Genomic DNA, 228,167 nt, shown 5'->3' on the forward strand with positions numbered 1-228,167 from the left:
AGCACCGCCGCCTCGCGCAGCTTGAGCGACGCATCGATCAGGCGGGATTCATCCGTCTGCTCCGGGTGCCAGTCGGGCTGCTTCTGCAACCGCTCGCGCACGAACTCCGCCGTCAGCCGCGAGCCCTCAAGCGCCGGCAACGATGCCTCGGTCGGCACCACCGGCAACTGCTCGGGATCGAACACGGGACGGCGCATCGGATGGGAATGAAGGTTGTGGGCGGAAGACATATATGTGGTCAATCTTCTGCCGCAAAAGAGAAAAAAGGCACCCGAAGGTGCCTTTTCGCAACGCGCGCAGATTACTCTGCAGCGGCTTCCTTGCGCTTGAAGGTCAGCTTCTCCTTGATGCGTGCCGACTTGCCCGAGCGTTCGCGCAGGTAGTACAGCTTCGCACGGCGCACATCACCGCGACGCTTCACTTCGATGCTGGCCAGCAGCGGCGAGTACAGCTGGAACGTACGCTCCACGCCTTCGCCCGAAGAGATCTTGCGAACGATGAAGGACGAGTTCAGGCCACGATTGCGCTTGGCAATCACGACGCCTTCATACGCCTGCACACGCTTGCGGGTGCCTTCAACGACGTTCACGTTGACGATCACGGTGTCGCCAGGGGCGAACGGAGGGATCGTCTTGTTGGCCGTCAGGCGCTTGATTTCTTCCTGCTCGATTTGCTCGATGAGATTCATCTTTTTCTCCTTGACCATCATGCCGGCGTTTTGCCCAGTCGGTAGACCGCGGCCCCGGTAGAGGATGGGAACTTCACTTGGCCGAGCCTTCCGGACTGGAAGCCTCTGACCCCTTTGCCGTTATCGCCGCGGCAGCGAGGAAAACCTCATCGCTGCGGGACAACAAACCCTGCTTGCGCGCCGCCTCGATCAGATCGGGCCGCTTGCGCATCGTGTTCAACAGCGCCTGCTGGCGGCGCCACTTCTCGATCTCGGCGTGATGGCCACCCAGCAAGACATCGGGCACACGCACACCTTCGTACTCTTCGGGCCGCGTGTAATGCGGGCAGTCGAGCAAACCGTTGACGAAACTGTCCTGCACCGCCGACTGCGCATCGCCCAGCACACCTGGCAACTGCCGCACCACGGCGTCGATGATCGCCATCGCCGCAATCTCGCCGCCGGACAGGACGAAATCGCCAAGGCTGATTTCCTCATCTACGCGACGGTCGACCAGACGTTGATCAATCGCTTCGTAGCGCCCGCACAGCAACGTGAGCGCCGGCAACTGCGCCAGCTCCATCACCCGCTTGTGCGTCAGCGGCTTGCCCTGCGGCGACAGCAGCACCACATGCGATGCCGCCGGGGCTTGCGCCTCATGAATCGCGTCCAGTGCAGCTTCCAGCGGCTTGGCCAACATCACCATGCCTGGGCCACCGCCGTAAGGGCGATCGTCCACGGTGCGGTAGTTGTCCGTCGTGAAATCGCGCGGGTTCCAGGTGCGTAACGTGTACACCTGCTGTTTGGCTGCGCGGCTGGTGATACCCCAGTCCGTCAGCGCCCGGAACATGTCCGGAAACAGCGAGACGACGTCGAACTGCATCGCCGAACTCTCCGGCCGCATGTTCAGTAATCCAGACCCCAGTCGACGACGATGCGCTTGCCTGCCACATCCACCGACTTCACGTAAACCTCGACAAACGGCACCAGCCGCTCGACCTCGCCTTCACCAACGATACGCAGAATTTGATGCGCACCGTTGTCGATCAGGCCGCTCACCGTGCCAAGCGTTTCCTGCTGCTCGTTGACGACCGTGGCGCCGATCAGATCGACCCAGTAAAACTCGTCATCTTCAGGCTCAGGAAAGTCGGCCCGGCTGACCCACACGGTATAGCCGCGCAATGCTTCCGCGACATTCCGATCCGGCGCGGCAGGCGAACCCGCCACCACCGTGCCGCTGTGCTCACGCGACGTACCGACGGGAAACACCCGCCAGTCCGCCGACGTCGCCGCCCCGGAAACAGGCTTGAGCCACCAGGTGCGGGCATTCAGCAGCGCATCGGCGTCGCCGTGCAGCTGGACCTTGATCCAGCCACGAATACCGTAGGCCCCACCCACATAGCCCACCTCGATGAGATCGTCGGGGAGCGTCGGATTGGAGCCCGTACCCGGGCGCATGGCTTGCAACCGCTCGGCAACCTTTTGCGAGATTGCCTGCGTTGCAACAGCCACGGGACCGGGCCGTGTCGATCCAGCGCGCGTCACAGCAGGATGTGCTCGGACGGCACCGTCGATCGACCCATGCTAAAACTTAGGCAGCAGCCTTCTTGGCGCTTTGCTTCACCAGACGGGCAACCGTCGGCGACAGTTGTGCGCCCACGCCTTCCCAGTAGGTCAGGCGGTCTTGCACGATGCGCAGACCTTCTTCGCCTTCACCGGCGAGCGGGTTGTAGAAACCGACGCGCTCGATGAAACGGCCATCACGGCGGTTACGCGAGTCGGTCGCAACGATATTGAAGAACGGGCGCTTCTTGGAGCCACCGCGGGCCAGACGGATCACGACCATGGATCTTTTCCTTGAAAAACTGGGTATGCGTACAGAGAAACACGCAAGTATAGCGCAATTTCTCAGACCAAACAAACACTTAGGCGTGACGAAACGATGCAGCGGGTGGCGCTCGTGGCACGGGCGATACTTAAGGCCGGCGGTTATGCTCGCCGCTTCGCTTGTGGCTGGGGCCCCAGCGCTTGCCAGGCTGCCCGTCGAGTCGGTGCAAGTACCGCCGGGCTTCCATGTCGAAGTGCTGACCGACGCGATGCCAGCGGCACGTGAAATGGCCCTCTCCCCGGCCGGCATTCTTTATGTCGGCAGCCGCGCTGGCAAAGTTTACGCGATGTCGTTGCAGACGTCGGGTGCACCTGTCCACGTGGTGGCGTCAGGCCTGCAACTGCCCGGCGGCGTTGCCTGGCGTGACGGCAGTCTTTATGTGTCGGCGGTTTCGCGTGTGCTGAGGCTCGACGGGATCGACCACCGGCTCGACAATCCGCCGCAGCCCGTTGTTATCACCGACAAGCTGCCGGCGGACACCCATCACGGGTGGAAATTCATCGCGTTCGGCCCGGACGGCAGGTTGTATGTGCCGGTAGGCGCACCCTGCAACATCTGCCGCCCCGATGAAAACCGGTACGCCAACCTCATGCGCATGAATGCAGACGGCAGCAGACTGGAACTGGTGGCGCGCGGCATCCGCAACACCGTCGGCTTCGACTGGCATCCGAGCACGCACGAATTGTGGTTCACGGACAACGGCCGCGATCTCATGGGTGACGACGTGCCAGACGACGAACTGAACCGCATCACCAAGCCCAATCCGCACTTCGGCTACCCGTTCTGCCACGCTGGCGACGTTTCGGACCCGGAATTTGGCGCCGGGCATCCGTGCGGCGACTACGTGCCGCCCGCCGCAAAACTCGGGGCCCACGTAGCCGCACTGGGCATGCGCTTCTATACGGGCGGCAGCTTTCCGTCGGCGTACCGGAACAACATCTTCATCGCCGAGCACGGGTCGTGGAACCGATCAGCGAAGGTCGGCTACCGCGTCATGCGCGTCGTATTGGACGCTGCGGGCAATGTGACGAGGCAGGAACCATTCCCCAAGGCTGGTTGCAAGGCGAACAAGCCTGGGGTCGCCCCGCGGATGTGCTCGTGGCGCCCGACGGCAGCCTGCTGGTCTCCGACGACTTGGCGGGGGCGGTGTATCGCATCCACTACACCGGGAAATGACCTCTACGTCGCCCAACGCCCAGGCAAAGCGTGCACGAAACATCTCGTTACATGGGTAACGTTCGGACAGTGGATGGCCGCTGAGTGAAGCCTTACATTGACAGGCATGAACACGCGCTGTCGATCTCTCTTGCAACTGCCAAAAGCTCGCAGCGCGTGGCGCTTTCGAATCCTTGCCCGACAGGAGATAGCCATGCCGATCCGCGCATTGCTTCGCCCCCTGGCGGCAGGCGTTCTGATCGTCGCCTCTGCGGGCGCTGTGGCTGCCAACGCATCGGCGCGTCAAACCGCCGTCGCCTTCGCAGAATCCACCATGCCCACATGGACGCAAGCGGCACAGACCATGCCGCAGGAGCGTCCGCTGGTGGCGCAATTCTTCGCTGACAGCCGGGGCGAGCAGGCCGCCCGCATCCGCGCGCAGATGGAACGCATGGAAGCCCGCGCCCGGGCCGACGACCGCCTCAACGGCCGGATTCAGCCCCGCGACGGCGGCGGCCGCGGCGACTGGCAGCAGCAGGAACGCATGCGTCAGGAACGAGGAAACGGCGACCAAGGCAACTGGCGCGGCTCCCGCCGCGGTTGAGGCGCGTCGCTCCCACATTTCACATCCCGGAACTTGGCGGGAGCGCCCGAGTCGGATTGGATGGCACGTACGCGCGGTTGAGGCGACCGTGCCGTCACACCAATCACAACGACAACAGGTGCTCCAATGTCATTCCCTCTCCACCGCCATGTGCGGCTTATCCTCGGTCTGGTCTGGACCACGGCATTCATGCTGATGCTGGCTCACCTGCTCTACGGCGTGCGCGACCAAGCGCCTCGACTGCAGCAGGATTCGACGGTTTCGATGAGCGTGCCGTCGCTGCGTCCGGTTCCGATTTAGTGACCCTGCCTCCCCCGCCGCAAACGCTACGCAGCGTTGCGCGCCTCCGGCCAAACTGACGGCCGATTCCCCAAGTTGCTGATGCGTCTTTAAGACGCGCAGACGCGCTCCCGGCGCCGCCGTTTGGCTGCGCCCCGGTCGACGTTGGGCGTAGAATGCGCGGCGCTGTGCTGTCTTGCCGTGTGTTCATCGCCCGCTATGCCTACGACCGCCCCTCAAAAAAAATCCAAACTGCTGACCGTGCTGCTCGCCTTCCTGTTCGGAAGCGTGGGCGCGCATCGTTTCTATCTCAAGGGCGGACGCGATTTCTGGGCATGGTCCCAGGTCTTTGCCACGGTGCTCGGTGTAGTGGGCGTGGCGCTGCTGTGGTCGACGCAGCGCGCGAGCGTCCCGGGCTGGGTCTGCGCGGTGATCGGCGGATCTTCGATGCTGGCAGGCTATCTGTCGGCGCTCGTCTACGGCCTGCGCCCTGACGAGAAATGGGACGCGCAATTCAATGCCGACGGCACGCCCACCCATTCGGGCTGGCCGGTCGTACTGCTCAGCATCCTCACGCTGATGATCGGCACGGGCCTGCTCATGGCGGGCCTCGCCATCACCTTCCAGACCTATTTCGAAACGCAGGTGCAGGCAGCGAAAGAGCTGTCGCAGTAATCAGAACAAGCTGCCCTGGCGCTCGTCAGCCGGTTTTCGCGGTTTGATGGCACGCGCGGGCGGCTTGAACTGCGAGGTGTCGAGCACCCGTTCGTTGTAGCGGTGGTAGCTGAAGCCGAGCCTGTCGGCGGCCTTGTAGAAACGCTGCCGCAACAAGTCGGCCCAGATGCCGGTGCCCCGCATGCGCGTGGCGAAATCCGCTTTGTAATCGTGCCCGCCGTGCAGATCGCGGACGCGATTCATCACGCGTTGCGCGCGGTCGGGGAAATGCGCCATCAGCCAGTCCTGAAACACCGCGTTCAGCTCATTTGGCAAGCGCAGCACGATGTAGCTCGCGTACGTGGCGCCCGCCTCGCGCGCGGCTTCCAGAATCTGCTCCATGTGGTCGTCGGTCACGAAGGGAATCATGGGAGCGACGCTTACACCCACCGGAATGCCAGCCTCGGCCAGTGTGCGGATCGTGCGCAGGCGGCGCGATGGCGTGGCGGCCCGGGGTTCCAGCTTGCGCGCGAGATCGGCGTCGAGCGTGGTGATCGTGACAGCGGCCACGACGAGATTCTTCGCTGCCATGGGCGCCAGCAGATCGATGTCGCGCTCAATCAGTGTCGACTTGGTGATGAGTCCGACCGGGTGATCACAATCGTGCAGCACCTGGAGCACATCGCGTGTGATGCGCAGTTCGCGCTCGATCGGCTGATACGCATCGGTGTTTACGCCCAGCGCAATCGCTTCGCAGCGGTAGCTGGGCTTGGCCAGCGTTTCGCGCAGCACCTCGGCAGCATTGGTCTTGGCGAACAGCTTGGTCTCGAAATCCAGCCCGGGCGACAACTCCAGATACGCATGCGTCGGTCGCGCGAAGCAATACACGCAACCATGCTCGCAGCCGCGATACGGATTGAGCGACACCCCAAACGGAATATCCGGCGACTGGTTGTGGCTCAGGATCGAGCGCGCACGCTCGATGGAGACGCTGGTCTCGATGCGCGGCGGCGCCTCGTCCGGATCGAGATGCCCGACAAGCGGTTGCCAGCCGTCATCGACACGCGTGCGTTCGTCGCGCTCGAAGCGGCCTTGCAGATTGGAAGTGGCGCCGCGTCCCTTGCGGGGGACGTGGCGATCGGACATATCGGACACAGGGGAACAGAGTGGATGCGGGGGCTTGCTGATCCTATCGCATCCGCTCCTACCGCGCTGTGGGTGACGCCGGCTACGCCTCGGGATCGAGCTTCACTTCCCAGAGCGATTTGCCGTCGAGATCGTGCAGCGATACGTGCATCGTGCGCGTGGCCGGATCGATCTTGGCGCGGCCGTAGTACTGCTGCAGCGCCGCGGGCGACTGGTTCTGCGGATTGTCCTTGGGAATGCTGACGTAGCGCACGTCCGGCCCAAAGGTCTGATCCACTTCGTTCGGCCCGAAGGTGCCCGCGTTGATCGGGCCGCCGACGAACTCCCAGAACGGTTTGAACTCCGTGAATTTGGCGCGCGACGGATGGTAGTACGTTGCTTGCGCGTAGTGCACGTCTGCCGTCACCCACACCACGTTCTGGATGTTCTCCTGCTTGATGAAGCGCAGGATTTCGGCCAGTTCCAGTTCGCGTCCCGAGGGCGCACCGTCATCCGCATTCGCCCACGCTTCGTAGGTGCCCTTGGGCACATCGGGGTTCAGATCCGGCACCACCAGCGAAATCGGCATGTCGCTGGCAATCACCTTCCATGTCGCCTTCGACTGTTTGAGCGATTGCTTCAGCCAAGCCGCCTGTGCCGGACCGAGGAAGGCCGAATCGGCATCCAGCCGGGTCTGGCGGTTCGGCGAATTGCGCCCGCGATAGCTGCGCTCGTCCAGCATGAACACGTCGAGCAGCGGGCCGTACTGGAACGCGCGGTAGATCTGCTCTGGGTCGATCGGATTGAAGCGGAACGGGTTGTACTCGAACATCGCCTGTTTCGCGCGGGCCGCCAGCAGCGATGCGCTGCGCTCCTGATAGCGCTTCTCTTCCGGGCCGATCTGCTGGCCGGGGTACCAGTTGTTGCGCACCTCGTGGTCGTCCCACTGCACGAGGAACGGCACCTCGGCGGAAAACGCGCGCTTGTTCTTGTCGAGCTGGTTGTAGGCAAAGGCGCCGCGATAGTCGTCGAGCGTCTGTGCAACGTGCGACTTCGCCTCGGTAACGAGGTTGGTCCACAGCGAGCCGTCAGGCAGTTTCACCTCGGCCTGGATCGGGCCGTCGGCATAGATCTGATCGCCGGAGTGGATGAAGAAGTCGGGCGATTCACGGCGCATCGCTTCGTACAAACGATAGCCGCCGAAACGCTCGTTGATGCCCCAGCCCTGGCCCGCCTCGTCACCGGAGAAAACGAAGCAGATCGGGCGATTGGCCTGGACGGGCGCCGTGCGGAAGCGACCGGCAACCGGCTCGCTGAAGACCTTGTCGTGCACGAGGTCCTGGAAGCGCACGCGGTAGAACAGGTCTGCGCCGGCAGGCAGGCCGGTCAGATCGACGCGGGCTGTCAGGCCGTTGCTTTCAAGTGCCGCTGGGCCAACGCGACGCGCGACGGTCTTGAAGGCGGCGTCCGTCGAGTATTCGACGATCATGCGTGCCGGACGATCGGTGCGGCTCCAGACGATGGCGCTGTCAGCCGTGATATCACCGCTCATCACGCCGCCCGGCACTTGCGGACGCAGGCGCTCGGACGTCACCACGGCCGGTGCAGCGCCTTGGGCCAGCACCTCGCCCATACGCGAGCCCAGCAGCGCGGTGCCGCTGGCGGAAACAAGACCCTTGATCAACGTACGGCGGGTCAGCTTGGAGATCGGCTGGTCGGACATGCGGGCTCCGGTGTCGGTGATGAAGATGCCGGCCAGCGTAAGGCGTTTGCGTGACAACGCTACGTCACGCGCGCTCTTCGGTGACGTCGATGGCGAGCGTCTCCTTGATCTCTTCCATCACGATGTAACTCTTGGACTGCACTGCGCCGGGCAGCTGGAGCAGGATGTCGCCCAGCAAGCGCCGGTATTCGCTCATCTCCCGAATGCGTGCCTTGATGAGGTAGTCGAAATCGCCGGAGACGAGGTGGCACTCCAACACTTCAGGAATGCGCAGCACTTCGCGGCGAAACTGCTCGAACATGTTGCCGGATTTGCTGCCCAGGCTGATCTCCACAAACACCAGCAGCGACGCGCCCAGCATGGCCGGATTGAGCCGCGCGTAGTAGCCGAGGATGAAGCCCTCGCGCTCCAGGCGCTTGACGCGCTCGATGCACGGCGTGATGGTCAGGCCGACCGCCTCGGACAGCTCCTTCATCGACAGGCGCCCGTCCTTCTGCAGCAGGTCGAGAATGCGCCGGTCGAGCTTGTCGAGTGCCCGGACGGGCTTACGCTGGGTTCGCATGGCCTAAAACACCCCAAAAATCGAAATTGTTTCTGTTTCCGATAAATATACAGAAACAATTACTGGAGTTGTACGAATACGATAGCGACATCTATCGTAAATGCATCTCCGGGGAGTATCACCATGCGCGTGCTCGTTCTTGGCAGCGGCGTGATCGGCGTGACGAGCGCCTATTACCTGGCCCGTGCGGGCCATGAAGTCACTGTCGTCGACCGCGAAGCGGGCCCGGCGCTGGAGACGAGCTTCGCCAACGCTGGCCAGATCTCACCGGGCTACGCATCGCCGTGGGCCGCGCCTGGCGTCCCGCTCAAAGCCATCAAGTGGATGTTCCAGCAGCACGCACCGCTGACGATCCGCCCCGACGGCACCCTCTTCCAGCTCAAATGGATGTGGCAGATGCTGCGCAACTGCGACGCTGCCAGCTATGCGCAGAACAAGGAGCGCATGGTCCGTCTGGCTGAATACAGCCGCGACTGCATCCGCGAACTGCGCGCCGATACCGGCATCGCCTACGAAGGCCGCCAGCAAGGCACGCTGCAAATCTTCCGCACCCAGCAACAGCTCGACGGCGCCGCGAACGACATCGCCGTGCTCGAGCGCGCCGGCGTGCCGTACGAACTGCTTTCGCGCGAAGACCTCGTGCGCAGTGAACCGGGCCTGGCCTCGACCCGCCACAAGCTGGCCGGTGGCTTGCGCCTTCCCAATGACGAAACGGGCGACTGCCAGCTCTTCACCACGCGCCTGGCCGCGATGGCGGAAAAGCTCGGCGTGCGCTTCCGTTTCAACAGCACGATCAACAGCCTCATCTTCAAGAACGACGCCGTCCGCGGCGCGCTGGTCGACGGCCAGCCGATCGACGCCGACCTTGTGGTCGTGGCGCTGGGCAGCTACAGCACGCCGTTCCTGAAGAACCTGGTGAACGTGCCGGTCTACCCGCTCAAGGGTTTCTCGATCACCGTACCGATGACGGATGCGGACAAGAGCCCCGTGTCCACCATCCTGGACGAGACCTACAAAGTGGCCGTGACGCGCTTTGACGACCGCATCCGCGTGGGCGGCATGGCGCAGATCGTCGGCTACGACAAGCGCCTCGATCCGGGCAAGCGCAAGACGCTGGAGTTCGTGGTCAACGATCTGTTCCCCGGTGCGGGGGATGTGTCACGCGCATCGTTCTGGACCGGCCTGCGCCCGATGACGCCGGACGGCACGCCCATCGTTGGTCAGACGCCCGTGCGCGGCCTGTGGCTCAACACAGGTCACGGCACGCTGGGTTGGACCATGGCATGCGGCTCGGGCAAGCTGCTGTCGGACCTAGTGTCGGGGCGCTCGCCTGCCATCCGCTCCGATGACCTGTCGGTGTATCGCTACCTGGGCGGCGCGCCGATGCCCGCAACCAAGCCCGCGCTGGCCTGATCGCCTGCGCTGCACGCAATGAAAAGGGAGGCCGAAGCCTCCCTTTTTTGTCCTGCTGGTGCCGCTCAGAACTGGACTTCCGGCACCGCGCCGATCGTCTCGCCGCCCGTCAGGATCGACTGTGCGATACCCGGCGCCTGCGTGAGCAACACATCTGCAAACACGCGTGCCGTGGCGATCTTCGCGCCGTAGAAGTTCGGGTCTTGGCTTTCGCGGTCCGTGGCCACCAGCAGCGCACGGGCCATCTGCCAGCCCGACAGCACGATGCCGCACAGTCGCAGATACGGCACGCTGCCCGCAAAGACGGCGTTCGGCTGCGCCTTGGTCTGCTCGACCACAAAGCGCACTACCGATTCCAGCGCCTCGCGGCCCGCCGCCAGACGTGCACGCATCGCGTCGCAATGCGCACCGCCCTTCGCCGCCAGGGCCGCTTCCACCTTGGCGATTTCCGCGCAGATGCCCAACGCCACCGCGCCACCGTCGCGCACGGTCTTGCGGCCGATCAGGTCGTTGGCCTGGATGGCCGTGGTGCCTTCGTAGATCGGCAGGATGCGCGCATCGCGATAGAACTGCGCGGCGCCCGTCTCTTCGATAAAGCCCATGCCGCCATGCACCTGTAGGCCCAGGCTCGTCACGTCGATCGACATCTCGGTGCTCCAGCCCTTCACGATCGGCACCAGGAATTCGTACAGCGCTGCGTTCTGCTTGCGTGCAGCGTCGTCGGCAGCGTGATGGCCGGCATCGCACGCCGCAGCAGCCACATAGGCCAGCGCACGCGCGCCTTCCGTCATGGCGCGCATCGTCAGCAGCATGCGCTTGACGTCCGGGTGGTGAATGATGGGCACGGCCTTGGCAGCAGAGCCATCCACGGGGCGGCTCTGCACACGCTCGCGCGCATAGGCCACGGCCTTTTGGTACGCGCGCTCCGACACGCCAATACCCTGCATGCCCACCGCATAGCGCGCCGCGTTCATCATGATGAACATGTATTCCAGGCCGCGATTTTCTTCGCCGACCAGCGTGCCGATCGCGCCGCCGTTATCGCCAAATTGCAGCACGGCCGTCGGGCTCGCCTTGATGCCGAGCTTGTGTTCGATCGACACGCAGTGCGCATCGTTGCGCGCGCCCAGCGAGCCGTCCGGATTGACCATGAACTTCGGCACCACGAACAGCGAGATCCCTTTCACGCCTTCCGGTGCGCCAGGCGTGCGCGCCAGCACGAGGTGGACGATGTTCTCGGCCATGTCGTGCTCGCCCCAGGTGATGAAGATCTTCGTGCCGAAGATCTTGAAGGTGCCGTCGCCCACGGGCTCGGCGCGCGTGCGCACGAGTGCCAGGTCGGAGCCGGCCTGGGGCTCGGTCAGGTTCATCGTGCCCGTCCATTCGCCCGAGATGAGCTTGGGGACGAAAAGCTGTTTCTGCTCTTCGGTGCCGGCCGTCAACAACGCCTCGATGGCGCCGTCCGTGAGCAACGGGCACAGCGCGAACGACAGGTTCGCCGCGTTCAGCATTTCGATGCACGCCGTGGCGATCAGCTTCGGCAGGCCCTGGCCGCCGTATTCCACCGGATGCTGCACGCCCTGCCAGCCGCCTTGGCCGAACTGCGCGAACGCTTCCTTGAAACCCGCGGTGGCCGTGACGACGCCGTCCTTCCAGCTGCTCGGGTTACGGTCGCCTTCCACATTCAGCGGCGCAACGACTTCACCGGTAAAGCGCGCGCTTTCTTCCAGCACGGCCTGCGCCGTGTCGGCGGTGGCGTCTTCAAAGCCGGGCAGCTTGGCGACGTTGTCCAGGCCGGCCAGCTCGTTCATCACGAACAGCATGTCCTTGACGGGGGCTTGATAGGTCATGTCTCTCTCCAACTCTCGTTAAGCGCGATCAGGACAGTGCCGCATCGAATGCGTGACGCGCTCTCCTGATGGCGCTCGCGTATAAAAAAGCCGTTTCCAAACGGGTCGGAAACGGCTTTGCGTGGGGCGTTGCAGCGCGCCTAACCAAGGCACGCCGCACAGTGCAATCAGCCCAGTGCGGTCACCAGCTCCGGCACGACGGCGTTCAGGTCGCCCACGAGGCCGTAGTCCGCCACCTGGAAGATCGGCGCTTCCGGATCCTTGTTGATCGCCACGATCACCTTCGAATCCTTCATGCCAGCCAAGTGCTGGATCGCGCCCGAGATACCCACGGCGATGTACAGCTGCGGCGCGACGATCTTGCCGGTCTGGCCGACCTGGTAGTCGTTCGGCACAAAGCCGGCGTCCACTGCGGCACGCGAAGCGCCCAGCGCTGCGCCCAGCTTGTCGGCCAGCGGCGTCAGCACCTTGGTGTAGTTCTCGCCCGAGCCCACGCCGCGGCCACCCGATACGATGATCTTCGCGGCGGTCAGTTCCGGGCGGTCGCTCTTCGTCACTTCACGCGAGACGAATTGCGAGATGCCGGCATCAGCCACGGCAGTCAGGTTTTCGGTAGCAGCGGAGCCACCGGTGGCGGCAGCGGGGTCGAATGCCGTGCCGCGCACGGTGATCACCTTCACCTTGTCGGCCGATTGCACGGTGGCAATCGCGTTGCCGGCGTAGATCGGGCGCTCGAAGGTGTCCGGGCCGTCGACCTTGGTGATGTCGGACAGCTGGGCTACGTCCAGCTTGGCGGCCACGCGCGGGAGGATGTTCTTACCGTAGGCGGTAGCGGGCGCCAGGATGTGGCTGTAGTTACCGGCAACGGCCAGAGCCTGCTCGGCGACGTTCTCGGCCAGGCCATCGGCAAACTGGGGCGCGTCGGCCACCAGCACCTTGGTCACGCCGGCGATCTGCGCGGCAGCCTGTGCGGCGGCGCCGCAGCCAGCGCCGGCCACCAGCACGTGGACGTCACCGCCGCATTGGGCGGCAGCCGTCACGGTGTTCAGCGTCGCGGCCTTGATGGATTGGTTGTCGTGTTCAGCAATAACGAGTGCGGTCATCTTGATCTGCCTGTTCGGTGTGCTTGAAGTTGCGTGCAGTAGCGGTTGACCGCCTTACAGCACCTTGGCTTCCGTCTTGAGCTTGGACACCAGCGTGGCCACGTCGGGCACCATCACGCCGGCGCTGCGCTTGGCGGGCTCAACGACCTTCAGCGTCTTCAGGCGCGGTGCAACGTCCACGCCCAGGTCTTCCGGCTTGACCGTGTCGAGCTGCTTCTTCTTCGCCTTCATGATGTTCGGCAGCGTCACGTAGCGCGGCTCGTTCAGGCGCAGGTCGGTGGTGACCACGGCCGGCAGCTTGACCGACAGGGTTTCCAGGCCACCGTCCACTTCACGCGTGACCGAAGCCTTGCCGTCGGCAATCTGCACCTTCGAGGCAAACGTGGCTTGCGGCAGGCCAGCCAGCGCAGCCAGCATCTGGCCGGTCTGGTTGGCATCGTCGTCAATCGCCTGCTTGCCGAGGATGATCAGCTGCGGCTGTTCCTTGTCGACCAGCGCCTTGAGCAGCTTGGCGACCGCCAGGGGCTGCAGCTCTTCAGTGGTTTCGACCAGAATGCCGCGATCGGCACCGATGGCCATGGCGGTGCGCAGGGTTTCCTGGCACTGCGTCACGCCGCACGAAACGGCGATCACTTCGGTAGCGACGCCCGCTTCCTTCAGGCGAACCGCCTCTTCCACGGCGATCTCGTCGAACGGGTTCATGCTCATCTTGACGTTGGCCAGATCGACACCGCTGCCGTCCGTCTTCACGCGAACCTTCACGTTGTAATCGATCACGCGCTTGACTGCGACCAGGACTTTCATGCGCTCACTCCACTAATTGATAAGACGATTTTGCAAAACGCCGGCCATTATAAGGGGGGCTGGTCGCTCGCGTAATTTTTCCGAACGGTCGTGCTATTTTAACCGCGAAAATTTGCCGGACGCCAGTTAAACGTCCGGCAATCTGTTTGGTAGAACCCTCTACCGGATCACCGAAGGATCACGAAGTGGTTACCAAGCCACAATCACCGCATCTTTGTACTTCGTCTTGACGAAGGACTTCACGGCGTCGGAATGATACGCCTTCACGAGCTTGGCGACCCAGGGTTGATCCTTGTCGGCCACGCGGACGGCGATCACGTTGGCATACGGGCCCTTCGGGTTTTCGATGGCGATGCCGTCCTTGGTCGGGTCCAGGCCCGCCTTTTCAGCGTAATTGCCGTTGATGGCGGCGGCATCCAGATCATCCAGCGAGCGCGGCAGCTGCGCGGCGTCCAGCTCGACGAACTTCAGTTTCTTCGGGTTATCGGCCACGTCGCGCGGCGAAGCCTTGAAACCGGCGTTCGGCTTGAGCTTGATCACGCCTTGCGATTGCAGCAGCAGGAGCGCGCGGCCGCCGTTGGTCGGATCGTTCGGCAGACCGAAACGCGCACCGTCCTTCAACTCCTTCAGCGACTTGATCTTCTTGGAGTAGATGCCCATCGGGAAGGTGATGGTCTGACCGACGCTCACGAACTTGTAGCCGCGCGTGGCGATCTGGTCATCCAGATACGGCTGGTGCTGATAGCTGTTGGCGTCCAGGTCACCGGCAGCCAGGGCCGCGTTCGGCTGGATGTAATCGTTGAATTCGACGATCTGGAGCTTTAGGCCGTCCTTCTCGGCAACCTTCTTCACCTCTTCCATGATCTCGGCGTGCGGACCAGCGGTCACGCCGATCTTGATCGGCTTGCCCTGCGCGAGCGCGCTGCCTGCGACCAGTGCCAATGCGGCGCCAAGGCTCGCGGACCATTGAAGCAGTTGACGGCGATTCATTGTGTTTCCTCGTTCTGTCTGTCGATTGAATGATTAACGGTGGCTCAGGCGGCGCACGAGCCAATCGCCCGTGGATTGCACCGCCTGCACAAAGACGATCAGGATGACGACAACCGCCAGCATGATGTCCGATTCGTAGCGCTGATAGCCGTAGCGGATACCCAGGTCGCCCAGGCCGCCGCCGCCAATGGTGCCCGCCATCGCCGAGTAGCCGACAAGGCTGACGAAGGTGATCGTCAGGCCGGCGAGGATGCCCGGCATCGCCTCGGGCAACAGCACCTTGTAGACGAGCTGACCGGTCGTCGCGCCCATCGACTGCGCGGCTTCGATCAGGCCACGGTCGACCTCGCGCAGCGCAGTCTCGACCAGGCGGGCAACAAACGGAATCGCAGCAATCGTCAACGGCACGATGGCCGCGGCGGTGCCGATGGACGAGCCGGCCAGCAAGCGCGTGAACGGAATCACCGCGACCAGCAGGATGATGAACGGCACCGAACGCACGGCATTGACGACGAGGCCGGCCACGCGATTGAACGCCGGTGCGGACAACACGCCGCCGGCAGTCGTCAGATACAGCAGCACGCCAAGCGGGACGCCGAACAGCGCGCCAATACCGCCCGACACGCCGACCATGGCGAGCGTTTCCCAGAAGGCGGGCAAAAACAGATCGGTCAGGTCAGACCACATGATTGATCTCCTCGACCACCACGCCCTGCTCGCGCAGGAAGTTCATCGCGTTGTTGATGTCAGCGGTATCGCCCGATGCCAGGATCGCCAGCGAGCCGAACGCCTGGCCTTGAATCTCGTCGATATGGCCGTGCAGGATGTTGAAGTCGAGTCCGTAGTTGCGGATCGCCTGCGCCAGCACGGGCTGGTCAACGCCTGCGCCGGTAAAGGCGAGGCGGAACAGGTGGTCGCGGCCGCCCTGCTCACGCGCCGTGAGGCGGCTTTCGACACGCGCCAGAACGGTGGGCGGCAGTTCTTGCGAGATGACCTCGCCGATGAGCGCGCGCGTCACGTCATGCTTGGGTTGCAGGAACACATCGATGACGCGGCCGAGTTCGACCACACGGCCGGCGTCCAGCACCGCCACACGATCGCACACCTGCTTGATGACTTCCATCTGGTGCGTGATCAGCACGATGGTCAGACCGAGTTCGCGGTTGATCTTGCGCAGCAGGTCGAGAATCGAGCGCGTCGTCTCCGGATCCAGCGCGGAGGTTGCCTCATCGGAGAGCAGCACATCGGGCTGGCTCGCCAGCGCGCGGGCAATGCCAACGCGCTGCTTCTGGCCACCGGAAATCTGCGCGGGGTAGCGATCCTTGTGTGCGGACAGGCCCACCAGTTCCAGCAGCGGCAACACGATCTCGCGGATGCGTTCGCGCGATGTGCCGGCCAACTCCAGCGGCAGCGCCACGTTGTCGTACACGGTGCGCGACGACAGCAGATTGAAGTGCTGGAAGATCATGCCGATCTTGCGGCGCGCCTGGCGCAGGCCGTCGGCATTCAGCGCGGTAAGTTCCTGGCCCGCCACGGTGACGGTGCCGGAAGTGGGCCGATTCAGCAGATTGATCACGCGAACCAGCGTGCTCTTGCCCGCCCCGCTTCGGCCGATGATGCCGAAAATCTCTCCCCGGTCGATGGTCAGGTCGACGTCGCGCAGCGCGTGGACGTCGTGACCGCCCGCTCCCCGAAAGTGCTGCGATATCCCCTTGAGTTCAATCATGCGTACAGACAAAAACGGCAACCGCCCTGTGTCCAGGCCGTTGCCGTCTCTTTTTTGTTTGAATGAGGCGCTAGTGTAAGGCAGGCCCTACATGCGGGGAACGATTCTTTAACGATGTCTTTATTACTTTTTCAAATGACATCGACGATTCGTCATCGTCCAGCGCTTAAAGCTCGGCGAGCGCCTTGACGTGCGCCACCACGCTTCGGCCCAGCGCGCTGAGGTTGTATCCGCCTTCCAGGCAGCTGACGATGCGGCCCTTGGCGTGCGTGCGGGCCACGTGCATGAGCTGTTGCGTGATCCAGGCGTAATCCGCCTCGACCAGGCCCATCTGGCCCAGATCGTCTTCGCGGTGCGCGTCGAAGCCGGCAGAAATGAACAGCATCTCCGGCTGGAACGCTTCCAGGCGCGGCAGCCAGATCGTTTCCACCACCTCGCGTACGGTCAGGCCATTGGTGTACGCCGGCAGCGGGATGTTGACCATGTTGGCCGCCACCGCCTCGGTGCCGGAGTACGGATAGAACGGATGCTGGAAGATGCTGCACATCAGCACGCGCGGCTCGTCGATGAACGCGGCTTCGGTGCCGTTGCCGTGATGCACGTCGAAGTCGACGATCGCCACGCGCTGCAAGCCGTGATGGTCCAGTGCGTGCCGCGCGGCCACGGCCACGTTGTTGAAGAAGCAGAAGCCCATCGCGCGGCCGGGCTCGGCATGGTGGCCAGGCGGGCGGACGCTGCAGAAGGCATTTTCAAGTTCGCCGGCGATGACCTTGTCGGTGGCGTCCACCGCGGCACCCGCGGCCAACACTGCGGCCATGTATGTGTGCGGGTTCATCGAGGTGTCGGGATCGATCGGCATGTAGCCGGCAATCGGCACACTGGCCACCAGCTCGCGCACGTATTCGGCACGATGCACGCGACACAGCTGCGCCTCGGTGGCAGGCGGCGCCTCGCACGGGACGAGCAGGTCTTCGATGCGGCTGGCGATGAGCTGGTCTTCGATCGCGCGCAGGCGGTCCGGGCATTCGGGATGATGCGGTCCCATCTCGTGCCGGAGGAATTCGGGATGCGTGTAGAGGCCGGTCGCCATGTTGTTGTGATCCGGTGTGCTTCAGTGTCTCCAGCCGCTACGTTAGCACGGCTGTGCGACAACGCCGCGCGCCGCGGGGGATCCAACAGACGCATCCGCTACAATGCCCCGATCCCGTTTGAAGCCTGCCCATGAGCCAATCGCCTTCTTCCCGCCGTCCCGTATTGCGCGCCCTGGTGGCTGGCGCAGCGCTCTCCGCGCTTTCTTTCCCGGCACTTTCGCTGGCTGCCAAGAAGGCCGCCAAATCGCCCAAGCGGCGCGTCGCGGTGCATGAAGAAGAGATCGACCCGGATCGTTATCGCAACAATCCGCAAACGCAGGCCTTCATCGGCATGCTGGTCGCGCAGTACAACTTTGACCGCACCTCGCTCGATACGCTGTTTGCGGGCACGGCCTACTCCGCCACGGTGGCGCGCCTTATCTTGCCGCCGGCCACACCGTCGCGTCGGAGCTGGACGGCGTATCGCGGCCGCTTCATCGAACCCATCCGGATTGGCGCAGGCGTGCGCTTCTGGCAGCAATACGGCGATACGCTGCGCCGCGCCGAAAACGAATTCGGCGTACCGGCCGACGTGATCGTGGGCATCCTCGGCGTCGAGACCATCTACGGCCGCGACATGGGCAACTTCCGCGTGATCGACGCGCTGTCCACGCTGGCTTTCGACTACCCCGACACGCCCAACCGGGAAGACCGCAGCACGATGTTCCGCAACCAGTTGAAGGACTTCCTGCTCTGGTGCCGTGACACGGGCACGGACACATTCTCGGTACTGGGTTCGTACGCAGGCGCCGTGGGCATTCCGCAATTCATGCCGACCAGCATCCGCGAATACGCCATCGATTACGACCGCGACGGCCACATCGATCTGCGCAACAGCGCGGTGGATGCGATCGGCAGCGTCGCCCGCTTCCTGCAAATGCACGGCTGGGAGCCGAATCGCCCCGTGATGTGGAACATTGCCGGCGATACCGACAGCCAGGGCATTGCGGCCGCCGCCGCAGACGGCCAACCCTATCCGGGCATGACGCTGTCCAAGCTCACGCGTGCGGGGCTGAAGCTGACACCGGGCGTCGATGCGGCGCGCGAGCAGGAAACCGAAGTGCTGATGATCGATCTGCCGACGCCCGGCCAACCGACGGAATACCGTGTCGGCCTGCGTAACTTCTACGTGCTCACGCGCTACAACCGCAGCTTCTTCTATGCGGCGGCGGTGTACGAGTTGGGCCAGGCCGTGCGGCAGGCGATGCAGAGTTGACCCACTGTCCACGCAACAAAAAAGCGCAGCTTCGGCTGCGCTTTTTTTCATGGCGATGCGGCGTGCCGTCAGGCGGGGAAGACACCCGTCGACAGGTAGCGATCGCCCCGGTCGCACACCACGAACACGATCGTCGCGTTTTCGACTTCCTCGGCCACTCGCAGCGCCACGCACAACGCCCCAGCCGCAGAGATTCCGCAGAAGATGCCTTCTTCACGGGCCATGCGTCGCGCCATGTGCTCAGCGTCGGACTGGGTCACGGGCTCCGTGCGATCGATGTACTTCGGATCGTAAATCTTTGGCATGTACGCCTCGGGCCACTTGCGAATGCCAGGAATGCGCGAACCTTCTTCCGGCTGGGCGCCCACGATCTGGATATCGGCGTTCTGTTCTTTCAGGAAACGCGAGACGCCCGTGATGGTGCCCGTCGTGCCCATCGCCGAGACGAAATGCGTGATGCGGCCTTCGGTGTCGCGCCACAGTTCGGGACCGGTCGTCTCGTAGTGCGCAAGCGGGTTGTCGGGGTTGGCGAACTGATCCAGGATGACGCCCTTGCCCTCCTTCTCCATCGCGTCGGCCAAGTCGCGGGCGTATTCCATCCCGCCCTTGACGGGGGTGAGGATGATCTCGGCGCCGTAAGCGGCCATGCTCTGGCGGCGCTCCACCGACAAGTCTTCCGGCATGATGAGCACCATCTTGTAGCCCCGCACCGCGGCGGCCATGGCCAGGGCAATGCCGGTGTTGCCCGAGGTGGCCTCGATCAGCGTATCGCCCGGCTTGACGCGGCCCCGCGCTTCGGCGCGCTTGATCATGGACAGCGCTGGGCGGTCCTTGACCGAACCGGCCGGGTTATTGCCTTCGAGTTTGCCGAGGATGACATTGCCGCGACGCGCGTTGCCTTCGCCGGGAATGCGCTGGAGCTGAACCAGCGGCGTGTTGCCGATGGTGTCTTCGATGGTGAGGTAGGCCATGATGCGTGAGGGACGGGAATCGAAGCATTGTAATGCAGCCCAAATCCCTCCCCCACACATGGCGAAACGCCCCGCTCGGACGGGGCGTTATCGACACTCAGGCCGGAAGCGCTTACTTCTTCTTCGGGTCCTTGGCGTCCTTCTTGGCCGGAGCCGGTGCAGGCGCCGGCGTACCGAACGTCAAGCCCTCGTTTTCCAGCTTGGTGAGCGTCTTGTCACCAATGCCGGACACGCGTGCCTTGAAGTCGGCGGCGTCCTTGTACGGCCCGTTCTTGGTGCGCTCTTCAATGATCAACTTGGAGCGCTTCGGGCCGATGCCGGACAACGTCTCCAGCGCCGAATGATCTGCGGTATTCACGTCTACCGCCGCCCATGACACCGACAGCATCGACAGCGACATCAGGGCGGTAGCCAAAAGCTTCTTCAACATGTGCTTCTCCTTGGTATAGGGAATGAAAAAACCGCCACTTGAGCGGCGGTTTCGACACATCTTAAAGAGCATCGTGACGATGCTGCAGCGCGCGGACAAAAAGTCACACGCTGTCTGATTTTGGGATGGGTGCGATCAGGCTGGCTGCTTCAGCAACCACTGGCAGTAGCGCTCCACGCCTTCCTGCACCGTCAGGAACGGTGCCGTGTAGCCCGCCGCGCGCAGGCGCGACTGATCAGCCTGCGTGAAGCACTGATACTTGCCACGCAATGCATCGGGAAATTTGACGTACTCGATCAGGCCTTCTTGCGCCAACTCCTCGGTGGAAAGCGCGGGCTTGCCTTCTGCACCGCGCAACGTGTTCACGACCGTCGTCGCGATGTCGTTGAACGGCTGCGCGCGGCCCGTTCCGAGGTTGAAGATACCCGACTTGTCCGGATTGTCGAAGAAGAACAGGTTGACCTTCACCACATCTTCCACCGACACAAAATCGCGCATCTGGCCGCCTTGCGGGTAGCCGTTGTACTCGCCGAACAGCTTGACCGTACCTTCAGCGCGGAACTGGTTGAAGTTGTGGAACGCCACCGAGGCCATGCGACCCTTGTGCTGCTCGCGCGGGCCGTAGACGTTGAAGTAACGGAAGCCGACGATCTGCGACAGCGCGGTCGGCATGACACGACGCACGACCTGGTCGAACAGCAGCTTGGAATAGCCGTACACGTTCAGCGGCCGCTCGAACTCGGGCGCTTCGCGAAACGTTTCCGACGCGCCGTACGTGGCGGCCGATGACGCGTAGAGGAACTGCACGCCTTGGTCCAGACACGCGCGCATCACCGCCAGCGAGTAGCGGTAGTTGTTGTCCATCATGTAGCGGCCATCGGTCTCCATGGTGTCGGAGCAGGCGCCTTCATGGAAGATCGCGCGGACCTTGCCGAACTCGCCGCGCGCAAAGCGTTCGACAAAATCGGTCTTGTCCAGGTAATCGCTGATCTGGCAGTCGACGATGTTCTTGAACTTGTCGGCCCGCGTGAGATTGTCGACGGCGATGATGTCGGTCTCGCCGCGCTCGTTCAGGCCCTTGACGATGTTGGCGCCGATGAAGCCGGCCGCGCCGGTGACGATGATGGTCATGATCCGTTGATCAGAAGATCAGTTAAAGAGTTCTGCGTGCGTGACGACAGCCGTACCGAGCTTGCCGACCACGATGCCGCCTGCGCGATTGGCGTACTGCACGGCTTCCTTGATGTTGGCACCGGCGCCCAGCAGCGTGGCCAGCGTGGCGATGACGGTATCGCCCGCGCCCGAAACATCGAACACCTCGCGCGCCTGCGCCGACACGTGCAGCACCTCGTGTTCGGTGTAGAGCGTCATCCCCTCTTCCGAACGCGTAAGGAGGAGCGCCTCGAGCTGCAGCTCCCGGCGCAAGTTCTGGGCACGAATGGTGAGGTCCTGCTCTGATTTCCACGAGCCGACCACCTGGCGCATTTCAGCGCGGTTCGGCGTGATCATGGTCGCGCCCCTGTAGCGCGAATAGTCGTCGCCCTTCGGGTCGACCAGCACGCGACGGCCCGCCTGGCGCGACGTCTCGATCATCTTGCCGACATGCGTGAGACCGCCCTTGCCGTAGTCGGACAACACCACCACGTCGTGCTGCGGCACCAGCGTGGAAAAACGGTCGAGCACCGACATCAGCACTTCGTGCGTGGGCGCGTTCTCAAAATCGACGCGAATCAATTGTTGCTGGCGGGCCAGCACGCGCAGCTTGATGGTCGTGTTGACCGCCGGATCACGATGCAGGTGACCGGTGACGTGGCTCTCGCCGAGCAGCGTTTCGATGCTGCGGCCCGGCTCGTCGTCGCCAATCACACCGAGCATGGCAGCCTGCGCACCGAGCGCCGCCACGTTGCGCGCCACGTTGGCGGCACCGCCAAGGCGTTCGTCCTGGCGCTTGATCTGCACGACGGGCACCGGCGCTTCCGGCGAAATCCGATCGACGTCTCCAAACCAGTAGCGGTCGAGCATCATGTCGCCGACCACCAGGATGCGGGCGGCGTGAATCTGTTCGGAAGCGAGCGTGGTCATGTGTCTGGGCGTCGGCAGCGGCCGGTGAGTCTCGGTGATTACGATTGGGTGGAACGCCCGATGGCCTGGTATTCAAAGCCCGCATCGCGCATGGCTTGCGGCTCGAACAGGTTGCGGCCGTCGAACACCATCGGCGTCTTCAACAGGGCCTTCACGGCGTTGAAGTCGGGGCTGCGGAACGCCTTCCACTCGGTCACGATGACCAGCGCGTCGGCATTCTTGAGCGCGTCCATCTGACCGGCGCAGAACGTCACGCGTTCCAGTTGTTCGGCAGAAAGATCGAGCCCCAGCGCATGACGAGCTTCTTCCATCGCAACCGGGTCATACACTTGAACCCGTGCGCCACGGGCCAGCAGCGCGGCAATCAGGATACGGCTCGGAGCCTCGCGCATGTCATCGGTGTTCGGCTTGAACGCCAGGCCCCAAATGGCGAACGTGCGGCCGGTCAGATCGGAACCCAGGCGATCTTCGATCTTGCCGACCAGCACTTCCTTCTGCTTGTCGTTCACCGCCTCAACGGCTTCGAGCACATGCAGCGTCTGACCGTATTCCTGCGCCGTACGCACCAGCGCCTGCACATCCTTCGGGAAACACGAACCGCCGTAGCCGGTGCCGGCGTAAAGGAAGCTGTAGCCGATACGCGGGTCGGAGCCGATGCCAAGGCGAACGAGTTCGATGTCGGCGCCCACCTTGTCGGCCAGATTGGCCATCTCGTTCATGAACGAGATGCGCGTGGCCAGCATCGAATTGGCGGCGTACTTGGTGAACTCGGCAGAGCGCACGTCCATATAGAACGTGCGCTCGTGGTTGCGGTTGAACGGCGCGTAAAGCGTGCGCATGATGGCCTTGGCGCGCAGGCCATCGGCATCGCCATAGGTGCCGAGCACGATGCGATCCGGACGCATGAAGTCGTCCACCGCAGCACCTTCTTTCAGGAACTCCGGGTTCGACACGACCGAGAAGCCGATGTCCGACTTGCCACGCGTTGCCAGCACCTCGCCAACCGCGGCGCGCACCTTGTCGCCCGTTCCCACCGGCACCGTCGATTTGTCGACGATCACCTTGAAGCCCGTCATATGCTGGGCGATGTTGCGGGCGGCAGCCAGCACGTACTTCAGGTCGGCCGAGCCATCTTCATCGGGCGGCGTGCCCACAGCGATGAATTGCACGTCGCCATGCGCCACGCTGGCAGCCACGTCGGTCGAGAACTGGATGCGGCCGGCCGCGCGATTGCGCTCGATCAGCTCCTTCAAGCCGGGTTCGTAGATGGGCACGCCGCCGGCGTTGAGCAGGTCGATCTTTTTCTGGTCGACGTCGAGGCAGAACACATCGTTGCCCAGCTCCGCCAGACACGCGCCGGTGACCAGACCGACATAACCGCTACCGATGATGGTGATTTTCATACGAACACTTAAAGATTAAAAAAGCGCCAGCACGGTTGCCACAGGTGCACCGCGCCGGACTGAATTACATGCTGGCGCCGCCGCTGCCGCCGAGTGTCTCGGTGCGGCGCGGGGCATACGTCTCCCAGCGGTTGCAGCCGGGGCATTGCCAATAGAACAGACGTGCGCGGAAACCGCACTCCTGACAGGTATAGCGGGCCAGATTGCGCGTACGACTTTGCAGAAGATCGCGAATGGCGCCGAGATCCTGCGCACGCTGAATATCAGCATTGCTGCCGGCTTCGACCGGATCTGCCAGCGCACTCTCAGCAACATCGACCGTCGCAGGGGCTTCGTGGCCAACGGCCTCAGACGCGCGGGTCGCTTCGGCTTCCACCAGCCGCGTCAACGCCATCAACGAGGGCTGACGGCGGATCTGGTCGCGCATCAGCGCCACGGCATCGTCGATACCGTGCACATCCAATTCGTATTTGTAGACCGTATCGAGCAGTTCGGGGCCCAGTCGAGCGTCCATCTTGGAACGCAGCCAGGCAAGCCCTTCGGCCGCGCGACCCAGCTGCGTGTACGCCTTCATCAGCCGCTCGGCCACCAGCGGCAAGAACGCGGTGTTCTGCTGTTCGATGCTGCGCCAACGCTTGATGGCGCCCTCGATATCGCCCTGCCCTTGTGCAACGTCGCCCAATTGAATGGTGGCGCGCACGTTTTTCGGGTTCTCTTCCAGGGCGCGCTCAAGCCATTCGACGGCGGTCGGCACATCCTTGCGCTGCAGCGCTTCCTGCGCGACCTCGCAGCAGAACTGCGCAATCTGCACGGCGTAATCCTTGCCTTGCAGCTTCTGCAACTCACGCGCCGCATCGATGGCCTTACGCCACTCCTTCTCAACTTCGTATAGCTCGAGCAGCACGCGCTTGGCCGGCTCGGCAAACGCGCCTTCCATCAGCATGCGCAGGGATTCCTCGGCCCGATCCAGCAGCCCCGCGCGAAGGAAATCCTGCCCCAGTTCAAACAGGGCATGATCGCGCTCATGAGGCGGCAGATCAGGGCGGTTGACGAGGTTCTGGTGAACGCGGATGGCGCGTTCGGTTTCACCGCGCCGACGGAACAGGCTGCCGAGCGCAAAGTGAAGTTCGGTGGTTTCCGGGTCCAGCCGCGCCACTTCAATGAAGGCGTCGATGGCCTTGTCAGGCTGCTCGTTGAGCAGAAAATTCAGGCCCTTGAAATACGAGCGCGGCAGCGAAGATTGTTCAGTACGCAACTGGCGGGCATCAAGACGGGCAGCCACCCAGCCCAAGCCGAACACCAGGGGGATGGCCAACAGCCACCAGAGATCAAAATCCATGCGTCAGACCTTGGGGCCGGGAACGTGATACGGAGAATCGGCGACAACCGGCGGAGGCGCCTCGGCCCGCTCTTCGTCCTTCTTCATGCGGCCGATCTGGCGACGCAGACGGCTTGCTGTAAAGCGATGCCGCATCACGCGCGGCGCCATCGCCAGCATGGCCAACAAAATGCCGGCGACAAAGAACGCCAAGGCGATCAGGATCAATGGTGCATGCCAGGCCACACCAAACGGCAGCACGAGCGAGACTTCCGCCGTGTTGTGCAGTGCCAGCACAAAGAGCAGCACAAACAACAGGATGCGGATGACCCAGACGAGAAATTTCATGCGAATTCGAGAACGGGCGGCGGTGCGGCTGCAGGATGCGGCGCAATTGGCGGCACGATTGCCGGTTGTGCCGCATTGTAGCGGATTCATATGGCGGCCAGCCACGCTCGGCTTGGCCGCACACAAGCATTGCCGGAATAAAAAACGCCCCGGCAAGCGGGGCGTTCCTGAAACTACCAAGTGCAACCTGGGCTTAGCGCGACATGGCCAGCGGCACCGACGCATCTACCGGAAACCCGGCAGTCTGACGGGTGCTGTCAGTCTGTCGCCCAGCCTTTACAGCCGCGAGCGACACGGCAGACTCGCCCTCCGAAGAAGGCTCGCCTTGACGCTCCAGGCTGCGGTCAACCCTTTCTCGCAATTCCTTGCCCGCCTTGAAGTGCGGCACCCGTTTCTCGGGTACCAGCACCTTCTCGCCAGACTTGGGGTTGCGACCGACGCGCGGCGGACGACGATTCAGACCGAAACTCCCGAAACCGCGGATCTCGATGCGGTGCCCGTCTGCCAAGGCGTCGGACATCGCATCCAGGATCGTCTTGACCGCGATATCCGCGTCCCGCAGCAGCAACTGCGGGAAGCGGGCGGCCAGCTTTTCCACGAGTTCGGACTTGGTCATGGGCATCGTGCGCGCGTCCTCGTCGTTCTTTAGGGTCGACCCGGTGGATGCTTACTGGTTGGTTTCGTTCAGCTTGGCCTTCAGCAGCGCGCCGAGGTTCGTGGTACCAGCTGCGCCGGTATCCGCCGAGAACTTCTGCATCGCTTCCTGTTGGTCGGCGCTGTCCTTCGCCTTGATGGAAACGTTGATGTTGCGCGACTTGCGATCGATGTTGACGATCATCGCGGTCATCGTTTCGCCTTCCTTCAGCACGTTGCGGGCATCTTCCACGCGGTCGCTCGAGATTTCCGAGGCGCGCAGGTAGCCTTCCACGTCGTCAGCCAGCTGCACCACGGCGCCCTTCGGATCAACGGCCTTGATCGTGACCTGCACGATCGAACCCTTGTCGTTGGTCGAGATGAAGTTGTTGAACGGGTCGCCCGACAGTTGCTTGATACCCAGCGAGATGCGTTCCTTGTCGACGTCGATGGCCAGAACCACAGCTTCGACTTCGTCGCCCTTCTTGTACTTGCGAACGGCTTCTTCGCCAGTCTCTTGCCACGACAGGTCCGACAGATGCACCAGGCCGTCGATGCCGCCCGGCAGGCCGATGAACACGCCGAAGTCGGTGATCGACTTGATCTGGCCGGCCAGCTTGTCGCCCTTCTTGTGGTTGCGAGCGAAATCGTCCCACGGGTTGGCCTTGCACTGCTTCATGCCCAGGCTGATACGACGCTTGTCTTCGTCGATGTCCAGGACCATGACTTCCACTTCGTCGCCCAGTTGGACAACCTTGGACGGAGCAACGTTCTTGTTGGTCCAGTCCATTTCCGACACGTGCACCAGGCCTTCGATGCCGGCTTCGATCTCGACGAACGCGCCGTAGTCGGTCAGGTTGGTCACCTTGCCGAACAGGCGGGTGCCTTGCGGGTAGCGGCGCGAGATGCCGACCCACGGATCTTCGCCCAGTTGCTTGACGCCCAGCGAGACGCGGTTCTTCTCTTGGTCGAACTTGAGGATCTTGGCGGTGATTTCCTGGCCAACCGACAGCACTTCGCTCGGGTGACGCACACGACGCCATGCCAGGTCGGTGATGTGCAGCAGACCGTCGATGCCACCCAGATCCACGAACGCGCCGTAGTCGGTGATGTTCTTGACGATACCGTTGACGATCGCGCCTTCCTTGAGCGTTTCCATCAGCTTCTGACGCTCTTCACCCAGCGTGGCTTCGACCACGGCACGGCGCGACAGCACAACGTTGTTGCGCTTGCGGTCCAGCTTGATGACCTTGAATTCGAGGGTCTTGCCTTCGTACGGCGTGGTGTCCTTGATCGGACGCACGTCGACGAGCGAACCCGGCAGGAATGCACGAATACCGTTGACCATGACGGTCAGGCCGCCCTTGACCTTGCCAGTCACCGTACCGGAGATGATCTCGCCGGATTCCAGTGCCTTCTCAAGGTTCAGCCACGAAGCCAGACGCTTGGCCTTGTCGCGCGACAGGATGGTGTCGCCGTAGCCGTTTTCCAGTGCGTCGATCGCGACCGAAACGTAGTCGCCGACTTGCACTTCCAGCTCGCCCTGATCGTTCAGGAATTCTTCGACCGGAACAAAAGCTTCAGACTTCAGGCCCGCGTTCACCACGACGAAGTTGTGGTCGATACGCACAACTTCCGCAGAGATCACTTCGCCAGCCTTCATATTGGACTTGGCGATCGACTCTTCGAACAGGGCGGCAAAAGATTCGTTAGTTTGGGACATAAAAAATAGACATCCGCAGAACATGCCTCGCATTGCTTTCGCACAGAATGAGCGAAGACACGCATGCGGGGTTATGAGTTGAACAACCGCCGACAGCAACATGCCGCCGGCACCGATCGAACCAGCCCAGCCGAGTCAGTTTGCCTTGTTGGCGCCCTGCACCTGCCGGTACCAGTCCAGTACCTGCGCGACAACTTCATCGACCGTCATGTCGGACGAATCCAGTTGCCGCGCATCTTGCGCCGGGCGCAGCGGCGCGACACTGCGGGTGCGATCCCGCAAATCACGCGCCTCCAAGTCCTGCGAAAGACTTTCGACTGTAGCAGAAAAACCCTTTGCAATCAATTGTTTATAGCGACGCTCGGCGCGCGCCTGCACACTTGCCGTCAGGAACACCTTGAGCACCGCTTCCGGGAAAACCACCGTGCCCATGTCGCGGCCATCGGCCACAAGACCGGGGGCTTCCAAGAAGGCCCGCTGACGTGCGTGAAGCGCCTCACGTACCGCGCCATGCACAGCGATGGCGGAGGCTTGGTTGCCCACCGATTCGTGGCGAAGCGCCAAGCTCACATCTTCACCCTTGAGCCAGATGTGACCCGCCTTGAAGCGCACATCCAGGTTCCGAGCAATGCGGACGAGACTATCGACGTCGTGGTCGTCGATGTTCTCCCGCATGCTGGCGAGGGCCACCAAGCGGTACAGCGACCCGCTGTCCAGCAGATGGAAACCAAGCAGATCAGCAACTTGGTGAGCGACCGTGCCCTTGCCGGATGCGGTCGGGCCGTCGATGGTGATGACCGGGTACGGCATGGAAGCAGCGGTGTCGGACATGATGGAAATGCAGGCGGTTAATTGCGCTTCAAGCGGTGATGCCGCCGAAGGCCGTGAAATATTCCGGGAACGTCTTGCCGACGCAGCGCGGGTCGTTGATCCGCACCGGCACCGGGCCGAACGCCGCCAAGGAGAAAGCCATCGCCATACGATGGTCATCGTAGGTGTCGATGCCCCCGGCCGGCGGCGTCCATTGCGACGGAGGCGTCACGCGAATGTAGTCTGCGCCCTCTTCCACCTCGGCGCCGAGCTTGCGCAGTTCGGTCGCCATGGCGCTCAGGCGGTCGGTTTCCTTGACGCGCCAGCTCGCGATGTTCGTCAGCGTGGTCGTGCCGTCGGCAAACAGCGCAGCGACCGCCAGCGTCATTGCCGCATCCGGAATGTGGTTGCAATCCAACTCGACGGCGTGCAACTTGCCGTCGTCGCGTTCGACGCCGCGCACTTCGATCCAGTTGCCGCCGGCCATCACGTTGGCGCCCATGCGGTTCAGCGCGTCGGCAAAGCGGACATCGCCCTGGATGCTCGACATGCCAACGCCCTCCACACGTACCGGCCCGCCGCCCAGCGCGCCGGCCGCGAGGAAGTAAGACGCCGACGAGGCATCGCCTTCCACAAAGATCTCGCCCGGCGCCTTGTAGGCCACGCCGGTCGGCACCGTGAACGACGCCCAGCCGTCACGCGCGACCTGCACGCCGAAGCGCGCCATCAGATTCAGCGTGATCTCGATGTACGGCTTGGAAATCAACTCGCCCACCACTTCGATGGTGACGTTGCCGGCGGACTCCACCAGCGGCAACGCCATGAGCAATGCCGTCAGAAACTGGCTCGACACATCGCCGCGCACGCGGATCGGCGCGTCGATCTTGACCGGTGCGGCGTGGATTGCCAGCGGCGGATAGCCCTCGTTGCCCGTGTAGTCGATGCGCGCACCGACTTGGCGCAGGCCGTCGACCAAGTCGCCGATCGGCCGTTCGTGCATGCGCGGCACACCGTGCAACGTGTACTCGCCACCTTGCAGCGCCAGCGCGGCCGTCAGCGGACGGATGGCTGTGCCAGCGTTGCCCATGAACAGGTCGGCCGACTTGCTCGGGAAGCGGCCGGCGGTGCCGGTGACACGGTACGCGTTGTCGCCCAGGCCTTCGACCGCGACGCCAAGCTTGCCCAGCGCATCGAGCATGACACGCGTGTCGTCAGAGTCGAGCAGGTCGCGCACCACGGTTTCGCCCTGCGCGAGTGCGGCGAGCAACAGCACACGATTGGAGATGCTCTTCGAGCCCGGCAGCTTGATGGTGCCGCGCGCCGTCTTCAGCGGACCGACGTCGAGATGTTCCATGAATCCACTCAGTTCAAAACAAAACGTTATTCGGATTGCGAGCCGGGGGCATCTGCCGCTGCCACGCGCTGCGGCCACGCCAAACGTGCCTCGCTGGCACGGCGGAATACGCGTTCCAGCGAGGCGCCGTCGTGCTCCGCAATCATCGTCTTCAAGCGCCCGATCACGGCTTCATACGTCGTGAGTTCGCGCAGCAGTGCATCGCGATTCGACAGGCAGATGTCGCGCCACATCTCCGGCGACGATGCGGCAATGCGCGTGAAATCGCGGAAACCGCCGCCGGCAAAATCCAGCTTGAGCGAGGCGTCTTCGGCATTGATGATCTGGGCGACCAGCGCGTACGACAGCACGTGCGGCAGGTGGCTGACGGCGGCGAACACGGCGTCGTGCTGCACGGCCGACATGATGTGGCAATAGGCGCCCGCCGCTTCCCACATCGCCTGCACACGCGCGATGTCGCTACGGCGGTTCTCCTGCAGGGGGCACAGCACAGTCTTTTTGCCGACATAGAGATCGGCCAACGCCGCCTCCACGCCGTTCAGTTCTCGACCGGCAATCGGATGGGCCGGCACGAACTGGCTGACTTGGTCGCCCAGCGCCGTCTTGGCCGCCATGATGACGTCGGACTTGGTGCTGCCGGCGTCCGTGACGATGGTGTCCGGGCCCAGATGCGGTTGCATGGCCAGCAGCAACGGCAGCGTCTGGGCGACAGGCGCGCACAGAACCACCATGTCGGCGCCGCGCACGGCCTCTTCCATCGGCAGGGCTTCGTCGATCACGCCGAGTCGGATCGCCGCCTCAAGCGACGCAGCCGATCGCCCGACGCCCACGACATGCTGGACCACGCCCGCGCGACGCAAGGCCAGCGCCAGCGAACCGCCAATCAGGCCCACGCCGACAATCACCAACCGGGAACTCGAAAAAGAAGAGGCCACAACACCGCCCTGCCAGAAAAAAGCAAAGCGGCATTGTAGCCCGATGTGCTCGGCGCCCGATGCCTGAAACGGGGCGCCACGGCGGTTGCGACGGAAGTTACGCGGCCGCTTTTTCGTGCGCCAGCGCTGCCTCCAGGGCGGCGATGAATGTGGCGTTCTCTTCCGGCAAACCGATGCTGATGCGCAGCCATTGTGGCAAGCCATAGTTGCCGACCGGACGCACGATCACCCCTTGCTTGAGCAATGCAACGTTCACGCGCGCACCGGCGCTCGTGTCATCACCCACGCGAACCAGCACAAAATTGCCCGCCGACGGTACGTACTGCAGACCCAGCCGATCGAAGGCCTCCGTCAGTTGCACGTAGCCGGCAGCGTTCAGTTCGGCCGATTGGCGCAGAAACTCCGCGTCGTTGAGCGCTGCCACTGCCGCTGCTTGCGCCAGGCTGTTGACGTTGAACGGCTGGCGAATGCGGTTGAGCAGATCGGTCAACTGCGGTTGCGCAATGCCGTAGCCCACACGCAAGCCGGCCAGCCCGTATGCCTTCGAGAACGTGCGCGACACCAGCAGATTCGGGTATTGGCGCACCCACGCGGTGGAGTCGTACTGCTGCTCCGGCTTCAGGAATTCGTTGTACGCCTCGTCCAGCACGACGACCACCGTCGGCGGCACTTTTGCCAGAAACGCCGCAATCGCATCGGCCGGCAGGAACGTGCCGGTCGGATTGTTGGGGTTGGCGATGTAGATGAGGCGGGTGTCCGGCGTGATGGCAGCGGCCATCGCGTCGAGGTCATGGCCGTAGTCGCGGGCTGGCACCTCGATGGCGCGCGCGCCCACTTCCTGGGCCGCCAGCGCATACACGGCAAACGAATGCTGCGCGTAAATCACAGCCTGCCCCGGCGACACCAGCGCGCGAGCGGCCAGCTCGAGAATGTCATTGCTGCCGTTGCCGAGCGTGATCCATGTTCCCGGCACGCCAAACTTGGCATGCAGCGCGGCTTTCAGGCTGAAACCGTTGGCATCCGGATAGCGCGCCAGTTCGTCAATGGCGGCAGCCATCGCGTTCTTGGCTGACTGCGGCATGCCCAGCGGGTTTTCGTTGGACGCCAGCTTGACGATGCGCGCGGCATCCAGGCCGAACTCGCGTGCCACTTCGGAAATCGGCTTGCCGGCCACATAAGGGGCGATGGCGCGGACATACTCGGGGCCGAACTGCAAAGACATGGGGTGCTCCTCCGTTATCGACGCTCTGCCCGTGCAGAGCGCCTTGAATCCCTCAATGTGCCGAGGGATAGGACCCCAACACTTTGAAATACGCCGCGTCATGACGCAGCTTTTCCAGCGCGCGCGCTACTTGCGGGTCACGCTGATGGCCTTCCACGTCGACGTAGAAGTAGTACTCCCAGGCGCCGCTGCGCGCCGGACGCGACTCGAAACGGCACATCGACACGCCGTTCTCTGCCAGCGGGGCCAGCAACTTGTAGACGGCACCGGCCTCGTTGGGCACCGACAAAATCAACGACGTCTGATCGCGCCCGCTCGGCTCCGTCTCGTAATTGCCGATCACGACAAAGCGCGTGCGGTTGTGCGGATCGTCTTCCACATTGGCACGCACCACGTGCAGGCCGTAGCGGTTGGCCGCCTGCACGCTTGCCAGCGCGGCGACCGTTTCGTCCTCGCCAGCCATGCGCGCGGCCTCGGCGTTGCTCGACACGGCCTCGCGCGGCAGGTTCGGATAGTTCGTGTTCAACCACCGTTGACACTGCGCCAGCGCCTGCGCATGCGCACGCACCACTTTCACCTGCGACATGTCGCCCGTCTTGTGCAGCAGGTTGTGATGCACCCGCAGCGCAATCTCGCCGCTGATCTTCAGCGACGTCTGCAAGAACAGGTCGAGCGTGCGCGACACCACGCCTTCCGTCGAATTTTCGACCGGCACTACGCCGCAATCGACCGTGCCGGACTCCGCCGCACGAAACACTTCATCGATGCTCGGGCACGGCATCGGCTGGATTTCGTGGCCGAAATGCGCGATCACCGCCTGCTCCGAGAACGTCCCCGCCGGGCCGAGGTAGCCGATGCGCAGCGCCTGTTCCAGGCCACGGCACGCCGACATCACCTCACGCCAGATGGCGGCGATGCTTTCGTCGTGCAGCGGCCCCGGATTGCCCGACTGCATCTTGCGAATGACCTGCAGTTCGCGATCCGGCCGGAATGCCGGCGACGAATAGCGCTTCTTCACCTCGCCCACTTCCTGCGCCACCTTGGCGCGGTCGGAAAGCAGTGCAAGCAGCTGGTTGTCGATGGCGTCGATCTGCGTGCGCAACGGCGCAAGCTCGGCCGCCAATACGGCGTCCTTGTTTTGCTTCGTATCGTCTGACTGACTGGTCATTGTAGGAATCGGGTTCGGCAACGGATTGCAAATTGCCGCGCGAAGCGGGCGCTTCGCGCAATGTTCTGCCGTGATCGAGGATCAGCGTTACGCGGACGCTCTTTCAAAGTCACGCATGAAGTCGACCAGCGCCTCAACGCCTTCCAGCGGCATCGCGTTGTAGATGCTCGCCCGCATGCCACCCACGGACTTGTGGCCCTTGAGCTGCACCAACCCGCGCTCGCGCGCCTGCGCGAGGAAGGCCTCGTTGCGGGACTCATCGTTGAGGAAGAAAGGCACGTTCATGCGCGACCGGCACGTCGGATGGATTTCGTTGCGGTAGAAGCTGCTGGCGTCGATAAAGTCGTACAGCATCTTCGACTTGATGATGTTGCGCGTCTCCAGCGCCTCGACCCCGCCCTGACGCTTGATCCACTGGAACACGAGCCCCGCGATGTAGATGGCGTACGTGGGTGGCGTGTTGTACATCGAGCCGTTCTCTGCCACGAGACGCCAGTTGAATGCGGAAGGGCACAACGGATGCGCGTGGCCCAGAAGGTCCTTGCGGACGATGGCGATGGTCAATCCGGCCGGACCGATGTTTTTCTGCGCGCCGCCATACAGAACCTGATAGCCGTTCCAGTCGATCGGCCGCGAGAGGATGTGGCTCGACACGTCGGACACCACCACACGCCCGTGCGCCTGACCAACGTCGGGCGTCTCCTGAAATTCAACGCCAACAATGGTTTCGTTCGTGCAGAGGTGCACGTAGGCCGCATCCGACGACAGCTTCCAGCTCGATACATCCGGAATCTTATGGAAGCGCTCGGCCTCGCTCGTGGCGGCGATGTTCACCTCGCCGTACTTGCGCGCCTCCTGTTGCGACTTGATCGACCACGTGCCGGTGACGACGTAATCCGCCTTCGGCGCATCGGCCGAAAGCCGGCGCATCAGGTTCAGTGGCACGATCGCGTTTTCAGCGATGGCCCCCCCTTGAAGGAAGAGGATTTCGTAGTTGTCCGGCACCGCCAGCAGCTGCCGCAAATCGCTGAACGCTGCCGCCAGAATGCTTTCGAATTCCCGGCCGCGATGGCTCATTTCCATCACGCTCATGCCGCTGCCGTGCCAGGAGACCATCTCCTCCTTCGCCTGTTCCAGCACCTCGAGCGGCAGCACTGCCGGCCCTGCCGAAAAGTTGTACACACGCGCCTGGCTGGCTTGAAGGGCTCGATCCGCTTGGTTCATAGGACGAAGGGCAAAAGAAAAATGGCTGTCTGGGCGCAAACCCAAACAGCCATTATCTACCAACTGACAGCCCGACGGGGATTGTGTCCCGATCGTCTGTCTATGCCGGTCAATTACTTCGCAGCAGCGGCAACTTCCTTGTCAGCCATGTCGCGCATCTTCTTGCCGACTTGCGGACCGTACTTCTGCATCACGTTGCCCCACACTTCCTGCATGGCCTTGCCTTGGTTGGCCATGAACTTCTGGCCGCTCGGCGTCTTCAGGAACGTGGTCAGGTCCTTGATTTCCTGGGTCGAGTAGTACTTGCCCAGCGAGTCATAGTGGGCTTGCAGGGCGTCCTTGCGGAAGGCTTCCGTGTCGAAGTCCTTGCCAGCGCCGTCGGTCATGCGCTGCACAGCGCCATTCTTCTTCAGCTTGTCGACAGCCGCTTGCTTCTGCTTGTCGTTCAGAGTCTTGTTCTCGACCAGTGCCTGCTCCAGCACCAGCGGGGCTTCCTGCTTTGCGCCGTTGGCCAGCACTTCACCCTGACCCTTGATGGCTGCGTCGACGTTCATCGTCGTCAGCAGGTCCTTGATGGCTGCCGTCTTGTCAGCGTCGCCAGCCTGCGCGAATGCAAACAGCGGAGCGAAACCGGCCACCACGATCAGATGTTTGAGTTTGAGACTCTTGTGCATTGTTGCTCCCTTGAGATAAGCGTTGCGTTTAGGCCGGGCGTGTGATGCAAAAGTTCCAGGCCCTTGCCGCGCACAGGTCCGGCATCATGACAGAACTGCGCCTAACGGCAAGCAAAAGATGTTTCTAATTATGTCTCGCTGCTGTCATCCGACTGTGCATCGGCACCCGGGGCGGCATCCGCCGCATCGGGGCCCTCAACAGCATCCGCGCCTTCAGCATCGGACTCCATCACACGTTGCAGCCCGGACAGCTTGTTGCCCTCACCCACCGAGATGAGCGTGACGCCCTGCGTAGCGCGACCCATTTCGCGGATCTCGTCCACACGCGTACGGATCAGCACGCCACCTGTCGTGATCAGCATGATCTCGTCTTCAGGCGCGACAAGCGCCGCAGCCACGACCTTGCCGTTACGCTCCGAGGTCTGGATAGCGATCATGCCCTTCGTGCCGCGGCCATGACGCGTGTATTCCGAGATCGGGGTGCGCTTGCCGTAGCCGTTTTCGGTGGCCGTCAGCACACTGCCCGCACCGGATTGAGCCCCTTCGCCCGCGGTTTCTGCCGGCGCCACCAACATGGCGATCACCTGCTGGTTCTCTTCGAGGTTCATGCCGCGAACACCGCGGGCCTGGCGGCCCATCGGGCGCACGTCGTTCTCATCGAAGCGCACCGCCTTGCCTGCGTCCGAGAACAGCATCACGTCGTGCTGACCATCGGTAATGTCTGCGCCGATGAGGAAATCGCCCTCGTCCAAATCCACCGCAATGATCCCGGCCTTGCGCGGGTTCGAGAATTCCGTCAGCGCCGTCTTCTTGACCGTCCCCTTCGAGGTGGCCATGAACACGAAGTGCTGTTCGTCGAACTGCTTCACCGGAAGGATCACGTTGATCTTTTCGCCCGGCGACAGCGGGAACATATTCACGATCGGACGACCGCGCGAGTTGCGGCTGCCCTGCGGCACTTCCCACACCTTCAGCCAGTACAGACGGCCGCGGTTCGAGAAGCACAGGATGTAATCGTGCGTGTTGGCGACGAACAGCGTGTCGATCCAGTCGTCTTCCTTCGTTGCAGCAGCCTGCTTGCCGCGACCGCCACGCTTTTGCGCGCGGTACTCGGAAATCGGCTGGCTCTTCATGTAGCCGCTGTGGGACAGCGTCACGACGAGATCCTGCGGCGCAATGAGGTCTTCTGTATCCAACTCCGTCGCATTGTGCTCAATCTGCGAGCGGCGCTCGTCGCCGAATTCCGCGCGGATCGCGGTGAGTTCCTCGACGATGATGGCGGTAATGCGCTCGGGCCGCGCGAGGATGTCCAACAGATCCGCGATCTGCGCCATCACCTCGCGGTATTCCTGGACGATCTTGTCCTGCTCGAGCCCGGTGAGGCGTTGCAGTCGCATCTGCAGAATTTCCTGCGCCTGCGTGTCCGACAGCTTGTAGAGGCCGTCGGCTTGCATACCAAACGCGGGCAGCAGACCTTCAGGGCGATACGCTGCGCCGCCGCCCGAGGTTTCGCTTTCGGCACGAACGAGCATGTCGCGCACGAGACCCGAATCCCAGCTGCGGCTCATCAGCTCGGCTTTCGCGACCGGCGGAGTCGGCGCAGCCTTGATGATGGCGATGAACTCGTCGATGTTCGCAAGCGCCACAGCCAGACCTTCGAGGATGTGGCCACGCTCGCGCGCCTTGCGCAGATCAAATACGGTGCGACGCGTGACCACCTCGCGGCGGTGCAGCAGGAAGCACTCCAGCATCTGGCGCAGGTTCAGCAGACGCGGCTGGCCGTCGACCAGCGCGACCATGTTCATGCCGAACGTATCCTGCAGCTGCGTATTCTTATAGAGGTTGTTGAGCACAACCTCCGGCACCTCGCCGCGCTTGAGCTCGATCACCACGCGCATGCCGGACTTGTCCGACTCGTCGCGAATGTCCGAAATGCCTTCGATCCGCTTTTCGGTGACCAGCTCGGCGATACGCTCGAGCAGCGTGCGCTTGTTAACTTGATACGGCAGCTCATCGACGATGATCGCCTGGCGCTGGCCCCGGTCGATGTCTTCGAAGTGCGTCTTGGCGCGCATCACCACGCGGCCGCGGCCGGTGCGATAGCCCTCGCGGACACCCGAAATGCCGTAGATGATGCCCGCTGTCGGGAAGTCCGGCGCCGGAATCAGTTCGATCAGCTCGTCGACCGTCGCTTCCGGGTTGCGCAGCAAATGCAAGCAGCCATCGACGACTTCGTTCAGGTTGTGCGGCGGAATGTTCGTCGCCATACCCACCGCAATCCCGGACGAACCGTTGATCAACAAGTTGGGAATGCGCGCCGGCAAAACCGACGGTTCAGTTTCAGAGCCGTCGTAGTTCGGCTCAAAATTGACCGTTTCCTTGTCTAGGTCGGCCAGCAGTTCGTGGGCAATCTTCGACAGGCGGATTTCGGTGTAACGCATCGCCGCGGCGTTGTCGCCGTCGACCGAGCCGAAGTTGCCCTGGCCGTCGACCAGCATGTAGCGCAGCGAGAAATTCTGCGCCATCCGCACGATGGTGTCGTATACAGCAGTGTCGCCGTGAGGGTGATACTTACCGATCACATCCCCGACAATACGGGCGGACTTCTTATAGGGGCGATTCCAGTCGTTGTTCAGCTCGTGCATCGAGTAAAGCGCACGGCGATGCACCGGCTTGAGACCATCCCGCACATCTGGAAGCGCGCGGCCCACGATCACGCTCATGGCGTAAGCGAGGTACGAACTGCGCATTTCTTCTTCGAGCGATACCGGGAGTGTCTCTTTGGCGAATTGATCCATTGGGCGGACGGTGGGAGGTCCCTAGTGAGCGTAGTGATGCGCACTACAGGACGCTGCGGTTGCGCGAATAACAGAACATTTTACCATGCCGCAAGCCCCCTTCCCTCATACGCGCGAGCGACGCATCGTCAACCCCGGGCACGTTCCCTGCGAGGGAGGGCAAAACCGGCGACCCAATCCCCATAAGGGTTTGCGAGCCATTTCCTGCCTTGTTGCGTACACACCACAAGGCCATGGCGCCCCGTTCGAATCGCTTATATTTGCTTTTTAGGAGTGCGTGCTTGTGGCACAATCCCCCAGCGAAGAGGCAGACATTGTTCGAAGTGGAGCCTTCACCACACCGAGAATGTTATACTCCGAAGAATGTATGACTTGTTTTCGTCCCATCTGCTCGCAGTCTTCTGCGGTGATCTCATCCTGAGAGGAGAAATATGAAAAAATTTGCCAAGCTCGCGTTCGCTGCAGCTGCGGTAGCCATGGCTGCGTCCGCTTACGCTCAGTCGGTGCCCTACGAAAAGAAGGCCGTCAACGACAACTGGGGTAACGGCACGAGCGAGTGGGTCTGGAAGAACGGCACGAACGAACTGTGCTGGCGCAATGGCTTCTGGACGCCGGCAACCGCCAACGCTCAGTGCGACGGCGCTCTGGCTCCGGCTGCTGCTCCGACGGCTACCCCGGCTGCTCCGGCTGCCCCGGTTGTGTCGAGCGAAAAGGTTACGTTCGCTGCTGACACCCTGTTCGATTTCGACAAGGCTGTGCTGAAGCCGGAAGGCAAGGCCAAGCTGGACGACCTGGTCTCGAAGCTGAATGGCATCAACCTGGAAGTCGTGATCGCCGTTGGCCACACCGACTCGTTCGGCTCGGACAAGTACAACGACCGCCTGTCGGTCCGTCGTGCTGAAGCCGTCAAGGGCTACCTGGTCAGCAAGGGCATCGAAGCCAACCGTGTCTACACGGAAGGCAAGGGCAAGCGCCAGCTGAAGGTTGATCCGAAGTCGTGCAAGGGCGCTCGCAAGGCACAAATCGCCTGCCAGCAACCGAACCGCCGCGTGGACGTCGAAGTGGTCGGCACCCGCAAGGCTCAGTAATTCGGTTCACACCGGGGAAAAGCCCAGCGAAAGCTGGGCTTTTTTTTCGCCTATACGTCGGTAGACGCGCTGCATGGGTCTACTGAACAAATAGGCATTAAATAAGCGATGACGCCAAACGCGCCATCGCTTTTTTGTTTTGGGGCACCGGAGGCCCCTACCTCATAACCGCCCTTCTTACTGATAAGAAGGTGTGGCCTGATCGTTGGCGACCATGGCGCGATCGCCAACACGCAGATTGTTCGGATTCCGCTGCGTCACGGTGGCGACGCGGCCATCGTCCAGGCGCACGCTGATGCGGTACACCGTTTGCCCGCCCGCACCGGCGCGCTGCTCAACCTGGTTGCCCGCATAGGCGCCGAGTGCTGCGCCGCCAATGGTCGCGACCGTGTTACCCGTACCGCCGCCAACTTGGTGACCCAGGATACCGCCGGCCACACCGCCGATGATCGTGCCCAAGATGCCTGGGCTATTTGCCGGGGCTTGCATCGGCTGAATCGATTCGACTCGACCATAAAGTGCACCCGTTTGCTGCGGCTGCCCGCCATAAGCCGGTTGCTGGCCGTACGCCGGAGGCTGTTGAGCATACCCGCCGTTATAGCCACCGCCGTAACCCGGCGCGGCGCATCCAGCCAGGACCGTCAGGCCCACAACACCCGCTGCTATCAGAATTTGTTTGGATTTCATTGATCTCTCCTTGAGCGAAGGTGACAGTTGGAGGAATTGCATGCGCGTTTGTTCACGTCTGTTTCAATGTGAAACCTTTTCGCAGACCCCTGATTTGGTCGGGGCCTCGCTTTTTGGTACATTTCCTCACCTAGCCGATATGCCCTGGCGCAGCGCAACATGACGACCACTCACGCGAACGCCGATCCCGGCGAACTCGAAAAATTCAGCGAACTCGCCCACCGCTGGTGGGACCCGAACAGCGAGTTCAAACCCCTGCACGAAATCAACCCGCTGCGCCTCGACTGGATCCAATCCATCGCGCCGCTGGCCGGCAAACGCGTCGTCGACGTCGGCTGCGGCGGCGGCATTCTCTCTGAGAGCATGGCGCGTGCCGGGGCCAGCGTCAAAGGCATCGATCTGTCTCGCAAAGCATTGCGTGTCGCCGACCTGCATAGCCTCGAGGCGGGCGTTACCGTGGATTACGAGGAGATCGCCGCAGAAGCGTTGGCCGCTCGTGAGCCCGGCAGCTTCGACGTCGTCACTTGCATGGAGATGCTCGAACATGTGCCCGATCCGGCCTCCGTTGTGCGCGCTTGTGCGACGCTCGTAAAACCGGGCGGATACGTGTTTTTCTCGACCATCCATCGAAACGCCAAGGCGTATCTGCTGGCCGTCATTGGCGCGGAATACGTTCTCAACATGCTGCCGCGCGGCACGCATGATTACGCCAAGTTCATCCGCCCCTCCGAGCTGAGTGCGTTCGTGCGTGGCGCCGGGCTCCAGGCGCAAGAGATGCGCGGGCTGGAATACAACCCGATCAGCGGCCGCTACGCCCTCACGCGTGACACCAGCGTCAACTACCTGATGGCGACACGCCGTCCGGCTGAAGCATGACGATGAGCCGCTTTCCCGATCCGCTGGGTGCGGTGCTGTTCGATCTGGATGGCACGCTTGCGGACACGGCGCCGGATCTGGCCGCCGCAGCCAACAAGGTGCGCACCGATCGGGGCCTGGAGCCGGTGGACTATGAAGCGCTGCGCCCCGTTGCCTCGCATGGCGCCCGGGGGCTGATCGGCGTGGCCTTCGGCGTTGGGCCGGGGGATGCCGAATTCGAGTCGCTACGGCTGGCGTTTCTCGCCAACTACGAGGCGGAAATCTGCGTGCGAACGCAACTGTTTCCGGGCATGGCTGAGGTGCTGGTCGAACTCGGCCGCGCAGGCATTCCTTGGGGCATCGTCACGAACAAGGCGGGCCGCCTGACGGTGCCGCTGGTTGCACAGTTGCCGTTTCCGGTACCGCCGGCCTGCGTCGTTGCGGGCGACACCACCCCGCACGCAAAACCCCACCCCGCGCCGCTGCTGCATGCAGCCGAATCCATCGGCGTCGACGCTCGGCAGATCGTCTACGTGGGCGACGACCTGCGTGACATTGAAGCCGGCCGCGCTGCTGGCATGCCTACCATTGCGGCCAGTTACGGCTATTGTGGTAATGGGCCGTCGCCAGTGGAATGGCGCGCCGATGCGCTGATCGCCAGCGCAGCTGAACTGATTCCGCTGCTGCTGGAATCGCAACGCGCTTGATCCCGATGCCCAGGTGAATGCCTGGGCGCCGCACCTTTCAGGACCGCTGCCTCCCACCGGGACGTGGCGGTTGACCGACTGACGAAGTAGGCCACACCGTGGCCGGACCGACACCAGCATGAGCACCTCCCCCGATTCGCGTCCTGACCTGCAATCGAATACCAACAGCTGGCGCGCGCGGCTCGATCGCGTGCGCAGTACGGCCGGCTGGCAACGCGCGGCGCAGGTTGGTACGTCGCGTCGCACGAAGCGCATCGGGATCGGCGTGCTGATCTTTCTGGTGGTGTTCGGGTTGCTGGGCGCATTCGGTGGGCCGCCGCTGCTGCGCTACCTGGCGCAGACACAGCTCAGCAAGCTGCTGGACCGGCCGGTTTCGGTCGGCAAGATCGGCATCAATCCATACACGCTTCGGCTCGATGTCGACCAGCTGCACATTGCCGAGCGCGACGGCAAAACGCCTTTCGTCGACGTGGGCCATCTGCATGTGAACGCGTCGTGGAGTTCGATCTTCCGCCGGGCGCCCGTCATCGAAGAACTCAGCATCGATGCGCCGCACGTGCGTATCGTGCGCACCGCCGAGCAGCGCTTCAACTTCTCCGACATCGTCGACAAGCTGACGCAGTCGGATAACCCGCCCAAACCCAAGTCGGACGAACCGGCGCGCTTCGCCTTCGCCAACCTGCAGTTGACGAACGGCACGATCGATTTTGCCGACCAGCCGCTTGGTGCGCAGCACAAGGTGGACGGATTGCAGATCGGCGTGCCTTTCCTGGCGAGCCTGCCCGCTGACGTGGACATCTTCGTGCAGCCGCTGCTGGCCGCCCGCATCGACGGTGCGCCACTGCATTTCGCGGGCAAGACAAAGCCGTTTGCCGAGTCGCTCGAGTCGAACCTCAACATCAAGATCGACGGTCTGGATCTGCCCCGCTACCTCGGCTACGTGCCGGGCCCGCTGCCCGTGGCGGTGCCGCAGGGCAAGCTGACGACCGACCTGACGATCGACTTCCAGAAACCGAAAAGCGGCGCGCCGGTGCTGCGCGTGCATGGCACTGCCGGCCTCGACAACCTGCAAGTGGTCGACGCCAGGAAAGCGCCGCTTGTGGCCGCCAAACAGGTGCGCGCAACACTTGCCGACGTGCGGCCGCTCGACAACGTATTCCACCTCGATGCGCTGACGCTTGATGGCGTGCGCGTCGATGCCACGCGGGGCGCCGATGGCGCCATCAATTTCGCGCAGCTCGGCGGCAAGCCCTCGCATGCCGAAGCGAAGCCCGCCAAACCCGAGCCTGCACCAACCGCCAAGCCGAAACCGCTGGATGTGGTGGTCAGCAAGCTGCAACTGGCCAACAGCACCGTCCATTGGCATGACGCAACCACGCAGCCGGCTGCCGACCTGACGCTGGAAGACCTTCGCGGCGACATTGGTGTGCGCACCCTGGGCGGCCCGACTACGCTCGATGTGGGCGCCAAGCTGGCGCAGGGCGGCACGCTGAACGTCAAAGGCAACACATCGCTGGAGAAGAACACCGGCGAGCTGGAGCTGAAGCTGGAAGGCGTGAAGCTGGCTGGCATCGGCCCGTATCTGCGCCAAGCCGGTGCGCCGCAATTGCAGAACGGCGCGCTGTCGGCCGACGGCAAGGTGGCGCTCGACTTCGGGCCGGACAAATTCAACGTACGTGCCGAGCCGCTGACCGCGAGCCTGGCCGATCTGTCGCTGGCGCCCGCCTCGGGCAAGGACACCGCGCTGCGCGCCAAGCTACTGCGCGCCGATGTAAAGAGCTTCGACCTGAGCGCTCGCACCCTCGCACTGAACGAGGTGCGCGCCGACGGCCTGCAGATTGACGCATTGCGCAAGAAGGACGGTACGACCACGTTGACGCTGCTCGATGGGCCGCAGCCAGCGGCCGGCAAGTCGGCAGCGCCCGCCAAGTCCAGCGCAAAGTCGAATGCCCCCGCCGAAAAGCCGTGGGCAGTGACCGTACAGACCTTGAAGCTCGACAACAGCGCTGTCGGCTTTGAAGACCAATCGAACTCGCGTCCGGTCAAGGTGCGTGTCGAGCCGCTGAACGTGGTCGTGCAGAACGCCTCCACCGATCTCGGTAAACCGGTCAACGTGCAGATCGGCGCGGGGCTCGGCACGAAGGGCAAGCTCGATGTGCGCGGCGAGGTGGTGCCGCAACCGCTGAAGGCCGACCTGCGCGTGAACTCGCAAAACCTGTCGTTGGCGGGTTTCGACCCGTATCTCGACAAATCGCTGAATGCTGCGATTACGAGCGCCCTGCTCTCGATGGACGGACGCCTCGTACTCAACCAAGGGAAGGCGCTGACGGTCAACTACCAGGGCAACGCGACGCTGGGCAACGTGCGCTTGCAAGACCGCGTGAGTACGGACGACTTCCTGCGCTGGCGTTCGCTCGCGCTCAACCGCATCCAGGCCAACTACGACGGCACCACGCCGCGTGTGCGGGTGGGCGCGGTCGCACTGTCGACGTTCTACGCGCGGATCATCATCAATCCGAATGGACGCCTGAACCTGCAGGACATCCGCGTGCAGCCGACCGAGGAGCGACGCTCGCTGACCCAAAGCGAACCTGCATCGGCATCGGGCGCTGCAGCTTCCGTCCCGGCAGCGGCGCCCGTGGTGGCTTCGGCCCCGGCTGCGGCCCCTGCATCGGCAGTCACCGTGACAGCCACCGGCCCCACGCCCAAAGCCGGCGGCGCCGATCTGCGCGTTGACGCCATCACGCTCCAGGACGGCAACATTCGCTTTACCGACAACTTCGTCAAACCAAACTACACCGCCAACCTGACCGCCATCGGAGGCTCGATCGGCACCATCAGCACGGCCGCCAACCAGACACCCGCCGACGTGACGCTGCGCGGCAGTGTCGACAGCACGGCGCCTGTGGACATCCACGGCAAGGTCAATCCGCTCGCGCCTACGGCCTTCGTCGACCTGACGGCCAAGGCCGACGGCGTGGAACTGACCAACCTCACGCCCTACTCCGCCAAATATGCCGGCTACCCGATCACCAAGGGCAAGCTGACGATGGATCTGCACTACCTGTTAGACCAGGGCAAATTGACCGCCGACAACCACATCTTCATTGATCAGCTCACCTTCGGCGACCGCGTAGAAAGCAAGGACGCGACCAATCTGCCGGTGCGGCTGGCAGTGGCGCTGCTGAAGAATTCGCGCGGCGAGATCGATGTGCGCGTGCCGGTATCCGGCTCGTTGGATGACCCGCAATTCAGCATCGGCGGCGTCATCCTGCGTGCATTCGTCAACCTCATCGCACGCGCCGTGACGGCGCCCTTCTCATTGCTGGCCAGCGCGTTTGGTGGCAGCGGCGGCGAAGAACTCGGCTACATCGAGTTCGATCCGGGCACTTCGAACATCAGCCAGGCATCGGTGGCGAAGCTGGACAAGCTCGCCACGGCGCTCAAAGACCGCCCGGCGCTGAAGGTCGACATCGTCGGCCGCGTCGATCCGGAATTCGACCGCGACGGCCTGCGCCGCGAAGCCGTGAACCGCCAGATTCGCGAACAAAAGCTCAAGGACGCGGGCGACGCTGCAGAGGCAGACACCAGCGTCAAGCCGGAAGAGGAGGCCAAGTACCTTGAACGCGCCTACAAAGCCGCCAAATTCCCGAAACCGCGCAACGTGATCGGGCTTGCCAAATCGTTGCCGCCCGACGAGATGCGCAAGCTGATGGAAACCAACGTGCAAGTGACGGATGCGGACTTGCGCGAACTCGCCCAGCGACGTGCCAACGCCGTGCATGTGGCGCTGGCCGAACGTGTGGATCCGGGACGTCTCTTTGTGGTGGCGCCCAAGCTGAACGCGGACGGCATCAAGGACAAAGGCAAGACGACGCGGGTTGATTTCTCGCTGAAATAGCCCATCTATGGGATAATTCACCTTTCCTTACTGGGGCCGACCTGGTTTCGACGTGGGTTGCAAAGCAGTGGAGGGCATACCGAGGACCCGTCACCTCGTTAATCAATGGGAATGCAATAACTGCTAACGACGAACGTTACGCACTGGCAGCCTAAGGGCCGCCGTCCTCGCACTGGCTCGCTGACGGGCTAGGGTCGCAAGACCAGCGAGGTCATTTACGTCAGATAAGCTCTAGGTGAGTCACGGGCCTAGAGACGAAAACTTAGTGAATCGCCGTCGTAGAGCGTGTTCGTCCGCGATGCGGCGGTTAAATCAAATGACAGAACTAAGTATGTAGAACTCTCTGTGGAGGGCTTGCGGACGCGGGTTCGATTCCCGCCGGCTCCACCAGCTTTTCAATGCAAAAACCCGCGACAGCGCAAGCTGTCGCGGGTTTTTTCTTGGCAATGCCCAAAGCACGCGACCTTGTTACTGGCAGTCGCTGAAGGCAGCATCCGCTTTGCGGGTCAAACGTGTTTTACTCATCCCCGTCTTCCTGGCATTGCTTTGAGCGTTTCAGGTAATCAGTTCTCGACATACCTTTGGAAAGGCTCGGCTTAGCGGCAGCGCAACGTCTGGCGCTGGTAATTCCGCCCTGCCTCGGCCTTCGGTACCGCATAAGGCGCTTGGCACTGCCCTTCCTTCCACTTCACCGCCAGCGTCCCTTGCTCCTGATTGAGCAGAACAAACGCCTTGCCGCTGGGGTCCGCAATCCCCAGTTGTTTGCCCGTTTGCGCGTCTTCAACGCTGGCTCCGAACGGCACCGGTTTGCCCCCCGCCTGCTCCAGCGTGAACTGCACACGCTGGCCGCTGTAGCCCTTGAAGGTCGCTTGCACGATGGCCCCACGGCGGGGCACGACCTGCTTGATGGTGTCTTCCAACTCCACGTCCGCACCCAGGTTATGGGTGTCCGGGCGCAAGGCGTTCAAGCGGTACGGCTGGGCGTAGGTCACGACCGCATAGCCGTTGCGGCCGACAGGCGTGCCACCGTCGGTTCGCACGTCGGCCCCTTTGACGCCTTCCATCTTCATCAGGGCAAAGGTGTCGCCCACCGTGCGGCTGACGTTCACGCCGCCGCGATGCACCACCACGGCGCCCGTAGCGCCCACGCTGGTCGATTGGTAATCGCGTCCGACGTTGACGTTGACCGAAAGCTGGCCTGCGTCGGCATCATGCGTAAGGCTCGCACCACCCGTAGCACCGCGGCCCCGGCTGGTGTAGCCGGCTTGCATGGCGTACGACGTGTTGTCGCTGACATAACCGCTCACGCCGCTCTGGATATTGGTGCCGCCGTTGCTGTCGTTGCTTACGTTGGTATAGGCACGCGGCGACCGCAGCTTGCCACCCAGCGGGATCGACATCGTCAGCATGACCTGGGTGTTGTTGCCACTGCCGCCAAAGCGAGTGTCCTTGGTCTGGCTCAAGCTGAGGTTGTAGCTGAGTTGCTTCCAATTGTTGCCATAGCCAACGCTGACACTTCGGCTGGAACCCGGCTGGTTCCAGTAGGTCTGCTGGCTGACGTTGAGATAGACGCTGCCGTACTTGCGTTCCACGCCGCCCAAGTCCTGGCTGGTCGTCAAGTCAATCCGCGAGCGGCTGCGTCCGGACAGCACACCCGTGCTACCTAGATCGTTGACATGGTCATTAAACGTCCGATAGCCCGAGGTCGAATATCGATACGCCGCCAACGTGAAGTTGGTATTGGTGCGCGTAAACGTCTTGGCATACAAGATACGCACACTCTGCCCCGTGTCGCGCTTACCCTGCGCGCGGCTGCTCGACTGCGTGATATCCACCGACAGGGCGCCGACAGGCGTGTTTGTACCGACCCCCACGTTAGCGGCCTGAAAGTCCCGCGAGGCTTGGAAGCCCCCCGCTACCGTGCTGTTGTCTGTCAGGCCGTAGACGAGCGAACCACTCACCAGATTGGGCGAGGCATTCTGATCGCCGTCGTACTTGCCGGCCACGAAGCTGTACTTCAGCCGGCCCTTGCGCAGCATGAGCGGGAGGCTGGAGAACGCCTGATGCGTGACGTGCTTCCTGCCATCCGCTTCGATGACCGTAATTTCCAAGTCACCGTTGGAGCCGGAGGGAAAAATGTCGGTCAGCTGGAACGGCCCGGGCGGCACGTTTGCGCGATACAGAACGTAGCCGCTCTGACGCACCTCCACCACGGCATTGGTTGCAGCCTGCCCGCGGATGACAGGCGCATACCCGCGTTCGCTGTCAGGCAGCATTGCGTCGTCCGAGGTAACTTGCACCCCACGGAAACGCACGCTATCGAACAGTGTCGCGTCGGAATACTGTTCGCCGAGCGTCAGTTGCCCCTTGATCGCATCAACGTCCCGCTGCACCAGCGTGCGGTTGCTCTTGAAGCGCGTCTGGCCGCTATTGCTTCCGGTCAGCGCGGATTCATTGCGCAGACGCCAGCGCCCAATGTTCACCCCATTCTGCAGGCCAACGTAGTAGCTGCTGCTGTCCGACCCAAAACGGCTGTGGCCGTAGTTGCCGCTGAACTGGTAGTTCACATAGCCTGCAGTGACGCCTTCATCCCATAGGGCGGGGTCCACATAGCCACGGGCGGCACGCGAAAGGAAAGCCTGCGGAATGCTCAGGTTCAGTTGGAGGCGGCCGGAATCGAAATCGACGGCCGCTTGGTCCATCAACTGCGGCAAGTCCAGGCACGCCTGGCTGTTGATATCCAGTGGAGGCGTAATGGCGGTCAGGTTCACGCCAAAATCCTGCAGCATTTGTGCAGTCAGGCATGGACGGACCTTACCGTTGCCGCCCTCCTGGTGAAAATCGACGTCGCGCCGCCCGACGAGATTGCCATTGACCTGCACCTCGACGCGATAGGTGCCGGGCGGCACGCTGTTGCCCGAAGAGAGCACGGCGCTGAGGTCAGCTGGGCGCCCCTCGCCTTGCAGGAAGCCCGTATTGAATGCGAGCAGTGTGGGATCAGCCCGCGCAACAAGCGTTTCGCCCTCCGCAGCGCGCGCGCTGTTGAACATCGCCAGACACAACGCCAGGTACAGCGGGGTTGCCCTGGGGCGAGCAGCGGCCGCATTTCCATCAATCTTTTTTGAGAATGGTTTGGTGGTCGGGCGTTTAGACATCGCAATGCTCGCTGTTGGCTCTGAGAATCGGGGGTGTCACATAGGCAAGCTCCGCTACGAAGGGGCGCGGGCTGATCCAGCCCAAGCAGGCCGGATCGACTCGATCGACGTGGTCGATCAGTTGCCGGTAGAGACCGGCGTGCTCGGCTGACTGCCGTGCAAGGTGACGCGGTAGCTTTCGCGACCGCCGTAGTCATTGATGACTTCGTAGCGCAGTTCAGGCGCGCTGCTGTTGCCGGCGGTGAGCTTCACGGGCAATGTCACCGTGGTGCCGGGCGCGACCATCTTGGCGTCAACAACCGGTTCATCGGCGTTACCGGCGTGCAGCTTTGCGTCCACCACGGTCACGTGATATGGGCTCGGATTGGTCAAGCGCAGCAGCCCTTTGCCGGCGTCCTGGTTCAACTGCCATTGCAAGCGGGTAGGCGCCTTGACCGGATCGCCAGCCAGCCCGGTGGGCCGATAGAACACCTTGATACGTTGACGAACAGCCAATTGCAGGACGTTGTCCTCCTTGACGGTCTGAGGAATCTCCTGCACGTTCAGCCAAAAAGCGGACTCGCGATCCGTTGGCATGCCGACGCCTTCGTACAGCACACGCAGCAGCTGCTGCTGCTTAGCCCCTACCTTGGCCAGCGGCGGCGTAATTGCGAACGGCAGTTGAGCATCGGCCACGTCTTCCAATGGATCCAGCCACGCCTGAAGCAGCGTATCTTGACCATCGTTGCTGACGACCACCGAGCTTTCTTTGTTCTTTCCATCAAAGATGACGCGCGTGGTGCTGAGTGAAATGCTGGCGTGACTCGCGGACGCAACCAACGCGCACGCCAACGCCGCGCCAACGGCGTATCGTTTTGCTTTCATATCCGGAATTGCCTTGAAGAAGAGGCGGCAGCGGAAACATTCCGCTGCCGATTGAAGCCAGCCGGAGCGGCTGGCACTTGGCTTACTCGTAGCTCAGCGTGAACGGCAGGCTTGCGTTGGCGATACCAGGCTTGATCTTGGTGGCGTCCGGAGCGACATAGGCCGCGGCAAAGCGCACGTTGATGGAGCCGCCTTCTGCCGGCACTTCGGTTTGTGCCAACAGGTCGCCATTGCTCAGGTCGAAGGCGCTGGCGGTTGCGCCCGTGCCTTCGTACACAGCAATGCCCACGCCTTGGGCAAAACCTGCAGACGTGTTGCCGCTGTTCACGCGCAGCGTCTTCTTGTCGGTGCTCAGTTCAGCGGCCTTGCCAGCAAACTTCATGCTGACCTTGGCGCCCTTCTTGCAGACCACTTCGAAGTTGGCCGAGCCAGTACCGCCCACCAGGTTCTTCGGCGCCGAGACGGTGCCGATATCATCAGCCGCGACGTTGCCCATCTTTACGTTGATGGTGCCGGCATCACCCGAGACCGACGACACCTTGCAGGTGTCGTTCGTGATCTTGCCTTCGAAGTTGATGGTGCCGTCCACCTTGGTGGCCTGAGCCATTGCGACGGAAGACAGAGCAGACATGGCTACGCCCGCCAGGAACAGTTTTGCTTTCATTGACTTACCCTTTGATTGAGACCACAGGACGGAGGTGCCTGAACTTGGTCGAGAACAAATGCCTATCGAAGAAGGCAGGCGCAAGTATTCCAAGCAAGGCGCTCGCGCCATATCAGACTGCTCTGAAAAGCGGGCAAGATTGGGGCATTTGATCGCACGTCTCACGCCATTGACGTGCAGAGCTTTCTCGCCGTGAAGGCGGCGGCTCAATTGTCGGTGCCGTGGAGAACTTGGACCTTGCAGAAGTACAAGGCGCTAGACGGCCGCCCGCAGGGGGAACAGCGTGTCGGGAGCGCTAAATCAAAGCAAGGCGCCCCCGAGAGAAAAGATCAGGCCTCGGCTGTACCGGCCCCGTGCAGCGATTGGAGCTCTGCGACCAGCGCTTGAATCTCCGCGGTGATCGTGCCGGAGGGCGCCGAAAGATGTCGCTCAAGCGCGCTCGCCACATTGCGCGTCGGCAGATCTTCCACAACAGCAGCTGCACCGACAATCCGATGCGCCGCTCGACGTGCCTGCTCGATATTCCCATCTGCGACGCCCTGGGAGAGCATCTCGAGATCGGTCTTCATCGTCTGCCGATAAATCGCATGCACGTCCGTCGCCGGCTGCAGCGGGTCTTCTTCCGGCGCCGCGTTGGAGCCGGAATCGCCATGGCCGCACCAGAGTTCGATCAGTTCCCGTAAGGCGGCAAGGCGCAGCGGCTTGCCCAGGACGCCGTCCATGCCGCTGTCGAAGCACCGTGCGCGATGCGCATCGTCAGCCGCGGCGGAGATCGCCACAATCGGCGTGCGTTCGCCCCCGCGCTGGCTTTCGATCTCGCGCATGCGCTGCGCAACGGTATAGCCGTCGATGCCCGGCAGGTTGCAGTCGAGCAGCACCATGTCAAACACTGTCGACGTGAAGTGTTCGAGCGCCGCCTCGCCGGTGCCGGCGATGGTCGACCTGCAAGCCAGTGCGGCGAGCTGATGCTGGATCGCGTGCTGCACCGCCTCGTGATCATCGATGACCAAGATAAGGGGTCCATCTTTCGGTTCACGCACCAGCGGCTTGTGAGCCCGAACCGGCGATATCGCGTGCGCCACGGAAGCAGACGATTCGACCGCACCTCGCTGCGATACCCCGTCGGCATGCGGCTCGCGCGTGGGCAGCATGACGGTGAATACCGTGCCGATCTCCGGGCTGCTGCTGACCGTGATCACGCCTTTCATCAGGTCGACCAATTCGCGGCAGATCGACAGGCCCAGCCCAGTGCCGCTGGCACCGCGGTTGCCCGGGCTTTCCACACGCGCGTAGGGCTCGAAGATATGCCGTTGACGTTCCGGGGGGATGCCCATGCCCGTGTCGCGGATTTCGAGCACAAGCGTGCCAGTACCGCGGCGCTTGCCGCGCAGGTAGTCGACGCGCAGAACCACCTTGCCGGCCTCGGTGAACTTGATCGCATTCACCAACAGGTTCAGGACGATCTGCCGCACGCGCATGGCATCGATGTCTACGCTGAAAGCTGGCGCGCACGCTAGATCAAGGAAGAGCGCCAGCTTCTTCTCCTCCGAGCGCCAACGCACCATGTCGAGGGTCTGCTGGGCCCACGGCCCGATCTCCGTTGGCTGCGGCGCGAGCGTCACGCTCCGCGATTCGAGGCGCGAGTATTCGAGAACATCGTCGAGCAGCGCCAGGAGTGTTTCCGATGCCGAGACCGCTGCATTCGCACGGTTCGCCTGCTCGCCGGTCAGCTGCGAGCGCTGCAGCAGCTCCAGCGACGCAAGGATGGTGTGCATCGGCGTGCGGATCTCGTGGCTGATGAAAGCGAGGAACATCGCCTTGTCGCGCTCACTACGGACGGCCGCAACGCGCGCGCGCCACAGCACGTATGCCAGAACCGCGAAGGCCAGCACAACACCGCCAACCAGGGCAACCTGCCGCCATCGGTAATGGAGGATCGACGAGAGCGACGGTGCACCGTAGTCGGTGGTTTCCTGCCATCGGTGCCGGATTGCATCGGCCTCTGATGCCGGAATGGCGGTGAGCGCCTTATCGAGAATCGACGCGAGCACGGCGTTGTCCTGGCGCGTGACCATCGTCAGCGCATAGGGACGATCCCAGATGCTGCCCGAGAGAAAAAGCCGCCCCTTGAACTGGCGATTCAGTTGCGGAAGGATTGACGCGTCGGTCCCGAGGGCGGCGTCCGCATCATCGTTTGCGACTGCGTCCAGCGCATCCGACTCGTCCTGGAACGTCAGCAATGTCACCGGCACACGGCTGTGGCGAATTGCAAGTTCGAGGCCGCCACCGCCTTTGATGGCAACCCGCTTGCCGGCAAGTTGCGGGAAGCCGGCGAACATATTTTCACGCTCGGCCGTGACGATTGCGATGGTGCCGACGTAGTACGGCGTGCTTGCAATGAAACCGTCCCGGTGCGGTGCCGTATCGAAATCCTTGCCCCAGTCGGGCAGCATGTCGATGCTGCCTGATTTCAACGCTGCGATGGAGCCCTTCCAGCACGCGCCGTCGACATATTCGAAGCGCAGCCCGCTCAGATCCGAAACCGCATCGAGGAACGACGGAACGATGCCGACGACCTTGCCGCCTTCGGCAAACTCGAACGGGCGCCACTGTGCATCGACACAGGTATGCACCACCGGATGCGTGGCAATCCACGCATGTTCTTCCGGCGTGAATAGCGAGGTCGCTGCCGCGTGGCTGCCCGCGGACGTCAAGCCAAGCCAACCGCCCAGAATCAGCGCGCGCACCATCGCCGCTACATTGTTCACAGCATCCCCAGTCGCCATATCGAAATCGATTGCACCGGCATGTCGCACCTGCAATGCTGCCGGCCTTGTCATTTGACAAGCTTAATTCAGTCCAGAGGCGGAGGGGCTGAAAAGCGCATTCGGGCGGCATCGGACGGCCAGCGAGGGGCACGGATTCGCGGTCGATCAAGGCCGACACGCACGACGCCGCGCCAGGGCTACCGCAGCTGCGGCCAGTGCGAGCCCGAGGATCGGGTCCACCGCACCGGCACCCCCCTCCCCATTGCTGCCTGGGGCACCACCCGCCGCCCCATCGCCTTCCGGACTCGTGCCGCCACCTGCGGCTTGCGTATTGAGCGCGAGATCGACCAGCACCGGATCGTGGTCCGACGAGCGGTAGGCGTCCGGCGCGTAGAACGTCTGCTGCTGTTCGGCGCTCTTGTAGGCGAACGAGTATTCCAGCGCAATCGGCTCATCGGCGTTGATGTGCCACTCGTGCACGGCGCGCACACGCTCGGCCAGGCCCGGGGTGGCCAGCGCATGGTCGATGTAGCCGGCTTCGCCGCCATAGACGTAGCTGTACGCATCCTTGCCGACGAACTTCGCCACCATGTCGGCATAGCCCTTGTCGGCGAACAGCAGGATGGGGTCTTCCTTGGCATAGCTGTTGAGGTCGCCGATGAGGAGCTTGCCGATGTCCGCCACACCGGTCGGCGAGGTCGCCAGCCAGTCGGCGATCAGGCCGGCGGCACGGACGCGGGTGGGGTTCCAGCAGCTTTGGCCATCGCGCTGGTCGGCGTCCTTGCCGGTCGCGCCGGAGCAGCCCTTCGACTTCAGATGATTGACGACGACGGTGAAGTTTTGCGTGCCGCCGATGCGCCGGAAGCTGCGCGCCAGCGGCTGGCGGTTCTTGTCGTCGATGGCCAGAGTGGCCGGCACGCCGACCGGCTCGACGGTGCGGCCGTTGTAGATGATCGCCACCGTGATCGCATCGCCGCCGAGCTTCGGCACGCCCGGATCGACGTAGCGCCAGTCGGTGCCAAGCTGGCTCGTCAGGCGGCGGATGGCGCTGAGGCTGCCGTAGCCGTCGTTCTCGATTTCCATCAGGCCGACCACGTCGGCGTCGATGGCGCGGATGGCGGCGACGATCTTGGCTTCCTGGCGTTCGAACTCGACCTGTGTCTTGGCCCCTCGATTGGCCGGATCGTCGAAGCCGGCACCTTTGCCGTCACCGTTGAAGTAGTTCAGCACGTTGAACGACGCCACGCGCACATCGGCCTGGGCGTGGCGCGCACGAGCGCCGGCACGCGGGTTCCCGGCGGCATTGAAAGCCGGTGCGGCGGCGCCCGGCACGGGCTGCAGGCGCCAGGCGTTGTAGCGCATTTCCAGCACGCCCTGCACGCCGCTCACCGTGTAGCCGGCGCGCACGGGGTTGGCGGCCGACAAGCCCGGCGCCGGATAGCGCACGGTGCCCGGATTCTGCTGATTGGAGCCATCGTCGAGCACGATGCGGTTCAGCGCATTGGCCGCGGCCTGCGCTGCCGCGCCATTCGCGGCAGGCGCCACGTTTGTGGGCAGCGGCAGGCGGCCGTTGCTGAGCAGCACGCTGCCATAGCGCCCCAACTCGTACGTTTCGCTCACCGTCAGCGTTTGCGGCAGGCGCACGAGCATTCCTTCATATGCCGACAGCGCCTTGGCGTCGGCCACGGGCAATGTCACATCGACGGGCGTCACGCTGTGGCCGCTGGCGCAGCTTGCGATGCCGTTCGTGGCCAGCGTCAGTTGCGTTTGGCCGTACTTTTCCTCGACCTTGCCGACGAGGTGGACGAGGTCTCCAGCGCGCGCGCTGACGCCCGGCGCATAGACGAACAGCCCTTCCGACACGCCGGGCAATCTGCGGCGCTGTGCGTCGGGTTGTTGCACGAAGAAGCCGTTGAAGCCGTTCGTGCCGCTGTAGTCGGCGGTCACGACCGCTTCGATCTCGACGTTCTGGCCGGTCAGCGGCGAAGTCGCGCCGGCGCCCTGCACGTCTGCAAGGTGTGTTGCCGGCGCCCCGCACACGGCAGCGGCAGGCGGTGGTGTGACGGTACCTTGCCCGTTGTACAGGCCAAGATCGGAAAAGTCGTCGACGTTGAACACATCCCATTGCAGAGATGGGTCAAAGGCCGCCGTGATGTTCGTGTCGCCCGTCTTCACCGTGCCTTTGCGGCGCAGCGTGTGGTCCTTGGTGCCAGCGCTGGCTGTGCCCCAAAAGCCGGACGGCGGCTGATAGCCGACCTGGCCGATGCGATCGACAACGATGCCGGAGCGTGTGAGCGTGAGCGCGTCGTCGCCGTTGAACGAGAACGCCGCGGCCTGGTTGACGCGCGTGCCGAGCGCGCTTGCCAGCGTGCTGTGGGCCATCACGTGAACGGCCCCGGGCGCCAGCTTGCCGGAGAGCGAAAACGAAGCGGTGGGCGTGCTGGCGCCATTGTTGTACTGCTCGATCTTGTAGACCGACAGATCGGCCTCGGTGCCGTCGGGGTTGTAGATTTCGATGGCTTTGTTGTTCGAGCTGCCTTCTACGTACTCGCTGATAAGAAGCTCGGCATGAGCAGGCAACGCCGTGAACAGCACGACGGGAAGGAGAAAATGCAGGCGCATGGGGATCAGGGGATGGGGGGAGGAATGGTTTCGGCATACCTTCAACAACGCCGATGACGCACGCATGGCGCGCCGTCGCCGATCGTTCAGCATTCTGTAAGCCGGGCCTTCCGGGCAGCTCGCCCTCACCAAAAAATGAAAAACCCGCGACGCTTTCGCAGTCGCGGGTTTTTCATGAGCGGAACGCTGTGTCAGCCGCCGATCGTCACATTGAAGACAAGGCCATCTGGTCTCACCAGGTAGTAGCCGCCGTCCACACCGACCCAGTGGTAACCGCGCGGCGGAGGCGAAAGACGATGCTCGCGCCAGTCGTCGATGACGTATTGCCGATCACGGTATTCGGGGGGAATGCGCTCACCGCGGTTCCACCGGTGAGCCATCTCGCGATCGGCTCGACGGTCCATATCGACACGTTCTTCGTGGCGATCGCGGTCCCAGCGGTGGTCGCGCTCTTGCGCATGGCTGGTCAGCGGTGCGAGCGCAGAGACGGCCAGCATCAACGACATCAGTAACTTGGTCTTTTGCATGGATTGGCTCCTTGAAGCGTCCGGACATGCCGGACCTTGTTTCCACTCTATGCCGCCCCTCCGCTCCAGGCTGTGACGAAGCACGTTAAGGATGTAACAGTGGATTTTCGAGTGCGGCCTGCGCCGCCTGAGCCGTTAGTGGACCAATACAAAATTGCCGATTTTTGTGATTTTCTGTACCTGTCCGGCCATCGATAGCGGGTGCTAGCCTACAAGCTCCTCCCCTTTGCCGCCGATTGCGCCTCCGCCATGCCCACCCTCACCAATCTGCTTACGTTTGCCCTGGTTGCGCTTGGCATGGTGCTGACGCCGGGCCCGAACATGATCTACCTGATCTCGCGCTCGATCTGCCAAGGGCGCAACGCCGGGCTCGTGTCGCTGGCGGGCATCGCCACGGGCTTCGTGTTCTACATGCTGTGCGCCGCATTCGGCATCACTGCCTTGCTGATGGCCGTGCCGTTTGCCTACGATGCGCTGCGCTTTGGCGGGGCGATCTATCTGCTGTACCTCGCCTGGCAGGCGGTGCGGCCGGGCGGCCGGGCGCCGTTCCAGGTGCGCGAACTGCCGATGGACAGCCCGCGCAAGCTCTACACGATGGGCTTGCTGACCAGCCTGCTCAACCCGAAAGTGGCGGTGCTGTATCTGTCGCTGCTGCCGCAGTTCATCGAGCCGGCGCACGGCAGCGTGCTGGTGCAGTCGGTGTGCCTGGGCGTGACGCAAATCTGCGTCAGCGTGACCGTTAATTCGATGATCGCCGCGACGGCGGGCAGCATCGCCGCGTTTCTCTCGCGCAAGCCGAGCTGGCTGTCGGTGCAGCGCTACCTGATGGGCACCGTGCTGACGAGCCTGGCGCTGCGCATGGCGATGGAAGCGCGCAAGTAGTCGCACGCAGCCGATAAAAAAATCTGCCGCCAAACGAAAACGGGGCGATCCAGCCAAACCGGATCGCCCCGTTTTCTTTGAACGCGCTGCCAGATCAGCGACGGCGCATATAGAACGTGAACACCTTGTCGTGCTCGCTGTGCTCCAGCAGCTCGTTGCCGGTCTGCTTGGCGAAGGCCTGGAAGTCCCGCGTGGCGCCGGGGTCGGTGGCAAGAATCTTGAGCACGTCGCCGCTTTGCATGTCGGCAAGCGCCTTCTTCGTGCGCAGAATGGGCAGCGGGCAATTCAGGCCGCGCGCGTCGATTTCCTTTTGAAACTCCATGTCTTCCTCAGTGGTACGGGCAAGCGGCGCAGTGCCGCTCGCATCAGTCATTCCGGGATTGTAACGAGCCGCGTGGGTTGCCACTGGCGCGGCGGCGGCTCGGCCGGTTCGCCGGTACGGATGTCGATGTAGCTGACCGGCAGGCCGCGCGCGGTCAGGAAATCGGCGACGGCATAGCCGGTGCCGGCCGTCCACGGACGGACTTTCTCAAACGGCTTCAGGCGATATTCGACCAACTCTTCCGACAACGCGATCTCGCCATCGGCCACCACGTGGTACGCAATGATGAGTTCGTTCTTGCGGATGAACTCATACACGCCGATCAGCGAGATCGATTGTGCGTCGAGGTTCGTCTCTTCCTTCAGCTCCCGCGCGATGCCCTCTTCGGGCGTCTCGTCGCGTTCGAGAAAGCCCGTGACGAGCGCGAACATGCCCTCCGGCCACAGTGCGTTGCGCGCCAGGAACATCTGCCCGCGATATTCGACAACCGCCGCCAGGACAGGCAACGGATTGTTCCAGTGCACGAAGCCGCAGTCCTGCGCCGGGCACGCGATGCGCAAGCGGCCGGCGTTGTGCTGCTCGACGAGCGGCGTGGCGCATTGCGGACAGAAACGGTAGTCGAAGCTCATGGCAGTCAGATCGATTAAACGGCCTGCGCGCAGGCTGCGCGAATATCGGCGGCGAAGGCTTCCACCGTCTCGGGTTGCACGTCCCACGAGCACATCAGGCGGCAACCGCCCGCACCAATGAACGTGTAGAAGCGCCAGCCGCGCGCGCGCAGCGTCTCGATGGCGGGTAGCGGCAGCTCGGCAAACACGGCGTTCGATTCGGTCGGGAACATGATGCGCACGCCCGGCACGTCGGCAATGCGCGCGTGCAGCAGCTGCGCCATCGCGTTGCCGTGACGCGCGTTGCGCAGCCACACGTCGTTCTCGAGCAAACCCAGCCACGGCGCCGAGATGAAGCGCATCTTCGACGCAAGCTGCCCGGCCTGCTTGACGCGATAGGCAAAATCTTCCGCCAGGCGGCGGTCGAAAAAGACCACGGCCTCGCCGACGGGCAGACCGTTCTTCGTGCCGCCAAAGCACAGCACATCCACGCCGGCGCGCCAAGTGATCTCGGACGGATGCACGCCCAGCGTTGCCACCGCATTCGCAAAACGCGCGCCGTCCATGTGCACGCGCAGCTGCCGGCGCTTGGCAATCGCGGCAATCGCGCGCACCTCGTCGACGGTGTAGACGGTGCCGACTTCCGTTGACTGCGTCAGCGAAACGACTTTGGGTTTGGGATAGTGGATATCGGAGCGCCGCGTGACGAGCGCTTCGACCGCATCCGGCGTGAGCTTGCCGTTTTCGCCTTTGGCGGTCAGCAGCTTGGAGCCGTTGGAGAAGAACTCCGGACCGCCGCATTCGTCGGTTTCGATGTGCGCCAGCTCGTGGCAGATCACGGAGTGATACGACTGGCACAGCGACGACAGCGCCAGCGAATTGGCGGCCGTGCCGTTGAAGACGAAGAAAACTTCGCAGTCGGTCTCGAACAGGTCGCGGATGCGGTCGCACACGCGCTGCGTCCAGGAATCATCGCCATAGGCCGGCTCGTGGCCGCTGCCATTGGCCTCCAGGAAATACTTCAGCGACTCCGGGCAGAAGCCCGCGTAGTTGTCTGAGGCGAAATGCTGCATGGGCTGCATGGCGGACCGGCAAATGGGAGTGGAAGAGGACGGGTTACTTCTGTTCGGACCACAGCACGCCGCCGGTGGCCCAGTTTTCGCGCTTGATGTCGGTGATGATGATGTCGACGGCGCCCGGCGCGCAGCCCAGCGATTCACACGTGACGCGCGTCACTTCTTCGACGAGCTTCCTTTTCTGCTCAACGCTGCGGCCCTCGAACATCTCGATATGGAAAGTCGGCATGGTGTCTCCTGTTTGGTGAATCGCTTTGACAGTCGCGGCGGTTGTGCCAGTCGCGTCAGTCGCGATATGAAGCGTCGATTTTATCCAGTTTGCGCAACAGCGCCGGCCACTCGATCACGCCTTCGATGGCGCCGCCATCTTCGAGCTGCTCTGCCGCACGCTCTGCCACTTCCGGCGCGGGCGCGACGACCTCGCCGCCGGCAAGCGCGTGAATCTGGATCTCGCATGCCTTGATGAGCGTGGCCATCAGCACGTGCGCCTCGGCCACGGTCCGGCCGATGGTGAGGGTGCCGTGATTGCGCAGCAGCATGGCGAAATGATGGCCGAGCGACGCGGTGAGGCGCGCGCCCTCCTCCGGCGTAAAGGCAAGACCTTCGTAATCGTGATAGGCGATGCACCGGTGAAACCGCAGCGCATGCTGAGACAGCGGCAGCAGCCCGTGCTTCTGCGCGGACACGGCAATGCCCGCCGTGTTATGCAGATGGACCACACACTGCGCGTCGGGCCGCGCGGCATGCACTGCAGCGTGCAACGCAAAACCCGTCACGTTGACGGACGGGCGTGCTGCCGCATCGGGCCAGTCGCCGACGAGCTGGCCGCGGCCATTGATCTTGACCAGGTTGGATGCGGTGATCTCGTCGAACGCGAGGCCGAACGCGTTGATCAGGAAGTGATCAGGCTCGCCGGGCACGGTGGCCGACAGATGGGTGTAGACAAGGTCGTCCCAACCGTTGAGCGCGGCCAGTCGGTACGCGGCGGCAAGGTCGACCCGCACGGCGCGTTCGGCCTGGCTGATCTCGCCGCCGGGCACAACGGCATCGGGGCGCAAGGCAAAAGACATGAGGCTCCTCCAATGGAGGAGGCATTCTAGAACGGGCGCGTCGACCGCGTGGTGGGCGCCTTCACATGCCGCGCATCACGCACGCGCGGGCGACGCGCGCCTGACCGCAACGAAGATCACCACGCCCGCCACGAGCGACACCGCCGCCACCGCCAGCGATGCATTGAAGCCGCCCGTGGCGGCAAACAGGCGGTTTGCCAGCGGCGGCCCTGCGATCTGGCCGATGCCATACGCGGCCGTCATCAAGCCCATCAGACGGGGCGCCGCATGCGGCCACAGCCGGCGCGCCTCGCGCATGGCGAACAGCGTGATCGCGGTGAACGGCAGGCCGAGCAGCGTGCTGGACAGCGCCAACCCGGCCACCGTGGGCCACACGATGCTGATCGCCACGGCCACCGCTTGCATTGCGTATGCCGTGGCCAGCAGCGAGCGGTTGTCGCGCGCCAAACTGATCCGGGTCGAAAGGAACGCGCCGAGGGCGACGCCCGCACCGAACATCGGCCAAAACAGGTCTGGCCAGACGGAACCCGCGGGCAGCACCTTGCGGGCGATCACCGGTAGGAACGTGGCGGTGATGATGTAACCGAAGCCGGCCAGGCCGTAGGCAATCGTGAGCGCGCTGGTGGGCGCATCCAGGCCCGGTGCCGCGCCGGAAGCCGCCGGCGCCGGAGCAGCATGCGCATGGGTTTCCGGCCGGATGGTCGACCACACCGCCGCCGAGAGCAGCGCTGACAGCACGCCAAACGCCAGCCATGCCGACGTGGCGTGCCAACCCAGCGCCACCATGCCGCTGGCCGCCAGCCCCGGAATGGCGATGCCCAAGCCGGGCCCGCAGAAGATGATGCCGCCAAGCGCCGCATGCCCAAGCTCGGTCAGCCGATGCAGGCACCAGCCGGCCGTGAAGACGAACACGAGCGCGCTGGCCATGCCTGCCGCAAAGCGCAGCAGAAGCCACGCCGACTGCCCTTGCAGCACGCCCATTCCGGCCGTCAGCAGCACCGTCGCAACCAGGCCGGTGCGGATGAGCCGCGCCGCGTCGCCACGCACCGCCATGCAGGCCAGCGCGCCCACGAAATAACCAAGGTAGTTGCCAGTGGCCAGCCAGCTGCCCTGCGCCAGCGTCAGGCTGCCGTCGTGCAGCATCATCGGCAGGATCGGCGTGAAGGCGAAGCGGCCGATGCCCATCGCCACCGACAGCGCGACCATGCCCGCAATCGCCACGCGCCAGGCGGTGGCCCGCTGGGAATGCGCGGCGGACACGGCGGAGGTGGACGACAGGATGTGCTCCATGGAAAGGCCTGGATGAGGAAATCGGCACTTCATCGTACGCAAGGCCGATCATCCTGAAAAATGAATTATATTGAACAAACCCATTAGCATTTGAGATACATCATGGATCTGTCCTCGCTCGAGATCTTCCGGACGGTCGTGCGCGAAGGCGGTGTCACGCGGGCGGCGCAGCAGCTCAATCGCGTGCAGTCGAATGTGACGACCCGCATCCGCCAGCTGGAAACTTCGCTCGGCGTGCAACTGTTTGTGCGCGAAAGCAAGCGCATGGTGCTGACGCCGGCCGGGCAGACCCTGCTGACCTACGCCGACGACATCCTCCGCCTGGCCGCCGAAGCACGCCAGGCCGTGCAGCCGCGCGAGCCGCATGGGCGCCTGCGCATTGCCTCGATGGAAAGCACGGCGGCCAGCCGCCTGCCGGCCCTGCTCGCCACGCTGCATCAGCGCTGGCCGCGCGTGCAGCTCGAACTGGTGACGATGACCACGCGCCACTCCCTTCAGGCGCTGTCGAACTTTGAAGTCGATTGCGCGTTCGTTGCCGAAACCGCGTGCCTGAACAACACGCGCGCCGCCATGACGACGCTGCCGGCCTTTGCGGAAGAGCTGGTGGTGATTGCACACCGCGCCCATCCGCCGATCCGTCGCGCTTCGGATGTGCAGACCACGGGCCTGCTCGCATTCGAACCCGGCTGCGCCTATCGGCAGCTGATCGAAGACTGGTTTGCAGCAGACGGCGTGGCGCCGTCGCGGGTGCTGGAGCTGGGCTCATACCACGCCATCATCGCGTGCGCGGCGGCTGGGATTGGCGTGGCGCTGGTGCCGCGCTCGGTGCTTGAGCTGTATACGAACGCGCCGGAAATCAGCCTCCATGCGCTGGGCAAACCGGGCCGCGTCGACACGCTGCTTGCCTGGCACCGCGACATGGCTGGCCCCGCCCTGCAGGCGCTGGTGCAACTGCTGAGCGAGCCGCAGCCGACGGCAAAGGCCTCTGCGCGCGAGGCCGTTGCAGCCTGACGGGAAAGCAGAGATCGAGACTGCCCCCCTCAGCTGACCGATCTCACAGATCGATCTTCATGCCGAGCTTGAAGAGGCGCGGTGCCCCCATCGACAGACGATTGTTGCCGGCGCCCGCCCAGTAGCGCTTGTCGGTCAGGTTGTCGACATTGAATTGCAGCGTCGCGCGCTTGCCCGAAATGCGGGTCACGTAGCGCACGCCGGCGCTGAAGAGCGTCGTGCCGCCCAGCTCTGCCTGGTTGGCGTCGTTCACGGGGCGCGGGCCGAGGTAGTAGGCGCCCGCGTTGAACGAGACAGAACGCAGCATCGGCAATGTGTATTCGGCAAAAACGCTGGCGGTGCTGCGCGGCGTGTTCTCCGGTGTTTTTCCGTCGAGACCGTTGCCGACACCGCGGAACTTCGCGTCCGTCCAGCCGGCCGAGGCCAGCAGCGACAAGTCCTTGGTGACGCGGCCCTGCGCAGTCAGCTCGACACCCCGAATCCGCTCGCGGCCGTCCTGCACGAAGATGTTCGCGTCGTTGGTGTAGCTCGCCGCGCGGTCGATGTCGTACACGGCGGCGGCGAGTTGCGTGCCGGCCGGCGTTTCGTAGCGCACGCCCACTTCCTTCTGCTCGGACAGCGCAGGCGGCATGGCCACGTTGGCGTTGGCGGCCGTGTTCGGAGCCCGCGCGCCGGCTTCCAACCCTTGCGCGTACGACGCATACGCCGACAGTGCAGGCGTGAACTTGTAGATGACAGCCCCCAGCGGCGTGGTCTTGCTGGCCTCGTAGCGGTTGGGCGCCTGCTCGCTGGTGTAGCGCGTGTAGCGCAGGCCGGCGATGACTTGCCAGTGCTCCGATAGCGTCATGCGATCCAGCGCGTAGACGCCCGTGTCCACGGCGCGCTGCTCGGCCGTAAAGCCGGTGCCGGTGGTCGGCAGCCAGCCGAGGTCGACAGGGTTGTACAGATTCTGCGTGCCGGAAAAGCGGTCGGAGTACACCGCCGCCTGGCGCATGTCGGAACGCGCAACGCCGAAGGTCAGGTCATGCGTGATCCAACCCGTCTTCTCCGTACCGGAAACGTCGGCCCGCACGTGGCTTGTATTCCAGCGACCGCTCTGGCGCTGGCCGGACAGCGTGCCGGCGCCCGTCAGCGCGTTGGTCAGCTTGAATTCTGAGAACGCCCGCGTGCGCGCCGTCTCCGACAAGCCGCCTTCCACCGTCAGCAGCCACACATCGGCGAGCGCGTAATCGGCACGCAGCAACGCGTTGGTGTTGTTGCCATCAAAGTCGGCCCAGCCTGGCGAAATCCGTTTGCTCGGGTCGGGCATGGCCGGCAAGGTGATCACCCCGTTTTTCGCGGCGGGCAGCGTCACCACCGACTGCTCGGTGATGACCTTGCGCGAATATTCCACGTCGGCTTTCAGGCTCAGGCGGCTGTTGACCTTCCAGTCGAAGGCCACGGCGGCAAGCTGGCGCGTGCCGTCAATGCCGCTGGTAGGCGACTGCAACGAGCCACCCGCGGCGTTGAAGCGAATGCCGTACTGATTGTCTTCACCGAAGCGGCGCCCGACGTCGAGCGTGCCCACAGCGGTGCCGTTGCTGTCGAACTGCATGCCGAGCGTCGTCACCGGCGTATTGCCCGCCCGCTTGGTCACGAGATTGACTACACCGCCCGGCGTCGTGTAGCCGTAATACAGCGCCGACACGCCCTTCAGCACCTCCACGCGTTCCTTGTCTTCCAGCGGGATCGCCGTGAGTGCTGCCATCGGCATCGAGCCGTTGAAGCGGAAATTGGTCCGGTTCTCCAGCGTCACGCCGCGGATGGCGAGGTTGTCGAACGTTTCGCCCGACAACTGCTGGCGCGTCACGCCCGCCGTATTGCGCACCGCGTCGTACAGCGACGTGTCCTGCTGCGCGTCGAGCGCCTCGCGCGTGACCACGTTCACTGTGGCAGGAATGTCGCGCAACGCCATGCCGCGGAACGCCCCAACCTGCGCCGTACTGGCCGCAAAGCCCCGCTGGCTGCCTGCCGTGATGGTCGTCTCGTTGAGGTCCACCGTGGCGCTGCCTGCGGCCGGCTGGCCTGCTTCGGCATGCGCCAATGTGGAAACGGCAAGAGGAATGGCGGCGAGCGCGCAGGAAAAAGCGCGGGCCGTGAGATGACGGTTCATCGCAGGCAACAGAGTCGATCAGGATTGGCGAAACCGGACGCGCGGCAATGCGCTGAGAGAAGAGAAAACGCGCCGCAAAACATCACGCGGCGCGTCGATCTGTTGGCTGGCAGGTGGAAACCCGCTGGCTCGCCCGGTTGGAGCGATGGTCAGCGGGTGGGCATTCGCCCGTGGCCTTCCATCAAATGAGGATGATTCGCATTATATAGATTGAAATGTGATGTCAGCAACTGTTAATTCGCCGGCACCCCCTGTTTCCACTGGGGCCAGTGCTGCACGATGTCGTCCAACAACGGCTTGGCCGCATTGACGAGATTGTGCGTGGCCGGCACGAAACCACCCTGCTGCGCATAGTTGATGAGCCCGTCGGAGGCGCTCTGGCCGTCGTATGGACGATCGAAGTCGGACCCGGCGCGCAGCAGGGCCACGCGGCTGAAGTCGACCTTGCCGGCACGGGCGCCGCGCGTCAGGACTTCCAGCGTGGCGTTGTCTTCTTGCGCCGTCGTGCAGTAGGTGCCCTTGTTGTCGGTCATCGTCTTCACCCAGTCACGCGCTCGCTGTCCGAGGTTGCGGCCGGCCCACCATGTGTCGGCGGAAGCCACGTCGCACTGGATGACGGCAGGCGGCTGGTTGGCCGGCGCATATGCGTAGTTCTTGCGGAAGGCGATGGCCTCGGGGCTGTCTTCCAGCGTCGCCGATTTCGACAGCGTGTACGCCTTCTGCAGCAGCGTCTCGTTGAGCTGGAACACCTCGGTGCGGTAGTCCATCGGCGGCTTCTGGCCGGGGCCCTTGGTGCCGATGCCGAAGTAGCCGTACGGCCAGCCGGCCGGCATCTCGCGCGCATCGATCTCGTGCGACAGGCCGTAATCAACCGCATACCGCGCCCACGCCGCCGAGCCCACCGTCCCCTGCCCCGGATCGATGCCCGCAATGCCGGCAATCACAAAGTACGTGTGCGAGAGATCCAGCTTGCTGCGATAGAGCAGCGCGGAAATCGTCGACGCGGCATTCGCGTAGCCCATGCCTGTGGTGACCTGGCAGATGCCGTCGTAGTTGCACAGCATGTTCGGTGCATCGGGCGACAGGCCGGAGATATAGACCTTCTCCTTCAGGTCGTAGCGGTCGATAAAGGGTTGGGCTTCGCCCTGGAACATGTTGATGACGATGACCTTCACTCCGTCATACGCGCAGCTGTTCAAGGTCAGCGCTGCGGCACCGACGGCGCAAAGCTTCGCGATCGTACGCAAACTCGTACGCACACGCGGCATGGGCATCTTGAATCGGGAATCGATCATGGCGAGGGCACTCCGTGTTTCCACACGCTCCAGCGCGTGACGATCTCGTTGACCAGCGGACCGCCCGCCAGGTACAGGTTGTTGAGCGACGGCACGAACCCGCCCGAGTTGCTGTTGACCAGCGAGTCGTACGGCGTCTGCCCCGGATACGGCCGATCGAAGTTGGACGCGGTGCGCAGCACGGCCACGCGCTGCAGGTCGAGCAGGCCCGCCTTCGCACCGCGCGTGAGCGCCTCGAACGTGGCGTTGTCTTCCTGCTGCGTGGTGCAGTAGGCGCCCTGCCCGTCCGTCAGCAGCTTGACCCACGCGGCTTCACGCTCGCCCAGCTTGGCACCGTGCCAGTACGTATTGCCGGCAGCGGTGTCGCATTGCACGACAGAGGGCGGCTGGTTGGCGGGTGCGCTCGGGTAGTTGGCGCGATAAGCCCGCGCGGTGGCGTTGTCATCCAGCACCGCGCCCTTGGAGAGCGCCAGCGCCTTCTGCAGCAGCACCTCGTTCACGCGGAAGACTTCGGTCTTGTAATCCAGCGGCGGCTTCTGCCCGGGGCCTTGCGTGTTGATGCCGATGAAACCGTTCGGCCAGCTGGCGGGCACCTCGCGCGCATCGATCTCCCACGCGATGTCGCTGTCGACCAGGAAGCGCGCCCACGCGGCGCTGCCCAGCGTGCCCTGCGACGGGTCGATCCCCGCAATGCCCGCCACGAGGAAGTACGTGCGCTGCAGATCGAACTTGCCGCTGTAGATCAGCGCCGACACCGACGACGCAGCATTCGCCTTGCCCATGCCGGTGGTGAGCTGGCAGACGTCGCTGGCGTTGCAATGCACGTTCGGATAGTCGATGGACAGGCCCGGCACCGGCACGTCCTGCGTGAGACCGAGTTTGTCGATCCACGGCTGCGCCTCCGGCGCGAACATGCTGATGATCAGCACCTTGACCTTGCGCGCGTGCGATTCCGGTGCGAGTTGCGCACCCGGCTGCGTCGACGCGCCAACGCCCGCCGCCAGCAATGCGCCAACCGCGACGGCACGCGCCAATCGTTTGCCTTTGCGCCCGAGCAGCCGGTGCGGCGGCTGCGGTGGCGGGGCGTCAACCTTGTCAGATAGGACGCTCATGGTTCTCCTCGGATTTTGGGGGATGGGGATGGGATCAACCCGCGCTGTGGGGAACAGCGCGCGCCACCGATGCAAATTGCCTGCCAGGCGGCAAACACGCTCTACGCAATCGGCAACGTGTTCCGGTATAGGCCATGGCGGCGCCTGTCTCCAGCCGGGCACCGTTCCCGAGCTTGTCCTTGCGATGCAGACAAGCCCCACCGCGGGGCGCCCCGTGCCCTGAAAGCCGCTCGGCCCGCCCGCTGAAACCCGTTGCTCAGGTTTCTGACGCGCCGCTCAGGGTCTCCGTAAGTTGCGCGTGATGTACTCCACAGCGCCCCGCCAGACCGGGTCGGGGCGTTTTGTCTGACATCCAAGCCGATCGGCCATCTTCTTCCGCGCCGCATCCGGCTAACCGGAAACCCTCGCACCATGCAGGAACCCACACGCCCTGGACGGCGGAGCGCACACGCGCCCGCCGCGACCACGCACGCGCGTGACTTCACCGCCCGTCCTGCCCTGCTTGCCACAGGCGGGGCGATCACGCCGGCAGCGCCATCCGTGCGCGCATGGCCCTGGCGCGCGTTGCGCAAATGGCTCCTCGTCGCGCTGGTCGCCTGCGCCTACCTGTTGCCCGGCACGCTCGGCCACGACCCGTGGAAGCAGGACGAGACCTACACGTTCGGCATCGTCCAGCACATGGTGGCAACCGGCGACCCGATCGTGCCGGTCAGCGCAGGCCAACCCTTTGTCGAAAAGCCGCCGCTCTATGCGTGGGTGGCCAGCACGCTGGTCTGGCTGCTGGCAGACGTGCTGCCCGCGCACGACGCCGCGCGGCTCGCGAGCGCACTGTTTGCCGGACTCGCGCTTGCGTTCACGGCGCGGCTCGCACGGGCCGCCACAGGCGCAGCTTCATGGACGGATGCGCGCGTGCTCGGCACGGTGGCGCTGTGCGCAGGCTCGCTGATCGTCGTCAAACATGCGCACGAGATGATTACCGACGTGGCATTGCTGGCAGGCACCGCTATCGGGTTCTGCGGCTTGTTCGAATGCGTGCAGCCGGCAACGCGTGCCCGCGGCTCGGCATGGCTGCTCGGCATTGGCATGGGGATGGCGCTGCTGGCCAAGGGCGTATTCATTCCGCTGGTGTTCTGCATCACGATCGCCGGCGCTGGCGTAGTGCTGCCGGCCTGCCGTAGTCGCGTATTCGCACGACAACTCGGCACGGCGGCGCTCGTCTTCCTTCCGTTCGCCACGATCTGGCCAACGCTTTTCTATTTGCGTGCGCCGGACCTCTTTCAGGTCTGGTTCTGGGACAACAACATCGGACGCTTCCTGGGCTTCTCCGTGCCGGTGCTGGGCGCGGAGAATGACGATCCGTTCTACGTCTGGCATTCGCTGCTGACCATCGGGTTTCCGGCCGGCCCGCTGGCGCTCGTCGCGCTGGCCTGCGGCGCATGGCGAGACTGGCGCACACCGCACGTGGCGCTGCCGCTCGTGTTCGCGGCGGTGGGGCTGCTGGCGCTCCAAGTCTCGGCGACGGCCCGTCCGTTGTACCTGCTGCCGTTCATCGTGCCGTTGGCAACGCTGGGGCAGCGCGCGATCACACGGCTGCCGATGCGCGTGCACGTTGCGTGGGATTACCTCGGCCGCGCGCTGTTCGGCACCATCGCACTGCTCACGTGGCTGCTGTGGGCCGTCATGACGGAAAGCACATCGCATGCAGGCCTGCGCTGGCTCGACCGCTGGTTGCCGGTCGACTGGATCTTGCCGATCCAGCCGACGCTCGTGGCCGCGGCGCTGGCCCTCACAGTCGGATGGCTCTGGCTGCTGCCACGCCTGAAAGCGGCCGGCGCATGGCGCGGGGCAATGTCATGGGCGGCCGGCGCCTTGGTCGGCTGGGGCTTGATCGGCACCCTGCTCCTGCCGTGGCTGGACGAAGCCAAAAGCTATCGCTCCGTGTTCGACAGCCTCGGCGTCAAGCTGGCCCCCGCCTGGCGCATGGATGACTGCATGGCGAGCCTGCATCTGGGCGAATCGGAGGCGCCCATGCTGCGCTACTTCACCGGCATCCTGCACCAGCCCGTCGGGCAATCCACCGCACAGCATTGCCGATGGCTGATCGTCCAGGACAGCCATGCGCACGCGCGAACGCCCGGAATGGAGTGGACCCTGTTCTGGTCGGGCGCCCGCCATGGCGACCGAAATGAACGCCTGCGCGTCTTCCAGCGGGAAATCGCACCGCCGCCCTGATCGCCCCAAAACAAAACGGCGCGCGCCCCGTTGCCAGGAGCGCGCGCCGTTCAGCGCATGCGGTGCGAAGGCGTTACATCAGACCTTTTGCTGCACCCACGCTGCCACACCGGCCAGCGCCTGCGGCAGGTTGCCCGGCTCCGTGCCGCCAGCCTGGGCCATGTCCGGGCGGCCGCCACCCTTGCCGCCGACCTGCTGGGCAACAAAGTTGACCAGCTCGCCCGCCTTGACCTTGGCCGTGGCGTCAGCCGTCACGCCGGCAATCAGCGCGACCTTGCCGTCGCTCACGCTGCCCAGCACGATGGCTGCGGTCTGCAGCTTGTCCTTGAGCTTGTCCATGGTCTCGCGCAGCGTCTTGGCATCGGCGCCGTCCAGCTTGGCAGCCAGCACCTTGATGCCGGCAACGTCCACGGCCTGGCTCACGAGTTCGTCGCCCTGGCTTGCGGCCAGCTTCGACTTCAGGCGCTCCAGTTCCTTCTCGAGCGTCTTGACCTGGTCCTGCACCTGCACGATGCGCTGCGTCAATTCCGACGGCTGCGCACGCAGCGCGGCGGCCGCTTCGTTGATGCGCGTATCGAGCGTCTGCAGGTAGTGCAGCACGTTGTCGCCGGTGATGGCTTCCACACGGCGGATGCCCGCTGCCACGCCCGACTCGCTCACGATCTTGAACAGGCCGATATCGCCCGTGCGCGCCACGTGCGTGCCACCACACAGTTCCTTCGACGAACCGATCGAGAGCACGCGCACTTCGTCGCCGTACTTCTCGCCGAAGAGCGCCATCGCGCCATTCTTGACCGCGTCGTCAAAGCCCATGAGCTGCGCGCTCGTGGCCGCGTTGGCGAAAATTTCTGCGTTGACGCGCGCTTCCACTTCGCGGATCTGCAGCGGCGTCATCGGTGCGTTGTGCGAGAAGTCGAAGCGCGTCTTTTCCGCATCGACCAGCGAGCCCTTCTGCTGCACGTGGCTGCCCAGCACTTCGCGCAGCGCCTTGTGCATCAGGTGCGTTGCCGAGTGGTTGCGCATGGTGCGCGCGCGGCGCACAGCGTCCACTTCGGCCGACACGGCATCGCCCACCTTCAGCACGCCGGTGCGCAGCTCGCCGTGGTGGCCGAACACTTCCGGCTGCACCTTCAGCGTGTCGGCCACGTCAAACCAGACGGTCGCGGCCTTGAGCGTGCCCTGGTCGCCAACCTGGCCGCCCGATTCCGCATAGAACGGGGTGTGGTCCAGCACCACCACGCCGGTCTGGCCCGGATGCATTTCCTGCACCGATGCGCCATCCACAAACAGCGCCGTCACGCGAGCGGTTTCGCGCACCAGCTGGTCGTACCCGTGGAACGTGGTCTTGTCGCCGGTGTAGTCGAGCGTGCCGGCGGCCATCTTGAACTTGCCGGCCGCGCGTGCCTGCTCGCGCTGGCGGTTCATGGCGGCGTCAAAGGCCGCTTCGTCGACGATCACGTCGTTCTCGCGGCAGACGTCTTGCGTCAGGTCCAGCGGGAAGCCGTAGGTGTCGTGCAGCTTGAAGGCGAGTTCGCCGTCGAGCATCTTTGCGCCGGAGGTCTTCAGTTCGCCCAGCGCGGCGTCCAGAATCGACATGCCGTGCTCGATGGTCTCGAAGAAGCGGGCTTCTTCCGTCCGGAGCACTTCGACCACGCGGTCGCGCGCCTCGCGCAGTTCTGGATACGCTTCGCCCATCTGCGCGACGAGGTCGTCCACCAGCTTGTGGAAGAACGCTGCGCGGCAGCCGAGCTTGTAACCGTGGCGGATGGCGCGGCGGATGATCCGGCGCAGCACATAGCCGCGGCCTTCATTGCCCGGGATCACACCGTCGACGATCAGGAACGAGCATGCGCGGATGTGGTCGGCAATCACGCGCAGCGAGTTGTTGGCCAGATCCTTGGTGTTGGTCTCGCGCGCCGCGGCGGCGATGAGCGCCTGGAACAGGTCGATCTCGTAGTTGCTGTGCACGTGCTGCAGGATCGCAGCCAGACGCTCCATGCCCATGCCGGTGTCGACGCACGGCGCGGGCAGCGGGGTCAGCGTGTATTCGCCGGTCGCCGGATCGAGCTGGCGATCGAACTGCATGAACACGTTGTTCCAGATTTCGATGTAGCGGTCACCGTCGGCTTCCGGGCTTCCCGGGGGGCCGCCCCACACGTCCGGGCCGTGGTCGTAGAAGATTTCCGAGCACGGGCCGCACGGGCCGGTTTCGGCCATCTGCCAGAAGTTGTCGGAGGCATACGGCGCGCCCTTGTTGTCGCCGATGCGCACGACGCGCTCGGGCGGCAGGCCGATGACCTTGGTCCAGATGTCGTAGGCCTCGTCGTCGGTCTGGTAGACGGTGGCCCACAGCTTCTCGGCCGGCAGCTTGTATTCCTGCGTCAGCAGCTCCCACGCCCACACGAGTGCGTCGCGCTTGAAGTAGTCGCCGAACGACCAGTTGCCGAGCATTTCGAAGAACGTGTGGTGACGCGCGGTGTAGCCGACGTTTTCCAGGTCGTTGTGCTTGCCGCCGGCGCGCAGGCAGCGCTGCACGGACGCCGCGCGCACGTACGGGCGCTTGTCGGTACCGAGAAAGACGTCCTTGAACTGCACCATGCCGGAGTTGGTGAACAGCAGCGTCGGGTCGTTGCCCGGCACCAGCGGCGAGGAGCGCACCACGGTGTGGCCCTTCGTCTCGAAGAACGTCAGGAATTTTTGGCGGATATCGGAGGCTTTCATGTCGCGGGGTGCCGAGTCAGCATTGCGCCTTGGAGCATCCCGCTCCTGAGCGCCTTGGATTAGTGCAAACCGTTGATTATACGGGGTTCGCGCCCGGGTCGCGTCCATTCTGCGCCGCATTTTCCGCGCTTGGTCGCAAGGGGCTGCGACGCCGCCGGGGCGTGGTGTAGAGTGCACCCGATCCAATCGTGTCGATTTGTCAATCCATGGGCGCTCTGAGCCATCTTCGTGTTCTCGACCTGACCCGCGTGCTTGCCGGCCCCTGGTGCGCGCAGAACCTTGCCGATTTTGGGGCCGACGTCATCAAAGTGGAGCGCCCCGGCGCCGGCGACGACACGCGCACATGGGGCCCGCCGTGGCTCAAGGACGAGGCGGGCAACAACACCGCCGAAGCCGCCTATTACCTCGCCGCCAACCGAAACAAGCGCTCCATCACCGTCGACATCAGCACGCCCGAGGGCCAGGACATCGTGCGCAAGCTTGCCGCGCACGCCGATGTGGTGCTCGAGAACTACAAGGTCGGCCAGCTGAAGAAATACGGGCTCGACTACGCATCGCTCAAGGCGGTGAAGCCTGACCTCGTCTACTGCTCCATCACGGGCTTCGGCCAGACCGGCCCTTACGCCGCCCGCGCCGGCTACGACTTCATCGTGCAGGGCATGGGCGGCTTCATGAGCCTGACCGGCGAGCGCGACGACCTGCCCGGCGGCGGCCCCCAAAAGGCCGGCGTGGCCATCTCCGATTTGATGACCGGCATGTACGCCACCGTCGCCGTGCTGGCAGCGCTTGCGCACCGCGACCGCACCGGCGAGGGCCAGTACATCGACATGGCGCTGCTCGACGTGCAGGTCGCCATGCTGGCCAACATGAATACCAACTACCTCGCCAGCGGCCAGGCGCCCAAGCGCTGGGGCAATGCGCATCCGAATATCGTGCCGTATCAGACGTTCCAGGCCGCCAATGGCTGGATCATCGTGGCGGTCGGCAATGACGGCCAGTTCCGGCGCTTTGTGGATGCGGGCGGCATGCCCGAGCTGGCCGACGACCCGCGCTTTGCCACCAACCCGCAGCGCGTGGCCAACCGCGACGTCCTGGTGCCGATCCTGGCCGAGATGGTCAAGCGCCTGAGCAAAGGCGAATGGATCGACAAGCTCGAAGCCGCCGGCGTGCCGTGCGGTCCGATCAACTCGCTCGACGAGGTGTTCGACAACGAACAGGTGCAGGCGCGCGGCCTGCGCGTCGACCTGCCTCACCCGAGCGCCGGCGCTGTCAAGCTGGTCGGCAGCCCAGTCAAGATGAGCGCCACGCCGCCCAAGGCTACAAGCCATCCGCCGCTGCTGGGCGAACACACCGAGGCCGTGCTGCGCGACGTGCTGAACTTGAACGCGGAGCAGATCGAAACGCTGCGCGAGCGCGGCGTGATCTGAGCCCGGGCGTTTCGCGCCAACCCTTTCCCCACCCTGACGAGGTCAACATGTGGCTTGATGCGTTGCTGGCTTACCTGCATTACATCTCGATCTTCACGCTGATCGTCTTTCTCACCGCCGAGGCCGTGGTGCTGCGCCCGGGCATGACGCCCGAAATCCGCAAACGCCTGGGACGTTATGACGCTGTGTACGGGGTGGCGGCCGTCGCGGTGCTGATCACCGGCGCGCTGCGTGTGCTGTACGGAGCCAAGGGCTACGCGTTTTACGTACACAACCCGGTCTTTCACATCAAGGTGGGCCTGTTCATTCTCGTGGGGCTGCTGTCGATCGTGCCGACCATCAACATCCTGCGCTGGAACAAGCAAGGCAAGACGTTGCCCGACTTCGTGCCCACACCGTCGGAGATCGCCAAGACGCGCCGCTGGGTCATGATCGAGTCGCACCTGATCATCTTCATTCCGCTGGCCGCCGTGCTGATGGCGCGCGGGATCGGCATGTAGTGCAACGCTAGGGACAAACCCTGAATCGTTTGCCTGGGCGCCGCGCCGGCTCACGACGCGGCCCGACATCCCCTCCGCAAGGTGCTTGAAAGCCGGTCTGCTTAGCGTGCAAACTTGGTCGCCTTATCAGGTACGAGGCGGCCCGCCATACCCGGCGCGGTACGCCACCCCGAGGAGACCAGTCTTGCAGAACGATCCACAAGGTCGTCCGGTGATCCGCAGTCACCAGGACTTTGCATCCGGCATCATGTTCATCGTCGCCGGCGCGGCGTTTGCCATTCTGGCGCGCAGCTACCGCATGGGCACGGCCGGCAGCATGGGCCCGGGCTATTTCCCGTTCTGGCTGGGCGTGCTGCTCGTGCTGCTGGGCGTGGTGGTACTCGTGCAATCGCTGTCTCGCAAGGGCGTGGTCGACCGCATTCCGCGTTGGGACGTCAAGACGCTACTGTGGATTCTCGGCTCGGTTGTTCTGTTCGGACTGCTGCTGCAACCGCTTGGCCTGGTGCTGTCGCTGGTGGTGCTCGTCTTCGTCTCGAGCATGGCCAGCCACGAGTTCACGCTCAAGGGCGCGGCCGGCACCGCCATCGTGATGGTCGTCATGAGCCTCGCGGCGTTCGTCTACGGGCTCAAGTTGCAGTTCCCGGTGTGGCCTGCCTTCATCGGCAATTGAGCGAGAGGCACACGACACCATGGACCTCTTTGCCAATCTCGCGCTGGGCTTCTCCACCGCGCTTTCCATCCAGAACCTGATCTACGCGTTCATCGGCTGCGTGCTCGGTACGTTGATCGGCGTGTTGCCGGGCCTGGGCCCCATCGCCACGATTGCGATGCTGCTGCCGGCCACGTACGCGCTGCCGCCGGTGGCCGCGCTCATCATGCTGGCCGGCATTTACTACGGCGCGCAGTACGGCGGCTCTACCACGGCCATCCTCGTTAATCTGCCGGGCGAATCCTCCTCGGTGGTGACCACCATCGACGGCTACCAGATGGCACGGCGCGGACGCGCGGGCGTGGCGCTGGCCACCGCCGGCCTCGGCTCGTTCTTCGCGGGCTGCGTGGCCACGCTGGTGCTGGCCGCATTTGCCACGCCGTTGTCGGAATTCGCGTTCAACTTCGGGCCGGCGGAATATTTCTCGTTGATGGTGCTGGGCCTGATCGGCGCGGTCGTGCTGGCGTCTGGCTCGCTCGTCAAGGCGATTGCGATGATCGTGCTGGGCCTGCTGCTCGGCCTCGTCGGCACCGATGTGAACTCGGGCACCGCGCGGTATTCGTTTGACGTGCCGGAGCTGGCCGACGGGCTGAACTTCGTGTCGGTGGCGATGGGCGTGTTCGGCTTTGCCGAAATCATCGCCAACCTCGAACAGAAGGAACACCGCGAAACCTTCGTCGAGCACGTCCGCAACCTGTGGCCCAGCCGCGAAGACTTCAAGCGAATGATCCCGGCGGTGCTGCGCGGCACGGCGCTCGGCTCGGTGCTGGGCATCCTGCCGGGCGGCGGCGCGACGCTCGCGTCGTTCGCGTCGTACTCGCTGGAGAAGAAGACCTCGAAGTATTCGAGCGAATTCGGCAAGGGCGCCATCGAGGGCGTGGCCGGCCCCGAATCGGCCAACAACGCCGCGGCGCAGACGTCGTTCATTCCGCTGCTCACGCTCGGCATTCCGCCCAACGCCGTGATGGCGCTGATGGTCGGCGCCATGACCATCCACAATATCCAGCCCGGGCCGCAGGTGATGACCAGCAACCCCGCGCTGTTCTGGGGCCTCATCGCCTCGATGTGGATCGGCAACCTGATGCTGATCGTGCTGAACCTGCCGATGATCGGCGTGTGGGTGCGCCTGCTGAAAGTGCCGTATCGCTTCCTGTATCCGGCCATTCTGGTGTTCTGCTGCATCGGCGTGTATTCGGTGTCGAACACGACGTTCGATATCTTCCAGACGGCGCTCTTCGGCTTGATCGGCTACATGTTCGTCAAGCTTCGCTGCGAACCGGCGCCGATGCTGCTCGGCTTCGTGCTCGGGCCGATGATGGAAGAGAACTTCCGCCGCGCGCTGCTGCTCTCGCGCGGCGATTTCTCTACGTTTGTGACGCGGCCGCTGTCGCTGGGGCTGCTGATCGCGGCAGGCATCCTCGTGTTGCTGGTGGCACTGCCCGCCATCAACAGAAAACGCGAGGAAGCGTTTCAAGAGGAATAGGAATAAGAACGGCGACGTTGCTGCATCGCACCCTACTCAACCGGAGGCTCGCCCTCCGGTTTTTGTTTGCGCACGCGGCAGCGCAGCATTAGAGCCAAACCTCCACTTCAGTTGACGTCGGACACGGCGCTTCGGATAACGGAGGGCGATCGGCCCATAGAGGTCGACCACCTATCCAATGTCCAGGAGACAACCGAATGTCACAGACTTCCCTGCTCCATGCTGTGTATGGATCAGTGCGCGGCTTCCTGCGCACGCACGCTGCAGCCGCCGTTTTGGCCACATCCGCCCTCACCCTGGGGACCGCCGCACCGGCGCAGGCCGCCGGCACCTATGCCGCGACCAAGTACCCGATCGTGCTGGTGCATGGCCTGTCCGGCACCAGCAAGTTCCTCGGCGTGGTCGACTACTGGTATCAGATTCCCGAAGACCTGCGCGCCAATGGCGCCAATGTCTACGTGGCGGATGTCTCCGCCTTCAACGATGAAACCGTGCGCGGCGAACAGCTCGTCAGCCAGATCCGCAGCGTGCTTGCCACCACGGGCGCAGCCAAGGTCAACCTGATCGGGCACAGCCAGGGCGGGCTGACCTCGCGCTACGCCGCGGCCGTCGTGCCAAATCTCGTGGCTTCGGTCACCACCATCGGCACGCCCCACAAGGGTTCGGAGTTTGCGGACTTCGTGGAGTCGACACCGGCGCCGTTCAAGGCACTCGTGAACCTCGGTGCCGATGTATTCGGCTCGGTGCTCGGCTGGTTCAACGGCAACAGCAATCCGCAGAATGGCTTTGCGGCACTGCATATCCTGTCGACATCGGGCGCGGCCGATTTCAACAGGGCGTTCCCCAGCGCGGGCCTCGCCAGCGGATGCAACACCGGCAGCGCCACCGACGTGCGCAACGGCAACGTGCAGAAGCTGTATTCGTGGACGGGCCGCTCCACCGCAACCAACGTGCTCGACCTGTTCGATCCGGTACTGGTTTTCAGCGGCGGCGTCATGCAGGCGCGTGGCTCGGGAACCAACGACGGGCTCGTCTCCGTGTGCAGCGCAAAGTTTGGGCAGGTCTTGTCGACGGATTACGCCTGGAATCACCTGGATGAGGTCAACCAGCTGCTCGGCCTGATCGGCTGGGGCGCGGCCGACCCGGTTGCGGTGATCCGCACGCAAGCGAATCGACTGAAGACGGCCGGTCTCTGACCATCCGACCATTCGACCACCCAAGGCATTCCCCACCATGAAGCTCCAATCGCCATCGATACAGCCCATGACGTTTGTTGCCGCCGTGCTGGTGGCGGTGTCGATGGCGGGCGGGGTCTACTGGTGGCATGCGTCGGACGCGCCTGACGCGCCCATGGCGCAGCCGCAGGCGGCCAAGGGCGCCTTCATCGGCAGTGTCGGCGCCGAACCTTCGGCACAGGCCGCGCCTGCACCGGAGCTGGCCGATACACAGGCGCCGGACGGCCTGCATGTGGATGCGCACGGCCACCTCATCGTCGAAGCCGCCGATCGCGCGGTGTTCGACTACTTCCTCGACGTGCCTGCCTCGCTGCCCGAGGCGCAGCGTGTGTCGATGGCCGAGGCGCATCTGCGCGCCAAGCTGGTCACGCCGGCGCTGGCGGAGGCGCAATCGCTGCTGCAGCACTACCTGGCCTATCGCAAGGCGGCGGCTCCAAGCGGCGCCACCAGCCGCAACAAGCCGAGCCTCGAACAGGTCCAGCAGCGCCCGGAGTTGATCGCCACGCTGCGCCAGCAGTTGAGCGACCGCTCCGCGCTGCGCCGCCAATACCTTGGCGCAGACGTCGCCCACGCCTGGTATGGCGATGACGACGCCATGGACGCCGCCGCGCTCGACCGCCTCGCTGTGATGGCCGACCCGTCGCTCACGCCGGAACAGCGCGCGGCCAGGATCGCCGCCATCGACTCCAATCTCCCGCCATCGGTACAGCAGGCGCGCCGGGACGCCTCCGCCCCGCTCAAGCTCGCCAGCGACATGGAAGCATGGACCAAGCAGGGCATGAGCGAAGCCGAGATGCGCCAGCGCCTGTCCGCCCGCGGCGTGGACAGCCTCGTGGCTGACCGCCTGATCCAGGGCAACCGCGAAGAAGCCGACTGGCGCAACCGCTACGACGCCTACGCCCGTGAACGCGATCGCATCAACGCCTTTGCCGGCCTGTCGGACGCCGATCGGGCCGCGCAAATCGCGCAACTGCGTCAACAGACCTTCACTGCCTCGAATGAGCTGTTGCGCGCACAGGCCCTCGACGGCCTGGCCCAGCGCAAATAGCGTCCGGGGGCGTAAACCGCCGGGCACGGTAAAATCGCGGGATTGCCGAATCACGCACTCCCATGAGCCAAGACAACGCCAACGCCAACGGGTCGACCGCTGCCGCCCCCACGTCCAATTTCCTGCGCCAGATCATTGACGGCGATCTCGCACAAGGCACCTACGCCAATCGCAAGGACGCCACCGGCCAGCCGATCCCGCCGGTGGTCACCCGCTTCCCGCCGGAGCCCAACGGCTACCTGCACATCGGCCACGCCAAGAGCATCTGGGTGAACTTCGGCATGGCCCGCGATTACAACGGCCGCTGCCACCTGCGCTTTGACGACACGAACCCCGTCAAGGAAGACACCGAATACGTCGATTCCATCATCGACGCCGTGCACTGGCTCGGCTATTCGTGGAGCGACGCCGGTGGCGAACACCTGTATTACGCCAGCGACTACTTCGAGCAGCTCTACGGCTTTGCCGAGGTGCTGATCCAGCGCGGCGTGGCCTACGTCGACAGCCAGAGCGCGGAGCAGATCGCCGCCAACCGTGGCGATTTCACCAAGCCGGGCACGCCGTCGCCGTTCCGTGACCGCTCGGTCGACGAGAACCTCGCGCTGTTCCGCGACATGCGCGCCGGCAAGTACAAGGACGGCGAGCACGTGCTGCGCGCCAAGATCGACATGGCCGCGCCGAACATCGTGATGCGCGACCCGGTGCTGTACCGCATCCGCCATGCGCATCACCATCGCACCGGCGACGCATGGTGCATCTACCCGATGTACGACTTCACGCATTGCATTTCCGATGCGTTGGAGAACATCACGCATTCGCTCTGCACGCTGGAGTTCGAGAACAACCGCCCGCTGTACGACTGGGTGCTCGACCACCTGCGCGACGCCGGCGTGCTGTCTGCACCCCTGCCGCATCAATACGAATTCGCACGTCTGCACCTGACCTACGCCATCACCAGCAAGCGCAAGCTGCTGCAACTGGTGACGGAAAAGCGCGTCGACGGCTGGGACGACCCGCGCATGCCGACGCTCGTTGGCATCCGCCGCCGCGGCTACACGCCGGAATCGATCCAGCTCTTCTGCGAACGCGTGGGCGTGTCGAAGGCCGACAGCTGGATCGACATGAGCATCCTGGAAGGCGCCGTGCGCGACGACCTCGATGCGCGTGCGCCGCGCTCGGTGGCCGTGCTGGACCCGGTCAAGCTCATCCTCGACAACGTGCCGGCCGATTTCAACGAGCCGTGCTCGGCGCCCGTGCACCCCAAGCAGCCTGAACTCGGCCGCCGCGAATTCCCCCTCACGCGCGAGCTGTGGATCGAGCGCGAAGACTTTACCGAGACGCCGCCCAAGGGCTACTTCCGCCTCTTCCCGGGCAACAAGGTGCGCCTGCGCTACGGCTATGTGATCGAATGCACCGGCTGCGACAAGGATGCCGCCGGCAACATCACCGCCGTGCACGCCAACATCATTCCGGACACGAAGAGTGGCACGCCGGGTGCTGACAGCGTCAAGGTGAAGGGCAACATCCACTGGGTGAGTGCCGCACATGCGCTGGAAGCCGAGGTGCGCCTGTACGACCGCCTGTTCAGCGACCCGCAACCGGATTCCGGCGACAAGAACTTCCTGGATGCACTCAACCCGGATTCCAAGAAGATCGTCACGGCCTACCTGGAGCCGACGCTCGCAACGGCCAAGGCGGAAGACCGCTTCCAGTTCGAGCGCCATGGCTACTTCGTGGCAGACCGCATCGACTCGCAACCGGGCAAGCCCGTGTTCAACCGCGTGGTCGGCCTGAAGGACAGTTGGGGCAAGTAAGCACGGGCCCATGCACGCCATGGGCCTCTGACAACGGAGGCATCATGCGTGCATGGATCGTATTGCTGGCGGGGCTGCTTTGCGCTCCCGCCCTCGCCGCCTCATTCGCGCCGGACCTGGCGCACACGTCGGTCTACTTTGGCGCATCGCATTTCGATCGCAGTACGATGCGCGGCCGTTTCGACAAGATCGACGGCGCCGTCAACTTCGATGAAGCCACCCACCAGGGCGGCTTCGATTTCACCGTCGACGCCGACTCCATCAACACGCGCCTGCGCGTGCTGGACGGCGTGCTGAAATCGGAGCAGTTTCTCGACGCTGTGAAGTTTCCGGTCATCCGCCTGCGCAGCGACCGCTTCGTCGTGGAGGGCGGCAAGCTCATCGCCATTGAGGCCAATCTGACGCTGCACGGTGTGACGCAGCCTGTGCGGCTAGAGGTGCGCCGCTTCAGTTGCGGCGACGAAAAGATGCCCGGCAGCGCGCGCCACGTTTGCGGCGGTGATTTCCACCTCGCCATTGCCCGCAGCGCCTTCGGCATGACGCGCTTCCTGCCCAATGTGGGCGACCGCGTCGACATCGACATCAGCGTGGAAGCCACGCCTCAATAAACTCGTAACAACCCTCGCAATCACCCGCAATCCATTCATGCCCAATATCGATTTCGCCCTGACCACCGAATACATCGAGCTGCACAAGCTGCTCAAGCTCACGGGTGTGGTCGACAGCGGCGGCGCCGGCAAGGCCGTTGTCGCCGACGGAGCGGTCACGGTCGACGGCCAGCCGGAACTGCGCAAGACCGCCAAGATTCGCGCGGGCCAGGTGGTCATGCTCGGTGATGTGCGCATTGCCGTGCAGGGAATCGACTAACCCATCGACTCACGCCTCAGGTGTTTGAAAACGCACCTTGTGCTACGGTGCGGCACCTTCACACCCATCCCAATCCAGGAGACTGACCATGCCGATCGCCCTCTGGTGCGTTCTGGTGGCTGCAGTGTTGCCGATCGTGTGCGTCGGCATCGCCAAGGCCAAAGGCCCGCGGTACGACAATCGCAATCCGCGTGCGTGGCTCGCGGAGCAAACCGGCGTCGCGGGCCGTGCCGGAGCCGCACAGCAGAACCACTTTGAAGCGTTCCCGTTCTTTGCGGTGGCCGTGCTGGTGGCCATCCTGGGCGGCGGCGTGATCGACCGCATCAACCTGCTCGCCATCGCATTTATCGTGGTGCGCGTGCTGTACACGGTGTGCTATCTCGCCAACTGGGCGCCGCTGCGTTCGCTGATGTGGTTTGCAGGCTTTGCCCTGTGCGTTGCCCTGTTTGTCCAACCGGCCTTCGTGCACTGAGCGGCCGCTCTGCCCCCCAAAAAAAACGGCGCCCAGGTGGCGCCGTTTTCTTTGAGCGATGGGGATTACGTGGACGCATCCGGCGGCACGGCCGGCGCGCGGAACAACCGCCACGCCATGCCGCCCAGCACCGCCACCGCGGCCAGCAGCGCGCCCCACAGCACCCACTGACGCTGGCGGCCGCCCGGCGGCTCGGCCTTGAGTGCATCGGCGGGGGAATCGCTCATCGCGCCAAGCTGTGCCTGCGCAATCGCGGGCGACGCACCTGCCAGCAAGTCCGCGCGTGCGAACGGGTTGCCGCGCGCCACTTCCGCCACCGCCAGCGTGAACGGCACATTGCCGCGTGCCGCATACGTGACCGTGGCCGGACGCCAGCCGATTGCCAATTGCGGCGCGCCGGCACCCAGGCCACCGCTGCGTGTGTCGACCTGCAGGCGCCAGTAGCGCTCGCCCGTGGCAGGCACGGTGATGGCTGCGTTCTCCTGCTCGCCCTTCCCGTCCGCTCCAGCCAGCCGGAACAGGCGCGCAGACGTCACGGGCCGCCAGGGCGCCTGGGCATCGGCACGCGCGTACAGCGTGGCCTGCGCGACGGTGTTGGCCTGCGGCAGATGGATCTTCACGCGTTCGACCGGGAACACGCCGCCGGTATCGAACTGGTAATCGCCGGCAGCGGGCGTCTGCACCGGCGCCAGACCCGAGCGCCACTGAATGGCGCTGTCCGCCAACGCGACCGGCGCGCCGGCAGCCACCTCCGCGCGGACGGCATCCGGCGCAGGCGGTTTGCCCTGCCACGTCAGGCGCAGGTATTTCGCCCGCAGGCCAGTGAACTCGATGCGATCCTGCACCAGCGTGCTGCCCTGGTTGGAGAGGCGGAACAGCGTGGCCTGGGCGACCGGACTCCAGTGCTGCAAGTCATCGCTCGCCTGCACGCTCACACCGCTCTGGAATTCCGCAGCGGGCAGCGCCACGACCAGCGCGGTCACCGTGTCCCGAAGCTGGCTGAGGTCGACGACCCATGCGCGCACAGACGCCTGTGATGGCTGCACGCCCGTCGCACGCAGCACGCCGTCGGTGCCGAGCACGACACCGGCGGCGCCGGGCGTCTGCGCATCATCGACGGGGGTGGCAAACCAATGCACATCGTGCAGCGTGCGTGCCTGCGGCGCCGGATCACGCGGGATGTCGACGGTGAACGGCACGGGCTCGCCGTCGCCATTGAGGATGCGCAGGTCCGCCAGGTTGGCCTCGCGCGCATGGGCATAGACGTCTTCGCTCAGCGTGACGGCGTAGTACGGGGCGCCGGGCGTGCCGGTCAACGCAAAGCGCTCGGCCCAGGCCGGCGCAGACAACAGCGACGCCACGGCCATCGCAAAAGCAACCTTCTTCACAGAACCTCCCCGGTTTCAGCTTGGGCGCTCGTTTTGGGCTTTGGCGGCAACGGCGACAGATAGCCGATCAACAACAGCAGCACGCCAATCCCGATAAACGACACGATGCGCTCGACACCTGTCACGCGCGACAGATCGAACAGGAACAGCTTGACCACCGTCACGCCCAGCAGCGCCCCGCCGGTGAACCACAGCGCGCGGCTGGCGCGCCGCGTGGCAAACACCATCACGGCCAACGCCAGCACCGTCCAGAACATCGACAGCGACGCCTGCACCAGCATCGAGGCGCCCAGATCGTCCAGCGTGTACGGCACATGTGCCCAATGGTGCAGCGTGCGCAGCAGCACAGCGTTGGCCCAGATAAAGAGCGTCGCGCCGATGGCGTAGCCGATCACCATCGGCTCGGGCACAAGCTTCTGCAGCGCTACGCGGCGCATCCACAGCGCGATGGCAAGGAACACCAGCAGTTGCGCCACGTCCAGCGGGTTGAGAATCGGCAGGTAGAACAGCGGCGCGGCATTGCCGTCGCTGGCGGCGCTCGCCAAGCTCCACAGCCACAGCAGGGCAGCCAGCGGTGCGGCGCCCCACAGCAGATAGGCGCGCTCGAAACGGGCGATCGGCCAGCGGATGCGCCAGCCTGCGCCTGCCAGCAGGGCGAGCAACGCGCCGTAGGCATAGGCCCAGGCGGCGAAGCTCCACGTGCCCTCGGGCACGTAGGCGTCGAGGCGCCAGTAGCCTTCCGTGGCGAGTACGCCGCAGATCAACCAGAACAGCACGGTATGCAGCGGCGCGAGGAGGTTGTCTTTCACGTCGCGCTCCTGGCGGCGCAGCAGCGCGAAGGCGAGCACCACGGCGGCAATCCACACCAGTCCGCCCCAGCCGGCCAGCGGCGACGGCGCCCAGTGTTCGATCGCAGCCAGCGAAATCAACGCGAGCACCGGCGACAACGCCAGCGCGGGCCACTCGGCCAGTGCCCAATCGAGCTTGCGGCGCAGGCCGTGTGCAGCCCACGCCGTCAGCACGGCAAAGGCGGCGTACAGCGGAATGTCCGGCCGGTCGACGGTCTTGGTGGCGATGCGCCAGGCCCAGCGGTCGATCTCGTTGCTGCCGCTGCCGAGCCACCACAGCAAGCCCCACGCCGACGCAGCAATGCCGAGCACCGGCGCCGCCTTCAGCCACGCACGCGCCTCCGCCTTGCCGTGCAGGCGCCAGCCGCTGAAGACGCCCGCCAGCGCAATCAACACCCCGCCGATATAACGGCTGTTGAGCACGGCCCAGCTGTGCTGCGGCGCCCAGTCGAACACGGCATCCACGGCGAAGGCGGCGCCGGCCGCGAGTTGCAGAAGCAGGCCTGCTGCCAGCGCCAGCCGCCGCTGCTGGCGCACGCCCAGCCACACCGCGGCGGCACCTTCCAGGGCCCACACCGCACTGGTCGTGCGTCCATCGAAAGCCAGCGGGATTGCCAGCGTGATGAAGATCACGCCCAACGCAAACATCGCTTCGTACAGCAGGCCGAGATTCGCGCGTTTGGGCGCCAGCCAGCCCGTAATCGCCAGATAGAACGCGGCCAGGGCGGTGGCGCTCCACGCCATCGCAAACGGAATGTGGTGCACCAGCCCCGCCTGCAACCCCATCGCCACTAGCGGCGTGCCGAACACCAGCGTGCCGTCAACGTAGTGTTTGAGGCTGACATGGCGGCGCAGCGCGGTCAGCAGCGCAATGCCCACATACATCAGGAAGAAGAGGATCAGGAACGGCTCGGTGCTCGCCAGCAACGACGGCTGATAGCGCAGCACGCCCCACGCCGTGGCAATGCCGAACGTAAAGACGAAGCCGAGCAGATTCAGCGCTCGCCACGCCCGGAACCACGCAATGGCGAAAATGCCCGCGTTCAGCAGCGCGTAATAGCTGAACAGCGCCACGTGGCTGCCTTGGCCCGTCGAGATGAGAATCGGCGCCAGGAAGCCGCCTGCACTGCCCGTAAAAGCCAGCGCCGGCGCGTTCTGCTTGACCGCCAGCCCGGCGGCCAGCGCGCAGATCAGCACCAGCAGCGGAAACGCCATCCCCGGGCTGAGCAGCGGCACCACGCGCGTCGCTGCAAACACGGTCAGATACAACACGCCGACCCCGCCCCCCTGCAGCACCAGCGCATAGCCCGGGCGCTTCTCGCGCAGGCGCCAGCCGATGCCCAGCAACGCGATCGCCCCGACCGCCACACCGGCCAGCCGGAATTCAACCGGCAGCAGGCTGTTGTCCGCCGCGTACTTGAGCAGGAACGCCACGCCGAAGAACAGGATCAGGATCCCCACCCGCACCACGCTGTTGCCGCCCAGCAGCCAGTCGCGCGCGGCGCCGACGGCGCGCTCCACCCAATCGGGCTCGTGCGGTGCCAAGACGGGCGCGGGTTGCGCAGCAGGTTGAGGCATCGGCTGCGGAACCGCAACCTGCGGCGCAGGCACGGACACGGGCACGGACACCGCAGGCGCCTCCACGGGCGGCAATGCCTCGGCCACCGCCGGTGGCACCTCTGCGGCTGCCTGCTCCACATCGGCAGGCGCGATGAAGGTTCCACCTTTGATTTCGGCCAGTTGCCGGCGCAGGAGCGAAACCTCGTGCTCGAGCCGGGCCACACGCTCCTGCAGCGTCGCGGGCGGCGGCGACAGGGCTGTCTGGGCGGCCGCATGGCTCGGCGCCGCGCCCGTTGCGCCGGCGCCTTCGGGCGGATTGGCCCACTGCGCGCTGGCCCGCTTGTCCATGTACAAGATCAGCGATGCCAGTCCCAGACCGATCAACGCCCCAAAGAACGCCCCGACGACGCCCCCCGACAGGCCTCCGAACAACAGACCCACGATTCCGAATATCCAACGCATCGTTCTGATTGTCCTGGTTTGGATAGGAAAAACATGCGCCGACTAGCGCACGCACCGCTCGTATACCGCAAACAGCCGCCGTTGGGAATGCGCCCGGCCGATGCCGTCAGCTTCATCGGCCCGTGCGACAATGCGCGCTTTGCCAAAAACGGCCCATCCGCCGACCACCCGCATGGCCCTGAAATCCACGATCTACAAGGTCGATCTGCAGATCGCCGACATGGATCGCCACTACTACGCCAACCACGCGCTGACCGTCGCCCGCCACCCGAGCGAGAACGACGAACGCATGATGGTGCGCGTGCTCGCCTTCGCCCGCCACGCCAGCGAAACGCTCGCTTTCACACGCGGTCTGTCGGAGCCCGACGAGCCCGAACTCTGGCAACGCGATCTGACCGACGCCATCGAGCTGTGGATCGACCTCGGCAACCCCGACGACACGCGCATCCGCAAGGCCAGCAACCGCGCCGAGCAGGTCGCCGTCTATACATATAGCGGCAATGCCAGCCGCGTGTGGTGGCAGCAGACCGAAAGCAAGATCACGCGCTTTGCCAACGTGTCGGTGTACGAAGTCGCCGCCGACACCGTGGCTGCGCTGGCCGCCATGGTGGAACGCACCATGCGTCTGCAGGTCACCATCCAGGACGGCGACATCTGGGTTGCCAACGACTCGGACAACGTCCACGTCCAGCTCGAAACCCTCAAGGCCGCAACCGCTGCCTGAGCCTGTTCCCTTATCACCCCCGCCACTCCACGAGGCTCATCATGACCATCGAAACCACCGCAAGCGGCCTGCAATACGAAGATGTCGTCGTCGGCGACGGCGCTGAAGCCACGGCCGGCAAATACGTCACCGTGCACTACACCGGCTGGCTCTACGAAAACGGCCAGGCCGGCAAGAAGTTCGATTCCAGCAAAGACCGTAACGACCCCTTCGCCTTCCACCTGGGCGGCGGCATGGTCATCAAGGGCTGGGACGAAGGCGTGCAAGGCATGAAGGTTGGCGGCACGCGCAAGCTGATCATCCCGGCGGCCCTGGGCTACGGCGCGCGCGGCGCGGGCGGTGTGATCCCCCCGAACGCAACGTTGCTTTTTGAAGTCGACCTGCTGGAAGTCTGATCCTGCGCTAGAATCCGCCCCGGCTTGCGATGCGTCACATGGCGCATCACAAGCCGCCTCCCCCGGCGGGGTGGCAGAGTGGTCAATGCTGCGGCTTGCAAAGCCGTATAAGACGGTTCAATTCCGATCCCCCGCCTCCAGTTTTCCGGCTGCACGCTTCACCGTTGCGGCCGCGCCATAGTCAAGCCTCCGCCTACACGCGCAACGCCCTGTTTCCAGGCCATCGGCCGTCCGTCCGCGTGACCACTCTTGACGATTGCTCTATGCTTGCGACATGGCCGTCACCCGAGAGGATCTCGAACAGAACCGGTTGCGCGCCGCCCTGGGTGATTCGCCCGTCGCGTCGTCGCTGCTGACCGAGGCTGCGCTGGAAGCGTCGCTTGCATCGACGCTCGCGCGGTTGTCGGCTGCGCCCGGCGAATGCCAGGACGCCTGGGTGTTCGGTTACGGCTCGCTGATCTGGAACCCGATGATCTTCCACACCGAGGCCGCCCGCGCCACGGTGCACGGCTATCACCGCGGCTTCTATCTCTACTCCCGCATCAACCGCGGCACCTGGGACAACCCGGGGCTCGTACTCGGCCTCGACCGGGGCGGCAGCTGCCGGGGTGTGGCATTCCGCGTACCGCGCGACCATGTCGAGCACGAATTCCGCGTGCTGTGGCGCCGCGAAATGCTGACCGGCGCATACCTCCCTCGCTGGCTCCCGACCGAGATCAACGGCAAACGTGTCCTCGCGCTGGCCTTTGTCATGAACCGCGCGCACGAAGCGTATGCCGGCCGCCTGCCCGACGAGCGCGTGGTCGGCTGCCTGCGGAACGCGGTCGGGCTGTACGGCCCGGCACGCGAATACCTGCAGCGCACGCTGATCGGCCTGGCCAGCAACGGGCTGCACGATCCGTATCTGGACCGCCTGTGGTCGCGCCTGCAGGCGACCGACGCGGCAAACGGCCCCTGCGCCACGACCGATGCAACGGACGCAACCGACACCGCGCCGCTGCCCGATCCCTATCTCAGCGCCTGAACCCGCCCGCCATGCTCATCGCCCCGCATCCCGCGCTCAACCAGCTTATCGGCATCATGCTGGGGATGGCACTGGCTGTGGGCGACATGGCCAACGCGTGGCAGGAGCAGCATCTGCCCATCCTGCATGTGGCGGCCAGCGCTGGTGCGAAGGTTGCGCCCAGCACGACACGCCCGCCCGACGCGCGCCCCGCCCGACGCAGCGACCCGGCCACGCGTGATCGCGACCTGATCCTCGCCGCACAGGCCGGCAACACGATGGCCATCCAGGCGTTGCTGGCCGAAGGCGCCAGCCTCAAGGCGCGCGACGCCGATGGCCGCACGGCGCTCATCGCCGCCGTCATGGCGCATATGGGCGCGGCAGCACGCCTGCTCATCCAGGCCGGCGCCGACGTCAACGTGCAGGACAACACGCAGAACAGCGCCTTCCTGCTCGCTGCCAGCCAGGGCGATGCGGAAACGGTGCGCCTGGCGCTCGCGCACGGCGCCAACCTGCGCGCCACCAACGGGGACGGCGACACCGCGCTCATCCCGGCTGCACGCCGCGGCTATGTCGAAGTCGTCAATGAACTCGTGAAGGCCGGCGTTCCGCCCGATGCCACCAACAACCTGGGCCTGACCGCGCTGATCGAAGCCGTGGCCCTGGGCGACGGCAGCGACAAATACGAGAAGACCGTGCAACTGCTGCTCGACGGCGGAGCGGACCCGAACCTGGCCGACCGCGGCGGCGTCACGCCGATGCGGCATGCGCGTCAGCGTGGTTTCCACGGCATCGGCGCACTGCTCTTCAAGGCGCGCGGACATTGAAAAAGGGGCCACTCAGGCCCCTTTCTCTTGCTGCGCTCTTTAAGCAGCGGCCGGTTTCTCGGCTGCTTCATTCCTTGCGTTTTCCTGCTCCTGCAGCGTGCGCCACATCACCTTGCCCGTGCCGGACTTGGGCAGCGCATCCACAAACTCGACCACGCGCGGGTACTTGTAGGCCGCCATGTTGTCGCGCGCCCAGTTGATGATGTCGTCTTCGGTGGTCTTGCCCTTGGCGTGGGCCTTGAGCACCACCACGGCCTTGACCGACTCGCCGCGATACGCGTCGCGCGTGCCGATGATGCAGGCCTCCTGCACGTCGGGATGCTTGTACAGCAGGCTCTCCACCTCGGCCGGCCACACCTTGAAGCCCGACGCGTTGATCATCCGTTTCAGCCGGTCGGTCAGGAAGAAATAGCCCTCTTCGTCCATCTTGCCGAGGTCGCCCGTGCGGAAGAACTTCTTGCCTTCGAATTCGATGAAGACCTCGGCGGTGGCCTGAGGCTTGCCCCAGTAGCCGAGGAACACCTGCGGGCCGCAGACAATGATTTCGCCCACCTCGCCCGGGGGCAACTCCTTGAGCGTCTGCGGATCTACGATGCGCGCATCGGTGTTGAACACGGGAATGCCGAGGCACTGCTGCTTGGCGCGATCGGCCGGATTGCTGTGCGTCGGCGCGATGGTCTCCGACAGGCCGTAGCCTTCCTGGTACGCGAGGTTGAAATCCTTCAGCAGGCGCTCGGCCACGGCCTGCGGCATCGCCGCGCCGCCGCCGCCGATGTAGGCGAGGCTCGACAGGTCGAACTCGGCCAGTTGGGGGCTCGCCAGGAAGTCGATCACCATGGTCGGGATGTTCGTCCAATGCGTGATCTTGTAGCGCGAGATCAGCCGCCCCGCCACCTCGCGATCCCAGCGCGGCAGCATCACGACCGTCGAGCCCATGTAGATCGGCGCATTCATGCCGTACTGCATGCCGGTCACATGGAACAACGGGATGATCGACAGGCTCACGCCTTCCTTCGTCCCGTTCGACCACATCGAACCGCCGACGATGTTGTGCATCACCGTGCGGTGCGGGTGCATGCAGCCCTTCGGAAAACCCGTCGTGCCTGACGTGTATGGCATCACGGCCAGGTCGTCGGGTCCAGCGGTGTGCGGGCCGGGCACAAGGCGCTGCGCGAGCACGTCGTTCCATGCAACGGCGCCAGGCTGCGCCGGATGCTGGGCGGTGATCCATGCGGGGGGCGCGTCTTCGGGATATTCGTAGGTGGCCGGCAGCGCATCGGCGTACGACGTGACCAGCAGGTGCCGGGTGCGCTGCGCTTCCGGCAGCTCGGCGTTGGCCGTGGTCACGTTGGCGGCCAGATCTGCGCTGCAGATGACCGTTGCAGCGCCGGCATCGGTCACGTAGTGCTTGAACTCTTCGGGCCGGTTCATCGGGTTGACCGGCACGACCACCGCATCGGCGCGCAAGATGCCGTAGTACGCGGCCATGAACTGCGGGCAGTTCTGCATGTACAGCAGCACGCGATCGCCCTTCTGCACGCCCGCCACCTGCTGCAGCCAGCCGGCTACGGCCACGGCATCGTCGTGCAGTTCCTGGAATGTCGTGTGCCGACCGTAGAAGATGACGGCATCCTTGTCCGGATAGCGTCGGGCAGACACTTCCAGGTTGTACCAAAGGCTCGTTTGCGGCGAGCTGATGTTGTGCGGCAAACGGCGGGGCCAGAACTGGAAGTGCGGTCGTGTCATGCCATGTCTCCGTGAATCTGTGTGTTGTTTTTACCGGATGGTATCCGAACGATCGTTCTATTTTCAACCGTTGCTCTGACATACGTTATTGCGGCGGGCAGACGGACGGCAGACGGCCTCGAAACGGCCCGGTCCACCCCCAAGTAAAATGCCTGATACCTCTCGCCGGTGCATGTGCCGGCGCCATTGCCCCTCAGGAGAACCCCGACGATGAGCGACATCACCTCGCAGAATTTCGCGCAAGAAGTGATCGATACCTCTCGCCAGATCCCGGTGCTGGTCGATTTTTGGGCGCCATGGTGCGGCCCCAGACGCACATTGGGTCCGATGCTGGAAAAGCTGGAAGCCGAATACGCCGGCAAATGGAAGCTCGCCAAGATCAACTCGGACGAAAACCCCGAGCTTTCCGCCCAGTTCCACGTCCGCAGCATCCCGTACGTGGTGGCGTTCGTGGATGGCAAGCCGGTCGACCAGTTCGTCGGCGTTTTGCCGGAAGCGCAATTGCGCGCGTTCCTTGACCGCGTGATCCCGCAACCCGCTGAAGTCGCCTATCGCGAAGGGCTGGCCGCGAGCCAGGCCGGCGAAACCGCCCACGCGCGCGAAGCATTCCAGAACGCCCTGGCCTTCGACCCCGGCTTCGACGCCGCGCGCTTTGCGCTGGTGAACCTGCTCCTCGACACCGGCGATGCGCACGCCGCGCAGGACGAATTCGCATTGCTCTCGCCCAAGGCGCCGCAGGACGAGCGCTATGCCCCGCTCGAAACGCGCCTGAGGGCCACCGAACGGGCCGATACGCTGCCCGATGCCGGCGCCCTGCGCACCGTCGTGGAAGCGCAACCGGACAACCTGCAGGCGCGGCTCGACCTGGCGCAGCAGTACATCGCCGGGCAGGATTACGAAGCGGCCCTGGAGCAATTGCTCGCCATCGTCGAGCGGGATCGCGCCTTCCGCGACGACATTGCGCGCAAGACGATGGTCTCGGTATTCGACATGATGCGCGACGCGCCCCAGGCGGTATCACACTGGCGCCGGCAGCTCGCGTCCAAATTGAATTGAGGCAGCCATCATGCGATTGATCTACGTGGCCGATCCGATGTGTTCGTGGTGCTACGGCTTCGGCCCGCAATTGGCTGACCTGCGCAAGCGGCTGGCGGACACGCTGGGTGCGCCGGTGCCTCTTACGGTCATCACGGGGGGCCTGCGCCCGGGCCAGCGGGAGCCGATGGCCGCCGACAAGCGCGACGAAATCCTCCACCACTGGCATGCCGTGGCCGAACGCAGCGGCATGCCGTTCGACCAGTCGCCTCAGGTGGCCATGCGACGCGACGGCTTTGTCTACGACACCGAACCCGCCTGCCGCGCCGTCGTCATGGCGCGCGAACACTGGGCCGAGGACGACGAACGCGTCCTCACCGTCTTTCACGCGATCCAGCACGCCTTCTACGCTGAAGGGCGCGACACCACACAAGCCGATGTGCTGCGCGACGTTGCGCTCGCCAATGGCGTCCAGGCGGAACACTTCGATGCCGTGTTCGACACGGATGCCCTGCGCAGCGAGACACGCGAAGACTTCCGACTCTCGCGCCGCTGGGGCATCAATGGCTTCCCGAGCCTGCTGGCCGAACAAGGCGGCACGTTGTACCAGATCGGGCGTGGCTATGCGCCATCGGTGGCGCTCTATGCGCGGGCGGTGGAAGTGCTGCAGCAGCATCCCGCCCCGGACGTCGGCTAACAGGTTTGCCCGTCGTCAAACTGCGGCGCGGTGTGCCTCGCTTAAGCTGATCGCCTCGCCCATCCCATTTCCCAGCCTGCCATGCCCGTGATCGAATGGTCGGAAGCGCTCCAACTCGGAGACGCCGCCACCGACGCCAACCACGTCGAGTTCTGCACGCTGCTCAATGCCGTTGCAGATGCATCGGACGCCGAGTTCATCCACGCGCTCGACGCCTTCATCGACCACACCGAGCATCACTTCGCTGAAGAAAACGCCTGGATGGACGCGGCCGACTTTCCCCCGCGTCACTGCCATCGCGGCGAACACGACAACGTGCTGGCGCTGTGCCGGGAAGTGCGCAAGCGCGCCGCGGCCGGCGAGATGGAATTGGGCCGTCGGCTGGTGGCGGAATTGCCGGCCTGGTTTGCCCAACATGTCGACGTGATGGACCGCATGATGACGACGTATCTGGCGCAAATGGGCAGCCCGCTGCGCAATATCGAGCCCGTCGCCTGAACACAGGTTGTCGACCGGCGGTCTGCTGCCTAGAGTCAGAGTGGCCCTGCCCGCAGGCCTTCGTTGCGCGGGCGTCCACTCCACCCTGGGAGCGCCCATGAAGACCGTCAACGATGCCTCGTTTCAATCCGATGTGATCGACGCCTCGCAACGCAACCCGGTGGTGGTGTGCTTTGCCGCAGAGTGGAGTCACCCCAGCCAGTCCGCCGTGGCCAGCCTTGAACAGATGGAGTCGAGCTACGCCGGACGCGCCACCTTCGTCACCATGGACTTCGACGAAAACCAGCACACCGCCGATCGATACGGTGTGTCGGTCATGCCGGGCTTTGTTGTCTTTGCCAACAGCCAGCCGCGAGACGGATGGTCGGGCGTGTACGCCGACGCCATCCGCGAGAAGCTGGATCAGGTCATCCCGCGATAAGGCCGCACGCCGTCACACAGCGGCGATCGCGCGCAGCGCCGTTGACGCGGCCACCATCCCGAACACCGCCGTCACACATACGGACGAACCAAAGCCCGCGCACGCCAGGCCTTGCGGCCCCTGCGCAGGCTGTGGCGCGGGCGGCGCGTTGACCACGGCAATGTCACCCGCCGCTGCAAGGTCGTCGATGCCGGCGTGGCTCGACTCGACCGGCAACTCGACGGCGCATGCCTGCTGCTCAGGTTCGGGGTAGCGCAACGGCTCGTCGGAGAACACCGCGTCGATCCCGAAACGCGACTTCGGGTTCTTCGAAAAGCCGTGCTGGCGACGCAGGTTGCCGCGCACCTTGGCCAGCAGCGGGTCTTGAATCGTGCGCGAGAGATCGGTCACGCGAATGCGTGTGGGGTCCAGTTGCCCGCCCGCGGCGCCGCACGTCACGACGCGCTTGCCGGTGCGCTTGCAGAACGCGATGATGGCCGTTTTCACCTTCACCGCGTCGATGGCGTCGATCACGTAGTCGAACGGGTGGCCGAGCAATGCCTCGACGTTTTCGACGGTCACGAAATCATCGATGCGGCTGATTTCTGCGCGTGGATTGATCTGGAGAATGCGCTCGGCCATGGCGTCGACCTTGGCCATGCCATACGCGTCGCCCAGCGCGTGAATCTGGCGGTTGGTGTTGGACACGGCAATGTGATCGAGGTCGATCAGCGTGAACTTGCCGACACCGCAACGCGCCACCGCCTCAGCCACCCACGACCCCACGCCGCCGATGCCGATCACGCACACGTGCGCCGCCGCAAACCGCTCGAGGGCCTGCGGGCCGTACAACCGGGCGACGCCGCCAAACCGGCGTGCGTATTCATCATCGAGGATGGGCGGGTGCGCGGGCGCGCTGATTGCTACTTGGCTCATGACACAATTGAATCGTGGTTGCGCCGAACTATATATCAACGCGCGCGGTCGCATTTTTGTGCCAATTCCAACAAAAACACGATGCGTACATCCGGCAAACTCGCCCTCGGACTGGTCATCACACCCGTCGTCATCGTGGCAGCGGCGGTCATCTTTGTGCTGACGTTCGACTGGAACCGAGCCAGGCCCTATCTGAATGACCGCGTTTCGCAAGCCATCGGGCGGCCCTTTGCCATCAACGGCGACCTGATCCTCTCGTGGAAGAAGCCTCAGGGCGAATCCGGCTGGCGCGCCTATGTGCCGTGGCCGCGACTGATCGCCAATGACATCACGGTCGGCAACCCGGACTGGGCCAAGCAACCGCACGTCGCCACCATCCATCAACTCACGTTTGTGCTGGAGGCGCTGCCGCTGCTGGCGCATCGCATCGTTATCCCCAGCGTGACGCTCGACACGCCCGCCATTGCGCTGGAGCGCGACAAGCAGAACCGCAACAACTGGACGTTCAACCTGGCCGGCAGCGAGGGCGACAACAAGAAGCCATCGGATTGGAAACTGGACCTGCGGGAGATCGCATTCAGCAAGGGCTCGCTCGCGCTGGACGACGACATCAAGCGCATCCACCTGACCGCAACCATCGACACCGTCGACAACCAGGCGCTCTACACCGCGGCCAACGGCACCGTCGTCAAGAGCGCGGACCAGCCCGCCAAGGTGCCGGCTGCTTCGGGCGCAGCCGCTTCCGACACTGCAGCGCAGACACCGGTGGCGCCCGATCCGCAGCAGCCTTACGGCATCGCGTGGACCGTCAAGGGCACCTACAACAACGCCACCATCAACGGCACCGGCAAGGCCGGCGGCGTGCTCCGTCTGCAGGACGCCCGACGTCCTTACCCGCTGCAGGCCGATGTGACAGTGGGCAAGACGCGCATCGACCTGGCTGGCACGCTCACCAACCCTGCCAGCCTGACGGCGCTCGATTTGCGTCTGCACTTATCGGGCGCAAGCATGGCGCAGTTGTATCCGCTGACCGGCGTGGTGCTGCCTGACACGCCGCCGTTTGACACGCGCGGCCGCCTGATCGGCGAACTGCGCAAGCAAGGCTCGACGTGGCGCTACGAGAAATTCACGGGGCGCGTGGGCGGCTCCGATCTGGGCGGCACGCTCACTTATGCGATGCGCGAGCCGCGTGCGCAATTGACGGGCGAACTGGTCTCGCATCAATTGCTGTTTGCCGACCTCGCGCCGATCATCGGTGCCGACTCCAACGCCAGCAAGGCCAAGCGGGCCGACCCGAGCGCCGACCCCGACGACAGCAAAACCGTGCGCCAGCCCGCCGACAAGGTCTTGCCGGTCGAGCCCTTCCGCACCGATCGCTGGAACGCCATCGACGCCGACGTGAAGTTCACCGGTGAGCGCATCGTCCAGACCGCCGACCTGCCGATCAACCACCTCGTTACGCACATCAAGCTGCAGGACGCGGTGCTCACGCTCGATCCGCTCAACTTCGGCATTGCGGGCGGCACGCTCACGTCCAACATCCAGCTCGACGGACACGCCACGCCGATGCAGGCGCGCGCGGCGCTGGCGGCACGGCATTTCAAGATCAAGCAACTGTTTCCGAAAATCGAATCGGTGCGCGCCAGCGTGGGCGAGATCAACGGCGACGCCCGGCTCTCGGCGACGGGCAATTCCGTGGCAGCGCTGCTCGGATCGTCCAACGGCGAGGTCAAGATCCTGGTGGAGCAAGGCACCATCAGCAAGTTCATCCTGGAAGCCATGGGGCTGAACGTCGGCAACGTGATCCTGACCAAGCTCTTCGGCGACAAGCAGGTCACCATCAACTGCGCGGCCGGGGACTTTGCCGTGAGCAACGGCCTGGCGCAGGCGCGCACGTTCGTGGTGGATACGCAGGATGCCGTCATCGATGTGACCGGCGCGACGAGCTTCAAGCAGGAAGCGCTGGACTTCACCATCCACCCGGATTCAAAGGGGCTGCGCGTGTTTTCGCTGCGCACGCCGCTATATGTGAAAGGCACGTACAAGCATCCGGATGTGTCCGTCAATCCGGCCGTCGTGGCGCTGCGAGCAGGCGGTGCAGTGGCGCTGGCGCTGACGGCGCCGGTGGCGGCGGTATTGCCGGTGCTGGAACTGAAGCCGGCGCCGGAGAGCGCCTGCGGCGAGCTGCTCGCCGACGTTCGCCAGCGCCCCACGGCGCCGCCACCCGGCCAGACGTATCACAGCAAGAAGCCGGGGCGCACGCCGGAAGGCGAGTTGAAATCGGCACAACCCGACGCGGGCAAGAGTGCGGCGCCCCAGCGTCCTGCACCCCGCCCCGCCGCACCCGCGTCGCGCGATCCGCTGACCACCGGCGGCTGACCTGCCGCCGGCGCGGTGGCGCTACTTGGCTGAGCGCAGCTTGGAGATGGCTTCCGCGGTCACTGCCGGCGTGGCGGGGTCGCCAAACTGGCGCGTAACGTAGTTCGTCAGCGCTGCCAACTGTTCGTTCGATAGCTCGCGTCCAAATGCGGGCATGCCGATGTGCCGGTCGCCCGCCTTGCGGTCAATGCCGAACAGAATGACCTGCACGAGGTTGGTCGTATCCCGCGTGCCGACCGTGGAGTTGTGCAGCAGCGGCGGGTAGTAACCATCGGGCGTGCCGCGTCCATCGGCCTGGTGACATGTAGCGCAATTGCCGAGATACAGGCGCGCGGCGTCGATGGTGGTCTCGATGGGCTTGCCGCGCAGCGTCGTCACATCGGTGGCGGGCTTGCCCCAATCCTGCCGTGCGCGTTCGAGGTTGTTGCTCACCGCAGGCACCGTCCGTAGATATTCGGCGATGGCCTGGACGTCCTGCATCGTCATCTTCGAAAAGCTGTGCTGCACCGCTTCGCCCATCGGCCCCGCGGCCTGTGCCACGCCGGGCACGCTGCCGGTGCGCAGGTATTGCACAAGCTGTTCGGGCTTCCATGCGCCAATGCCGCTCGTGGGGTCCGACGTGATGTTGAACGCTGTCCAGCCGGCCAGCGTCGAGCCCGCCAGATAGCCGCTGCCGCGCTCGTCCAGCGCCTTCTCCTGCATGGCAAAACCGCGCGGTGTATGGCACGTGCCGCAATGCGCCAGGCCCTGCGTGAGGTAGGCACCGCGATTCCACGTCGGCGACTTGTCGGCCTTCCGAACGTACGGCTCGCTCTTGAGGAAGATGAGATTCCACAGCTTGAGCGGCCACCGCATGTTCAACGGCCAGCGGATGGTGCTGCGCGGCCGTCGGTTTTCCACGGCCGTCACACCGTTGCGGAAGTACGCATAAAGATCGCGCAAGTCCGCATCGCTGATCTTTGCGTACGACGGATACGGCATGGCCGGATACAGGTTGTTGCCGTCATCGTCCACGCCTTTGCGCACGGCGCGCTCGAATTCTTCGTAGGTCCATTTGCCGATGCCGGTCTTCTCATCGGGCGTGATGTTGCTGCTGTAAATGGTGCCCAGCATCGGAATCTGCATCGGCAAGCCGCCGGCAAACGGCTTGCCGCCGGGCGCCGTATGGCAGGCCGCGCAGTCGGCCGCAATGGCGAGGTATTCGCCGCGTTTGATCTGCGCGGTGTCGGCCGGGGTGTCCTTCGCCCACGCATTGGCCACCAGGCCGGTCAACAACAGCAGTGAGAAAGAAGCGATCGTTTTCATCTCACGCCTCCTTCTTCAGTTGATCGGCGATCCGCAATGCCAGCGCCGCGATGGTCAGCGTCACGTTGACAGTGCCCACCGTCGGCATGGTCGAACTGCTGCTGATGAACAGGTTCGGGTGGTCAAACGTCCGGCAATCCTTGTCGACCACGGAGTCTTTCGGATCGGCACCCATGATCGTGGCGCCGGTGATGTGATTGTTGGGCGCGAAGTCGTCGTGAAACTCGACATTGGTGCCGCCCATCACCTGCGCTGCCGTTGCGTAGACCTCGCGTGTATGCACGGCACTGCGTTTGACGTAGTCGTCGATGTGGTACGTGATCTCCGGGCGCGGAATGCCAATGGCGTCGACCTCCGTCGTGCTCGGCACGATGCGGTTTTCCGGCAGCGGCAGGATCTCGTGGAAACTGTCGAACTGCACGTAGCGCGCGGCCTGGTCGCGGATGCGCGCATCCAGTTCGGCGGGCTTGATGAGCTTGCCTTCCTTGAAGATGCGCTGCGTCTCCTGCTCGATGCGCGAGATGTTCGACAGGTGCAGCTTCTTGCCGGCCTGCGTGGCGCGGAATGGCCCGTCACGAAAGCCGATCAGCGAGGTCATTTCCTGCGGCCCGCGGCCCGGCCACAACTTGCGGTCGGCATAAAAACTCACGCCGGTGCCGGGGTGGTCCATCAGGTTGCGCCCCACCATGTCGGAGCTGTTGCCAACGCCCTTCGGAAAATCCTGGCTGGTCGACATCAGCATCAGCTTGGGCGTTTCGATGCCGTTGGCGGCCAGCACGAACCATTTGCCTTCCACGCGGTGCTCGGCGCCTTTCGCGTCTTTGTAACGCGCAGCGACGATGCGCTTGTTGGGGCCGACCTCGAGCTTGAAGACCACGGCGTTCTCGATCAGCCGCGCGCCGGCCTGCTCGGCTTTCTCCACGTGGACGATGCCGTTGTACATCGCACCGATCGGGCAGATCGGCATGCAGTTGTTGTTGCCGCAGCAGGTCGGGCGGCCGTCGTACGGGCGGCTGTTGCGCGCCACCGGCTCGGTCACCACGTGGAAGCTCGCGTCGTGCGCGTTGAGTGCATCCTTGATCGTGCGTTCACTGAATGACAGCGGAAGCGGCGCCATGGGATACGGCTGGCTGCGCGGCGAGCCGAGGTCTTCGTCGTTCGGGCCCCATACGCCCAGGGCCTCCTCAGCCAGGCCGTAATAGCGCTCAAGATCCTGATACTGGATCGGCCAGTCGCGCGCGATGCCGTACACGCTGCGCAGCTTGAAGTCGTTCGGCAAAAAGCGCCACGTCGATGCGGCCCAGTGCCACGTCGTGCCGCCTACCGCGCGAATGTATTGCGAGTTGAACTGATGTTCGCCCTTGAGCACGAGGTAATTGTTGGGCGGGCCATATTCCGGGTGCGGCGCCCATGGCGTCGACGGATATGGCGCCATGAAGTCCATCTTGTCGGCCTGGTTGCGGAAGCGCTCGACGATCTCCCAGCGCGGCAGGCGCGGGCCGGCTTCGAGCATCAGCACCGACTTGCCCGCGCGGGCCAGTTCGTACGCCACCAGCGCCCCGGCCACGCCGGAGCCCACGACCACGATATCGGCTTGTTGGGTATCGGCCATCAGGCTTGCCTCTCGACAGGGGGCTCGGCCCAGAAGCCGGGCTGGTTCGGGCAATACGTGCGGATGACGAGCGTGTCGGAGACCACGCTGTACATCAGCGCCTGCTCGTACGTAACGACATTGCCGTCGACCACACCCAGGTACCACGCTTCCAGAATCTGCAGCGCCGTCTTCTGCTGTGCGTCGGACAGCGAGCCCGCTGCCAGCGCCTGCGCCAGCGGTCGCAATTGCGCGGCAAAGTCGGCGCTGGATTTGCCCAGCGCGGCCAGCAACCGCGTGCCCACGCCGCGATCCAGCGCGGGCCGTGCCGTCAGCGCCTGTGACAACGCCATGAATGCATCGAGCGATTCAGTCGGGGCCTGGGCGACCGCACGCAGCACCTGCGAGCCCGCCAGCCCGGCCGCAGCCAACGCGAGCGTGCCCTGCAGCCACTGGCGGCGCGTCAAGCCAGCGGCGGTGTCGGGAACATGGGAACGGGGGACCATTTCGACATCCTGTTGAAATTTTTGTGGCAGACATGGCAAGCGCCGCGGCCTGATGCCCTTGACTAGCCAATATAGGCGGCGCAGAAGGGATCGCCAGCCCCCGGCGGCAAGCGCAAACCGTGCCAGCCCCCTTTGCGCGCAAGCAAATAACGGCAGGCGGCGTTTGTCTATACTCGCCCCGTTCGCCTGCCGCATTCGCCACGCCCATGACCTCCATTGCCGATATCCGCACCGATTACGCCCGCGCTTCGCTCGACATCGCCGACGTCGACGCCAACCCCCTGCGCCAGTTCCGCCGCTGGTTCGACGAGGCCCTGAAGGCCGAGATCGCTGAAGTCAACGCCATGACGCTCGCCACCGTCGACCCGCATGGCCAGCCGTCGGCCCGCATCGTCCTGCTTAAGAACCTGGACGAACGGGGCTTCACCTTCTTCACGAACTACGCCAGCCACAAGGGCGAAGAACTGGCCGCCAACCCCCGCGCAGCGCTGCTGTTCCACTGGATCGGGCTGGAGCGGCAAGTGCGCATCCAGGGCATCGTCGAAAAAGTGAGCGACGCCGAAAGCGACGCCTATTACCACTCGCGCCCGCTAGGCTCCCGTCTGGGCGCCTGGGCCTCGGAGCAAAGCAGCGAAGTGCCCGACCGCGCAACGCTGGAAGCCCGCGAAGCCGAATACCGCCAGCGCTTTGGCGACGCGCCGCCGCGCCCGCCGCACTGGGGCGGCTACCGGCTGCTCCCGGAGCGGCTCGAATTCTGGCAAGGCCGCCCTTCGCGCCTGCACGACCGGCTGGAGTACCGCAAACAGGCGGATGGCAGTTGGGCGATCGTCCGCCTTGCCCCATAGTCGGGCAGGCCGGCGCAATGCGTTATTGCGCATTGCGTCATGCCGGCACGGCGCTTGCTGCCACGCGATTGGCCCGGCAGGCGCCCCTAAGACCCGCACAGCACAATGGGAAAGTTTGTCGTAAGCTAATGTGATCCGTTCGGGCCGCAATCCGATGGCCGCCCCGAACACCTGCACATCAGGGAGGCGTCGACATGTTTTTCCAACAGGCGATTGACCGCAAACTCGAGCAGTGGATCCACGACATCCGCGAGTCTGCCAACCTTCCTGTACGCCTGCGGTTATGGAACGGTGATCAATACGAACTGGGCCGCTTCGAGCAGCCCCGCGTCACGCTCACCGTGCGCGAAGCGAGCGCCCTGCCGCTGCTGCTTTCTCCGACCCTCAACAATCTCGGCGAAGCCTACGTTCAGGAGAAGATCGACCTGGACGGCAAGCTGGCCGACATCATCAACGTGGGTTACAGCTTGGCCTCTGCGGCGGCAGTCAGCAGCGGCAATGCGCTGGCCCGCGTGGTGCGCCACTTTGCCCACACCAAGGAAGGCGACAAGGAATCGATCCAGTACCACTACGACGTTTCCAACGACTTCTACAAGCTGTGGCTGGACCAGAACATGGTCTACTCTTGCGCCTACTTCGAGAACGGCGATGAAACGCTCGACGAGGCGCAGCTCAAGAAGATCGACCACATTCTCACGAAGATCCGCCTGCAGCCCGGGCAAACGCTGCTCGATATCGGCTGCGGCTGGGGCGCGCTGGTGCTGCGTGCCGCGCAAAAGTACGGCGCGCGCTGCCTGGGCGTGACGCTGTCGCAAAACCAATACGACCTCGCCACCGAACGCGTGCGCGCGGCCGGCCTGCAAGACCAGATCGAAATCCGTATCCAGGACTACCGCGACCTGACCGGCAAGTTCGATCGCATCACGAGCGTCGGCATGTTCGAGCACGTCGGGCGCAAGAACCTGCCGGGGTATTTCCGCCGCATGCACGACCTGCTGGCCGACGACGGCATCGCCATGAACCACGGCATCACGTCGTCCGATCCGGCCGGCGGCGAAAGCTCGATGGGCGGCGGCGATTTCATCGACCGCTACGTCTTTCCGCAAGGCGAGCTGCCGCACATCTCGCTGGCGCTGAGCGCCGCGCAGGATGGCGGCCTGGAAGCGCTTGACGTCGAAAGCCTGCGCCGCCACTATGCGCGCACGCTCGAGCACTGGGCCGAGCGCTTCGAGACCAACGGCGAAACCATCCGCGCGATGGTGGGCGAGAAGAAATACCGCATCTGGCGCGTCTACCTGGCCGGCTGCGCACACGCTTTCGACGCCGACGAAATCTCGATCTTCCAGACCGTGCTGCAGAAGGCCGGCAAGTCGGCGACGTCGATCCCGTGGTCGCGCCGCTATATCTACGCGTAACCATTTGACCGCCAGTTCCCCCATCGACGATCTGTTCGGCGCGCCGCCCGCCCCTAGCGAAAACGCGACCGCCGAACCCGGCACCTCCGCTCCGAAACCCAAACGCTCGCCCGCCCGACAGGGCGTGCAGCCGGCCGTGATTGCGCCCGATGTGGCGGCACTCGCGCAGCGCTTGCCGCGCGCCCTGCGCATCGGCACTTCGTCGTGGTCGTATCCGGGGTGGGACGGGCTCGTGTATGCGGGCGAGTACTCCGATTCGATGCTCGCGCGCAAAGGCCTGGCGGCGTATGCCCAGCACCCGCTGCTGCGCACGGTGAGCATCGATCGCGGCTTCTATTCGCCGATCCCACTGGCGGACTACGTCGCCTATGCGGCCAGCGTGCCGGAAGACTTTCGCTTTGCGGTCAAGGCGACCTCCGCAGTATGCGACGCGTGGATTCGGGAATCGGACGGGCGCGGCCGCATGGCCAATCCCGCCTTCCTGAATGCTGAATTTGCCATCCGCGACTTTGTCGAGCCCGCCACTCGCGGGCTGGGAACGCGGTGCGGGCCGCTGGTGTTTCAGCTCTCGCCACTGGGGGCGCTCTCCGAAGATGCGGCCGGCTTTGTGGAACGGCTCGAGGCGTTCCTGGCCGCGTTGCCGCCACTCGATCCGCAACGCAATCCCGACGCCGTCTACACGGTGGAATTGCGCGACGCCACGCTGCTCACGCCGCGCTTCATCAAGATGCTGCGCGCAGCAGGCGTGCGTTATTGCGTCGGCCTGCATGAGCGGATGCCGGCGGTGGACCGGCAAGCCGCCGCCGTGGCGTTGCTGGATGAAGGCGCGGGCGGCCCGCTGGTGGTGCGCTGGAACCTCAACAGCCGCTATCGCTACGCACAGGCCGAAGCGGCGTACAAACCGTTCAACAAGCTCGTCGATGAAGACCCGTTCTCGCGCGAGACGCTGGCCGACATGGCCGTCGCTGCGCTGGCGGCCGGGCGCAAGGTGACGATCCTGGTGAGCAACAAGGCGGAAGGATCGTCCCCGCTGTCGTGCATCAAGCTGGCCGAGGCCATTGCCGCGCGTCTACCGGCGGACGCGGCGTAGCCTCGGCGCGCTTTCTCAGCCCTGCAAGCGGTGCGCGAACTGCTTGCGGAACTTCGCCACCTTGGGCGAGATGACGAACGCGCAATAGCCCTGGGCCGGGTGGTCGCGGAAGTAGTTCTGGTGCTCATCCTCGGCGCGCCAGAACGTCACCTTGCCGTCAGCGGCATCCACCAGCTCCGTCACGATGGGCGCTTCAAAAATGTCGCTGGCGCCCAGTTCGGCAATGGCCGTGCGCGCCGTCGCCAACTGCTCGGGCGTTTGCGCAAAGATGGCCGAGCGGTATTGCGGGCCGACATCGTTGCCCTGGCGGTCGACGGTGGTCGGGTCGTGAATGGCGAAGAAGATGTCCAGAATCTCGCGATACGGAATCACGGCCGGGTCGAACTTCACGGCGACCACTTCAGCGTGGCCGGTATTGCCGTTGCAGACGGCACGGTAGCTCGGGCGATCGACATGGCCGCCGGCATAGCCGGACACCACGCTCTGCACGCCTTGCACCTGCTGGAACACGGCTTCCAGGCACCAGAAGCAGCCTCCGCCCAGGACGGCGGTTTCAAGGGCGCGTTGTTCAGTCATTCGGTTTCTCCTGCATTGATTGGGCTGCCATTGGTCGGCCGAAGACGCCAATCCTGACACAGTCGCCATGATGTGGACGCAGCATCACGCAAAGCCCTACGTCCGGGCGGCCTATCGGTCGTCCGTTACAATTGCGCATTACTTTCGGTAGTTTTCATGGACCAACACGGAGCCATTCCCATGGATGCGCGGGACAGGGAATCTTCCGCGCGCGAGGCGTCGTCACATCGACGCCCACATGGCCGCGCCACCCCGCCCGACTTCGATGCCGCGCATTTCCGGCATGCCCTGTCCCAGTTTGCGACTGGCGTGACGGTGGTCACCACGCGCTCCGAAGGCCGGCCAGGAACGCCGGCGTTTGTCGGTGTGACGGCCAGCTCGTTCAATTCGGTGTCGCTGGACCCGCCGCTGGTGCTGTGGAGTCTGGGCATGCAGGCGAATTCATTCCCGCTGTTCCACGCCGGCTCCCACTACGTCATCAATATCCTGGCCGCCGAGCAGCTGGACCTGTGCAAGCGCTTCGCCACGCTCAAGGGCGACCGCTTTGCCAACATCGACTACCGCCTCAGCCCGACCGGCCTGCCGATCCTCGCGCAATCATTGGCCTGGTTCGAATGCCATAACCGCAGCCGATACGACGAGGGCGATCACGTCATCTTCGTGGGCGAAGTCGAGCGCTGCGGCGTCGTCGACGCGGAGGGAGCGCCGCTGGTGTTTCATCGCGGCGCGTTTTCGTCGCTCACCCGCCTCGGCGACTGAGTCGCCGTCATGCGGCGGTAACGTCCTGGCCATGGCCCGCTTCAGTCGACAAGACACGGGCCACTATCCACTATCCGCGCATGCTTGCAGCGGGGCATTGACCCACGCCAGCAGGCGGAGCGCTAGTTAGCCCTTCCCGCGCTTGCCCGTCGCCCCGCCTTCCAGCGGACGCACGCCACGCGCGTCCATCAGCAGCGCGAGACCGCCCTCGCGGTCCTTGATGGTGCGCAAGACGATATTCGAACGGATATCCATCACGCCGGGCGTCTTGTACAGCCGCTCGATGATGAATTCCGAGTAGTGCTGCAGATTCGGCGCCTGCACGCGCAGGATGTAGTTGCAATCCCCGGTGATGATGTAAGCGGCCACGATCTCGGGCCAACTCTGCACGGCGGCCATGAACGTCTCGTGCCAGCCCGTCACGTCCTGGCGCATCGACACCTGCACGATCGCTTCCAGCTCCAGCCCGAGCGCGGCGCGGCCCAGTTGCGCCCGATAACCGGTGATGGCGCCGCCCTCTTCCAGCATCCGCACACGCCGCAGGCAGGCCGACGGCGACAGCGCGACGCGCTCCGCCAAATCCTGGTTGCTGATGCGCCCATCTTCCTGCAAGACCTGCAGAATGCGCAGATCGGTGGTATCGAGTTGCATCCTTCGTGTTTCCTTGCGCCATCTGGTTGTTACTTTGCATTTTATGCGAATCCACCGAGATAGCTCGCACGATTATGCAAACCCATTGCGCACGGATTTCCCTATCATTTCGGCACGGATTGCCCGATTTTTCTGCCCTGGAGCCGCCTTGGAACGCACTTTATGGGACATCAGCCCCGCCCTTTCCCCTGCCACACCGACGTGGCCTGGCGACACGCCGTTTTCGCAGGAAATTGCGTGGAAGCTCGAAGGTGACTGCCCGGTCAACGTCGGGCGCATCACGCTCTCGCCGCACACGGGCGCCCATGCCGATGCGCCGCTGCACTACCGCGCGGACGGCGCTGCCATCGGCCAGGTGCCGCTGGACGCCTACCTGGGCCCGTGCCGCGTTATCCACTGCGTGGGCGTGGCGCGCGTCGAGCCGGAACACGTGCGCGATGCATTGACCGACGTACCGCCGCGCGTGTTGCTGCGCACGTACGCACAGATGCCGCAGACCGCGTGGGACGACGACTTTGCCGCCGTTGCGCCCGAGACCATCGCGTTGCTCGCCGCGCACGGCGTCAAGCTCATCGGCGTCGACACCGCCTCGCTCGACCCGCAGACCTCCAAGACCATGGACGCGCACCACGCCGTGGGCAAACACGGCCTCGCCATCCTCGAAGGGCTCGTGCTCGACGACGTGCCCGCCGGCGATTACGAACTGATCGCCCTACCGCTGAAGTTCGCCACACTCGATGCGAGCCCAGTGCGCGCCGTGCTGCGCAGCCTCCCCTGATCGACACAAACGACAGAACACCCACCCTTTTTCACCCGGCATTCACATGACCATCACTCGAAACGCCTGCGTCGAACGCGACGCGGCCGACCCGATCGCCGCGCTGCGCGACGCCTTTGCGCTGCCCGACGGCGTGATTTATCTCGACGGCAACTCGCTGGGCGCCCGCCCGAAAGCCGCGCTCGCCCGCGCGCAGGAAGTCGTCGCCAACGAATGGGGCGATGGCCTGATCCGCAGCTGGAACCAGGCCGGCTGGTTCGAGCTGCCGCGACGCCTGGGCAACAAGCTTGCGCCGCTGATTGGTGCACGCGAAGACGAAGTCGTCGTCACCGACACCACATCGATCAACCTCTTCAAGGTGCTGGCCGCCGCGATTCGCGTGCAGCGCGAAGACGCACCCGCCCGCAAGATCATCGTGTCGGAAACGCATAACTTTCCGACCGATCTGTACATCGCTGAAGGGCTGGCCGACCTGCTGCGCGACGGCTACAAACTGCGCCTGATCGACTCGCCGGAAGAACTGGAAGGCGCGCTGGGCGACGACGTCGCCGTCACGATGCTGACGCACGTGAACTACAAGAGCGGGCACATGTACGACATGGCCGCCGTCTCGGCGCTGGCGCACAAGCACGGCGCGCTGGCCATCTGGGATCTGGCGCATTCGGCCGGCGCCGTGCCCGTCGACCTGCACGCTGGCGGCGCGGATTACGCCATCGGCTGCACCTACAAATACCTGAATGGCGGCCCTGGCTCGCCGGCCTTCGTGTGGGTGGCGCCCGCGCTGCGCGAGCGCTTCTGGCAGCCGCTGTCGGGCTGGTGGGGCCACGCCCGGCCGTTCGCGATGGAGTCGCGCTACGACGCCGACGCCGGCATCGGCCGCTTCCTGTGCGGCACGCAGCCGATCACGTCGATGGCGATGGTCGAATGCGGGCTCGACATCTTCGCGCAGACGTCGATGGCTGCGCTGCGTGCCAAGTCGCTGGCGCTCACCGACCTCTTCATCACGCTGGTGGAAACGCGCTGCGCAGGCTTTCCGCTCACGCTCGTCACGCCGCGCGAGCACGCCATCCGCGGCAGCCACGTCAGCTACGAACACCCCAACGGCTATGCGGTGGTGCAGGCCCTGATTGCGCGCGGCGTGATCGGCGACTACCGCGAGCCGCGCATCATGCGCTTCGGCTTCACGCCGCTTTACACGAGCTTTGCCGATGTGTGGGATGCCGTGGAAATTCTGCGCGATGTGCTCGAAACCGGCGCATGGCAATCGGCCCAATTCAACGAACGTACGCTGGTGACCTGAGATGTCGAACCCGAACCAACCCGCAGCATCGGGCTGCCCCATGCATGCCGCCCAGGGCGAAGGCTGGCATGACGCCCAGCTCGATTTTTCGAAATCGATGAGCTATGGCGACTACCTCGCGCTCGACCAGATCCTGAACGCGCAACACCCGCGCTCGCCGGATCACAACGAGATGCTGTTCATCGTCCAGCATCAGACCACCGAGCTGTGGATGAAGCTGATGCTGCACGAACTGCGCGCCGCGCGGGATTGCGTGCGCAATGACAACCTGCCCCCTGCGTTCAAGATGCTGGCGCGTGTGTCGCGCATCATGGATCAGCTGGTGCAGGCGTGGAACGTGCTCGCCACGATGACGCCGCCGGAATATTCCGCCATGCGTCCGCACCTGGGGCAATCGTCGGGCTTCCAGTCGTATCAGTACCGCGAGATCGAATTCATCCTCGGTAACAAGAACGCGGCGATGCTCAAGCCGCACGCACATCGCACCGAGCACTACGAACAGGTCAAGACTGCGCTGGAAACGCCGTCGCTGTATGACGAGGCGGTGCGCTACATGGCGCGTCACGGCTTTGCATTCGACGCGGATTGCATCGAGCGCGACTGGTCGCGGCCTGTGACTTACAACGCCTCGGTGGAAGCGGCGTGGCTGGAGGTCTATCGGGACCCGACGCACCACTGGGAGCTGTACGAACTGGCTGAGAAGTTCGTCGATCTGGAAGACGCGTTCCGGCAATGGCGGTTCCGGCATGTGACCACGGTGGAGCGCGTGATTGGCTTCAAGCGTGGGACGGGCGGCACCGAAGGTGTCGGTTACCTGCGGAAGATGCTGGATGTGGTGTTGTTTCCGGAGCTTTGGAAGTTGCGGACTGACTTGTGACTTTTGCTATTGGTCGATCTCTGTTTTCATCCCCTGCCGGGGCTGACTCACTTTCTTTGTCTTGCCAAAGAAAGTAAGCAAAGAAAGGCGCGCCCGAGATGGCGAAAGATTCCTTGAATTTATGTCGCAGAGAGGGGAAGGGAAAAACTCGCTTCGCTCAGACAGTTTCCCTTCCTTTTTCCTCTCTGCAACAGAAATTCAAGGCGCCATCTAGGGCATCAACGGCCAAACCGTCTGGACGCCCTTCTCACGTCCAGGCAAGCCCTGTTACTTCGTACACAACTACATGGCGGGCTCGGCCACTTGGCCTAGCCGTGCCGCGAACTCGCGTAGCGCGGGGGCCAGTTCGTCGCGGATGCGCTCTGCATCGGCGGACGTGTATGGCGCGCTGCAACTCACGACATACGGCTCGCGCTGGCTCGGCGCGAAGAACGCGACTGCGCATGCGTGGATGGCGGGATGCCAGTCGCGCAGCGATACGGCGTAGCCATTGCGTACGCCGGCTTTGACTGCGTCGTCTGCGGCGGCGCCTTCCGCCGCCCATTGCGCGGGCTGCTGCGTGCGCAATGCTTCGTACAAGCGCTCACGCCGCGCGGCGGGCAACGAAGCCAGATACGCCCGTCCCATCGAACTCGACAGCAGCGACAGCCGCGAGCCCACGCCCAAGCCAGATGAACCGCTCATCGACGGGCTGTCGTGGCGGATCGTCTCCAGATAAACCATGTCCAGCCGATCGCGCTTGCCGAGCGAGATCGACACGCCAAAGCGCTGTGCAAACGCGCTCATGTGCGGGCGCGCGAGCTGGATCACATCGCTCGAGGCCAGATAGGCAAACCCGAGTGCGAGCACACCGGCGTCGAGCCCGTATTTGCCGAGCGCGTCGTCATAACGCAGGTAACCGAGCGACACCAGCGTGCCAGCCAGCCGGCTGACGGTGGCTTTAGGGAAGCCCGTGCGCCGGACGAATTCCTGGTTGCCGAGCAGCGTGTCGCCTGGGCGGAATGCGCGCAGTAGTTCCAGCCCGCGGGCGAGTGCCGTGACGAAATTCGGATCGCTCGACTCAGCGGGCGCGGTATCGAATTCGGGATCGGGGAGACGGGTCGTGCTCATGGCAAAAAAGCCCTGGAAATCGTCGGTGGTTGCGCTATGATAGCCCTAAATTTCGAAACTGTGTTCCGTATATCGGAACAACAAAGACTCGGAGACTACCGCTGTGACTGCTCGCAACGCCTTCAATTGGGCTGACCCCCTGCTGCTCGACCAACAACTGACCGACGACGAGCGCATGGTGCGCGACGCCGCCGCGTCGTACTGCCAGGACAAGCTGATGCCGCGCGTGCTGGAGTCGTTCCGGCATGAGAAGACCGATGCGTCGATCTTTCGTGAGATGGGCGAGCTGGGCCTGCTGGGCCCGACGATTCCAGAGCAATACGGCGGCCCGGGCCTGAACTACGTCAGCTACGGCCTGATCGCGCGGGAAGTCGAACGTGTGGATTCGGGCTATCGCTCGATGATGAGCGTGCAGTCGTCGCTGGTGATGGTGCCGATCTACGAATTCGGCAGCGAGGCGCAAAAGCAGAAGTACCTGCCGAAGCTGGCCACGGGCGAATGGATCGGCTGCTTTGGCCTGACCGAACCGAACCACGGTTCCGACCCGGGCTCGATGATCACGCGCGCCAAGAAAGTCGACGGCGGCTACTCGCTGTCGGGCGCCAAGATGTGGATCACCAATTCGCCCATCGCCGACGTGTTTGTCGTGTGGGGCAAGCTGCCGAACGACAACGGCGAAGACGAAATCCGCGGCTTCATCCTGGAGAAAGGCTGGAAGGGACTGACGGCGCCCGCCATCCACGGCAAGGTCGGCCTGCGTACGTCGATCACCGGTGAAATCGTGCTCGATGAAGTGTTCGTGCCGGAAGAAAACCTGATGCCGGGCGTGCGCGGCCTGAAGGGTCCGTTCACGTGCCTGAACTCGGCGCGCTACGGCATCGCGTGGGGCGCGCTGGGCGCAGCGGAGGCCTGCTGGCACATCGCACGCCAGTACGTGCTGGATCGCAAGCAGTTCGGCCGCCCGCTCGCCGCCAACCAGCTGGTGCAGAAAAAGCTGGCCGATATGCAGACCGAAATCACGCTCGGCCTGCAAGGCTGCCTGCGCCTGGGCCGCATGAAAGACGAAGGCACGGCCGCAGTGGAAATCACGTCGATCATGAAGCGCAACTCGTGCGGCAAGTCGCTCGACATCGCCCGCATGGCGCGCGACATGCTGGGCGGCAACGGCATCTCGGATGAGTTTGGCGTGATCCGCCACGTGGTGAACCTCGAAGTGGTGAACACGTACGAAGGCACGCACGACATCCACGCGCTGATCCTCGGCCGCGCACAAACCGGCATTCAGGCCTTCTTCTGATTGCGCTTTGCTTTTCCGGCGAGTTGGGGCACACTCGTGCACCACTCGCCACACCCATGGCCGCATCCCTCGCCCGTCCTGGGCACCGTTGTTCTCCTCCCCTCGCGATATACCAATTTGCAAATGACCGGGATACGCCGCGCCGGATGAATCGGCACTAGCGCGCGTCTATGCTTCGGTCCAAGTGTCGGCGGATTGTTGGGCCGCACGCCCTCACACCGATAAAACGAGCGCGCAATCCACACGCAGAGTGCAGCGCCACGCGACAAAACCAATCGCGAGACAACGGTCTGGAGAATGCCGGCGCGCGTACGCAGGCACCCGTACCGATATCAAAACCAGAACAGGGCACCTTACGCGGACGACCCAGATCGGCCGGCGCGGAGTCCTGCCAGGAGACAAACCCACCATGGCTGAACAGTCCATTCCGTCGTCGACGGAACTTGGCGCCGCCGGCATCGCCGATGCGCGTGCCATCGATCGCTATTTCCAGATTTCTGCACGCGGCAGCACGCACAAACGCGAGGTCGTGGCTGGCATCACCACCTTCATGGCGATGGTCTACGCGGTGTTCGTCGTGCCCGGCATGCTGGGCAAGGCCGGCTTTGACACCAGCGCCGTGTTCGTCGCGGTGTGTCTGACCACCGCCTTCGGCTCGCTGCTGATGGGCTTGTGGGCCAAGCTGCCGATCGCCATTGGCTGCGCAATCTCGCTGACGGCATTCATGGCTTTCGGCCTGGTGCTGGGGCAAAAGCTGACGCCGGAAATCGCGCTCGGCGCCGTGTTCCTGATGGGCGTGGTTTTCACCGCCATCTCGGCCACGGGCGTGCGCTCGTGGATCCTGCGCAATCTGCCTTCGGGCGTGGCGCACGGAACGGGCATCGGCATCGGGCTGTTCCTGCTGCTGATCGCGTCCAACGATGTGGGACTGGTCGTCAAGAACGCCGGTGCTGGCCTGCCCGTTGCGCTGGGTCACGTTACCGCCTTCCCGGTGATGATGTCGGTGCTGGGCCTGGCCGCCATCTTCGGCATGGAGCGTCGACGCGTGCCGGGCGGCATCCTCATCGTGATCGTCGCCATCTCGGTCCTGGGACTGATCTTTGACCCGGCCGTGAAGTTCACCGGCGTGTTCGCGCTGCCCTCGCTGGCCAGTGCTGGTCACGCCTCGCTGATTGGGGCGATGGATATTCGCGGCGCACTCACGGCCGCCGTCCTGCCCAGCGTGCTGGCGCTGGTGATGACCGCTGTGTTCGATGCCACCGGCACGATCCGCGCGGTCGCCGGCCAGGCCGGACTGCTCAACGACAAGGGCCACATCATCAACGGTGGCCGCGCTCTGACGGCCGATTCAATCAGCTCGATCTTCTCGGCGTTCTTCGGCGGTGCGCCGGCGGCGGCTTACATCGAGTCGACGGTTGGCGTGGCAGCCGGCGGCAAGACGGGCCTGACGGCTGTCGTGGTCGGCGTGATGTTCCTGGCCGTGATGTTCTTCTCACCGCTCGCGGGTCTGGTGCCGTCCTACGCAACGGCCCCGGCACTGATGTATGTCGGCCTGCTGATGCTCTCCAGCGTGAGCAAGCTGCACATGGACGACATGGTCGACGCACTGTCGGGCCTCGTCTGCGCCGTGTTCATCGTGCTGACCTGCAACATCGTCACCGGCATCATGCTGGGCTTCAGCACATTGGTGATCGGCCGCGTGGTGGCCGGCGAATGGCGCAAGCTGAACATCGGCACCGTGGCGATCGCCGCTGCGCTGGTGGCGTTCTACGTAGGCGGCTGGGCGATCTGATCGCACACGGAACCGTCTTCACAAAAGACAAACCGGCCAGACCCGAAAGGGCTGGCCGGTTTTGTTTTGCCTGAGAACCGGTTCAGGGTCCGTAGCGAGCGGGTTGAGGTCGGTCCGAGAAGCGCAGCATCACCGCACCAAGATCGACCCGCGCAGCAGGATCCTGAGCCGGCACCAACGCAAAAAACGCCCGGCACAAGGCCGGGCGGCAATCACACTACCAAGGAGACGGTTACTTATTGGGCTGCGGCGTCAGGCGCAGATACGGCCGCAACGCCTTGTAGCCCTTCGGAAATTTCTGCTTGATGACTTCTTCATCCTTCAGAGACGGCACGATGACCACGTCATCGCCGTCCTGCCAGTTACCGGGCGTCGCCACGCTGTGGTACTCGGTCAACTGCAGCGAGTCGATCACGCGCAGCACTTCATTGAAATTACGCCCCGTCGATGCCGGATACGTAATCGTCAGGCGAATCTTCTTGTTCGGATCGATCACGAACAACGAACGCACGGTGAACGTCTCGCTCGCATTCGGATGAATCATGTCGTACAGCTGCGAGACCTTGCGATCGGGGTCGGCAATGATCGGGAAGTTGACGCTGGTGTTCTGCGTCTCGTTAATGTCATTGATCCAGCCCTTGTGGGACTCGACCGAATCGACCGACAGCGCAATCGCCTTGACATTGCGCTTGGCAAATTCGTCCTTCAGCTTGGCGGTCAGGCCCAGTTCGGTGGTGCAAACGGGCGTGTAGTCGGCCGGGTGCGAGAAAAGCACGCCCCAGCTGTTGCCCAGCCACTCATGAAACTTGATGCGGCCTTCGCTTGAATCCTGCTCGAAATCAGGGGCGATATCGCCCAAACGTAAAGACATCGTGTCCTCCATACACAGATTGGGAACCACTATAGCCAGATTGCCATCCAACCAAAACGACTATAAATTCACAACAACATCACTTTTCGTCATTAGGCGCGGCATTTGCTGACAACAGGGTGGAAGGCATGCGCACATTGCCGGACAATGACCGAGGTCTTGATCCATCGCAGCATGCGCAACGCGAGCGCTTGAAGTTTCGCGGCGCCCACACATATGCTAGCGAATAAGCACGCCGACATATTGACGATTGAACTACCCGATACCGAGGACCCGACCATGACGAACACTTCCCCCAACCTGGCCGATTCCGTCAATAAGGAGAAACTGATGACCGACGTGAAGACTGTACTGTCCGACGCTGAAACCCTGCTGAAGCAAGCTGCGTCCAGCAGCGGCGAAAAGGCCGCCGAACTGCGCGAGCGCGGCATGGGCATGCTCCGCCAAGCCAAGGAAAAGGCGCAGGACCTGCAAGACGCGGTCGTCCACAAGAGCAAGGCCGCCGCCCGCGCCACCGACGACTACGTTCACGATCACCCGTGGCAAGCCGTGGGCGTGGCAGCCGGCGTGGGGCTGCTGATTGGCCTGCTGCTCAACCGCAAGTAACCCGCCGCACCCTTTCTGGCCGATGGCGCGCCCTTTGGATCGCGCCATCGGCCAGTTGCATTTTGGCGGCTCCGTTCCGGGCATGGCGCGTGCTGTGTGTGGAACGACGTCCATCGCCTTGCACCCTCTCCTTACCTCATGACCGACGACACCAGCCCAAAGCTGTTCGCTTCCTTGAAGAAACTGGCCGGCACGGTCGTCTCGATGCTGCAGACGCGGCTCGAACTGGCGAGCGTCGAACTGGCTGAAGAAAAAGAACGGCTGCTTGGCACCGCCTTCCTGGGCATGCTGGCCGTGAGCCTGATCGCCCTGTCCATCATGACGCTGACGGCGCTGGTGGTGATCCTGTGCTGGGATACGTACCGCTGGCAGTCTCTTGCCGTGATGGCTGCGCTTTACGCGCTGGGCGCGGCGGCGTGCCTGTGGAAGGTGCGCTCGCTGCTGCGCAATGCACCGCCACTGTTCGAGGCCACGCTGGCCGAACTCGACAAAGACCGGGAGATCCTGCGCCGATGACTGATCCAACCGAACACGCGCCGTCGCCCGGCACCTCCGGCACCTCCATGAACGAACCCGCATCGAGCGCGCGCCATCACGTGCGGCCTTCACGCCGCGGCGCAGAAACACGCCTCCCGCTGAGCGTTCGCAAGGAATTGCTGCTGACCCGCGCCGCCCTGGAGCGCTACGACTACGCCCAGGCCCGCAACGATGTGCATCGCGCCACCAACCGCACCTTCAGCCTGGGCGGCTTCGGCGCGTTGCTGCCGAGCCTGATCCGGCCTTTGGCTCGTCCGAACAGCCTGATGCGGACGCTGGGCATTGCACGCGAATATCCGCTGGTGGGCACCGCGTTGTCTTTGGCGTATGCGGGGTTGCGCCGCACCGTCATCGGTCGGATCACGCGCAAGCTCGGCAAGGTCGGAATCGTGGCCGGAGCCGCCTGGTGGGGCTACAAGAAATGGCAGGAGGCCCAGGGACATGACGCCAGCGCGCCTGCACCGGCGCCTGGTGTCGATGCGGATGAAATCATCCCGGGAAGCACTTCCTGAGGGCGAGCGCCCAACAAGAAAGGCCGGAGCGATCCGGCCTTTCTTGTTTGCGGCGCCGCACGATCAGTGCAACGGAATCGGATGACGCACCCGCTCCCAGCGGCGGGCCATGCTCTGGCGCAATGCCGTCAGGCCGTGCGGCTCAGAAGCGTTGCCAGTGTCGACCTGCGCTGTCTCCGTTGTCACATCAGCGTCACGCGCGACGCGGCGCCGCCCATGCCACATCAGCACTCCGCTCGCCGTCCAACCGATCACGAACAGCGTATCGCCGACATGGCTGAGCGAATCGGGCGACGTGCCCGCGTGGAAGATCGCACTGAGCATATCGGGAGGCAGTTCCGCGCATATCCACAGAAAAATTGCCGGCGCAGAAGCAAAGACTCCCGGCTGCCACCACGGGTGGGCAACGTGCACTTTATCGGTCTCCATGGCGCCCTCCATCGCTTTTTCTAGTGATCTTCTAGTGATGCGTTGATCCTATGCTTCGTCTGCGCAAATGGCGACCCGCCCGCCGCTGAATGGGATGTCGGATTCGTCCGACATCGGCCACCAGCAAACGTATTCGGCTGATCCGTTCGGGCTAGGGACCATTCCCCATGCCCTACGGATGGCGTAACGGCGCGGCGACAGCATGGCGCCTGAGCCCGCGTGTAGACGATTACGGTGGAGGCGCCCCACACAGGCTCATATGCATAATGCATAAATCCGGCGCATTGATGCCGTACCGTTCGCAACACACTCGTCCCGACATGCTGGCCGCCACCCACCTTCAACGCCGCGATGCACGCTCCGGTGTCATGCTGCTGCAACCTGCCACGCTTGCGGTAGGGGCAGGCGATCGCATTGCGCTGACCGGACCCTCCGGTGCGGGCAAGAGCGTGCTGCTACGCGCGCTGGCGCTGCTCGATCCCGTCGACGGCGGACAGGTGACGTGGCAAGGCCAGGCGATCCGCCTGAACGCGGTGCCGGCGTATCGGTGTCACGTCGCATACGTGCGCCAACGCCCGGCACTGTTGCCCGGCACGGTGGAAGACAATCTGCAGATGCCCTATCACCTGCATGCACGGCGCCACAGCCCCGGATTTGATCGCGACGCCGCCATCGCCCTGCTCGCAGGTGCAGAGCGCGATGCCGGCTTTCTCGACAAGAACGCCGCCGATCTTTCCGGCGGTGAAGCGCAGATCGCCGCGCTGGTCCGCACGCTGCAGACCAGGCCAACCGTGTTGCTGCTCGATGAGCCGACGGCGGCGCTCGACCCTGCGTCCGCGCGCGCGGTTGAGTCGCTCTTGCAGCATTGGTTTGCGCAGGCGCCCGATCGGCATGCCTGGATATGGGTGACCCACGATCCGGCGCAAGCCCGGCGCATCGGCCATCAGCAGTGGCGCATGGCGGCTGGGCATCTCGATACGGAGCCAGCGCGATGAACGGGCAAGACCTCTCGCTTTCCGCCTGGCAGGTCGGCATTGCGGCCGCGCTGATCCTCGTGAACGGCGCGCTGTCGATTGGGCTGGGCCTGGGGCTCGAGCGACGCCTGGCGTGGGCGGCCGTGCGCACCGTCGTCCAACTCCTGGCGGTGGGCTTCGTGCTCGAATGGGTCTTCGCTCACGCGCATTGGGCGGTGGTGCTGGGCATCGTGGCCGTCATGACGCTGATTGCCGGACATGCCACTGGCAGCCGCGGCGCGCGCGGCTATGCGGGCTTGCGCCTGGACGGCACGTTGTCGGTCTTCGGCAGCACGTGGCTGATCGGCGCAATCGGGCTGGTGATTGTCCTGCATGCGCGGCCGTGGTACGAGCCGCAATACGCCATCCCGATCATGGGGATGATTCTTGGGAACACGCTCACGGGCGTGGGCCTGGCGCTGGAGCGCATGACAGGGGAGCTGACTGCCACGCGCGACCAGGTGGAGACGGTTCTCGCGCTCGGCGGTACGCGCTGGGAAGCCGCGCGCAATGCAGCACGCACAGCCGTACGCGCCGGCATGACACCGATCATCAACCAGATGACTGTCGTGGGCGTGGTGAGCTTGCCCGGCATGATGACGGGCCAGGTCCTGGCGGGGCAGTCTCCGCTGGAGGCCGTGCGCTACCAGATCGTCATCATGTTCCTGCTGGCGGCGTCTTCTGGGCTGGGGACGGTTGCGGCGGTGCTGCTGGCCTATCGCAGGCTGTTCAGCCCACATCATCAATTGCTCAGCGCACGCATCACGCAACGCGGCGGAGCGAAATAGCATGCCGATCGCCCTGTCCTGCGGCCTCGTGCTGCTCAACGAAGATGGCGACGTGCTCCTCGCGCACGCCACCGAGACGCGCCACTGGGACATCCCCAAAGGGGCACCGGACCCCGGCGAGGATCACCGCGACACCGCCCTGCGCGAGACGCGCGAGGAGACCGGCCTCGTGCTCGACAGCCATGCCCTGATCGAACTCGGCCGGTTTCCGTATCGCCGCGACAAGGAGCTGCACCTGTTCGCCGCACGCCTGCGCCGCGCCGAAGTCGCACTCGACACGCTGACCTGCACGTCGATGTTCAACAGCTACCACACCGGCCGGCTCATCCCCGAGATGGACGCATACCGCTGGGCCACGGCGGACGAGGTGCCGAAGTATGCGAGCCAATCGCTCGCGCGGCTGTTTGCACAGACGTTGACGCTGGCGAGCATCGATGCCCGCCTCGCCGAGGCCGGCCTGTAGACGAACGGCGCTTAAACCGGCACGTCGCCTTCGATGGTCGTGCGATGCAGCGTGCGCCGATACTTGTCTGGGCAGCCCGGCGCGAAGTGGATGGTGGAGCGGTTGTCCCAGAACAGCATGTCGCCGGGGCGCCACTGGTGCGTGTAGACGTTGTCGGCGCGGACGCTGTGGGCGAAGAGTTGCTCCAGCACGCTGGTGCTCTCGTCTTCCGGCAAACCGAGAATGTGCGACGTGAAGCCTTCGTTGACGAAGAGCGCGCGCTTGCCCGTTTCCGGATGCGTGCGCACAACGGGGTGATCGACCGGCGGCACGGCGTCGCGCTGCGCTTGCGTGAGCGGCGGACGCCAGGTCGACAGCGCGCGCAGTCGCTCATAGCGGTACACATACGAATGCACGGCACGGCGGCCTTCGATGATGCGCTTGAGATCAGCCGGCAGCGTTTCGTAGGCGCGCACCATGTTGGCGAACAGCGTGTCGCCGCCCTCTTCCGGCAACTCACGCGTGAGCAGCATCGAACCGAGGCTCGGCAGCGGCTTGTACGACAGGTCTGAATGCCAATCCCGTCCTGCATCGCCCAGGCCGATCGGCTTGCCGTTTTCGACCACGTTGGAAACGACCAGGATTTCCGGATAGCCGCTCAGATGGAACTGATTCAGCACATGCACCTGCTGCGGGTCGAAGCGGCGGCTGAAGGCCACTTGCGCCTGCGGCGTGAATTCGACGTCACGGAAAACGAGCAGGCCGTCATGCGCGAGCCAGGCGTGGCGGATGGCAGCGATGTCTGCGTCAGACAAATCGGCTGCATCGCCCAGGCCCAGAACCTCTGCGCCAAGCGGCGCGTGGGGCAGGCGGCGAATGTGGAATCGGGCCGTGTGAACGGCAGGAGCATCCGTGGCAACAACGGCGGCAACAACGGCGTCGGACATGATGTAAGCGCGCGGCAATAGACGAATTTCACATTACACCGCTCGCCCCCGCCGCGTGCCAACGAAGGAATGTGCAGATCGATAGGCGCTTAGCCGTAGATGGTGGCGTCGGGCAGGATGCCTTCCAGCGCGTAGCGGCCGATGGCGCGCAATTTGTAGTCAAGCGGGTCGTGCAGCGTATGCGTGCGCGCGTTGCGCCAGAAGCGGTCCAGCGCGAGCGCGGCCTTGGTCGAGCGTGCGCCCGTCGCCTCGAACAATTCCTGGGCGACGAACAATGCGGCGCGATGTGCCAATACCTTGGCTTCGGCCGTAGCGAGCGACACCTCGGCACGCTCCTCGGCGCTGAGCGCGGCGCCTTTGCGCCATGCGCGGTCCAACCGCTGGATGGCGCGATCGGCCAGCGCTTCCGCAGCCAGCCATTGCACGCGCATCTCGCCAAAGCGGTGAATTTGGTATGGGTCGTCCGCCGCGCGCTCCACGCCCGATGTGATCCACGGCCGTGACGATTGCAGCGTGTGCTTGCGCGCCTCGTCCAGCGCGCCTGCCGCAATGCCGGTATAGAGATTGACCAGTACGTTTTGCGCGATGCACGAACGCAAGGTTTGATATGGCGTGAGGACCGCCTCGGGGCGCACCAGCACTTCGTCTTCGCTGACCTGCACATGCCGGAATTGCACCGAGGCGCTGTCGGTCTGGCGCTGCCCGATCGGATGCCAGTCATCCCGTACCGTGATGCCGTAGCGCGCTGTCGGCACCACCGCCACAACGGGGTTGCCGCTGGCCGCGTCGTGAGCAGACACGACCATCACGTCGGAGCCGAGCGTGCCGGAACAGAAACCCTTTTCGCCATCGAGCAGCCAACCGCTGCCCGAGCGCTGCGCACGCAGGCGATGGTCGAGCGGATTGACGGCATTGCCCCACCACCAGCCCAGCTCGGCGGTCGGACGCAGGAAGCGTTCGCGCTGCGCGTCGGAGCCGTACAGATAGACGGTTGCGGTCTGCAGATACTGGAAAGCGAGCAGGTGCCCAAGGGAGCTGTCGACTGCGGCGATGGCGCGCACCGCGGCAAAGGCATCGGCCCAACTGACGCCGCTTCCGCCGTATTGCGTGGGGATCACCAGGGGCAGCAGGCCCGCTCGCGCAATCGCAGCTTTCTCGTGCGCGGCATGACCGCCGTGCTGGTCACGCTGCGCAGCCGTTGCCGCCAACTCTGCCAGCAGATGCGTAAGGTCGGGAAGTTGATGCAGATCGTCGAGCTTCATGCGTTTGCCTCGCGTCGGAGACGCCATCCGGTGCAGGCACTATACGGACGGCGCCTACCGCCTTGAAGGAAGCAATCCGCATACGCATATCCAGCGCGCGACTATGCGTAGTGCACGCGCATGCGATCCAGACACGCGCGCACATCGCCCACGACGAGGTGACAACTGCACGCGATCATGAGGTTGCGCGGCAGGCCGAAATCTTCCACGGCCCAGCCGTCGGCATCGTTGCCGTTTGTATTCGGCACCTGCGCCAGGAGCGGCGCGGCGGGCACGTGATAGCACCACACGTCTTTGCCGCGGGCGATGGCGTAGCCGATTTCGAAGCACGTGCCGGAATCGGGCTCGTGGCCGCGGAAGTCCGCTACGTTGGCGAGCACGGCGTCAGCTGAATCGATCAGCGCGATGTTCTGGCGATAGATCTCCGCAGCGGTCGCAGGGCCGTCGACCTGCGGGGCGATCGTGTTGTCGAGCGGATACAGACCGATGAAGCCGAATTCCGCGCACAGCGTTTTAAGGGCTTCGCCGTGCACGACGGGCTCGGGACGGAAAACATCCGGCCCGGCCAGGTAGAGACGCAACGTCATGACGCAGCCTCAATAACATGCACCGTCGAAGCACGCTCAACGAGCGTACCGGGCAGCAACACGACACGGGCATCGCCGGTCACGCCCTCGATGCGTTCATGCACAAATTCGACGGCCTTGTAACCGATGTCGTACGTCGGTTGCCGGATCGTCGTGATGCCGATCAACTCCGCCCATTCCGGATCGTCGATCGACAACAGCGCCGCACGGTCCTGCCACGCCGCGCCGAACTGCGTGCGCAGATGCCGCGCCACGATGAGCGCGACCGGCGCATTGGCAACGAACAACGCCAGCCGTTTTCCGCCGCGGCGGTGCACCGCATCGATGCGTGCGGCGATCTCGGCCAGCGCACGTTCAGTCGAGGCGGCGTCGTTCGGGTCAAGCACAACGGCTGGCTCGGCTGGCCGCCCTCGCGCTGCCATCGCCTCTCGGAATGCACGCTCACGCTCGCGCCGCGAGCTGACCTGCTGAAACGGCTGCACGATGAACTGGATGGCATCGAAACCTTGGTCGAGCAAATGCTGCACGCCCAAGCTGACGGCGTCGCCGTTATCGAGCCCCACGAGGTCGGCGTCGAACCCTTCTACCGTGCGATCCACCAGCACAGCGGGAATGCCGCCACCCCGCAACGGCCGCAATACGGCCTCTTCCGCGCCGAGCGCATTGACGATCAGGCCTTCGACCCGATACGTCGTCAGCAACTGCACGAACCGGCGCTCCATCTCGATCTCGTTTGCGGCGTGGCAGATGAGCGGCATGTAGCCCAACGCGTGGCAGGCCGCTTCAACGCCCTGCAGGACTTCGATCGTGTAAGGATTGGTCAGGTCGGCCACCAGCATGCCGAGCAGCCGATTGCGGCCGCGCTTGAGACCACGCGCCATCTGGTTGGGCCGGTAGTTCAACCGCTGGATGGCCGCTTCGATGCGCTGTCGCAAATCTTCGGAAAGGACCTGCATCTCGCCGTTCAGGTAGCGCGACACGCTGGTCTTGCCGGTTCCCGCTTCGCGGGCCACGTCGGTGATGGTCGCAGGGCGCGAGGAAGAGGATGGGAAATCAGTCACGATGCGCTTCAGAACGGGCCGTCGGCGCGAGGGGCCGGCGCCAGGGAGCGAGGATCATAGCGCAATCCCGGCACGCGGCTCACTGGGCGCGAGCGGGCTCCAGCACCTGCGGATTGACCAGGTTTTCACGCAATGTGCCTGCCAGCGCCTTGATCAGGTTGTCTGCCGCGCAGCGCGCCATGGCGTGTCGCGTCTCGTGCGTTGCGGAGCCGATATGGGGCAAGGCCACCACGTTCTTCATTCCCAGCAGCGGCGAGTCGGCCGGCAGCGGCTCGTGCTCGAACACATCGAGCCCCGCGCCGCGGATCGTACCGTCGCGCAATGCATGGATGAGCGCCGCTTCGTCGACGACGGGGCCACGCGATGCATTGATCAGGATCGCACTGCGCTTCATCTTTGCCAGTTCCGTCGCGCCGATGAGGTGGTGCGTTTCGGGTGTCAGCGGCACCTGCAAGCACACAAAATCCGATTCGGCCAGCAATGTGTCGAGCGTCACGCGGCGCGCGCCGTACTGCGCTTCGGCCTCGGGATGCGGGTGCCGGTTCGTGTAGAGCACACGCATCCGGAACCCCAGCGCCGCACGGCGGGCCAACGCCGCGCCTATCCGACCCAGCCCGACGATGCCGATGGTCTTGCCCTGGACATCCGTGCCGTAAAGCTCCGGCCCGATGCTGCGCTGCCAGTTGCCGGCCCTGACCCACTCGGCCAACTCCACCACGCGACGCGCCGAGGCGAGGATCAGCGAAAACACGGTATCGGCGGTCGACTCGGTCAACACATCCGGCGTGTGCGCAAGCGCAATGCCGCGACGCGTGAGATCGGGCACGTCGAAATTGTCATAGCCGACAGAGATCGTGGACCATGCCCTGAGCCTGGGCGCGCTGTCGAGCATCTGAGGCGTGATCTTCAGGCTCGCACCGATCGCGCCTTCGGCGTTGGCAAGCGACTCAGTCAATGCCGCGGCACCGTCAACCTGCATGAGTTCGACATGCTCGCGCAACTCGGCTACAACGTCATCGGGCAGCGGCTTGTAGGCAACGACAAGCGGTTTCATCGGTTCATTTTCCAGGGACAGGATTGGCAAGCGGGTAAGCGTCACGCGGTTGCGGCTTGACGCAAAGCGTAAGCACCACGGCGGCCAACAGCGCCGCGCTCATGAATGCATACGACGCCAGCGGAGAGCCCGTGGCACCGTTCAGGTAGCCAACGAAGTACGAGCCGACAAACGAACCGAGGGCACCCATGCTGTTGATCAACGCCATCGCGCCACCGGCCACGTTCTTCGGCAGCAACTCCGGCACGATCGCGAAGAACGGACCATACGGCGCATACATCGCCGCACCGGCAATCACGAGCAGCACATACGACATCCAGAAATGCGTTGAGCCAAGTGCAAACGATGCGGCAAACGCTGCGGCACCGACCAGCAGAAACGGCCAGACGAAACCGCGCCGCGACCCCACCTTGTCGGATGCCCACGACGCCGCGAGCATCGCGATGGTGGCCGCCAGATACGGCAGCGCCGACAGCCAGCCCGTCTCGACCATGCCGAGCGACGAGCCGTTCTTGACGATGGATGGCAGCCACAGCACGAAGCCATAGACGCCGATGCTCCAGCAGAAGTACTGCGCACACAGCTTGATGACGGCAGGCGAGCGGAAGGCCTCGCCATAGTTGCGCATCGGCTTGATGGCCGCCTGCTCCGCCGCCAACGCTTGTTCGAGATCGCGTTTTTCCTGGGGGCTCAGCCAGGGCGCCTGCGCGGGCTTGTCCTGCACCAGACACCACCAGCACACGGCCCAGATGATGGCGGGCACGCCCTCCGCGATGAACATATGGCGCCAGCCAAACTCGCGCACGAGGTAGCCCGATACCACCGACATCCACAGCACCGTCACGGGATTGCCGAGAATCAGAAACGTATTCGCGCGCGAGCGTTCTTGCTTGGTAAACCAGTTGCTGATGTAGATGAGCATGGCCGGCATGACGGCTGCCTCGACCACGCCCAGCACAAACCGGATCGCCAGCAGCGACGGAATGTCACTCACGACACCCGTCAGCGCGGCGCACAAGCCCCACAACACGAGGCTGATGAACACGAGCTTCTTCACGCTCCGGCGCTCGGCATAGATGGCGCCCGGAATCTGGAAGAAGAAATAGCCGAGGAAGAACAGCGCACCGATCAACGACGACAGCCCCTGGCTGATCCCCAGATCGTGATTGATGCCGGCCGCCGCCGCGAAGCCATAGTTCGCGCGGTCGAGGTAGGCAAGGCTGTAGGTGATAAAGACGATCGGCATGATCATCCACCAGCGCCGCGCAGCAAGTTGCGTTGCCATGTTCGTGTCTCCTTTGATGGTGTGCGTTGCCCGCGAGGGCTGCAGTCGAAGCGCTGCGTTAGACGCTGGGAATGGATTCCGGCTCGCACCCCAGGCGGGCCGTTTGTTCAAGTACCTCGAGCGCGGCGCGCGTCGGCAGGCCTTCGGAATCACCGATCACCTGGATCGCCAGCGCGCCAATCCGGTTGCCGCGCGCAACGGCCTGCTCGGCGGACAGCCCTTCAAGCAGCGCGCTCACTACGCCCACCGCAAAGCCGTCGCCCGCGCCGACTGTGTCGACAACGCGCTCCACACGCACGCCGTCGGCAACGCCTTCCGCGCCATCAGCGGTCTGGTAGTAAGCGCCGCTAGCGCCCAGCTTGATGGCAACGCCGCGCGCGCCTCGGTCCAGATAGAAACGCGCGATGTCGGCCGGAGTGTCATAGCCGGTCAGTTGCTGCCCCTCGGCCAAGCCGGGCAGCACCCAATCGGAAAGCGACGCCAGCGCGTTGAGCGTGCTCACCATCTCCGTTGCGGAGGGCCACAGCGTTGGGCGCAGGTTCGGGTCAAAGGAAATCGAGCGACCGGCCGCACGCATCTCCCTCGCGAGGTGGAACGCAAGTTCACACGACGACGCAGAAATGGCGGGGGCCACACCCGTCAGATGCAGATGGCGCGCGCTGAGCACGTAGTCGGCGACATAGTCGGCGCGGGAGAGGCGGCTTGCGGCCGAGCCTTTACGGAAGTATTCGACCCGCGGGTCGCTGCCATCGTCGGCGCGCGACTTCAGCTGGAAGCCCGTCGGATATTGCCGGTCCACCGCTACACACGAGGCGTCGATCCGTTCGCGTGCCAGCGTTTCGAGCACATATTCACCGAACGAATCCTGCCCCACCCGGCTCACATAGCCGACGCGAAAACCGAGGCGGCTCAAGCCGACAGCGACGTTCAGATCGGCACCGGCGATGCGCTTGGTGAACTGCGTGGCCTCCGCGAGCGGCCCTGGCGCCGTCGCCACGAACATCGCCATGGCTTCGCCGTAGGTGATGACATCCAACGTATGCGACATGCGTAAGCTCCTTTGATGTCGAGTCACCGTCAGGCGGCCTTGAGCCACATGACATGTTGATGGGCGTCCGCGGCCGGATCGACCGCGTTGAACGGAAATTCGATGCCGCGCGGTACATCGCCGGGCAGCGCGGCCAACACAGCGGCGAAGCGCGCATCGTTGCCCGCAGGCGCCACGGCAAAGCGACGCGCGCCCTCGCCTGCGACGCTCTTGCAATGGATGTATTCGACGTATGGCGCCAGCGCCCGCGCGCATGCAAGCGGCGTTTCGCCAGCCCACTCCCAGTTGCCAACGTCGAACGTCATGCCGAGCATGTCGGCCGCGCCCGCGGCTTCCAATGCGCCGAACAAGCCTTGGAACTGCGACAGCGACCCGCCCACCGCCTGCTGACCGTTCTCAACGAGCACCCGTGCGCGCCACCCTTGCAACAGTTGGGCCAGCGCCTCCGGCGACGCATCGCCGGCAAACCCGCCGAGCTGGAACTTCACGATGCGCGCGCCCAAGGTCTGCGCTTCGACCAGCGCACCGCGAATGGCGACCGCGTCCAACGCGCCGTCGTCGGAGTACAGCGTGGCCGGCGTCGAGTAGACCGCCCACAAGCCGTGTGCGGCCATCAAGCGACCCAGGGCCGCCAAGACATCGGCCGATACCGTGCCGTCCAGCCCGGCGGGCAACAATTCGCGCCGCACCTCGAAGCCGGCAGCGCCGACCGACGCGGCGAGGGGAACATAGGCGTGATGTCCCCGCTCAAGCACCTGCGCGGCGCCGAACGCGCTCGCCACGATCACGATATCTGCCATTTGTGCGCTTTTCTCCGTATGGAACCGGTTCCATTAGGGGATATGGTCGCGGTTGGAGAGCGTCGACGCTATAGAGGAAATCCCTAGCGGCGGCGGCAAAATGCGACGCGCCGCACATGTGCTCGGCGAAGATCGGGGATAGGGTTATCGGCAAGGCATGCCCGCGCTTTCAATGTGGAAGCAAGGCCACGCGCAGGGCTGAGGAGCGGCAGGCGTGCAAAAGCAGCCAAACAAAAAGGGCCGACAGTCGCCTGTCAGCCCTTCGAATTTTGGTGGGTCCTGCGGGATTCGAACCCGCGACCAATAGATTAAAAGTCTACTGCTCTACCGACTGAGCTAAAGACCCCAAAGACCGCGATTATAGGGAGATACCCGCGATTCTGTCAACGGTTCGCCCCATCAAACGAGACGTTCCATTCGCCACATCTGGTAGCGGAACGCCAGCACCGCACCGATCACGATGCCGGCCAGCGCGATGAACGAGCCGACCGCCAACGTCGATACGCCAGACAGCCCTTGTCCGATCGTGCACCCGAGCGCCGTGACGCCGCCAATGCCCATGAGGATGCCGCCGACGATGTGGTTGCCCGTGTCCTCGGCGTTGGCAAAGCCTTCCCAGCGGAACGTGCGCGTGACCAGCGCCACCGCCGCCGAGCCGGCAATCACACCGAGCACGCTGACGATACCGACCGTCAGCACCTTCGATGTATCGCTGAAGAACATCAGCCACTCCAGCGTGTACGACACCGGCGCCACGAAGCTCAGCGCTTCCATGCGGCCGCTGTTGGTCGCCACGAACGCTTCCTGCAGCGTGTTCGGATCTTCCTGCACATAGCCGAGATGCCCCGAGACGTACCACATGCCGACGATGACGAGGCCAACGCCGATGCCGCCCAGCAGGTTGTCACCCGTGCGGAAATCGCGCCCCAGCAGCGCCCACAGCGAAAGCGCCCCGCCGATCATCAGCGCCAGCGCCAGACGCAGCACGCGCGCATCGGCGGAAAACGCCTGCCCCAGCACACTCGGCAAATCCTGCGACGTCGGCAGCGCAATGGCAACGCTGTCCACCGTAGCCACACGCACGACGCCAAACACGCCCTTGAGCGTCATGTACGCCGCCAGCCCCAGGAACACGAACACCACCACCGACTTGAGGTTGCCGCCGCCGATACGCACCAGTGTCTTGCTGCCGCATCCCGAGCCCAGCACCATGCCAAATCCGAACAGCAGCCCGCCCACCAGCGACGACAGCCACAGCAGCTTGCTGGCCGTGTAGATCGTTTTGCTCGTATCGATCAGGCCAAGCCAGCTCAGGCACCCTGTGCCGATCATGGCCACGCCGATGGCGAGCGCCCACATGCGCAGCCGGTTCCAGTCGCCGATGTTGACGACGTCGGACACCGCGCCCATCGTGCAGAAGTGCGTGCGCTGAAGGATCGCGCCAAACACGAACGTCAGCGCAAACGTGCCCCACAGCACCGTGTGGGACAACGCGTTGAGGTCGATTTCGGGCATGGCGCCTCAGACGTAGCGGGTGGGGTCGGGCACGCCTGCGGCTTCGAAGCCGGCCTTGCGGATGCGGCACGAATCGCACACGCCGCAAGCGCGGCCGGCGTCGTCGGCCTTGTAGCACGACACGGTCAGGCCGTAGTCCACGCCCAGCCGCACGCCGGCCTGGATGATCTCCGCCTTCGTCATGTCGATGATGGGCGCGTTCACCCGGATGCGCTCGCCTTCCACGCCGGCCTTCGTCGCCAGGTTGGCGAGCGTTTCGTAAGCGGCCACGTATTCGGGGCGGCAATCCGGATAGCCGGAGTAATCCACGGCATTCGCGCCAAAGAACAGGTCACGTGCGCCAACCGCCTCGGCCCAGCCGAGCGCCAGCGACAGCATGATCGTGTTGCGCGCGGGCACATACGTGATCGGAATGCCTGACTGCGCGCCGTCGGTCGGCACGTCGAGCGCATCGTCGGTCAACGCGGAGCCACCGAACTTGCGCAGGTCCAGATCGACGATTTCATGGCGCACTGCGCCGAGCGCCGCCGCCACTTTCTTGGCCGCCTCGAGTTCGGACGAGTGACGCTGGCCGTAGCGCATCGACAGCGCGTAGGTCTCAAAGCCATCGGCATTGGCCATGGCGAGCACGGTGGCAGAGTCCAACCCGCCGGAAAGCAGGACGATGGCGCGTTTTTTCATGGGCGAAGCCTTGCAAAGCGATTCGGGAAGGCCCGCATTTTAGCGTGCCACCGCCCCGCGCGCCCCCGCTGCCCCATATGTCCGCCATTTGGCACCCCATGAAAAACGCCCGCCGGTGCAGCCCCGGGCGGGCGTTGGTCCACATGCTGTGCGGTTTGCCGATCAGCGCATCGTCTTCAGACGGCTTTGGGCGGTCTTGGCCTGCTCGGTACCGGGATACTGCGAGGCCACCGTTTCGAGCGTCTTGCGTGCAGCCGCCTTCTGGCCCGACTCGCCCTGGTTGGTCGCCACCTGCAGCAGCGCATCGGGCGCCTTCGGATGCTGCGGATTAGTGCGCGCCATATTCTCCAGCACGTAGCTTGAGCCCTTGTAGTCGCGCTGCGCATAGAGCGCGTTGCCCAGCCAGAACTGCGCCAGCGGCAGATACGGGCTTTGCGGATACTTCTTCACGAACGCCGAGAACTGATTGCCCGCGCCCTTGAAGTCGCCGCCCTGGAACGCCTTGAGCGCAGCATCGTATTCCGGCTTCTCGTTCGGTTGGACCATGCCTTCGCGGCCGTCCACCGTCGCTTGCTGCGGCTCGAACTTCTTCAGGCGCGCATCCAGATCAGCGTAGTAATCCTTCTGCTGCTTGGTCAGCGTATCGACGCTGTTCTGCAGGACTTCGTTCTGCCCGCGCAGGCGCGCCACTTCGGATTTGAGTGTCTCGATCTGGTTTTGCGCGTCGATCAGGTTCTTGCTGTTCTGATCGATGCGTTGCGCCGCCGTCGACTGGAAGTTGTTGAACTTGTCGCGCATGTCGATGATGGCGCGGCGCGCCTCATCGTCGTCAAACACCCCCGCTGCCGTCGGGCCGGCCATGGTGAGGGCGCCACCCGCGACGAGCGTCGCCATCAGGATGGCCCGACGCATGGCCCCATAAGCGCGCTGTTTCATCATCGTATTCATGTGATTGCCAACGTAAGAACGCCGGCCGCAACCTCGCAGCCGGCGCGTTCCACTTCAAACCGTACCGATTAATAGACGATGTCGGCGCGGCGGTTCTGTGCCCACGAATCTTCGTCGTGGCCGGTCGCTTGCGGCTTTTCCTTGCCCAGGCTCACGGCTTCCATCTGGCTGTCAGGCACGCCCATCGACGACAGGGCGCGACGCACGGCCTCGGCACGCTTCTGGCCCAGAGCCAGGTTGTACTCGCTGGTGCCGCGCTCGTCGGTGTTGCCCTGGATCAGGACCTTGCGCTTGTTGTGCGATTGCAGGTAGCGCGAGTGCTGGCCCAGCAGGCCTTGGTACTCCGACTTGACCGAGTAGCTGTCGAAATCGAAGTAGATGCTGCGCTTGGCCAGCGGGCTGTTCGGGTCGGTCAGTTCGTCACGGCCCACGTCCACCGGCGTCACCGTGCGGGCATCAGCGCCCGTGCCATCGGCAGCACCCGTACCGTTCTTGGCCGTATCGTCGAGCTTCACGCCCGAGCTGCAAGCGCCCAGGGCCAGCAGCGCGGCAATGGCTGCGAGTTTCATCATGGTTTGGGACTTCGACATGTCCGATTTCTCCTAGTGGAACAGCTTCGTTATTGCATGAAAGGACCCCACGCCGGCTCACGAACTTCGCCGGCCTGGAGGGAAAGAACCTGACGCGTACGGCCATCGGTCGACACCGCGGCCAACACCGATTTGCCGCCAACGCGCGTGGCATACAGGATGAACTTGCCGTTGGCCGCAAAGCTCGGCGATTCGTCGTTCGAGGTGTCTGTCAGCGCGTTCACATCGCCGTTGGACAAGTCCTGCGTGTACAGGCGGAAGGCACCGCCCACGCGGGAGATGTACGCCAGCAGCTTGCCGTCCGGCGACACACGCGGGCTGGTGTTGTAGCCGCCCTTGAACGTCACCCGTTGCGCACCGCCCGACTCCTCTCCGTCGACCGACATGCGATAGATCTGCGGAGCACCGCCGCGATCGCTGGTGAAGTAGATATACCGGCCATCCGGCGAGAACGACGGCTCGGTATCGATCGCGCTGCTGCGGCTCAGGCGGCGCAGGCCCGAGCCATCGGCGTTGACCAGGTAGACCTGCGTATTGCCATCACGCGAAAGCGACACCGCCACGTGACGGCCATCCGGCGACCAGGCCGGCGCCGAGTTGTTGCCCTTCTGGTTCGAAATGACCGTGCGGCGGCCTGCCACCAGGTCATGCACGTACACCACCGGCTTCTTGCTTTCGAACGACACATACGCGACCTTGGTGCCGTCCGGCGACCACGACGGCGAAATGATCGGCTCATTGCTCGTCAACGCGATCTGCGGATTGGCGCCATCCGAGTCGGAGACCTGCAGCTGGAACCGGCGGCCGACCTTGGACACGTACGACAGGCGCGTCGCAAAAACGCCGCGCTCGCCGATCAGCTTCTGGTAGATGTAATCGGCAATTTCGTGTGCGGCCAAGCGCAATTGGCCGGGGCCGCGCGTGAGCGACAGGCCGCCCAGGCTTTCGCCCTTGGCGGTGTCGTACAGACGGAAGCGGATTTCATAGCGGTCGCCGTTGCGCGTCACGGTGCCGCCCACGAAGGCTGCGGCGCCCTTGGACTTCCAGGCGCCCAGGTCAGGCGCCGGGCTTTCCGGCACGACCGCCCCGGCCACATCGACGTTTGAGAAGCGGCCGCTGCGCGCCAGGTCTGCCCGGACGATCGCCGAGAGGTTTTGCGGAGCCTGTGCCTCGCCCTGGAAGTTGGCGATCGCGATCGGGTACTGGCTGGCGCCGACACCCGAGATCTCCACGTTGAGCTGGGCATGGGCCACGCCGACGCTTGCCGCAGTCAGCAGCAGCGCCTGCGCCGCGCGTCGAAACATCGGGATCCACATCGTTCGCATCATGTTCATCTTCCCTACTATCAAATCCGGAATCTGAGTACGCTGGCCGGCGCAACTTTGAGGAGCGCCAACCCGTTATTCCTTCGGCCGGAACGTCAGGATGACGCTCGACGGCGCTTTGCCGTTGGTATCGCGCGGCAGCGGATCCGAGCGTTCGACCGCGCGCATCACGGCTTCGTCATAGGCGCCGTTGCCGCTCGATTTCGTCAGGCGCTTCGACAAGATCGAACCATCCGGTGCCATCTGCACCGACACGACCGCCGACGGGTTGCCATTGACCGCCGAAGGATCGAACAGGATGTTCGGCTTGACCTTGGCCCGTACGCGCTCGGCATACCCCGCCGAGGCCGTGCCGCCCGTGCCCTGGGCATTGCCGACACCGCCGCCGGAGCCCGCCACCGTGCCCGTCGCGCCCGCACCGGCCATCGCGCGCAACCGATCCAGCTGCGCCTGGCGTTGTGCATTGGCACGCGATTCATTCGCCTTACGCTCGGCGTCAGCCTTGGCTTTGGCCTCTGCGGCGGCCTTGGCTTTCAATTCCTTCTGCTTCGCATCGGCTTCCGCCTTGGCCTTCGCTTCGGCCTGGGCTTGCAGCTGTGCATTCTTGCGGGCCTGCGCTGCGTCCGCGGCAGCCTTCTCAGCGGCCTTTTCCTTGGCCTGCTGTTCGGCCAAGGCCTTGCGTTGGAGTTCCGCCTGACGCGCCTGTTGCTCTTCCTTCAGACGGGCTTGCCGCTGGGCTTCCGCGCGCGCTTCGGCGGCGCGGCGGGCGAGTTCTGCCTCACGGGCGGCAGCAGCCTCCTGTTCGCGCTTGCGCTTCTGCTGCTCCAGCGCGATATCCGCTTCTTCTTCCACCTTGGCCGGCGGCGCCTTTATCACCGGTTCCGGCTTGACGTCCGGCACCGGCGCGGCCTGCTGCACGGCCTGCTGGACCGCCGCCTCGTCCCACAGCTCGGCTTCTTCGCCGCGCGGGGTGCTGCTCTGCCACTGCACGCCAAAGTACAGAAAGATCAGCAGCAGAATGTGTGTCAGGACCGCCAACCCGAACGCGCGCAGCGTGCCGCGCTCGCGAACAGGCTCGTAACGGTGCAACGACGTCGTAGCCATGACGTTCAGGTTGCCTCGCCCGGATTCTTCAACGTGCTCATGACGATTTCACCATCAGGCCGACGCGCTTCACGCCATCGCCCTTGAGCACGCTCATCACGGTCAGCACGCGGTCGTACTGCACCGACTTGTCGGCGGCAATCACGACGGGCTGATCGGGGTTTTCGTCCGTGCGCTGCTTCACAAATGCGCGCAGCTCGTTGTTGTTGGCGAGCTTCTGCTCGGTGGCGCCGGAACCCGTCTTGATGCGAGCAAGGATCGTGCCGTCGCCCTTGATCGTCACGACGATAGGCGGCTGGGTCTGCTGCGGCGTGGCGTTGGCCACCGAGGGCAGATTGACCACGCCCGGGTTCACCACGGGTGCCGCCACCATGAAGATGACCAGCAGCACCAGCATCACGTCGATGTACGGAACGACGTTGATGTCAGCCTTGGCCCGTCGGGCGCGGCGCGTTCGCTGGATGGTAGCCATGAGCGCGGCTCCTTAGCGCGTCTGGCGCTGGAGGATGTTCGAGAACTCTTCCATGAAGCTCTCGAAACGGTTGGCCAGGCGGTCCATCTCGGTGGCGTAGCGGTTGTAGGCGATCACCGCCGGAATGGCCGCAAACAGGCCGATGGCCGTGGCGACCAGCGCTTCGGCAATGCCAGGCGCCACCGCCGACAGCGTTGCCTGTTGCACATTGGACAGGCCGCGGAAGGCGTTCATGATCCCCCAGACCGTGCCGAACAGGCCGATATACGGGCTGACCGAGCCGACCGACGCCAGGAATGGCAGGTGAGATTCGAGCGAATCCATCTCGCGCTGGTAAGCCGCACGCATGGCACGGCGGGAGGCATCGAGAATGGCGCTCGGATCGCCGCCGCCGCGCTGCAGCTCGCGCGCCTTGAGGTATTCGCGCATGCCGGCTTCAAAGATGCGTTCCAGCGCGCCGGTGGTGTGGCGGTTGTTGGCAGCGCTTTGATACAGCGCCTGCAGGTCGCCGCCGGCCCAGAAATCGCGCTCGAACGATTCGGTCTGGCTGCGCGCGGCGCGCAGCGCAAACGCTTTGCGGAAGATGTACGTCCAAGAGAACAGCGACATCACCAGCAGCAGGCCCATGACGAATTGGACCAGGAGGCTGGCGTGCAGCACCAGCGAGACGATCGACAGATCTTGTGTGACCTCGACGGGATTCATGCGGCGGCTTTGATGGTTGCGAGTACGGGAGCGGGAATCGGGGTCGGCCGGAAAGTGAGCCGGTCGACACATCCAACACGAATCGTGCCTGATGCGAGCAAAACGTCGCCGCGCCAGCCTTCCTGGGCGAATTGGACTGACGCGGGGCCGACCCGTTCCATACGCGAACGGATCTGCAGCAGGTCGTCCAAGCGGGCCGGCGCGCGGTAATCCACGGCGGTGCTGCGGACCACGAAAATGGCCCCGGTCGTGTCGGCCAGCGCCTGCTGATCGACCCCGAGGGCGCGCAGCCACTCGGTGCGGGCGCGCTCAAAAAATTTCAAATAGTTGGCGTAAAACACCACGCCGCCTGCGTCGGTATCTTCCCAATACACGCGCAGGTTCCAGTCAAAAGAAGCCATCGGGTAATTTTACCAAGACGCAAGTGGCGGCCAGCCATCCACCGACCGGCCGAGGGCTTGCGCTCGAATTCAGGCCATGCCTCGCGTCACGCTGGTGGCCGAGAATGACTGGCAAACGGGCATCAGTTCCATCGCGTTGACATTGAAGTGCGCCGGCAGCGCCGCCATCCAGTAGACGGCCTCGGCGATGTCGTCGGCGGTGAGCGCCTCGGTGCCTTCGTAGACCTTCTCCACACGGGCATCGTCGCCCTTGAAACGCACGTTGGAAAACTCCGTGCCGGAGCAAAGGCCTGGCTCAACGTTCGATACGCGTACGCGCGTGCCGGTCAGGTCCGCCCGCAAGTTCAACGAAAACTGGCGGACAAACGCCTTGGTGGCGCCATACACGTTGCCGCCCGGATACGGGTACGTCCCGGCAATCGAGCCAATATTGATGATGTGACCGCGATTGCGCTCCACCATGGCCGGAAGTAACGCACGCGTCATATGCACCAGCCCAGAGCAGTTGGTGCCGATCATGCGGTCCCAATCGGTCAGGTCAGCACGCTGCGCGGGTTCGAGGCCCAACGCCAGACCGGCGTTGTTGACCAGCACGTCGACTTCGCGCCAGCCCTCGGGCAGCGTACCCGGCAGCGCAGCAACGGCGTCGGCATCCAGCACATCCAGCACGAACGGCAGCACGGCGTCACCCAATTCAGCCTTCAGCGCGTCAAGGCGGTCCTGGCGGCGGCCTGCCGCAATCACACGATGGCCTTCTCGCACGAAACGCCGCGCGATGGCCGCGCCGAACCCGGCCGTTGCGCCGGTCACGAATACGATCATGGAAGTGTCTCCGGGCCTGAAAAAACGAAAGGTCAGAGTTTACCTGAAGCGTTGTGCGGTATTGCACCGCAATGTGCGCGTCTGCACGCCCGCTTGTTGCAGCGGCCATGGGGCTGTCGTACACTCGCGGGCAACCATTCCACCTTGCGCGACTGGCGAATCCTGAAGCTGCTTTGAGCGGCTTCGACATGTGGGCAGCGACCACGAGGAAGCGCAAGGTTTCTGGCGTCATGCACAACGGCGCCTGCCGCTCGCCTGGGCAGCGAATGGGAAGCACAGGGTGACTTGGACACCCCCTGCAATCGGCCAACACCGAGCGCAGTCGTTCAAGCCGCGCGCATGTTTCCCCACGCCTCGCCCGATCTCCGCCATTTCCGTTTCGTTTCAGACCAGACACTCGCCATGTTCGAACGCAGCCGCTATACGATCGACCAGATCGATCCCGAAATCTTTGCCGCCATCCAGAAGGAAAATCAGCGTCAGGAAGACCACATCGAGCTGATTGCCTCCGAGAACTACACGTCCCCGGCCGTGATGGCCGCGCAGGGCTCCCAACTGACCAACAAGTACGCCGAGGGCTACCCCGGCAAGCGTTACTACGGCGGTTGCGAATACGTGGACGTGGTGGAACAGCTCGCCATCGACCGCGTGAAGCAGCTCTTCGGCGCCGAAGCCGCCAACGTGCAGCCGAACTCGGGCTCGCAAGCCAACCAGGGCGTGTTCTTCGCCGTGCTCAAGCCGGGCGACACGATCATGGGCATGAGCCTGGCCGAAGGCGGCCACCTGACCCACGGCATGGCGCTCAACATGAGCGGCAAGTGGTTCAACGTGGTGAGCTACGGCCTGAACGCGCAGGAAGACATCGATTACGACGCGCTCGAAGCGCTGGCGCAAGAGAAAAAGCCGAAGCTGATCATCGCCGGCGCATCGGCATTTGCGCTGCGCATCGATTTCGAGCGCATCGGCAAGATCGCCAAGTCGATCGGCGCGTATTTCATGGTGGACATGGCGCACTACGCCGGCCTGATCGCCGCTGGTGTGTACCCGAACCCGGTGCCGCACGCAGACTTCGTCACGACGACCACCCACAAGAGCCTGCGCGGCCCGCGCGGTGGCGTGATCCTGATGAAGGCCGAGCACGAAAAGGCCATCAACTCGGCCATCTTCCCGGGTATTCAGGGCGGCCCGCTGATGCACGTGATCGCCGGCAAGGCGGTGGCGTTCAAGGAAGCGCTGTCGCCGGAATTCAAGGCGTACCAGCAACAGGTCGTGAAAAACGCGGCAGCCATGGCCGAAACGCTGATGGCCCGTGGCCTGCGCATCGTGTCGGGCCGCACTGAAAGCCACGTGATGCTGGTCGACCTGCGCGCCAAGAAGATCACCGGCAAGGAAGCCGAGAAGGTGCTGGGTGACGCCCACATCACCGTCAACAAGAACGCGATTCCGAATGACCCGGAAAAGCCGTTCGTCACGTCGGGCGTGCGCCTGGGTTCGCCGGCCATGACCACGCGTGGCTTCAAGGAAGCGGAGGCCGTTAAGGTCGCCCACCTGATCGCCGATGTGCTGGACAATCCGCACGACGAAGCGAACATCGCCGCCGTGCGCGCCAAGGTGGCCGAGCTGACCAAGCAGTTCCCGGTCTACGCCTAAGGCATCCGCCGATGGCCGGATCTTCCGGCCACGTAGTACCCTGCCGCGATGCGCCCCGAATTGAATGAGGGGCCATCGCGGCGTTGTTCTTTTAGCGCAGTGCGTTCTTTGAGGTTGCCGAGGAGACCACCGGCATGAAATGCCCCTTTTGCGGCCACGCGGCCACCCAGGTGATTGATACCCGCATGTCGGAAGAAGGCGACACCGTGCGCCGCCGCCGTCGCTGCGAATCCTGCGACCGCCGCTTCACGACCTACGAACGCATCGAGCTGTTCTTTCCGGCCGTCGTCAAAAAGAACGGCAGCCGCGTCGACTACGACCGCAACAAGGTCAAGGATTCCATGCGGCTGGCGCTGCGCAAGCGCCCCGTATCCGCCGAGGCCATCGACGAGGCCATCGCCCGCATCGAAGAAAAACTCCTCAGCCACGGCGAAAAGGAAATCGGCAGCGACCGCGTGGGCGAACTGGTGATGCGCGAACTCAAGCGGCTGGACAAGATCGGGTACATCCGCTTTGCGTCGGTGTATCGGAGTTTTGAGGATCTGGCAGAGTTCCGGGACGTGCTGGATGAGGTTGCGGCGACGAATGTGCGGAAATAAAGGGGCCAGATGGACTCTTTTTTTACCAACATTGCGCGGACGTTGTCCCGCTCTTCATGTTGAGGTTGCCTTGTATGCCGAGTTGGTTGATTGTGTATGTTCCGCAGGCGTCCGCCGTTTGCGGACCAGCGGGTAGTGCCGACGCCGAATATGCAGGCGACGAGGCCGCATTATTCACCTGCACGTTCATCTGGTAGTAGCTTTGATTTCCAGACTGGATCGACATGGGGAACGATGTCGACCCATAACCGAGCGCAGACGGCGAACTCGTGTAAATGTTTTGCAACGTGAAATACCGCTCCTGCCGTGTGGCCAGATCGAGCAACGCTGTCTTAGCATCGACCCGATGCGACTTCAGGACGTATTGTTGATATGACGGGTACGCTATCGTCGCTAGGATAGCGACGATAGCCACTGTGATCATGAGTTCAACCAAGGTAAAACCCGCGGCCGTACGTCGAGGAACAAGCGTCTCGTGATTCATAACTCACACTTACTGTTAGCGCAGCTTCAGCCAGTTCAGGCGCGAGCCGATGGCCGTGGCAGACGGATTGATTTGAATGAACCGTGGCGTCCCGTCCGAACCCTGCATCACCGCATACACTTTTCCGTTGAGCGACACAAACGTCGAAGTGCCCGTTCCGCTCATCCCCACGGCGCTGACACCTTGCCCGCCGGAGGTAAGGAAGTTGCCATCATTGTCGTAAAAATATGGTTTTGCCGTCGCGCCTCCGTTGGCGACGGATATCCCATATGAGAAACCTGATGCCGGCGTCGTATTGCAAGACAGCACCTGCTGGACAGCCGGGATCAGTGTATTGACATTCACCACGCCGTACTGCAGCGACGGGCTGTAGACGACCTGTTCGTTCTGGCCCGTAGGCAACGGCAACGCCCATCCGAACTGCACATTGCTACCGGTGCAATCCGTAGAGCCACTCCAACAGACTTTCGAGCTTGTGACGTTTCGCTGGGCTAGGCCCGAAGCTGAAGTACCAGCGTCCGTCGACGTCTGCTGCTGCAAGTTCGAATACGGCACTATGCCCCCTGACGGGCCCGCCGACGACGCGAGCGACGCATATTTCGCTGTGGAAGGAGCGATGGCGTTCCATCCATCCATGTTCCAGTCCCAGATCCCGTATAGCGCTTGATTCGCAGTCGCATACGAAGCTGCGCTCGTCAGCGTTGCCGGAAATGCCTGACCGGTGCCGAAGCTCACAATCAATCGCGCCGGGCCGCCCAGGCCCGAGCCGGGGACCGAGGCAACGATGACTTTGGAAGTAATTGGTTGCCCCGCCAGCGTCGTGAAGAGGGGTTTGGTAGAGACACTCCAGCTATTCGGATCTTGCGACGTCAGATCAAAGCGCCAGACGTTGCCATAGACATCGCCCGCATAGACGTAGTCGCTGATGTGGTCACCATCAAGATCGGCGGGCGTCACGAACGCAATGCCATTCTTGTTGGTGGTACCGGCCTGGGTAGGACCATAACCCGTATCCAAATAGCGGAACGTGACCTGCCCTTTGGAATCCACAAGCATGATGAACATGCCCGCCGTACCGTTCTTGCTATTTAAGCCATTGCCAAACAGAACCGCCCAATTGCCATTGTGGAGCCGGCGAATGACCGGAGTGCCATAGGTGTTGCCCAGATAGTTGCCGCAGTTGGCCATGTTCGAGCAAGAAATGGACGCGGAAGACCATTCACCGATGACAAGCTTGCCTGCATTGCTTTCGCTGAACGTAGTTGGATCCGTTACGTCCAGTGCGTAGATCGCCCCAGTACCGGTGGTGATGCCATCGCCGATCGGACCGTTAACATTTCCGCCACCGCCCAACCCGCCAACCAGCCACGTATGCCAGCCGCCGTTGTAGTACAACTCGCCGGTTCCGGGCGTCGCGTCTACGTACAGATTGTGCGTGTACCCAGGCGACGCATAATCCAGCTTGCCATTCGAGCCGTTGTGGATCGTGTTGACAACAGCGGCCGGCATGTAGGCAAGTATCTCGGTGCCATCATTAGGGGTCGTCGAATTGTTGACGAAGTTGCCGTTGGCATCGAAGCTTCCGGCGCGAAAACCATGCAACATCCCATCGTTGGACCCCACGTAGACGACGTTCTGCCGCTGCCCGTACGTCGTCTTGAAGCTAGCGTACGTTCCAGGGGCCTCCGTAGGGGAAGCCTTGGCATACAGTGCATCTACCCACGGGCCGTTGTATGGAGCCGACGGGCTACCCACCCAGGTAGGGCTCGAATTTCCGATATCCCCCAACACCCCCGTCCGGGCGCGGAACGTTCCCGAGCCGCCGGAAGTGACTTCCTGCGAGCGGTCTCCTCGAAGGTAAGACAGGCGAGCACTGGTGGAACTCGCGTCACCCGCTGTCAACGCGGCCTTCTGCGCAGTGGTTAGGTTCCCCCATTGGAGCGGGATACCGGCGCTGCCATTCCAGCTCAATATGCTCCGGGCTGTCTGCGCCGTAACCGTGGTGCCCGACCCCATTGCAGTACACGGTCCACCAGTCAACGCACAGCTGGCGTCCCAGTTGACCGTGGAATTGATAACAAGCTTGCCCGTCGAATCGGGACCGATGGTCTGCGCGGTCAGCTCACCCCACCAGTTCTTGGGATGGAAATAGGAAAGATAAAGTTGTGTCCCTGCTGTAACACGCCCCAGTTGCGGGATGTTAGTGCCCGCAGAACTGCTAGATTGCTCGACGGGCGCAGCCTTGAAACACGTAATCTCATGCACGTTGCTGCCGCCGCCGGTACCGGCGGAAAATCCAAAGCGAAACGAAGACGGCAACGGGCCATTCTGCGCAGTGATGCTCTGATTACTGATCACCGGCTGCGTGGTGCCGCCGTTTACGCTGTAGGAAAGACTCAGCAACCCATCGTTCGTGATGCTGAGCGCGTACGTGATTGGGGTTGCCGCACCTCGCGTTGGCTGGTCAGTTGCCTCTTGGCTGTAGATCGTCACGCCATCAAGCGTGTCACCGGTAATGTAGTTGTAGTTGTACTTGAGTTGCGTAGATGTTTTCTTTGGTCTGCTAGCGTTACTGTAATCCCAGACCGTGCCCGACCTACAGGTGTTCTGTACCGCAGCTTGGCGTTGCGAAGCCGTGAGATTTGACGGGTAATAGCTGGAATAGGCGCTGCTCAAGTAAGCCCAGTTGGTGTTGCCCGCACCGCGCAGGCTTATTCGACCGGGAATTGCCCCCGCCCCACCGTTCGCGTTTGCGCCCGTATTCGTGTTATCGCCGGAATTGGAGAAGTTCCCGAACTCGTCGATCCCTAGTCCTATGTACCCGCCCTGCACGCCATCGTAGGTGGAGTTGCCATTGGAGCAGCTATATCCAAGGCTCCCGCCCAATGCACCCACTGTTGCCGGTTTGGATCCGTCGGATAGAAAGAAGCTAATACCATCGGCCCCGCTATTGTCCCCGTTGGCGTTCGGATAGGCATTACCACCATATGTCACGGTCGTGAATGTGACCTGCAGACCTTGATTCGTCGGGAACGTAAAATTTGAAACCACTGCGCCGGTCTGATTGTTGCCGTTGGTGCCAGCTTGGTAGTCCCCGTTGGTGAGACGAAGCGCGCCAGCGCCCGGTGTATCGGGGAGCCGGCCCGTCGCGCCACCCACTTGCGTAGTCTGTCCGTAGTATTTCAAGCCCGTGCAGGCGGGGATCGGGCCTGTATTGTTGCCGGCTGTCAGACACGCGCCGTTCAGTGCCGTCCAGTCATAGGAAGACTTAACCCCTGTCAGCGTATCGCTGATCACGAGTTGTGCCTGGGCCACGCCGGGGAGTACTGCGGCGGCCGCCAGTAAAGCGAAACGTGGTTTATTTTTCATCATTGCAGCCCCAGATCCTTCGCACCCGCGGTCATTTGATAGGTACTTTGCACAACAGCAGCGGTGGTCGCATCGCCGCCATAGCCATAGGCGGTCACTTGGTACAGTTGAGCCAATCCACTAGGGCTCAAACCGAGATAACTGATGTAAAGGCCAGGCACGCCCGCATAGTTGATATCGCCGGCCGGCGAACTCGCTCCGGCCATGCCACCACCGCCATTGGCAGTCATTGAAGGCGGTTGATAAATCGTTCCAGCGCTCCACGGAAGCTTCGATGGATTCGTCAATGCGTTGGAGCAAACTCGCATGTTGGTCAGCACGTTGCCGTTATTGACGTCGGCGCAGTTGACGCTGACCGATGCATTGCCTTGCCCGATCCACCATTCGCCGTATTGCAATGCACTCTGGGCAGCCTCTACCGCACGCTGCTTGTCCCGCGTTCCAGCCGCGATTCGCTCCTGCAGGCCTGAGCTACGAAATATGCTCACCGCAAACAGTGTTAGCACGAGCAGCAAGAGCAGCCCGACGATAAGGGTATAGCCGCGCGCACGCAGGCTTCCCATTTTGGTAACACGCATCGAGGCTTTCATGGCTGATTCTTCACGCTGATCGTCTGTGTCCAGGGTTTCGGAGCCAGCCCAGTTTCGCTACCGAATTGCGTGGCAAACTTCAAGACGACCTTAACGGTGTGGACGGCAGACCAAAGATTTCCGGCACTAACTTGCGCGGCAGTCAGGTATGCATCGTTGTTTCCATCGTTGTTGGTATCCGTGCCATAGAGAACGCTGAAGGCGGACACCCCGCTAACGAGGGGCACCGCCGCTTGACCATTCACCGAACACTGCAATTCGTTGTTTGCGCTGACGGACAGTGTGTTGATGTATGCAACTTGTCCACTGGTGGTGTTCGTCTGCCCTAGGCAATTCGTTACGCTGTCGCCGCTGGCAGCGGCAAACTGCGTTGTGAGGGTATCGCTATTACTCCCGCCACCCGTTCCACTCGTGCCAAAAACTGCCTGGCCGGCCGCCACACCGGAGCCACCCGGCAACGCCGTTACCGCCGTGTTAACCAACGGGTTGGGGAAATAGCCCGCCGATTGCACTGTATTGGTCGCAATAGTCAGAGCTAACCGTTCGTTATCCTGCAATTGCGCAAGCTGATCCTGGCCGGTGAAGGTCTTCTGCATGTTCACGAACATCACCACTACGCCACTCAGGAGGAAAAGCGAAATCACCATAGCGATCAGGATCTCGACCAGGCCCGTACCGGCCTGCCTATGCGTCCGTCGCGTGCGGGTAGTCATCGGTTTGCGGATCATGGTTGGACGTAAACCGTATAGCTCTGTTGGACGGACGGTTGCGCCGCAGCAGCCGCAGAAGCCGTATTGGCATTGACGGCAATGGTCTTTTCAATCCACGTTACGGTGACGTTGCAGCTCACCGGCAAAGTGGCAGCAGTACTGCAGTTGCCAGTGGCTGTATAGCCCGGAAAGCTCGTATTCATCGACAGCGCCCATTGCTGAAGGTCGTACGCTGCAAGCTTGTCGGGTGTACAGCCATTTCCGCTTGCATCCGGGCAACTTGGCACTGCCGTGCTCAGCACTCCGCGGGAATCCGCCACAGCGACGCTACTCGCGCCGAAGGTCGCCGGCGCGGTATTCGGGACCGCCCAGAAGGCCCGATTCCCATGCATTGCTGCGACCAGACTTTCCGTCTGTAGCGCAATCAGCGAGCGCGTGCGGGACGTTTGCGTGTTACTTACGGCAGCCGCCTGGATCTTGGCCAATCCCAACAGGCCGACACCAACCACCACCAAAGTGATAAGCGCCTCGATCAGCGAGAAGCCAGCGGCCGAATCTCGATTCTTCTTTAGCTGCATGCACCACCCGTTTGTACAGCCCGCCCAACCATGTTGACCGTCACGCATCGGGCCGCGGTGGCATTCACAGGAGTTGTGCTTAGCGAGACCTTGAACGTGCCGCTGTTCGGCAGATTGATTGCAAAACCGTCGCGGCTGTACGTTAGGGCACTCGACGTGGAAGAAGTCGTTGCAGTAAACGTATCGCCGCTAGTAAAGCGGGGCCGATAACGCAGAACGCTATCGGTGCTCGCGTCGAGCGTGCCGGACCCATTGTCATCATTGAAAATGATCCAACCGACGTGCCACGCGTTCGCGTTGGTGCATGTTGCCCCGTCCTGTGACGCACACAGACTAACGGGCATCCCCCGTTTGATGGCTTCCCCGCGGGCGAATTGAATATCGTTGACGAGCGAATTGGCTTCAGACTGCGTGCGCGCCCGCTGGATGGTTCCATTGAAAGACGGCACGGCGATCACCGCGAGGATGGCCACAATGGTCAACGTGACCAGGATCTCGACAATCGTGAACCCGCGGCACTTGTGCAGAGACCGAACGCCAATGACGTCAGCACACCCAACTCCACGGAATGCCTGCCAGGAATTGTGTGACGACGGCTGATGATGCGCGGTGACGTGATGACGGACCGCTGCGGTCATATCAGGAGAGACGACCGCCCAGAAACCCACTCCGCCCCAAAGGCGAAATTCCATTAAGCATGTTTTGACCCCCGACTATTGTTCTATCCGGCGGCCCCCTCGAAGTTACTCGCGGGCCCTGCCGGTTTTGTACTGGCTGAATTTTCTATGTCATCGCGTCCACCCCCGTGAACGCTGCGCTCTACCGGGCGAAAAGCCAAGGCAGCTACTTCCCCAGAATAGTGGGGAATTAGTCAAAAAGTGTCAACAACCCCTCCTTCAACCGCAATATTCGGGAAGGCGCATGTTGGCGAAAAACCAACGATCCGCCACATCCCGGAATCCCAGGCGCTCAATTCTCGAGAGGGTATTGACGAGATATGACAGTTATACGGCCCACTTCGCACTAACTTGAGCGGCTGACCAGTACCAGCCGACCCATGCCTGTCCGTCCGCACGTTACCCACCAACACGGCGTCATCCTGCTCGAGGCCCTTGTTGCCCTGGCCGTCCTTTCCCTCGGCGCTGCAGCCATGTTCCGCGCGCTCGATTATCTGGAGGCCGCCAGCCATGCCGCCCGCGCGCTGGCAGTTGAGGCCCGCGCACAAACCAACCAGATGGAAAGCCGCTGAGATGCCGCGCTCGCTCCAACGGCATACGCGAGGCGCGTCGCTCGTCGAACTGATGGTCGGCATGATCATCGCCCTGATGGTGTTGGCAATCGGATTGCAATTACTGCTGATCGCGCGGGCACGTTACCAGCGGCTGGCCGACGAAGCCCTCATTGAGGATCGCGGAATGCGTGCATTGGAGTTGATTGGCAAAGCGGTACGCCAAGCGGGGTGGATCACTGACACACCCACCGCTTCCGCCGTCCGTCGCTGGGCGGATGCGACTGCGCCGTTGTCACTGGTCGGAGCGGACGACTGCGGCCAGCCAAAGAAAACTGTCGAACTGGAATGCGGTCCGCACGGAGTACAACACAGCGACGCATTGCTCGTCCGCTTCTCCGGCCGCAACCACCTGCCACCAAACGCCCACGAAGCTGACGGCGCCACGCTGGACTGCGACAACTACGGCGTACGGGAGCGCGCTGGAACAGAAGCTGATCCCCGCTTGGGAAGCATGTTGCTGTTCATCTCCGTCAGCACTGACGCCGAACAGGCTCCACGACTCATGTGCCGATCCGTGTCACTTAACAGCGGCGATGTTCTTGTTGCAGTGAACGCGAGCGAAATCGTACGTGGAGTCGAGACGCTACAACTGCTGTACACGCTTGCACCCACCACCACATCGCCAGCCGAGACCGTATCCGCGCGGACCATAGCGGCCACAGATTGGTACCGCGTAGAGCAAGTCCATGTTGCCATCGTCGTACGCGGCGACTGGTATTCGCTTAGACCGTCAACACCAGACAATATCGCCTTATTCCCCGGACTTGAGTCCGTACCAGGCGCACGTTTAGAAGACCTGTCCTTCCAGCCTGAAGATCCGCGCCGTAACCGCGCCCTCTTCACCGCCACGTTCGCCGTACGCAACCCACTCCGCTGCGAGGTTGACGCATGCTGATCCAACGAACAAGCATGCGCGGCTTCTCGGTCATCGCCGTGAGCGGCACGTTAATCATCATCAGCTTGTTGACGGTTACGGCCTTTCAACTCGTGCAAGACCACCTCCGCCGTACCGGTCTATCTGCAGACTATGCGATCGCTTTGCACGCGGCCGAAACTGCATTGGGCGCGGCCGAATGCGAACTTGCAGTGGCGACCGGTACGCCAATCCGCAGAAACTGCCCCGTCACGATGGATGCGGAGCGCATAGCGGCGCTTGATCCCGTCACTTTGGCTGGCTTTGTTCCCGGCATCTGCGGGCAAGGCACGGAAGCCGGCCTGTGTTGGCCACTTCAGGGTCAATCGGCCTCGAGGCTTGCTGATCTAATCGACAGCGGTTCGCGCAGTGTGACACTCGCTACCGCTGCGCAGCGAGACGGACTCAGCGCAACGCCGGCTCGCTATGTCATCGAGCCGATTCCTGACGCATTACCTGGCCAGTGGATACAAGCCGGCGCCGGGCGCGCGCCTTCGCTGTTTAGGATTACAGCCGCAGGCTTTGGCATCAACCCGCAGATCAATGTGCTGCTGCAAACCGTTTTTCGCCCACGGGCAAACGAGCCATGAAAGCATGTCAAATCTGTATAGGGATCGCCATAGCGCTGGTCAGTTCAACCCTTGCCGCCACGGGCAGCAATCCCGCCGGTCACCTGCCGACTCACATTGTCGTCGCGCCCGGCGCCGACCCTTGGAGCGGCAAACTCCGTGGGATGCAGTTTCTGCCCGCACTCGGTACGCTCGATGCCCCGGCACCGCCGGATCTTTGGGAGGCGAGCCGCCAGCTCCATGGTGTCTCACCAGATGCGAGACAGCTCTGGACGTTTCATCGCAGTCGATCCGGCGTTCGCACGCCAGTCAGGCTGCGCTGGGCAGCCCTATCGCCTGACCAGCAGACCGAAATTGCCACAGGCGACGAGCTTGGTACCCGACACGTCGACTATCTGCGTGGCGTACGACAGCACGAGCACGACGATCCCACGCTGCGCCCACGCAAATCCGTGCTGGGCGCAATGCCCGGCGCACGCGTGCAATTGCTCGGTCCGCCCGGCTTCGCTCTCGATGCAAGTCACGAACCATTTCGCCAACAGCAGGCGCGCCGCCCATGGATGGTCTACATCGGCGCGAACGACGGCATGTTGCATGGCTTCGATGCGCTAAGCGGTATGGAGCGCTTTGCCGTCATCCCGGACGCCGCCCTGCCCGCGGCTGTGCGCAATATCTCTCTCGGGCAACCGGTACCGGCGCCAATCTGCAGCCGACCTGTCGCAGCGGATGCGCTGGTCGGAATGCAATGGCGGTCACTACTCGCTTGCCCAAATGGTGAAATGGGGTCGGGCATGTTTCTGGTGGACGTCACCGATCCGACCTCGTCCACGCCGCCACCGATGCTCGCCTATGATGCGAGCAACGATCCCAGTGTCGGCCACATGGCAGGCCCCATCCCTATCGTCCCCGTCAACAACGGCGGCGACGGACACCGTCGCTGGTTCGCAATCAGCGGCAATGGCGAAGGCAGCGAGCGTGCGGAAAGCCGCCTGTTGCTCGTAGAGCTGGACCAACCCGGCACAGCTCTGTCGATCCAGGTGCCTCCAGTTGCCAGTCGAGGAGGCCTTGGCGCCCCTGCGGTGGCACTCGGGCCGCACGGAACAGCCACCTTCGCTTACGTAGCTGACGCGCATGGCCAACTCTGGCGCTTCGATCTGAGGGGCGCGCCGCCTTGGTCGCACGCACTGGGTTCCAACGATACCGAGCGCCGCACGCCATTCTTCACGGCCACCTCGCGCGGCGGCTCCGTCCAGCGCATTCTGAGTCCGATCCTCCTGGCGTCCACCGCTGGAGGTCCACTACTCGTTTTCACCGCAGTCGGTGCCGACGGGCATGCCACGCTGTATGGCGTCGCAGATACAAACATGTCTCGACGCAATCTATGGCGCGACAGCCTCGAAGGTTTGAGTACCAGCGAAGTATTAGATGGCGTGGTCATCAAGCCGGGAAGTAACAGCGTCGCAGGCTGGCGCATCGATCTGCCCACTGGCCAAAGGCCAGACGACCTGACCGCAGCCGGTCTCAACAGTTTGCTGCTCACCACACGCGACGCTGCCGACCGGGAACGTACCTATCTGTTGGACGCGAAAACCGGCCTCCCCGTGACCAAAGATGGGCGAACAGGCCGGGTTGTCCTCGGCGCACCGCTCATTACGATACAGAGCGCTCCGCCCGCCGAGACACCTCGCGGTGGCGCTACGCAAGCGACGCACACCGTCCTGTGGCAACTGGATGGCGAACGTGTCCAGCAACTGGAATCGCGCACATACACGCGTCAACTCGGCCGACTCAGCTGGCGCGAAGTGACCGAAGCCGGGGCACGCTGATGCGTCGTACGCGTGCATTCACCTTGGTCGAGTTGATGACAGTGGTTGTCGTCGTGGGGTTGCTAGCTTTTTTCGCCACATCAAGCTGGTCTGCGTATTGGCAGCGTGCACATCGCGTCAGCGCGGGCGGCGCCTTAGTCGGTGCCCTATCGCAGCTGGAACTCCGGCGTGCGCGCACAGGTACGTACAATGGGGAATCCCCATTTCACGGCCCGATCCCTCATGCGGACGGTTATTCCATCCGCCCACAGGCGTGCTCCAGCGCGGGTATAGAGCTGCCGAAGACTCAATGTATTGAAGTGGTCGCCGTTCCGGATAGAGCAGATGCCTCCTGCGGCATGCTCGTTCTACGAAGCACCGGCGAACGCGAACCGCGCGACGCGGCATGTTGGCCATAACACTACCAATGCTAGCCACCCGTAAAGCAGGCGTGACCTTCTTGGAATTGGTGATTGTGCTTGCAATCCTCGCTTTACTGGCCGTGATGGCAGTGCCATCAATCATCGACCGCTGGCAGCGCGAGACCGTGACGCTCCTCGCCGAACGCTTGGCCAGCACGATATCGCTCGCGCAGCGTACGGCTCAGTATCGACATCTCCAGACAGAAATCGCCCCTCGAGACACCTCAACAGGCTGGACTAGCGGCTGGGAACTGACAGTATTGGGAACGACTAGCACGCCCGGCGCAGCCACCACGTCGGCGAGAGACATCATGGTGTCCGTGCCATTGCCTACGGTGCCTGCGGTCCGGCTCAGCGTGCCTCGCGGCACGCTTTCATTCGAGGCTGTGGGATACTCACGGATGACCGAAGTCACCGGCACCACAGTGACGATCTCTAGCGGACGCCATACGCGCCTAGTACGGATCAACACAGTTGGCCGCCCCCGAATCTGTGACCCAGATACGGACCGCAGCAGCAGTTGCCGAACTTCCAATACTGATCCGTAACCAGGCCGCATTGCACCCATGTTCTCCGACTTCGACCACGCCATGATGCAGCGCGCCCTGGCGCTGGCCGAGAAGGGCTTGTTCACCACCACGCCGAACCCGCGCGTCGGCTGCGTGATCGTGCGTGACGACACCGTCATCGGCGAGGGCTACACACAACCCGCCGGCCAGGACCACGCTGAAATCCAGGCCATCAAGGATGCCCAGTCTCGCGGCCACGATGTGCGCGGCGCCACTGCCTATGTGACGCTGGAGCCCTGCAGCCACTTTGGTCGCACCCCACCCTGCGCTGATCGTCTGGTCGAAGCCGGTATTGCGCGCGTGGTGGCGGCCATGGAAGACCCAAACCCCGCCGTTTCCGGACGTGGCTTGCAAAAGCTGCGAGACGCCGGCGTCGACGTGCGCTGCGGTCTCCTGGAACGCGAGGCGCGGGAGCTGAACATCGGTTTCGTCTCGCGCATGACGCGTGGCACACCCTGGGTGCGCGTGAAGGTCGGCGCATCGCTGGATGGCCGCACGGCGCTGGACAACGGCATCAGCCAGTGGATCACCGAAACCGAAGCGCGCAACGACGGCCACCGCTGGCGCGCGCGTGCCTGCGCCATCCTCACCGGCATCGGCACGGTGCGCGAAGACAACCCGCGACTGACCGTGCGCGCCGTCAACACACCGCGCCAGCCGCGGCGTGTGCTGATCGACTCGGCGCTGGACGTGCCGCTCGACGCGCACATCCTCACTGCAGATGGCCACCACGAGCCGACGCTGATTTTTGCCGCTCACCCGGAAGCCGGCCGCATGCGCGCGTTGAGCGAGCGCGGCGCAGAGGTCATCCTGCTGCCCAACGCGGCCGGAAAGGTCGATCTGGCCGCGGTCCTGCGCGAACTGGGCCGCCGCGAGATCAACGAACTGCATGTTGAGGCGGGTTTCAAGCTCAACGGCTCGCTGCTGCGCGAAGGGCTGGTAGACGAGGTCCTTGTCTATCTGGCGCCCAAGGTGCTCGGCTCGGGCCAGGGCATGTTCAATATGGGGCCGCTGCAGACGCTGGAAGGCGCGGCCGAATTCTTCTTTCACGACATCTCGCGCATCGGGGGCGACCTCCGCATCCTGGCGCGCCGCAACCCGACGGATTGATTGCTTATGTTTACCGGAATCGTCGCCGCAGTTGGCCGTATTGAAACCGTCTCGCCGCTGGGCGACAACGTCGATGCCGGCGTGCGCCTGTCCATCGATTCCGGCGGCCTGCCGCTCGCGGACGTGGCCTTGGGCGATTCGATCGCCATCCAGGGCGCCTGCATGACGGTCGTCGCCAAGACCGACACCCGTTTCGAGGTCGATGTGTCACGCGAATCGCTTTCCAAGACGGTCGGGCTGGAACACCGGGGCGAGGTGAATCTGGAGAAGGCGCTGCGTCTGGCCGACCACATCGGGGGGCACCTCGTGTCGGGCCATGTGGACGGCCTGGGCACCGTCACGCATTTCGCGCCCGTCAACGAATCGCACGAACTGCGGGTGCGGGCGCCGGCAGAGTTGGGCAAATATTTGGCTTACAAGGGCTCCGTGGTGGTCAACGGCGTGTCGCTGACGGTCAATACCGTCCGTGACGATGCCGACGGCTGCGAGTTCTCGATCAACCTGATCCCGCACACGGTGGCGGTCACCACGCTGAAGCACTTGAAAGCCGGCAGCCAGGTCAACCTGGAGATCGACCTGATCGCCCGCTACGTGGAACGCATGCTGACCCACGCCGCCATTGGCCTGCCCGTGGGCACCCAGCCGCTGGCAGCCGTTTGAACCCCTGGCCCCACTGGCTTGGGGCCGCCTTGGCGTACAATAGCGGGCTTCCCATTTACGCAGTCGCACGGCCCCCGAAATCATGGATTTACGGGAGTGGGCCGGCGGCGCGCACCCCTGCTACGCCATGTCGATCGCCACAGTCGAAGAAATCATTGCCGAAATCCGCGCCGGCCGGATGGTCATCCTGGTCGACGAGGAAGACCGTGAGAACGAAGGCGACCTGATCCTGGCGAGCGATTTCGTCACGCCAGAAGCCATCAACTTCATGGTCACGCACGCGCGTGGCCTGGTGTGCCTGACGCTCACCGAAGAGCATTGCGACCAGCTCGACCTTCCCATGATGGCGAGCCGCAACGGCACGCAGTTCGGCACCAATTTCACCGTATCGATCGAAGCGGCGGAAGGCGTGACCACCGGTATTTCCGCGGCCGACCGCGCACGCACCATCCAGGTGGCGGCGGCCAAGAACGCCAAACCGTCTGACTTGGTGAATCCGGGCCACATCTTCCCGCTGCGGGCCCAAAAGGGTGGCGTGCTCATGCGCGCCGGCCACACCGAAGCCGGCTGCGACCTGACCGCAATGGCTGGCTTGACGCCCGCCGCCGTGATCTGCGAGATCCTGAAGGACGACGGCACCATGGCGCGCTTGCCGGACCTGGTGGAATTCGCCAAGAAACATGGCTTGAAGATCGGCACGATTGCCGACTTGATCCAATACCGCAGCCGCACCGAGAGCATCGTCGAGCGGGTCGGCGAGCGCACGATGGAGACGCAGTTCGGCACGTTCCATGCCGTTGCCTTCCGCGACCGCGCGGCCGGCCGCGCCCATCTGGCGCTGGTCAAGGGCACGCCGACGCCGGACACCGAAACGCTGGTGCGCGTGCACGAGCCCCTGTCGGTGCTCGACCTGCTGGAGTGCCAGCGCACGACGCACTCGTGGAGCGTGCCCGCCGCCCTGCGCGCCGTGCAGGCCGCCCCGACCGGCGTGGTCGTGCTGCTCAATTGCGGCGATTCGGCAGACCGCCTGTTCACCCAGTTCACCGCACTGGATGCGCCGCACGAGCGCCCGCGCACGAAACCCGATCCGCGCATTTACGGTATCGGCGCGCAGATCCTCAAGGACGTGGGCGTCGGCAAGATGCGCGTGTTGGCCTCGCCGCTCAAGCTGCCCAGCATGGTCGGCTACGATCTGGAAGTGACGGCATATCGGTCGATGGCAGATGCACCGGACGTCACTTCGGCTTCGTCCGCCGCCACGCATTGAACTTCGCGCGGTAGCTAAACTGCCGCGCCGACTTTCTTTTTTTTTCTGACGTTGCCAGATAGACAACCTCAGGCAACCCCAACCGGAATACACCATGGACCACGGCTTCTACCCGACCAATCTCAACGGCGAAGGCCTGCGCATCGGCATCGTCCAGGCGCGTTTCAACGAGCCCGTGTGCGAAGCGCTGCGCGAAGCATGCGTCGCTGAACTCGAACAACTCGGCGTGGCCGGCGAAGACGTGCTGCTGGTCACCGTGCCGGGCGCGCTGGAAGTCCCGCTGGCCCTGCAGAAGATGGCCGAATCGGGCCAGTTCGACGCGCTGATCGCACTGGGCGCAGTCATCCGCGGCGAGACTTACCACTTCGAGCTGGTGTCCAACGAATCGGGCGCCGGCATCACGCGCGTGGGCCTGGACTTCAACATCGCCATCGCCAACGGCATCCTGACCACGGACACCGACGCACAGGCTCACGCCCGCACCCGCGAAAAGGGTCGCGACTGCGCCCGCACCGCCGTTGAGATGGCCAACCTGACCAACGACCTCGACGGTCTGCAGGATCACGGCCAGGACGACGACGGCGAGAATGAATAAGCGCTTCCTCGCGCAAAGGCTTTTCCCATGACGCAAGACAATTCCCAAGCCAAGACCAAGGCCCCCGCCAAGAGCGCGCGCCGCCGTGCGCGCGAACTGGCGCTGCAGGGTCTGTATCAATGGCTGCTCAATCGCAACGACCCGGGCGTGGTCGAGGCGCATCTGCAGGACGCGCAAGGCTTCAACAAGGCCGACCGCGCGCACTTCGACGCGCTGCTGCACGGTGCGATCCGCGAAGAAACCACGCTGACCGAGGCGTTCACGCCGTACCTGGACCGCCCGGTTGCCGAACTGTCGCCGGTCGAACGTGCCGCCCTGCTGGTCGGCGCGTACGAGTTGGTGCACTGCGTGGACATCCCGTACAAGGTCGTGATCAACGAGGCGGTTGAACTGACCAAGACTTTTGGCGGCGTCGAAGGCTACAAGTACGTCAACGGCGTACTGGACAAGCTGGCTGCGCAAGTGCGCGCCGTCGAGGTCGCTGCCCGCCGGTAATTCGGCGTCTGCGGTTCGCTTTACCTTTTTGCTTCGCTTCAAGATGGACGCCCACCGCCTGCAGACAGCCGCCCGGCTGGCCAATATCCGCGCCTTTCACGTGATGGAGCTGGCCAAGCAGGCCCGCGAGCTGGAACTGGCGGGACGCAGCATCATCCACATGGGCATCGGCGAGCCGGACTTCACCGCCGCCGAGCCCGTCGTGCAAGCCGCGGCCGACGCCATGCGACGCGGCGTCACGCAGTACACCGGGGCCTTGGGCATTCGCCCGCTGCGCCAAGCAATCGCCCGCTACTACCACACCGTGTACGGCCTCGAGATCGCCCCGGAGCGCATCATCGTGACGGCGGGCGCGTCGGCAGCATTGCTGCTGGCGTGTGCGGTGCTGGTAGAGATCGGCGGCGAAGTCCTGATGCCCGATCCGAGCTATCCGTGCAACCGCCACTTTGTGGCCGCCTTCAATGGCGAGGCGAAGCTGGTGCCGTCGGGGCCGGAAGAACGCTTTCAGTTGACGACCGCGCAGGTTGAAGCCCATTGGAGCGAACGCACGCAGGGTGTGCTGCTGGCCTCCCCGTCCAATCCGACGGGCACGTCGATCCTGCCGGATGAGCTGCAGCGTATTGTGCAGACGGTACGCACGCGAGGCGGATTTTCGATCGTCGACGAGATCTACCAAGGCTTGTCATACGATCAGGCCCCGGTCTCCGCACTGTCGTTCGGCGACGATGTCGTCACGATCAACAGCTTTTCGAAGTACTTCAACATGACCGGCTGGCGACTTGGCTGGCTGGTGGCGCCCGCCGAACTGGTGCCGGAGTTCGAGAAGGTCGCGCAGAACCTGTTCATCTGCGCGTCGGCGGTGGCGCAATACGCCGCGCTTGCCTGCTTTGAGCCGGAAGCGTTGGCGATCTACGAACAACGCAAGGCCGAATTCCGCCGCCGCCGTGATTTCATCGTGCCGGCGCTGGAGTCGCTTGGCTTCAAGGTACCCGTCAAGCCGGACGGCGCGTTCTATGTCTACGCCGATTGCCGTGGCGTGAACCATCCGCATGCCGGCAATGCAGATGGCCTCACCCAGTCGATGCTCCATGATGCGGGTGTGGTACTCGTGCCGGGCCTGGATTTTGGTCCGCACACGGCGCAGCACTACATCCGGCTGTCGTACGCCACATCGATGGCGCATCTGGAAGAAGCGGTCGCACGGCTCGGTAAGCTCTTCAGCCGGTAAAGCACGCTACACGTCGCCCAAACAGAAAAGGCCGTCCCGAAGGACGGCCTTTCCTATATAGCGCAGCGGATCAGGTCGATCAGGCTTGGCCCTGCGACTTATTGTCCAGACGCGCCTCTTCCTGTTGACCTGCAGCAGCGGGTTGCTTGTCGGCCGGCTTGGCGGCTTGCGTCTTCACGTCGGCCTGCGTCACGGGGGTTGCCGTTGCAACCGGCTTCACCGGTTCGCGTTCGGACGCCGCCGTCATCGGCGAACGATGACCCGTCGCCACCATGCGCAGACGCGAGCGCTCCTGCAGCACCTTGCCGCCGTAGCCGCCATCGCCTTGGGTCACCGCCCCGACATACAGCTTCAGGCCGCCTTCGATCGAACCTGCACGCGCGATGCAATCCTTCAGCACCAGCGCACCGACCTTGATGTTGGCGTACGGGTTGAGCGCGGCACCGACGCCGCCCATCACTTCGTACTTGTCCTGGTGGACCTTGGTCATGACCTGCATCAGGCCCTGCGCACCCATGCCGCTTTCAGCGAACGGGTTGAAGCTGGACTCGATCGCCATCACGCCCAGGATCAGCAACGGATCGAGACCGACTTCCTTGCCGGTTTGATACGCAGCCTTCACCAACTGGCCGGTAGCTGTGGCCGCCACGCGGTACTTGCGGGCGATGTATTCCGCCACGGCAGCCTGCTCTCGCGGGGTACCGGCGGTTGCCGACTCACGCGCGTCGCGGACGACTTGCGTGTTCGGAATCTGCGCAGCCAACTCGGCCACGGACGGCACCTTCGAAAGCGTGTCCCAACCTGCGGCCGCGACCGTGCCACCTTGCGCCGCAGCAGGCGCTACAGCTTCAGCGGCACCCGTACCAGCAGACGGCGCTGTCGGTGCAAAAGCCACCGGCTGCACGCCAGCCGCAATCGCGGGCGACGGATTGGCCGAGGCGACACTGGTGTCGACGCCCGGCGTGAAATGCAGCACGCGTTGAGCGACCGTGGCACGCCACTCGCTGTTGAGCGAGAGTGCAACTGCGGCGGCCACCGCCAGCAAGCCGATGCTATTGAGCACGACATGCCCGCTGCGGAACACCAGCAGTACGCCAGGATGCAACTCATTGCGGGACGCGGCGGCGCCCCCTGCGTTCAACTCCATGCGCAGCTTACGAGGCAGCGCAACTTGGCCTGCACGCGCGAGGCGGCGGCCAACCGGGGCGACGAGCCGGCGTTGCAGCGCCGATCCGATCCCGGAAGAATGAAGGGTTTTCCAACCGTTCATACTTACCTCCGTCCGCTGCGCAGATCCGGTAGACGCCTTTCTTTTGCCTGGCGCCGTGCGTTTCGAATCGCAACGGTTTTTAGTAAGGATGCCGCGCTGTTGCAGTCAGCCGGCATCTGTTGGGGGCACTCCCCTAGTGCCCAGAGAAATGCGGGCCGTGTCCTTGGGGAGGTCACGTCCCGCAGCGATGCTGATGTGCTCTGGTGTCGCCCCTCATACGTTTGAGAGCGGGGCGAGGGCATTAGCCGAAAACATGTTGCATTGCAACAATTACCAGATCGGATTGGATTGTAGGAAGCGCGTTATGCCAAGTCAATCATAAAGAAGTAAGTTTTCATATCCAGAAGTTATAATAAGGCGTCCGTTGTTGGGACTAGCTGACCTGCGATGCGTTCTGTCATCAGGGGGCCATGGGCTTTTGGCCGTACAATCGCGGCCACCCTGCCTACACCAAAAAAATGTCGCCCCGACGACCATTCGGCGGGCCAAACCCTCCGCGTGATAGGCGATCCACCTTACCTTTGGTTACAAAATCTCCATGCAATACAGGGACTTACGTGACTTTCTCGCCCAGCTCGAGCGCACGGGCGAACTGCGCCGCGTGCGCCAGCCGGTGTCGCCGCGCCTGGAAATGACCGAAGTCTGTGACCGCCTGCTGCGCTCCGAAGGCCCGGCGGTCGTCTTTGAGCAACCAGTGGACGGCGCGCAGAAGTACGACATGCCGGTGCTGGCGAACCTGTTTGGCACCACGCGCCGCGTGGCGCTGGGCATGGGTGCGGAGTCGCTCGATGAACTGCGGGACGTCGGTCGCCTGCTCTCGGCGTTGAAAGAGCCCGAACCGCCGCGCGGTCTGCGTGAAGCCGGCAAGCTGTGGACGATGGCCAAGGCCGTGTGGGATATGGCACCGCGCAAGGTGTCGTCGCCGGCGTGCCAGGAGATCGTGTGGGAAAGGAATGATGTTGACCTCTCGCGCATTCCCGTTCAGACGTGCTGGCCCGGCGATGCGGCGCCGCTCGTCACATGGGGGCTGGTCATCACGCGCGGGCCGCACAAGAAGCGGCAGAACCTTGGTATCTACCGGCAGCAGGTCATCAGTCGCAACCAGGTCATCATGCGTTGGCTGGCGCACCGGGGCGGCGCGCTGGATTTCCGCGAACATGCCATCGCGAATCCGAGTCAGCCGTTTCCGATTGCGGTGGCGTTGGGCGCCGACCCGGCCACCATCCTCGGCGCGGTGACGCCGGTGCCGGACACGCTATCTGAATACCAGTTTGCGGGGCTGCTGCGCGGCAGCCGGACCGAGCTTGCGACCTGCCTGACGCCTTCGCTGGCGCAGGCTCAACTGCAAGTGCCGGCCGGCGCCGAGATCATCCTCGAAGGCCACATCCAGCCGGACCCAACGCACCCGAGCGGCTATCAGCACGCGCTCGAAGGCCCCTTTGGCGATCACACCGGCTATTACAACGAGCAGGACTGGTTCCCCGTGTTCACGGTCGAGCGCATCACGATGCGCCGCGACCCGATCTATCACTCCACGTATACAGGCAAGCCGCCCGATGAGCCGGCCGTGCTGGGCGTGGCGCTCAATGAAGTGTTCGTGCCGCTGCTGCAGAAGCAGTTTCCGGAGATTGCCGATTTCTATCTGCCGCCCGAGGGCTGCAGTTATCGCATGGCGCTGGTCAGCATGAAGAAGCAATACGCCGGCCACGCCAAGCGCGTGATGTTTGGTGTGTGGAGCTTCCTGCGGCAGTTCATGTATACGAAGTTCATCGTGGTGGTGGACGACGACGTGAACCTGCGCGACTGGAAGGAAGTGATCTGGGCAATCACCACGCGCGTGGATCCGGCGCGCGACACGGTCATGGTCGAGAACACGCCGATCGATTACCTCGATTTTGCGTCTCCGGTGTCGGGCCTGGGCTCGAAGATGGGCATCGATGCCACCAACAAATGGCCCGGCGAAACCACGCGCGAATGGGGCCAGCCCATCGTCATGGATACCGCTGTCAAAGCGCGCGTCGACGCCATGTGGGACACGCTCTTCCAATAACCACAAGGCTTGGCGGCCTGGCCTGCGAGCGAACGATCGTTCGGTTATTCTTAGCGAGTTAAGCGACTGCTGCATCTAAAAGGCGGGCCCTCTTTGTCTACCGGGCCCGCCTTCCTTATGGAGAACGCCATGGCCGAAGCACTCGACGCATCCCGCACCGCCGCCAACGCGCTGGAGCGCATCACAGACCGCACCCTCGTCAAAACGCAGTCCTATATCGACGGGGCCTGGGTGTGCGCGGCAGACGGCGCGACCTTCCCCGTCTACGACCCAGCCACCAACGCACACCTGACCGATGTCGCCAATCTCGGGCACGCAGAAACGCTGCGCGCCATCGACGCGGCCAATGCGGCGTGGCCCGCGTGGCGCGAGCTGACCGGCAAAGAGCGCGCTGGCCTGATGCGCCGCTGGTTCGACCTGCTGATCGCCAACGCCGACGACCTCGCCGCGCTGATGACGGCTGAACAAGGCAAGCCGCTGGCCGAAGCCAAGGGCGAAATCGTCTACGGCGCGTCGTTCATCGAATGGTTTGCCGAAGAGGCCAAGCGCGTCTCCGGCGACGTGATGGCCAGCACCTGGCGCGACAAGCGCATGGTCGTGCTCAAGCAGCCGGTGGGCGTGTGCGCGTCCATCACGCCGTGGAACTTCCCGCTGGCGATGATCACCCGCAAGGTTGCACCGGCCATGGCGGCAGGCTGCACCATCGTCATCAAGCCGGCCGAGCAGACGCCGCTGTCTGCGCTCGCGATGGCGGAACTGGCGCACCGCGCGGGCATTCCGAAGGGCGTCGTCAACGTCGTGACGGGTGACGCGGATCGCTCGATCGCCATCGGCAAGGCCTTGTGCGAATCGCCGATCGTGCGGCATCTGTCGTTCACGGGGTCGACGCCCGTCGGCCGCATCCTGATGCAGCAATGCTCACCGACGGTGAAGAAGGTGGCGCTGGAACTCGGCGGCCATGCGCCGTTCATCGTGTTCGACGACGCCGATATCGATGCCGCCGTGGAGGGCGCGGTGCAGTCGAAGTACCGCAACGCCGGCCAGACGTGCGTGTGTACGAACCGTTTTTACGTGCATGCCTCGGTGTACGACACGTTTGTCGAGAAGCTCTCGGCCAAGGTGCGCGGCATCAAGGTCGGCAACGGCTTCGAGTCGGGCGTGGTGCAAGGCCCGCTGATCGACGACCAGGCCGTGGAGAAAGTGCAGCGCCACATTGACGACGCGACGCAGAAAGGCGCGCGCCTGACCGCCGGCGGCAAGCTGATGCAGGGCTTCGGTTCGCAGCGTTTTGTCGAGCCCACGGTGCTGGCCGACGCCACGCCCGACATGCTGATCGCGCGCGAAGAAACGTTCGGCCCCGTCTCGGCCATCTTCAAGTTCCAGGACGAAGCGGAAGTCGTGCGCCTAGCCAACGACACCGAATTTGGCTTGGCGTCGTACTTCTTCAGCCGCGACATCGGCCGCATCTGGCGCGTGGCCGAGCAGCTCGAATACGGCATGGTCGGCATCAACACGGGGCTGATCTCGAACGAGGTGGCGCCGTTTGGCGGCATCAAGCAATCGGGCCTGGGCCGCGAAGGTTCGGTCTACGGCATCGACGAGTATCTCGAACTCAAGTATCTGTGCATGGGCGGCATCTGAAACGCCATCCCCCCTTGGCCGACCTGCCACATCGATAGAGCGGGCGGCCTTCCCCCTTGCCTGACCGGCGGAGGAGACACATGAGCACCATCCAGGAAGGCGCCCTGCTCTGGACGCCATCGTCTGACTTCATCGCGCGCGCGCGCCTGACGCATTACCTCGAATGGCTTGCGCGCGAACGCGGGCTGCGCTTTTCGGCAACCACGCCCGAGGGCTACGCGCAACTCTGGGACTGGTCCACCACTGAGCTGGAGGCGTTCTGGACGTCCGTCTGGGACTACCTCGACCTGCGCGCCTCGACACCCTTCACGCAGATGCTGGGCGACCGCACCATGCCGGGCGCGCAATGGCTGGTCGGCGCCAAGCTGAACTACGTCGATCAGGTCATGCGTCATGTGGAGGAAGGCGGCAGCCCCGACCGCACCGCCATCCGCTACGCCAGCGAGACCAAACCGCTGGCCGACCTGTCATGGCGCGAACTGCGCCAACGCGTTGCCTCGCTGGCGGATGCGCTGCGCAAGATGGGCGTGGTGCCGGGCGACCGCGTGGCCGCGTATCTGTCGAATACGCCGGACGCGATCGTCGCGTTTCTCGCCACGGCCAGCGTCGGGGCCATCTGGTCCGTCTGCGCGCCCGACATGGGCCAGGTGGCTGTGACCGACCGCTTCCGGCAAATCGAGCCCAAGGTGCTGATCGCGGTGGACGGCTATCACTACGGCGGCCGCGCCTTCGACCGCACCGACGTGGTCGAAGAGATGGTCGCGGCGCTGCCAACCGTCGAACATCTCGTCGTCGTGCCGCAGCTGCTTGGCGAGGTCAACCGCGCGCGCTTCCCGCACGCCCTCGACTGGCGCGACCTGACAGCGAACGACGTACCACTCGTCGTCACGCCCGTCGCCGCTGACCACCCGCTGTGGATTCTCTATTCGTCCGGCACCACCGGCATGCCCAAGCCGATCGTGCACGGCCACGGCGGCTTGCTGCTCGTGCAGACGATGATGGGCGCGCTGCATCTCGACCTTGGCCCTGACGACGTCTACCACTGGTACAGCAGCACCGGCTGGGTCATGTGGAATTCGCAGGCGAGCGGCCTGCTCGGCGGCGTCACGCTCGCCATCTACGACGGTAACCCCGGCACGCCCGATCTCAATACGCTGTGGCGTTTCGCGCAGGATGCGGGCGTGACCTTCTTTGGCGCCGGCGCGGCGTTCTTCGCCAATTGCCTGAAGGCCGGCATCGAGCCCGGTCGCGACTTCGACCTGTCGAAGCTACGTGCGGTCGGATCGACCGGTTCGCCGCTCTCCGCCGAGGCGTATGACTGGATCTACCGCCACGTCAAAGCCGACGTCTGGCTCAATCCGATTTCCGGCGGCACGGACTTCGCAGGCTGCTTCGTAGGCGGCGTCGCCACACTGCCCGTCTATGCGGGTGAGATGCAATGCCGCAACCTCGGCTCGCGCGTGGAAGCATTGGACGAGGCTGGCCAGCCGCTGATCGACGCGGTCGGCGAGCTGGTCTGCACCGCGCCCATTCCGTCGATGCCGCTCTTCTTCTGGGGCGACACCGACGGCAGCCGCTACCGCAACAGCTACTTCGACATGTACCCGGGCCAGTGGCGCCACGGCGACTGGATCAAGATCACCCCGCGCGGCGGCGCCATCATCTACGGCCGGTCCGACGCGACCATCAATCGCCACGGCATCCGCATGGGCACAGCCGAGCTGTACCGCGTGGTCGAAGATCTGCCGGAAGTGCTTGATAGCCTTGTCGTCGATCTGGAATTCCTTGGCCGTGAATCGTTCATGCCGCTGTTCGTCGTGCTGCGCGAAGGCGTGACGCTCGACGACACGCTGCGCAGCACGATCAATGCACGCATCAAGGCAGGCCTGTCGGCTCGGCATGTGCCCAACGTGGTCGTACAGGCCCCGGGCGTGCCGCGCACGCTGTCGGGCAAGAAGATGGAAGTGCCCATCAAGAAACTGCTGCTTGGCGCCCCAGTCGAGCGCATCGCCAACCCTGATGCGATGGCCAACCCGGACGTGCTGGCGTGGTATGCCAGCTACGCCGGGTCGCTGGTTCGGCAAGGCAGCGCGCACGGCGAGACCGCGCCCGCATTGGAATCGTGGCGGAGCTAGACCGATCGTTCGTCCCGCGCTTCACAATCTCCGCCAATCGAACGATGGCAGGGACCCGGTGTGATGACTAACGTACAGCTAGCACCGGCACATCAAGATGCCGGGCGAGTTGCTTAACGGGGAGTCACCATGCTTGCAACGACGAACGTCCTGATCAAGACGGAGGACGGCCGCGAAGCCTTGGCCCAGCGCCGCCACGACATGCAGATGCGCCAGCGTCATCTGCTGATCCTCATCGACGGTGCCCGCACGGTCGGGCAACTGCATCAACTGCTGAGCGACTGGTCGGACCTCGACGAACTACTTCTAGGGCTGCAACGGGCCGGCATGGTCGACGTGCTTCCGGGCCTCTCGCATGATGACGCGGCCGGAGGCGCCCCGTTCGACCCCATCGCGCACTTCAACCGTCCCTTGCTGGACGATGACAGCGACGACGTCCCTGCCGCCCTTTCGCTCATCTACGACGAACTGCCGCCGCTGACGGGCATGACGCTCGGCCTGCAAACGGCAGCGGCGCCCATCGACGAGCCTGCGGCCAATGACGCCCCCGCGCAGAAGGCCGCGCCCGGCCAAGCGCCTTCTACCTTGCAGCCGGCCGTGCCTCCCGAATTGGCCGACGTGTTGCCCAACGTGGTGAAGGTCGAGTTGATGCGGTTGGCGGTGCAGCACTTTGGCTCGGCTGCCGGCGCCGCCATGCCGCTGTTGCGGGCCTGCAAGGAAGATCCGCAATCGCTGTGCGACGTGGTTGCCGCGTGCGCCAAAGCCGCGGCCCCAACGGCGGGCGAACGCGCCGCCGCGAAGTTCGTGGATGCAGCCATGCAGGCGATGGCGCTGCGGCGTTAGGCTATGGCACCGATGTGAGCGTGGCCTGCTTCCGGACAGTGCAGAGCGCGCTGCCTGGATTCAAAGCTCAAAGCGAAGTCGCCCAGGTCGTTCAGGCCAACGCACAGGCCATGTCCGAAGCCACGGCGACGAGCGCGCCGGCCACCCGGTCAATCTGCGCCGGTGCGAGCCCGGCAATATTGATCCGACCACCCTGGGTGCCATAGATAGCGTGGTCTGTGCGCAAGCGCTCCATGGCATCCGCATCCAACGGTAGCATCGAGAACATGCCCTTGTGCCGCGACAGATTCTGGAGCGCAACGGGGGCGCCCAGACTCGCCAGTGCGTCATCAAGGCGCCGTCGGTTGCCAACGATACGCTGACGCATGTGCTCCAGCTCGTCACGCCAGCAGGCCGTCAATGCGGCATCGCCAAGGATGGCAGCCACGATGGCGGCGCCGTGGTCGGGCGGCATCGAATAGTTGCTGCGCGTGATGCGCTCCAGCACGCCGCCGACCGGCTGCAGGGCTCCCCTGTTCTTGCCAATCACCATGGCGGCGCCGGTGCGTTCGCAGTACAGGCCCATGCTCTTCGAGCAGCTTGCCGCAACGAGCACCGTGTCCAGCGCATCGGCCATCAACCGCAGGCCCGCGGCGTCCTGCTCCAGACCATCGGCCAGGCCCAGATACGCCATGTCGACGAGCGGGATCAGACCCTGCTTCGCGCAGCGCTCCGCCACGCTTTGCCAGACTTCGATGCCCATGTCGAGACCGGTCGGGTTGTGGCAGCAACCATGCAGCAGCACGATATCGCCCGCACGCGCAGCCCACAGGTCTGCGAACATGGCATCCGCATCGAGCACCCCGCCCTCGGCACGCCATCGGTAGCGGTCTACCGCAAGCCCCGCCGCGCGCATGATGGGCACGTGGTTGACGTAGCCGGGGTCGGACACCCAGACGCGAGCGCCGGGTGAAGCCACGGCGATGAAGTCAGCGAGCAACCGGAGCGCGCCCGTCCCGCCCACGGTCTGCATGGTGTGCTGGCGCGCCAGGCGCCCCGCGTCGTTGCCAAGCAGCAGCGTCGCCAGCGCGGCATTGAACTCGGTATTGCCGGCCAAGCCGCGGTAGGCCTTGGAGGCACCGGCAGCGGCCAGGCGCTCCTCCGCAGCCTTCACCGCAGACATGACCGGCGTCTGCCCGGCGTCATCACGGTAGACACCCACGACAAGATCGACCTTGTCGGGCCGAGGGTCCGCACGGAAAGCAGCGGTCAGGCCCCACAGCGGGTCCGGGGCAACGGTGGCGAGGCTTGCGAGCATGGTGGGGTCTCCGGAAGAACAATGCGATGGTCTACGCGCGGTTTGCGAGGATCACGCCAGCGGTGATCACGGCAATGCCGCAGGCAACGGTCAGCGTCAGCGATTCACCCAGCAAAGGCACCGCCCCGAGGCAGGCCAGCGCAGGCGCTAGCGAGCCAATGGCGGAACAGCGCGGCGTATCCAGATGACGAATCGCCAGCGCATAGGACAGGCTGGAAATCACGCCAACCCCCAAGCCCTGGGCCAGCAGAAAAGGCATGGCGTTGGCCACGGTGAAATGCCCGACATGGCTGTCGACCACGCCCAGGCTCACCAGCAGTGCCGTCAGCAAGAAGGACGGCACGCTCAACAGCAATGCGCAGCCGATGGCATCGAGCCCCGCCCGACGCAGCCCCAGCGTGTAGCTGCCCCAGAGAAGACTCGCCAGCAACAGCAATCCGGCGCCGGCCACAAACGCGCTATGCGGCACGTGCGATTGCGAGACCAGCAGGAGCAGCACGCCAGCGAGGATGATCGCGATGGCCCGCCCGCGTGCCGCCGCGATGCGCTGGCGGTCCACCACATACGCGATCAGCGCCACCGACAGCGGCGTCGTGCCCGCAATCAACGCAGCCACGTGGGCGGCCGATGTCACCTTGCCGCCGGCTGAAGCCATGAAGAAGAACGGCACGCCGCCGCCCACCAACACCATCAGCGCGCTGAGCGGCTTCACCCGCCGCAGCATCGGCCAGCGGGAGGGCAGGAACGGCAACAGCAACAAGGTCGGCAGGCCGAATCGGATAAGCGCCACGTCGGCAGGCGCTAGCGGCGACGCGCCAATTGCCCGGATCGACAGTGCGAACCCGGCCCAGATCAGCACCGTCAGCACCATCGCCGCATACCCGATCAGCGGGTTGGCCTGGAAGGCATTTCGCCCCGCCTGCGCGGCCACGCCTACCGTCAATGTCGAACCACGCATGCTGCCACCCTCGATTTCAGAATAGAGACAGAATGCCCCAGCATGAAAAGTAGTATCTTGCAATTTCCACTAAAGCCGAGTGTCGATTTGGCAGAACCTGCCACTCTGGGAAAATCACATGGATAAGAAAGACAGGCAGATCATTGCCGCCCTCCAGAAAGAAGGCCGCTTGACCAACCAGGAGCTGTCGGAGCGGGTGAACCTGTCGCCCTCACCGTGCCTGCGCCGGCTGCGGTTGCTGGAAGACGCGGGCATCATCCGCGGCTACACGGCCATCGTCGATGAAGAGGCATACGGGCTGCCGGTGACGGCATTCGTGCATATTCGTCTGCAGCAGCACTCCCGGGAGGTGGTCTCGACGTTCGAGAACCGCATCCGCGCCATCGACGCGATCCTCGATTGCTACGTGCTGACCGGCGAAGCGGATTACCTGCTGCGCGTGCTGGTGGAAAGCCTGCAGGACTATGAGCAGTTCGTGCGCGGGCAATTGCATGCCATCCCGGGCATCGCCGCCATCGACACGAGCTTTGCGTATGGCGTGGTCAAGCGGTCGACGGTGTTTCCGGCGTGGGATGAGAACAAAAGGAGTTCGGTGCGCAGACGCAGGCCGGAAAGCGCACGCTAGCTCGCGTTTCTCACCAACATCCGCGTCCGGCCGCTTGCCGAATCTCTGCTACCGCGCATAAAATGCTTGGCTACGCGGGCGTCGTATAATGGTAATACCCTAGCTTCCCAAGCTAGAGCCGTGGGTTCGATTCCCATCGCCCGCTCCACCGAACAGTCTGAAGCCGCCCTCGGCGGCTTTTTTGTTGCCTGCGCGCCCGTCGCTCCATCGACGAGCAACCGGCACGGGATCTCCATGCAGCCCATCGAACAGCCGGGCACCGGCCCCGACGACATCACGCCGGACTCGCAAGACACCAATACCGCCGAAGGCGCCGAAACTGGCGAGCAAACCGGCCACCCGCGCCGCATCCGCTCGTTCGTCCGCCGCGCTGGCCGCACGTCTACCGGTCAGCAGCGCGCCATCGATGAACTCGGCCCGCGCTTCCTGCTGCCTTACGCTGCCGAGCCCTTGGATTGGGACGCCGCCTTCGGCCGCTCCGGCGCCAAGCGCATCTTCGAGATTGGCTTCGGCATGGGCGAGACCACGGCCCACATCGCGCAATTGCGTCCGGACGACGATTTCCTCGGCGTGGAAGTGCATGAGCCGGGCGTCGGTGCGCTGCTCAAGCTGATCGGCGAACGCGAGATCGGCAACATCCGCATCGTTTCGCACGATGCCGTGGAAGTGCTGGCCCACATGATTCCGGAAGGCACGCTCGATGGCATCCATGTGTTCTTCCCGGACCCGTGGCACAAGAAGCGCCACAACAAGCGGCGTCTGATCCAGAGCCCATTCGTCGCTCGCCTGGCCGCGCACCTCAAGCCGGGCGGCTATCTGCATTGCGCGACGGACTGGGAGGAATACGCCCACCAGATGCTGGAAGTGCTGTCCGCCGAACCGACGCTGGAAAACACTGCCGACGGCTTCGCGCCGCGCCCGGACTATCGCCCCGTCACCAAGTTCGAGAAGCGTGGCCTGCGCCTCGGGCACGGCGTGTGGGACGTGGTCTTCCGCAAGCGGGCCTGACCACGTCCGCGCACGCTGGCGCGCGTCAGCGTGCGCCGAAATGCGTATCGCCGAAGAGGTTCTTGGCGTGGCGCGGGAAGGCGCGCCAGTATTGCGGCGGCGCCTTGACCGTCGCGCCCAGCTCAGCGGCGGCCGCCCAGGCCCAGTGCGGGTTGTGGAGGAACGCCCGGCCGACAGCGACCAAATCCGCCCGCCCCTGCGCAACGATGGCCTCCGCCTCATGCGCCTCGTTGATGAGGCCGACGGCGATGGTGGGAATGTCGGCCTCATTTCGGATCTTCTCGGCAAACGGCACCTGATAGCCGGCCGACAGCGGAATCTGCTGCAGCGGCGACACACCGCCCGACGACGCATCGATCCAATCGCAGCCGCGCGCACGCAGCGCCTGCGCAAACACCACCGAATCTTCCGGCGTCCAGCCGCCCTCGACCCAATCGGTGGCCGACACGCGCACGCCCACCGGGATGTTGTCCGGCACGACGGCGCGCACCGCATCAAAAATCTCCAGCGGATAACGCATGCGGTTCTCACGCGAACCGCCATAGGCATCGGTGCGCTGATTGGCAATCGGCGACAGGAATTCGTGCAGCAGATAACCGTGTGCGGCGTGCAGTTCGATGGCCGACAGCCCCAGGCGCACAGCACGGCGCGCAGTCTCGACGAACTGATCGCGCACGCGGGCCAGGTCTGCATCGGTCATTTCGCGGGGCGCGCGCTCTTCGGGGCGCTGCGGCAACGCGGACGGACCCATCGTTTCCCAGCCGCCAGCATCGGGCGCCAGCAACGCGCCGCCTTCCCAAGGCCGAGCGCTCGAAGCCTTGCGCCCCGCGTGCGCGATCTGCATGCCGATCGGCACCAGCGCGTTCTGGCGAATGGCAGCCAGCGTGCGCTCAAGCGCAGCTTCGGTCGCGTCGTCCCACAAACCGAGGCAGCCGTTGGTGATGCGACCTTCCGGCGACACCGCGGTCGCCTCGATCATCAGCAGCCCGGCACCCGAAAGCGACAGGCTGCCCAGATGCGTGTGATGCCACGCCGTGGCTTGGCCGTTGTCGGCCGAGTACTGGCACATCGGCGAGATGACGATGCGGTTCTCAAGCGTGAGACCGCGCAGGGAGAAAGGCTGGAAGAGAGCACTCATGATCGGGAGATTCGGCAGTCAGCGGCTGACGGAAGAAACCGCCAGTGTGTCCGAATCCGCCCGATCGTGCAGACGGTGCGAAAGCCTCGCACCGAGGAAGGGAAATGCTCGCCGGTGGCTTAGGCCTGCCAGGCGATGAGGTGCGTATAGGCCGTCACCAGGACGATGATGCCGAAGATGATCCGGTACCACGCAAAGCCGCGGAAATCATGCGTGGCAATGAACTTCAGCAGCCAGCGCACGCAGAAGAATGCCGAGATGAACGCGGCCACAAAACCCACCGCGAAGATCGACAGATCGTCCGCTGACAGCAGCGCGCGCGACTTGTACAGCTCGTACACCGTCGCGCCAAAAATCACGGGGATCGCCAGGAAGAACGAGAACTCCGTCGCCACCTTGCGCGACAGGCCGAACAGCAGGCCGCCGATGATGGTCGAGCCCGAACGCGACGTACCCGGAATCAGCGCGAAGCACTGCGCGAAGCCCACCTTGATGGCGTCGGAGATGCGCAGGTCATCGAGCGTTTCAATGCGCGGCGCGCCAGCCTTGGCGGCTTCGAGCAGCGCGTTGGCGCGCGGGTCATGCGTCTCGCCGCGATGACGCTCACGCCATTCGGCCCACAGGATCACGAAGCCCCCGAGGATGAACGCCGACGCCACGACGATCGGGTTGAACAGATGGGCCTTGATCGCCTTGCCGAAGATCAGCGCAAGCGTGATTGCGGGGATCGTCGCCACGATCACGTTGATCGCAAAGCGCTGCTGACGGGGATCATTCGGCAGACCCTTGATCACGTCGATGATCTTGTGACGGAATTCCCAGCACACCGCCAGGATGGCGCCGAACTGGATCACGATCTCGAAGATCTTGCCCTTTTCGTCATTGAAGTCGAGCAATTGACCCGCGAGGATCAGATGGCCGGTACTGGAAATGGGAAGGAACTCGGTCAGGCCTTCGACGATGCCGAGAATCAGCGCTTTGATGGCGAGTGCGATATCCATGCAGTAAGCAAAGAGGAAAAAAGAAAACGAAGCGCTGGGCGTGCAGCAAAACTCAAGGCCGCTTGGCCTGGACGTGCACGCCTTCGGGCAAAACCGTGATTGTACCGGGCTCTACGGCAATGCCAGCCACTTTCAGCTGTTCGGGCTTGAACGTGTAGACGGCGTAGTCATTGAGCAACTGGCCGGCAATCAGCGAACCGATCGAGCTGATTTGCGGGCCGATACCGCCGGGCACGTTCTGCAGGTCGAAGCGATCGACAGTCGGCTGATCCAGGCGAATCGAATGCGTGGCGGCGTCGTAATGCAGGCCGCTGGACACCGCCAACGGCCCCGTCAGCGGCTGGCGGAACAGCCCGCTCTGCACCACGGCATCTGCCTGGATCGCGATGCGATTCCGCGCGGGGTCGAGCGACACCTGCGGGTTCGACAGCGTCACATCGAAGAAGCCGAGAAAGCGCCGTTGGAACGGAAACTTGCGGGCCAGCGCATCCTGCATCTGGCTACGCGAAAAGGTGTAGCCGTCGCCGGTCCAGCCGGTCGGCATGCAAGCCACCAGCGTGACGGCAATGGCCACAGCAATGGTGGCCGCACCCGCCCACCAGCGGATGCGGCTGGAGCGGGCAGCAGGTTTCGTGGAATCGGTCATGACAAATCAACGCGCTGCGGTAGCGATTTCAAGTCGGGTCAAAAACTGCATGGCGTGCGTGGCCGAGCCTCCGCACATGTCGGGTTCGGGCTGCAAGCTGCTGCAGACCGCCGGACGTTCCGGCTGGCCGAAGATACGACAGCCGTTGGCCTCGTCCAGTTGCGCACAGCGCACGCCGGCCGGCTTGCCGTTCGGCATGCCGGGAATGGGGCTGGAAATGGAAGGCGCGATGCAGCACGCGCCGCAATGAGGTCGACAGTCCATGCTGTCCGAGTGCGTGAAATCAGGGCTGAAACCGCTATTGTGCACCAGCACAATCGAGGCCCAGTCCGATTGACAATGCCGAAGCCGCTTGACCCACCCCGGCCGCATGCGTACATTAATGACCGAAAAGTAAGTTATCCGTGAGTCAGTGACCTCGTGCGCTGGCTGACGCCTACCGCCGTGACCGATCAAGATTCCGACTCTTCCTCCAAACGCTGGACGCGCCGCAAAGAGGCCCGCCCCCAAGAACTGGTCGCCGCCGCGCTGAACCTGTTCGTGGCGCGCGGCTATGCGGCCACGCGGCTGGAAGACGTGGCTTCGGCGGCCGGCGTGTCCAAGGGCACGGTCTACCTGTACTTCGCCAACAAGGAAGAGCTGTTCAAGGCCGTGGTGCAGGAAAACCTGGTGCCCGCGCTGGCCGAGGGCGAGGCCCTGATCGACAGTTTTGACGGCACCAGCGAAGCGCTGCTGCACGAGATCCTGATGGGCTGGTGGGAACTCATCGGCGAATCGCCGGCTTCGGGTCTCACCAAGCTGCTGATGGCCGAGTCGGGCAACTTTCCCGACCTGGCGCAGTACTACCACGAAGAAGTCATCGATCGCTGCGACCGCCTGTTCGCGCGCATCCTTGAACGCGGCATGGCCCGCGGCGAATTCCGCGACGTCAACGTCGATCTCACCACGCTGACCATGGTCGCGCCGATGATCTTCCTGATGATGTGGAAGCATTCGTTCGGCCCCTGCTCGCACCGAGAGCTGGAACCGAAGGCGTTCATCGCCCACGTCGTATCGCTGCTGCTGCATGGCGTGCTGCGCAATCCGGCGACGGGCGCTGTGATTCCGCCTCCCCCCGCCCTCACCGCACAGCCGTGGCGCACGCTCCCAGAGCGCGCCAACAACCCCGACGAAGGCGCCTCGTCATGACAACGTCTGCCGGAATGTCCTCCGGACTTGCTAAAATGCCGGGTTTGTCGTCAAACCCTCATTTGCATCACTCGCTCCGCGTGGAAGGCATGCCCATGGACATCGAAAAATCCCGGTTCAACATGATCGAGCAGCAAATCCGTCCTTGGGACGTGCTCGATACCGACGTTCTCGACCTGCTCAGCGTCGTCAAGCGCGAACACTACGTGCCCGAGGCCTACCGCGCGCTGGCCTTCGTCGACATGGAAATCCCGCTGGTCGGCGGCCAGAACATGCTGGCGCCGCGCGTTGAAGCCCGCGTGCTGCAAGAGCTGGCCGTGCGCAAGCACGAAGACGTGCTGGAAGTCGGCGCGGGCTCCGGCTACATGGCCGCCCTGCTGGCCCATCGCGGCCGCCAGGTCACCACGCTCGACATCGTGCCGGAACTCGTCGCCTTCGCCCGCGACAATCTCTCGCGCAACGGCGTCACCAACGTCGACGTGGTCGAGGCCAGCGGCGCCCAAGGCTGGGGCGACGGCGTCTACGACGTCATCTGCGTGTCGGGCTCGGTGCCCGCCGTGCCGGAAGCGCTGCTCAAGCAACTCAAGGTTGGGGGCCGCCTGTCCATCTTCGTGGGCGGCGCGCCGGTCATGGAAGCACAGCTCATCACGCGCATCTCCAACACCGAATATCAGACGCGCAACCTGTTCGAGACGTATGTGACGCCGCTGGTAGGCGTTCCCGCACCGTCGGCCTTCCGCTTCTGATCCCTTTCGGCTCCCCAATCACCATGCAGCAGCTCGCTCCCACCGCCCTCGCCCAATGGCTCGCCGACGCATCGCGCGCGAAGCCCGTCCTGCTCGACGTGCGCTGGACGGAGGAGGTGGAAATCTGTGCCATTCCCGGCATCACGCACATCCCGATGGACCAGATCCCGGCACGTGCCAGCGAGCTGAATGCTGACCAAGACATCGTCTGCATCTGCCACCACGGCGGGCGCAGCGCGCAGGTTGCGCAGTTTCTGATTCAACGTGCCGGCTTTGATGCTACGCGCGTCTACAACCTGCAAGGCGGCGTCCATGCCTGGGCTAACCAGGTAGACCCGCAGATGGCGACGTACTGATTGGGGAAGCCGCCGCCGGGCAAAGCCCTGTTCACGCTCCACAGGCACTGAACAGGGTCTGACGCGCCCGCGCTGCCTTCCGAACGCGAACGTTTCCTCCTCGCTCGGGGGCTTTATGACTGTTGCTCGCAGTAGCCGTACGCGGATGGCCGCGCGCGGTTCGCTTGTTGTGCTGTGCTGTTCGATGATGCCGATGTTCGCGTGGGCGCAGTCCCAACCGAACACGGCGGCTGCAACCGACCTCCTCTCTGCCTACCGCGCCGCGCTGGCCAACGATCCGCAATTCGCATCGGCGCGTGCGCAGTCGCTGGCGCAACGCGAAAAGCTCACGCAAGGCCGCGCCGGGTTGCTGCCGCAGATCGGTGGCGCCTGGAGTTCCACGCGCATCATCTTCGATCAAACCGCCCCGGCTGAATTCAACAAGACGTTCTCGTCGACGGGCTGGACGCTGTCGCTGTCGCAACCGCTCTTCCGCTGGGACCGCTGGGAAACCTACAAGCAAGGCGAGATTGCCGCGCAAGCCGCCGAGGCTTCGCTGGCGCAGGCGCAGCTCGACCTGATCACACGCACGGCGCAGGCCTACTTTGACGTGCTCAACGCGCAGGACACGCTGCAGCTCGCCACCGCGCAGCGCGATGCGATCCAGCAGCAATACGAACAGGCGCGCCGCAACTTCGACGTTGGCAACGCCAACATCACCGACGCGAACGACGCGCAGGCACGCCGCGACGCGATCGACGCCAGCGTCATCGCCGCACGTAGCGACTTCGAGATCAAGCAGTCGGCGCTCAGGCAGATCATCGGCGAACCCGTTGGCACGCTGGCCGGCGTGCGCCCCGGCGTCACGATCCCCCAGCCGGAGCCCGCTTCAGCAGAACCTTGGGTGGACCAGGCGCGCAGCAGCAACCTGCAGGTGGCACTGGCGCAATACAACCTGCAAAGTGCAGAGCGCGATGTGAAGAAGGCCACCGCGGGCCACCTGCCTTCGGTCGACCTCGTGGCGCAGACCGGCCACACCAATGCCAGCGGCAACCAATACCTGCCGTCGCTGCCGGGCGGCGCGCGCTTCGACAGTTCACAGATTGGCGTGCAGGTGTCGATCCCGATCTTTGCGGGCGGCGCGATCCAGTCGCGCGTGCGTGAAAACATCGCGCTGGAAACCAAGGCCGCAAACGACCTCGAGTTCGCCCGCCGCTCTGCCGAACAAGGTGCGCGGCAAGCCTATATCGGCGTCATTGCCGGACTTGCGCAGGTGAAAGCGCTGGAAGCGGCCGAGCTGTCAGCGCGCACAGCGTACGACTCCAATCAACTCGCCTACGGTGTTGGCGTACGTATCGGCACCGATGTGCTGAATGCGCAGGCGCAGCTCTTTCAAGCACGCCGCGACCTAGCCCGCGCCCGTTACGACACCATCGTCAACGGACTGCGGCTGAAGTCCGCCGCCGGCTCGCTGACCGAGGCAGACGTGATCCAGGTGAACACGCTGCTCACGGCCAACGGCTCGAGCGATATCACCGCGTTGCCGCCGGCAAGCGCCAAACCTGAATCGGCGAAACCGGCCGGCAAATCCGCCAAACGCTGATCAGTGTGTCTGGCCGCGCGGCGGCAGAGGCCGCTCGGCAAATTGCAGCAGCGCGCCGCTGGTCGTTTTCCAGATGACCTGGCGGCCCTGCTTGCCGTTGGCCGACGGCTGCATGCCGACGGTCGCCAGCGGCGACTTGAGCGCCTCCAGGAACGCGGTTTCCAGCTCCATGCGCGCCGGGTCGCACGCCATGCGCGTCGACACCAGGTTGCCGAAGCGCATGCCCGAGGCGAGCTTCTCATACGGCCCCGAGAAGCGATTGCAGCCCGAATAGCCCGACACCACGCCGTTGGCCGCCTCCAGGCCCGCGCTGAATTCGATGGAAATCGGCTGCGTAGCCGGATCAGCGTCGTCGCCTTCCGCGGAAGGCAATTCCTTGGGTGCGGCACCCGACTCCTGCCAACGCACGAGCACGAAGCGCGAGCGGCCCTCGCCCTGCGCTTGGGCGAGCGTCGCCTGGCCCGGATTGGGCGTTGCGTTGGCGGGCGTCTGTTTGGTTTCAGCGGCCGGCGCTGATGCGGCAGCGGGGGCCGCAGCAGCTGGCGCAGATGACGGCGTCGGGGTCATGCAGCCGGCGCCGATGATGGTGGCGGCGGTCACGGCAGCCAGCGCCGCGGCGGTCAGCACCACCCGGCGCGGCGTTTGCAGCAGGCTCGGCTTGGGTCGATTCAATTGGGGCATGAATGGATCGTGAACGGTGACGGAATGCAAACTACACGAAGAGCCATTAGTCTGTCCGGCGCGCCATGAGTTCGCACGTTTCGTGCCGGACGTAGACAGCGTTACAGCGTCGGCAACACCAGGGACGCCACCGCCTCCACCGTGCGGGCCGTCGCACCGCCGTGCGTGGCGGCAAACGCCAGCGCGGCGCGCGAGGCGGCTTCGCGCGTATCGGCATCCGACAGCCACGCGTCGATCACACGTATCGCCGCAGCCGCATCCGCAACCTGCTCGCACGCGCCCGCGGCCACCGCATCGCGTGTCGCCTGCTCAAAGTTGAATGTATGCGGGCCGATGACCACAGGCGTGCCGACTGCGCAGGCCTCGATCAAATTCTGCCCTCCGAGCGGGAGCAGGCTGCCGCCGATGAACGCCACTTCGCCCGCCGCGTAATACAGTGCCATCTCGCCCATCGAGTCCCCGAGCAAGACGTCGGCGTCGGCAAGTTGATCGGCCTCCGTCACGCCTGCGGCAGACACCGACAACGCACTGCGACGCACGACACGCAAGCCTGCGCGTTCAGCCGCCTGCGCCACTTCATCAAAACGCTGCGGGTGACGCGGCACGAGAATCAGCAAGGCATGCCGGCGTCCCACATGCTGCGCGCGATGCGCCTGCCACGCGTCGAGCAGCAACGCCTCTTCGCCCTCGCGCGTGCTGGCGGCCACCCATGCCGATCGGCCACGCAGCGCATCGTGCAGCACACGCCCGGCCATGATCTGGTCCACATGCGGCGTGATGTCGAACTTGAGGTTGCCGGTCACGCGCACGCGCGGCACGCCGAGCGAGCGGTAGCGATCGGCATCGTCGGGCGTCTGTGCCAGCACGGCGGCGAGCTGCGCGTACGTCTGGCGCGCGGCGTCACCGAGGCGCGCGGTGCGCCGGTGACTGCGCGCAGACAGGCGCCCGTTGACGAGCACCATCGGCACACCGGCCGCATAGGCGCGCTCGATCAGCACCGGCCAGATCTCGGTCTCCATCAGCAAGCCGAGGCGCGGCTGGAAATGGCGCAGAAACCGATCGACTGCGCTGGGCAAATCGTACGGAAGATAGGCCTGGATGACGCGCCCGCTGCGTTGCGCCGCAAATTCGGCGCCGGTGCGACGGCCCGTCGGCGTCATGTGAGTCAGCAGGACAGCGTGGTGCGGAAAGCGCGCAAGCAGCGCATCGATGAGCGGCTGCGCGGCGCGTGTCTCGCCAACGGACACCGCATGCACCCACAGCAACGGACGATCCGGATTCGGGCGCGGCGGGTAGAAGCCAAGCCGCTCGCCGACGTGCTGGCGGTAACCGGGCTCCTTGCGACCGCGCCACCACAGGCGCAGCAAGGCGAACGGCAGCGCGATGCGCCACAACCAGCGATACAGAAGGCGCAGCATCAGAGCACGCCCAGCGCACGCAGCGCATCGAGCGCCTGCGCGCTGGTGGGATGGGCATCGGCGTTGCCGATGTCGTGCACGTTGGGCGTCCAATAACCACCGGTACGCCACGACGTGGTGAAGTTGTAAAGCGCGACGGTCGGCTTGCACAGCGCAGCAGCAATGTGCACGAGGCCGGTGTCCACGCCCACCACTGCCGTCGCTTGATCGAGAAACGCCGTCACGTCGGGAAGCGACATGCGCGGCGGAATCACCACGCGTCCGACCGTACCCGGCACCGCCGCGACGATGGCTTCGCGGATGGATTCACTCGTGCGTCGCTCGGTCTCGCTGCCCCACGGCAAGGCGATGGCGTAGTCGCGTGCAAGCAGCGCGCGTGCAACATCCACCCACGCCTCGAGCGGCCACCCTTTGTCGGCGCGCGAAGTCGCATGCACCAGTGCGACGTACGGACGTGGCAGATTGAACGGCAAGTCGGCGGGCGGCTGCAAACCGAAGTCGATGGCGTCAGGCAGCGCGTAACCGAGCGCCTCCGCCACCATGCGGCGCGAGCGCTCGACCACGTGGATGCGCGGTTCCATTTCGACCTTGCGTTGGTAGAAGAGCTTCGCAAGCGGCTCATAGCCGGCGCCTTCCGTCCGATTGCCGAAGCCCGCCACAAAACCACCCGGCGACAGCTTGGCCTGCGCAGCCACCAGCGCCGTTTTGATCAGGCCTTGCGTGTCGAGCACCGCGTCGTACGACTTGGATCGCAACGCGCGACGGAACGCCGCCACCTCGCCCAAGGTCCTGCCGGAGCCGAGTGACTTGCGCCACCGCCGCAGCGCAAACGGAATCACGCCCTGCACACCACGCACGATGCGGACGATGCCGGCGAAGCCCTCCTCAACCACCCAGTCGATCTCGGCATCCGGATACGCACGCAGGATATCGGCCACCACCGGCGTGCAATGCACCACATCGCCAAGCGACGATACCTTGACGATCAGCACACGCATGCCGTCACCCTTTCCCCCAACTTCATGAGTGCGGACCGTGCGATCAGAACGGCAGTTGCGCGTCCGGCTTCTCGGCCAGGATCACGCGGCGGAATTCACCTTGAATGCGGGCCATCGCGGCATCGTTGTCAGCCTCGAAGCGCATCACCACCACCGGCGTGGTGTTGGACGGACGCGCCAGGCCGAAGCCGTCTTCGTATTCCACGCGTACGCCGTCGATGCGGTTGACTTCCTTGGCGCCGGCAAAGGTGGCGTTGGCCTTGATCTTGTCGAGCAACTCGAAGGATTCGCCCTCGGCACACTTCAGTTGCAGCTCAGGCGTGCAGTGCGAGTTCGGCAGCGCGTTGAGCGTGGCGCTCGGATCGGCCAAGCGCGAGACAATTTCCAGCAGGCGCGCGCCCGTGTACAGACCGTCGTCGAAACCGTACCAGCGGTCTTTGAAGAAAATGTGGCCGCTCATCTCGCCGGCCAGCGGAGCGCCCGTTTCCTTGAGCTTGGCCTTGACGAGCGAATGGCCCGTCTTCCACATCGTGGCCTTGCCGCCGTGCTCACGAATGAACGGCGCCAACTTGCCCGTGCACTTCACGTCGAAGATGATTTCGCCGCCCGGGTTACGCGACAGAACTTCCTGCGCGAACAGCATCAACTGGCGGTCGGGGAAGATGACCTGGCCGTCCTTGGTCACCACGCCCAGGCGGTCGCCGTCGCCATCGAACGCGAGGCCGAGTTCGCAGTCCGTGGTCTGCAGCGTGCGCACGAGGTCCTGCAGGTTCTCGACGTGGGCCGGGTCCGGATGGTGGTTCGGGAAATGGCCATCCACCTCGCAGAACAACTCCGTCACCTCGCAGCCCATCGCACGGAACAGCTCCGGTGCAAAGGCGCCTGCCACACCGTTGCCGCAGTCCACGGCAATCTTCATCGGGCGGCTCACCTTGACGTCCGAGACGATTCGGTCGATGTACTGTTGGCGGATGTCCACTTGGACGTAATCGCCGGCGCCTTCAGTGAAGTCGGCCTGCTCGATACGCGTGCGCAATGCTTGAATCTGTTCGCCGTAGATGGCCTGACCCGCCAGCACCATCTTGAAGCCGTTGTAATCGGGCGGGTTATGACTGCCCGTGACCATCACGCCCGACGTGGCGCGACGGCCGGCCAACTCGATGTTCGTGCCGAAGTAGACCATCGGCGTGGCCACAAGACCCAGATCGATCACATCGACGCCGCTCGCGCGCAAGCCGTCCGCCAACGCCGCCAGCAGCTCAGGGCCCGATAGGCGGCCATCGCGGCCGATGACGACGGCGGATTCACCCTTGGCGCGTGCTGCGGAGCCGAAGGCACGGCCGATCAGGCGTGCGGTTTCGGCATCGACGGTTTTTCCGACGATGCCGCGGATGTCGTAGGCTTTGAAGATGGTGGGGTTGATTTGCATAGGTCTACAGCCTGTTTCAATCGTTAATCATCAAGATGCTTGAGGCTCGCCCGCGATTGAACGGACGACCACATTACCGCTGCCACTGGATAAAACCCCGCCGGAAGTCGCTGATCAGACCCCAGCCAATCGCGATCAGCAAGCCCAATGCCAAGCCTCCTGCGGCAAATAGCAGGCTGCGCGGATAAACGTGACGCCGGCTGACGTATACCGGCCCGAAAAGTCGTGTATTGAAGGTTCTTTCAGGACTCAATTGTTCCCGAATGCTGATTTCGCGTTGGCGCAGCAACTGAAGCTGTTTGTCATTTTCTGCGGCCAGGCTCGCCAACAATACGCTCTCGGGAAATCTTTCTGCCGCCTTGGCCGGATCGCGAACGCGAGTCAGGGCCAAAAGCTCGGCCTTTCTGGCCTCCCCCGCCGCGATCTGTCGAGTCACTTCGGCCATATTCGCGTTGCTCTTGTCAATCGACGGTTTAGCGATCAAAGCATGCGCACCAATCAACTCATCCAGAAAGGCTTGGGCGTATCGCTTCGCATCGGCTTGTGAAAAACCGCGCACGTTCATCTCGATCAGGTCGGCATTCTTGATCTGCGTGGCCTTGAGCGAGCTCCGGATAAGCTCCGAATCAGCGCTTTCACCATTTCCAAGGGGCAAACCTAGCTTTTGGAGCACGACATCCTCGAATTGCGGCAATTGTAATCGTTCGACCGCACGGCCCACAGTCTCCACGAGGATGGGAGGGGACTGTGGAGTTTCGCTGGCGATCTGACCAACTTGGATCACCGCGCTCGCTTCCCATTGCTTAGGTAAGACCAACGCTACGATCAGTGCAAGAGCGCCGCCGGCAATCCCAACTAGTGCAAGTTTATTCAAGTGGCGACGAGAAAACTGTGTCGCCTGTGCCAGCATTACAATCGCTGCGTCACTCGGACGGTTGTCGTCAAATCGTGGATCACTATTCATTATGTTTCTTTACATGATGGTGTTTCTTAACAATCAGCCAACGCGGCGATTGGAATCGAACGATGCTCCAGTAAAGCCATACATAGCAGCACATAAAAAGTATGACAAAGGCCAGCAACGCTATCTTGTTGTTCCAAAATAGCGTGGCCGGGAGCACCGCCAACAGGCTCACCAACCAGAGGTAGGGCGACGTCATCGAATTTCGCCTCAGCCGGTGTCGCTCATCCTTGCTGCCCACAGCCCACCGCATAACGCGCTGGTAGATCAAGGTGTGGAGATGTACACCGTCCGGATAGCCGGCCGGCACACCCTTCAGCACACGCCGCCGATAAATCGAGAACAGCGTCTCGAAAATGGGGTAGATCACCATCAAGACGGGGTACCAGGCCGAGACGCTGCCGTTGCGCAGCACAAGCAGGATGCTGCATTCGGCTAGTACGAAGCCGATCATATAGGCTCCACCGTCACCGAGAAAAATGTGCCCCGCCGGAAAATTCCAGATGAAGAATCCGAGGATGGCCCCAATCATTGCGAACGCGATGGTCAGGATCAACGTGTCACCCACCTGGAACGCGACATAGGCGAGCGAGACAAACATCATCATCGTTACCATCGAGGCAAGCCCATTGAAGCCGTCGATGATATTGATGGAATTGGCCAAGCCTGCCACGGCAACGGTGGTGATCGCGATGGAGACCAAGGGGACAGCTAACGCCAGATCGAACAGATGAATGTCGATCCGTACAATCTTGGCATTGAGAAGATAGACCGCAACCAGCGCTGCTCCCATGGTGGCCAGAAGTCGTTCTCGTGGACTCACGCGCTTAGTCATGTCTTCAACAAAACCCGCAATGAAGGCAGGCATGACGCAGACCACCAGCAGCAAAAACGGATAGCCCACCACCTGCGGATCGCGCAGCCAGGCTGCTAGAGCTGCTGCGGCCATCGCCAGCACGATGCCGAGCCCCCCTATCCGAGGTACAGGCCTCGCATGGAATTTCTGTACCCCGTTCAAATCCCAGTCGGCTGTGATATGGGCGTGCAGGCTCGAATACCGGATTACCATCAAAGTCACGGCAAACGACACGAGGAAAGCTACCGACATTGTAAGCATAGAGTTGCGCGCAGTTTTTATCGTCCAGCAACCGAGCGCATTGCATTCACGCGCGCCAGTGTTTCTTTGTTCAGCAGCCGCCGCTCCGCGTCAGCAAACCATCCGAAGCGATTGAAATACAAAATGGCGGAGCGAATGTGCTCGCGCAGGAGTCTCCAAGAGCGATAGGAGCCCTTTCCGTGTTCGTGCACGACTTCAGCTTGCGGCAAAAAAATCACTATGCCCAGCCGCGACGCGCGACGACAGATATCGACGTCTTCTAGATACATGAAGTACCGAGGATCAAACCCGCCCAGAAGCTCGAAGGCCTCCGAGCGGAATGCCAGGAATGCTCCCGACAGGTTGTGGAGTTGCAATTCCGAGCGGTAATCAAAGGCATCCAGCTCATAGCGTGCATCGGCCGCGGCGTACAGCTGCTTCGGAGCGAACCGTCTGGCAAACAGGTTCCACGGCGTGGGCAAGAGCTTACAGGACCGGTACAGCGTGCCGTCCGGCGATACCACGCGCGGCCCAACCACAGCGACATCCTCGCTCTTGCGCAGCGCATCCGCCACCGCCCGCACGCAACCGGCGCTGACCACGATGTCGGGGTTCACCACCAGATGAACTTCCGAGTGCAGTGCCGCCAGGCGGCCCAGAACAAGATTGTGTCCCCGGCCGAAGCCGACATTACCCGGTGCATCGAGGATTTCGACATTGTCTGCTGCCAAACCGGCGTAACGGCCTTTTTTCTCTGAGTTGTCGACCAAAAGCACGTAAACGCGCGTATCCGCCTGCATGGACTCGATGCATTGCCGGATCTGATCGATCGGATTGTTATAGAGAACAATCGATGCTGTGATATTCGTCATGAGCTACCAGTCGCCTAGTCCGCAATCACTCGCTCCCGGGACGGCGCCTAACCGTATGCCGGCAGCCCACATGGGGAGCGTCATTGATAAGCACCTACAGCAATAATGGCGTCAGGCGCAAAGAAATTCAGATACACAAAGTACGCGCATATCAGCGGCATGGCAAAACGCCACACGGGCCGGTCAACCGTTCGATTGCGACTCGCAACCAAGGCCAGAATCACCAGATACAGCGCGATATCAGCGATACGAATCGCAGCGCTTGGCATTCCCGGCATCGACCAATACAGCAACAGCATGGAGATCGAAATAAATGCGATCATGCGTGCGAACCGCGGCCATGAGAACAACCCGATACAAGCCGACACGATAAAAATAAAGGCGGACTTGAACGAAAAAGGGTTGAAGCTTTCCGCATAGTCCTTGGCCGAGTACACATCAAAATACGGCATCTTGCTCTGGAACAGATAAACCACCATGCAGGTTAGAGCAGACCAGATGAGCGCCGTCGACCCAAACAAAGTAGCCATCCCCCAGAACACAAAAACAACCAGGGCAGAATAGTGAAACATCCCGGCAATCAGGAACAGGATGCACGACGAAAGCTTGCTTTTCGACGTCAGCGCCAGCGCGACGATCCCCATCGCCAGTCCGGCACGGATCTGCGTCAATTCCCACAGCGGGAAAAACACGCATGTATAGACCGCCCAGAAGGCGACCATGCGGCCCGGCGAGGACGCCGTGAGCCTGCGAATGGCAACATGCTTGGCCCAAAGTCCAAAAAAAACAAAACATACCCAGCAGATGGATGTATTCACCGCCCAGCCGATCCAATAGCCAGGTCACCACAATGAAGCCTGGCTCGACAAAACCGGTCTCGCCCGCCAAGACACGCCCGTAATAGTCAAGATAACCGTAGTAGTCTTTATCTAGACTAGGCGGACGGTGTGCGACAAGAGCGGAAATCAGGATAAGCGCAAGCAGCGGGGCGGCACGAAGTATCGTGCCCGCAGCCGATTTCGCCTTGTATGCGGCCTTCATCTCCATTCTCATCATGTACACGCTGACATTCTCCGCCTGCAGCCCCTTCCGTCACCCCAACTCTGCGGCGCCAATTCCACCACCCCGTTCAACCCACCAGCCACTGATGGAACCGGGGGGCAATTTCCCGCAGATCGCCAAGCCGACTCATCACGCCATGGACAATGCCAACCCCGATTGCCGTCAATTTCTTCCACTTCCGTCGCTCATAAAGCAACACACCGATGATCTCGTGTGCCAGCCGCTTCTGGTTATGTATCAGAAACGCGGGCGAATGCCGCGCATGCCGCAGGCTGAGGCTGATACCGTTACGACAACGGTAATACCTGCGCAACGCGCCATGATGACTAGGCCGGATCCGCACGCCCAGGAAGCGGTGCTCTTCGCGCTCGCCGATTGCGTGGTTCAACACCGCGCGCGGGTTGATGAACACGCTGACGCCCAGTTGAGCCGCGCGCAGGCAGTACTCCGTGTCGACATCATCGATGAAATAGTCTTCTCGGAACGGACCGCACGCCGTCAAGGCCTCCCTGGTAACGACCGAGCCGCTCGAAATCAGGAACGAGCACGGTATCAGCGCGTAGGCCGACTCGGGGACGGGATCCGCGCGATACGTCCAGCGCGACACTTGGTAGCGTGGCGAGAACGCACGCAAGTTGATGTCATAGATCTTGGGCCCGATCATGCAAGCCTTGGGCGCATCGTCCAGTGCCTCGTCCATGACCTGGCGATAGTCGGGCGGAACCACCGAATCCTGATCGAAGAAGTAGACCCGGTCGATCCCGCTCTCCAGCAACACCTCGACGCCGCGATTGAACGCCCCCGCTATTCCTCCTCGGTTTGCATTCTGCAAAAGCTGAACGTTCGGCAGCCTAAAACTGTGGCTCAACGCCGCATCCGACACCGATGAGTTATCGACTACGACCACTGCATCAAAAAGTCGCGCCGCTGCGGCTATCGAAGCGAGCTGCGCCTGCGTCGGACAGAACGTAACAAAAGTTGCACCTGATTTCAGCACCTCAAACCTCATGCTCGATTTAGTAGACACCTGACACCAACTTTTCCCAATCGTTGCGCCGATCACAACTTTATACCCAATTCGCAACGCAACCGTTCGAGCCTTGTTCATACCCATGCACGGTGCCGTATAAGCAACAACGCAGCTTTATTCCCCGTACCAAATCAGGATATCCTTCGCACGGCAAACCAAAATACTTTTTGTTCCACGCCTCTGAAAATCTTTTTACTGCAGCGATAGTTTCTATCGAACGAACCTGCGCATCGCCGAACCAGTCATTCCACCCGCACCACTCCATGCCAATAGTCAATCAAGGCCTGCACTATACACTTAGCGGCAACGCCATCACCATACGGATTATGCGCGAATGCCATACGTTCATATTCCGCATGATCATCGATCAACAAGCTAACTTCAGCATAAATCCTCTCGACATCACTTCCGACGAGCTTGACCGTACCAGCTGCCACAGCTTCTGGGCGCTCAGTCGTATCACGCATTAACAACACTGGCTTACCTAAAGATGGCGCCTCTTCCTGGATGCCGCCCGAATCCGTGAGAATCACAGCAGACCGCGACATAAGAAAAACGAATGGCAAATAATCCAGTGGCTCAATCAAATGAACATTGGATAATCCTTGGAGAATTCGGTTAACCGGCTCCCTTACGTTGGGATTAAGATGCACCGGGTATACGAACTCAATTTCCTTGTAACGCTGAGCAAGGCGAGCAATCGCCAAGCAGATTCGCTCGAGACCTCCTCCAAAATTCTCGCGTCGATGACCGGTTATGAGGACAATACGTCGATCAAATCGAATACCAGGAAATCCCTCAAGTAACCTCCGGCGCAAATCATCGTCACCATCGACTCTTTCCTTGATCTGAAGTAACGCATCGATAACCGTATTTCCGGTAACAACTATGCTTTTTGCAGCAACATTCTCGTCAATAAGATTTTTACGGGCAGCCTCGGTAGGAGAAAAATGAAGATTCGCAAGTACGCCTGTCAACCTTCGATTCCCTTCCTCCGGCCAAGGGGAAAATAAATCTCCAGTTCTGAGACCCGCTTCCACATGGCCAACTGGAATCTTCTTGTAATAGCACGCCAATGTTGCCGCGAATGTCGTCGACGTGTCACCGTGGACCAACACAAAGTCAGGCTTTTCCTCGTCCAACACCGAGCTAAATTTAGTCAAAATATCCACTGTAACAGAGTCCAAACTCTGCTGAGGCCGCATTATATTAAGATCAAAATCCGGTTTTATACAAAACAAATCCAAAACCTGATCGAGCATTTCTCGATGCTGCGCCGTTACACAAACCTTCGACATAATTTCCGGATGGCGCCCCAGCTCCTCAACTACGGGCGCCATTTTTATTGCCTCGGGACGAGTACCGAACACCGTTAATACCTTCATGAAGCCTCACAGTCACCGAACAGTTGCGGTCAATTCGCTTGAGAGAGCCGCAATCAAAATTAAACAAATTTCAATAATTCAATAGCAAAAATAAAGGCAATAATATTATCAACATTCAAAACTCCATATCAAAATATTATTATGGATTCTATTTTCTATTTCCTGATGCCAATGGAAAACGTTAAACCAACAGACTCATCAATTCCGCAGATCCATTATGATATTGCTCAACAAGCCTCTCCAGGCAATAGAAATTCTTTCTTCGCATAGCAGATACTTCCGCTGCATCCGGTGGATCGCCCATTTCACTCAGAAGCAAAAAGGAAGCTCCCAGGGCTTCGAAATCCCCGATTCCCATGTTCAATACCACCGGAATCACCCCATACGCCATGTATTCTATTGCCTTAGTCGGACAAGCAACGTTATTTATTATATTATCATCACGAAGCAAAAATCCAAAATCGGCCGCCCTATAATATTCAGCAACCTGACTATGCGGACAAGAAAAAAAATCGGCATCAATATCCCCATACTTCAGAGCTCTTGCGCGCAAGGAATCGGAATCCGGTGTTAAAAATAAGTACTTATATTTTTTGTTTATAACCGCAAATTCCAGCATTTTCTCAATATTTTGCCAAATCTGTAAACCGCCAGCATATATCATTGTCGGCGGAATATTTCTCGGCATATCCAGGCTTTCCCCCTCCCGCCGCGCCAACTCCGTGTTAAAAATGGGCAAAATCAGAGGGGGCGCGCTGTTTGGATATTTACGAGCCAAATGATCGGCCATCCGCTGTGTCACGCAAACAAGTGCAGTACTCCTGTAAGAAGCCACCCGCTCAGCTAGTGAGCGAATCAAGGCCCTGACGGACTTTCCTTGTGCATGTGTTTCCTCTGGCACTGCGCCGTGCACATCTGTCACGATCTTCTTACGCAGGAGATAGGCGGGGAGCGCAAAGACCACGTTAAATACCGAATGAACGTAGACGCATTTGGCTGCAAGTATCAGCTTAAAGATAAAAAACCAGTGCAGGAAAAAATTCACACGGTGGACGGTCACAACACCGTGCTTTTCTGAAACCTTTTTCCAATTTCGTCGATAAGACGTCGAGATATATTTGCGCGAATAATCTTCGACTAGGCTATCAATTGCCCTAACGCGTTGAATCATGCCATCGCGCTCATTCTCTGGGGAAGGGTAGGGACCAAAAAACAGGATCATAGTTAGCCGACACCAATCGCTTAGCAATGCAGACGATCCGCATTGCCCTTATTATTTAAACCACTGGGAATCAATCCCACTTACTATGGATCTGATAGACCACATCAACAGAATCATGAGAATGAATTCTCCACCCACCATGCCAAAAACAATCCCGACCCCACCCCACGCAGGCGTTAGAGAAAACATCAGAATCAGAGTACTGCATGCTGCAATAAAGAATGCGCGCGCATATGTCTTTCCTCGCCCCATTGCGCTAAGTACCTGAATACCAAGCACATTATTAATTACACCGAGCACAATCCACGGACAAAGATATCTTATTATCCGAAGATAGAGAGGATCAACCCAATGCAGCAACCCCAGCCCCCAAGGGGCGATCAAAAACAATATTGCCGTACCCGCCACTGCAGGGCACAGCAACCACAGCGCAGTCTGCCTAACACTGCGAAAACCTGCAGAAGTTGACTCACCAAAGCGTTCAGCATTCAATGGATAAACACTTTGACTAATTGGAGCTATGCAGCCCACCGCAGCCTTCACGACTTTTTCCGCGGCCGCATAGATTCCAACAACAGATGTGGGATAAAAAATCCCTAGCACGATGACACCGCTATTTGCCAAGACCCCAGTACCCGCAGATATAAGGAAATATGGCGCCCCGATACGCATTTCATTCCTCATAGCACGGAAATCAATAGCATTAAACTTGAATATCCCTGCGCAATCTAGACTAATGGTGCAAGCAAGGGCAACAAGAAGAGGGGGAACGGAGTAGGCACATGCCACAAAAAGCATGTCAGTGGGAGCACGAACAAAAAGTAGAATGGCAACTGCACCAACCCACTTGGAGGCTGCCGTTGCAACCGCCACAGTCCTTATGCGATTCACACCCTGGTAATACCATAATGGCGTTAGCGCGTTACCAACAGCACTTCCCATCAATAGCAAGCCAGCAACAAATGCCTCGCCACCTCCTGACCACAGATAAAGTATCGGTAGCGCAATAATGCTTGCAATCAAGACAAGCAAACCCTTGCAAGCGTGAATCGTGGAGACATAATCTCTTAGCTTGGCAGTGGGCGAAGATGCGTGTATAGCAACGTACCGCGTTGCAGATATCGAGAAACCATAGTCTGCGAGTAACTGAATATAAATTGAGACTGCCTGCGCAAATGCAATCACGCCAAAACCTTGTGGTTGAAGCCGTGTTACGAGCACGGGAAGCGTGATCAAGGGAACAATATAGTTACTACCTTGCGCTAGAAGCAAAAACGTCGCGTTCTTTAATAACAACTTGCGGCGATTATCTGATTTCAAGATACCTACACAGACAGGAATTAATAATTAAAGACATCCGCACCCTTCAAACAAGAGGCATCTGCATCCTTAGCTGATAGTAGCGGCGTTCCAATTTCTGGCCAAATAATGCCAATATCCGGATCATTCCAAGCAATGCCACGTTCATGCTCGGCATACCGATAATCTGTAGTCTTGTACAGGAACTCAGCGTAGTCTGAGGTCACAACAAAACCATGTGCAAACCCTTCCGGCACCCACAGCTGACGGTTATTCTCAGCCGAAAGCACCACGCCAACCCACTTGCCGAAGGTCGGCGAGCTCTTGCGCAAATCGACCGCGACGTCAAAGACTTCGCCAACCGTCACTCGCACCAGCTTTCCCTGGGGGTGCTGGATCTGGTAATGCAAGCCCCGCAGTACGTTGCGGGAAGAACGTGAATGGTTATCCTGAACGAAGGTCCGCTTGACACCCGTGGCCTGTTCAAAGGCACGTGCATTGAAGCTTTCGAAAAAAAAACCCCGATCATCGCCAAATACCTTGGGCTCAAGAATCAGGACTTCCGGAATAGCGGTGGGAACGACGTTCAGATTCATTTGACGGTTTCCGAAATGATGTGCTGCAGATACTTCCCATAGCCGTTCTTGCTCAGCGGCTTTGCCAGGGCAGCTACCTGCTCGGCGGTAATCCAGCGATTGCGGTATGCAATCTCCTCCGGACAAGCGACCATCAAGCCCTGCCGGTTCTGCAGTGTCGCAATGAACATCGCAGCTTCCAGCAATGAATCGTGCGTGCCTGTGTCAAGCCAAGCGTAACCGCGCCCCATGATTTCAACGTCGAGCTGGCCTTTCGCGAGGTAGTGCTTATTGACGTCGGTAATCTCGAGTTCGCCGCGAGCTGACGGTTTGATGTCAGCAGCGATGTCGCAAACTTGGTTGTCATAGAAGTAGAGTCCCGTAACGGCGTAGTGCGAGCGAGGCTTCACGGGCTTCTCCTCAAGGGAGAGTGCGCGGAAGTTCTCGTCGAACTCAACGACACCGTACCGCTCTGGATCATGGACGTGATACGCAAAAACGGTCGCCCCCGGGTCCTGAGCGGCCGAGCGCGCGAGCTGAGCCACGAGGTCATGACCGTGGAAGATGTTGTCGCCCAGGATCAGCGTCGAAGGATCATTACCGACGAAGTGGCGTCCGATGATGAACGCCTGAGCCAATCCATCCGGCGACGGCTGTACGGCGTACTGCAGGTTGATGCCCCACTTGCTGCCATCCCCGAGCATTTCGGTAAAACGCGGCGTGTCTTCCGGCGTCGAAATGATCAAAATGTCGCGAATCCCTGCCAGCATCAGCGTGGACAGCGGGTAGTAGATCATCGGCTTGTCGTACACCGGCAGCAGTTGTTTCGAGACTGAGCGCGTGATCGGGTAAAGCCGCGTGCCGGAGCCGCCGGCCAGAATGATGCCTTTACGCATTGCAGTGCTTTCAGGAAAAGAGTTGATCCAACAGGAAGTGGACGCCCTGCTGCCAGTCCGGCAAATGGAGGCCAAACGTTTCGGTCAGCTTGGTGGTGTCCATGCGAGAGTTGGCAGGGCGCGGTGCGGGCAAGGGATAGGCTGTCGCCGGGATCGCTGCAATGCATTCCGGGTCAGCTTTCAGCTCCAGCCCGCGCTCCTTGGCATAGCGCAACACGGCAGTGGCGTAGCCGTGCCAAGTCGTTTCTCCGGCTGCCGCCAAGTGATATAGCCCGCCAGGAAATGCTGTCCGATCACCATACACCCAGAAGCGCGAAATGATCTGCGCGGTCAGGTCGGCGATAAGTGCAGCAGTGGTCGGCGCACCAAACTGATCCGCAATCACGCGCAAGCTATCCCGCTCGCGGCCCAGCTTCAGCATCGTCTTAGCGAAGTTGCCGCCGTGTGCGCCCGCTACCCAGCATGTACGCATGACCAGCGCCGTCGCGCCTGACGCGGTAATCGCCTGCTCACCGGCAAGTTTGCTTTTGCCATAGACGGACTGCGGATTGACCTCGTCGGTCTCGACATACGCGCCGTCTTTAGAGCCATCGAACACGTAATCGGTGCTGTAATGAACCAGCAAACTTCCGAGTGCTTTCACCTCTTCTGCCAGCACGCCGGGAGCAACGCCGTTGACCGCGAATGCGGATTCCGCATCGGTTTCGGCCTTGTCCACAGCGGTGTAGGCAGCCGCGTTGACGATGACGTCCGGCCGAAGCTCGCGTACCAGACGACGGAGCGTATCCGGTTGGGTCAGATCACAGGCGCCACGATCGAGTGCAATCACTTCACCAAGCGGAGCAAGGCTGCGACGCAGCTCGAACCCGACCTGGCCGTTGCTGCCTGTAACGAGCAACCGAGGAGCAGCCGTTGCCTTACGCAGCATATTGCTTCGCCACCCAGTTGCGATACTCACCCGAGATGACGTCCTGCACCCAAGGCTGGTTGTCGAGATACCACTGGACAGTCTTGCGCAAGCCGGTCTCAAAAGACTCGGCCGGTTTCCACCCAAGCTCACGCTCGAGTTTTCGCGCGTCAATGGCGTAGCGGCGGTCGTGACCGGGGCGATCCTTTACGAAGGTGATCTGATCGCGATAGGAGCCAGTCGCCTTTGGCTTGAGTTCATCCAGCAGGTCGCACAGGGTATAAACGACGTCGAGATTGGTCTCCTCGTTCCAGCCGCCCACGTTATACGTCTCGCCCAGGCGGCCACGTGCGAGCACTTCACGAATGGCCGCGCAATGGTCACCCACATACAGCCAGTCGCGCACGTTCTGCCCATCGCCGTACACCGGCAAAGGCTTGCCGCTGAGCGCATTGGTGATCATCAGCGGGATCAGCTTTTCCGGAAAATGGTACGGACCGTAGTTGTTGGAACAGTTGGTCGTCAGGACCGGCAGCCCGTACGTATGGTGATAGGCTCGCACGAGGTGGTCCGATGCTGCCTTGGACGCGGAGTACGGGCTGTTGGGTGCATACGGCGTGGTTTCGGAGAACTGCGGGTCGGTCGGGCCCAGCGAGCCAAAGACCTCGTCCGTCGAAACATGCAGGAAGCGGAATGCAGCCTTGGCTTCGTCGTCGATCCCACCCCAATAGACGCGTGCCGCCTCCAGAAGGGTGAAGGTCCCGACGATATTGGTCTGAATAAACTCACCCGGACCATGGATGGAGCGGTCTACGTGGCTTTCGGCAGCAAAGTGAACCACCGCGCGCGGCTGGTATTGTGCGAACAGCCGGTCCAGCGCAGCACGATCGCAGATGTCCGTTTGCGAAAATACATGCCGCGAATCTTGCTCGACTGCCGCCAGCGTCTTGCGGTTGCCTGCGTAGGTCAGTTTATCGACGTTGACGATACCGTCAGCGCTCGGATCCGCTAACCAGTTCAGAACGAAATTGCCACCAATGAAGCCGGCACCGCCGGTCACCAGAACGTAGGACAAACTGTGTACTCCTTGCCGCGCCTTCCGCGTGCCTAGGGAATCGGCCCTGCCGCCCCTGCGGGGGCCAGCGGAAATTGTCAAATTTTGAGGGAAGTCGCGTATTCTATCCGACCCCCGTACATGTCCTGCTAAAGCTCTCGATCTTTTTGTAGCGCGTTGTAACAATTGGGATTGCAACGCCTCGTCCGGTTCAAATGCGCCGCTGGGTGCACATGGAACATCTGCAAAATACTCCCCACGCCATCGGCGACCTCCAAGGCTGCTGCTCCCCCCTCCAGTCGCTGATGGCCGCCCTCCCCGCCAACGCCCCGCTGCGCTTCGTCGGCGACCTCATCAACCGCGGCCCCGAGTCGCTGGCCACGCTACGCGAAGTCATCGCACTGTGCGAGGCCGGCCGCGCACGCACCGTCCTGGGCAACCACGACATCCACCTGCTAGCGGTCGCTGCAGGCGTGCGCAAGCCCGGCAAGCGCGACACGATCGCCGACATCCTCTCCGCGCCCGATAGCGACCACCTCATCACATGGCTGCGTCACCAGCCGCTGGCCATCTTCGAGAACGGGTTCCTGATGGTGCACGCCGGCGTCCTGCCGCAGTGGACGACGGGCGACGTACTGGAGCTGGCCGGCGCGGTCGAGCGCGAATTGCGCAGCCCACATTGGAAAACCTTCCTGGCGGACGCCTTCGGAAACCATCCGGACAAGTGGAGCAACGATCTCGTCGGCATGGACCGCCTGCGCCTGACCATCAACGCGCTGACACGCCTGCGCTTCTGCAAGCCCGACGGCACGATGGAGTTCGAAACGACGGATGCCGATGGTGCACCGGATGGCCACATGCCCTGGTTCGACGTGCCGGGCCGCCGTACGCGTGGCACGCCGATCGTGTTCGGGCATTGGTCCACGCGCGGGCTGGTGATGCGCGACGACGTGATGGGCCTGGATACAGGCTGCGTGTGGGGCGGCAAGCTGACGGCGGCCAAGCTGTCGCTGGCGCCGGCGGGGCGCGACGTGGTGCAGGTGGAGTGCGAGCAGGCGCAAGACCCGCTCGCGCACAAGAAGAAGTAGCCTTGAGGCCTCAGCCCGCGCGGTTGATCAGCGCGGCCACGGCTTCCTGGCTATGGGCCGCCAAGGCCCGACGGTCCATCTCGGGGGCCAGGGCCGGCCCCACCAATACTTCCACCACCAACGGCGGCCCGTTCAGGATCGCATTGATCGTGTCCATCATCGACAGATCGCCGATGTACGCCGGAATGGTCGTCAATTCGCCCGTGGCAGCGACCCGATAGCGCAGCGCCAGCGGGCGGATCGGTGCGCCAGCGCTGACGGGCGCCTGGAACAGGTTGGCGTGGAACGGCAGCAGCTGCAACCCGTCCGACGTCGTCCCTTCAGGAAACACGCAAATGGCATCGCCAGAACGCATCGCATCGGCAATGACGTGCATGATGCGATGCGCATCGCGCTTGCGGGCGCGCTCGACGAACAGCACGCCGGTCTGCGCGCACAGCCAGCCAATGACCGGCCAGCTGCGAATCTCCGATTTGGCGACGAAGCGCGGCGGGTACCAACTGTTGATCGCGTAGATGTCGATCCACGATACGTGGTTGGACACCAGCATGGAACCCGCCAGCTCCTGGCCCGCGACCTGCTCGCCATGCACCACGAGCGAGACGTGGAACAGCGCCAGCAACTTGCGCGACCAGCGTTGAATCAGCGCCTGCTTGGTCTGCGGCTTGATCCACCAGAACAGCAGCGCGCAAGTGATCAGGCCTTCGGCCAGATGCACGAGCAACCGGAGCTTGCGCAGCACGTGCTTGCGCTGCGGCGTGCGCATCTCGGTGGGCGCGCTTGTCACGCGTTGATCAATGCCCGTCATAGGCAAGATGCCCGGCAACCATCGTGGCACGTACGCGGCCGGCCAGCTCGAAGCCCAGGTATGGTGAATTCTTGCCCTGGCTGCGCAGGGTGCGGGGCTCGAGTTTCCACGTTGCCTCCGGGTCGAACACGCACACGTCAGCCATCGCTCCCACTTCAAGCGAGCCCGCATGCAGACCCAGCACGCGGGCGGGCTCGCTGGTGATGCGGGCCAGCGCCTTCGGCAGCTCGACCTTGTGCTCGGCTGCCCAGCGCAGCGTGAGCGGCAGCAGGGTCTCGAGCCCGGTCGCACCGGGCGTGGCTTCGGCAAACGGCAGCAGCTTCTCGTCGTCGTCCACGGGCGTGTGGTCGGAGCAGATTGCGTCGATGGTGCCGTCGGCGAGCGCGCGCACGATGCCGTCACGATCGCGGCCGGAGCGCAGCGGCGGCACGAAGCGCATCTGCGAATTGAAGTAGCCGATGTCGACGTCAGTCAGCGAGATGTGATGGACGTTCACGTCGCACGTCACCGGCAGGCCTTCGGCCTTGGCGCGACGCACGAGGTCGATGCCGGCAGCAGACGACAGGCGGCAAAGATGCACGCGCGCACCCGTGCTGCGCATCAGCTCAAAAATGGTGTGCAGGCGCACGGTCTCGGCCATCACCGGCACGCCGGACAGGCCCAGGCGCGAAGCCAGCGGGCCGCTTGCAGCCACGCCGCCCTTGCCCAGATACGGATCTTCCGGGCGCAGCCAGACGGTAAAGCCGAAGGTCTGCGCATATTGCATGGCACGCATCAGGACCTGCGTATCGATGATCGGCGAATCGGCCTGCGAGAAGCCCACGCAGCCCGATTCGGTCAGCTCGGCCATCTCGGTCAGCACCGCGCCTTTGAGGCCCACGGTCAGCGCGCCGAGCGGATACACGTGCGCCTGGTTCAGGTTGCGCGCCCGAAACTTCAGCATCTCGACCAGGCCAGGTTCGTCCAGCACCGGATCGGTGTCCGGCGGGCACACCAGCGAAGTCACGCCGCCGGCCATCGCCGCAGCCATTTCCGATTCGAGCGTGGCCTTGTATTCGAAGCCCGGCTCGCGCAGGCGGGCGGACAGGTCAATCAGACCCGGGCACACCACCAAACCAGTCGCGTCGAGCGTCTTGTTGGCGTGGAAATCGGCCGGCGCATGGCCGACACCGACCACCTTGCTCGCCGCAATGTACAGATCCTGTTGGGCATCGATGCCGTTGGCCGGGTCGATCAGGCGACCGCCTTTGATATGCAGTTTCATTGCTCTTCTTAGTCGTTGTTGCCAGCCACAATGCCCATGACCGCCATGCGCACGGCGATGCCGAACGTCACCTGATTCAGGATCACCGATTGCACGCCGTCGGCCACGGCAGAATCGATTTCCACCCCGCGGTTCATCGGGCCGGGGTGCATGACGATGGCGTCCGGCTTGGCCAGCGCCAGGCGCTCCTGCGTCAGGCCGTAGGCCTTGAAGTATTCCTGCGCGGACGGCAACAGCGCACCGCTCATGCGCTCGTTCTGCAGGCGCAGCATGATGACCACGTCCACGCCCTTGAGGCCCTCTTCCATGTTGTGGAAGACACGCACGCCCATGTGTTCCAGGCCGCCCGGCAGCAGTGTGCGCGGGCCGATGGCACGCACTTCGGCGCAGCCCAGCGTCGTCAACGCGTGAATGTCGGAACGCGCCACGCGCGAATGCAGGATGTCACCGACGATGGCCACCGTCAGGTTGGAGAAATCTTTCTTGTAGTGGCGGATGGTGAACATGTCGAGCAGCCCCTGCGTAGGGTGTGCATGACGGCCATCGCCTGCATTGATCACGTGCACGTGCGGCGCGACGTGCTCGGCGATCAGGTACGGCGCCCCGGAACTGGCATGCCGCACGACAAACATGTCCGCCTGCATCGCCGACAGATTGTTGATCGTGTCGAGCAGCGACTCGCCCTTGCTCGTGGAAGACGCATTGATGTTCAGGTTGATGACGTCCGCCGACAGCCGCTTGGCTGCGATCTCGAACGTCGTGCGCGTGCGCGTGGAGTTCTCGAAGAACAGGTTGAACACGCTCTTGCCGCGCAGCAGCGGCACCTTCTTCACCTCGCGGTCGGTATCCGATACGGAGACGAACTGCTGCGCGGTGTCCAGCACGTGCGTGAGGATGTCGCGCGACAGTCCCTCGATCGACAGCAGGTGCTTAAGCTCGCCGTTTTTCGTGAGCTGCGGGTTGGCAAAAATCTTGGGCATGGAGAAACGAAAGGCGACGAGGTCAGTACAGGTCAGGTCAAAGCAGGTGCGGTGCGGGCTTGAAGTCAGGTGCCCTTGGGCTCGCGCGTGAAGGTGAAGCGCGCGGCAGCGCCCTCGCCGGCCTCGCTCAGCACGAGCGATTCATCGGCGGGCAGCGTGATGCGTTCTCCGATGTAATCCGGCGCAACAGGCAGTTGGCGTTCACCGCGGTCGACCAATACGGCCAGCTCTACCGCCGCCGGGCGGCCGTAGTCGAACAGTTCATTGATGGCCGCGCGGATGGTGCGGCCGCTGGCCAGCACGTCGTCCACCAGCAGGATGCGGCGCTCGTTCACGTCGAACGGCAGGGTGGTGGGTTGCGCCTTGGCGTGCAGGCCTTTCTTGGCGTAGTCGTCGCGGTGCATCGCAACATTGACGACGCCGTATTCCGGCAGGCCAAGGTCATGTGCCAGCCGCCTGGCGATCCAGGCGCCGCCGCTGACAATGCCGGCCACCGACCAGGTGTGGCCGTCGGCCAGCCGCGTGCGCAGTTGTGCAACGAGGCTCTGGTACAGCGCCTCGGCATCGATCTGTTGCGATGTCATGCGTGTTCGTCGAAAAACTGTTGGAGGATGATGCGCGCGGCTTCTGCGTCGAGCACATCGTCGGAAGCACCGGCGTCCTGTGCGGCGATGGACGAATAACGCTCGTCCACCCAGGTGACCGGCAGGCCATAGCGGCCGTGCAATTGATTGCCGAAGCGCTTGGCGAGCTTGATCATCGGCTGCTCTTCGCCGTCGGGATGGACGGGCATGCCGACCACGAAGCCCACAGGCTGCCATTCGCCGACCAGCCGGCTGATCTGCGCAAAGCGGAAATCGACCGAGCGGTTCGGAATGGTTTCCAGCGCCCGGGCCGAGCGCGTGATGGAATTGCCGAGCGCCACGCCAATGCGCTTTTCGCCGTAATCGAATGCCAGCAAGGTGCCTTCTGCGGGCATGGAAGCGGAGGCCGGACGCGCCGGCTCAGGCATGCCCGGCCTCACCCGACAACATGGCGGGGTTGATGCCGAGCAGGTTCAGCGCCGCGGCAAACCGCGCTTCGGGAGGCACGTTGAAGATGATCTCGGGATCGGCCTGGACGGTCAGCCAGCCGTTGCGGCTGATTTCGTCTTCCAGTTGACCGGCGCTCCAGCCGGCATACCCGAGCGTCAGGATGAAGCGGTGTGGGCCGCCGCCTTGGGCAACGGCTTCCAGCACATCCTTGGAGGTGGTCATTTCCAGCCCGCCCGGCACGGCCAGCGACGACGAATACGCGCCTGTGGCGTCGTGCAGCACAAAGCCGCGCTCGGTCTGCACCGGACCGCCGTAGTACACGGATTGTTCTGCGAGGGGATGGATTTCGAGCTTGAGGTCGATCTTGTCGAACAGCGTCGCCAAGTCGATGTCGATAGGCCGGTTGATCACGAGCCCGAGCGCGCCGCGCTCGTTGTGCTCGCACATGTACACAACCGTGCCCGAAAACGTCGAGTCCGCCATGCCGGGCATAGCGATCAGGAACTGATTCGTGAGATTGATGAGTGCGTCAGGCGAGGCCATGAGCGGGAGTTTACCAAAAGCCCCCGGCCGCTGCCCCTCTCATTTGGAGGAATCGGCTCTCGGCGCAAGGTTTTTTGGGATTGCGCATTGTGCCGCTTTAGGCACTTGACCCGCTGGCGTGCGGCGGCGTGGTGTTCAGCGCTTCCAGATCGGCGGCTTCCAGCCAGCGCCACTCGCCGGGCGCCAGATCGCCGAGCGACAAGCCGCCGATGGCGCTGCGATGCAATCCGGCCACGTGGTTGCCGGCGGCGGCCACCATGCGTTTCACCTGGTGGTATTTGCCCTGCGTGAGCGCCATGCGCAGGTGGTGCGTGTCTACGCGCTCGGCCCAGGCGGCGGCAACGTTTTCATTTTCGTCAGCCAGCAGCACGCCGGCGCACAGCTGAGCGATCTGCGCATCGGTCACGGGCTCGGCGGTGGTGATTTCATACACCTTGGGCACCTGGTGGCGCGGGCTGGTGATGGTGTGAACGAACTGGCCGTCGTCGGTCAGCAGCAGCAACCCCGTGGTGTCCTGATCGAGCCGCCCGACGCACTGCACGGCGCGCTCGCGCAGCGGCACCGGCAGCAGCGTGTACACGCTCGGATGATGTTTCGGCTTTTGCGAGCACTCGACGCCAGCCGGCTTGTTGAGCATCAGATAGGCGCGGGCGTGGTACGCCCAGCGCTCGCCGTCGACATCCAGCACCAGGCCGGCGGTATCGACCAGCGCATCCGGGCTTTCCATCTCGACGCCGTTGATGAATACGAGACCCGCGAGTACGAGGTCCTTGCAATAGCGGCGCGTGCCGAAGCCCTGGGATTGCAGGATGCGATACAGCGGAAGACGAGAAGAATCAGCCATGACAACAACGTGAACAAGACAAAAAGGGGCGATTTTTGCGATACGCTCCGCAAGTCTAAAGAGCAACCGATTCCATCCGATGCCCTCCCCCGCCCCAAGCCGCCAGCCATACAACATCGGAGCGCACTTCCAGCGAGGCCTGGTGTGGTTCCGGCGCGATCTGCGGTACTTCGACCACGCGGCGCTGCATTATGCCCTGCGGCACTGCCGCGAGGTCTATTGCGTGTTCGTGTTCGACCGCGACATCCTCGACGCGCTGCTCGCGCGCGGGCTCAAGGCCGACCGCCGCATCGAGTTCATCCGCGCATCGGTCGAGGAACTGCGCAGCGCGTTGCGCGAGGCAGGCGGCGACCTCATCGTCGTGCACGACCACCCTCGCCATGCGATTCCCGAGATTGCACGCAAGCTGAGCATCGAAGCCGTCTTCGCCAACCATGACGAAGAACCCTCCGCGCAGGCCCGCGATGAAGCGGTGCGCAAAGTGCTCGCCCAGCTGCCGTGCGCCTGGTTCGACTTCAAGGATCAGGTGATCTTCGAGCGCAACGAAATCCTGAACGGGCAAGGCAAACCGTACGGCGTCTTCACGCCTTACAAGAATGCCTGGTTGGCCGCGCTGACGCCGTTTGACTTGCGCGCGTACCCCACGGAGCCCTACTTCGGCGCGCTGGCCAAGCCGCCGCAGGCGCTCGCGCAGCCTACGCCCGCCCTGGAAGCGATGGGCTTCGCACGGACCAACCTGTCGGAAATCGCCCTGCCCAGCGGCATGTCGGGCGGGCAAACCCTGCTCGACGAGTTTGAAGAGCGCATGGACGACTACCATGCGCGCCGCGACTTTCCCGCCGTGCGCGGCCCCAGCTATCTGTCAACGCATTTGCGCTTTGGCACCGTGTCGATCCGCACGCTGGCCGCGCGTGCCCACGCCGCCATGCTGCGCGGCAGCCGGGGCGCGGCGACGTGGCTGTCGGAGCTGGTGTGGCGGGATTTCTATTTCATGATCCTGCATCACCGCCCGGACCTGGCAGACGGCGCCGCATTCCATCCGGAATTCGATCGCATCCGCTGGGTGGACGGCGACACTGGCGACGCACGCTTTGAAGCGTGGAAGGCCGCGCGCACCGGTTATCCACTCGTCGATGCGGCCATGCTGCAGATCTTCCAGAGCGGCTACATGCACAACCGCCTGCGCATGGTGGCGGCCAGTTTTCTCATCAAGGATCTTGGTGTCGACTGGCGGCGCGGCGAGCAGTATTTTGCCGACGTGCTCAACGATTTCGACTTTTCCGCCAACAACGGCGGCTGGCAGTGGGCGGCGTCCAGCGGGTGCGACGCTCAACCGTGGTTCCGCATCTTCAACCCGGTCACGCAATCGGAGAAGTTCGACCCGCAAGGCCGCTTCATCCGCAAGTACCTGCCGCAACTGGCGAAGCTGCCCGACAAGTACATCCATGCGCCATGGACGGCGCCCGCCAATGTATTGAAGGAAGCCGGCATCGTGCTGGGCGAAACGTATCCGGTGCCCATCGTCGATCACGCGGCTGCGCGCGCAGCAACACTCGACCGCTACGCCGTCACCAAGGCACATCGCACATCGGGCGCTGAGGCCGCGGCACTCAGCAAGGCCAGCGCCGACGATTGAAGATCGCCACGCGCCAAAAACAACGGGCCGGTGTGTTACCGGCCCGTTGTTGTTTCTGCGAGGCGTATCGTCAACCGGCGTTGGCCGCCGGCGCACGCTCGCCGATGAGGTTGCGCAGATGCTGCAGCAGTTCCTCTTCGTTGTACGGCTTACCGAGGTAGACGTTCACGCCGATCTCCGCTGCGTAACGGCGGTGTTTGTCCGCCGTACGCGAGGTGATCATGATGATCGGCGTGGCGCCGATGCGTTCATCCGCACGTACGTTGCGCGTGAGGTCGAAGCCGTCCATGTGCGGCATTTCGATGTCGACGAGCATTGCGTCGGGCGTGATGTCCTGCAACTGACGCAGCGCATCCACACCGTCGCGTGCGAGCACGGCCTGGTAGCCGGAGCGCGTGAGCAGACGCTGCGTCACCTTGCGCACGGTCAGCGAATCGTCGACCACCATGACGATCGGCTGTGTGGCGAGGCCCGGCACGGCGTCGGTGCTGCCGTCGCGCTGCAGCTCGGCCACGGCGCCCGTGGCTTCCGGGCCTGAGAGGCTGCGCGCAACCGCTTCGCGCTCGAAGCGCTGCGTGAGCACCACGGGGTTGTAGATCAGCACGATCTCGCCGTCGCCCAGCGTCGTTGCACCGGCAATGCCTTCCAGACGCGCGAGGTGCGGGCCAATGTGCTTGACCACCACTTCGCGGTTGCCGATCACTTCGTCGACGTGCACGGCGGCACGGTCAGCACCGTTGCGCACCACCACAGCCGGCGAGTATTTGCGTCCGCCCGTGACAGACGTTGCTTCTTCAAGCAGCGCGCCAAAGTAGTGGAACGGCACGGGGCCGGTCGGCAATTGCAGCGCGGCCGCGTTGTACGCCTCGGCCAGCGCCTGCGGGCGCAGTTGCTGCACGTGGTCGATCATGCCCGACGGAATCGCGTACACACGCTCGCTCACACGCACCAGCAGCACCTGCGTAATCGCAGTCGTCAGCGGCAGGTGGATGGTGAAACGCGTGCCGACTTCCGGCGTGGTCTGCAGCGAGATCCGGCCGCCCAGGGCAACAGTTTCCGCACGCACCACGTCCATGCCCACGCCGCGGCCGGCCAGTTCCGACACCTGATCTGCAGTGGAGAAACCCGGCGTGAAGATCATCTCGGTGAGGCGCGCGTCGCTGGCTTCTTCGTCGGCGGCCAGCAGTTGACGCTCCAATGCACGGGCGCGGATGCGGTCGAGGTTCAGCCCGGCACCGTCGTCGACGAAGTGCAGCACGACTTCGTTACCCTCTTGCTGCACTTCCAGCGTGAGTTCACCGGCGGGAGCCTTGCCCTTGGCACGGCGCTCGTCGGCAGATTCAATGCCGTGCGCCACCGCGTTGCGGATCATGTGCTCGAGCGGACCGCCCATGCGGTCCAGCACGCTGCGATCCAGTTCCACCGTACCGCCCTTGATGAACAGCCGGACTTCCTTGCCCGTTTCCGCCGCCGCCTGGCGCGCCACGCGATACAAACGGTCGGCCACGGTATCGAACTGCACCATGCGCGCGCGCATCAGGCTGCGCTGCAGACCGCGCGTGAGGCGCGCCTGCGTTTCCAGATCGAGCGATGCCTGATCGAAGCCGCGGAACAAGTTCTGCTGCACCGTCGCCACGTCGTTGACGGACTCGGCCATCATCCGCGTGAGTTCCTGCAAGCGCGTGAAGCGGTCGAACTCCAGCGGGTCGAACGCTTCAGAGTGTGCTGCCGCATCGGCAATGCGCGACTCCATCTGCGTTTCGGCCTGGATTTCGATCTCGCGCACCTGCGAGCGCAAACGCGCCACGTTGTCGTTCAGTTCCGACAGATAGGTCTTCAGCGCATCGACTTCCGACTCAAGGCGCGCACGCGCCGCACCGACTTCACCCGCATCGTTGATGAGCGAATCGAGCGCGCGCGCCTGCACCCGCACCATCGCGCGCTGGCGTTCGGCCACTTCCAGCGCCTCGGCTTCGGGGCTCCGCGCACCGGTCAGATCCACGCTCGTCGAGACTGCAACCGCCGGCAGCATCGACGCGGAGGACGAAGCCTGCGCATCGGCCGTCTGCTGCACATCGGCGGCATCGGCCAAGCCGGCGTCGAGCGGCAGCAGGTTGCCCGCGCCCAGCGCATCGACGTGCGCCTGAATCCGGTCGAACCAGACGTAGAGCTTGCGGAACAGCGCGTCGTCCACGCGGTTCTGGCGCAGGCCGCCTTCAATGGCGCTTTCCATTTCGTGCGCGGCCTGGCCCAGCGTCATGGCGCCGGCCATGCGCGCACTGCCCTTGACGGTGTGCAGATTGCGCAGCAGCAGGCCAGCGGCGTTGCGGTCCTGCGGCGCGGCTTCCCACGCACGCAGATGCTGGCCCAACTCGGGCAGCGCAACGTGCGCTTCCTCCAGGAAAATCTCGAGCAGCGCCGGGTCGAGCGCGTCGGTCGGCGCCTGGCGGACCAGTTCGCCCACAGCGGGCTCGGCCACCGGCGTCTCGTGCGCGGGCACGAACGTCGACGTCACCTGTGCCGTTTCAAAGTCGGGCTCGCCAGCCAGGCCCGCGGTTTCGTTCTCGGCTTGTTCGGCTTCGGTAAAGGCGGCAGGCGCCGGCTCCAGCGGCAGGCGCGGACGCACGAGCAGCCGCTCGCACAGTTCGTCCAGGCTGCGGCGCAGCGGCTCGTCGGTGTCCGGCCAGAGGCTGGCGGCAAATTGATGCAGCATGCCGCGCATGCGCTCGACGGCTTGATCGAGCAGGCGGAAGTCGCCTGGGTGCATTGCCACCGGACGGCTGTTCAGGTTCAGCAGCACCTGCTCCAGCGCGGCAGCCAACTGGCGCACGGGTTCCAGTTCGACCACGGCGGAGCTGCCTTGCAGCGTGTGCGCGGCGCGCAGGGCCAGCTCGCTCGGCGGCGTGCGGCCTTCGTGGCGCCACTCCGAGAAATCCACGCCCAGGCGTCGGATCAGATCGTCGGCTTCCTGCAGGTAGACGTTGTACAGCGCCACGCTGATGCGGACCGGACCAATCTCCTTCACGCCATCGTCGTGCGGTGCTTCTTCCGGCTCGCCGGTCTGCCCGAACGGGAACGGGATCACCTTGGCGTCGGCATCGGTGGCCACCGGTTCAGCGGCCGCTTCGTGCAGCGTCTCTTCGACGTGCTCTGCAACGGGCTCGGCGGCCTCATGCTCGACCAGCGGTGCGGTCGCCTCCGGCATCGGCGCCTCGACTTCGGGCAGCGCAGGTTCGTCATCCCACGTCAGCGCTACCGCGTCTTCGGCTTCAGCAACGGGGGCATCCGGCGCGGCCAGTTCCAATGAAGGTTCAGCGACTGCGTCGTGCGATGCGGTGTCAGCCGCCGGCGCTTCCACTGGTTGCGGCTCGGCGTGTTCAGCTGCCGGGCCAGCTTCGGCTGGCTCAGACGCTTCGGGCGCCGGCACGGCCTCCAGCCACACGAACGGACCGCCGTGGCGCACGCGCTCTGCGGCGGCGACCAGCGGTTCGATGGCGTGATCGGCTTGCGGCGACTGGGCAATGGCAGCAGCCCACGTCGACAGTTCCGACTCGGCGCGCGTCAGCAGCGCGGCCAGGTCGTGCGTCGGCACGCGGCTCTCGGCCAGCCAGACATTCATGACCTGCTCGATGGCCCAGGCGGCTTCGCCATAGCGCGTGAGGCCGACCATGCGGCCGGAGCCCTTGAGCGTGTGGAACGCGCGGCGCAACTGCGTGAGCAGGTCCAGGTCCGAGCCGGCAGCCAGGCCGCCCGTGCCCATGTCGGCAGCGGCCTGCAAGCCCTGCAGGTCGGCGCGCACGCCGGCCAGCACTTCTTCGGCTTCGGACAGGAAGATGTCGAGCAGCTCGGCATCGATGGATTGGGTATCCCGCGCGGCAGCCGGCGCCGGCGCGGCGGCCGCAGGCACGGCAACCGGTGCCGCCAGGGCGGCCTGCATGCGCTCAAGCGCGCCGGCGCTGCCAACCTGCCATGCGTCGAACTGGGCCAGCGCCTCTTCCAGGCGACGGCGGCGAGCCGGATCGTCGTCGATGGCGGCGGCGTCGCGCGCTTCCTGCAGCGCCGTGCGCAACTCTGCGGCGAGCGGGTCGGTCGGGTCGACCGGTTGCTTGGCCAGCAGCCGATCCAGCAACGATTGCAGTGGCGATGCGGCATCGGTATCGGCGATGTCTGCGCCGGCCTGCGCTTCGGATTGCGGCTCGCGGCGCGCCAGCATGCCGGCTTCCGCATCGAAGGCGAACGCGCGCCACGCGGTTTCGCGCTCAGTCGGCGTCAACTGGCCTTCGATGACGATCTCATCGACCTGGCCAGCCGTCAGCTCGGTGCTGGCAGACAGTGCATCGAGCAAGGCCTGCAGGCCGCTGACGTTGGCGGCCAGCGCAGCCAGGTAGCGTTCGCGATCGGCGGTCGCGCCCTCGCCCGCGGCTTGCAGCGCGTCGATGGTCGATTGCGCCGCTTCGGTGGCGTGGACCGCCTCATAGGCGTCGAGCGCGGCAAAGGCACTCTGCATCTCGCCGAACAGGCGGGCGGCTTCCTGCAGGCCGCCGCTTTCTGCACCTTCGCGCTCGAAGGCGTCGAGGTGCGTTTCGGCAGAGGCCAGCAGCGTTTGCAGCGCACGAACCTGCTCGGCACGCGAGCGGCGTTGCGCAGCTTCTTCGGCCAGCAGCGTGAGCCATGCCGGCGCCGGCACGGCGTGGCCGTGTTGCGTCGCTCGGGCGTGTTCGGCCAGCTCGCTGCAGCGGGCGGCAAACCACGCGCTGCGCAAGTCGCCGGATTCGCCATGCAGCGCCCAAGGGCGCGCGAGCATGCGCGAGAGAAATTGCAGCGTGGGCGCAACGTCCTGCCCGGCAGCTTCGGTCAGGCGGTTCGACAGGTCGGACAGAGCCGGCTGGCCCAGCGCATCGGCATGCAGCGCCAGCGTCTGCAGTGCGGCGTCGAGTTCGTCCGCGGCAGGCGCAGATTGTTGGCTCAGCGTTTCGAGCGAGCGGCCGACGCGTTGCAGCGTGTCGCTGGCGTCGGTCGGCAGCAGCGCGTAGTACTGGCGCGTGTGCAGCGCGCCAGCGGGCGCGTGCGTGGGCGGAATCGCGAAGGCCTGCACGCAGGCCACGATGTCCGGGCCCAGCGTGTCGTCGCCAACCGGCACTGCCGGTGCGTTGCTGTACGCCATGCCGGCCAGCAAATACAGCGCGTCGGTCAGCAGGCCTTGCGGCAGGTGGACGTTGTTGTGCGAATACTGGCGCAGCAGCAGGTTGACGCGTGCGGCCAGGCGCTTGGCCGTCATGTCGGCCGGTACCAGGCCGGCACGCAGGGCACCAAAGGTCAGGGCCAGAACAAGCCACAGATCGCGCTGCAGATCGTCGCCGGCGCGGCGTGGTTCACGCTCCAGCGCACGGATGCCATGCAGCAACTCTTCCAGCGGCGCGTAGGCCGCTGCGGCGGCAGATGGATCCACCGCACCGTCGGCATTCGAGGCCGGCGCACGCAGCGCGGTCAGCAATGCGAGTTCGAACTTGCGACGCAGGCGTGCCAGCCCCGGCAGATCGCGCGAGGGCAGCAGCAGCGCCGGCAGGTGGCGCAACTCATCGGCCCACAGGTCGGCCGGGTGGATGCGCTCTTCGCCCAGGCGGGCGAGCACGGCTTGATACGGCTGGAACAGGCGCAGCGGCTCTTCGGCCATGCCGGCCATCAGGTCGGAGACGTATTCCTGCAGCGCCTGCACGGCGCGCGAGAACACGTCCAGCGTCTGGGCGTCGGCGGCGACGCTGCCGGTATCCACCGCCTCGAGCAGGCGCTTGGCGGCCTGGCAATACACGTCGACACCGCGCAGGCCGACGATCAGCAGCGCGCCGGCGGCTTGGTGCAGATACTGGCCGGCCAGGCGCAGCGACGTCGTATCGCGCGCACCGATGACCTCCGGATCGGCGATCACATCGGCTGCGTATTCGCCGAACTCGCGCACGGCATCGTCCAGCGCGGCGCGCATGTTGGGCGCAACCCAGGCCAGAGCGGAAAGATCACGCGCCGGCACGGTAGCTTTCGGACGAACCGCAGAGGCTCCAGCCGCCTCGAGCGAGGCAGGATGGGATTGGGCGGGCTCGGCGGCAGATTGATGACGCATGTGTGCTTCCAAAAAGCAGGTGGCGGTTGCCGCGATTGCCCCGGGGTGGCCCCTTCGGCGTTCCCGCCCGAAATCCAGAGGTGAAGAGATCAGGCGATGCGGAACCGCGCCACCGAGTCACGCAGTTCTTCGGCAAGCTGCGTGAGCTGGCGCACCGACTGCGCGGTCTGGCGCGTACCGGTCGACGTCTGTTCCGTGATGTGCAGGATCTGTTCGATGTTCTGCGCAACGTCCGAAGCCAGCGTCGCTTCGTGCGACGTCGTCTGCGAAATGCTCTCGATCAGTTCGGCAAGCTGGCGCGACACGCGACCGATCTCCACCAGTGCGGCACCGGCGTTATCGGACAGCTTCGCCCCTTCCACCACACCCGCCGTGCTGCGCTCCATGGCGTGCACCGCGTCTTGCGTGTCGGTCTGAATCGTGCGGATCAGCGCGCCGATCTGCTTGGCTGCCTCGGCGGAACGTTCTGCCAGGCGCTGCACTTCTTCTGCCACCACCGAGAAGCCGCGGCCGGCTTCACCAGCGGATGCCGCCTGGATGGCAGCGTTCAGTGCCAGCACGTTGGTCTGCTCGGTAATGTCCGAGATCAGCTCCACGATTTCACCGATCTCCTGCGACGATTCGCCCAGGCGTTTGATCCGCTTCGAGGTTTCCTGAATCTGGTCACGGATGTCGTTCATGCCCGTGATGGCGTTCTGCACGGCCTGCTGACCTTGCTCGGCAGCGGCCAGCGAGGCGCGTGCAACGTTCGCCGATTCGGCTGCGCCGCGCGAGACCTGCGTAATGCGGTCCGCCATCTCCACCACCGACTGACCGGTCTGGCGAATCTGGCGCGACTGTTCTTCCGATGCGGCCACCAGGCTTTCCGACGTGGTCTGCACCGCCGACGATGCCTGCGTCACCTGCTCGGCCGTCTGCTGCACCCGGCCGACCAGCTCGCGCAGTTCTTCCACGGTGTAGTTCACCGAGTCGGCGATGGCGCCGGTAATGTCTTCCGACACGGTGGCCTGCTTGGTCAAGTCACCGTCTGCAATGTCCTGCAGTTCGTTCATCAGACGCAGAATTGCAGCCTGGGTGGAATCGTTGTTGCGCTTTTCCACCATCCGGCGCTCTTCAGCTTCGCGCTGACGGGCTTCTGCTTCCATCGTACGCACGCGCGAATCGCGCAGGTACAGGGCGGCCAGGCCGGCCAGGCAGACCACGGTCAGGATGGCCGACAGCACCACCGCACCGAGCGTCACCGGACGGCTGCGCACGCTGCCGGCATAGGCCGACTGCAGGTCCGACAGGTCGGCACGCAGCTTTTCGTTGTCGTTGAAGATCTGCTGCTGGGCGCGCTTGGCGGCGATCAGGCCTGGCAGGTTTTCCAGAATGATCTGCGTGGTCTTCTGCACGTTGTCGAAGCGGGTCGACAGCTCTTGCAGGTAGCCCTTCGTCTCGGCATCGGTGGCAGCCGACAGGCGCAGCGCTTCCGAGCCGTTGAGCAGGCCGTTCAGGGTTTCGCGGAAGGTGTTGGTGTCCTTACCGAGCAGGAACGCCGTTTCCGGGTTCACGCCTTCGCCGGCCAGGAACTCGTTCATGTTCTTACCCAGACGCTGCGTCAACATCACGAGCTGCGACGAGGCGGCCACTTCACGGGCTGGCGCGTTGGTCTGCAGCTTCATCGACGAGATCTGCTCGGCTTCTTCCAGCAGTTCAGGGTTCGACGCGTTGAACACGTTCAGCGTCTTACCCACCGCCACCAGCGTCTTTTCCTGCGCCAGAATGGCCTGCGCGCTCTTGTCGCTGCGCTTCCACTCTTCGATCGACTTGTCGAGCAGCGCTTCGGCCTCGCCGCCCGAGGCGCGCACGCCGCGCTCGGAATTGCCGTTCTTCAGCGCGTCGAGGTTTTCCTGCAGACGCGCGCGGCTTTCCTTGAGCTGCGCGAATGCGTTGGTGTTACCCAGCAGCGCCACCGGCACCGCCTTGGCCAGACGCTGCGAGTGCATCAGCGTGTCACCGGCAATTTCAATCTGCACCGAACCGTTGTTGGCCTGGCGGTTATCCAGGTACACCGAGATCAGCAGGGCCAGCAGACCAACCACCAGGCCGATCGTGAACACGCGCTGCTGCGCGGCAAACGGCACGCGCTCCATCCAGCCGACCACGGCATCCATGGGCGAGCGGCCCAGCTGCGTGGGCGGGCCAGCGGGATTGTCGTCATCCGTATGGGGCGCATTGTCCAACTGCGCCAACTGCACGGAAGCCGCCGATGCGCCCTCCGCTGCAACCTCCGGCGCCCCTGCCTGACCGGCACGGCGACCTGCGTTGAACCACTTGAACCCCATAGGACCCTCTTTTCTTGTCGATGCTGCCGTCTCGTTCTGTCGAGATCAGCCGCATGGATTTCCCGTCCGCGTCCGCGCCTTGTTCCACCTGGCGTGGTACGCACCTTCGGCGGTGCCTGTGAATACACTTGGCCACCTGGCGCGCCCTGTTGCACGCGCCGCGCACCGCCTCTTGCCCCTGCACACCCCGCTCCCGTTGCGGCGTGCCCAATCGTTCTTGCTGGCTCTAAGGCTCTACGGCCTGATTGCCCAATCGCTTTACGTGCGGCTGCGGCCAACCTGCAGAAACGCCGGATCGGCCAGCAACTGCCGCACATCCAGTTCGCGCCATTGCGTGCCCTGGGCGTCGCGCCAGGCGCGGCCCAACCACGGACGCCCTTCTTCCACCGTGGCTTCCGCGGGCTGCAGATCGCTCAGGCTGCGCAGGCCGGCCACGCGCGGCACGACAATCGCGCACGCACGCTGCGGGTCTTTGGACAGCACCACGATCTTGGCACTGCTGCCACTGCCCGTCGGCGCTTCACCGCAGAACAGGCCGAAATCGATCACGCCGAGCAGGTTGCCGCGCGCATTCACGAGACCGAGGTACCACGGCTGTGTGAGCGGCACGCGCGCGGGCGGCTGGTAGTCCAGCACCTCGCCGGTTTCGGTCAGCGACAGCAGCCAGTGGTGCTCGCCGATCTGCACGCCCAGAAAGCCTTCCGTCGACGACTTGGCGCGCGCCTCCTGCAGGCGGCGGGCCAGCATCGCCTGGTATTCGTGCAGGCGCTGGCGGGAGGTCAGGTTGGTGCGCTGTTCGTTCACGTCTGGCTCATGTCCGGTGCTGGTTCTTTGCTGCGCGCGGTCTTGACGTCGCGCTTCTAAACGAACTGCCGCAGGATCACTGCGCCAGCTTGGCGATCTTCTCGAGCAGCTCTTCGGCCTTGACCGGCTTGACGATGTAGTCCGATGCGCCCTGGCGCATGCCCCACACGCGGTCGGTCTCCAGGCCCTTGGTCGTGCACATGATCACGGGGATGCTCTGGAAGCGCTCGTCCTTCTTGATGGCGCGGGTCGCCTGGTAGCCGTTCTGGCCCGGCATCACCACATCCATCAGGATCAGGTCGAAGGTTTCGGCTTCGAGCTTGGTCATGGCCTGCTCGCTATCGGCCGCGACCGTCACCTTGAAACCGTTCTTGCCGAGAATCTCCGACAGATGCAGCGCTTCGGTCGGAGAATCATCGACCACCAACACTTTCTTGATTGCCATACAAACAGTCCTTCATTAAGAGAGATGCCGTCACTGCGCGGCAGCTTGCGCCACCGGCAAATGCGTCTGGACCGCCTCCAGCAGCGCTTCTTTCGAGAACGGCTTGGCGAGATGGTCCACCGCCCCGACCGACTTGCCGCGCGCACGGTCGAAAATCCCGTCGCGCGAAGACAGCATGATCACAGGCGTGGCATGAAACTTTGGGCTTTTCTTGATCAGCGAGCAGGTCTGGTAGCCGTCGAGATTCGGCATCAGGATGTCGCAGAACACGAGATCGGGCTTCAGGTCACCCACCTTGGCCAGTGCGTCGAAGCCGTCTTCGGCCAGCACGACCTGGCACCCGGCCTGGGTGAGGAAAATCTGCGCGGTACGGCGGATGGTGCTGGAATCGTCGATTACCAGCACTTTGCAGCCTGTCAGGGAATGCGCCAGCGGAGAGTTCGCCAGCGGTTGAGAGTCAGCCAGTTGTTCCACCCGCGCGGATTGCATCATGTTCTCGCAGTGCGCGACCACGGGTCGCCACGACATTCTGACCGGATGGATCGCGGCAAATCGCCGCGCAGCGTGCCCTCCAAACGGAAAGGGCCCACGCTGGCGACGACTTCAAAACTACGCCCCCCGGCCCGCTTATGAAGTGTGAAGCTCAGAATTTGACGAAGTGTGACAAGTCACCTATTCGCCGTCAATGGCGCCGGCCGTCCGCCGAGCGCTTGTGGCATGGAAGCGACGAGCCGATTCATCGAACCGTCACTTCCTGATACTTGGCTGTCAGCAAGAGGGCAAACACTCACTTGCTGACGGGAGACAGGTCAGATCCAGATCAGATCTGCACCATTTCGAAATCTTCCTTGCGCGCGCCGCATTCCGGGCACGTCCAGTTGATGGGCACGTCTTCCCACTTCGTGCCGGGCGCAATGCCGTCGTCCGGGGCGCCTTGTTCTTCGTCGTAGATCCAGCCGCAAATCAGGCACATCCACGTCTTGTATTCAATCTGTTGTTCCATAGGGCAAAGCTTCGGTGGGTTCCGTCTATTAAAATGGCAGGCCAGATGGTACCGAATCACGCCCGGCTACGCCAGAACAGGCGCCGGGCAGACACGGTGTTTGACTGCATCCAACCCGGATCTGCGGCAAACCACCGCATAATCGCCTCGAACCGCCTTTAAACCGTACCGCAGCGCCGCTCTGCTCGGCGCCACGCTCTCTTCCAACACCCTCCATGTCGACTCCCTCCCGCAGCGCCGCCCTGTTTGAACGTGCCCAGAAGACCATCCCCGGCGGGGTGAACTCGCCGGTACGCGCCTTCCGCTCGGTGGGCGGCACCCCGCGCTTCATTGCCAAGGCAGCCGGCCCGTACCTGTGGGACGCGGACGGCACCCGCTATATCGACTACGTCGGTTCGTGGGGCCCGATGATCGTCGGCCACGCGCATCCCGAGGTCGTGCGTGCCGTGCAGGACGTCGCGGCCGACAGCTTCTCGTTTGGCGCGCCGACCGAGGCCGAAGTCGTCATGGCCGAGGAAATCTGCAAGCTCGTGCCGTCGATCGAGCAAGTGCGGCTCGTGTCGTCGGGCACCGAAGCGACCATGAGCGCCCTGCGCCTGGCGCGCGGCTTTACCGGGCGCGACCTGATCGTCAAGTTCGAAGGCTGCTACCACGGTCACGCCGACAGCCTGTTAGTCAAGGCCGGTTCGGGCCTGCTGACGTTTGCCGATACGACGCAGAACGCACCGTCTTCCGCCGGCGTGCCGGAAGACGTGGTCAAGCACACGATGGTGCTGCCGTACAACGACGTCGCCGCGCTGCGTGAGGCCTTTGCCCGCCACGGCAAGGAAATCGCCGCGGTGATCGTCGAGCCGGTGGCCGGCAACATGAACCTCGTGCGTGGCAGCAACGAATTCCACCAAGCCATGCGTTCGCTGTGTACCGAGCACGGCGCCGTGCTGATCTTTGACGAGGTGATGACAGGCTTTCGCGTCGCGCTCGGTTGCGCGCAGGCGCTGTACGGCATCAAGCCGGACCTGACGTGCCTGGGCAAGGTCATCGGCGGGGGCATGCCGGCCGCTGCGTTTGGCGGCCGCCGCGACATCATGGGATTCCTGGCGCCGCTGGGCAATGTGTACCAGGCTGGGACGCTGTCGGGAAATCCGCTGGCCGTAGCGGCCGGGCTCACAACCTTGCGGCTGATTGCGGCGGAGGGTTTCCATGACCGACTGGCTGCGCAAACACGCAAGCTGGTGGATGGGCTGGCCGCTATCGCACATGAAGTTGGCGTGCCGTTTGCCGCAGACAGCGTGGGCGGCATGTTCGGCATCTACTTCCGCGAAGGCGTACCGACGAGCTTTGCTGAAGTGACCAAGAGCGATGTTGGACGCTTCAATGCGTTCTTCCATGCGATGTTGGATCAGGGTGTGTATCTGGCGCCGTCTGCGTTTGAGGCGGGTTTTGTCTCTTCCACGCACGATGACGCGATTTTGGATGCGACGTTTGAGGCGGCTCGGAAGGCGTTTAGGGCTGTTTGAACGTGAGTGGTGCATCCCTTGTTTCATCCCCTGCCGGGGCTGACTCACTTTCTTTGGTCTTGCCCAAAGAAAAGTAGGTCGGTCCCGGCAGGGAACGAAAGGGAGGTGGACCACCAACAACAAAATCAAACCCGCCCAACAACCTCCACCAACTCCCTCCCCACCCCTTCAGAAGCCCCCATCATCGGCGCCCGCAACACATTCCGAATCAACCCTTCGGCAGCCAGCCAAGCCTTCAAAGGCCCAGGGTTCGTCTCGGCAAACAACAACCGGATCACCGGTGCCAGCGCATGATGCAACCGCCGTGCATCGTTCAACCGCTGCTCCTGCACCGCCCTGGCCATCTCGACAAACAGCTCCGTGCGGACGTGCGCGGCGGCAATGATCGCCCCGACGCCGCCCGCGCAGAGCGTGCCGAACACCTGCGCATCTTCCCCGGCCAGCACCTGCAACCGCCCGTCGGCGATGAGGCGCTGCGTCTTGTCCGCGTCGCCGCCGCAATCCTTGATGCCGTGGATGTTCGGATGCGCCGCCAGCGCGAGCAGCGTTTCGGTGTCGATGTTTGCGCCGGTGCGATACGGAATGTCGTACAGCAACACCGGCACGGGCGAAGCGTCGGCCAGTGCGGTGAAGTATTCGATGATCCCGCGCTGCGACGGGCGAATGTAGGAAGGCGCGGGAATCAGAAACGCTGCCGGCCGATGTTCGGCAAGGCGCAGCATTCGCTCGCGTACAGATGCGAGGGCGCTGCCCGAGACGCCCATCACCACGGGCAAACCGTCGGCGGCGGCACGTACCGTATCGAGCACGTCGGCCTGTTCCTGATCCGTCAGCGCTGCGGCTTCGCCGGTACTGCCACACGCCACGAAACCCGCGACGCCCAGCGCGCGGTACCGCACCACTAATGTATACAGCGCGCCATAGTCGACCGACCGTGCCGCGTCATCGGCAAACGGCGTCACGATGGGCACCCAGATGCCCGCATAGGACGGACGTTCGCGGGTGGACAGATGGGTGGATGCATTTTCAAGCACGACAACACTCCTGGACGAATCAACGACCGGTCAAAGAACCGTCAGAAGCGCTTCGGGAATGCGGCCCCGCGAGATGCGGGTGAGAGGCAACCGTGTCCAACGTATCGGTCAACCGCTGTTCCGTCGCCCATCTGACGGAACAGCGCTCCGGTCAGACGAGCGGCTGTTTGGTGGCTTTTTTGGCGCGCGCGAGCGTCGACATGGCCGACAGGCTGAATGCCGGTGCCGTGCTGATCGACGAGAAGGTGGAAATCGCGCGCATGGAAATTGTCAAAAAAGTCCCCATACCGTACTGATGTGTGACTGGGGCGTCAAGCGCATAAGCTACAGTGCGCTGGAACGTCGTGAGGCGCTGTCAGTCTCATGCCACATTCTTTTCGGATTCAAGACCTAGAGGATTTCATGACCCCTGCCCTGACCTTCCGCTCGACGCGTTTTTCGGTGCTGCGCTGGCTGGCACTGTCGTTGGCCGTGCTCGCCGCACCGTTTTTGTCTGCGTGCGGCTACAACGATTTCCAGACGAAGGACGAAGCCACCAAAGCGGCCTGGGCCGAGGTGGTCAACCAATACCAGCGCCGTGCCGACCTGATTCCGAACCTCGTCAACACGGTCAAGGGCTATGCCTCGCACGAGAAGGACACGCTGGAAGCCGTGACCAAGGCCCGCGCCGCGGCCACCAGCTTCCAGATCACGCCGGAGGTGCTGAACGACCCGGCGGCCTTCCAGAAATTCCAACAGGTGCAGGGCGAGCTTTCGAGCGCGCTGTCGCGCCTGATGGCCGTGTCGGAAAACTACCCGCAGCTCAAGGCTGACCAGTCGTTCCGTGATCTGCAATCGCAGCTCGAAGGCACCGAGAACCGCATTACGGTGGCGCGTCAGCGTTACATCAAATCGGTGCAGGACTACAACGTGCTGGCCCGTAGCTTCCCGACCAACCTGACGGCCAAGGTGATGGGCTACCAGGTCAAGCCGAACTTCACGGTCGAGAACGAGAAGGGCATTTCCACCGCCCCGGCAGTGAAGTTCTGACGAGCTGATGACCATGTCGATGCGTGCGCGTGGCTGCTTCGCCTTCTTGCTGACTGCAGCCCTGTGGCTCGCTGCCGCGCTGCCTGCGTACGCGCAAAGCGACATGGTGGCCGTGCCGCCGCTGGCCGCGCGCGTGACCGACCTGACCGGCACGCTCAGCGCCGAGCAGAAGAGCGCGCTCGAACAGGTGCTGGCCGATTACGAGCAGCAGCGCGGCAGCCAGATCTTTGTGCTGATGGTGCCGTCCACCGCACCGGAACCCATCGAGGCGTATGGCATCCGCGTGGCGGATGCGTGGAAGGCCGGCCGCAAGGGCGTGGACGACGGCGCGATCATCCTCATCGCCAAGGACAACCCGGCCTCGCTGCGCAAGATGCGTATCGAGGTGGGGCGCGGCGTGGAAGGTGCGCTGACCGACGCGCAATCCAAGCGTGTCCTGCAGGACGTGATGGCGCCGCACTTCCGCCAGGGCGATTTCTACGGCGGGCTGTCAGCGGGTATCTCGGCCATCCAGACTGTCATTGCCCAGGAAAGTCTGCCGCCGGCCGAGCGCGCGAAGCGTCAGCAATCCGGCGGCGGCATCGGCGATTGGCTGCCGGTGCTTTTTCCGCTGGCGATCATCGTGTTCTTCGTGCTCAGCGCGGCCATGCGCTCGGGCGGGCGCGTCACGGGCAGCCTGCCGGGCCGACCCGGATCGCGCGTGGTGATGGGCAACCGCGGCTGGGGCCCGGGCACCATTGGCGGCTTGGGTGGTGGATTGGGCGGCGGCCTCGGCGGTGGCTGGGGGCGCGGCGGCGGTGATTTCGGCGGCGGCAGTGGCGGTGGCGGCGGCTTTGGCGGCGGCGGTGGTGGCGATTTCGGTGGCGGTGGCGCCTCCGGCAACTGGTAACAGGCAGCAGGTAACGGCATCCATGGCTTCCAAGACCCGACACCACTACGGCGCACGCCGTGCCCTCACCCACCTGCTGACGACTTCGTCGCATGCCAGGCGCGCGTTTCCGCCAGCCGATCTGCAAAAGCTCGAAGCCGCCGTGCGAGAAGGCGAACAACGCCATCGCGGCGAAGTGCGTGTCGTCATCGAAAGCTCGCTGCCGGTGCGCGACGCGTGGGCCGGTGTGTCGCCGCGTCACCGCGCCCGCATGCTGTTCGGGCTGCTGGAGGTGTGGAACACGCGCGAGCACGTGGGCGTGCTGCTGTACATCAACCTGGCCGACCACGCGGTCGAGATCCTGGCCGACCACGGTATCGCCGCCAAGGTGGACGCTCACGCGTGGCGCACCATCTGCGAGACCATCACGCGCGGCTTTGCGCAGCGCGTGAGCATGACGCCGGTGCTCGATGCGCTGGCGCAGATCAACGACCTCCTCGCCGCGCACGCGCCTTCCGATGGCACGCCGCGCACGAACGAACTGAGCGATCGGCCGGTCGTGCTGTAACCCCCTCCCACTTCCTTAGTTGTTCCCCTGCTGGGCCGGGCCATGTTTCAGAACTGAAACGGTTGCGACGTGCCCGGCCACGCCACCCATGTCGGTCGCGCGCCTAATCCTTCCATACGAGGGATTGGCTGCCAGCGCATCGGGCGTCGAGATCAGGGCCGCGTTCCGCCGTAGGCCACCTCTCCGATAAAGCGCTCCTCTCTTCTTGCAAGACCCGGCCCAGGACACCTTGCGGCCACATCGCGCCGGACGACTGCAGCGCGCCGCATCTTGTCCCCGCAAAGGCCCCGATGTTTCAAGAATGCACGCAACCAGGCGGTGGGCGCCGATGCGGGCTTACCCGCGGCTTTTTGCGGCGCACAACACGTATGCATCACTTTCACGTTTGGTATTTGCGCAAATCCTATGTGCTTCATCGTTTGCTGTCTCGCATGCGGCACAAAGTACACGTGACGCCGGGGAAACAAGCGCCAGCCCTTTGCCTGGGCTGGACGCTCGCATGCCTGCCCAGCCCTTGAAAATCAAGGACTTAGCGGCAGTGGCACGCTCGTCGCTCTTATGTTTCGCACGACATAGTGGCGGACCATTCCGGAAACCCAGGACCAAGCTCCAGAGAGATCAACGTGAAAACCAAGATCACAGGAAACAAGCGCAAGAGCATCGGGGCCGCCGGCATTGAGTACGCGTTACTGCTGACGTTCGTCGCTTTGGCAATGGCCGGCTTTCGTCTGAGCGTCAAAACGTCGACCGGCGCGATCTGGAACAAGGCGGCGACCGGGTTGTCGTCGATGGCCAGCTCGGGTCACTCCGGCGGTGGCGGCAGCGACGACGGCAACGGCAACAACGGAAACGGAAACGGAAACGGAAGCGGCCATGGTCACCATGGTGACTGAAGCAAGCGGGCGGCGCGCTTCAAAGCACCTCGTGTAGTGACGGACCGACGCGCCAGTCGCGACAAGAAGAACACGGCACCCGAAGTGGTGTCTTGGGGAAGTCCAGAACAGGGCCAGTGCCATTGAACACAGGCCCATTGCGAAGCACCGGCACGGTTGCCGGACGATCGCAGGTAGTTGTTTTCTGCAGTACGCCCGGGCGCGAACCGGCTGCTGAAGGTCATATCAGCCGATTTGCGACACCCATGGCGCAACCGTCGCACCAGCGGCGATGCGCACGGCGAGGCAGCGCGGGTGGCTTGCCACACGCGTAGCCCCTGGGCAGCGGTGAAGTCGGGGGAGCCTCGTCTATTGCGCAGTGAACTGGAACGTGCCGGTCCTGTCCGGCATGGCGCCGGCACTCGCTCGCGAAATCCCGAACCCCCTCGATCCGACCCTGGCCGGCTTGCCCGGCCAAAACGCGCCCGATCTTCAGCGGTGCGCTTTTCCTTGAACCATGACCAAAGGAGTTGGACATGAAAGCCATGATCAAGCGTTTTGTGCGCGAAGAAGACGGTGCGGCCGGCGTGGAATACGCACTGCTGCTGGCATTTGTAGCACTGGTGATGGTGGCCTCTGGCCCCACCGTCAAGGCTGCCGTCGGCAGCATCTGGAGCACCATCGCGACCCAGCTGTCGACGGCCGCCGCCTGAGTAGTGTTTGTGTGCCCAGGTCAGGTCCGGAGCATTCGGACCTGATCCGGCCGAATCGATCCTGGCCGACAGCGCCTAAGGCGTCGCGCGGACGGGAAACAAATCAGTGCCCCCGGGGGACCGGTGCCATGACCACTTCGACCCATCTCAGCCTGGCCAGCTTCGCCCTGATTCTGCTCGTGCTTACGGCCGCCGCGTACGACGTGCGCACCCGCCGTATCCCGAACTGGCTGGTGGGCATGGGCCTGATCAGCGCCCTCGTGGCGCAGGGCATGGCAATCGGCGTGGGAGCAGGCTGTCTAGCTTGGCTTGGCGGTGCCGCCGTCGGCATTGGCCTGTGCTTCGGGTTCTTTGTGCTCGGTGGCATGGGCGCGGGCGACGTGAAACTGATGGGCGCGATCGGCGCGTTCATGGGGCCGTTCGGTGCCTTTCATGTGGCCTTGGTGAGTTTTCTTGCGGGCGGTGTACTGGCGCTCGTCATGGTGCTGCTGCGCCGGGAGGCACGCCGCTCGGCGGCAGGGGTCTCGGCGCTATTGCTGTCGATTCCGTTCGGCAGCAAGGCCGTGCATGCAGAAGGGCAAGGTCCGAAGCACGGTGGAACGATCCAGTTGCCCTATGCGGTTGCGTTTGCCGCGGGCACGTTGCTGGTGAAGTGGGGAGCGATGTAGTCGAGGGGAGGAACTCTGGCGCGTGCCCAAGCGCTGCACGAACAGCTGACGACCACCGGCCAGGCAAGACCGGTCAACAACGTCCCAGGCACGCATCAGATACACGGCATTCAAGGGCCGCGCACCAGCGGCCCACGCGGGGGAAGTGAAATGCGTCAATGCAGTCGAACCATTGGGCAAGCCAGGACCAGCGCGGCGCCCCATCGCCATGCGGACGGTCCGCGTCCGTCCTGGCATCCGCCCCCTTCGTCCCGACACCGTGCAACCGACCGGCGCCATGGCCGGCCGAGCTTACTTCCCGCCTGCCGGCGAACCAAATGGCGGTGGGATTGAACACTGACAGAAGGGGTTGGGAAATGAAAAACCTGCGCATCCTTTCCATGCTGCTCATAGCCACGATTGCCGCGCTTGCGGCGGTGGCCTTCGCGTCGCGCTGGCTGACGCAGCAAAGCGGCAGCGGCATCACCAAGATCGCCGTCGCAGCAGCGGACATCGATCTGGGCCAGCGTCTGTCGCCCGAGGCCGTCAAGCTGGTCGACTGGCCGGCCTCCAGCCTGCCCCCGGGGGCGATCAATGATCCGCACGCGCTGGACGGCCGCGTTGTGCGCGCCAGCCTCACGCGCGGCGAGCCGGTGCTCGACTCCAAGCTGACGCCGGTCGGCACAGCAGGCGGTCTGTCAGCCGTGATCGCCGAAGGCAAGCGCGCGATCACCGTACGGGTCAATGACGTTGTGGGCGTGGCGGGCTTCGCGTTGCCGGGCAGCTACGTCGACATCATCGTCAACACGCAACAGGACTCCAGGGAAGCCAAGCCGGGTGCCGATCGCAATGACCAGTCGATCTCGAAGATCGTGCTGGAGAAGATTCTCGTGCTGGCTGTGGCCCAGGAGGTCAACCGCGACGACACCAAGCCCAAGGTCGTGAATGCCGTCACGCTGGAAGTCACGCCGGAGCAGGCCGAGAAGATCGATCTGGCGCGCAGCGTGGGCAATCTCTCGCTGGTGTTGCGCAACCAAGTGGACTCACAGCACGACGTCACTGCCGGGGCCACCAAAAGCACGCTTCTAAAAGAGCCCGTCGTGACCGCAGCCGTGGCGGTGCCAGTAGTCAAGACGGTGCAGATCGCGCATCGCGTAGCCGAGCGTCGGTCTGCAGGCAACTGCGTGGGCGTGATCAACGGCGTGCAGCACAGCCAAGAGTGCTTCTGAGCATCGGCACGCATCGCGCCAAGAAAGGAAGAAACAGACGAGAGGCTCCGCGAAGAGAGTCCTGAGTCCGATGGGGCACCGGCCCCGTCATGCAGAACAACCAATCTGGGGGATCGTCATGGACCGACTCGTTCATCGCGGCGCCAAGCGCTGCATCGGACCGTACCTGACACGCACGGCGTTTGCAGCGGCCGCGCTGGGGGTGCTGTGCGTGGGTGTGGCGCATGGCCAGGTGGGCGTCGAGAGCGCCATCCTGACCAACAATGCGGCAGCACCTGGCAAGCCGCTGAAGATGGCGGCCAACGGCCCAATCCAGCTCACGATTGGCAGCCCCGCCACCGCTGAAGCCAACCGCGATTCGGCCAGCAAGGGCCCCAGCTGCACAGGCCCCATGCGCTCGCACAGCGAGGTCACGGTGCCGGTCGGCAAATCGACGATGGTGCAACTGCCTGAGCCCGTGCGAAGCCGTACCGTCGGCAATCCGAACGTCGTGCAGGCGATGCTCGTCTCTCCGCAGACGCTGTACGTGCTGGGGCTGGAAGTCGGCTCCACCAACATGATCGTGCAGGGCCGCAGCGGTTCGTGCAGCGTGGTGGACGTGGCCGTCGGAGCGGATCCGGGCGGTCTGCAATCCACGCTGCGCAAATTGATGCCCGAAGCCCGGAATGTGCAGGTGTCGGCGGCCGCAGATAGCCTGGTCCTTGGCGGCTCGGTCAGCGATTCTGTCCAGGCGCAAAAGGTAGTCGACATTGCCAACGCCTTCGTCATGCGCCGCACGCGCGGCCCCAACGAGGGCGATCAGAACGCGACCGGCCAGGGCGGCCAGCAGCTCCACACCACCGGCCCCGGAGCACCGCTGCGCAGCCCGCGCATCATCAACATGATGACGGTCGAAGCACCCCAGCAAGTCATGCTGGAAGTGAAAGTGGCCGAGGTGTCCAAGACGCTGATCGATCAGATGGGCGCGGCATTCAACGCGAACGGCGCGTTCGGTAGCTGGTCTTTCGGGGCCATCGCCAACTTCCTCTCCGGCTCGAACGATATCGTCACCTTCAGCAAGGCCAACCGCTTGCCGCTCAAGTTCGCGCTGGATGCGCAAAGGGGCGATGGCCTAGTAAAGGTATTGGCCGAACCAAGCCTGATGGCTATCAGCGGGCAAGAGGCCAGTTTCCTGGCGGGCGGCAAGGTCTTCATCCCGGTGGCACAGGGCTCCGCCACCAACGGCGTTGCCACCATCGTTCTGCAGGAAGAGACCTTTGGTGTGGGTCTGCGCTTCACCCCCACGGTGATGGAGAATGGCCGCATCAACCTGAAGGTGTCGCCCGAGGTGTCGGAATTGTCACCAACCGGTGTCGCCGTTACTGCGCCCAACAGCAACAACACGTCGATCCTGCCGCTCATCACCACACGGCGCGCGTCGACCACGCTACAGGTGCATGACGGCCAGAGCTTCGCCATTGGCGGCCTTATCAAGAACAACATCACGGGCAGCCTGAAAGCACTGCCGGGCATTGGCGAGCTGCCGATCATCGGTTCACTGGCACGCAGCACCAGCTTCCAGCAAGACCAGACCGAGCTGTTGTTCGTGGTCACACCGCGGCTGGTCAAGCCGCTGCCGGCCCAGTATCCGCTTCCGACCGACAGCTTCGGAACGATCAACCGCGGCGAGCTGTACCTCAACGGCAACATGGAAGGCCACGTCCAGGCACCCGCCAACGAGCCAGCCGCACTTGCAGCACCCGCCGCCGACCCGGCAAAGGCCGCCGCACAGCCCGCCGCAGCGCCAGGACCGTCCGCCGAAGCCCCAACGCCTACCAACGTACCTGCGACGCCGGCGGCGCCTGTTACTCCGGTCGCTCCCGCAGCCAGTACCGCGCCCCGCGATACACGGCGCTTTGTAGCGACGGGCGAGCAAGCCATCGGCAACTAAGCCCTTCGCCAGCAATCGTCAAGGAGAAAACCATGAACACCATTTCGATACTCGCGCGTGTCGGACTCTGCAGCGGACTGGCCCTGGCTTTGGCCGGCTGCATGAGCTCGACGCCGGTCTACGACAAGCACTTCGGCGAAGCCGTACATACGGTACGCGTCATGCAGACGCTGAACCCGAATGCTTCGATGAACAGCGACCCGGTAAGCGGTGTCGACGGACGCGCTGCAACGTCCGCCATGGACCGCTACAACACCCAGTACCGCGCGCCGCAGTCAGACGCCAGCGCGTTCACGGTTGGCGTCAGTTCGGGCAACAGCCTGGACTCGATGGGCAAGTGACCTCACCTGTGGCGCACCGGGCTATCGCCGCGCCACGCAAGGCTTACAGGAGCAAGGCAATGGCCAAGATCGCCCTCGTATCCGCCGACGAATCGCACCTGCAGCACCTGGCTGGGTTGATTACACAGGCCGCGAACCACGTCGTGCAACGCACGCGCGCCACGCCGTCTCAGGCACTCACTCGGCCCGACCTCGGTCAGGGCAATGACCTGCTGATCCTGGAAGCCAGCCACTTCAGCAACGACGACCTCCAGCAACTGCGCCGACTGTCCAGCGAGCACCCCGAGACGCTGTGCATGCTCCTGACCGAAGCACCGTCAGCAGACCTGCTGATGCGCGCCATGCGTGCCGGTGTGCAATGCGTGCTGCCGTGGCCGCCTGAAGCGCAGGAGTTTCGCGACGAGGTGCAGCGTTGCACCAGCCACGCCCTCTCCAGCTCGCACAATGACGGACAGGTGGTGTCGTTCCTTTCGTGCCGCGGCGGCAGTGGCACGACATTCATCGCTGCCAACTTCGCCCACGTGCTCAGCGCCCGCCACGGCAAACGCGTGCTGCTGATCGATCTCTGTCAGCAATATGGCGACGCCGCCTTTCTGCTCACCGATCAATCGCCGCCGGCCACGCTGGCCAATGTGTGCAACCAGATCGATCGGCTCGACGCAGCCTTGCTTGACGCTTGTCTCACCCACGTTTCGCAGGACTTTGATGTGCTGGCCGGCGCAGGAGACCCGATCAAGAGCGGAGAGATCAAGGCAACGCACCTCGAGCGCATCCTGGCTCTGGCTGCATCGATGTACGACGTGGTGGTCTTCGATGTCGGGCAGGACATCAATCCGGCCTCCATCGTCGTGCTCGATCACAGCAACGTGATCTACCCCGTGTTGCATCTCAGCCTCCCCTATCTGCGCGCTGGCCGAAAACTGATGGAGATCTGCCATTCGCTGGGCTATCGCGCAGAACGCCTGCGACTGGTCGTCAATCAGTACGACAAGCACATGCCCATCAGCCAAAACATGATGGAGAGCGCCTTTGGCATGCCGGTAGCGCACATCCTGCCGTACGACCCGGGGCCCGTGCGTGACGCGACCACGCAAGGCATGCCGGTGCTGCAGCTGGCGGAGAACAGCCCGATCGCCCGCGCGCTGGCAGACATGGCGCGTCAACTGTTTCCGGGCTCACAGCACCGGCGCGACGGGCTGTTGCGCAAGCTGTTCCGCCACGCAAGCCAGGTGCCGGCCCCCGTTCGCGCATAGCCCACACACCACACTCGTCACGACCACGTGGAGCGCATCATGTCCCTGCGAGAACAACTCTTCCAGCAAGCCGGCGAAGCCCTGCCACAGCGCGTTGCGCAAGCAAATGGCGCCAGCATGCCGGCCAGCCCCGCCTATCAGCAAGTCGCCATGGACGTCCACCAGATCATCATCGACCGCGTGGAGCTGGGCCGTCTGCAGCAACTCGCACCCGATCAGATCAAGCGTGAGCTGGCCCAACTGGTGGAACGCATCGTCGACGAAGGCAAGCATCAACTCAACGAGGCCGAGCGCCGCCGCCTGGTGAACGACGTGCAGGACGAGATGCTCGGCTATGGCCCGCTCGAAACGTTGCTGGCAGACCCCACCGTCTCCGACATCCTCGTCAACACCTACAAGCGCGTCTATGTGGAGCGGCGCGGCAAGCTCGAGCTGACCAGCGTGACGTTTCTCGACGATGCGCATCTGATGCGCGTGATCGAGAAAATGGTATCGAGAGTCGGACGCCGCATCGACGAGTCAAGCCCGATGGTGGATGCGCGCCTGCCTGATGGCTCCCGCATCAACGCCATCATTCCGCCATCGGCAATCGACGGCCCGTTGCTGTCGATCCGCCGCTTTGCGGTGAATCCTCTGACCATTGACGACCTCGTTGGCTTCAACACGCTTACGCCGGCCATGGCGCAGTTGATCGACGCGATGGTCAAGGCCAAGCTGAACATCCTGATTTCGGGCGGCACGGGCAGCGGCAAGACCACGCTGCTGAACATTCTCTCGGGCTATATCCCGCCGGACGAGCGCATCGTCACCATTGAAGACGCGGCTGAACTGCAACTGCGTCAGAACCACGTGCTGCGTCTGGAAACACGCCCGGCCAACATCGAAGGCCGTGGTGAGATCACACAGCGCGCCCTGGTGAAGAACGCGCTGCGCATGCGCCCCGACCGCATCATCCTGGGCGAAGTACGCGGCGCGGAGGCGCTCGACATGCTGCACGCGATGAACACTGGACATGAGGGGTCGCTCGCCACCATCCATGCCAATACACCGCGTGATGCACTCACCCGCCTGGAAAACATGATCAGCATGGCTGGCATGCAACTGCCGCCGCGCACGATGCGCCAGCAGATCACCTCGGCACTCACGGTGGTGCTGCAGGTCTCGCGCCTGACCGACGGTTTTCGCAAGCTGATGAGCGTGCAGGAGATCACCGGCATGGAAGGCGAGGTGGTGAACATGCAGGAGATCTTCGCCTTCCGCCGCAAAGGCATCGACCAGGACGGACGCATCCGGGGTCACTTCTGCGCCACCGGCGTGCGGCCCAAGTTTTCGGAACGCCTGAAGATGTTTGGCATCCAGCTGCCGGAAACGCTCTACGACCCAGCCGTCCTGCACGAAATCTGAGGAGTGCCGCCATGGATCCGCTTGTGATCGGTTTTGCGCTGTCGGTCTTCATCGCCATGATGCTGGCCGTGTTGGCCGTCTATCTGTGGTGGGACAGCCGGCACAGCTCTGCGGCACGGCGTTTCAGCCACCGCTTGAAGATGGCACTCGCCAGCAGTGTCAGCCACGGAGGTACCGACAGCATCCTCAAGCAGCGCATGCTGAGTGAGTCCCCGGAAGTGGCGGCGATGCTCAGCCGACTGCCACGCATCCAGACGCTGGACCGTCGACTGCTGCAGTCCGGCCTGGACTGGTCTGTCTCGCGCTTCTTTGCATTGACGCTGATGGTGCCGGCAATGATCGCCATCGTTTTCTCGTTGTTCGACCCGCCCCCGATGACGCTGCTGGTGTTCGTGCTCGCCGGAGCATCCTTGCCTGCGCTCTATGTCATGCATCGTCGTACTCGGCGCCTTCTCAAGCTGGAAGCGCAGTTGCCCGAAGCCACGGACCTCATCAGCCGCGCGTTGCGCGCCGGTCACTCGCTGCCCGCAGCACTCGAGATGGCCGGGACCGAGTTGCCCGCCCCCATCGGAGCGGAACTGGCCATCGTCTTCAGCCAGATCAACTTTGGCGTCTCGATGAACGACGCGTTTGCGGGGCTCACCGACCGCGTTCCGGTGGATGACCTGCGCTACCTCGTCATCGCCATCCTGATCCAGCGTGAATCTGGCGGCAACCTGGCAGAGATCCTGGACAACGTGGGAAAACTGATTCGCAAGCGCCTGCAGTTGCTGGACAAGGTTCGCGTGCTGTCTGCCGAAGGCCGCCTGGGCGGTTGGATCCTGACCTTGCTCCCGCCCGTCATGGGCCTGGCGATCTACCTGCTGAACCCTGAGTTGATGTCGACGCTGTGGACCACCGATGCAGGGATTCGTCTGCTGTGGTTCGCCATCACCATGACATGCCTGGGCATGCTGTGGATCCGGCAGATCGTCCGCATCCATATCTGACCGATCAGGCACAACGCTACCCGGAGGCGGGAGACTCTTCCCGAACGCACATGCAGATCGCGCACACCCTATTGCTCGCCGGAACGTTCATCGTCGTGTTTGGCGCCGTGCTCATCGCGCTGTTTGTCGTGCGCCCGACCATCCTGCAACAACGCTTGGGGCAGATCGACCGCGAGTCGCCGGGCCTCGTCTCCAAGCAGGCGCCGTCGGACTGGCTGCGCAAGTTGGGGCGCCTCGCCAAGCCTCTCGCACGCGCGTCGCTACCCAAGGAGGGCTGGGAAGATTCAGCGCTCAAGGCGCGCTTCGTACATGCCGGCTGGCGCTCGCCGGAGGCCGTGCCGATCTACTTCGGCATCAAGACGGCGCTGGCCGCTGGCATCCCCCTTGTGCTGTCGTTACTGCTGGTGCGCCGGTTCGATGCCGATCATGAAACGGCCTACTTCGCCGCCCTGCTTGCGGGCGCGCTCTGCGGCTTTTACCTGCCCAACGTCGTGCTGGCCATGAAGATCAAGCGCCGCAAGCGCGACATCTTCGAAGCCTTTCCGGACAGCCTCGACCTCATCATGGTGTGTGTGGAAGCGGGTCTGGGCCTGGACGCCGCCGTACTGCGGGTGGTGGAAGACATGCGTGACGCCCGGCCTGCCATGGCGCACGAGTATGAACTGCTGACGCTGGAACTGCGCGCCGGCCTGGCCCGCGAGAAAGCACTGCGCAACTTCGCGGCACGCACCGGGGTGGAAGACGTCAGCATGCTGGTCGCGATGCTGATCCAGGCCGACCGCTTCGGAACCAGCGTCGCCGAATCGCTGCGCGTGCACTCCGACATGCTGCGCACGAAGCGCCAGATGCTGGCAGAGGAACGGGCCGCCAAGATCGGCACCAAGGTCCTGTTCCCGTTGATCTTCTGCCTGTTCCCCGCGCTCTACGTGGTGCTGCTTGGTCCGGCCGGCATCCAGATCATGGCGGGCCTTCGCTCGGTCATCAACAACTAGCGTCGCCCCTGTTCAGGAGATCGCCATGCGTCCGTTCACTCATCAAGTCAACTGTCACGGTCCGGCAAGCTGCCCTCCAGTCCGCCCAGTCCGCGCACACCGGATGCGAGGCGCGGCCATCGTTGAGTTCTCGCTGATCTTTCCGATCCTGCTGCTGACCATCTTCGGCGTGGTCGAATTCGGTATCGCGCTGTACGACAAGGCTGTCATCACGAACGCCGCCCGCGAAGCCGCACGTTACGGCGTTGCCTTCACGTCTCCCGCGCGAACCAACAGCCAGGTCCAGGGGGTTGCCACCAGCTATTGCCAGAACCGGCTGGTGACGTTCGGCAGCGCCGCCAACTGCACGGTCGCTTCGGTCACCCCATGCGCCGGATCTGGCAATCCGCTCACGGTCACAGTGTCGTACTCGTTCACCGGTCTGGCTCTGGCCAAGGCACTGGCACCGTTTACGGGCTCGATCTCATTGAACTCGCAGACGACCATGCTGTGCGAATGAACAGCAGCCCATACAGCCCGCCCTGATACGAGGCCTGCCATGAACATCAAGACATATCGAACCTGCACGCGGCGCCAGCGTGGCGTCGTTGGTGTAATGGCGCCCGTGCTGATGCTGGTCATCCTGTCGATCGGCGCCATAGCGGTCGACCTGGGCTACCTGTACGTGATCCGCAATGAACTGCAGAACGCTGCCGATGCGGCGGCCCTCGCGGGCGCCGCGGGCCTCTATCCGGCAAATCCGAAGCCGAACTGGAGCAACGGTGTGTCGCAAGGCACCAGCGCCATCAAGCTCAACGCTTCCAGCGGTGCCGCGCTCAAAGACGGCTCGGTCCAGGCCGGCTACTGGAACCTCACCGGCTCGCCCGCCGGGTTGCAAGCTCAGACCATCACGCCGGGCGCGAACGACGTGCCGGCCGTGCAGGTCACCATCAGCCGCAGCAGCGGGAAAAACGGCGGACCGGTCGGCACGTGGCTCGCGTCGATCTTCAACGGTGCCGCTGCAAGCGTGCAGGCATCTGCCGTGGCGGTGATTGCCGCACCGGGCACGGCAAACGCCGGAGCGCTGTTCCCGGTTGCGCTGAACAAGTGCCTGTTCGATCTGTACTGGAACTCCAGCACGGGCCAGCCGTTGAATGACCCATCCACGGGACAACCTTATGTGCTCGACATCAACTCCAGCTACCCCCCGGGCAGCGCGACCTGCGCCAGCGGCGAGTGGACAGGCTTCGGTGGCGCAACGGATGCCAGCACCGAGAAGAGCCTCGTGACCAGCGGCAACCCGACGCCCGTCAGCATCGGCAGCAACATCAATATTTCGAATGGGGTAAAGGCCAGCGTATATGACGCGATCAGCTACCCCATCACGGTCACCATGCCGGTGGTATCCACGCTCTCACCAGGGGCGACGTCACCGGTTTATGCCTTTGCGGGGTTCGTCATTACCAGCGTGGTCAAGCATGGCAACAAGTCCTATATCGAAGGCCACTTCACCGCCAATCAACGGGTCGTGAACAGCGGCGGCGGATCGGGCCCGTACTACGGCGCATACGTGCCGCCGCGGCTCGCCAACTGACGCGATGCACCAGGGGAAGACCATGCACCATCACCACGCGAGCCAAGCCATCAAGCCGCAGCGCCACTGGATCAACGCGGACACCGTGCGCGTGGGCAGCACGACGATGCTGTTGCTCATCCTTGCCCTTTTTTCAATCGGCGCCTGGGTGAGCGATGGTTTTACCGACCGGCGCATCACCGGCGTGGGGTCGGATTTCTCGGTGTTCTGGGGCGCTTCATACATTGCCCTCCACGATGGCACGCTGCAGGCGTACGACCTCGACCGCATGATGGCGGTCATCCATCAGTTCGGCACGCTGGCCTCTGGCAGCGACAGGCTTCTGCCATGGCTGTATCCGCCGACCTTCCTGCTGGTGGTGCTGCCGCTGGCTCTGCTGTCTTTCTGGCCAAGCTATCTGGTGTTCATGCTGGCCACCGGTTTCTTCTATGCGAAAGCGACGCTCGGCCTGCTGGGCAATCGCGTACTGCCGCATCACCGTGCCTGGGTAACGGTAGTGGGCTCGCCGGCGGTGTTCGTAACGGTGTTGATGGGTCAGAATTCCATGCTCACTGCCGGGTTGGCCGCCATGGCAGTCACATGGCAAGACAAACGACCGGTGCTGGCCGGTGTGGCCATCGGCCTGCTGGCGATCAAGCCCCAATTGGCGATGCTCTTTCCGATCGTGCTGCTCGTCTCACGTGTGTGGAGGACCCTCGCCAGCGCGGCGGCCACGGTGCTGGCATTTGGAGGCGTCAGCATTGCCGTGTGCGGCTGGAAGACGGTCCCGGCCTTCCTTGAGAGCGTGCGCTGGGCGCAAGCCAACATGATCGATGACGGCGGCGCATCGTGGTACGTGATGCCGACCTTCCTCGCCGCCGCGCGCGCGGCTGGCCTGGGTGTCTCGGTAGCACACGCCATTCAGGTGACTGCAGCCATCATCGCTGTCGGTGCACTGGTGTACGTCTGGCGCCGCACCTCCGACATCGGCTTGCGCGTCGCCATGCTGGCGACGGCCACGATGCTGACCTCGCCGTACCTGCGTGCGTACGAGCTCACCTGGTTGCTCGTCGCAGTCGCGGGCGTCGTCAGCCACGGCACACGATTTGGGTTGTCCGGGAGGGAACGGTTCGTACTGGTGCTGGCGTGGCTGCTGCCGCTGTTCGAGTTCGTCAATCCTTTGTGCAAGCTGCCGCAGATTGGCCCGCTTGTGTTCGTTGCCATGGCGGTGTTGGTTGTACGCCGGGCAGCCGTGCAGGACGCGCCGCTCGCCTCGCCGCTGCAAACAAGCCCGCGGGCAAGCGCCACGCAGCCCGCAACGCTTAGCCAGTAGACACGGACAGACCACAAGAGTCTGCCGTGGAAACATCACACCTTGGGGGGAAGTCATGCAACCGAATCATCAAGACCCACACGACGCGCCACTGCTTTCCCTCGTCGTACCGTTCTACAACGAAGGCGATGCGCTGCACCTGTTCTTTGCCCGCGTGGTGCCGATCCTGGAATCGATCGACAGCATGCAGTTCGAGATCGTGTGCGTGAACGATGGCAGTGCAGACGACACGCTCGCCAAGCTCGTCGCCGTATCGCATGCCGACCCCCGCGTGCGCGTGGTCGACCTGACCCGCAATTTCGGCAAGGAAGCGGCACTGACCGCAGGCCTGGACGAAGCACTTGGCGATGCCGTCATCCCCATCGATGCGGACCTGCAGGATCCACCGGAGCTGATCCCCACGCTGGTGGCGCACTGGCGCAAAGGCGCCGAGGTTGTGCTGGCGCAGCGCGCCAACCGCGCCTGCGATTCGTTCCTCAAGCGCGTGACAGCCGCCGCTTACTACCGCATCCACAATCGCCTGTCCGACCTGAAGCTGCCTGAGAACGTGGGCGACTTCCGGCTCATGGACCGCGCCGTGGTCAACGCGCTCAAGCAACTGCCGGAGCGGCACCGCTTCATGAAGGGCCTGTTTGCCTGGGTCGGTTTCAGCACAGTCATCGTGCAGTACGAGCGTGAGAAACGCAGCGCGGGCACGTCAAAATTTTCTGGCTGGCGGCTGTGGAACTTCGCGCTGGAAGGCATCACGAGTTTCAGCACGCTGCCGTTGCGTAGCTGGACGTATCTCGGTGCGCTCGTTGCTGCGCTAGCGTTCTGCTATGGCGCATTCATCATCCTGCGCACGATGATCTTCGGCGTGGTGGTGCCGGGCTACGCCTCGGAGCTGTCGCTGATGCTGTTCTTCGGCGGGCTGCAGATGATCGGCCTGGGAATGATCGGCGAATACGTCGGCCGCATCTATGACGAAGCGAAGGGCCGCCCCATCTACCTGGTCAAGCGCCGCTATCAGGAGCGCCGCCCGCGCACCCGCGTACCGAGCACTAACAACCGGCAAGTGATTCCGATTGCCAGCGCTCGCCCGCGCCAGCCGCAAGGAGAACGCCAGCGCAGCCACGCCGCACGGCGTTGATGCCAACCGGAGACACATCATGCGACACGCAGAATCGAGCGTCATGAGCACCTTGGCCGGCGTGCTGCCGCTGCCGGATCGCATGTTGCTGATCCGCGTGTTCCGCTTTGGGGTGTCAGGGGTCGTCGCCACCGGCGTGCATGTGGCGATTGCCACGGCGCTCATCAGCGGCGTCTCGGCAACGCAGGTCACAGCCAACGGCGCGGCGTTTGTGTGCGCCAATGTGTGCTCGTACCTGCTCAATGCCCTGTGGAGTTTTTCGGCCAAGCCGGCGCGCGCCAACTTTCTGCGTTTCTACGCCGTCTCGCTGCTGGGCCTGGCGCTGACGCTGGCAATTTCGTGGTGCGCGCAGACGCTGGGCTTGAGCTATTGGACCGGACTGGCGGGCATCTTGTCGACGGTGCCGCCGCTGACCTTTGTGCTGCACCGGTTTTGGACGTTCCGCTGAAGCTGCCTGCTCCCGTCAGTCGGCCTCGCCGCTGTCGCTGCCGCCGTGCGTGCGGTCGAAGCGGCGCAGCGTGTCGATGCGCTCGCGCGTAAGCGGGTGCGACGAGAAGAATGCCGAGGCATCGTCATCGCTGGCAGCCTCGGGCTTCTTCGCGGCCTCTGCCTTGCGCGTGCCGCCATGCGTGTCTTCCAGCGCCTGCAGCACATCGGCAAACGCGCCGACAGACAGGCCGTTCTCCTGCAGCAGCAGCGCGGCATAGCGGTCGGCGTCGCGCTCGTAGTCACGCGAATAGCGCAGCGTCAGCAGCGCCGCCGGCACGCCTGACAGGATCGTCGAGACATCACCAAACAGCAGCGCCGCCGTTGCCCCAATGGCCGACGACTGAATCACCTGCCGCAACCCGTGGCGATATTCAACGTGACCCGCCTCGTGCGCCAGCACACCCGTCAGGCCATCGCCCTCGCCCACCAGCTTGACCAGCGCGTCGGTCACGACGATGTCGCCGCCGGGCAGCGCAAAGGCATTCGCGCCGATGTCGGCATCCCGAAACACGATGTGATATGTGTGCGTGGCCTGTGGCGGCCGGTGCAGCGCGGCAAACCGTGCGCGGATGCGGTCCTGCTGCGCAACGGGCAGCTTGCTCGGCCGGAGCCAGCGCTCGTCCATGGCTTTGAGCGTGCTGCGCCCGAGCTGCGCCTCGGCGCGCTGCGGCACCATATTGGCTACGACCTTCGCACCCCACGGCAAGCCGTAGCGATACCCCAGCGCCAGCACCACCACCATGGCCAGCAGCGAGCCCAGCGCCAGCTTCCAGCCGTTCTGCGCCAGCACGACCCAGCCCTCGCGATAGCCGGTGCGATGCAGCAGCGCATTCAGCGAGGTCTGCTCCGCCGGGTCGTTGATCTCGCAAAACGCGCCGTCTTCGAAGGTGATCAAGCGCGGTGCATGCTTGACGCGCTCCGACACCCGCAGCGTAGAGAGCGGCGCGCGGCGCAGCACCGTGCCTTCAGGCTCGAACAGCACCGCCTCGCCCGCCTCGACAGCAAGGCGCACGGGTTGCGCGCGCGAAGTACGGCCGTCGAAGTAGGTCGCGAGAATCACAGCGGGTGCCCTTGCCTTGCCGCGCGTTTACAGCGCGATATCGATGTCGTACCAGTCCACCGTCGCGTCGCCCAGGGCGCCCACGTTGGTGGTTTCACCGGCAACGAAAGTATCGAGCGAACCGGCCGCGATCATCGTCACCGAGTCGACCTTGTAGCGTGCCGTGCGCACACGTGCAAACGGGGTGAACAGACCGATGGTGATCAGGATCAGCACCGCATTGGACACGAAGATCCAGAACAGCTTGCCCGCACCCACCTGGCTCTGGAAGCGATGCGCGCCCAGCGTGGTGTGGTTCCACACCACGTTTTGC

The 228,167-nt window shown here is 63.7% G+C and carries 216 protein-coding genes, 3 tRNA genes, 1 other RNA gene, 1 pseudogene and 1 riboswitch (2 of these 222 only partly in view); of the genes and pseudogenes, 96 read left to right on the forward strand and 125 right to left on the reverse strand.

What is annotated here, in order from left to right:
* The 5 genes from R2676_RS08870 to rpsP all read right to left on the reverse strand — a co-directional run.
* Positions 1-197, reverse strand: partial view of a CoA pyrophosphatase gene (locus tag R2676_RS08870; protein ID WP_206275768.1) — the start only. The gene continues 508 nt to the left of window position 1, outside the view; the window shows 197 of its 705 coding nt (coding positions 1-197); it begins with the start codon at positions 195-197; the stop codon falls past the left edge of the window.
* Between the two features lie 104 nt (positions 198-301).
* Complete coding sequence (gene rplS, locus R2676_RS08875) at positions 302-688, reverse strand: 50S ribosomal protein L19 (RefSeq protein ID WP_012761581.1); 387 nt, start codon at positions 686-688, stop codon at positions 302-304.
* Positions 689-761: 73 nt separating this feature from the next.
* On the reverse strand, positions 762-1,550 hold the full coding sequence (gene trmD / locus R2676_RS08880; RefSeq protein WP_027677853.1) for a tRNA (guanosine(37)-N1)-methyltransferase TrmD: 789 nt from the start codon (positions 1,548-1,550) through the stop codon (positions 762-764).
* 23 nt (positions 1,551-1,573) lie between these two features.
* Positions 1,574-2,125, reverse strand: coding sequence for a ribosome maturation factor RimM (gene rimM / locus R2676_RS08885; protein WP_206275769.1), 552 nt, complete (start codon positions 2,123-2,125; stop codon positions 1,574-1,576).
* 133 nt (positions 2,126-2,258) lie between these two features.
* Positions 2,259-2,513 (reverse strand): 30S ribosomal protein S16, encoded by a 255-nt coding sequence (rpsP, locus tag R2676_RS08890; RefSeq protein WP_012761578.1) that lies wholly within the window; start codon positions 2,511-2,513, stop codon positions 2,259-2,261.
* 145 nt (positions 2,514-2,658) lie between these two features.
* Here rpsP and R2676_RS08895 point away from each other — a divergent pair.
* From R2676_RS08895 to R2676_RS08910, 4 genes and pseudogenes are all read left to right on the forward strand, one after another.
* Positions 2,659-3,731: pseudogene (locus R2676_RS08895) on the forward strand (PQQ-dependent sugar dehydrogenase).
* A gap of 193 nt (positions 3,732-3,924) precedes the next feature.
* Positions 3,925-4,314 carry a hypothetical protein gene (locus R2676_RS08900; RefSeq protein ID WP_206275583.1) on the forward strand — a complete coding sequence of 130 codons (390 nt, stop codon included), beginning with the start codon at positions 3,925-3,927 and terminating at the stop codon, positions 4,312-4,314.
* Positions 4,315-4,440: 126 nt separating this feature from the next.
* Complete coding sequence (locus R2676_RS08905; protein WP_206275584.1) at positions 4,441-4,614, forward strand: hypothetical protein; 174 nt, start codon at positions 4,441-4,443, stop codon at positions 4,612-4,614.
* A gap of 198 nt (positions 4,615-4,812) precedes the next feature.
* A complete protein-coding gene (locus R2676_RS08910; protein ID WP_206275585.1) occupies positions 4,813-5,268 on the forward strand; it encodes an NINE protein in 456 nt (151 codons plus the stop codon).
* Here the strand turns inward: R2676_RS08910 and R2676_RS08915 are convergent, their stop codons facing one another.
* From R2676_RS08915 to R2676_RS08925, 3 genes are all read right to left on the reverse strand, one after another.
* On the reverse strand, positions 5,269-6,393 hold the full coding sequence (locus R2676_RS08915) for a PA0069 family radical SAM protein (RefSeq protein ID WP_206275586.1): 1,125 nt from the start codon (positions 6,391-6,393) through the stop codon (positions 5,269-5,271).
* A gap of 82 nt (positions 6,394-6,475) precedes the next feature.
* The gene (locus R2676_RS08920; protein ID WP_206275770.1) at positions 6,476-8,095 is read right to left on the reverse strand and encodes an alkaline phosphatase D family protein; all 1,620 of its coding nucleotides are present in this window, start codon (positions 8,093-8,095) and stop codon (positions 6,476-6,478) included.
* 64 nt (positions 8,096-8,159) lie between these two features.
* On the reverse strand, positions 8,160-8,657 hold the full coding sequence (locus tag R2676_RS08925; protein ID WP_206275587.1) for an Lrp/AsnC ligand binding domain-containing protein: 498 nt from the start codon (positions 8,655-8,657) through the stop codon (positions 8,160-8,162).
* 123 nt (positions 8,658-8,780) lie between these two features.
* On the opposite strand from R2676_RS08925, the gene R2676_RS08930 reads away from it, so the two are divergent.
* Positions 8,781-10,070 carry a D-amino acid dehydrogenase gene (locus R2676_RS08930; protein WP_027677861.1) on the forward strand — a complete coding sequence of 430 codons (1,290 nt, stop codon included), beginning with the start codon at positions 8,781-8,783 and terminating at the stop codon, positions 10,068-10,070.
* Between the two features lie 65 nt (positions 10,071-10,135).
* On the opposite strand, the gene R2676_RS08935 is transcribed toward R2676_RS08930, so the two are convergent.
* The 7 genes from R2676_RS08935 to R2676_RS08965 form a co-directional block, all read right to left on the reverse strand.
* The gene (locus tag R2676_RS08935; protein ID WP_206275588.1) at positions 10,136-11,920 is read right to left on the reverse strand and encodes an acyl-CoA dehydrogenase; all 1,785 of its coding nucleotides are present in this window, start codon (positions 11,918-11,920) and stop codon (positions 10,136-10,138) included.
* Between the two features lie 167 nt (positions 11,921-12,087).
* Positions 12,088-13,023 (reverse strand): electron transfer flavoprotein subunit alpha/FixB family protein, encoded by a 936-nt coding sequence (locus R2676_RS08940; protein ID WP_027677863.1) that lies wholly within the window; start codon positions 13,021-13,023, stop codon positions 12,088-12,090.
* A gap of 54 nt (positions 13,024-13,077) precedes the next feature.
* The gene (locus R2676_RS08945) at positions 13,078-13,827 is read right to left on the reverse strand and encodes an electron transfer flavoprotein subunit beta/FixA family protein (protein WP_027677864.1); all 750 of its coding nucleotides are present in this window, start codon (positions 13,825-13,827) and stop codon (positions 13,078-13,080) included.
* Positions 13,828-14,016: 189 nt separating this feature from the next.
* Positions 14,017-14,817, reverse strand: coding sequence for a MetQ/NlpA family ABC transporter substrate-binding protein (locus R2676_RS08950; protein WP_206275589.1), 801 nt, complete (start codon positions 14,815-14,817; stop codon positions 14,017-14,019).
* 33 nt (positions 14,818-14,850) lie between these two features.
* Positions 14,851-15,504 carry a methionine ABC transporter permease gene (locus R2676_RS08955; protein WP_027677866.1) on the reverse strand — a complete coding sequence of 218 codons (654 nt, stop codon included), beginning with the start codon at positions 15,502-15,504 and terminating at the stop codon, positions 14,851-14,853.
* Positions 15,494-16,543: a methionine ABC transporter ATP-binding protein gene (locus R2676_RS08960; protein WP_102064793.1), complete on the reverse strand. Its 1,050-nt coding sequence runs from the start codon at positions 16,541-16,543 to the stop codon at positions 15,494-15,496. The genes R2676_RS08955 and R2676_RS08960 overlap by 11 nt, the downstream gene beginning before the upstream one ends.
* Positions 16,544-16,709: 166 nt before the next feature.
* Positions 16,710-17,633, reverse strand: a complete 924-nt coding sequence (locus R2676_RS08965) for a histone deacetylase family protein (protein ID WP_206275590.1) — start codon at positions 17,631-17,633, stop codon at positions 16,710-16,712.
* 131 nt (positions 17,634-17,764) lie between these two features.
* Here R2676_RS08965 and mltB point away from each other — a divergent pair, with 131 nt between their 5' ends.
* Entirely contained in the window at positions 17,765-18,889 is a 1,125-nt protein-coding gene (gene mltB, locus R2676_RS08970) for a lytic murein transglycosylase B (RefSeq protein WP_206275591.1), read from the forward strand.
* Positions 18,890-18,957: 68 nt separating this feature from the next.
* On the opposite strand, the gene cysM is transcribed toward mltB, so the two are convergent.
* The 17 genes from cysM to gyrA form a co-directional block, all read right to left on the reverse strand.
* Positions 18,958-19,860, reverse strand: a complete 903-nt coding sequence (cysM, locus tag R2676_RS08975) for a cysteine synthase CysM (RefSeq protein WP_206275592.1) — start codon at positions 19,858-19,860, stop codon at positions 18,958-18,960.
* Positions 19,861-19,972: 112 nt separating this feature from the next.
* Entirely contained in the window at positions 19,973-20,290 is a 318-nt protein-coding gene (locus R2676_RS08980) for a ComEA family DNA-binding protein (RefSeq protein WP_206275593.1), read from the reverse strand.
* Positions 20,291-20,425: 135 nt separating this feature from the next.
* Positions 20,426-21,421 carry an ADP-glyceromanno-heptose 6-epimerase gene (gene rfaD, locus R2676_RS08985; protein ID WP_027677872.1) on the reverse strand — a complete coding sequence of 332 codons (996 nt, stop codon included), beginning with the start codon at positions 21,419-21,421 and terminating at the stop codon, positions 20,426-20,428.
* 18 nt (positions 21,422-21,439) lie between these two features.
* A complete protein-coding gene (rfaE1, locus tag R2676_RS08990; RefSeq protein WP_051530813.1) occupies positions 21,440-22,372 on the reverse strand; it encodes a D-glycero-beta-D-manno-heptose-7-phosphate kinase in 933 nt (310 codons plus the stop codon).
* A 38-nt stretch (positions 22,373-22,410) separates the two neighbouring features.
* Positions 22,411-23,775 carry a UDP-glucose dehydrogenase family protein gene (locus R2676_RS08995; RefSeq protein WP_206275594.1) on the reverse strand — a complete coding sequence of 455 codons (1,365 nt, stop codon included), beginning with the start codon at positions 23,773-23,775 and terminating at the stop codon, positions 22,411-22,413.
* A gap of 64 nt (positions 23,776-23,839) precedes the next feature.
* Positions 23,840-25,114 (reverse strand): lipopolysaccharide assembly protein LapB, encoded by a 1,275-nt coding sequence (gene lapB, locus R2676_RS09000; RefSeq protein ID WP_206275595.1) that lies wholly within the window; start codon positions 25,112-25,114, stop codon positions 23,840-23,842.
* 3 nt (positions 25,115-25,117) lie between these two features.
* Positions 25,118-25,441 (reverse strand): LapA family protein, encoded by a 324-nt coding sequence (locus R2676_RS09005; protein WP_027677875.1) that lies wholly within the window; start codon positions 25,439-25,441, stop codon positions 25,118-25,120.
* A gap of 193 nt (positions 25,442-25,634) precedes the next feature.
* Positions 25,635-26,063 carry an integration host factor subunit beta gene (locus R2676_RS09010; RefSeq protein WP_206275596.1) on the reverse strand — a complete coding sequence of 143 codons (429 nt, stop codon included), beginning with the start codon at positions 26,061-26,063 and terminating at the stop codon, positions 25,635-25,637.
* 45 nt (positions 26,064-26,108) lie between these two features.
* Positions 26,109-27,797, reverse strand: a complete 1,689-nt coding sequence (gene rpsA, locus R2676_RS09015; protein WP_027677877.1) for a 30S ribosomal protein S1 — start codon at positions 27,795-27,797, stop codon at positions 26,109-26,111.
* Positions 27,798-27,932: 135 nt separating this feature from the next.
* On the reverse strand, positions 27,933-28,628 hold the full coding sequence (gene cmk / locus R2676_RS09020; protein WP_206275597.1) for a (d)CMP kinase: 696 nt from the start codon (positions 28,626-28,628) through the stop codon (positions 27,933-27,935).
* 28 nt (positions 28,629-28,656) lie between these two features.
* A complete protein-coding gene (gene aroA, locus R2676_RS09025) occupies positions 28,657-29,961 on the reverse strand; it encodes a 3-phosphoshikimate 1-carboxyvinyltransferase (RefSeq protein ID WP_206275598.1) in 1,305 nt (434 codons plus the stop codon).
* Between the two features lie 26 nt (positions 29,962-29,987).
* Positions 29,988-30,896, reverse strand: coding sequence for a prephenate dehydrogenase (locus R2676_RS09030; RefSeq protein ID WP_206275599.1), 909 nt, complete (start codon positions 30,894-30,896; stop codon positions 29,988-29,990).
* Between the two features lie 97 nt (positions 30,897-30,993).
* Positions 30,994-32,118: a histidinol-phosphate transaminase gene (gene hisC, locus R2676_RS09035; RefSeq protein WP_206275600.1), complete on the reverse strand. Its 1,125-nt coding sequence runs from the start codon at positions 32,116-32,118 to the stop codon at positions 30,994-30,996.
* A 52-nt stretch (positions 32,119-32,170) separates the two neighbouring features.
* A complete protein-coding gene (gene pheA, locus R2676_RS09040) occupies positions 32,171-33,286 on the reverse strand; it encodes a prephenate dehydratase (RefSeq protein WP_206275601.1) in 1,116 nt (371 codons plus the stop codon).
* 87 nt (positions 33,287-33,373) lie between these two features.
* Entirely contained in the window at positions 33,374-34,510 is a 1,137-nt protein-coding gene (gene serC, locus R2676_RS09045; RefSeq protein WP_206275602.1) for a 3-phosphoserine/phosphohydroxythreonine transaminase, read from the reverse strand.
* Between the two features lie 113 nt (positions 34,511-34,623).
* Positions 34,624-35,184: a DUF2059 domain-containing protein gene (locus R2676_RS09050; protein WP_012761551.1), complete on the reverse strand. Its 561-nt coding sequence runs from the start codon at positions 35,182-35,184 to the stop codon at positions 34,624-34,626.
* 128 nt (positions 35,185-35,312) lie between these two features.
* Complete coding sequence (gene gyrA / locus R2676_RS09055) at positions 35,313-37,982, reverse strand: DNA gyrase subunit A (RefSeq protein ID WP_206275603.1); 2,670 nt, start codon at positions 37,980-37,982, stop codon at positions 35,313-35,315.
* Positions 37,983-38,413: 431 nt separating this feature from the next.
* On the opposite strand from gyrA, the gene ompA reads away from it, so the two are divergent.
* A complete protein-coding gene (gene ompA, locus R2676_RS09060) occupies positions 38,414-39,070 on the forward strand; it encodes an outer membrane protein OmpA (RefSeq protein ID WP_027677885.1) in 657 nt (218 codons plus the stop codon).
* Positions 39,071-39,247: 177 nt separating this feature from the next.
* Here ompA and R2676_RS09065 read toward each other — a convergent pair whose 3' ends face one another.
* Positions 39,248-39,757, reverse strand: a complete 510-nt coding sequence (locus tag R2676_RS09065; RefSeq protein WP_027677886.1) for an outer membrane lipoprotein — start codon at positions 39,755-39,757, stop codon at positions 39,248-39,250.
* A gap of 159 nt (positions 39,758-39,916) precedes the next feature.
* On the opposite strand from R2676_RS09065, the gene ubiG reads away from it, so the two are divergent.
* The 4 genes from ubiG to ssrA all read left to right on the forward strand — a co-directional run bounded on the left by ubiG (position 39,917) and on the right by ssrA (position 45,610).
* Entirely contained in the window at positions 39,917-40,633 is a 717-nt protein-coding gene (gene ubiG, locus R2676_RS09070; protein WP_027677887.1) for a bifunctional 2-polyprenyl-6-hydroxyphenol methylase/3-demethylubiquinol 3-O-methyltransferase UbiG, read from the forward strand.
* On the forward strand, positions 40,630-41,319 hold the full coding sequence (locus tag R2676_RS09075) for an HAD-IA family hydrolase (RefSeq protein ID WP_206275604.1): 690 nt from the start codon (positions 40,630-40,632) through the stop codon (positions 41,317-41,319). Before ubiG ends, R2676_RS09075 begins: the two co-directional genes overlap by 4 nt.
* A 118-nt stretch (positions 41,320-41,437) precedes the next feature.
* Positions 41,438-45,220, forward strand: coding sequence for a DUF748 domain-containing protein (locus R2676_RS09080; protein ID WP_206275605.1), 3,783 nt, complete (start codon positions 41,438-41,440; stop codon positions 45,218-45,220).
* Positions 45,221-45,252: 32 nt separating this feature from the next.
* Positions 45,253-45,610: a transfer-messenger RNA gene (ssrA, locus tag R2676_RS09085) on the forward strand.
* A gap of 206 nt (positions 45,611-45,816) precedes the next feature.
* Here the strand turns inward: ssrA and R2676_RS09090 are convergent.
* From R2676_RS09090 to R2676_RS09115, 6 genes are all read right to left on the reverse strand, one after another.
* Entirely contained in the window at positions 45,817-48,375 is a 2,559-nt protein-coding gene (locus R2676_RS09090; RefSeq protein WP_206275606.1) for a fimbria/pilus outer membrane usher protein, read from the reverse strand.
* A gap of 117 nt (positions 48,376-48,492) precedes the next feature.
* Positions 48,493-49,239, reverse strand: a complete 747-nt coding sequence (locus tag R2676_RS09095; RefSeq protein ID WP_206275607.1) for a fimbrial biogenesis chaperone — start codon at positions 49,237-49,239, stop codon at positions 48,493-48,495.
* 82 nt (positions 49,240-49,321) lie between these two features.
* Positions 49,322-49,903, reverse strand: coding sequence for a fimbrial protein (locus tag R2676_RS09100; protein ID WP_206275608.1), 582 nt, complete (start codon positions 49,901-49,903; stop codon positions 49,322-49,324).
* A gap of 329 nt (positions 49,904-50,232) precedes the next feature.
* Positions 50,233-52,653: an ATP-binding protein gene (locus R2676_RS09105; protein WP_316887243.1), complete on the reverse strand. Its 2,421-nt coding sequence runs from the start codon at positions 52,651-52,653 to the stop codon at positions 50,233-50,235.
* Positions 52,654-52,836: 183 nt separating this feature from the next.
* A complete protein-coding gene (locus R2676_RS09110) occupies positions 52,837-55,293 on the reverse strand; it encodes an ExeM/NucH family extracellular endonuclease (RefSeq protein WP_206275610.1) in 2,457 nt (818 codons plus the stop codon).
* A gap of 191 nt (positions 55,294-55,484) precedes the next feature.
* Positions 55,485-55,820, reverse strand: a complete 336-nt coding sequence (locus R2676_RS09115; RefSeq protein WP_206275611.1) for an RcnB family protein — start codon at positions 55,818-55,820, stop codon at positions 55,485-55,487.
* A 249-nt stretch (positions 55,821-56,069) separates the two neighbouring features.
* Here R2676_RS09115 and R2676_RS09120 point away from each other — a divergent pair, with 249 nt between their 5' ends.
* Positions 56,070-56,702 carry a LysE family translocator gene (locus tag R2676_RS09120; RefSeq protein ID WP_027677897.1) on the forward strand — a complete coding sequence of 211 codons (633 nt, stop codon included), beginning with the start codon at positions 56,070-56,072 and terminating at the stop codon, positions 56,700-56,702.
* 94 nt (positions 56,703-56,796) lie between these two features.
* Here the strand turns inward: R2676_RS09120 and R2676_RS09125 are convergent, their stop codons facing one another.
* The 6 genes from R2676_RS09125 to R2676_RS09150 form a co-directional block, all read right to left on the reverse strand.
* Positions 56,797-57,024, reverse strand: a complete 228-nt coding sequence (locus tag R2676_RS09125) for a sulfurtransferase TusA family protein (protein ID WP_004629370.1) — start codon at positions 57,022-57,024, stop codon at positions 56,797-56,799.
* A 47-nt stretch (positions 57,025-57,071) separates the two neighbouring features.
* Positions 57,072-57,653 (reverse strand): NUDIX domain-containing protein, encoded by a 582-nt coding sequence (locus R2676_RS09130; protein WP_206275612.1) that lies wholly within the window; start codon positions 57,651-57,653, stop codon positions 57,072-57,074.
* Positions 57,654-57,667: 14 nt separating this feature from the next.
* Positions 57,668-58,705: a threonine aldolase family protein gene (locus tag R2676_RS09135; RefSeq protein WP_206275771.1), complete on the reverse strand. Its 1,038-nt coding sequence runs from the start codon at positions 58,703-58,705 to the stop codon at positions 57,668-57,670.
* Between the two features lie 43 nt (positions 58,706-58,748).
* Positions 58,749-58,937: a 4-oxalocrotonate tautomerase gene (locus R2676_RS09140; protein ID WP_004629375.1), complete on the reverse strand. Its 189-nt coding sequence runs from the start codon at positions 58,935-58,937 to the stop codon at positions 58,749-58,751.
* A gap of 55 nt (positions 58,938-58,992) precedes the next feature.
* Positions 58,993-59,778 (reverse strand): class II aldolase/adducin family protein, encoded by a 786-nt coding sequence (locus tag R2676_RS09145; protein ID WP_206275613.1) that lies wholly within the window; start codon positions 59,776-59,778, stop codon positions 58,993-58,995.
* A 75-nt stretch (positions 59,779-59,853) separates the two neighbouring features.
* The gene (locus R2676_RS09150; protein WP_206275614.1) at positions 59,854-61,068 is read right to left on the reverse strand and encodes a YbfB/YjiJ family MFS transporter; all 1,215 of its coding nucleotides are present in this window, start codon (positions 61,066-61,068) and stop codon (positions 59,854-59,856) included.
* A 102-nt stretch (positions 61,069-61,170) separates the two neighbouring features.
* On the opposite strand from R2676_RS09150, the gene R2676_RS09155 reads away from it, so the two are divergent.
* Positions 61,171-62,079, forward strand: coding sequence for a LysR family transcriptional regulator (locus tag R2676_RS09155; RefSeq protein WP_206275615.1), 909 nt, complete (start codon positions 61,171-61,173; stop codon positions 62,077-62,079).
* A gap of 43 nt (positions 62,080-62,122) precedes the next feature.
* On the opposite strand, the gene R2676_RS09160 is transcribed toward R2676_RS09155, so the two are convergent.
* The 3 genes from R2676_RS09160 to R2676_RS09170 all read right to left on the reverse strand — a co-directional run bounded on the left by R2676_RS09160 (position 62,123) and on the right by R2676_RS09170 (position 66,638).
* Complete coding sequence (locus tag R2676_RS09160; protein ID WP_206275616.1) at positions 62,123-64,231, reverse strand: TonB-dependent siderophore receptor; 2,109 nt, start codon at positions 64,229-64,231, stop codon at positions 62,123-62,125.
* 233 nt (positions 64,232-64,464) lie between these two features.
* Positions 64,465-65,526: a purine-nucleoside phosphorylase gene (locus R2676_RS09165; protein ID WP_206275617.1), complete on the reverse strand. Its 1,062-nt coding sequence runs from the start codon at positions 65,524-65,526 to the stop codon at positions 64,465-64,467.
* The gene (locus R2676_RS09170; RefSeq protein ID WP_206275618.1) at positions 65,523-66,638 is read right to left on the reverse strand and encodes a purine-nucleoside phosphorylase; all 1,116 of its coding nucleotides are present in this window, start codon (positions 66,636-66,638) and stop codon (positions 65,523-65,525) included. The genes R2676_RS09165 and R2676_RS09170 overlap by 4 nt, the downstream gene beginning before the upstream one ends.
* 411 nt (positions 66,639-67,049) lie before the next feature.
* Between R2676_RS09170 and R2676_RS09175 the strand changes: the two genes are divergently transcribed.
* Positions 67,050-68,870 carry an ArnT family glycosyltransferase gene (locus tag R2676_RS09175; protein WP_206275619.1) on the forward strand — a complete coding sequence of 607 codons (1,821 nt, stop codon included), beginning with the start codon at positions 67,050-67,052 and terminating at the stop codon, positions 68,868-68,870.
* A gap of 78 nt (positions 68,871-68,948) precedes the next feature.
* Here R2676_RS09175 and alaS read toward each other — a convergent pair whose 3' ends face one another.
* A complete protein-coding gene (gene alaS / locus R2676_RS09180; protein ID WP_206275620.1) occupies positions 68,949-71,591 on the reverse strand; it encodes an alanine--tRNA ligase in 2,643 nt (880 codons plus the stop codon).
* A 206-nt stretch (positions 71,592-71,797) separates the two neighbouring features.
* Between alaS and R2676_RS09185 the strand changes: the two genes are divergently transcribed.
* The 10 genes from R2676_RS09185 to R2676_RS09230 all read left to right on the forward strand — a co-directional run bounded on the left by R2676_RS09185 (position 71,798) and on the right by R2676_RS09230 (position 81,146).
* Positions 71,798-73,018 (forward strand): CaiB/BaiF CoA transferase family protein, encoded by a 1,221-nt coding sequence (locus tag R2676_RS09185; protein WP_206275772.1) that lies wholly within the window; start codon positions 71,798-71,800, stop codon positions 73,016-73,018.
* Positions 73,019-73,065: 47 nt separating this feature from the next.
* Entirely contained in the window at positions 73,066-73,518 is a 453-nt protein-coding gene (locus R2676_RS09190) for a DUF2214 family protein (RefSeq protein ID WP_206275621.1), read from the forward strand.
* Between the two features lie 247 nt (positions 73,519-73,765).
* Positions 73,766-74,188, forward strand: coding sequence for a tripartite tricarboxylate transporter TctB family protein (locus R2676_RS09195; protein ID WP_316857110.1), 423 nt, complete (start codon positions 73,766-73,768; stop codon positions 74,186-74,188).
* 19 nt (positions 74,189-74,207) lie between these two features.
* Positions 74,208-75,710 (forward strand): tripartite tricarboxylate transporter permease, encoded by a 1,503-nt coding sequence (locus tag R2676_RS09200; protein ID WP_027677912.1) that lies wholly within the window; start codon positions 74,208-74,210, stop codon positions 75,708-75,710.
* 197 nt (positions 75,711-75,907) lie between these two features.
* Positions 75,908-76,906 carry a lipase family alpha/beta hydrolase gene (locus tag R2676_RS09205; protein ID WP_206275622.1) on the forward strand — a complete coding sequence of 333 codons (999 nt, stop codon included), beginning with the start codon at positions 75,908-75,910 and terminating at the stop codon, positions 76,904-76,906.
* Between the two features lie 67 nt (positions 76,907-76,973).
* Complete coding sequence (locus R2676_RS09210; protein ID WP_316857062.1) at positions 76,974-77,993, forward strand: lipase secretion chaperone; 1,020 nt, start codon at positions 76,974-76,976, stop codon at positions 77,991-77,993.
* 62 nt (positions 77,994-78,055) lie between these two features.
* Complete coding sequence (locus R2676_RS09215; protein ID WP_206275624.1) at positions 78,056-79,807, forward strand: glutamine--tRNA ligase/YqeY domain fusion protein; 1,752 nt, start codon at positions 78,056-78,058, stop codon at positions 79,805-79,807.
* Between the two features lie 44 nt (positions 79,808-79,851).
* A complete protein-coding gene (locus R2676_RS09220) occupies positions 79,852-80,415 on the forward strand; it encodes a YceI family protein (RefSeq protein ID WP_206275625.1) in 564 nt (187 codons plus the stop codon).
* A gap of 37 nt (positions 80,416-80,452) precedes the next feature.
* Positions 80,453-80,674 carry an RNA-binding S4 domain-containing protein gene (locus R2676_RS09225; protein ID WP_012435106.1) on the forward strand — a complete coding sequence of 74 codons (222 nt, stop codon included), beginning with the start codon at positions 80,453-80,455 and terminating at the stop codon, positions 80,672-80,674.
* An 88-nt stretch (positions 80,675-80,762) separates the two neighbouring features.
* The gene (locus tag R2676_RS09230) at positions 80,763-81,146 is read left to right on the forward strand and encodes an MAPEG family protein (protein WP_206275626.1); all 384 of its coding nucleotides are present in this window, start codon (positions 80,763-80,765) and stop codon (positions 81,144-81,146) included.
* A gap of 65 nt (positions 81,147-81,211) precedes the next feature.
* Here R2676_RS09230 and R2676_RS09235 read toward each other — a convergent pair whose 3' ends face one another.
* Positions 81,212-82,534, reverse strand: a complete 1,323-nt coding sequence (locus tag R2676_RS09235; RefSeq protein ID WP_206275627.1) for a DUF3999 domain-containing protein — start codon at positions 82,532-82,534, stop codon at positions 81,212-81,214.
* Entirely contained in the window at positions 82,531-85,404 is a 2,874-nt protein-coding gene (locus R2676_RS09240) for a DUF2339 domain-containing protein (protein ID WP_206275628.1), read from the reverse strand. The genes R2676_RS09235 and R2676_RS09240 overlap by 4 nt, the downstream gene beginning before the upstream one ends.
* 172 nt (positions 85,405-85,576) lie before the next feature.
* Here R2676_RS09240 and R2676_RS09245 point away from each other — a divergent pair, with 172 nt between their 5' ends.
* From R2676_RS09245 to R2676_RS09265, 5 genes are all read left to right on the forward strand, one after another.
* Entirely contained in the window at positions 85,577-86,128 is a 552-nt protein-coding gene (locus tag R2676_RS09245; RefSeq protein WP_206275629.1) for a YaeQ family protein, read from the forward strand.
* 41 nt (positions 86,129-86,169) lie between these two features.
* Entirely contained in the window at positions 86,170-86,523 is a 354-nt protein-coding gene (locus tag R2676_RS09250; RefSeq protein WP_012761517.1) for an FKBP-type peptidyl-prolyl cis-trans isomerase, read from the forward strand.
* Positions 86,524-86,587: 64 nt separating this feature from the next.
* Positions 86,588-86,663: transfer RNA gene (locus R2676_RS09255), tRNA-Cys, on the forward strand.
* Positions 86,664-86,797: 134 nt separating this feature from the next.
* The gene (locus tag R2676_RS09260; RefSeq protein WP_206275630.1) at positions 86,798-87,547 is read left to right on the forward strand and encodes a gamma-glutamylcyclotransferase; all 750 of its coding nucleotides are present in this window, start codon (positions 86,798-86,800) and stop codon (positions 87,545-87,547) included.
* Positions 87,548-87,558: 11 nt separating this feature from the next.
* Positions 87,559-88,353: an ankyrin repeat domain-containing protein gene (locus R2676_RS09265; protein ID WP_206275631.1), complete on the forward strand. Its 795-nt coding sequence runs from the start codon at positions 87,559-87,561 to the stop codon at positions 88,351-88,353.
* Between the two features lie 39 nt (positions 88,354-88,392).
* Here the strand turns inward: R2676_RS09265 and R2676_RS09270 are convergent, their stop codons facing one another.
* A complete protein-coding gene (locus R2676_RS09270; RefSeq protein WP_206275632.1) occupies positions 88,393-90,099 on the reverse strand; it encodes a long-chain fatty acid--CoA ligase in 1,707 nt (568 codons plus the stop codon).
* A 210-nt stretch (positions 90,100-90,309) separates the two neighbouring features.
* Here R2676_RS09270 and trxA point away from each other — a divergent pair, with 210 nt between their 5' ends.
* From trxA to R2676_RS09290, 4 genes are all read left to right on the forward strand, one after another.
* The gene (trxA, locus tag R2676_RS09275) at positions 90,310-91,155 is read left to right on the forward strand and encodes a thioredoxin (RefSeq protein WP_206275633.1); all 846 of its coding nucleotides are present in this window, start codon (positions 90,310-90,312) and stop codon (positions 91,153-91,155) included.
* 10 nt (positions 91,156-91,165) lie between these two features.
* Entirely contained in the window at positions 91,166-91,831 is a 666-nt protein-coding gene (locus tag R2676_RS09280; RefSeq protein ID WP_206275634.1) for a DsbA family protein, read from the forward strand.
* Between the two features lie 81 nt (positions 91,832-91,912).
* Positions 91,913-92,329 (forward strand): bacteriohemerythrin, encoded by a 417-nt coding sequence (locus R2676_RS09285; RefSeq protein WP_206275635.1) that lies wholly within the window; start codon positions 91,913-91,915, stop codon positions 92,327-92,329.
* A gap of 97 nt (positions 92,330-92,426) precedes the next feature.
* Complete coding sequence (locus R2676_RS09290; protein ID WP_206275636.1) at positions 92,427-92,750, forward strand: thioredoxin domain-containing protein; 324 nt, start codon at positions 92,427-92,429, stop codon at positions 92,748-92,750.
* 12 nt (positions 92,751-92,762) lie between these two features.
* Here R2676_RS09290 and tcdA read toward each other — a convergent pair whose 3' ends face one another.
* Positions 92,763-93,665, reverse strand: coding sequence for a tRNA cyclic N6-threonylcarbamoyladenosine(37) synthase TcdA (tcdA, locus tag R2676_RS09295; RefSeq protein WP_206275637.1), 903 nt, complete (start codon positions 93,663-93,665; stop codon positions 92,763-92,765).
* An 81-nt stretch (positions 93,666-93,746) separates the two neighbouring features.
* Here tcdA and R2676_RS09300 point away from each other — a divergent pair, with 81 nt between their 5' ends.
* Positions 93,747-96,044 carry an AsmA family protein gene (locus R2676_RS09300; protein ID WP_206275638.1) on the forward strand — a complete coding sequence of 766 codons (2,298 nt, stop codon included), beginning with the start codon at positions 93,747-93,749 and terminating at the stop codon, positions 96,042-96,044.
* Positions 96,045-96,065: 21 nt separating this feature from the next.
* Here the strand turns inward: R2676_RS09300 and R2676_RS09305 are convergent, their stop codons facing one another.
* Genes R2676_RS09305 through R2676_RS09315 form a run of 3 tightly spaced genes read right to left on the reverse strand, consistent with a single transcriptional unit; the run spans position 96,066 to position 99,446 of the window.
* Complete coding sequence (locus R2676_RS09305) at positions 96,066-97,349, reverse strand: c-type cytochrome (protein WP_206275639.1); 1,284 nt, start codon at positions 97,347-97,349, stop codon at positions 96,066-96,068.
* A 1-nt stretch (position 97,350) separates the two neighbouring features.
* Positions 97,351-98,961, reverse strand: coding sequence for a GMC family oxidoreductase (locus R2676_RS09310; protein WP_027677929.1), 1,611 nt, complete (start codon positions 98,959-98,961; stop codon positions 97,351-97,353).
* A complete protein-coding gene (locus tag R2676_RS09315; RefSeq protein WP_027677930.1) occupies positions 98,961-99,446 on the reverse strand; it encodes a sugar dehydrogenase complex small subunit in 486 nt (161 codons plus the stop codon). The genes R2676_RS09310 and R2676_RS09315 overlap by 1 nt, the downstream gene beginning before the upstream one ends.
* 206 nt (positions 99,447-99,652) lie before the next feature.
* On the opposite strand from R2676_RS09315, the gene pdxH reads away from it, so the two are divergent.
* From pdxH to R2676_RS09330, 3 genes are all read left to right on the forward strand, one after another.
* Positions 99,653-100,291: a pyridoxamine 5'-phosphate oxidase gene (pdxH, locus tag R2676_RS09320; RefSeq protein WP_206275640.1), complete on the forward strand. Its 639-nt coding sequence runs from the start codon at positions 99,653-99,655 to the stop codon at positions 100,289-100,291.
* Between the two features lie 194 nt (positions 100,292-100,485).
* On the forward strand, positions 100,486-101,706 hold the full coding sequence (locus R2676_RS09325) for an SAM-dependent methyltransferase (RefSeq protein WP_102064740.1): 1,221 nt from the start codon (positions 100,486-100,488) through the stop codon (positions 101,704-101,706).
* A gap of 4 nt (positions 101,707-101,710) precedes the next feature.
* Positions 101,711-102,796, forward strand: a complete 1,086-nt coding sequence (locus tag R2676_RS09330; protein ID WP_206275641.1) for a DUF72 domain-containing protein — start codon at positions 101,711-101,713, stop codon at positions 102,794-102,796.
* Between the two features lie 15 nt (positions 102,797-102,811).
* Here R2676_RS09330 and msrA read toward each other — a convergent pair whose 3' ends face one another.
* Positions 102,812-103,372, reverse strand: a complete 561-nt coding sequence (gene msrA / locus R2676_RS09335) for a peptide-methionine (S)-S-oxide reductase MsrA (RefSeq protein WP_009238772.1) — start codon at positions 103,370-103,372, stop codon at positions 102,812-102,814.
* Between the two features lie 180 nt (positions 103,373-103,552).
* Here msrA and R2676_RS09340 point away from each other — a divergent pair, with 180 nt between their 5' ends.
* The gene (locus R2676_RS09340; protein ID WP_027677934.1) at positions 103,553-104,131 is read left to right on the forward strand and encodes a flavin reductase family protein; all 579 of its coding nucleotides are present in this window, start codon (positions 103,553-103,555) and stop codon (positions 104,129-104,131) included.
* 126 nt (positions 104,132-104,257) lie between these two features.
* On the opposite strand, the gene R2676_RS09345 is transcribed toward R2676_RS09340, so the two are convergent.
* Positions 104,258-104,782 carry an Lrp/AsnC family transcriptional regulator gene (locus tag R2676_RS09345; protein WP_065857144.1) on the reverse strand — a complete coding sequence of 175 codons (525 nt, stop codon included), beginning with the start codon at positions 104,780-104,782 and terminating at the stop codon, positions 104,258-104,260.
* A gap of 148 nt (positions 104,783-104,930) precedes the next feature.
* Between R2676_RS09345 and kynB the strand changes: the two genes are divergently transcribed.
* The 3 genes from kynB to kynA are packed head-to-tail and all read left to right on the forward strand — an operon-like array spanning position 104,931 to position 107,737.
* A complete protein-coding gene (gene kynB, locus R2676_RS09350) occupies positions 104,931-105,560 on the forward strand; it encodes an arylformamidase (RefSeq protein WP_206275642.1) in 630 nt (209 codons plus the stop codon).
* Between the two features lie 46 nt (positions 105,561-105,606).
* On the forward strand, positions 105,607-106,860 hold the full coding sequence (gene kynU / locus R2676_RS09355; protein WP_206275643.1) for a kynureninase: 1,254 nt from the start codon (positions 105,607-105,609) through the stop codon (positions 106,858-106,860).
* Positions 106,861-106,900: 40 nt separating this feature from the next.
* On the forward strand, positions 106,901-107,737 hold the full coding sequence (gene kynA, locus R2676_RS09360) for a tryptophan 2,3-dioxygenase (protein WP_374220492.1): 837 nt from the start codon (positions 106,901-106,903) through the stop codon (positions 107,735-107,737).
* A 282-nt stretch (positions 107,738-108,019) separates the two neighbouring features.
* On the opposite strand, the gene R2676_RS09365 is transcribed toward kynA, so the two are convergent.
* Entirely contained in the window at positions 108,020-108,847 is an 828-nt protein-coding gene (locus R2676_RS09365) for an IclR family transcriptional regulator (RefSeq protein ID WP_206275644.1), read from the reverse strand.
* 103 nt (positions 108,848-108,950) lie between these two features.
* On the opposite strand from R2676_RS09365, the gene R2676_RS09370 reads away from it, so the two are divergent.
* Entirely contained in the window at positions 108,951-110,144 is a 1,194-nt protein-coding gene (locus tag R2676_RS09370) for an acyl-CoA dehydrogenase (RefSeq protein WP_206275645.1), read from the forward strand.
* 409 nt (positions 110,145-110,553) lie between these two features.
* Complete coding sequence (locus R2676_RS09375) at positions 110,554-111,936, forward strand: NCS2 family permease (RefSeq protein WP_027677940.1); 1,383 nt, start codon at positions 110,554-110,556, stop codon at positions 111,934-111,936.
* A 232-nt stretch (positions 111,937-112,168) separates the two neighbouring features.
* Here R2676_RS09375 and R2676_RS09380 read toward each other — a convergent pair whose 3' ends face one another.
* Positions 112,169-112,807 (reverse strand): peroxiredoxin, encoded by a 639-nt coding sequence (locus R2676_RS09380; RefSeq protein WP_004629475.1) that lies wholly within the window; start codon positions 112,805-112,807, stop codon positions 112,169-112,171.
* Positions 112,808-113,086: 279 nt separating this feature from the next.
* Here R2676_RS09380 and R2676_RS09385 point away from each other — a divergent pair, with 279 nt between their 5' ends.
* The 3 genes from R2676_RS09385 (at position 113,087) to R2676_RS09395 (ending at position 114,462) form a co-directional block, all read left to right on the forward strand.
* Positions 113,087-113,413 carry a DUF883 family protein gene (locus R2676_RS09385; protein ID WP_009238780.1) on the forward strand — a complete coding sequence of 109 codons (327 nt, stop codon included), beginning with the start codon at positions 113,087-113,089 and terminating at the stop codon, positions 113,411-113,413.
* Between the two features lie 138 nt (positions 113,414-113,551).
* Complete coding sequence (locus R2676_RS09390; RefSeq protein WP_027677941.1) at positions 113,552-113,929, forward strand: phage holin family protein; 378 nt, start codon at positions 113,552-113,554, stop codon at positions 113,927-113,929.
* Positions 113,926-114,462 carry a DUF3318 domain-containing protein gene (locus tag R2676_RS09395; protein ID WP_206275646.1) on the forward strand — a complete coding sequence of 179 codons (537 nt, stop codon included), beginning with the start codon at positions 113,926-113,928 and terminating at the stop codon, positions 114,460-114,462. The genes R2676_RS09390 and R2676_RS09395 overlap by 4 nt, the downstream gene beginning before the upstream one ends.
* A gap of 63 nt (positions 114,463-114,525) precedes the next feature.
* Here the strand turns inward: R2676_RS09395 and R2676_RS09400 are convergent, their stop codons facing one another.
* Positions 114,526-114,891: a hypothetical protein gene (locus R2676_RS09400; protein ID WP_206275647.1), complete on the reverse strand. Its 366-nt coding sequence runs from the start codon at positions 114,889-114,891 to the stop codon at positions 114,526-114,528.
* A 320-nt stretch (positions 114,892-115,211) separates the two neighbouring features.
* Between R2676_RS09400 and R2676_RS09405 the strand changes: the two genes are divergently transcribed.
* From R2676_RS09405 to R2676_RS09415, 3 genes are read left to right on the forward strand one after another with little or no spacing between them, the layout of a single operon-like run.
* Positions 115,212-115,886, forward strand: a complete 675-nt coding sequence (locus R2676_RS09405) for an ABC transporter ATP-binding protein (protein ID WP_206275774.1) — start codon at positions 115,212-115,214, stop codon at positions 115,884-115,886.
* Positions 115,883-116,692 carry an ABC transporter permease gene (locus tag R2676_RS09410; protein WP_206275648.1) on the forward strand — a complete coding sequence of 270 codons (810 nt, stop codon included), beginning with the start codon at positions 115,883-115,885 and terminating at the stop codon, positions 116,690-116,692. Before R2676_RS09405 ends, R2676_RS09410 begins: the two co-directional genes overlap by 4 nt.
* Before the next feature lies 1 nt (position 116,693).
* Positions 116,694-117,155 carry an NUDIX domain-containing protein gene (locus R2676_RS09415; protein WP_102064727.1) on the forward strand — a complete coding sequence of 154 codons (462 nt, stop codon included), beginning with the start codon at positions 116,694-116,696 and terminating at the stop codon, positions 117,153-117,155.
* Positions 117,156-117,166: 11 nt separating this feature from the next.
* Here R2676_RS09415 and R2676_RS09420 read toward each other — a convergent pair whose 3' ends face one another.
* The 19 genes from R2676_RS09420 to ydfG all read right to left on the reverse strand — a co-directional run bounded on the left by R2676_RS09420 (position 117,167) and on the right by ydfG (position 133,741).
* Positions 117,167-118,081, reverse strand: coding sequence for a TauD/TfdA dioxygenase family protein (locus tag R2676_RS09420; RefSeq protein ID WP_206275649.1), 915 nt, complete (start codon positions 118,079-118,081; stop codon positions 117,167-117,169).
* A gap of 89 nt (positions 118,082-118,170) precedes the next feature.
* Positions 118,171-119,343, reverse strand: coding sequence for an acyl-CoA dehydrogenase family protein (locus R2676_RS09425; RefSeq protein WP_009238788.1), 1,173 nt, complete (start codon positions 119,341-119,343; stop codon positions 118,171-118,173).
* 101 nt (positions 119,344-119,444) lie between these two features.
* Positions 119,445-119,930, reverse strand: a complete 486-nt coding sequence (locus tag R2676_RS09430) for a nucleoside 2-deoxyribosyltransferase (RefSeq protein ID WP_206275650.1) — start codon at positions 119,928-119,930, stop codon at positions 119,445-119,447.
* Positions 119,927-120,991 carry a LacI family DNA-binding transcriptional regulator gene (locus tag R2676_RS09435; protein WP_206275651.1) on the reverse strand — a complete coding sequence of 355 codons (1,065 nt, stop codon included), beginning with the start codon at positions 120,989-120,991 and terminating at the stop codon, positions 119,927-119,929. Before R2676_RS09435 ends, R2676_RS09430 begins: the two co-directional genes overlap by 4 nt.
* A gap of 79 nt (positions 120,992-121,070) precedes the next feature.
* A complete protein-coding gene (locus R2676_RS09440) occupies positions 121,071-122,045 on the reverse strand; it encodes an NAD(P)-dependent oxidoreductase (protein ID WP_206275652.1) in 975 nt (324 codons plus the stop codon).
* A 4-nt stretch (positions 122,046-122,049) separates the two neighbouring features.
* The gene (locus R2676_RS09445) at positions 122,050-123,330 is read right to left on the reverse strand and encodes an MFS transporter (protein WP_206275653.1); all 1,281 of its coding nucleotides are present in this window, start codon (positions 123,328-123,330) and stop codon (positions 122,050-122,052) included.
* A 58-nt stretch (positions 123,331-123,388) separates the two neighbouring features.
* Positions 123,389-124,378, reverse strand: a complete 990-nt coding sequence (locus tag R2676_RS09450) for a sugar kinase (protein WP_206275654.1) — start codon at positions 124,376-124,378, stop codon at positions 123,389-123,391.
* 29 nt (positions 124,379-124,407) lie between these two features.
* Positions 124,408-125,178 carry a sugar phosphate isomerase/epimerase family protein gene (locus R2676_RS09455; RefSeq protein ID WP_206275655.1) on the reverse strand — a complete coding sequence of 257 codons (771 nt, stop codon included), beginning with the start codon at positions 125,176-125,178 and terminating at the stop codon, positions 124,408-124,410.
* A 270-nt stretch (positions 125,179-125,448) separates the two neighbouring features.
* A tRNA-Lys gene (locus R2676_RS09460) sits at positions 125,449-125,524 on the reverse strand.
* A 53-nt stretch (positions 125,525-125,577) separates the two neighbouring features.
* Positions 125,578-126,693: a YeeE/YedE family protein gene (locus R2676_RS09465; protein ID WP_206275656.1), complete on the reverse strand. Its 1,116-nt coding sequence runs from the start codon at positions 126,691-126,693 to the stop codon at positions 125,578-125,580.
* Positions 126,694-126,699: 6 nt separating this feature from the next.
* Positions 126,700-127,374 (reverse strand): 7-cyano-7-deazaguanine synthase QueC, encoded by a 675-nt coding sequence (gene queC, locus R2676_RS09470; RefSeq protein WP_206275657.1) that lies wholly within the window; start codon positions 127,372-127,374, stop codon positions 126,700-126,702.
* Positions 127,375-127,536: 162 nt separating this feature from the next.
* The gene (gene ybgF, locus R2676_RS09475) at positions 127,537-128,322 is read right to left on the reverse strand and encodes a tol-pal system protein YbgF (protein ID WP_206275658.1); all 786 of its coding nucleotides are present in this window, start codon (positions 128,320-128,322) and stop codon (positions 127,537-127,539) included.
* A 68-nt stretch (positions 128,323-128,390) separates the two neighbouring features.
* Positions 128,391-128,912, reverse strand: a complete 522-nt coding sequence (gene pal / locus R2676_RS09480; protein ID WP_206275659.1) for a peptidoglycan-associated lipoprotein Pal — start codon at positions 128,910-128,912, stop codon at positions 128,391-128,393.
* A gap of 29 nt (positions 128,913-128,941) precedes the next feature.
* Positions 128,942-130,246 (reverse strand): Tol-Pal system beta propeller repeat protein TolB, encoded by a 1,305-nt coding sequence (gene tolB / locus R2676_RS09485; protein WP_206275660.1) that lies wholly within the window; start codon positions 130,244-130,246, stop codon positions 128,942-128,944.
* A gap of 66 nt (positions 130,247-130,312) precedes the next feature.
* Positions 130,313-131,341, reverse strand: a complete 1,029-nt coding sequence (gene tolA, locus R2676_RS09490) for a cell envelope integrity protein TolA (RefSeq protein WP_206275661.1) — start codon at positions 131,339-131,341, stop codon at positions 130,313-130,315.
* A 37-nt stretch (positions 131,342-131,378) separates the two neighbouring features.
* Entirely contained in the window at positions 131,379-131,813 is a 435-nt protein-coding gene (gene tolR, locus R2676_RS09495; protein ID WP_004629515.1) for a protein TolR, read from the reverse strand.
* A 12-nt stretch (positions 131,814-131,825) separates the two neighbouring features.
* Positions 131,826-132,518, reverse strand: coding sequence for a protein TolQ (gene tolQ / locus R2676_RS09500; protein WP_004629517.1), 693 nt, complete (start codon positions 132,516-132,518; stop codon positions 131,826-131,828).
* On the reverse strand, positions 132,515-132,919 hold the full coding sequence (gene ybgC / locus R2676_RS09505) for a tol-pal system-associated acyl-CoA thioesterase (protein WP_004629519.1): 405 nt from the start codon (positions 132,917-132,919) through the stop codon (positions 132,515-132,517). The genes tolQ and ybgC overlap by 4 nt, the downstream gene beginning before the upstream one ends.
* A gap of 69 nt (positions 132,920-132,988) precedes the next feature.
* Positions 132,989-133,741, reverse strand: coding sequence for a bifunctional NADP-dependent 3-hydroxy acid dehydrogenase/3-hydroxypropionate dehydrogenase YdfG (gene ydfG, locus R2676_RS09510; protein WP_092971769.1), 753 nt, complete (start codon positions 133,739-133,741; stop codon positions 132,989-132,991).
* Between the two features lie 138 nt (positions 133,742-133,879).
* A riboswitch (ZMP/ZTP riboswitch) is annotated at positions 133,880-134,009 on the forward strand.
* Positions 134,010-134,143: 134 nt separating this feature from the next.
* Between ydfG and glyA the strand changes: the two genes are divergently transcribed.
* Entirely contained in the window at positions 134,144-135,391 is a 1,248-nt protein-coding gene (gene glyA / locus R2676_RS09515) for a serine hydroxymethyltransferase (RefSeq protein ID WP_027677962.1), read from the forward strand.
* A gap of 134 nt (positions 135,392-135,525) precedes the next feature.
* Positions 135,526-135,990, forward strand: coding sequence for a transcriptional regulator NrdR (gene nrdR, locus R2676_RS09520; protein ID WP_004629525.1), 465 nt, complete (start codon positions 135,526-135,528; stop codon positions 135,988-135,990).
* 22 nt (positions 135,991-136,012) lie between these two features.
* On the opposite strand, the gene R2676_RS09525 is transcribed toward nrdR, so the two are convergent.
* Genes R2676_RS09525 through R2676_RS09550 form a run of 6 tightly spaced genes read right to left on the reverse strand, consistent with a single transcriptional unit; the run spans position 136,013 to position 142,413 of the window.
* Positions 136,013-136,474: a type IV pilin protein gene (locus R2676_RS09525; RefSeq protein WP_206275662.1), complete on the reverse strand. Its 462-nt coding sequence runs from the start codon at positions 136,472-136,474 to the stop codon at positions 136,013-136,015.
* A 15-nt stretch (positions 136,475-136,489) separates the two neighbouring features.
* The gene (locus R2676_RS09530; RefSeq protein ID WP_206275663.1) at positions 136,490-139,846 is read right to left on the reverse strand and encodes a pilus assembly protein; all 3,357 of its coding nucleotides are present in this window, start codon (positions 139,844-139,846) and stop codon (positions 136,490-136,492) included.
* On the reverse strand, positions 139,843-140,433 hold the full coding sequence (locus tag R2676_RS09535) for a pilus assembly PilX family protein (RefSeq protein WP_316857072.1): 591 nt from the start codon (positions 140,431-140,433) through the stop codon (positions 139,843-139,845). The genes R2676_RS09530 and R2676_RS09535 overlap by 4 nt, the downstream gene beginning before the upstream one ends.
* Positions 140,430-141,161, reverse strand: coding sequence for a PilW family protein (locus R2676_RS09540; protein WP_316857073.1), 732 nt, complete (start codon positions 141,159-141,161; stop codon positions 140,430-140,432). Before R2676_RS09540 ends, R2676_RS09535 begins: the two co-directional genes overlap by 4 nt.
* A complete protein-coding gene (gene pilV / locus R2676_RS09545; RefSeq protein ID WP_206275664.1) occupies positions 141,158-141,721 on the reverse strand; it encodes a type IV pilus modification protein PilV in 564 nt (187 codons plus the stop codon). Before pilV ends, R2676_RS09540 begins: the two co-directional genes overlap by 4 nt.
* Positions 141,712-142,413 carry a GspH/FimT family pseudopilin gene (locus tag R2676_RS09550; protein WP_316857074.1) on the reverse strand — a complete coding sequence of 234 codons (702 nt, stop codon included), beginning with the start codon at positions 142,411-142,413 and terminating at the stop codon, positions 141,712-141,714. The genes pilV and R2676_RS09550 overlap by 10 nt, the downstream gene beginning before the upstream one ends.
* Positions 142,414-142,778: 365 nt before the next feature.
* On the opposite strand from R2676_RS09550, the gene R2676_RS09555 reads away from it, so the two are divergent.
* From R2676_RS09555 to R2676_RS09600, 12 genes are all read left to right on the forward strand, one after another.
* Positions 142,779-142,970 carry a type IV pilus modification PilV family protein gene (locus R2676_RS09555; protein ID WP_206275665.1) on the forward strand — a complete coding sequence of 64 codons (192 nt, stop codon included), beginning with the start codon at positions 142,779-142,781 and terminating at the stop codon, positions 142,968-142,970.
* Positions 142,971-143,031: 61 nt separating this feature from the next.
* On the forward strand, positions 143,032-143,907 hold the full coding sequence (locus R2676_RS09560) for a PilW family protein (RefSeq protein ID WP_316857075.1): 876 nt from the start codon (positions 143,032-143,034) through the stop codon (positions 143,905-143,907).
* Positions 143,901-144,515, forward strand: a complete 615-nt coding sequence (locus R2676_RS09565) for a pilus assembly PilX family protein (protein WP_206275667.1) — start codon at positions 143,901-143,903, stop codon at positions 144,513-144,515. The genes R2676_RS09560 and R2676_RS09565 overlap by 7 nt, the downstream gene beginning before the upstream one ends.
* Complete coding sequence (locus R2676_RS09570) at positions 144,512-146,320, forward strand: pilus assembly protein (RefSeq protein ID WP_206275668.1); 1,809 nt, start codon at positions 144,512-144,514, stop codon at positions 146,318-146,320. Before R2676_RS09565 ends, R2676_RS09570 begins: the two co-directional genes overlap by 4 nt.
* Positions 146,320-146,718 carry a type IV pilin protein gene (locus R2676_RS26180; protein WP_206275669.1) on the forward strand — a complete coding sequence of 133 codons (399 nt, stop codon included), beginning with the start codon at positions 146,320-146,322 and terminating at the stop codon, positions 146,716-146,718. Before R2676_RS09570 ends, R2676_RS26180 begins: the two co-directional genes overlap by 1 nt.
* An 8-nt stretch (positions 146,719-146,726) precedes the next feature.
* A complete protein-coding gene (locus R2676_RS26185) occupies positions 146,727-147,269 on the forward strand; it encodes a GspH/FimT family pseudopilin (RefSeq protein ID WP_410482488.1) in 543 nt (180 codons plus the stop codon).
* Between the two features lie 18 nt (positions 147,270-147,287).
* Positions 147,288-148,400 carry a bifunctional diaminohydroxyphosphoribosylaminopyrimidine deaminase/5-amino-6-(5-phosphoribosylamino)uracil reductase RibD gene (gene ribD / locus R2676_RS09575; RefSeq protein ID WP_206275671.1) on the forward strand — a complete coding sequence of 371 codons (1,113 nt, stop codon included), beginning with the start codon at positions 147,288-147,290 and terminating at the stop codon, positions 148,398-148,400.
* Between the two features lie 6 nt (positions 148,401-148,406).
* Complete coding sequence (locus tag R2676_RS09580; RefSeq protein WP_206275672.1) at positions 148,407-149,060, forward strand: riboflavin synthase; 654 nt, start codon at positions 148,407-148,409, stop codon at positions 149,058-149,060.
* 127 nt (positions 149,061-149,187) lie between these two features.
* Positions 149,188-150,327: a bifunctional 3,4-dihydroxy-2-butanone-4-phosphate synthase/GTP cyclohydrolase II gene (gene ribBA, locus R2676_RS09585; RefSeq protein ID WP_206275779.1), complete on the forward strand. Its 1,140-nt coding sequence runs from the start codon at positions 149,188-149,190 to the stop codon at positions 150,325-150,327.
* A 94-nt stretch (positions 150,328-150,421) separates the two neighbouring features.
* Positions 150,422-150,922: a 6,7-dimethyl-8-ribityllumazine synthase gene (ribH, locus tag R2676_RS09590; RefSeq protein ID WP_004629552.1), complete on the forward strand. Its 501-nt coding sequence runs from the start codon at positions 150,422-150,424 to the stop codon at positions 150,920-150,922.
* 27 nt (positions 150,923-150,949) lie between these two features.
* Positions 150,950-151,417 (forward strand): transcription antitermination factor NusB, encoded by a 468-nt coding sequence (gene nusB / locus R2676_RS09595; RefSeq protein WP_012761449.1) that lies wholly within the window; start codon positions 150,950-150,952, stop codon positions 151,415-151,417.
* 43 nt (positions 151,418-151,460) lie between these two features.
* Positions 151,461-152,645, forward strand: a complete 1,185-nt coding sequence (locus tag R2676_RS09600) for a pyridoxal phosphate-dependent aminotransferase (RefSeq protein WP_206275673.1) — start codon at positions 151,461-151,463, stop codon at positions 152,643-152,645.
* Positions 152,646-152,724: 79 nt separating this feature from the next.
* On the opposite strand, the gene R2676_RS09605 is transcribed toward R2676_RS09600, so the two are convergent.
* Positions 152,725-153,915 carry a lytic transglycosylase domain-containing protein gene (locus R2676_RS09605; protein WP_206275674.1) on the reverse strand — a complete coding sequence of 397 codons (1,191 nt, stop codon included), beginning with the start codon at positions 153,913-153,915 and terminating at the stop codon, positions 152,725-152,727.
* A 538-nt stretch (positions 153,916-154,453) separates the two neighbouring features.
* Here R2676_RS09605 and ubiD point away from each other — a divergent pair.
* From ubiD to R2676_RS09625, 4 genes are all read left to right on the forward strand, one after another.
* A complete protein-coding gene (gene ubiD, locus R2676_RS09610) occupies positions 154,454-155,965 on the forward strand; it encodes a 4-hydroxy-3-polyprenylbenzoate decarboxylase (RefSeq protein ID WP_206275675.1) in 1,512 nt (503 codons plus the stop codon).
* 129 nt (positions 155,966-156,094) lie between these two features.
* The gene (locus tag R2676_RS09615; protein ID WP_206275676.1) at positions 156,095-157,606 is read left to right on the forward strand and encodes an NAD-dependent succinate-semialdehyde dehydrogenase; all 1,512 of its coding nucleotides are present in this window, start codon (positions 156,095-156,097) and stop codon (positions 157,604-157,606) included.
* Positions 157,607-157,686: 80 nt separating this feature from the next.
* The gene (locus R2676_RS09620; RefSeq protein ID WP_206275677.1) at positions 157,687-159,741 is read left to right on the forward strand and encodes an acetoacetate--CoA ligase; all 2,055 of its coding nucleotides are present in this window, start codon (positions 157,687-157,689) and stop codon (positions 159,739-159,741) included.
* 129 nt (positions 159,742-159,870) lie between these two features.
* Positions 159,871-160,584, forward strand: a complete 714-nt coding sequence (locus R2676_RS09625) for a hypothetical protein (protein ID WP_206275678.1) — start codon at positions 159,871-159,873, stop codon at positions 160,582-160,584.
* Between the two features lie 91 nt (positions 160,585-160,675).
* On the opposite strand, the gene R2676_RS09630 is transcribed toward R2676_RS09625, so the two are convergent.
* Positions 160,676-161,881 (reverse strand): amino acid aminotransferase, encoded by a 1,206-nt coding sequence (locus R2676_RS09630; RefSeq protein WP_206275679.1) that lies wholly within the window; start codon positions 161,879-161,881, stop codon positions 160,676-160,678.
* Positions 161,882-161,912: 31 nt separating this feature from the next.
* Positions 161,913-162,839: an EamA family transporter gene (locus R2676_RS09635; protein WP_206275680.1), complete on the reverse strand. Its 927-nt coding sequence runs from the start codon at positions 162,837-162,839 to the stop codon at positions 161,913-161,915.
* Positions 162,840-162,957: 118 nt separating this feature from the next.
* On the opposite strand from R2676_RS09635, the gene R2676_RS09640 reads away from it, so the two are divergent.
* From R2676_RS09640 to trmB, 3 genes are all read left to right on the forward strand, one after another.
* Positions 162,958-163,464 carry an Lrp/AsnC family transcriptional regulator gene (locus R2676_RS09640; protein ID WP_206275681.1) on the forward strand — a complete coding sequence of 169 codons (507 nt, stop codon included), beginning with the start codon at positions 162,958-162,960 and terminating at the stop codon, positions 163,462-163,464.
* Between the two features lie 74 nt (positions 163,465-163,538).
* Positions 163,539-163,612 (forward strand) — tRNA-Gly (locus R2676_RS09645).
* A gap of 86 nt (positions 163,613-163,698) precedes the next feature.
* Entirely contained in the window at positions 163,699-164,472 is a 774-nt protein-coding gene (gene trmB, locus R2676_RS09650; protein ID WP_206275780.1) for a tRNA (guanosine(46)-N7)-methyltransferase TrmB, read from the forward strand.
* Between the two features lie 25 nt (positions 164,473-164,497).
* Here trmB and R2676_RS09655 read toward each other — a convergent pair whose 3' ends face one another.
* The 4 genes from R2676_RS09655 to R2676_RS09670 all read right to left on the reverse strand — a co-directional run bounded on the left by R2676_RS09655 (position 164,498) and on the right by R2676_RS09670 (position 167,521).
* Complete coding sequence (locus R2676_RS09655) at positions 164,498-165,610, reverse strand: NADH:flavin oxidoreductase/NADH oxidase (RefSeq protein ID WP_206275682.1); 1,113 nt, start codon at positions 165,608-165,610, stop codon at positions 164,498-164,500.
* Positions 165,611-165,729: 119 nt separating this feature from the next.
* Positions 165,730-166,611 (reverse strand): undecaprenyl-diphosphate phosphatase, encoded by an 882-nt coding sequence (locus R2676_RS09660; RefSeq protein WP_027677989.1) that lies wholly within the window; start codon positions 166,609-166,611, stop codon positions 165,730-165,732.
* 52 nt (positions 166,612-166,663) lie between these two features.
* The gene (locus R2676_RS09665; protein ID WP_206275683.1) at positions 166,664-167,257 is read right to left on the reverse strand and encodes a DUF1439 domain-containing protein; all 594 of its coding nucleotides are present in this window, start codon (positions 167,255-167,257) and stop codon (positions 166,664-166,666) included.
* Between the two features lie 6 nt (positions 167,258-167,263).
* Positions 167,264-167,521 carry a YkgJ family cysteine cluster protein gene (locus R2676_RS09670; RefSeq protein ID WP_143708208.1) on the reverse strand — a complete coding sequence of 86 codons (258 nt, stop codon included), beginning with the start codon at positions 167,519-167,521 and terminating at the stop codon, positions 167,264-167,266.
* Between the two features lie 156 nt (positions 167,522-167,677).
* Here R2676_RS09670 and R2676_RS09675 point away from each other — a divergent pair, with 156 nt between their 5' ends.
* The 4 genes from R2676_RS09675 to R2676_RS09690 all read left to right on the forward strand — a co-directional run bounded on the left by R2676_RS09675 (position 167,678) and on the right by R2676_RS09690 (position 171,129).
* Positions 167,678-168,445 (forward strand): TetR/AcrR family transcriptional regulator, encoded by a 768-nt coding sequence (locus R2676_RS09675; RefSeq protein WP_027677992.1) that lies wholly within the window; start codon positions 167,678-167,680, stop codon positions 168,443-168,445.
* 95 nt (positions 168,446-168,540) lie between these two features.
* Complete coding sequence (locus R2676_RS09680; protein WP_206275684.1) at positions 168,541-169,191, forward strand: protein-L-isoaspartate O-methyltransferase family protein; 651 nt, start codon at positions 168,541-168,543, stop codon at positions 169,189-169,191.
* A 23-nt stretch (positions 169,192-169,214) separates the two neighbouring features.
* On the forward strand, positions 169,215-169,547 hold the full coding sequence (locus R2676_RS09685; RefSeq protein ID WP_206275685.1) for a rhodanese-like domain-containing protein: 333 nt from the start codon (positions 169,215-169,217) through the stop codon (positions 169,545-169,547).
* A 145-nt stretch (positions 169,548-169,692) separates the two neighbouring features.
* Entirely contained in the window at positions 169,693-171,129 is a 1,437-nt protein-coding gene (locus R2676_RS09690; protein ID WP_206275781.1) for a TolC family outer membrane protein, read from the forward strand.
* On the opposite strand, the gene R2676_RS09695 is transcribed toward R2676_RS09690, so the two are convergent.
* The 16 genes from R2676_RS09695 to rfbB all read right to left on the reverse strand — a co-directional run bounded on the left by R2676_RS09695 (position 171,130) and on the right by rfbB (position 188,035).
* Positions 171,130-171,810: an META domain-containing protein gene (locus R2676_RS09695; RefSeq protein ID WP_206275686.1), complete on the reverse strand. Its 681-nt coding sequence runs from the start codon at positions 171,808-171,810 to the stop codon at positions 171,130-171,132. It abuts the gene before it with no gap.
* A gap of 101 nt (positions 171,811-171,911) precedes the next feature.
* Positions 171,912-173,228 (reverse strand): lipid IV(A) 3-deoxy-D-manno-octulosonic acid transferase, encoded by a 1,317-nt coding sequence (gene waaA / locus R2676_RS09700; protein ID WP_206275687.1) that lies wholly within the window; start codon positions 173,226-173,228, stop codon positions 171,912-171,914.
* Positions 173,228-174,226, reverse strand: coding sequence for a lipopolysaccharide heptosyltransferase I (gene waaC / locus R2676_RS09705; RefSeq protein ID WP_206275688.1), 999 nt, complete (start codon positions 174,224-174,226; stop codon positions 173,228-173,230). The genes waaA and waaC overlap by 1 nt, the downstream gene beginning before the upstream one ends.
* A 43-nt stretch (positions 174,227-174,269) precedes the next feature.
* Positions 174,270-175,655, reverse strand: coding sequence for a phosphomannomutase/phosphoglucomutase (locus tag R2676_RS09710; protein ID WP_206275689.1), 1,386 nt, complete (start codon positions 175,653-175,655; stop codon positions 174,270-174,272).
* A gap of 73 nt (positions 175,656-175,728) precedes the next feature.
* On the reverse strand, positions 175,729-176,619 hold the full coding sequence (locus R2676_RS09715; protein WP_206275690.1) for a GumC domain-containing protein: 891 nt from the start codon (positions 176,617-176,619) through the stop codon (positions 175,729-175,731).
* Positions 176,612-177,733: an MraY family glycosyltransferase gene (locus R2676_RS09720; protein ID WP_316887245.1), complete on the reverse strand. Its 1,122-nt coding sequence runs from the start codon at positions 177,731-177,733 to the stop codon at positions 176,612-176,614. The genes R2676_RS09715 and R2676_RS09720 overlap by 8 nt, the downstream gene beginning before the upstream one ends.
* 17 nt (positions 177,734-177,750) lie before the next feature.
* Complete coding sequence (locus R2676_RS09725; RefSeq protein ID WP_206275692.1) at positions 177,751-178,584, reverse strand: glycosyltransferase family 2 protein; 834 nt, start codon at positions 178,582-178,584, stop codon at positions 177,751-177,753.
* A gap of 80 nt (positions 178,585-178,664) precedes the next feature.
* A complete protein-coding gene (locus R2676_RS09730) occupies positions 178,665-179,402 on the reverse strand; it encodes an EpsG family protein (RefSeq protein WP_316887246.1) in 738 nt (245 codons plus the stop codon).
* 311 nt (positions 179,403-179,713) lie between these two features.
* The gene (locus tag R2676_RS09735; protein ID WP_206275783.1) at positions 179,714-180,643 is read right to left on the reverse strand and encodes a glycosyltransferase family 2 protein; all 930 of its coding nucleotides are present in this window, start codon (positions 180,641-180,643) and stop codon (positions 179,714-179,716) included.
* 275 nt (positions 180,644-180,918) lie between these two features.
* Entirely contained in the window at positions 180,919-182,061 is a 1,143-nt protein-coding gene (wecB, locus tag R2676_RS09740) for a non-hydrolyzing UDP-N-acetylglucosamine 2-epimerase (protein WP_316887247.1), read from the reverse strand.
* A 181-nt stretch (positions 182,062-182,242) separates the two neighbouring features.
* Positions 182,243-183,232, reverse strand: coding sequence for a glycosyltransferase (locus R2676_RS09745; RefSeq protein WP_316857081.1), 990 nt, complete (start codon positions 183,230-183,232; stop codon positions 182,243-182,245).
* Positions 183,233-183,334: 102 nt separating this feature from the next.
* A complete protein-coding gene (locus R2676_RS09750) occupies positions 183,335-184,603 on the reverse strand; it encodes an oligosaccharide flippase family protein (protein ID WP_206275695.1) in 1,269 nt (422 codons plus the stop codon).
* Positions 184,604-184,623: 20 nt separating this feature from the next.
* Positions 184,624-185,178 (reverse strand): dTDP-4-dehydrorhamnose 3,5-epimerase, encoded by a 555-nt coding sequence (gene rfbC, locus R2676_RS09755; RefSeq protein ID WP_206275696.1) that lies wholly within the window; start codon positions 185,176-185,178, stop codon positions 184,624-184,626.
* Positions 185,175-186,053: a glucose-1-phosphate thymidylyltransferase RfbA gene (gene rfbA, locus R2676_RS09760; protein ID WP_206275697.1), complete on the reverse strand. Its 879-nt coding sequence runs from the start codon at positions 186,051-186,053 to the stop codon at positions 185,175-185,177. The genes rfbC and rfbA overlap by 4 nt, the downstream gene beginning before the upstream one ends.
* 10 nt (positions 186,054-186,063) lie before the next feature.
* The gene (gene rfbD, locus R2676_RS09765) at positions 186,064-186,981 is read right to left on the reverse strand and encodes a dTDP-4-dehydrorhamnose reductase (RefSeq protein ID WP_206275698.1); all 918 of its coding nucleotides are present in this window, start codon (positions 186,979-186,981) and stop codon (positions 186,064-186,066) included.
* Positions 186,971-188,035 carry a dTDP-glucose 4,6-dehydratase gene (gene rfbB / locus R2676_RS09770; RefSeq protein WP_206275699.1) on the reverse strand — a complete coding sequence of 355 codons (1,065 nt, stop codon included), beginning with the start codon at positions 188,033-188,035 and terminating at the stop codon, positions 186,971-186,973. Before rfbB ends, rfbD begins: the two co-directional genes overlap by 11 nt.
* Before the next feature lie 212 nt (positions 188,036-188,247).
* Here rfbB and R2676_RS09775 point away from each other — a divergent pair, with 212 nt between their 5' ends.
* Complete coding sequence (locus tag R2676_RS09775) at positions 188,248-189,102, forward strand: symmetrical bis(5'-nucleosyl)-tetraphosphatase (RefSeq protein WP_206275700.1); 855 nt, start codon at positions 188,248-188,250, stop codon at positions 189,100-189,102.
* Positions 189,103-189,112: 10 nt separating this feature from the next.
* Here the strand turns inward: R2676_RS09775 and R2676_RS09780 are convergent, their stop codons facing one another.
* The 7 genes from R2676_RS09780 to R2676_RS09810 all read right to left on the reverse strand — a co-directional run bounded on the left by R2676_RS09780 (position 189,113) and on the right by R2676_RS09810 (position 194,575).
* The gene (locus tag R2676_RS09780) at positions 189,113-189,910 is read right to left on the reverse strand and encodes a lysophospholipid acyltransferase family protein (RefSeq protein WP_206275701.1); all 798 of its coding nucleotides are present in this window, start codon (positions 189,908-189,910) and stop codon (positions 189,113-189,115) included.
* Positions 189,897-191,174, reverse strand: a complete 1,278-nt coding sequence (locus R2676_RS09785; protein ID WP_206275702.1) for a dihydroorotase — start codon at positions 191,172-191,174, stop codon at positions 189,897-189,899. Before R2676_RS09785 ends, R2676_RS09780 begins: the two co-directional genes overlap by 14 nt.
* Before the next feature lie 8 nt (positions 191,175-191,182).
* A complete protein-coding gene (locus tag R2676_RS09790; RefSeq protein ID WP_206275703.1) occupies positions 191,183-192,154 on the reverse strand; it encodes an aspartate carbamoyltransferase catalytic subunit in 972 nt (323 codons plus the stop codon).
* 65 nt (positions 192,155-192,219) lie between these two features.
* Positions 192,220-192,738, reverse strand: coding sequence for a bifunctional pyr operon transcriptional regulator/uracil phosphoribosyltransferase PyrR (pyrR, locus tag R2676_RS09795; RefSeq protein WP_027678023.1), 519 nt, complete (start codon positions 192,736-192,738; stop codon positions 192,220-192,222).
* On the reverse strand, positions 192,735-193,166 hold the full coding sequence (gene ruvX / locus R2676_RS09800) for a Holliday junction resolvase RuvX (protein WP_206275704.1): 432 nt from the start codon (positions 193,164-193,166) through the stop codon (positions 192,735-192,737). Before ruvX ends, pyrR begins: the two co-directional genes overlap by 4 nt.
* Positions 193,159-193,731: a YqgE/AlgH family protein gene (locus R2676_RS09805; protein WP_009238898.1), complete on the reverse strand. Its 573-nt coding sequence runs from the start codon at positions 193,729-193,731 to the stop codon at positions 193,159-193,161. Before R2676_RS09805 ends, ruvX begins: the two co-directional genes overlap by 8 nt.
* Positions 193,732-193,828: 97 nt before the next feature.
* Positions 193,829-194,575 (reverse strand): pseudouridine synthase, encoded by a 747-nt coding sequence (locus tag R2676_RS09810; RefSeq protein ID WP_206275705.1) that lies wholly within the window; start codon positions 194,573-194,575, stop codon positions 193,829-193,831.
* 79 nt (positions 194,576-194,654) lie between these two features.
* Between R2676_RS09810 and R2676_RS09815 the strand changes: the two genes are divergently transcribed.
* The gene (locus tag R2676_RS09815; RefSeq protein ID WP_206275706.1) at positions 194,655-196,211 is read left to right on the forward strand and encodes a cryptochrome/photolyase family protein; all 1,557 of its coding nucleotides are present in this window, start codon (positions 194,655-194,657) and stop codon (positions 196,209-196,211) included.
* A 70-nt stretch (positions 196,212-196,281) separates the two neighbouring features.
* On the opposite strand, the gene R2676_RS09820 is transcribed toward R2676_RS09815, so the two are convergent.
* The 6 genes from R2676_RS09820 to R2676_RS09845 all read right to left on the reverse strand — a co-directional run bounded on the left by R2676_RS09820 (position 196,282) and on the right by R2676_RS09845 (position 206,905).
* Entirely contained in the window at positions 196,282-202,326 is a 6,045-nt protein-coding gene (locus R2676_RS09820; protein WP_206275707.1) for a hybrid sensor histidine kinase/response regulator, read from the reverse strand.
* Positions 202,327-202,415: 89 nt separating this feature from the next.
* Positions 202,416-204,653 carry a methyl-accepting chemotaxis protein gene (locus R2676_RS09825; protein WP_102064666.1) on the reverse strand — a complete coding sequence of 746 codons (2,238 nt, stop codon included), beginning with the start codon at positions 204,651-204,653 and terminating at the stop codon, positions 202,416-202,418.
* Between the two features lie 258 nt (positions 204,654-204,911).
* Positions 204,912-205,457: a chemotaxis protein CheW gene (locus R2676_RS09830; protein WP_206275708.1), complete on the reverse strand. Its 546-nt coding sequence runs from the start codon at positions 205,455-205,457 to the stop codon at positions 204,912-204,914.
* A gap of 76 nt (positions 205,458-205,533) precedes the next feature.
* Entirely contained in the window at positions 205,534-205,902 is a 369-nt protein-coding gene (locus R2676_RS09835) for a response regulator (protein ID WP_206275709.1), read from the reverse strand.
* Between the two features lie 30 nt (positions 205,903-205,932).
* Positions 205,933-206,430 (reverse strand): response regulator, encoded by a 498-nt coding sequence (locus tag R2676_RS09840; protein WP_009238904.1) that lies wholly within the window; start codon positions 206,428-206,430, stop codon positions 205,933-205,935.
* Between the two features lie 292 nt (positions 206,431-206,722).
* The gene (locus R2676_RS09845; protein WP_003261842.1) at positions 206,723-206,905 is read right to left on the reverse strand and encodes a rubredoxin; all 183 of its coding nucleotides are present in this window, start codon (positions 206,903-206,905) and stop codon (positions 206,723-206,725) included.
* A 215-nt stretch (positions 206,906-207,120) separates the two neighbouring features.
* On the opposite strand from R2676_RS09845, the gene hemL reads away from it, so the two are divergent.
* Positions 207,121-208,422, forward strand: a complete 1,302-nt coding sequence (hemL, locus tag R2676_RS09850) for a glutamate-1-semialdehyde 2,1-aminomutase (protein WP_206275710.1) — start codon at positions 207,121-207,123, stop codon at positions 208,420-208,422.
* A gap of 125 nt (positions 208,423-208,547) precedes the next feature.
* Here hemL and dapA read toward each other — a convergent pair whose 3' ends face one another.
* Entirely contained in the window at positions 208,548-209,456 is a 909-nt protein-coding gene (gene dapA / locus R2676_RS09855) for a 4-hydroxy-tetrahydrodipicolinate synthase (RefSeq protein WP_206275711.1), read from the reverse strand.
* A 92-nt stretch (positions 209,457-209,548) separates the two neighbouring features.
* On the opposite strand from dapA, the gene R2676_RS09860 reads away from it, so the two are divergent.
* From R2676_RS09860 to R2676_RS09950, 19 genes are all read left to right on the forward strand, one after another.
* Entirely contained in the window at positions 209,549-209,752 is a 204-nt protein-coding gene (locus R2676_RS09860) for a hypothetical protein (protein WP_206275712.1), read from the forward strand.
* A gap of 106 nt (positions 209,753-209,858) precedes the next feature.
* Positions 209,859-210,485, forward strand: coding sequence for a LemA family protein (locus R2676_RS09865; protein ID WP_206275713.1), 627 nt, complete (start codon positions 209,859-209,861; stop codon positions 210,483-210,485).
* 13 nt (positions 210,486-210,498) lie between these two features.
* A complete protein-coding gene (locus R2676_RS09870; RefSeq protein WP_206275714.1) occupies positions 210,499-211,374 on the forward strand; it encodes a TPM domain-containing protein in 876 nt (291 codons plus the stop codon).
* 22 nt (positions 211,375-211,396) lie between these two features.
* Positions 211,397-211,921: a TPM domain-containing protein gene (locus R2676_RS09875; RefSeq protein WP_206275715.1), complete on the forward strand. Its 525-nt coding sequence runs from the start codon at positions 211,397-211,399 to the stop codon at positions 211,919-211,921.
* A gap of 623 nt (positions 211,922-212,544) precedes the next feature.
* Positions 212,545-212,814, forward strand: a complete 270-nt coding sequence (locus R2676_RS09880) for a pilus assembly protein (protein WP_206275716.1) — start codon at positions 212,545-212,547, stop codon at positions 212,812-212,814.
* 515 nt (positions 212,815-213,329) lie between these two features.
* Positions 213,330-213,506, forward strand: a complete 177-nt coding sequence (locus R2676_RS09885; RefSeq protein ID WP_009238912.1) for a Flp family type IVb pilin — start codon at positions 213,330-213,332, stop codon at positions 213,504-213,506.
* A gap of 128 nt (positions 213,507-213,634) precedes the next feature.
* The gene (locus tag R2676_RS09890; RefSeq protein ID WP_206275717.1) at positions 213,635-214,174 is read left to right on the forward strand and encodes an A24 family peptidase; all 540 of its coding nucleotides are present in this window, start codon (positions 213,635-213,637) and stop codon (positions 214,172-214,174) included.
* Between the two features lie 356 nt (positions 214,175-214,530).
* Positions 214,531-215,382, forward strand: a complete 852-nt coding sequence (cpaB, locus tag R2676_RS09895) for a Flp pilus assembly protein CpaB (RefSeq protein ID WP_206275718.1) — start codon at positions 214,531-214,533, stop codon at positions 215,380-215,382.
* Positions 215,383-215,500: 118 nt separating this feature from the next.
* A complete protein-coding gene (locus R2676_RS09900; protein WP_206275719.1) occupies positions 215,501-217,312 on the forward strand; it encodes a type II and III secretion system protein family protein in 1,812 nt (603 codons plus the stop codon).
* Between the two features lie 32 nt (positions 217,313-217,344).
* Positions 217,345-217,653, forward strand: coding sequence for a hypothetical protein (locus R2676_RS09905; RefSeq protein ID WP_206275720.1), 309 nt, complete (start codon positions 217,345-217,347; stop codon positions 217,651-217,653).
* Positions 217,654-217,712: 59 nt separating this feature from the next.
* Complete coding sequence (locus R2676_RS09910) at positions 217,713-218,906, forward strand: AAA family ATPase (RefSeq protein ID WP_206275721.1); 1,194 nt, start codon at positions 217,713-217,715, stop codon at positions 218,904-218,906.
* Between the two features lie 39 nt (positions 218,907-218,945).
* Positions 218,946-220,310, forward strand: a complete 1,365-nt coding sequence (locus R2676_RS09915) for a CpaF family protein (RefSeq protein WP_012761315.1) — start codon at positions 218,946-218,948, stop codon at positions 220,308-220,310.
* Between the two features lie 11 nt (positions 220,311-220,321).
* Positions 220,322-221,299, forward strand: a complete 978-nt coding sequence (locus R2676_RS09920) for a type II secretion system F family protein (protein ID WP_206275722.1) — start codon at positions 220,322-220,324, stop codon at positions 221,297-221,299.
* Between the two features lie 50 nt (positions 221,300-221,349).
* Entirely contained in the window at positions 221,350-222,291 is a 942-nt protein-coding gene (locus R2676_RS09925; protein ID WP_206275723.1) for a type II secretion system F family protein, read from the forward strand.
* A gap of 103 nt (positions 222,292-222,394) precedes the next feature.
* Positions 222,395-222,790, forward strand: coding sequence for a TadE/TadG family type IV pilus assembly protein (locus R2676_RS09930; protein ID WP_316857086.1), 396 nt, complete (start codon positions 222,395-222,397; stop codon positions 222,788-222,790).
* Positions 222,791-222,829: 39 nt separating this feature from the next.
* Positions 222,830-223,864 carry a TadG family pilus assembly protein gene (locus R2676_RS09935; protein WP_206275725.1) on the forward strand — a complete coding sequence of 345 codons (1,035 nt, stop codon included), beginning with the start codon at positions 222,830-222,832 and terminating at the stop codon, positions 223,862-223,864.
* A 22-nt stretch (positions 223,865-223,886) separates the two neighbouring features.
* Positions 223,887-225,176: a glycosyltransferase family 87 protein gene (locus R2676_RS09940; RefSeq protein ID WP_206275726.1), complete on the forward strand. Its 1,290-nt coding sequence runs from the start codon at positions 223,887-223,889 to the stop codon at positions 225,174-225,176.
* 55 nt (positions 225,177-225,231) lie between these two features.
* Positions 225,232-226,305 carry a glycosyltransferase family 2 protein gene (locus R2676_RS09945; protein WP_206275727.1) on the forward strand — a complete coding sequence of 358 codons (1,074 nt, stop codon included), beginning with the start codon at positions 225,232-225,234 and terminating at the stop codon, positions 226,303-226,305.
* A 19-nt stretch (positions 226,306-226,324) separates the two neighbouring features.
* Positions 226,325-226,753: a GtrA family protein gene (locus R2676_RS09950; protein ID WP_206275728.1), complete on the forward strand. Its 429-nt coding sequence runs from the start codon at positions 226,325-226,327 to the stop codon at positions 226,751-226,753.
* Positions 226,754-226,768: 15 nt separating this feature from the next.
* Here the strand turns inward: R2676_RS09950 and R2676_RS09955 are convergent, their stop codons facing one another.
* On the reverse strand, positions 226,769-227,854 hold the full coding sequence (locus tag R2676_RS09955) for a M48 family metallopeptidase (RefSeq protein ID WP_316887248.1): 1,086 nt from the start codon (positions 227,852-227,854) through the stop codon (positions 226,769-226,771).
* Between the two features lie 27 nt (positions 227,855-227,881).
* On the reverse strand, positions 227,882-228,167 hold the final stretch of the coding sequence (locus R2676_RS09960; protein WP_206275784.1) for a YjgN family protein. 719 nt of this gene lie beyond the right edge of the window; the window shows 286 of its 1,005 coding nt (coding positions 720-1,005); its start codon lies beyond the right edge, outside the window — the gene reads right to left on this strand; the stop codon is at positions 227,882-227,884.

This window comes from Ralstonia flatus (assembly GCF_958439105.1).
Classification (GTDB): Bacteria; Pseudomonadota; Gammaproteobacteria; order Burkholderiales; family Burkholderiaceae; genus Ralstonia; species Ralstonia flatus.

Excerpts from the sequence above, each read along its gene's own strand:
- R2676_RS09920 (WP_206275722.1), top strand. The coding sequence starts at position 220,322 with ATGGATCCGCTTGTGATCGGTTTTGCGCTGTCGGTCTTCATCGCCATG.
- R2676_RS09600 (WP_206275673.1), top strand. The coding sequence starts at position 151,461 with ATGGACGCCCACCGCCTGCAGACAGCCGCCCGGCTGGCCAATATCCGC.
- R2676_RS09245 (WP_206275629.1), top strand. The coding sequence starts at position 85,577 with ATGGCCCTGAAATCCACGATCTACAAGGTCGATCTGCAGATCGCCGAC.
- R2676_RS09090 (WP_206275606.1), bottom strand. The coding sequence starts at position 48,375 with ATGTCTAAACGCCCGACCACCAAACCATTCTCAAAAAAGATTGATGGA.
- lapB (WP_206275595.1), bottom strand. The coding sequence starts at position 25,114 with ATGGATTTTGATCTCTGGTGGCTGTTGGCCATCCCCCTGGTGTTCGGC.
- R2676_RS09065 (WP_027677886.1), bottom strand. The coding sequence starts at position 39,757 with ATGAAATCCAAACAAATTCTGATAGCAGCGGGTGTTGTGGGCCTGACG.
- R2676_RS08945 (WP_027677864.1), bottom strand. The coding sequence starts at position 13,827 with ATGAAAGTCCTGGTCGCAGTCAAGCGCGTGATCGATTACAACGTGAAG.
- R2676_RS09715 (WP_206275690.1), bottom strand. The coding sequence starts at position 176,619 with ATGAATAGTGATCCACGATTTGACGACAACCGTCCGAGTGACGCAGCG.
- tolQ (WP_004629517.1), bottom strand. The coding sequence starts at position 132,518 with ATGAATCCCGTCGAGGTCACACAAGATCTGTCGATCGTCTCGCTGGTG.
- R2676_RS09395 (WP_206275646.1), top strand. The coding sequence starts at position 113,926 with ATGACTGATCCAACCGAACACGCGCCGTCGCCCGGCACCTCCGGCACC.
- R2676_RS09465 (WP_206275656.1), bottom strand. The coding sequence starts at position 126,693 with ATGCCCGAAATCGACCTCAACGCGTTGTCCCACACGGTGCTGTGGGGC.
- R2676_RS08940 (WP_027677863.1), bottom strand. The coding sequence starts at position 13,023 with ATGACCGCACTCGTTATTGCTGAACACGACAACCAATCCATCAAGGCC.
- R2676_RS09220 (WP_206275625.1), top strand. The coding sequence starts at position 79,852 with ATGCGTGCATGGATCGTATTGCTGGCGGGGCTGCTTTGCGCTCCCGCC.
- R2676_RS09570 (WP_206275668.1), top strand. The coding sequence starts at position 144,512 with ATGAAAGCATGTCAAATCTGTATAGGGATCGCCATAGCGCTGGTCAGT.
- R2676_RS09080 (WP_206275605.1), top strand. The coding sequence starts at position 41,438 with ATGAGCACCTCCCCCGATTCGCGTCCTGACCTGCAATCGAATACCAAC.
- R2676_RS09950 (WP_206275728.1), top strand. The coding sequence starts at position 226,325 with ATGCGACACGCAGAATCGAGCGTCATGAGCACCTTGGCCGGCGTGCTG.
- R2676_RS09440 (WP_206275652.1), bottom strand. The coding sequence starts at position 122,045 with ATGAAACCGCTTGTCGTTGCCTACAAGCCGCTGCCCGATGACGTTGTA.
- R2676_RS09105 (WP_316887243.1), bottom strand. The coding sequence starts at position 52,653 with ATGGTGCGCGCGCTGATTCTGGGCGGTTGGCTTGGCTTGACGTCCGCG.
- R2676_RS09940 (WP_206275726.1), top strand. The coding sequence starts at position 223,887 with ATGCACCATCACCACGCGAGCCAAGCCATCAAGCCGCAGCGCCACTGG.
- R2676_RS09400 (WP_206275647.1), bottom strand. The coding sequence starts at position 114,891 with ATGGAGACCGATAAAGTGCACGTTGCCCACCCGTGGTGGCAGCCGGGA.
- R2676_RS09690 (WP_206275781.1), top strand. The coding sequence starts at position 169,693 with ATGGCCGCGCGCGGTTCGCTTGTTGTGCTGTGCTGTTCGATGATGCCG.
- pheA (WP_206275601.1), bottom strand. The coding sequence starts at position 33,286 with ATGACCAGTCAGTCAGACGATACGAAGCAAAACAAGGACGCCGTATTG.
- R2676_RS08910 (WP_206275585.1), top strand. The coding sequence starts at position 4,813 with ATGCCTACGACCGCCCCTCAAAAAAAATCCAAACTGCTGACCGTGCTG.
- R2676_RS09115 (WP_206275611.1), bottom strand. The coding sequence starts at position 55,820 with ATGCAAAAGACCAAGTTACTGATGTCGTTGATGCTGGCCGTCTCTGCG.
- ybgC (WP_004629519.1), bottom strand. The coding sequence starts at position 132,919 with ATGGCTTCTTTTGACTGGAACCTGCGCGTGTATTGGGAAGATACCGAC.
- R2676_RS09825 (WP_102064666.1), bottom strand. The coding sequence starts at position 204,653 with ATGGGGTTCAAGTGGTTCAACGCAGGTCGCCGTGCCGGTCAGGCAGGG.
- R2676_RS09210 (WP_316857062.1), top strand. The coding sequence starts at position 76,974 with ATGACGTTTGTTGCCGCCGTGCTGGTGGCGGTGTCGATGGCGGGCGGG.
- R2676_RS09605 (WP_206275674.1), bottom strand. The coding sequence starts at position 153,915 with ATGAACGGTTGGAAAACCCTTCATTCTTCCGGGATCGGATCGGCGCTG.
- R2676_RS09415 (WP_102064727.1), top strand. The coding sequence starts at position 116,694 with ATGCCGATCGCCCTGTCCTGCGGCCTCGTGCTGCTCAACGAAGATGGC.
- tolA (WP_206275661.1), bottom strand. The coding sequence starts at position 131,341 with ATGGCTACGACGTCGTTGCACCGTTACGAGCCTGTTCGCGAGCGCGGC.
- R2676_RS08960 (WP_102064793.1), bottom strand. The coding sequence starts at position 16,543 with ATGATTGAACTCAAGGGGATATCGCAGCACTTTCGGGGAGCGGGCGGT.
- R2676_RS09680 (WP_206275684.1), top strand. The coding sequence starts at position 168,541 with ATGGACATCGAAAAATCCCGGTTCAACATGATCGAGCAGCAAATCCGT.
- R2676_RS08905 (WP_206275584.1), top strand. The coding sequence starts at position 4,441 with ATGTCATTCCCTCTCCACCGCCATGTGCGGCTTATCCTCGGTCTGGTC.
- R2676_RS09865 (WP_206275713.1), top strand. The coding sequence starts at position 209,859 with ATGACCCCTGCCCTGACCTTCCGCTCGACGCGTTTTTCGGTGCTGCGC.
- ribD (WP_206275671.1), top strand. The coding sequence starts at position 147,288 with ATGTTCTCCGACTTCGACCACGCCATGATGCAGCGCGCCCTGGCGCTG.
- R2676_RS09300 (WP_206275638.1), top strand. The coding sequence starts at position 93,747 with ATGCGTACATCCGGCAAACTCGCCCTCGGACTGGTCATCACACCCGTC.
- R2676_RS09625 (WP_206275678.1), top strand. The coding sequence starts at position 159,871 with ATGCTTGCAACGACGAACGTCCTGATCAAGACGGAGGACGGCCGCGAA.
- R2676_RS09315 (WP_027677930.1), bottom strand. The coding sequence starts at position 99,446 with ATGGTCCCCCGTTCCCATGTTCCCGACACCGCCGCTGGCTTGACGCGC.
- R2676_RS09240 (WP_206275628.1), bottom strand. The coding sequence starts at position 85,404 with ATGCGTTGGATATTCGGAATCGTGGGTCTGTTGTTCGGAGGCCTGTCG.
- R2676_RS09125 (WP_004629370.1), bottom strand. The coding sequence starts at position 57,024 with ATGGAGTTTCAAAAGGAAATCGACGCGCGCGGCCTGAATTGCCCGCTG.
- R2676_RS09905 (WP_206275720.1), top strand. The coding sequence starts at position 217,345 with ATGAACACCATTTCGATACTCGCGCGTGTCGGACTCTGCAGCGGACTG.
- R2676_RS08995 (WP_206275594.1), bottom strand. The coding sequence starts at position 23,775 with ATGAAAATCACCATCATCGGTAGCGGTTATGTCGGTCTGGTCACCGGC.
- pal (WP_206275659.1), bottom strand. The coding sequence starts at position 128,912 with ATGTCGAAGTCCCAAACCATGATGAAACTCGCAGCCATTGCCGCGCTG.
- R2676_RS09265 (WP_206275631.1), top strand. The coding sequence starts at position 87,559 with ATGCTCATCGCCCCGCATCCCGCGCTCAACCAGCTTATCGGCATCATG.
- R2676_RS08935 (WP_206275588.1), bottom strand. The coding sequence starts at position 11,920 with ATGACCTATCAAGCCCCCGTCAAGGACATGCTGTTCGTGATGAACGAG.
- R2676_RS09885 (WP_009238912.1), top strand. The coding sequence starts at position 213,330 with ATGAAAGCCATGATCAAGCGTTTTGTGCGCGAAGAAGACGGTGCGGCC.
- R2676_RS09205 (WP_206275622.1), top strand. The coding sequence starts at position 75,908 with ATGTCACAGACTTCCCTGCTCCATGCTGTGTATGGATCAGTGCGCGGC.
- glyA (WP_027677962.1), top strand. The coding sequence starts at position 134,144 with ATGTTCGAACGCAGCCGCTATACGATCGACCAGATCGATCCCGAAATC.
- R2676_RS09325 (WP_102064740.1), top strand. The coding sequence starts at position 100,486 with ATGTTTTTCCAACAGGCGATTGACCGCAAACTCGAGCAGTGGATCCAC.
- R2676_RS09095 (WP_206275607.1), bottom strand. The coding sequence starts at position 49,239 with ATGAAAGCAAAACGATACGCCGTTGGCGCGGCGTTGGCGTGCGCGTTG.
- R2676_RS09845 (WP_003261842.1), bottom strand. The coding sequence starts at position 206,905 with ATGGAACAACAGATTGAATACAAGACGTGGATGTGCCTGATTTGCGGC.
- rfaE1 (WP_051530813.1), bottom strand. The coding sequence starts at position 22,372 with ATGACCACGCTCGCTTCCGAACAGATTCACGCCGCCCGCATCCTGGTG.
- R2676_RS08965 (WP_206275590.1), bottom strand. The coding sequence starts at position 17,633 with ATGGCGACCGGCCTCTACACGCATCCCGAATTCCTCCGGCACGAGATG.
- R2676_RS08900 (WP_206275583.1), top strand. The coding sequence starts at position 3,925 with ATGCCGATCCGCGCATTGCTTCGCCCCCTGGCGGCAGGCGTTCTGATC.
- R2676_RS09530 (WP_206275663.1), bottom strand. The coding sequence starts at position 139,846 with ATGATGAAAAATAAACCACGTTTCGCTTTACTGGCGGCCGCCGCAGTA.
- R2676_RS09665 (WP_206275683.1), bottom strand. The coding sequence starts at position 167,257 with ATGACCGATTCCACGAAACCTGCTGCCCGCTCCAGCCGCATCCGCTGG.
- R2676_RS09565 (WP_206275667.1), top strand. The coding sequence starts at position 143,901 with ATGCTGATCCAACGAACAAGCATGCGCGGCTTCTCGGTCATCGCCGTG.
- tolB (WP_206275660.1), bottom strand. The coding sequence starts at position 130,246 with ATGAACATGATGCGAACGATGTGGATCCCGATGTTTCGACGCGCGGCG.
- waaC (WP_206275688.1), bottom strand. The coding sequence starts at position 174,226 with ATGCGTGTGCTGATCGTCAAGGTATCGTCGCTTGGCGATGTGGTGCAT.
- R2676_RS08920 (WP_206275770.1), bottom strand. The coding sequence starts at position 8,095 with ATGTCCGACCAGCCGATCTCCAAGCTGACCCGCCGTACGTTGATCAAG.
- pdxH (WP_206275640.1), top strand. The coding sequence starts at position 99,653 with ATGACCTCCATTGCCGATATCCGCACCGATTACGCCCGCGCTTCGCTC.
- ribH (WP_004629552.1), top strand. The coding sequence starts at position 150,422 with ATGGACCACGGCTTCTACCCGACCAATCTCAACGGCGAAGGCCTGCGC.
- R2676_RS09525 (WP_206275662.1), bottom strand. The coding sequence starts at position 136,474 with ATGAATCACGAGACGCTTGTTCCTCGACGTACGGCCGCGGGTTTTACC.
- R2676_RS09340 (WP_027677934.1), top strand. The coding sequence starts at position 103,553 with ATGGATGCGCGGGACAGGGAATCTTCCGCGCGCGAGGCGTCGTCACAT.
- R2676_RS09615 (WP_206275676.1), top strand. The coding sequence starts at position 156,095 with ATGGCCGAAGCACTCGACGCATCCCGCACCGCCGCCAACGCGCTGGAG.
- R2676_RS26180 (WP_206275669.1), top strand. The coding sequence starts at position 146,320 with ATGCGTCGTACGCGTGCATTCACCTTGGTCGAGTTGATGACAGTGGTT.
- ydfG (WP_092971769.1), bottom strand. The coding sequence starts at position 133,741 with ATGATCGTATTCGTGACCGGCGCAACGGCCGGGTTCGGCGCGGCCATC.
- ubiG (WP_027677887.1), top strand. The coding sequence starts at position 39,917 with ATGACGACCACTCACGCGAACGCCGATCCCGGCGAACTCGAAAAATTC.
- R2676_RS09620 (WP_206275677.1), top strand. The coding sequence starts at position 157,687 with ATGAGCACCATCCAGGAAGGCGCCCTGCTCTGGACGCCATCGTCTGAC.
- R2676_RS09150 (WP_206275614.1), bottom strand. The coding sequence starts at position 61,068 with ATGGAGCACATCCTGTCGTCCACCTCCGCCGTGTCCGCCGCGCATTCC.
- R2676_RS09410 (WP_206275648.1), top strand. The coding sequence starts at position 115,883 with ATGAACGGGCAAGACCTCTCGCTTTCCGCCTGGCAGGTCGGCATTGCG.
- R2676_RS09915 (WP_012761315.1), top strand. The coding sequence starts at position 218,946 with ATGTCCCTGCGAGAACAACTCTTCCAGCAAGCCGGCGAAGCCCTGCCA.
- R2676_RS09190 (WP_206275621.1), top strand. The coding sequence starts at position 73,066 with ATGTGGCTTGATGCGTTGCTGGCTTACCTGCATTACATCTCGATCTTC.
- R2676_RS09310 (WP_027677929.1), bottom strand. The coding sequence starts at position 98,961 with ATGGCCGATACCCAACAAGCCGATATCGTGGTCGTGGGCTCCGGCGTG.
- R2676_RS09630 (WP_206275679.1), bottom strand. The coding sequence starts at position 161,881 with ATGCTCGCAAGCCTCGCCACCGTTGCCCCGGACCCGCTGTGGGGCCTG.
- R2676_RS09580 (WP_206275672.1), top strand. The coding sequence starts at position 148,407 with ATGTTTACCGGAATCGTCGCCGCAGTTGGCCGTATTGAAACCGTCTCG.
- R2676_RS09140 (WP_004629375.1), bottom strand. The coding sequence starts at position 58,937 with ATGCCGACTTTCCATATCGAGATGTTCGAGGGCCGCAGCGTTGAGCAG.
- R2676_RS09165 (WP_206275617.1), bottom strand. The coding sequence starts at position 65,526 with ATGATCGATTCCCGATTCAAGATGCCCATGCCGCGTGTGCGTACGAGT.
- R2676_RS09535 (WP_316857072.1), bottom strand. The coding sequence starts at position 140,433 with ATGAAAGCCTCGATGCGTGTTACCAAAATGGGAAGCCTGCGTGCGCGC.
- R2676_RS09345 (WP_065857144.1), bottom strand. The coding sequence starts at position 104,782 with ATGCAACTCGATACCACCGATCTGCGCATTCTGCAGGTCTTGCAGGAA.
- nrdR (WP_004629525.1), top strand. The coding sequence starts at position 135,526 with ATGAAATGCCCCTTTTGCGGCCACGCGGCCACCCAGGTGATTGATACC.
- R2676_RS09720 (WP_316887245.1), bottom strand. The coding sequence starts at position 177,733 with ATGCTTACAATGTCGGTAGCTTTCCTCGTGTCGTTTGCCGTGACTTTG.
- rplS (WP_012761581.1), bottom strand. The coding sequence starts at position 688 with ATGAATCTCATCGAGCAAATCGAGCAGGAAGAAATCAAGCGCCTGACG.
- gyrA (WP_206275603.1), bottom strand. The coding sequence starts at position 37,982 with ATGGATCAATTCGCCAAAGAGACACTCCCGGTATCGCTCGAAGAAGAA.
- R2676_RS09430 (WP_206275650.1), bottom strand. The coding sequence starts at position 119,930 with ATGACGTTGCGTCTCTACCTGGCCGGGCCGGATGTTTTCCGTCCCGAG.
- R2676_RS09290 (WP_206275636.1), top strand. The coding sequence starts at position 92,427 with ATGAAGACCGTCAACGATGCCTCGTTTCAATCCGATGTGATCGACGCC.
- R2676_RS09900 (WP_206275719.1), top strand. The coding sequence starts at position 215,501 with ATGGACCGACTCGTTCATCGCGGCGCCAAGCGCTGCATCGGACCGTAC.
- R2676_RS09405 (WP_206275774.1), top strand. The coding sequence starts at position 115,212 with ATGCTGGCCGCCACCCACCTTCAACGCCGCGATGCACGCTCCGGTGTC.
- R2676_RS26185 (WP_410482488.1), top strand. The coding sequence starts at position 146,727 with ATGCTAGCCACCCGTAAAGCAGGCGTGACCTTCTTGGAATTGGTGATT.
- R2676_RS09100 (WP_206275608.1), bottom strand. The coding sequence starts at position 49,903 with ATGAAAGCAAAACTGTTCCTGGCGGGCGTAGCCATGTCTGCTCTGTCT.
- R2676_RS09120 (WP_027677897.1), top strand. The coding sequence starts at position 56,070 with ATGCCCACCCTCACCAATCTGCTTACGTTTGCCCTGGTTGCGCTTGGC.
- R2676_RS09215 (WP_206275624.1), top strand. The coding sequence starts at position 78,056 with ATGAGCCAAGACAACGCCAACGCCAACGGGTCGACCGCTGCCGCCCCC.
- R2676_RS09230 (WP_206275626.1), top strand. The coding sequence starts at position 80,763 with ATGCCGATCGCCCTCTGGTGCGTTCTGGTGGCTGCAGTGTTGCCGATC.
- R2676_RS09640 (WP_206275681.1), top strand. The coding sequence starts at position 162,958 with ATGGATAAGAAAGACAGGCAGATCATTGCCGCCCTCCAGAAAGAAGGC.
- R2676_RS09110 (WP_206275610.1), bottom strand. The coding sequence starts at position 55,293 with ATGCGCCTGCATTTTCTCCTTCCCGTCGTGCTGTTCACGGCGTTGCCT.
- R2676_RS09840 (WP_009238904.1), bottom strand. The coding sequence starts at position 206,430 with ATGTCGTGGCGACCCGTGGTCGCGCACTGCGAGAACATGATGCAATCC.
- R2676_RS09380 (WP_004629475.1), bottom strand. The coding sequence starts at position 112,807 with ATGTCTTTACGTTTGGGCGATATCGCCCCTGATTTCGAGCAGGATTCA.
- ribBA (WP_206275779.1), top strand. The coding sequence starts at position 149,188 with ATGTCGATCGCCACAGTCGAAGAAATCATTGCCGAAATCCGCGCCGGC.
- pyrR (WP_027678023.1), bottom strand. The coding sequence starts at position 192,738 with ATGACATCGCAACAGATCGATGCCGAGGCGCTGTACCAGAGCCTCGTT.
- R2676_RS08930 (WP_027677861.1), top strand. The coding sequence starts at position 8,781 with ATGCGCGTGCTCGTTCTTGGCAGCGGCGTGATCGGCGTGACGAGCGCC.
- R2676_RS08955 (WP_027677866.1), bottom strand. The coding sequence starts at position 15,504 with ATGTGGTCTGACCTGACCGATCTGTTTTTGCCCGCCTTCTGGGAAACG.
- R2676_RS09450 (WP_206275654.1), bottom strand. The coding sequence starts at position 124,378 with ATGTCGCATACGTTGGATGTCATCACCTACGGCGAAGCCATGGCGATG.
- R2676_RS09725 (WP_206275692.1), bottom strand. The coding sequence starts at position 178,584 with ATGACGAATATCACAGCATCGATTGTTCTCTATAACAATCCGATCGAT.
- R2676_RS09780 (WP_206275701.1), bottom strand. The coding sequence starts at position 189,910 with ATGACGGGCATTGATCAACGCGTGACAAGCGCGCCCACCGAGATGCGC.
- R2676_RS09375 (WP_027677940.1), top strand. The coding sequence starts at position 110,554 with ATGGCTGAACAGTCCATTCCGTCGTCGACGGAACTTGGCGCCGCCGGC.
- aroA (WP_206275598.1), bottom strand. The coding sequence starts at position 29,961 with ATGGAACATCTCGACGTCGGTCCGCTGAAGACGGCGCGCGGCACCATC.
- ubiD (WP_206275675.1), top strand. The coding sequence starts at position 154,454 with ATGCAATACAGGGACTTACGTGACTTTCTCGCCCAGCTCGAGCGCACG.
- R2676_RS09805 (WP_009238898.1), bottom strand. The coding sequence starts at position 193,731 with ATGGCCTCGCCTGACGCACTCATCAATCTCACGAATCAGTTCCTGATC.
- R2676_RS09655 (WP_206275682.1), bottom strand. The coding sequence starts at position 165,610 with ATGAGTGCTCTCTTCCAGCCTTTCTCCCTGCGCGGTCTCACGCTTGAG.
- kynA (WP_374220492.1), top strand. The coding sequence starts at position 106,901 with ATGCATGCCGCCCAGGGCGAAGGCTGGCATGACGCCCAGCTCGATTTT.
- R2676_RS09835 (WP_206275709.1), bottom strand. The coding sequence starts at position 205,902 with ATGGCAATCAAGAAAGTGTTGGTGGTCGATGATTCTCCGACCGAAGCG.
- mltB (WP_206275591.1), top strand. The coding sequence starts at position 17,765 with ATGAGCCAATCGCCTTCTTCCCGCCGTCCCGTATTGCGCGCCCTGGTG.
- R2676_RS09875 (WP_206275715.1), top strand. The coding sequence starts at position 211,397 with ATGGCTTCCAAGACCCGACACCACTACGGCGCACGCCGTGCCCTCACC.
- R2676_RS08950 (WP_206275589.1), bottom strand. The coding sequence starts at position 14,817 with ATGAATCGCCGTCAACTGCTTCAATGGTCCGCGAGCCTTGGCGCCGCA.
- R2676_RS09930 (WP_316857086.1), top strand. The coding sequence starts at position 222,395 with ATGCGAGGCGCGGCCATCGTTGAGTTCTCGCTGATCTTTCCGATCCTG.
- R2676_RS09890 (WP_206275717.1), top strand. The coding sequence starts at position 213,635 with ATGACCACTTCGACCCATCTCAGCCTGGCCAGCTTCGCCCTGATTCTG.
- R2676_RS08925 (WP_206275587.1), bottom strand. The coding sequence starts at position 8,657 with ATGCGAACCCAGCGTAAGCCCGTCCGGGCACTCGACAAGCTCGACCGG.
- R2676_RS09820 (WP_206275707.1), bottom strand. The coding sequence starts at position 202,326 with ATGCGTCATCAATCTGCCGCCGAGCCCGCCCAATCCCATCCTGCCTCG.
- rfaD (WP_027677872.1), bottom strand. The coding sequence starts at position 21,421 with ATGACCATCATCGTCACCGGCGCGGCCGGCTTCATCGGCGCCAACATC.
- R2676_RS09390 (WP_027677941.1), top strand. The coding sequence starts at position 113,552 with ATGACCGACGACACCAGCCCAAAGCTGTTCGCTTCCTTGAAGAAACTG.
- rfbD (WP_206275698.1), bottom strand. The coding sequence starts at position 186,981 with ATGCTGCGTAAGGCAACGGCTGCTCCTCGGTTGCTCGTTACAGGCAGC.
- waaA (WP_206275687.1), bottom strand. The coding sequence starts at position 173,228 with ATGCTGCGCCTTCTGTATCGCTGGTTGTGGCGCATCGCGCTGCCGTTC.
- R2676_RS09050 (WP_012761551.1), bottom strand. The coding sequence starts at position 35,184 with ATGCACAAGAGTCTCAAACTCAAACATCTGATCGTGGTGGCCGGTTTC.
- R2676_RS09745 (WP_316857081.1), bottom strand. The coding sequence starts at position 183,232 with ATGATTCAACGCGTTAGGGCAATTGATAGCCTAGTCGAAGATTATTCG.
- R2676_RS09555 (WP_206275665.1), top strand. The coding sequence starts at position 142,779 with ATGCCTGTCCGTCCGCACGTTACCCACCAACACGGCGTCATCCTGCTC.
- R2676_RS09815 (WP_206275706.1), top strand. The coding sequence starts at position 194,655 with ATGCCCTCCCCCGCCCCAAGCCGCCAGCCATACAACATCGGAGCGCAC.
- cysM (WP_206275592.1), bottom strand. The coding sequence starts at position 19,860 with ATGGCCTACCTCACCATCGAAGACACCATCGGCAACACGCCGCTGGTT.
- R2676_RS09185 (WP_206275772.1), top strand. The coding sequence starts at position 71,798 with ATGGGCGCTCTGAGCCATCTTCGTGTTCTCGACCTGACCCGCGTGCTT.
- R2676_RS09200 (WP_027677912.1), top strand. The coding sequence starts at position 74,208 with ATGGACCTCTTTGCCAATCTCGCGCTGGGCTTCTCCACCGCGCTTTCC.
- msrA (WP_009238772.1), bottom strand. The coding sequence starts at position 103,372 with ATGACTGAACAACGCGCCCTTGAAACCGCCGTCCTGGGCGGAGGCTGC.
- R2676_RS09810 (WP_206275705.1), bottom strand. The coding sequence starts at position 194,575 with ATGGCTGATTCTTCTCGTCTTCCGCTGTATCGCATCCTGCAATCCCAG.
- tolR (WP_004629515.1), bottom strand. The coding sequence starts at position 131,813 with ATGGCTACCATCCAGCGAACGCGCCGCGCCCGACGGGCCAAGGCTGAC.
- R2676_RS09385 (WP_009238780.1), top strand. The coding sequence starts at position 113,087 with ATGACGAACACTTCCCCCAACCTGGCCGATTCCGTCAATAAGGAGAAA.
- rpsP (WP_012761578.1), bottom strand. The coding sequence starts at position 2,513 with ATGGTCGTGATCCGTCTGGCCCGCGGTGGCTCCAAGAAGCGCCCGTTC.
- R2676_RS09425 (WP_009238788.1), bottom strand. The coding sequence starts at position 119,343 with ATGAAGCTCGACGATCTGCATCAACTTCCCGACCTTACGCATCTGCTG.
- serC (WP_206275602.1), bottom strand. The coding sequence starts at position 34,510 with ATGAACCAAGCGGATCGAGCCCTTCAAGCCAGCCAGGCGCGTGTGTAC.
- R2676_RS09305 (WP_206275639.1), bottom strand. The coding sequence starts at position 97,349 with ATGAAAACGATCGCTTCTTTCTCACTGCTGTTGTTGACCGGCCTGGTG.
- R2676_RS09365 (WP_206275644.1), bottom strand. The coding sequence starts at position 108,847 with ATGAGCACGACCCGTCTCCCCGATCCCGAATTCGATACCGCGCCCGCT.
- tcdA (WP_206275637.1), bottom strand. The coding sequence starts at position 93,665 with ATGAGCCAAGTAGCAATCAGCGCGCCCGCGCACCCGCCCATCCTCGAT.
- R2676_RS09175 (WP_206275619.1), top strand. The coding sequence starts at position 67,050 with ATGCAGGAACCCACACGCCCTGGACGGCGGAGCGCACACGCGCCCGCC.
- rpsA (WP_027677877.1), bottom strand. The coding sequence starts at position 27,797 with ATGTCCCAAACTAACGAATCTTTTGCCGCCCTGTTCGAAGAGTCGATC.
- R2676_RS09445 (WP_206275653.1), bottom strand. The coding sequence starts at position 123,330 with ATGGCAACGCAACTTGCTGCGCGGCGCTGGTGGATGATCATGCCGATC.
- wecB (WP_316887247.1), bottom strand. The coding sequence starts at position 182,061 with ATGAAGGTATTAACGGTGTTCGGTACTCGTCCCGAGGCAATAAAAATG.
- R2676_RS09560 (WP_316857075.1), top strand. The coding sequence starts at position 143,032 with ATGATCATCGCCCTGATGGTGTTGGCAATCGGATTGCAATTACTGCTG.
- R2676_RS09910 (WP_206275721.1), top strand. The coding sequence starts at position 217,713 with ATGGCCAAGATCGCCCTCGTATCCGCCGACGAATCGCACCTGCAGCAC.
- R2676_RS09635 (WP_206275680.1), bottom strand. The coding sequence starts at position 162,839 with ATGCGTGGTTCGACATTGACGGTAGGCGTGGCCGCGCAGGCGGGGCGA.
- R2676_RS09225 (WP_012435106.1), top strand. The coding sequence starts at position 80,453 with ATGCCCAATATCGATTTCGCCCTGACCACCGAATACATCGAGCTGCAC.
- trmB (WP_206275780.1), top strand. The coding sequence starts at position 163,699 with ATGCAGCCCATCGAACAGCCGGGCACCGGCCCCGACGACATCACGCCG.
- R2676_RS09870 (WP_206275714.1), top strand. The coding sequence starts at position 210,499 with ATGTCGATGCGTGCGCGTGGCTGCTTCGCCTTCTTGCTGACTGCAGCC.
- rfbC (WP_206275696.1), bottom strand. The coding sequence starts at position 185,178 with ATGAATCTGAACGTCGTTCCCACCGCTATTCCGGAAGTCCTGATTCTT.
- R2676_RS09195 (WP_316857110.1), top strand. The coding sequence starts at position 73,766 with ATGTTCATCGTCGCCGGCGCGGCGTTTGCCATTCTGGCGCGCAGCTAC.
- R2676_RS09775 (WP_206275700.1), top strand. The coding sequence starts at position 188,248 with ATGGAACATCTGCAAAATACTCCCCACGCCATCGGCGACCTCCAAGGC.
- cpaB (WP_206275718.1), top strand. The coding sequence starts at position 214,531 with ATGAAAAACCTGCGCATCCTTTCCATGCTGCTCATAGCCACGATTGCC.
- R2676_RS09945 (WP_206275727.1), top strand. The coding sequence starts at position 225,232 with ATGCAACCGAATCATCAAGACCCACACGACGCGCCACTGCTTTCCCTC.
- R2676_RS09455 (WP_206275655.1), bottom strand. The coding sequence starts at position 125,178 with ATGGCAGATATCGTGATCGTGGCGAGCGCGTTCGGCGCCGCGCAGGTG.
- ompA (WP_027677885.1), top strand. The coding sequence starts at position 38,414 with ATGAAAAAATTTGCCAAGCTCGCGTTCGCTGCAGCTGCGGTAGCCATG.
- R2676_RS09160 (WP_206275616.1), bottom strand. The coding sequence starts at position 64,231 with ATGAACCGTCATCTCACGGCCCGCGCTTTTTCCTGCGCGCTCGCCGCC.
- hemL (WP_206275710.1), top strand. The coding sequence starts at position 207,121 with ATGTCGACTCCCTCCCGCAGCGCCGCCCTGTTTGAACGTGCCCAGAAG.
- R2676_RS09270 (WP_206275632.1), bottom strand. The coding sequence starts at position 90,099 with ATGACACGACCGCACTTCCAGTTCTGGCCCCGCCGTTTGCCGCACAAC.
- R2676_RS09550 (WP_316857074.1), bottom strand. The coding sequence starts at position 142,413 with ATGGAATTTCGCCTTTGGGGCGGAGTGGGTTTCTGGGCGGTCGTCTCT.
- R2676_RS09670 (WP_143708208.1), bottom strand. The coding sequence starts at position 167,521 with ATGGACTGTCGACCTCATTGCGGCGCGTGCTGCATCGCGCCTTCCATT.
- R2676_RS09280 (WP_206275634.1), top strand. The coding sequence starts at position 91,166 with ATGCGATTGATCTACGTGGCCGATCCGATGTGTTCGTGGTGCTACGGC.
- pilV (WP_206275664.1), bottom strand. The coding sequence starts at position 141,721 with ATGCAGCTAAAGAAGAATCGAGATTCGGCCGCTGGCTTCTCGCTGATC.
- R2676_RS09005 (WP_027677875.1), bottom strand. The coding sequence starts at position 25,441 with ATGAAATTTCTCGTCTGGGTCATCCGCATCCTGTTGTTTGTGCTGCTC.
- R2676_RS09925 (WP_206275723.1), top strand. The coding sequence starts at position 221,350 with ATGCAGATCGCGCACACCCTATTGCTCGCCGGAACGTTCATCGTCGTG.
- R2676_RS09130 (WP_206275612.1), bottom strand. The coding sequence starts at position 57,653 with ATGAGCTTCGACTACCGTTTCTGTCCGCAATGCGCCACGCCGCTCGTC.
- ruvX (WP_206275704.1), bottom strand. The coding sequence starts at position 193,166 with ATGCCTGAGCCGGCGCGTCCGGCCTCCGCTTCCATGCCCGCAGAAGGC.
- R2676_RS08915 (WP_206275586.1), bottom strand. The coding sequence starts at position 6,393 with ATGTCCGATCGCCACGTCCCCCGCAAGGGACGCGGCGCCACTTCCAAT.
- R2676_RS09075 (WP_206275604.1), top strand. The coding sequence starts at position 40,630 with ATGACGATGAGCCGCTTTCCCGATCCGCTGGGTGCGGTGCTGTTCGAT.
- R2676_RS09540 (WP_316857073.1), bottom strand. The coding sequence starts at position 141,161 with ATGATCCGCAAACCGATGACTACCCGCACGCGACGGACGCATAGGCAG.
- trxA (WP_206275633.1), top strand. The coding sequence starts at position 90,310 with ATGAGCGACATCACCTCGCAGAATTTCGCGCAAGAAGTGATCGATACC.
- R2676_RS09155 (WP_206275615.1), top strand. The coding sequence starts at position 61,171 with ATGGATCTGTCCTCGCTCGAGATCTTCCGGACGGTCGTGCGCGAAGGC.
- R2676_RS09135 (WP_206275771.1), bottom strand. The coding sequence starts at position 58,705 with ATGCAGCATTTCGCCTCAGACAACTACGCGGGCTTCTGCCCGGAGTCG.
- cmk (WP_206275597.1), bottom strand. The coding sequence starts at position 28,628 with ATGTCCGACACCGCTGCTTCCATGCCGTACCCGGTCATCACCATCGAC.
- R2676_RS09145 (WP_206275613.1), bottom strand. The coding sequence starts at position 59,778 with ATGTCTTTTGCCTTGCGCCCCGATGCCGTTGTGCCCGGCGGCGAGATC.
- R2676_RS09790 (WP_206275703.1), bottom strand. The coding sequence starts at position 192,154 with ATGCCCAAGATTTTTGCCAACCCGCAGCTCACGAAAAACGGCGAGCTT.
- rfbA (WP_206275697.1), bottom strand. The coding sequence starts at position 186,053 with ATGCGTAAAGGCATCATTCTGGCCGGCGGCTCCGGCACGCGGCTTTAC.
- R2676_RS09935 (WP_206275725.1), top strand. The coding sequence starts at position 222,830 with ATGAACATCAAGACATATCGAACCTGCACGCGGCGCCAGCGTGGCGTC.
- queC (WP_206275657.1), bottom strand. The coding sequence starts at position 127,374 with ATGAAAAAACGCGCCATCGTCCTGCTTTCCGGCGGGTTGGACTCTGCC.
- R2676_RS09010 (WP_206275596.1), bottom strand. The coding sequence starts at position 26,063 with ATGCCCATGACCAAGTCCGAACTCGTGGAAAAGCTGGCCGCCCGCTTC.
- R2676_RS09250 (WP_012761517.1), top strand. The coding sequence starts at position 86,170 with ATGACCATCGAAACCACCGCAAGCGGCCTGCAATACGAAGATGTCGTC.
- R2676_RS09785 (WP_206275702.1), bottom strand. The coding sequence starts at position 191,174 with ATGAAACTGCATATCAAAGGCGGTCGCCTGATCGACCCGGCCAACGGC.
- R2676_RS09260 (WP_206275630.1), top strand. The coding sequence starts at position 86,798 with ATGGCCGTCACCCGAGAGGATCTCGAACAGAACCGGTTGCGCGCCGCC.
- R2676_RS09685 (WP_206275685.1), top strand. The coding sequence starts at position 169,215 with ATGCAGCAGCTCGCTCCCACCGCCCTCGCCCAATGGCTCGCCGACGCA.
- R2676_RS09695 (WP_206275686.1), bottom strand. The coding sequence starts at position 171,810 with ATGCCCCAATTGAATCGACCCAAGCCGAGCCTGCTGCAAACGCCGCGC.
- R2676_RS09285 (WP_206275635.1), top strand. The coding sequence starts at position 91,913 with ATGCCCGTGATCGAATGGTCGGAAGCGCTCCAACTCGGAGACGCCGCC.
- nusB (WP_012761449.1), top strand. The coding sequence starts at position 150,950 with ATGACGCAAGACAATTCCCAAGCCAAGACCAAGGCCCCCGCCAAGAGC.
- kynU (WP_206275643.1), top strand. The coding sequence starts at position 105,607 with ATGACCATCACTCGAAACGCCTGCGTCGAACGCGACGCGGCCGACCCG.
- rimM (WP_206275769.1), bottom strand. The coding sequence starts at position 2,125 with ATGCGCCCGGGTACGGGCTCCAATCCGACGCTCCCCGACGATCTCATC.
- R2676_RS09660 (WP_027677989.1), bottom strand. The coding sequence starts at position 166,611 with ATGGATATCGCACTCGCCATCAAAGCGCTGATTCTCGGCATCGTCGAA.
- R2676_RS09420 (WP_206275649.1), bottom strand. The coding sequence starts at position 118,081 with ATGTCCGACGCCGTTGTTGCCGCCGTTGTTGCCACGGATGCTCCTGCC.
- hisC (WP_206275600.1), bottom strand. The coding sequence starts at position 32,118 with ATGTCTTTGCAGTTCGGCCCCGAGTATGTCCGCGCCATCGCCCCTTAT.
- R2676_RS08980 (WP_206275593.1), bottom strand. The coding sequence starts at position 20,290 with ATGTTGAAGAAGCTTTTGGCTACCGCCCTGATGTCGCTGTCGATGCTG.
- ybgF (WP_206275658.1), bottom strand. The coding sequence starts at position 128,322 with ATGAATACGATGATGAAACAGCGCGCTTATGGGGCCATGCGTCGGGCC.
- alaS (WP_206275620.1), bottom strand. The coding sequence starts at position 71,591 with ATGAAAGCCTCCGATATCCGCCAAAAATTCCTGACGTTCTTCGAGACG.
- trmD (WP_027677853.1), bottom strand. The coding sequence starts at position 1,550 with ATGCAGTTCGACGTCGTCTCGCTGTTTCCGGACATGTTCCGGGCGCTG.
- R2676_RS09170 (WP_206275618.1), bottom strand. The coding sequence starts at position 66,638 with ATGAGCGTCCTATCTGACAAGGTTGACGCCCCGCCACCGCAGCCGCCG.
- R2676_RS09710 (WP_206275689.1), bottom strand. The coding sequence starts at position 175,655 with ATGCAAATCAACCCCACCATCTTCAAAGCCTACGACATCCGCGGCATC.